Below are 170569 nucleotides of genomic sequence, written 5' to 3' on the forward strand. Positions count from 1 at the left end.
CAGGCCGCCGGTGGCGAGGCCCCGCACGCCGAGGCCAAGGCCGATGACGATGTCGTCGACGCCGAGATCGTCGACGACGAGAAGCCGAAGGGTGGCGCTGCCTGATGACGGAGGAGACCCCGGGCTTCGAGGAGAAGCCCGACGTCCCCTCCGGCGCCGCTTCTGACGACGCCGCCGAAGCCGCCGAGGCCCCCTCCCAGGAGGAGGGCTCGGCGGCCCCGGCCGGGGACGTAAGCCAGACGGCCGGTCTGACGGCCCAGCTGGACCAGGCCCGCAGCGCGCTCGCCGAGCGCACCGCGGATCTCCAGCGGCTCCAGGCCGAGTACCAGAACTACCGCCGGCGTGTGGAGCGGGACCGGGTCACGGTCAAGGAGGTCGCCGTCGCGAACCTCCTCGCCGAGCTCCTGCCCGTGCTCGACGACGTCGGCAGGGCCCGGGACCACGGCGAGCTCGTGGGCGGGTTCAAGTCGGTGGCCGAGTCGCTGGAGACCGTCGTCGCCAAGATGGGTCTGCAGCAGTTCGGCAAGGAGGGCGAGCCCTTCGATCCGACGATCCACGAGGCCCTCATGCACTCGTACGCGCCGGACGTCACCGAGACGACCTGCGTGGCGATCCTGCAGCCGGGGTACCGGATCGGCGAGCGGACCATCAGGCCCGCGCGCGTGGCGGTGGCCGAGCCCCAGCCCGGGGCGACGCCGGCCGCGAAGGAAGAGAAGACGGCCGACGAGGAGAGCGGTGGGCCCGAGGAAAGTGCGTGACCTGGTCCGACGGAGGACCGGGACGCGTGCCCCGCGGGCCGGCGCGATGATCGTCCGGGAGGAGGGACGCCGATGAGCACGAAGGACTTCGTCGAGAAGGACTACTACAAGGTCCTCGGCGTCCCCAAGGACGCCACGGACGCCGAGATCAAGAAGGCGTACCGCAAGCTCGCCCGCGAGAACCACCCGGACGCCAACAAGGGTGACACCAAGGCGGAGGAGCGCTTCAAGGAGATCTCCGAGGCGAACGACGTCCTCGGCGACCCCAAGAAGCGCAAGGAGTACGACGACGCCCGCGCGCTCTTCGGGAACGGCGGCTTCAGGGCCGGACCCGGCGGCGCGGGCGGCACGTTCAACTTCGACCTGGGTGACCTCTTCGGCGGCGCCCAGGGCCCCGGTGGGCCCGGCGCCGGTGGGTTCGGCGGCGGTCTCGGGGACGTCTTCGGCGGACTGTTCAACCGGGGCGCGGGCGGCGGTCCGGGCACGCGGACGCAGCCGCGCCGCGGCCAGGACATCGAGTCCGAGGTGACGCTCAGCTTCACCGAGGCCATCGAGGGCGCCACCGTTCCCCTGCGGATGTCCTCGCAGCAGCCCTGCAAGACGTGTTCGGGCACCGGCGACAAGAACGGCACGCCCCGCGTCTGCCCGACCTGTGTCGGCACCGGCCAGGTCTCGCGCGGCGGGAGCGGTTCCTTCTCGCTCACCGACCCGTGCGTGGACTGCAAGGGACGCGGCCTGATCGCCGAGAACCCCTGCGAGGTCTGCAAGGGCAGCGGCCGGGCCAAGTCCTCCCGCACCATGCAGGTCCGCATCCCCGCCGGTGTCTCCGACGGCCAGCGGATCCGGCTGCGCGGCAAGGGCACCCCGGGCGAGCGCGGCGGCCCGGCCGGCGACCTCTATGTCGTCGTCCACGTCGACGCCCACCCGGTCTTCGGCCGCAAGGACGACAACCTCACCGTCACCGTGCCCGTCAGCTTCGACGAGGCGGCGCTCGGCGGCGAGATCAAGGTGCCGACCCTGGGCGGCCCGGCGGTGACACTGAAGCTGCCCGCCGGTACGCCCAACGGCCGTACGATGCGCGCCCGTGGCAAGGGCGCGGTCCGCAAGGACGGCACGCGCGGCGATCTGCTGGTGACGGTGGAGGTCGCGGTGCCCAGGGAACTGGACGACAAGGCCCGCGAAGCCCTCGAGACGTACCGCGAGGCGACGGCGGGCGAGGACCCCAGGGCAGAGCTCTTCCAGGCCGCGAAGGGAGCTTGACGCGATGGACAGCCGACCGGGGCGCAGCCGCAACCCGTACGAACTGACCGACGAGACGCCGGTGTACGTCATCTCGGTGGCGGCACAGCTCTCGGGTCTGCATCCGCAGACCCTGCGCCAGTACGACCGTCTCGGCCTGGTCTCCCCGGACCGCACGGCCGGGCGTGGCCGGCGCTATTCGGCCCGTGACATCGAACTGCTGCGCACCGTCCAGCAGTTGTCGCAGGACGAGGGCATCAACCTGGCGGGCATCAAGCGCATCATCGAGCTGGAGAACCAGGTCGCGGCGCTGCAGGCCCGGGTCGCCGAGCTGTCGGCGGCGGTCGAGGGCGCGGCGGCGACGCTGCGTCAGCGCGAGGCCCAGGTGCACGCCTCGTACCGGCGCGACCTGGTGCCGTACACGGATGTGCAGCAGGCGAGCGCCCTGGTCGTCTGGCGCCCCAAGCGGCCCGGCGTCGAGTAGCGGGCTGCTCCCGTACGCGACGAGGCCCCCTCCGCTTCCTGCGGAGGGGGCCTCGCCGTCGCCCCGGACTACGGGATGAGCTCGCCGACGATGTCCCCGACCGTCTCCCACCAGGGTGAGGCGCCGGTCCCGAACGCGGCGGCCAGGGCCGTGCCGACGGCCCGGTCGCGGGGGGCCGCGCCGGGCTTCCAGTCGTCGACGACCCGACCGTCGCCGGAGCACCGCAGAGTGCCGATCTTCCGGCCGTCGCGGGTCAGCCGGCTCTCGTCGTACCCGCTGGGCACCAGGCGGTAGCGCGCCCCGTCGACCCGGACGTCGACCCGGTACGACCACCGCAGCAACCGGCCCCGCGCGGGCCGGATGCGGGCGGGGCGCCCGTCGACGGTGAGGGTGAGGGCGGTACGGTCGCGGGTCCCGATCGGGATGAGCCGGTTCACCGGGGTGCCGGGCGCGCGGACGAGCTCCACGGTCGGCAGGTGGGGACCGGTCACGCGCAGGGTTCCGGCGGGGCCGTCGAGGTCGATCTGGACGTACAAGGTCAGTTTTCCTGCTCCAGGATGCCGGACCTGGCGATGAGGTAGCCGAGTTGGGCGCGGCTGCCGCTGCCGAGGGCGGCGGCGAGCTTGGCGATGTGGGCGCGGCAGGTCCGGACGTTCATGCCGAGGCGGCGGGCGATGGCCTCGTCGACGTGGCCCGCGACGAGGAGTTTGGCGATGGAGCGCTGGACTCCGCTGATGTCGTCGGTCTTGATGTCGTAGGGGATCTCCTCCTTGATCGGCACGGCCAGCTGCCAGAACTGGTCGAAGACGCCGACGAGGTAGGCGACGAGACCGGGGTGGCGCAGCTCCAGGGCCACCTGGCGGTCGCTCCGGGCCGGGATGAAGGCGACCTCCCGGTCGACGATGATCAGCCGGTCGATGATCTCCTCGAGGGTGCGGACCTGGACCTCCGGTCCGACGTGTTCGAGGTAGGCGAGGGTGAGTTCGGTGTGGCGCGCGGTGTGCTGATAGAGCGTCCGCATCCGGATGCCGCGCCCGAGCAGCGGCGACACCCGCTTGAGCGCCTCGCTCAGGGCGTGGGCGGGGCGTCCGCCGCCGGGCTGGACGGTCAGCAGCTCCTGGCTGCAGTTGGCGACCACGCGGTCCAGGGTGGCGTTGATCCTGCCGATGCCTTCGAGCACCGTGATGGCGTGGGTGGCGGGCTGCTCCTGGGCGCTGATCGCCATGAATGGCTCGAACGCGTCGGAGAGCGCGACCGCGAGCCGCCGGCGCTCCAGGATGTCCCGCTCGATCGGCTGCAACAGCTGGGCCAGCGCCGAGGAGGGCGGCACCGGTCGAAGCCACTGGGCGTCGTCCGGATCCGGGTGGAGGAGCGAGAGATCGAGGAGGCAGGGCGTCTCCGCCGCCTCTGACCGGGGTATTCGTCCTGTGCGCAAGGCGCTCGCGTACAGGTCCGCGCCTGCCTTGCACAGTTCTGCATGCGAATGAGGGTGACCGGTTTCGTCCGGTTGTTTCTGCATTCGTACACCCCCAGGCTCCTGCATCTCAGGAACATGATGCATGGGTTTGGTGGTGGAAGAGGAGAGAGTAAGCCATCGTCTTAGTCGCGGGGGTCGCAAAGAGACGTTGCCTTCAAGTGAGGTTGCTCGGTGATGATGAAGAAGCTCATACGCGCAGTGGCCGGAGTCGCCTTCATCGCGGCTGCCACAGTGGGAGCGCTGGGGGCGGTCGAGGATCCCGGTTGGCACTCGGAGCGGGCGAACACGCGGGTCGCTCCTGCCGACCCCGGCTGGCACTCCGAGCCGGCGCTCGTGACCACTGCCCTGGGCGACCCGGGCTGGCATGTGGCGCCGGCCGCGGTGAACGACCCCGGCTGGTCCTCCGTGGGCGCATGAACGTTCCCGACGACTCTCGCTTCCGTCGCGAGATGGCGACGGCGTACCGCTCCGGGTGGCATTTCATCGACCTCGTCACGGCTGTGCCGCACAGTGGCGATTCGTTGATGGTCACCCTCTTCGGTGAGCCGATCATCATCACGCGAGGTGAGGACGAGGACATCCGCGCCTACCGGTGTCTGCGGCGGCCTCGTGGCGCCCCGCAGCCCGTCCGCTGTGCCATCCGGTACGGCATGATTTTCGTCAATCTCGATCAGCGCGACCATCAGCTGGTCGAGTCCGAAACCATCACCGCCACCCCCCGCAGTGCCTGAGCGGTTCCCCCGTCGTTGTAGATCGCTCAGGTACTACCCCCACACAGCGGCGCCATCGCGGACCTGAAACGCGATGGCGCCGCTGTGCTGTCCGCGCACTTCCCGTACGGCCCCACCGGCCCGGCCCGGACGCGACCGCTACGCGCGGCCCATCGCCCGGGTCAGCGCGATCTCGATGACCACCCGGTCCGGGTTCGGGGAGGGTGTGCGGCCGTAGCGGGCGGCGTAGCGCTCGACCGCGTCGGCGACGGCCTCCGCCTCCGTGCGGATCCGGGCCACGCCCTCCAGGGTCGCCCAGCGGCCCTTGTCCACCTGGCAGACCGCGACCCGCGCCCCCTGCGGGCCCGCCGCCAGGACGTTGGCGACCTTGTGGCTGTGCTTGTTGGTGATCACCCGCGCCAGCCCGTTCTCACCGCCCTCCGGGTCGTATGTCACGCCCACCGCCACCACGTGCGGGGTGCCGTCCGGGCGGGGTGTCGTCAGGGTGCACATGTGGTACTCGCGCCAGAAGCCGAGGTACGAGTCGCTGGGGTTCCTGGGGTCGGTCGCCATGTCGCGAACCCTACCCTTGAGCGGAATGGACTCAACTTTGTGTACGCTGGATGAGTCATACGCGAGCGACAGCGCCTGACAGGAGGAGACCGCACGTGGACGCCGAACTGACCAACAGGAGCCGTGACGCCCTCAACGCGGCCACCAGCCGTGCCGTGACCGACGGGCACCCCGATCTGACCCCCGCGCATCTGCTCCTCGCGCTGCTCGCGGGCCAGGAGAACGAGAACATCACCGACCTGCTCGCCGCCGTCGAGGCCGACCAGGCCGCGGTACGGTCCGGTGCGGAGCGGCTGCTCGCCGCCCAGCCCAGCGTGACCGGCTCCACGGTCGCGCCGCCGCAGCCCAACCGTGAGCTGCTCGCCGTCATCGCCGATGCCGCCGAGCGCGCCAAGGAGCTCGGGGACGACTACCTGTCCACCGAGCACCTGCTCATCGGGATCGCGGCGAAGGGCGGACAGGCGGGCGACGTCCTCGCCCAGCAGGGGGCGAGTGCGAAGAGCCTGCTCGACGCGTTCCGGAAGATCAGGGGAGGGCGCCGGGTGACCACACCCGACCCGGAGGGTCAGTACAAGGCACTGGAGAAGTTCGGTACGGACTTCACGGCGGCCGCGCGGGAGGGGAAGCTCGACCCCGTCATCGGGCGCGACCAGGAGATCCGGCGCGTGGTCCAGGTGCTCTCCCGCCGCACCAAGAACAACCCCGTCCTCATCGGTGAGCCCGGCGTCGGCAAGACCGCCGTCGTCGAGGGCCTCGCCCAGCGGATCGTGAAGGGCGACGTCCCCGAGTCCCTGAAGAACAAGCGCCTGGTCGCCCTCGACCTCGGCGCGATGGTCGCCGGCGCCAAGTACCGCGGCGAGTTCGAGGAGCGCCTGAAGACCGTCCTCTCCGAGATCAAGGAGAGCGACGGGCAGATCATCACCTTCATCGACGAGCTGCACACCGTCGTCGGCGCGGGCGCCGGCGGCGACTCCGCCATGGACGCGGGCAACATGCTCAAGCCGATGCTGGCCCGCGGGGAGCTGCGCATGGTCGGCGCGACGACCCTCGACGAGTACCGCGAGCGGATCGAGAAGGACCCCGCCCTGGAGCGCCGCTTCCAGCAGGTCCTGGTCGCCGAGCCGAGCGTCGAGGACACCATCGCGATCCTGCGCGGCCTCAAGGGCCGGTACGAGGCCCACCACAAGGTCCAGATCGCCGACTCCGCGCTCGTCGCGGCCGCCACGCTCTCCGACCGCTACATCACCTCCCGCTTCCTGCCCGACAAGGCCATCGACCTCGTCGACGAGGCCGCCTCCCGGCTCCGGATGGAGATCGACTCCTCGCCCGTCGAGATCGACGAGCTCCAGCGCGCCGTGGACCGGCTGCGCATGGAGGAGCTGGCACTGAAGAACGAGAGCGATCCCTCCTCCGTGCAGCGGCTGGAGAAGCTGCGCCGCGACCTCGCCGACAAGGAGGAGGAGCTGCGCGGTCTGACCGCCCGCTGGGAGAAGGAGAAGCAGGGCCTCAACCGCGTCGGTGAGCTGAAGGAGAAGCTCGACGAGCTGCGCGGCCAGGCCGAACGCGCCCAGCGCGACGGCGACTTCGACACCGCCTCCAAGCTGCTGTACGGCGAGATCCCGGCGCTCGAGCGGGAGCTGGAGGCGGCCAGCGAGGCCGAGCAGGAGGCCGCCCGGGACACCATGGTCAAGGACGAGGTCGGCCCGGACGACATCGCGGACGTCGTCGGCTCCTGGACCGGCATCCCGGCCGGCCGCCTCCTGGAGGGCGAGACGCGCAAGCTGCTGCGCATGGAGGAGGAGCTGGGGCGGCGGCTGATCGGCCAGTCCGAGGCCGTCCAGGCCGTCTCCGACGCCGTGCGCCGCACCCGGGCCGGCATCGCCGACCCCGACCGGCCCACCGGCTCCTTCCTCTTCCTCGGCCCGACCGGTGTCGGCAAGACGGAGCTGGCGAAGGCGCTCGCGGACTTCCTCTTCGACGACGAGCGGGCCATGGTCCGCATCGACATGTCGGAGTACGGCGAGAAGCACAGCGTGGCCCGGCTGGTCGGCGCGCCTCCCGGCTACGTCGGTTACGAGGAGGGCGGCCAGCTCACCGAGGCGGTGCGCCGCCGGCCGTACAGCGTGGTCCTGCTCGACGAGGTGGAGAAGGCGCACCCGGAGGTCTTCGACATCCTGCTCCAGGTCCTCGACGACGGCCGGCTCACCGACGGCCAGGGGCGGACGGTGGACTTCCGCAACACCATCCTGATCCTGACGTCCAACCTCGGCAGCCACTTCCTGATGGACCCGCTGACCTCGCAGGAGCAGAAGCGGCAGCAGGTCCTGGAGGTGGTGCGGGCCTCGTTCAAGCCGGAGTTCCTCAACCGGCTGGACGACCTGGTGGTCTTCTCGGCGCTCGACAAGGCCGAGCTGCGCCGGATCGCGGGGCTCCAGGTCGGCCGGCTCGCCAAGCGCCTGGCCGACCGCCGGCTCACGCTCGACGTCACCGAGGCGGCGCTGGACTGGCTGGCGGAGGAGGGCAACGACCCGGCCTACGGCGCCCGCCCGCTGCGCCGCCTGATCCAGACGGCGATCGGCGACCGGCTCGCGAAGGAGATCCTCGCGGGCGAGGTCCGGGACGGCGACACGGTCCGCGTGGACCGTGTCGAGGACGGCCTGATCGTGGGCGCGGCCACTCCCTGACGGCCCGCGCCCGGCAGGTGCCGACGATGACGAGGGCGGTCCCCCGCCGCCCTCGTCCGCCTTCGTCCGCCCCCGTCGGTCACGTCGATTCCGCGGCCGTCGCGCCCCGCCGGGCCGGCCGCCGTACTCCAGGTGCGCGAGATCCTGTCCGCCCGCAGCGGATCTCGCCCGATCCGGCGCGGTCGGGCTTGCGCCGTACCGCCCGGCATGGGAGAGGATGGCCGCAACCGTACGAAGGGATATTCACGGTGAGCATCGACCCGTCCTCGATTCCGAATTTCGGGGGCCAGCCCCAGCCTCAGGCCGCAGGACCGGCGGGCCCCGTCGTCCCTGATCAGGACCTGGTCAAGCAGCTTCTCGACCAGATGGAGCTGAAGTACGTCGTCGACGACGAGGGCGACCTCGCGGCGCCGTGGGAGGAATTCCGCACGTACTTCATGTTCCGCGGCGACGACGAGCAGAAGGTCTTCTCCGTACGGACCTTCTACGACCGTCCGCACTCGGCGGACGACCGCGCCAAGGTCCTCGACGCGATCGACGACTGGAACCGCCGCACCCTGTGGCCCAAGGTCTACACCCACCTGCACGAGGAGGAGGACGGCTCCGCCACCCTCCGGCTCATCGGCGAGGCGCAGATGCTGATCGGCACCGGCGTCGCCCTGGAGCACTTCGTGTCCTCGACCGTCAGCTGGGTCCGCGCGTCGATCGAGTTCGACAAGTGGCTCGTGGAGCAGTTCGGTCTGGAGTCCCCCGAGGACAAGGAGCCCGGCGCGCCCGAGTAGGACGCGCGCGGACTCACAGCGCCATGCGCGCGAACAGCAGCAGATACGCGCCATAGCCGAACGAGAGCCCGGCCAGAGCCGCGATCACCACGATCGCGGCTCTCGGCCGGGCTCTCGTCAGTGCGAGCGCCGGCGGCAGCAGCAGCGGGAAGGCGGGGAGCAGGAAGCGCGGCTTGGACTCGAAGAAGCCGGACCCGCCGACGGCGATGAGGACCAGCACGCCCGTGTAGACCAAAACGCACAGCGGCGGGCGCTCCACCAGCGCGAGCAGCGCGAAGAGCAGCACGCCGACCGCCGTGATCACCAGCGCCATCGCGAAGCCGAACTGCGTCGGCCCCGTGAGCATGCCCCGTACGAAGAGCAGCGCGCCGGCCCCCAGGTCGAAGCGTGAGGACCAGCCGTCCTGGACGGCGAAGTAGCCGCCGAGCGAATCGCCTCGGCGGGCACCGACCCACAGCAGGTACGCGAGCCATCCGGCCGGGGCCAGCGCCGCGGCCGCCCACATCCGCCCGTCCACCCTGCCGCGCCGCCGCCACAGCTCGCAGGCGACCGTGGCGAGGACGGCCGCCGCGACGGCGATCCCGTTCGGCCGGGACAGGCCGGCCAGGGCCGCGAGCGTGCCCGCCCAGAGCCAGCGGTGGGTGAGCAGCGCGTAGAGCGACCAGGCGGCGAAAGCCGTCATCAGCGGTTCGGTGTACGCCATCGTCAGCACCACCGAGTGCGGCAGCAGCCCCCAGAGCAGCACCAGGAAGACCGCGGCGGGGCGCCCGTGCAGCCGTTCGCCGACCAGGTAGACGGCCCAGGCGGCGGCGCCGGCCGCGAGCCACGACAGGAGCAGGCCGGCGGTGCCGCCGGTGACCGGGAGGACGGTGGTGACGGCCCGGACGAGCCCCGGGTAGAGCGGGAAGAACGCCAGGTCCGACTGGACCATGCCGTTGGGCCAGTGCAGGGTGCGGCCGTATCCGTGGGCGGCGATCCGGATGTACCAGTCGGAGTCCCAGGACGTGGCGAGCAGCGCGCGCGGTGAGCGTCCGACGTGCCAGGCCCAGAGCGCGAGAGCGAGCGTCCCGGTCAGCCGCGCGGCGGCGAACAGGCCGAGCGCGGGGGCGGCCCGGTGCAGGGAGGCCCGCCAGCGGGGGACGCTCCTGACAGCGGCGGACGCCGGGCGGTCGAGAGTCTCGGCGGACAGGGTGCACCTCCGTGCGCGCGGGAATCAGGTCGGCCCGACAAATCGGTCTACCTGACGATCGTCACGGCTCGGAGGGGGCGCGCGAGCGCGGAGAGCCCACCCGGGTGAAAGATTCCCGGCTGTTCCCGGGCGCCCCGGGGCCTTGGCGCGCCGGGTCAGCCGGTCGGCGTCTTCAGCCGGGACCGTCTCCTCCAGGGCGGCGCTGCCCGTCGTTTCCCGTGCGGGACGGGGTCCGGCTGAAAGGCCGGGCCCTGTGCCCGCACGTCCACCTGGCCGCTCTCAGCGAGCCAGCCGACCGAGGCGGTCCACCGCCTCCTGCAATACAGCCTTTCGCTTGCAGAACGCGAAGCGGACGAAGGGGACGCCCGCGTCGCGGTGGTCGTAGAAGACCGCGTTGGGGATGGCGACCACGCCCGCCCGTTCGGGCAGGGCGCGGCAGAAGGCCACGCCGTCGGACGCGCCGAGCGGGCGGATGTCGGCGGTGACGAAGTAGGTGCCGGCCGGGCGGTGGACCGCGAAACCCGCCCTGGCGAGCCCGTCGCTCAGCAGGTCCCGCTTGGCGAGGAGATCGGCGCGCAGGTCGTCCAGGAACGTGTCGGGCAGCCGCAGCGCCTCGGCGATCGCGTACTGGAAGGGGCCCGAGGCCACGTACGTCAGATACTGCTTGGCGGCGCGGACCGCCGTGGTCAGGGCCGGGCTCGCGGTGACCCAGCCGACCTTCCAGCCGGTGAAGGAGTACGTCTTGCCGGCCGAGCCGATGGTGACCGTGCGCTCCCGCATGCCGGGGAAGCTCGCGATCGGCAGGTGCTCGGCACCGTCGAAGACCAGGTGTTCGTAGACCTCGTCGGTGACCACGAGCAGATCGCGCTCGACCGCCAGTTCGGCGACGGCGGTGAGTTCGGCGCGGGTGAGGACCGTGCCGGTGGGGTTGTGCGGGGTGTTGAGGAGGATCAGCCGGGTCCGGTCGGTGACGGCGGCCCGCAGCTCGTCCAGATCGAGGACGAAGTGGCCGGCCGCCGGGCGGAGGGTGACCGGCACGCGGGTGCCGCCGGCCATCGCGATGCAGGCGGCGTACGAGTCGTAGTACGGCTCCAGGGCGATCACCTCGTCGCCCGGCTCCACGAGGGCCAGCAGCGCGGCCGCGATCGCCTCGGTCGCGCCCGCCGTGACCAGTACCTCCGTGTCGGGGTCGAACTCCAGTCCGTACCGCCTGAGCTGGTGTTCGGCGACGGCCGTGCGCAGCTCCGGGACGCCCGGACCGGGCGGGTACTGGTTGCCGCGTCCGTCGCGCAGCGCCCGTACGGCGGCCTCGCGGATCTCCTCCGGCCCGTCGGTGTCGGGAAAGCCCTGTCCGAGGTTGATCGCCCCGGTCCGTACGGCGAGTGCGGACATCTCGGCGAAGATCGTCGTCCCGAACTCGGCGAGTCGGCGGTTGAGCAGCGGTCGTGTCATGCCGCCATCGTGGGTGGAAGCTCTGGACTTCCTCAAGTGCGCTTTGGGCTCGGATGGCGTGGGGCATCTCCCCTCCACACAGACACACGGGGGTGAAACTGATGGCAGCACTGCTGATCGGGGCCGTGATCCTCATCATCGCGCTGGGCCTGCTGGCCGGTGGAGGCAGCCGGGGCGGGCGGCGGGGGCGGCGGCACAGCTGGTGGGAGGGCGGCGGTTCCTCCTGCGGCGGCGGATCGTCGTGCGGCTCCTCCGGGAGCAGCTGCGGCGGTGGGGGCGGAGGGGGTGGCGGAGGCGGCTGCGGCGGCGGCAACTGACACGGGGCGGTCACGCCGCATCCCTCATCCCGGGTCAAGACTGGGTGCCCGTGGAGTCAACGTCCCACGGGCACCTTCTTGTTGAAGGCGCGCGAGCGATTTCCGACTGAACAGTTGAACCGTTGGGCCCCCGAGGGGATGGAAACCACTCCAAGTTGGGTAAAAACGCGGTGAGCTGACCACAGTTCATGATTCCCTCGCTGTTGAGAACATCCAGCCCTCGGACCGTGTGTGGACCCGAGCCGGCGATCCCCCACTCCCGTTGAACCCTTTCTCCGGGGCGCCCCCGGCCCACCCGGCAAACCGTGTTTGCGGAGCCGACCCATGCTCACGACCCTGAAGACCTCCTATACCGACACGCGCGCGGCCGACCTGGCCTGGGCTCTGGGGCGCGAGCCGCTGCCCGCCCTCGCCGTGCTCGACCTCGAACTGACCGGAGCCAAACTGCAGTTGCGCCTGCTGGGCGCCTCACATCAGGTACTTCTGCAAGAGGAGGACCGTAGTTGCTCGGAGACCGTCGCCTGTATGCCCGGCAGCAGTACGCCGCTGCCGCTGGGCGTCTCCAAGCGCGTCGGCGAGTGGGAGTACGAATTCGCGGCGCGCGTCGAGACGTTGTCGCACGGCTCCTTCGCGGGCCGCGCCCAGGAGTTGCTCGCGCTCGTCGCCGACCATCCGAACGGCCTGGCGGGGACGTTCCCCGGCTCGCCGCACGCCTTCACGGCGATGCTGGCGCAGCGCCACGAGGGCCAGGTGCGGTGGCGCACCTGGCACGCCTATCCACAGGAGGGGCAGTTGGTGGTCACGCGGACGCGGATCGGTGACCGTATGCCTGCCGCAAACTGATGCGCCGTCGGAATGCATCAGGTCCACTCGTGTGGGTGACAAAAAGCGATACAGGTGTGACGTAGCGTTACGCGCATGATCGATCCGCCCGTACCCATGCCACCCCGGAGGGTGACAGGGCCGCCCGTGCGTCCGGGTGCGGTGCGGTATCCGGTCCTCGCGGTGGTCTTCGTCTGCGCCGCCTGCGGACTGGTCTACGAGCTGGAACTGGTCGCGCTCGCCTCGTATCTGATCGGCGATTCCGTGACCCAGGCGTCCGTCGTGCTGTCCGTGATGGTCTTCGCGATGGGCGTCGGCTCACTGCTCGCCAAGCGGTTGCGCTGTCGCGCGGCGGTCGGCTTCGGCCTGGTCGAGGCCGGCCTCGCGCTCGTCGGCGGCTGCTCCGCGCTCGTGCTCTACGCCGCGTTCGCCTGGCTCGGCGAGTCCCGGTACGTCCTGGTGGCGTTCTCGCTCGCCATCGGGGTGCTCATCGGGGCCGAGATCCCGCTGCTGATGTCCCTGATCCAGCGGGCCGGGTCGGCACGCGCCCCCGGCGCGGGGGACGAGGACGACCCGGCCGGGACGGTCGCCGACCTGTTCGCCGCCGACTATGTCGGAGCACTGGTCGGCGGCCTCGCCTTCCCCTTCCTGCTGCTGCCCTGGCTCGGCCAGCTCACGGGAGCGCTGGTCACGGGCGGGGTGAACGCCGTGGCGGGCGGCGGCCTGGTGCTGTGGCTGTTCCGGCGTGATCTGACCGCCCGGTCCCGGGCGCTGCTGATCGGCGCCAACCTCACCGTCCTCACCGTCCTCGCCACCGCCACCGTCCTCGTCGACGACTTCGAACGGGCGGCGCGGCGCGCGGTGTACGGCGACAGCGTGCGGGTCGCCGTGCGGACCGGGATGCAGGAGGTCGTGGTGACCGGGGCCCCCGGAGCGCCGCCGGAGCTGTTCCTCGACGGTCGGCCGAGGGTCGGCGGACAGGACGAGTACCGCTACCACGAGGCGCTGGTGCACCCGGCGATGAACGGGCCGCACGCGCGCGTGCTGATCGTCGGCGGCGGCGACGGCCTCGCCGCGCGCGAGGTGCTGCGCCATCCGGGGGTCCGCTCGGTCACCGTCGTCGAGGCCGACCCCGGAGTCGTACGCCTGGCCCGGACCGACCCCCAACTCGCCACGCTCAACGAGCACGCGCTCCGGGACCCCCGGGTGCGGGTCGTGTACGCGGACGCCTTCCGCTGGCTGCGCGAGGCCGGGGGTCGGGCCGGAGCGGGGCCGGCCGCCGGCGAGCGGTACGACGTGATGATCTCGGACCTGCCCGACCCGGGCATCACCTCCAGCACCAAGCTGTACTCGGAGGAGTTCTACGGACTGGCGGCCCGGATCCTCGCGGACGGCGGACGGCTCGTGGTCCACGCCGGATCGGCCTCGGCCCGCCCCCGTACGTACTGGACCGTGGACTCCACCCTGCGGGCCGCCGGTTTCGCGGTCCGGCCCTACGGCGCGAGCGGGCACGAAGCCGGATTCGCCACGGGCCCCGACCGCGCGGCCGGGGACGGGGGCGCGGGCCCGGCGGAGTGGGGGTACCTCCTCGCGGCCCGGAGCCCGCACCCGCCCACGCTGGCCCTCGCCGCTGGCACACCCCCGCTGCGCTCCCTCACGGCCGAAGCCCTGGCGACGGGGGCGCGGACCGTGGAGCGGACCCGGGGCGGCGACCTGCCCGCGTCCACGCTCGTGCACCCGCGCTACAGCGGCTGAGACCGGCGGACGCCCGGGACCGGGGCTGACCCGGCCGCGCCCACGCGTGCGCACCCCCGCTACAGCGGCTGAGACCGGCGGACGCGGGACCCGCCAGCGAGCCCGGACGTCGAAACAGGCGACGGGGCGGGCGGGGCTGAGTAGGCTCGGTTTCCATGGAGCATGAGGTGTTCGTTCCGGTTCCGGCCGAGGTCCTGCGCGAAACGCTGACGGACCCGGCCCGGGTGGCGCGCTGCGTCCCCGGCCTCCAGCAGGACACCGGCACGGAGGCGGGCCCCCTCTCGGGCCGCCTCAGGATCCGGGCCGGCGGCAACACCATCACCTACCGGGGCACGCTCCGGCTGACCGAACGCGACGGAGTCGTCGCCGTCGAGGGCGAGGGCGCCGAGGTGCGGGGCAAGGGCTCGGCGCGGCTGTCCCTGACGATCGCGCTCGCCCCGGCGCCGAACGGTACGACGCTCACCTTCACCGGCGCCCTGACCTCGGACGGCCGGCTCGCCGACCTCCCCGACGAGACGCGCGCCTCGGCCGGCGGGCGGCTCCTCGACAGGTTCGCGGAGAGCCTCGCCGCAGCGGCGATCGAGCACCTGCGCGCCGACGCCGACGCGGACGACGCCGACGACGCCGTAGCCCACACCGCCTCCGATCTCGACGCCGACCTGGAGACGGAGGACGACAGCGACAGCGACGGGGTCGACGACGGCGTGGAGGAACCCCACCGCCCCTCCGTCCACGACACGCCCGTCCCCCCGCCCTCCCTCGACCCGCTCGGCGAGGAGGAGTTCGACGAGACGGCGGTCGACTACCCCGCCGAAGCACCCGCCGCCGAGGCCGCCCACGCCCGGCGGACCATGATCGGACGCAGCGCGGAGGAGGTCGACCACGCCCCGCCGCGCGGCCGTTACGCCCCCGTTCCCGCCCCCGACTCCTCCAGCGCGGGCGCCACCCTGCGCTGGATCGCCCCCGCCGCCGCGCTCGCCCTCGCCTCCGCCGTCGTCGTCGGCCGGGCACTGCGCCGCCGCCGCTGAGCACGTTCCCCGGCGGGCCCGTCTAAGGTCGGTGTCGTGAGCAAGCAGACGCGACTGACGGCGGGCGACGCCGAGTTGACCATCAGCCCCGACAACGGCTGCCGGATCGAGAGCCTGCGCATCGGCGGCACCGAACTGCTGCGCCAGGGCGAGCGGTACGGCTGCTTCCCCATGGTGCCCTGGTGCGGGCGCACCGCGAACGGACGCTTCCGCAACGGTGCGACCAGTCATCAGCTGCCCCTCAACGCGCCCCCGCACGCCGTCCACGGCACCGGCCGCGACACGGCGTGGAAGACCGCCCGCGCCGGTGAGCGCGAGGCCGCCTTCACCTACGACCTCGCGGAGCCCTGGCCGTACACCGGCCGGGTCACGCAGCTCTTCGAGCTGTCCGAGGACGCCCTCACCCTCACCCTCGGGGTCGAGACGGTCGATGACTCCTTCCCGGCCCAGGCCGGCTGGCACCCCTGGTTCCTGCGGAACCTGGGAGACGGCGGCGAGGACGTACGGATCGACTTCACCGCCGACTGGCAGGAGGAGCGCGGCCCCGACCACCTCCCCACCGGCCGCCGGATCGGCCCCACCCCCGGCCCCTGGGACGACTGCTTCGGCATGCCCGACGGCGTCGACGTCACCCTCACCTGGCCGGAGCGACTGGAGCTGAAGGTGACCAGCCGCGCGGAGTGGGTCGTGATCTACGACGAGCAGAAGGAGGCGGTCTGCGTGGAGCCGCAGTCCGGACCACCGAACGGCCTCAACACCCACCCCCGGTACGTGACCCCGATCGACCCCCTGGAGATCACGGCGGCCTTCGCCTGGCGGCGGCTCTGAGCGTGCGGCGCGAGGACACCGCATAAGCTCGGGGGCATGACTGACGTACGCGCTGACCTGCTCCAGCAGATCAAGGACAAGGCCGTGGTGCACGGCAAGGTGACCCTCTCCTCGGGTCGGGAAGCCGACTACTACATCGACCTGCGCCGGATCACGCTGGACGGCGAGGCCGCGCCGATGGTCGGTCAGGTCATGCTGGACCTCACCGCCGATCTGGACTTCGACTGCGTGGGCGGTCTGACGCTCGGCGCCGACCCGGTCGCCACCTCGATGCTGCACGCCTCCGCGGCGCGCGGGCAGCGCCTGGACGCCTTCGTCGTCCGGAAGGCGCAGAAGGCGCACGGTATGCAGCGCCGTATCGAGGGCACGGACGTCAAGGGCCGCCGCTGCCTGGTCGTCGAGGACACCTCCACCACCGGCGGCTCCCCGCTGACCGCCGTCGAGGCGGTGCGCGAGGCGGGCGGCGAGGTCGTGGCCGTGGCCACGATCGTCGACCGGGGCGCGGCGGGCGCGATCGCCGAAGCCGGTCTGCCGTACCTCACGGCGTACGAGCTGAGCGACCTCGGTCTCGCTTGAGCGGCGCCGACCGACGCGAAGTCGTGACGTGGCCCCCGAGCCGTGTGCTCACCGGGCCTGACCTGCGACTTTGGTAGGGGGTGGACCGTTTCACGTGAAACAGTCCACCCCTTCGCCCTGGTGTCCGGGAAAGAGTCTGGAAAGATGGGGCCCGACGATGACGTCGCCCCAGGTCAGGGCCAAGCACGCCACGCACACACCGCACATCACAAGGAGCGGACGAATGCCCATCGCAACCCCCGAGGTCTACAACGAGATGCTCGACCGGGCGAAGGCAGGCAAGTTCGCCTACCCGGCCATCAACGTCACCTCGTCCCAGACCTTGCACGCTGCGCTGCGCGGCTTCGCCGAGGCCGAGAGCGACGGCATCATCCAGATCTCGACCGGCGGCGCCGAGTTCCTGGGCGGCCAGTACAGCAAGGACATGGTCACGGGCGCCGTCGCCCTGGCCGAGTTCGCGCACATCGTCGCCGCGAAGTACGACATCACGGTCGCCCTGCACACCGACCACTGCCCGAAGGACAAGCTGGACGGCTACGTCCGCCCGCTGCTCGACATCTCCGCCGAGCGCGTCAAGGCCGGTCGCGACCCGCTGTTCCAGTCCCACATGTGGGACGGCTCCGCCGAGACCCTCGCCGACAACCTGGCCATCGGCCAGGAGCTGCTGGCCAAGGCCGTCGCCGCCAAGATCATCCTTGAGGTCGAGATCACCCCGACCGGTGGCGAGGAGGACGGTGTCAGCCACGAGATCAACGACGAGCTGTACACCACCGTCGACGACGCGATCCGCACCGCCGAGGCCCTCGGTCTGGGCGAGAAGGGCCGCTACCTCCTGGCCGCCTCCTTCGGCAACGTCCACGGCGTCTACAAGCCGGGCAACGTCGTGCTCCGCCCCGAGCTGCTCAAGGACCTCCAGGCGGGCGTCGCCGAGAAGTACGGCAAGGCCTCCCCGTTCGACTTCGTCTTCCACGGCGGCTCCGGCTCCACGGCCGAGGAGATCGCCACCGCGCTGGAGAACGGCGTCGTGAAGATGAACCTGGACACCGACACCCAGTACGCCTTCACGCGTCCGGTGGCGGACCACATGTTCAAGAACTACGACGGTGTCCTGAAGGTCGACGGCGAGGTCGGCAAGAAGTCCACCTACGACCCGCGCACCTGGGGCAAGCTGGCCGAGGCGAGCATGGCAGAGCGCGTGACCGAGGCGTGCGCGGCGCTGCGCTCGACCGGCACCAAGCTGAAGTAACCGCGCGGTTCACGTTCCGGAAGGGGCCCGGCACCATCGCCACCGCGGTGGTGCCGGGCCCTCCGTATGTCTGGAGGCTGCGAGTGACGACGTACGACTTCGACCGTCAGGTCGACCGGCGTGGCACCTCGTCGGTCCAGTGGGACGGGATCGCGGACCGCTTCGGCGCCGGGGACCTGCTCCCGTTCACCATCTCCGACATGGACTTCGCCTCCCCGCCCGAGGTCCTGGCCGCCCTGCGCGACCGGGTGGACCACGGGGTCTTCGGCTACACGGACTGGCGGCTCGGAGAGTTCCGGGAGGCGATACGGCACTGGTACGCCACCCGGCACGACACCGCGATCGACATCGAGACGCTGGTGTACGCCCCGTCGGTGCTGAGCCAGCTCTCCCAGCTGCTGCGGATGTGGACGGCGCCCGGCGACGGGGTCGTCGTGCACACCCCGACGTACGACGGCTTCCACAAGGTGGTCACCGGCCTGGGGCGGGACCTGCGGGGCGTGCCCGTGGGCGACACCGAGGCGTTGGCGGCGGAGCTGGCGCGGCCGGGCGCCCGGATGCTGCTGCTGTGTTCGCCGCACAACCCCACGGGGAGGGTGTGGCGGGATGAGGAGCTCGCGGAGTTCGCCCGGCTGGCCGAGCGGCACGGCGTCGCGGTCGTCAGCGACGAGATCCACGCGGACCTGGTGGCGGACGGCCACCGCCATCTGCCGTTCAGTCGCTTCGCCGAGGCCGGGCGCGGCCGGCGGTGGGCCCTGATCACCTCGGGCACCAAAGCCTTCAACTTTCCGGCGCTGACCGGCTCGTACGGGATCGTGGGCGACCCCGGTGAGCGGGAGGCGTTCGTCCGGCGCATGGAGACCGGCGAGGGCCTCGCCTCCCCGGCCGTGCTCTCCCTGACCGCGCACATCGCCGCCTACCGGCACGGCGGGCCCTGGCTGGACGAGCTGCGGCGGTATGTGGCCGGCACCATGCGCATGCTCGCGGAGCGGCTGGCCGAGGGCCTGCCCGGGGTGGAGTGGACGCCTCCGCAGGCCGGCTATCTGGCCTGGATCGATCTGCGGCCGCTCGGCATCGACGAGAGCGCGCTCCAGCGCGAGCTGATCGAGCGCGAGAAGGTCGCGATCATGCCGGGCGCGGTGTACGGAGCGGCGGGTTTCGTGCGGCTGAACCTCGGCTGTCCGAGGAAGAAGGCGGAGCGGGGCGTGGACGCGCTGGTGCGGGCGGCCGGGAGGCTGCGGACCCGGTGAGCCGGGGGGCGGAGCCGTCGCGTCGGGGGCAGCATGCAGACATGGAGGACATCAGGCTCGCCTCGGGGACCGGCCGGTGGATCGTGCTCACCACCGTCCTCGGCTCGGGGATGGCGCTCCTCGACTCCACCGTCGTCAACATCGCCCTGCCCCACATCGGCCGGGAGTTCGGCACCGACATGGCCGCCCTTCAGTGGACGGTCAACGCCTACATGCTCACGCTCGCCGGACTGATCCTGCTGGGCGGGGCCCTCGGCGACCGCTACGGCCGGCGGAAGGTCTTCGTCGTCGGGGTGGTGTGGTTCGCGGCCGCGTCGCTGCTGTGCGGGCTCGCCCCGAACGCGGGCGTGCTGATCGCCGCTCGCGCCCTCCAGGGTGTGGGCGGAGCCCTGCTCACGCCCGGGTCCCTCGCGCTGATCCAGGCGAGCTTCCACCCGGACGACCGGGCGCGGGCGGTGGGGCTGTGGTCGGGGTTCGGCGGTGTGGGGGCGGCGGTCGGTCCGTTCGTCGGCGGCTGGATGGTCGACGGGCCCGGCTGGCGGTGGGTCTTCCTGATCAATGTGCCGCTGGCGGCGCTGTGCGTGCCGGTGGCGTTGCGGCACGTCCCGGAGTCGCGCGACGGGAGCGCTCACGGCCGGTTCGACATGGCCGGCGCCGCCCTCGGCGCCGGTGCGCTCGCGCTCCTCACCTACGCCCTGATCGTGGAGGCGTGGTGGCCCGGGGCGCTCGGTGTCGTGGTCGGTGCCGCGTTCGTGGGGGTGGAGCGGCGACGGGCCGAGCCGATGGTGCCGCCCTCGATCTTCGCCTCCCGCCAGTTCACCGCGGTCAATCTGGTGACGCTGTGCGTGTACGCGGCGTTCGGCGGCTTCTTCTTCCTCGCCGCGCTCCAGCTCCAGGTGGTGTCGGGGTACAGCGCGCTCGGCGCGGGCACGGCCCTGCTGCCGACGACCGTGCTCATGCTGCTGCTGTCGGCGAAGGCCGGTGAGGTGGGGGAGCGGATCGGGCCGCGGATTCCGCTGACCGTGGGCCCGCTGCTGTGCGCGGCCGGGATGCTGCTGATGCTGCGGGTGGGGGAGGACGCCTCGTACCCGCGCGACGCGCTGCCGGCCCTGCTTGTGCTGGGCCTGGGCATGACCGTCCTGGTGGCGCCGCTGACCGCGACCGTGCTGTCGTCCGTGGAGGTCTCCCGGGCGGGCCTGGCGAGCGGGATCAACAACGCGGCGGCGCGGGCGGCGGGGCTGCTGGCGGTGGCGGCCCTGCCGATGCTGGCCGGGATGGGCCCGGAGGCGTACCGGTCGGCGGCGGAGTTCGGGGAGACGTTCCGACGGGCGATGCCGATGTGCGCGGGGCTCCTGGTGGCCGGTGCGGTGCTGGCGTGGGCGACGGTCCGGGCGCCGGTCGCGGCCGCGGAATGCCACCCCGGGTGCCGTGTCCACTGCGGGGTGACCTCGCCGCCGCTCGACCCGGGCGAACGGGAGGGCTCCGGGGGCCGGTGAAGCGAGGATGAGCGGGAGGACTCCCCGAACTCGGCTGCCGGCCCGTACGCCTCCGGGGGCCGGTGAAGCGGGGATGAACGGGAAGGGCTCCGGGGGCCGGTGGGGTGGGGCGCTGAGGCAGACTGGGGCCATGGCCATCCACGAGAACCTGCTGGGGGGACCTCCCCCCACCCACCTGCCCGACGATCCCGAGCCGCGCGAGCTGCTCGCGAACGGCACGGCACCGGCGGACGTCGCCGCGAAGTACCCGACCTCCTCGCTGGCCTGGGCCCAGCTCGCCGACGAGGCGTACGAGGGCGGCCGGGTCATCGAGTCGTACGCCTACGCCCGTACCGGGTACCACCGCGGCCTGGACGCGCTGCGCCGCAGCGGCTGGAAGGGACACGGCCCGGTCCCGTGGGAGCACGAGCCGAACCGGGGCTTCCTGCGGGCGCTGCACGCGCTCGCGCGGGCGGCCGGCGAGATCGGTGAGAAGGACGAGTACGAGCGCTGCTCGGCGTTCCTGCGCGACTCCTCCCAGACGGCGGCCGACACCCTCGGCTGAGGCGCGGTGCCCCCGGGGGCGCGCCCGCCCCCGGGGTCACCCCGTGCCCTGGTCCGCCCGCCCCACGGCCCTGGGGTGCGGGAGGAAACCGGTCATAGTTCCGCCAGCGTTCGAGAGCCGTTCGAAAGGACGGTTACGATCCTCCGGACCGTTGTACCGATCCGCCGGCACAGAGGCCCCACCCTCTCCCCCCATTCCGGCCGACGCAGGGGAGAAGTCTGTCTTGGGCAAGCGTGCCGCCGCACCCACCGGACGACGACGAGCGCGGAGCCGCGGACGCGGCCGGGGGCGGTCCGGACGGCGTCCGATGGCGCGGCTGCTCTTCCTCGCGCTCGGTCTGGTCGTGCTCTCCCTCGGCGGCGGCGCCGCCCTCGCCCACTTCCACGGCAGCCCGGACGCCGACACCGCCGCCGGGCCACCGGAGCCGGCCGGCGAGACGCCCGCTCCGCGAGCCACCCCGTCGAAGTCGAAGTCGACGCCGAAGCCCAAGCCCACGCCGACGCCTCCGCCCAGACCCAAGCCCAAGCCGAGCGCGAAGCCCACGCCGACGAGGACGACGGTCCCCGCCTCCGGCGCGGGCACCTTCACCACCGCCCGGTCCAGTGGCGACCCCGTCGGCACCGGTGGCTCGCTGCGCCGCTACCGCGTCCAGGTCGAGGACGGCATCGACCTCTCCGCCCGCGACGCCGCCGCCGAGATCCAGCGGATCCTCGCCCACCCGCGCGGCTGGGCGGCGCACGGCCGTGGCCGGTTCCAACTGGTCGCGGAGAACGCCGACTTCGTCATCCGGATCGCCACACCGGCCACCGCCGACCGGCTCTGCCTCGCCAACGGACTCGACACCCGCGGCGAGTTGAACTGCGAGACGACCACCGGCGTCGTGGTGAACCTCAGGCGCTGGATGCTGGGCTCGCCGCAGTTCGCCGGCCCGCCCTCCGAGTACCGCCATCTGATCATCAACCACGAGGTCGGCCATGAGATCGGGATCCGGCAGCACCTGGGGTGCCCCGGGCCGGGGCGGCTCGCGCCCGTGATGATGCAGCAGATCAAGGGCCTCGACGGCTGCCGTTCGAACGCTTTTCCGTATGACGAAGATGGCACCTACATCACCGGTCCGATCGTGTCATGATGCGCATGGGACCGCGTGCCCGCAGCGCGCGGACCCGAGGGGACCGGGGCTCCACTGCCACACGGAAGGAGCGGACCGCTACCCGGTAGTACGTATCGAGGAGACAGAAATGTCCACCTTCCCCGATGCCTCCGGAGCCGGTTCGGTCGATGACCCGAACCTCGACTTCGCGGGCACGACGCCGTACGAGGACTATGTCCAGGCGGACGTTCTCACCCACCTCCAGCAACTGCGCTCCGACGATCCGGGCGAGATGGTCTTCCTGGTCACCACCCAGGTCATGGAGCTGTGGTTCACCGTCATCGTCCACGAGTGGGAGACCGCGAGCCGCGCGCTGCGCGAGGACCGCGTACCCGTCGCGATGGACGCGCTCAAGCGGTCCGTGCGCGAGCTGGAGGCCCTGAACCACTCCTGGCGGCCGCTCGCCCAGCTCACCCCGGCGCAGTTCAACTCCTACCGCGGCGCCCTCGGCGAGGGATCCGGCTTCCAGTCGGCGATGTACCGGCGGATGGAGTTCCTGCTCGGCGACAAGTCCGCGTCGATGCTGGTGCCGCACCGCGGCGCGCCCCGGGTCCACGCGGAGCTGGAGAAGGCGCTCCAGGAGCCCAGCCTCTACGACGAGGTGCTCAGGCTGCTCGCCCGGCGCGGACTGCCGGTGCCGGCCGCCGTCCTCGACCGCGACCTGGCCAAGAGGTACGAGCCCTCGCCCGAGATCGAGGAGGTCTGGGCCGGGATCTACGCCGAGCCCGACCAGAACGGCGAACTCGTCCGGCTCGGCGAGGCGTTGAGCGATGTCGCCGAGCTGGTCTGGCGCTGGCGCAACGACCACCTCGTGGCGACCCGGCGTGCCATGGGCTCCAAGACGGGCACGGGCGGTTCGGCGGGCGTGGCCTGGCTGGAGAAGCGGGCGCAGAAGAACGTGTTCCCCGAGCTGTGGACGGCACGCAGCCATGTCTGAGCCCCTGAAGACCCGGGAGACCCTGCCCGAGAAGGCGCTGCGCCTGGACGCGCACGACGGACTCGGCAAGCTGCGCGAGAAGTTCACCCTCGACGAGGTGACCTACCTCGACGGGAACTCGCTCGGCGCCCTGCCCGCCCACGTCCCCGCCCGGATGGCCGACGTCATCACCCGCGAGTGGGGCGAGCTGCGCATCAGGTCCTGGGACGAGAGCGGCTGGTGGACCGCGCCCGAGCGGATCGGCGACCGGATCGCCCCGCTCGTCGGCGCCGCCCCCGGCCAGGTCGTGGTCTCCGACTCGACCAGCGTGAACGTCTTCAAGGCCGTCGTCGGCGCCGCCCGGCTCGCCGGTGAGGGCCGGGACGAGATCCTCGTCGACGCGACCACCTTCCCCACCGACGGGTACATCGCCCAGTCCGCGGCCCGGATGACCGGGCACCGGATCGTGCCGGTCGCACCCGCCGACGTACCCGGCGCCGTCGGCCCGCGCACGGCCGCCGCGCTCGTCAACCACGTCGACTACCGCACCGGTCGCCTCCACGACCTGCCCGGCATCACCGCCGCGCTGCACGCGGCGGGCGCGCTCGCCGTCTGGGACCTGTGCCACAGCGCGGGCGCCCTGCCGGTCGGCCTGGACGAGCACGGGGTCGACCTGGCCGTCGGCTGCACCTACAAGTACCTGAACGGCGGCCCCGGTTCGCCCGCGTACCTGTACGTCGCCGAGCGGCACCAGGCCGCCTTCGACTCCCCGCTGCCCGGCTGGAACTCGCACGCGGACCCGTTCGGGATGACCCCGGGCTACGAGGCGGCGGCGGGCGCGCTCCGCGGCCGCGTCGGCACCCCGGACATCCTCTCCCTGCTGGCGCTCGAATCGGCGCTGGACGTGTGGGACGGGGTCGCGATCGAGGACGTCAGGGAGAAGTCCCTCGCCCTGACGGACTTCTTCATGGAGTGCGTACGGGAGTACGTCCCGGCCGGCCGGGTCACGTCGCTGACCCCGGAACCGCACGCAGAGCGCGGCAGCCAGACCGCCCTGAGCTGCGCCGAAGCACCCGCCGTCATGGCGGAGTTGATCCGGCGCGGGGTGGTCGGCGATCTGCGCCGCCCGGACGTGCTGCGGTTCGGCTTCACACCGCTGTACGTCGGCTTCGCCGACACCGAGCGGGCCGCGCGCGTCCTCGCGGATGTTCTCGCGGACGTGCCCGCCTCCTGAGGCCGGAAGGTCGGATGATCGCTTGATCTGCGGGGGCCGTACTCCTGGTACCGTCCCCGCAGGTCAGGCCAATTCGGCCCCGTCACCGAGAGGTTGGAACAGCATGCCGGACCCCGCCGCGCGCGACGCCGCCGAAGAGGCATCGGCCTTCTCGCACCCGGCCGTCACCCCGGACGCCTCCGCCGCGTACGGCGAACACCCCGACCAGGTCGTCGACTTCTACGCCCCGCGCGACGGCCGGCTGCGGGCCCCGCTCGTCGTCGCGCTGCACGGCGGCGCCTGGCGGGCACCGTACGACCGGAGACATCTGACCCCTTTCGTGGACTTCCTGGCCCGCCGGGGCTTCGCCGTCGCCAACGTCGAGTACCGGCGCGGCAGCGACATCCCCCGCCAGGGCGGTACGGCACCGGTCGCCGGGCGCTGGCCCGAGACGTTCCACGACGTGGCCGCCGCGCTGGACGCCGTACCCGCGCTGGCCGCGGAGCACCTGCCGCAGGCCGACGCGCGGCGGGTCGTCCTCACCGGCCACTCGGCGGGCGGCCACCTGGCCCTGTGGGCCGCCGCCCGGCACGTCGTCCCGGCGGACTCGCCCTGGCGGCTGCCCGCGCCGCCCGCGCTGCGCGGGGTGGTGGCGCTGGCCCCCATCGCGCACTTCGACCGGGCGGTGGAGCTCGGCGTGTGCGGCGACGCCGTGACACAACTCCTGGGAGGACCGGGGGAGTTCGACGTAAGGGCGCGGTACACCGACCCCGCGCTGCTGCTGCCGACCGGCATCGCGACCACGGTCGTCCAGGGCCGTGAGGACATCGTCGTCCCGCAGCCCGTCGCCGAGGCCTATGTGGAGGCGGCGGCGAAGGCCGGGGAGATGGTCGGATTCACGCTCCTCCAGGACGTCGGCCACTTCCCGCTGATCGACCCGGCGGCGGACGCGTGCGCGGTGGTGGCGGAGGAGATCGCCCAGCTCGCCTTCTGAAACCGCGTCTCGCCTTCTGAAACCGCGTCTCGGCTTCTGCGGGGCAGGACGCGGATGAGCCGGTAGTCCTCAGGGAGGACCCGGAAGGATCCCCATTCCTGGTGACGACCGCGTCACCCGGGCCCGCCTACCGTTGGCGGCGTGACCGAGACCCGTGAAACGAGCCGCAGCCCCGAGTTCCGCCTGGCCCAGGGCGCACTCGGCGGGCTGCGCGAGGACCTCTTCAACGACGCCTTCGCCTACCGGCCGCTGCTGCCGGCGCCGCCGGACGGACGGCTGCTCCGGCGGCTTCCGGAGCGGATACGGAGCCGGATGGCGTGGGCCCCGCACGCGGCCGTAGCCGTCTGCGCCTTCTTCGTCTTCCTGATCGGCGCGACGGTCGCCGACGGGTCCGCGCCTCCCCTGATGGTGGTGTACGCCTTCCTGCCCGCGGTGATCGTGCTGCTCACCCTGGTCCGCCCGGTCCTCGCCTTCTGGGCCTCGCTCGCCTCCACCCCCTTCCTCGGGTACATGGGTGATTCCGGCGACGGCTGGCCCTGGGCGCCGAACTCCTTCGCCGCGCACGTCATCGTCCTGACGGTGGTCGCCGCCCGCACCCGGCCCCGCACCGCGGCCTGGATGTGGGCGCTGACCTGCGGATACGCGGTCCTCGTCGAGTTCTTCCTCGGGATCGGCGACGGCTCCGACGCGCCGCAGCTCCTCTTCGTCGCCGCGCTCGCCCTGCTCGTCGTGACCGTTCTCCAGGTCCGCCGCCAGGCCGAGGAGGAGGTCACCGCCCAGCAGACCGTGACGGCCCACGAGCGCTCCCGCCGCACCCTCCTGGAGGAGCGCACCACCATCGCCCGCGAGCTGCACGACGTCGTCGCCCACCACATGTCGGTGGTCGCCATCCAGGCCGAGGCCGCCCCCTACCGGGTGGAGAACCCGCCGCCGGAGCTGGAGCAGGCGTTCGTCACCATCCGCGAGAACGCGGTCGCGGCCCTCACGGAGCTGCGGCGCGTCCTCGGAGTCGTACGGGCGGAGGACTACGAGGCCCCCGACGCCCCGCAGCCCACCCTCGCCGACCTGGAAGGGCTGGTCGCCAACGTCCGCGACGCCGGGCTCGACATCGAGAAGACGGTCACGGGCGCGGTGCGGGAGCTTCCGCAGGGCGTCGAGCTCTCCGCGTACCGGATCATCCAGGAGGCGCTGAGCAACGTCCTGCGGCACGCGCCCGGCGCGGCGGCGAAGGTCGAGGTCAGCTATGTCCTCGGCGGGCTCGGCCTGCGGATCGTCAACGGCCCGGCGCGCGGCCTGGTGAAAGCCTCGCCGGGTGCGGGGCACGGCATCACCGGCATGCGGGAGCGTGTGACCATGCTCGACGGCGAGATGACGGCCGAGCCGACCGAGGACGGCGGCTACGAGGTGACGGCGTTCATCCCCGTGACGCGAGAGGGGACCGAACAGTGATCCGCGTACTGATCGTCGACGACCAGATGATGGTCCGCGAGGGCTTCTCGGTGCTGCTCGGCGCCATGCCGGACATCGAGGTCGTCGGCGAGGCCGTCAACGGCCGGGAGGCGATCGCGCAGGTGGCGGCCCTGCGCCCGGACGTGGTCCTGATGGACATCCGGATGCCGGAGCTGAACGGCATCGACGCGACGCGCGAGATCGTGGCGGCGGACGCGGACGCGAAGGTGCTGGTCCTGACGACCTTCGACCTCGACGAGTACGTGTACCAGGCGCTGCGCGCGGGAGCCTCGGGCTTCCTGCTGAAGGACGCGTCGGCACGGCAGCTGGCCGACGGGGTACGGGTGGTGGCCGCCGGCGAGGCGCTGCTGGCGCCGACCGTCACGAAACGGCTGATCACCGAGTTCGCGAAGGCGGCCGAGACGCCCAGGCCGCCGGCGTTGTCGCGGGTCGGCGAGTTGACCGAGCGGGAGACCGAGGTCCTGGTGCTGATCGCCCAGGGCCTGTCGAACGCCGAGATCGCGGACCATCTGGTGGTGGCCGAGTCGACGATCAAGACGCATGTCAGCCGGATCCTGGTGAAGCTGGGGCTGCGGGACCGGACGCAGGCGGCGGTCTTCGCGTACGAGGCGGGACTGGTGCGGGCCGGCGGGTGACGCGGGTAGCGTCCGCCCATGGACGCTGCCTTCGACCCCTGGTCCCCCGCCTTCGTCGCCGACCCGTACCCCGCCTACGCCGAGCTGCGGGCCCGGGGCCGCGCGCACTGGTACGCGCCGACCCGGCAGTGGCTGATCCCGCACCACGAGGACGTGTCGGCGCTGCTGCGGGACCGGCGCCTGGGCCGCACGTACACGCACCGCTTCACGCACGAGGAGTTCGGCCGCGAGGCGCCGCCGGCGGCGTACGAGCCGTTCCACACCCTGAACGACCACGGTCTGCTCGACCTGGAGGCCGGGGACCACACGAGGATCCGGCGGCTGGTGTCGAGGGCGTTCACGCCGAGGACGGTGGAGCGTCTGGAGCCGGCGGTACGGCGGCTGGCGGCCGCTCTTGTCGGCGGCCTGGTGGACCGGGGCGGCGGGGACCTGCTCGCGGAGGTGGCGGAGCCGCTGCCGGTGGCCGTGATCGCGGAGATGCTGGGGATCCCGGACGACGAGGAGGAGCGGGGCCGGCTGCGGCCGTGGTCGGCGGACATCTGCGGGATGTTCGAGCTGAACCCGTCGCAGGAGACGGCGCGGCGGGCGGTGCGGGCGTCGCTCGAGTTCTCGGCGTATCTGAGGGAGCTGATCGCCCGGCGGCGGAAGGAGCCGGGCGACGACCTGATCTCGGGCCTTGTGGCGGTGGAGGAGCTCTCCGAACAGGAGATGGTCTCCACGTGCGTGCTGCTGCTCAACGCCGGGCACGAGGCGACGGTCAACACGACCGTGAACGGCTGGTGGACGCTGCTGCGGCACCCCGAGCAGCTGGCGGCGCTGCGGGCCGACCCCGAGGGGATGTCGTCCACAGCCGTGGAGGAACTGCTGCGGTACGACACGCCGCTGCAGATGTTCGAGCGCTGGGTCCTCGACGACATCGAGATCGGCGGTCAGGTGATCCCGCGCGGCTCGGAGGTCGCCCTTCTCTTCGGCTCGGCCAACCGCGATCCGGCGCGCTTCGGCGCCACGGCCGACGAACTGGACCTGCGCCGGGCCGACAATCCGCACATCACCTTCGGCGCGGGCATCCACTACTGCCTGGGCGCCCCGCTGGCGCGACTGGAGCTGACGGCGGTCTTCGCGGAGCTGCTGCGCCGGGCACCACGGCTTCGGGCGGTGGCGGAGCCGCGCTGGAAGCCGGGTTACGTGATCCGGGGGTTCCACGAGCTCCTGGTGGAGGTGTGACCCGCCGGGATCAGCCCCCTGCGCGGGTTGCCGCCTTCGGCAGGACCAGTCCCCACGCCTCCGGGCGGACCGCCCAGGTCCGGCGGCGGACCGGTCCCGACACCACGCGATCGGCCCGGTAGCGGAAGTCCGGGCCGGAGACGGTGAGGGTGCGGGCGCGCGCGTGGACGGCGGGTCCGGAAGGAGGGCGCACCGTGACATCCGCCACTCCGCCCAGCGAGCGGACCGTCACCCCCTCCACCGGCGCGTCCACGTCGCTGAGCAGGACGCCGTCCGCCTCCACCCGCAGGCGGTGGGTGCGCACCGCCAGCTGCGCGGGGGAGGGGCGCACCAGCGTGCGGACCAGGGAGCGGCAGGTGTCCCAGACGGAGGGCGGGGCGAAGGTGAGGGAGTCGCCCGGCACGGCGGGCACGTCCAGGTCGCCGAGGACGACCCCGTCGCTGTCGTCGACCAGCAGGTCCAGACGGCGTACCGCCCCGTCCAGGACCGCGCGGGCCGCCGCCACCGCGCTCTGCGGCACGCCGAGGGCGTGCGTCACTTCGAGGGAACCGGGAGCACCGATCGGAACGAGGGCGAGCATCCCGTCCGCGAGCTCACGCTCCCGGTGCAGAAACGTCACGGTGCGTAGCAGCGCACGGTCGTCCCCTATCACCACAGGGCGGCGCGACCCCCGCCGCGCCAGGGCCCGGAAGAATTCCTCCGGGGTGTCCGGCAGGCAGATCTTCGCTTCCGCTCCCGCACACAGCACATCTTTCGCGATCCGTACGGACTCGCCGTCACTTCGGCGGGCGACCGGGTCGATGACCACCAGCAGCTGGTCGTGAGCCGACACCTCGGTCCTTCCTCGGGTAGCATCTTTGTGCAAGAGCCCCTTGCGCTATTGCGCCAGGGGCTTCGTCTATTCCGGGGCACACCGGTGAGGCGGCGGAAGCCCGCTGACCTTGACATGCCCCGCCCGGAAGGGGTGTACGCCTGTGCCCGCACTTGTGCTGCTCGGTGCTCAGTGGGGTGACGAGGGCAAGGGAAAGGCCACCGACCTCCTCGGTGGATCCGTTGACTATGTGGTGCGTTACCAGGGCGGCAACAATGCCGGCCACACCGTCGTCGTAGGCGACCAGAAGTACGCGCTGCATCTTCTCCCTTCCGGAATCCTCTCCCCGGGGTGCACCCCGGTGATCGGAAACGGTGTCGTCGTCGATCCGGCGGTCCTGCTCTCCGAGCTGAGCGGGCTGAACGAGCGCGGCGTCGACACGTCCAAGCTCCTCATCAGCGGAAACGCGCATCTCATCACGCCGTACAACGTCACCCTCGACAAGGTGACGGAACGGTTCCTCGGGAAGCGCAAGATCGGCACCACCGGTCGGGGCATCGGCCCGACCTACGCCGACAAGATCAACCGCGTCGGCATCCGGGTCCAGGACCTCTACGACGAGTCGATCCTGACCCAGAAGGTCGAGGCGGCGCTGGAGGGCAAGAACCAGCTCCTCGCCAAGCTCTACAACCGTCGCGCGATCGACGCCGCGCAGATCGTCGAGGAGATGCTCCAGTACGCGGAGCAGATCAAGCCCTTCGTCGCCGACACCACCCTGATCCTGAACCAGGCGCTGGACGACGACAAGGTCGTGCTCTTCGAGGGCGGCCAGGGCACGCTCCTGGACGTCGACCACGGCACGTACCCCTTCGTCACCTCCTCGAACCCGACGGCGGGCGGCGCCTGCACCGGCGCCGGCGTGGGCCCGACGAAGATCAGCCGGGTCATCGGCATCCTCAAGGCGTACACGACCCGTGTCGGCGCCGGTCCGTTCCCGACGGAGCTGTTCGACGAGGACGGCGAGGCGCTGCGCCGCATCGGCGGCGAGCGCGGTGTCACCACCGGCCGTGACCGCCGCTGCGGCTGGTTCGACGCGGTCATCGCCCGGTACGCCACCCGCGTCAACGGCCTGACCGACTTCTTCCTCACCAAGCTCGACGTGTTGACGGGCTGGGAGCAGATCCCGGTCTGCGTCGCGTACGAGATCGACGGCAAGCGCGTCGAGGAGCTGCCGTACTCGCAGACGGACTTCCACCACGCGAAGCCGATCTACGAGATGCTGCCGGGCTGGACCGAGGACATCTCCAAGGCCCAGACCTTCGCGGACCTGCCGAAGAACGCGCAGGCGTACGTGAAGGCCCTGGAGGAGATGTCGGGCGCGCCGATCTCCGCGATCGGCGTCGGCCCCGGCCGCACCGAGACGATCGAGATCAACTCGTTCCTCTGACAGGTGGCGGGTGGCCACGGAAGCCGGTGGGGTCTCCTCACCGGCTTCCGTGCGAAACGGCGGGCGGGTGAATGTGGGAGGGCGGCGCACGCGAGCACACGGGCGCAGAGCGGCGCCGGGTCTGAGTTACCCCCGGTGTCTTGTCTCGGACAGCTTCAGCGCGAGGGCAAACAGGGCAATTGTCACCAGCCACGCGGCTACGCTTCCGGCCGGGTACAGCGCAAGGGCCCACCAGGTGTGCGACGCGTGGCCACCGGGTTGATAGGCGCGGCCGAGGACGAGGTTGAGGATGAGGAACAGCAGCCCTGCCGCTGCCCCCATCGCCTCATTGGCGAGGCGTCGTGTGAGGAGGGCAAGGGCGAGGAGCAGAGTGGCGTTGCGGGCAACGTCCATGCCCGTCATCAGCCCCGCCACGTGTGCAAGCACCACGGTGAGGACGACGGCACCCTGGTCGAAGCTGCGGATGGGGACCACCGCTGTGCTCTCTGCTTCGTGTAGACGTCGTTCCAGGCAGTACATGACGGCGAGGACCAGGAGGACCGGGGTGAAGTAGGCGAGGCGGGCGCCGGCCATACCGCCGGTCATGCTGGGAACAGGAACTTCAGCCGTCCCCACCGTGCCGCAGGCCAAGATGAGCAGGGCGAGCGCGATGGGAACGGTCCACCAGCGGCGAACGGTGATGACGTAGCGGTTCATGAAACGATCCGGACGCAGTGCTTTTGGCTCGCGGCCGTCTCGTTGAACCAGGCGGCCTGTCGTTCGGCCGGAAGGTGGCGGATTTTTTGGAGCGCCGCCCAGTCCGTGTCGAGCGTCCCCCGCCGTATGGATTCTTCGTCGACTCCGATTACCAGGGCGGCCCAGGCTGCGGCGGGAGAGCCCGGCTGTCGGCAGTCGGTCACGCCAGCGAGCGCAGCCGCCCCAGTCACTGCCGACTCCGCCAGACCTGAGGTGTACTGGTCGCGGTCGTCCCCGCCATGTTTGGGAGGGAGCGACCAGTACAGCGGCCACGTGCCAGGCTTGACAGCGATCTTCGAGGAGGCGAGGCGCAGCTCTCGCGGGGCGATTATCCCGGCGGCCTTCAGCCGGTCGATCGGAGCCAGCGCATCCCGGCGCAACTTTTCGGCGTAAGGCTTGTACTCCGGTGGCACGCATACCCTCGGCGCCTGACCGGTACAGGCCATGGCGACACTGCGGGGGCTGGTCGGGGGTTGGTAGCCCCAGTCGATCACCAGCGCGCGGCCGGTGACGAAGGTGGCTGCCATTACGAGCACGCTCACAGCTGCGATCCAGGGACGTTCGCGCATCTTGGTCAAGAACCAGAAGGCGAGGGCGAGACCGGCGACAACGAGCCAGGGCACTGCAAACACGGCGGGCTCGCGAACATCGGTGACGGTCGATGTCCCGTCGATGAAACCACCCAGGTGGCGAAGGTAGGGGTTGGCCATCGCGTGTGGCATGGACAGCCAAGCCCAGCAGCCGATCCCGACGACGGGGGCGGCAATGCTTCTGGGGAGGATAAGCCCGAGACACCAGCCGATGATCAGCCAGCCGAGGGGAAGCACGACCAGGTGCGCCACAGCAAGCCATCCAGCATCGCCGGGCCAGACACCCACCGCTCGGCGGGCCATCAGGAGCGCCGCAGCGATGAGCACGAGATGCAAGATCAGGACTGGCCCGGCGGCCCGCAAGAGCTGTTGCGGGCCGCTGCGTGCGCTGGTGATCCGCATAGCGCCCAGAATGCGGTGGCGGCCCGCTTCCCATGCCGCGGCCCCGGCCACCGCCGGGGCGATGATCGCCATGGCGAAAGCGGCCAGTTCACCGGACTCCACCCCGTATCCCGACGGCTTGGTGTAGGTGACATCGTCGATGTACAGACCGACGTAGAACAAGGCGGGCAGGGCCAGCCACGGTACAGCCGAGGCCCGGAGATTCGCCCAGGTGATCATTCGGTCGCCTCCAGCAGCGACGCGTAGGCGCTTTCCAGAAGTCGGCCGGGCGCGCAGCCCGGTTGGGCGTGGGCGGCAAACTCCTCAACCGCTCCCTTGAACCTCGGCCTACCTGCTTCGAGGACCACAACCTCGTCGAAAGCCTGGTCGAGGTCGCCGATGTCGTGGGTGGAGACGATCACATGGACCGTGCCACGCAGCGAAATCAACAAGTCCAGGAACCGGCGCCGCTGGTGCGGGTCCAGCCCTACGGTGGGTTCATCGAGGAGCAGCAACTCGGCGTCATGGACGAGCGCTTGCGCTATAGCGATCCGCTGCTGCTGGCCACCGGACAACGTCTTGATCTTACTGTTGATCTTGTCAGTAAGCCCGACTCGTTCGATCGCCTCCGGCGCCGTGTGCCAGGCGTCACGCTCACGCATGCCCTTGAGCCAGCCGACGTACGCCACATGCTCTCTGCATGTCAGTCCGGGCAGGAATCCAGGCCGTTGCGGCAGCCAGGACACCTTGTGCCGGTAGCCCCGCACCTGCCTGCGATTGGACGGGTCTAGCCTTCCGTAGCGGACGAGTCCCGACTGCGGCGTCGCGGCGCTGGCGCCGAGGGAGAGCAGAGTGCTCTTGCCCGCGCCGTTCGGTCCGAGAAGGACGGTGTGCCCCGGCGAGAACTCCAGATCGAGCCGGTCGAGGACGGGTCGTGATGTCCGGGGGTAACGGAAGGTGCAGGACTGGTAGTGCAAGGGCATGGGTGGTACCTCGGCGCCGGAGAGGCTCGTCCGGCCCCACGCCCACAGGACAGAGGGGCGGACGAACAGGGTCGTTAGTAGGAGACGGTAAGGGACTTGACCCAGAGCCGGACGCCTGTAAGAGAGTCGTTGACGGCGAAGTAGTAGTCGCCGGAGCCGTGGTCGGACCACGTACCTGTCGACGTGGACGTGGCGCTGGCGTGACAGTTCGTGAAATTGGCCTTCGTGTAGTACGGGTCGGGCCCGACGGTGTCCTTGCGGAGCACGACGCTGGTGGACGAGATGTTGCCGTCGTTGTCGCATCCAGTGAACTTGATCGTGGTGGTGCCGCCCGAGTCGTACCAGCGGCGGGATTCGTATCCCGGACCGACTCCCGACAGGTAGCTGGACCAGCTCGCGGCCTGGGCGGGCGCGGTGAGGATGCCGAGCACGGCCGCGGCGCCAAGCGTAACGGTGCCTATTCGGCGAGCGGGCTCACGAAGGGCGATCAGACGTGTGGATCTCATGTGTCGTCCTCGGGTTGGTTGGTGTGGACGACGAGGACTTTATGTACGCGATCAACGCGTGATCAATCGCTTCTAGTGTTTCGGTCGCTGGTTTGACTCATCGTCGCTGCACTGGCCGAATATGTCAGGAGTCATTACGGGAAGGCTGGAGTCTGAAAGGGCGGCCCTTAGCATGACTTCGGGGTAATTCCACTATGGTGACGACGAATATGTCACGTTCAAGGCCGATGGGAATGGTCCGCGCTCAACGGGCCCGCTCTCGGCAGCTCCGTTCCACGGTGCGTTCTGCCCGTGGGTTGAAGATCTGGAGCTCCCCGTCCGGCGATCAGCGTAAAACTAGGCGTACCAAGAGTGATCGTCCCTCGGCGCGGTTCCGGTGTACCGCAGGACTTCGATGGCAGCCCCAGCTCCAGAACATCTCCGGTGATGCCCTTTCGGCCGGGTTTGCCCGTGGGGCCCTTCGTCACTGTTCGCCGTCCAGCGCGAATGCTTCGCCGTACTCCGCCTGCGCGGCTGTGGTCGGCTGGCTGGCGGCGGTTTTGCGCTGGTCGTAGATATGCCGTACCAGAGTGGCCAGAACCGGAAATCGGTCGCGGGTGCGCTGGTCCATCCCGTGACTTGGTTCGCCGGGACTCCCGTTTGACGTCCGCCTCGGCGGCCTTGATGGAGCAGGGCGCGGCCCACTGACCCCACTGGGCCGAATCCTCGGTGGTCCACAGGGCGATGTAGAGGTAGAGGAAGCGGACGGTCAGCAGATCAGGCTTGGCGGTTAGCTGGGGCAGCTCCACTGTCTACTTGATGACATCAGCGCCGGTGACGGTTCTGGTCTTGATGTTCATGCGTCGCTTCCCGGTGGCCACGACGTCGGGCGGCAGCAGAAGAGAGGGCTTGATGCCGGGGTGGTGGCGTGCGATGCCGGCCCAGAAGCGCCCGACAAGTGTTCCAGCGGGGCTGGTGACCGGCACCCACTCCGCCGAACGGTCACTTGACCTGCGCAAACGCTACAACTAGTGCAGTCAATAGGCGGACGATCTGTTCAGCGGTAAGGCGCGCGTCGGAGGCGTTGCGTAGGTCGAGCGTTACCGTACGTCCGAGGCGACGAGTTCGCTGAGGGGGCGGGCGCCCCGCGGGTGGAGGAGAGGGGGAGGCGATGGCTGCGAGGAAGCCGCCGACGGAGCGGCAGCGACGGCTGGGGGCGGAGCTTCGCAAGATGCGGGAGCACGTGGGCCTGTCGATCAACGAAGCCGCCGTGCTGCACCGCACCGACCGGACCACGGTCAGCAACACCGAGTCCGCGCGGTCCGGTGTCAGCAGCGACCGCGTGCGCGTGTGGGCCGCCAACTACTCGTGCCCCGACGCTCGGTACGTCGACGCCCTCGCGGAGATGGCCAGGGAGCGCGGCACGTACTGGTGGGACGAGTACCGAACTTCCCTCAGCCCGGCGCTGCTCGACCTCGCCGAGATGGAGCACCACGCGGTCGCCCTCCGCTCCGTGCAGATCACGCACATGCCGGGGCTTCTCCAGCACAAGGACTACATCCGCGCCGTCTTCCAGGAGGCGGTGCCGGCCCTGTCGCCGGAGAGCCTGGAGAGGCTCGTCGCCTTCCGGGCCAGGCGCAGCGAGGTCCTCGACCGGCCGCAGCCGCCGGAGTGCACGTTCGTGATCCACGAGACCGCACTGCGGATGTGGTTCGGCCATCGGACCGTACTCGCCACGCAGTTGGACCACCTGCTGAAGCAGTCCGAGCGCGGCAACGTCACGCTCCGGGTGGTGCCGTTCGCCGCCGGCGGGTTCGCCCACGCGGGAAGCTCGACCCTCTACGCCCATGGGCCGGTCCCCGCACTCGACACCGTGCAGATCGACGTTCCCACCGGTCAGGCATTCCTTCACGCGGAGACGCATCTCGTGAACTACCGTGCGGTGCTGGATCGCATAGAGCAGCGTGCTCTCAGTCCGGACCGCTCTCTGGACTTCATCCGCGACATGGCACAGCAACTATGAAGGCGTGAGACCCATGGACATCCAGTGGCGTAAGGCATCGTTCTCGACAGACACCGGCAACTGCCTCGAACTCGCGTCACTCAACGGCGACATCCTGGTGAGGGAGAGTGACCAGCCGGACGTGGTGGTGACGACCTCGCGGGAGAAGCTCCGGGCCTTCCTGGAGGGCGTGAAGGCGGGCGAGTTCGACGATCTCGTGTAGCCGCCGCCTCTGTCGGGCCCCTCATCTGGTCGCAGGTGGGGGGCTTCTGCGTGCGCTCACGCTCTGGCATATTCCGATGACGGTAAGTAGACGCAACATGTTGTCTCAAGCCTCATGTGGGGCTACGGTTCTCGTAGTGCTCCCCAACTCGCGGCGCAGTGTGCCGGGTTGCGGGCATGCAAAAGCCCCGGAGGTGTTAACGGCACCCCCGGGGCATGGCCAACGCTTACCAGGAGCGTCAGCATGAACCACCGTATCCGGTCCGCCCTGTGGCGAACCCTCGCCCGGCTCCTCGCCCCGCCCACCGCATCAAGCGGCACCCGTACGACGACCGGCCGGTGCCTGGTCGTCCGTCGTACCGGTCCCCTCCTCGTCCCCGCCCCGAACCGCGCGGCGGCAGGCGCCGACGCCCCTGTCATCGACCCCGGCGGCCCCCTCGTGCGGCCGTACCTGCTGGCTCACGAGCAGCGGGCCCGCCGTACCGCCCTCGCCCTGGCGCTGGACGGGATCGACGTCGGGCCCTGGGTCATCCACGGGCGGCTCGTCGGGGTCGGGGGGACCGTCTGATGGACACTTCTGCGTCCGGGCTCAGGATCAGCCGGGTCCCCAGCAAGCCCGTACTCCGTGACGCCGACGGCAGCCTCTCCATCCCGCTCTGGCTCCAGCGCGACGGCCGGTTCGACACGGACGTCGCCCTCCGGCTCACCCCCGGCGAGGCCGAGATGCTGCACGCGCAACTCTGCTTCGCCCTCGACGGCGAGCCGGTGACCACGCCCCGCGCCCAGACCCCGGACTGCCGCAAGACCGCTCTCGGACCCACGAGCGGATGGAGGCTGTAGCGCCGTAGCCCCCCGTACGAGTCCCGGGCCCGCCCCTCAGCGGCGGAGCCCGGGAACGGCGCCGGCCACTCCTCTCGTCGCGCCGCCCCTACACTCCCTCACGGACATCGCCTCACCACGACGGAGACCGGCATGCCTGAACAGCACCTCACCTTCCACATCCTCTACACGCCCGACGAGGGCGGCTACAACGCCTTGGAACCGGTGACCGGCACGACGAGCTGGGGCAAGGACCTCGCCGAGGCCAAGACGATGATCGCCGAGGCTCTTGAGCTCTATCTGGCGGAACTGTCACCTGAGGAGGCCGCGGAGATCACCGCCCGCCAGGCTGACGCATGGTCCGGTGATGTCGACGTGACGGTGAGCGCTGCCTGATGCCACCGCTTCCGCAGATCTCTTCCGATCGGCTCATCAAGGCCCTGGAGCGGTTGGGGTTCACCCGCAGGGCAGGCAAGGGGTCGCACACCGTCATGCGGCGCGGAAGCGTCGTGTGTGTCGTGCCGCATCGAAATCCGGTGCCGCGCGGCACTCTCGCGAACGTACTGCGTCAGGCCGGGGTCACCGCAGAGCAGCTCATCGACGCCATGTGACCGTCAGCCGGAGAGGGCGACCGCGCCTGAGGGCCCGTACCCCAGCCGGGGTACGGGCCCCACTCACGCCTGCCGCTCCCTCACGCGTCCAGCTTCGTGTCGCGGCCGACCTTCTCCCAGGTCTCCAGGTCCGACCGCACCTGGTCCAGGTGGCCCAGGATCGTGTCGATCGAGTCGTCGCCCAACGCGAGACGCAGGGGGGTCCTCTCCGCGTTCAGTGCCGCCAGGACCGCCTTCGCCGCCTTCGCCGGGTCACCGGCCTGCGTGCCGCCGCCGGTCTCCACATAGCGGCGGGTCGCACCGACCGACTCCGCGTAGTCCGGGATGCCGTCCTCGCTCATCGTGTGGTTGCCGAACAGGCTCGTGCGGAAGGCGCCCGGTTCCACGATCAGGACGTCGATGCCGAGCGGGCGCACCTCGTCGGCCAGCGCCTCCGACATGCCCTCCAGGGCGAACTTCGTGGCGCTGTAGGCGCCGAACCCGGCCATCGACATCTGTCCGCCGACGCTGCTGAGCTGCACGATCGCGCCCGAGCGGCGGGCCCGCATATGGGGCAGGACGGCGCGGGTCAGCGCCGCCGGGCCGAAGACATGCAGATCGAAGAGGGAACGCAGCTCGGCGTCGCCGGTCTCCTCGACCGAACCGACGTGCGTACGGCCGGCGTTGTTCACCAGGACGTCGATCCGGCCGTGCCGCTCGGCGACCTCGCGGACCACCCTGTCGATCGCCGCGCCGTCCGTGACGTCCAGGGTGACCGCGTCGACCTGGTCGGGGTGGGCGGCGACCAGGTCGTCCAGCGTCCCGACGCGGCGGGCAGCGGCGACGACGACGTCACCGGCGGCGATCGCCACCTCGGCGAAGGCACGCCCGAAGCCGCTGTTGGCGCCCGTGATCAGCCAGACCCTGCTCATGTCCGTACTCCCTCGTTCGTTCCCTCGGTGGCTCAACCAGCTTGTGGCACGAAGGCGTTGTGCGTCCAAGATCTGTCGTGATAGCCCATGGTCATGACCATGGACGTGCACGGACGGGAGCTGCGGTACTTCGTCGCCGTGGCCGAGGAGCTCCACTTCACCCGGGCCGCCGACCGGCTGTTCGTCTCCCAGCCGGCGGTGAGCAAGCAGATCCGGGTCCTGGAGCGGCAGCTCGGCGCACCCCTGTTCGACCGCGACCGGCACGGCGTGCGGCTCACCGCCGTCGGTACGGCCCTGCTGCCGCACGCCCGCGCGGTGCTCGCCGCCTGGGACGAGGCGTGGGCGGCGGCCCGGCGCGCCGGGGAGGCCGCGAGCGCCACCCTCGTCGTCGGGATGAGTACGAGTCCCGGCCGGGGCGGGCTGCTGCCCGCCATCCGCTCCCGCTTCACCGAGCTGCGCCCCGAGGCCCGGCTGAAACTGCGCCAGGTGGGCTGGGAGGACCCGACCGCCGGCCTCGCCGACGGAACGAGCGACGTGGCGTTCGTCTGGCTGCCGCTCGCCGCTCCCGAACGGTTCCGCTGGATCGTGGTGGCCACCGAGCCACGGCTGGTGGCCCTCCCCGAGACGCACCGGCTCGCCGGCCGTGCGAGCGTCGACTTCACCGAGCTGCTCGACGAACCCTTCCTCGCCCTGCCGGCGAGCACACCCGAACTGCGCGACCACTGGCTGGCGATCGACGCCCGGGACGGTCGTCCCCCGGTCGTCGGGGGTGAGATCGCCAGTACGGACGAGACCTACGAGGCGCTCGTCGACGGCCTCGGCATCTGTCTGGTGGCCGCCGGCAACGCGCCCCTGCTCACACGCGGCGGTGTCGTCACGCTCCCCGTGCGCGGACTGACGCCGAGCCGCTTCGCCCTCGCCTGGCGCGCGGACGACCCCAGCGCGCTGGTCCGCGACTACGCCCGCGCCGCCGCGCTCGGCGCCAACGGCGGGACGAGCGGCGGCACCGGCACGGTCGGGCACCGGTCGCCGACGGCCGCCGGGCAGGCGTACGCCTCGGCGGCTGACCGTCAGCGGCGGTAGTACTCGCCCGGCTCCCCGTCGGTCATCGGGTAGAGGAGCAGCCGCTCCCGGCCCTTCCAGCGGTCCACCGCCACGTATCCGGACAGGCCGGTCCGCTCGCAGTCGCGGTCCGAGGAGTCCGGGTCCGAGGTCCCCGGGCCGATGATCAGCGGCGTACCGGCGCCGGCGAGCAGGGCCGTGAACGAGCAGTTGACCGTGTCGGTCGTCGCGTTCCCCTCGTCGTCCAGGCGGGGGAAGCCGCGCTGGATACGGAAGAGGGGGGCGCCGACGGGGCCCTGGGTGACGGTCACCTCGTCGGTGTAGCGGTCGGCGTTCGGCCCGTACACCAGCGGGTCCGGTTCGGACTTCCAGACGCCGACGAACGCCGCCGGGACGACGTCCGTACCGGCCTTCGCCTTGCGGAACGTGGCCTTCGCGGCCCCCGAGCTCCACTCCAGGACGTCCGGCGAGCGCAGCGTGAGGGTCTGGTGGGCGGCGGCGGTACAGCGCTGGGCGGGCGCGCTCGTCGTCACGCTGGACTCGCCGAGGACGACCTTGTCCTCGTCGGCGGAGACCAGCCGGGAGCGCCCCATGCACAGCCGCTCCTCGGTGACGTGGACGTAGACGACGCTCTTCGCCCCCGCCGCGCCCTGGGCGATCTCGATCCGGGAGGTCTCCCGGGGGTGGTCGGCCGAGCCCCGCAGCACGCCCTCCCAGGCGCCGAGGAACGCGGCCGGCACGATGCCGGCCGGCCGGGCGGAGACATCGCCGGTCTCGCCCCGGTCGCGGTTCTTCTGCCCGTCGGCACCGGTGGCCGGGTCCGGCCAGAAGACGTACGTGAGGCAGGCCGCCGCGGCGACGACGAGCGCGGTGGCGGCGGCGAGAACCGGGCCGGTGCGGCGGCGGCGCGGCGGCCTCGGAGCGGGTACGGGAGTGGGGTCGCCCGCGGAGCCGGTGCCGACGGGCACGGCGCCGCCGTCCGTGGCCCCTGTCCCGGCCGCACCCGGTTCCGTGCCCGACCCCGTGCCGGCTTCCGTGCCCGCCTCCGCCGATGTCTCCGCCGATGTCTCCGCCGACGTCCCGGCCGCCGTCTCCGCCGATGTCTCCGTCTCCAGGAGCCGGGCCGCGTGCCGGCCGAGGCGGGCCAGCAGGTCGGCGGGGAGCCAGGGTTCGGCGGCCGTGATCGTCCCGGCCAGCTCGGTGGCCGCGGGCCGGCCGTCCGGATCCTTGGCGAGACAGGCCCGGACGAGCCCGGTGAGTTCGGGCGCGAGGCCGGTCAGGTCCGGCTCGTCGTGGGCGATGCGGAACATGGTGGCGTGGACGCCGCTGTCCGCCGTACCGAACGGGGAGCGGCCCGTCGCCGCGTAGGCGAGGACCGAGCCGAGCGAGAAGATGTCCGAGGCCGGGGTGAGCTTCTCTCCGCGTACCTGCTCGGGCGACATGAAGCCGGGCGATCCGACCACCGCGCCGGTGCTGGTCAGCCCGCCGTCGGTGACCGTGTCGACGGCGCGCGCGATGCCGAAGTCGATGATCTGCGGGCCGTCGACGGTGAGCAGGACGTTGGAGGGCTTGAGATCGCGGTGGACGAGCCCGGCGGCGTGCACATGGGTGAGCGCCCGGGCGAGCCCGGCCGCCAGCGCCCGTACGCTCGCGGCGGGCAGGGGCCCCGCCTGCTCGACCACGACCTCCCGCAGCGAGGGTCCGGGGACGTAGCCGATCGCGACCCAGGGAGGTTCGGCCGCCGTGTCCGAGCCGAGCACCGGAGCCGTCCCCGTGCCGCCGACCCGCTCCAGGGCGGCGACCTCGCGGGCGAACCGGCGCCGGAACTCCTCCTGCGCGGCGAGTTCCGCGTGCACGACCTTCACCGCGACCGTCCGGCCGCCGGCCGAACGCGCCAGGAACACCCGGCCCATGCCCCCGACCCCCAGACGGCCGAGCAGGCGGAACGGGCCGATGCTGACCGGGTCTTCCGCGTTCAATGGCTCCACGTCGAAAGAGGATGCCAGACGGCCCCGGCCGGTTTTCGCCCCCGCGGTCTGCCGCCGGTCATTCCTCACCGCAGATCCGCAGGCCCTTGGGCGTGGCGCACGGCAGGTGGCCGTGGGTGCGGATGATGTCCTGGCCGCCGCCCCGGCTCAGATAGGTGAGGAAGCCGGCGGTCAGCGAGTCGGCCGGCGGCTGCCCCCAGGTGTAGGCGTACTCGATCTCCCGGTACGGGTACGTCGACTCGCCGATCTCGTCCACGTTCGGCACCCGGCCGTCGATGGCGACCCGGTGCAGGCCCTTCAGGCCGCTCGCGGCGCGGAGTTCGGTGTAGCCGATGGCTCCGGGCAGCCGGGCGACCGTCGACAGCACCTGCTCGGTGCTGTCGAGTTCGCAGCGCAGGACGGGCGCCTCCGGGTCGTCCTGGTTCTCGCAGTCGCGCGAGGAGTTGGCGGGCTCGTTGCGGCCGAGGACCCGGCGCTGGAAGACCTCCCGTGTCCCGGAGTTGGCGTCCCTGCTCACCAGCAGGACCCTCCGGGCGGGGCCGCCGAGCCGGCTCCAGTCGGTGATCTCGCCCCGGTAGAGGCGGCGGACGTCGTCGAGGGAGAGGTTCTCGACCGGCACCTCGTCGTTGAGGACGAGGGTGAAGAGGGAGACGGCGACCATGCTCTCGCGCAGCTGCGGGTAGCCGCCCGGTTTGCGCCCGTCGGAGAGCGCGATGACGGCCGGGGAGCCCTCCCCGCCGCGGGCCCCGGCCGCGGCCAGCTCCCGTATGCCCGCCGTCGAGCCGTGCGCGTCCACGAGGACGGTGGCGCCCTCGCACTGCTGCTCGTACTTCTCCGCCACGTCCCGTACGACGGGGGCGAACGCGGTCGATCCGGTGACGGTGAGCGTGCCCCGGGCGCAGCCCATGGGCGGCGGGGTCTCGTCGCGGACGATGATCGCGGCGAGGGTGACCACACAGGCGGCGAGGACGAGGGCGATGTTGCGGGCCGCCGGGCTGAACGTCGGCGTCCTGTCGTCCACGCTCCGGCTGTGGTTGCGGTGGACGTCGGTCTCCTTGAGCGTGCCGGTGAGCTCGATCTCGTCGAGGGCGACCCGGCCGGAGAGCAGGACGAGCAGCTTGAAGTACTGCTTGCGCCCCAGCGACACCTTGGGCATCAGGACGGCGTTGCCCTCCCTGCGCAGTCCGGGCTCCGCCTCCAGGTGGCGTTTCACCCGCTCGAAGGCGTGCGGGACGGTGGCGACGACGGCCTGCACGGTCTTGTCGTCGAAGGTGACCTTCAGCCCCTCGAAGCCGTCGGACCGGTCGTAGTCCGCGTGGCTGATGTCGCGCAGGCCGTCGTTCTCGATCCGGAGCAGGACGAGGGTGGAGCCCTCGGTGCCCCCCACCTCGCCGACCCGCACGGTCAGGTCGCCGACGGTCTGGTCACCGTCGCGCAGGGGTGTGTTGAGCTGCACGCGGTAGCCGAGCCGCCTGCCCCGCTGCATGAAGCGTTCGTACGCGACGACACCCGCCGAGACGAGGACACCGATGAGCGCGGTGACCACGGCGATGACGTTCTCTGCGGTTATCCACTCCATGGCCGCGACGGTACGGACGCTGCCGCGCCCCGAGGGGCGGTGTCGCGGGCCGCCACCAGGAATTCTCCCTTCCTTCAGGTGGCGGCGCTTCTGTTGCTGGGGGTGGGGAGCGTGGGTGTAATGGCCACGAGGGGGCGCCGTCGGAGAGGAACCCCATGCGTGTCGTCGAAGTGACCGCCTACGGCGGTCCTGAGGTCCTGAGGATCGCCCGCCGGCCCGAGCCGGAGCCCGGCGACGTCCCGGGCCGGGTACGGGTGCGTCTGAAGGCGGCCTCCGTGAACCAGGAGGACCTGAAGATCCGCTCCGGCGCGCGGGCCGCCGCCCTCGGCGCCCTCGCTCCGCCGTTCGTCCTCGGCTCCGACTTCGCGGGCACCCTCCTCGACCCGGCGCCCGGAATGCCGGCGGGAACCCGCGTGGCCGGGTTCGTGCCCTGGACGGAGACGGGCGGCCAGGGCACGTACGCCGAGATCGTCCTGGTCGAGCCGGAGTGGCTCGCCCCGATCCCGGACGACGTGGACTACACCGCGGCGGCGTCGCTGCCGCTGTCCTCCGTGACCGCCCGGCAGGCGATCGACCAGCTGGGGCTCCCCTCGGGTTCGACCGTGCTCATCACGGGTGCGAGTGGTGTCGTGGGGCGGTTCGCGGTGCAGCACGCGGTGGCCGACGGCCTGCGGGTGATCGCCCTCGGCCTCCCGGGCGACGAGTACGAACTCGGTGTGCTCGGCGCCGCGCACGTCCTGCCGGTGCCCCGGGGCGCGTCGCCGGCCGAGATCACGGGAGTGCTCACGTCCCTCCCCGAACGCGTGGACGGCATCTTCGACGCGGCGCTGCTCGGCGTCCCGCTGCTGTCGGCGCTGAAGGACGACGGTGTCTTCGTCTCGGCCTCGCAGGAGCGGATGCCCGCCGCCGAGCGGGGCATCTCGGTCTCGGCGGTACGGGGCAGGCCGGACCAGGCGCGGTTGAAGGAGATGCTGGAGCAGGTGGCGGCCAGGAAGCTGATGACCCGGGTGGCGGACGTCATGCCGCTGGAAGAGGCGGCGGAGGCGCACCGCAGGGTGGAGGCGGGCCACCGGCCGGGCCGGCTGGTGCTGCTGATCTGAGAAGGGCCCCTGGCTCCGGGCGTACGCGCGGGCTTCGTTCGGGCCACTAACAGCACGGGTACCCACGGGTACTCTGCGCGGCATGAGTCGCGACATGACCGCAGAGGGCGGGGACGATGCCCCAGAGACGGACGATGCCCCTGGGACGGACGAGCGGCAGACCCCGGCCCGCCTTCGCGCGCTGCCGAGCCGTCTGCTCGCCCTGACCGCCGCGCGGGCGGACCGTCTCGTCAGCGCCGGTCTCGCGGGCGAGGACGCCCGCAAGTGGCACTACGCGGTGCTCGTCTCCCTCGACGAGTCCGGCCCGACCAGTCAGGCCGGTCTGAGCCGTCGTACCGCCATCTACCGCAGTGACCTGGTCGCCGTCATCAACGAACTCGCCGAACGCGGCCACGTCCAGCGCACGCCCGACCCGGAGGACCGCCGCCGCAACGTCGTCACGCTCACCGCGCGGGGCCGGGAGCACCTCGAACGCCTCGACCGGATCCTCGCCGAGGTCCAGGACGAGTTGCTCGAGCCGCTGTCCCGTGCCGAACGCGCGCTGCTGACAGGCCTGTTGGAGCGGATGCTCCACCGCTGAGCACATCCGGCCACGCGTGTCACGAAAGCTGGTCTAGACCTTGACAGGTCCAGACCAAAAGCGCTTCTCTGGCCTTCCCCCACGGAAGGACGAGCGCATGCCGCGACGCCTGTTCACTCTCATGGCCGCCCTCTGTGCGGCGGTCGGTCTCGCCGTACTCCTCCCCGTCCACGCGGGCGCGGCGCCCGCGTGTGTGGCGGGCTGGAGCTCCTCCAGCGTCTACACGGGCGGCATGACCGCCTCGTACAACGGCCGCAACTGGTACGCGAAGTGGTGGACGCAGAACGAGCGTCCCGGCACCGCCGACGTCTGGCGCGACGAGGGCGCGTGCGGAGGCGGCGGGACGGACCCGAACCCGAGCCCGTCCGGATTCGTCGTCACCGAGGCCCAGTTCAACCAGATGTTCCCGAGCCGGAACTCCTTCTACACGTACAGCGGCCTGACGGCGGCCCTCAGCGCCTACCCGGGCTTCGCCACCACCGGCGGCGACACCGTGAAGAAGCAGGAGGCCGCGGCCTTCCTCGCCAACGTCAGCCACGAGACCGGCGGCCTGGTCCACATCGTCGAGCAGAACACGGCCAACTACCCCCACTACTGCGACAGCGGCCAGCCCTACGGCTGCCCCGCCGGCCGGGCCGCCTACTACGGCCGGGGCCCCATCCAGCTGTCCTGGAACTTCAACTACAAGGCCGCCGGTGACGCCCTCGGCATCGACCTCCTCAACAACCCGTACCGCGTCGAGCGCGAGGCGGCCGTCGCCTGGAAGACCGGCCTCTGGTACTGGAACACCCAGAACGGCCCCGGCACGATGACCGGCCACAACGCCATGGTCGACGGCGCGGGCTTCGGCCAGACGATCCGCTCGATCAACGGCGCGCTGGAGTGCGACGGCAAGAACCCGGCACAGGTCCAGAGCCGGGTGACCAAGTACCAGCAGTTCGCCCAGATCCTGGGCGTGCCGACGGGCTCGAACCTGTACTGCTGAGCCCCGTACGCCGCCGGTTCCCGGGCCCCTCGCCGGAGGACCCGGGAACCGGCCCGACGCGGCTCGCACCTGTCCGGGACGCACTCCTGTACGTCCGGGCACGTCCCGCTGGCTAGGCTGGCGAGGTACCCCCTCCTGGAGGACACCGTGAGCACACAGCCGGACCACGGCGCGGAACTGATCCCGCGTCCTGAGCGCACACCCGATGCCCTGCGGGTCGCCCTCGCCCGCATTGCCCCGCATCGGCTGCCGGAGATGGAGCAGCAGAAGAACGCGGCCTTCTCCCTCGCTGCTCAGCACGACACTCTCGGGCCCATTCACGGATGGATGACCGTGTGGGCCCGCGAGGTCGAGATCGAACGGCGAGCCGACCTCTCCACCCGCCGCCGCAACGCGGTGGACGCGGTGCATCGCACCGGCAGCAAGGAGGACCCTGCCTTCCGTGCGGCGATGGACGAACTCCGTGCCGTCGAGGCCGAGGCCACGCGGGCGGTGTCCGAGTGAGCTGGCGGTGGGAGTACGACCCCGACGAGGAGTACGTCACCGGGGGTGCTCCGCCGGCGTTCATCGCCGAAGTGGAGAAGTCCGCCGACGAGCTGGTGAGGGCCGCTGAAGCCTTCTACCTCGGCGGCGCCGCATATCAGGAGGAGGGGCCGAGGGGGAACGACGCGTTCGTTCCCGGGGGAATGTTCACGTACCTCGTCCTGCCGCGCCACGAATGCGTCTACATCCGGCAGGTCACCTACTGGTGATCGGCCCCGATCTCGTCCAGCGCCCTGGAGAGCCGCTCCAGCACCCGCGCCGTCTCCTCGAACCGCTCCTGGCCGCCGAGGGCGTCCGCGAGGCGGGCCGCCAGGGCCGCGTGGCCCGGGGCGAGGCGTTCGACGGCCGCCCGGCCGTCGGCCGTCGGGGTCAGGAGCTTGGCGCGGCGGTGGGCCGGATTGGGCTCGTACGCGGCGAGACCACGCTCCACGAGGAGGTCCGCGACCCGCTGCACGCTCTGGCGGGTGATGCCCATGGTGCGTGCGATGCCGGCGACGGGCCGCGGTTCGCGCAGGACGGCGCCGAGGACCTGCCACCACGCGGCGGTGAGGCCGACCGGGCGGGCCAGCTCCTCCGACACGGCGAGGAACTGGCCGTTCAGACGGAAGACGCCGAGGGCCGTGCGGGTCAGGGCGTCCTGCTGCGCGCGGTTCACGCGTTGAGCTCCTCGTACGCCGCCGGGTCCGAGTCGTGGAAGAGGCGGTACCAGGCGTCCAGCCGGGCGCCCTCGAAGGCGCCCATCCGGCCGAGCACCTCGCGGGCGAAGGCCACCGGTTCGGTCGGCCCGGCCGTGATCAGGTCACCGGCGCCGTCGGCGCCCTTGTCGGTGACCGCGTCCGCGTCGACGTAGAGCGCACCGCCCTGGTAACCGGTCGCGGCCAGATAGAACGAGACGGCGCTGGTGTGCGCGCGGTCGTCGAGGAGACCCTCGCGGGCCAGTCCCGCCGTGGCGCCGCAGATGGCGGCCACGGGGACGCCCGCGTCGAGGAAGCGGCGGGCCGCGGCCGCGAAGGGGGCGAGGTCGTCGCCGCTGTCCCAGAGATCGCCGCCCGGCAGGATCAGGAGCGCGCTGTCCTCGGGCCGGAGCTCCTCCAGGGCGAGGTCGGGGACGATCCGCATCCCGCCGATGGTGGTGACGGGCTCCGTGCTCGGCCCGACGGTGCGGATCTCGTGACCTGCCCGGGCGAGCCAGGCGGTGGCGTGGCCGGGCTCCCAGTCGGCGAGGGTGTCGTAGACGGCGAGGTGGACGGTGCGGGCCATGACGGGCTCCTGCTTGTGTGGATGCCGTTCTCTCTATGACAGAAGGCTGTCATGACGACAGAATGCTGTCAATGATGGAGCGGCCCGGCAACGTGTCGGGTCCCTCCGGGTCTCGGTGGACAAGATGGTCATGGCCGCTCCGACCTGCGCGTCCTTACCCTGGCGACATGACCCCTCATGTCGAACCCGACCCCCAGGCCGGCGCGGCCGTGAAGGCCGCCGACCGTGCGCACGTGTTCCACTCCTGGTCCGCCCAGGGCCTGATCGACCCGCTCGCCGTCGCCGGCGCCGAAGGTTCGTACTTCTGGGACTACGACGGCAACCGCTACCTCGACTTCACCAGCGGCCTCGTCTACACCAACGTCGGATACCAGCACCCGAAGATCGTCGCCGCCATCCAGGAGCAGGCCGGGAAGCTCACCACCTTCGCGCCCGCCTTCGCCCTCGACGTACGCTCCGAGGCCGCACGCCTCATCGCCGAGCGCACCCCGGGCGACCTGGACAAGATCTTCTTCACCAACGGCGGCGCCGAGGCCGTCGAGAACGCCGCCCGGATGGCCCGTCTGCACACGGGCCGCCCCAAGATCATGAGCGCCTACCGCTCGTACCACGGCGCCACCTCCACCGCGATCAACCTCACCGGCGACCCGCGCCGCTGGGCGTCCGACACCGGCTCGGCGGGCGTCGTGCGCTTCTGGGCGCCGTTCCTCTACCGCTCGCCGTTCTACGCCACCACCGAGACGCAGGAGTGCGAGCGGGCGCTCGCGCACCTGGAGGACACGATCGCCTTCGAGGGGCCGGCCACCATCGCCGCGATCATCCTGGAGACCGTCCCGGGCACCGCCGGCATCATGACCCCGCCGCCCGGCTACCTCGCCGGCGTCCGCGAGATCTGCGACAGGTACGGGATCGTCCTCGTCCTCGACGAGGTCATGGCCGGCTTCGGCCGTACGGGCAGGTGGTTCGCCGCCGACCACTTCGGTGTCGTGCCCGATCTGCTGACCTTCGCCAAGGGCGTGAACTCCGGTTACGTCCCCCTCGGCGGTGTCGCCATCAGCGCCGAGATCGCCGCGACCTTCGACAAGCGGCCCTACCCGGGCGGTCTCACCTACTCCGGGCACCCGCTGGCCTGCGCCGCCGCCGTCGCCACCATCGAGGTGATGGAGGACGAGAAGGTCGTCGAGCACGCCGCCCACATCGGCGAGGCCGTCCTCGGGCCCGGTCTGCGCGAGCTCGCCGAGCGCCACCCCTCGGTCGGGGAGGTCCGCGGCCTGGGCGTGTTCTGGGCGCTCGAACTCGTCAGGAACAGGGAGACGCGCGAGCCGCTCGTGCCGTACAACGCGGCCGGTGAGGCGAACGCCCCGATGGCGGCCTTCGGCGCGGCGGCCAAGAAGCACGGTCTGTGGCCCTTCGTGAACATGAACCGCACCCATGCCGTCCCGGCCTGCAACGTCTCCGAGGCGGAGGTCAAGGAGGGCCTCGCCGCCCTGGACGCGGCGCTGAGCGTGGCCGACGAGTACACGGTGTGACGGCGTAGACCGTCAGAGGCCAGGGGCCGTCCGGAGTGCTTCCGGACGGCCCCTTCGCCGTACGGACCCGGGGCCACGACACCCTCGGGGGCGGACACCGACCTGGACTAGGACCCGGCCTCGGAGCCGGAGCCGGAGCCCGACCCGGCCTCGGAGCCGGAGCCCGACCCGGCCTCGGACCCGGTCAGCGCCGCCGCGATCAAACCGCCCAACCGCTCCGCGAGCGCCAGCGGGTCGCGGTGCTGGAGGAACAGCGTGGTGAAGATCGGCCCGGTCACCAGGGCGTGGACGACGTGGACGTCCGGGCGGTCCGGTGGCGGCGGGAGCTCGCCACGGGCGACCGCGCGGTCCAGCAGCCGTTCGACACCGGCCAGTTCGCCGACGAGGAACCGCTCGCGGAAACGCGCCCCCAGGCTCGTCTCCGGCCCCATGTCCGCCAGCAGCCCCAGCGCCGCGGCGGAGGACGCCGGGCCGCTCATCGTGACCGCGATCTCCTCGACGAGCGCGGTGAGATCGCCGACGAGGCTGCCCGTGTCGGCCGGATCGAGGGGTTCCGCCGCGTGGACCGCGGCGGCGAAGACCATCTCCTGCTTGGTGGCGTGGCGCCGGTAGATCGCGGCCTTGCCGACCCCGGCGCGCTCGGCCACCGCGTCCATGGTGAGCCGGGCGTACCCGTCCGTGGCGAGGAGTTCGCGGGTGGCCTGAAGGATCGCCGCGTCCACCCGAGCGTCCCGTGGTCGTCCTGTACCGGCTGCCATGACCCCATGTTACGGTACCGACAGTTCCGAAACTATCGGTTTCGAAAGTGGGGGGAAGCACGGTCATGGTCGTACTCGCGGGGCGCATCCTGGTTTTTCTCGGCACACTCCATCTCGTCCTGCTCCTGGCGATGAGCGCCGGGCGCGTCGACGACTGGTTCGGCGGGGCCATGTGGTTCCTGGAGGGCGACGCGTTCTCCGAACCGTCCGGCGCGGGGAGCGCCTTCTGGATCTCCCTGGGGAGTTTCGCCCTGCCGCTGCTCCTCCTCGGGCTCCTCGTCTCGTACCTGGGGAAGGCGGGCGTGCCGGTGCCGCGCTCCATCGGCTGGGGAATCGCGCTGTGGGGTGCCGTCTGCGCGGTGGTCGTCGTACCGACACCGATGCCGCTGGTCCTCGTCCCGGCGGTGATGCTGATCCGCCGGAAGAAGGCGGTCGCGGGCCCGGCGGCGGCGTAGCGCTCCGGCCGTCCCGGGCCGGCCCTGGACTAGGGTGTCCCGAACCGGACGGAGGGGGGCCGACCATCATGCCCGCGAGCGGAGCTGTCACCCGCAACACCCTGCGACAGCAGATCGCGGACGCGCTGCGTGACGAGGTGCTCGCCGGGCGTCTCCAGCCGGGCGAGGAGTTCACCGTCAAGCAGATCGCCGAGCAGTACGGGGTGTCGGCGACGCCGGTACGCGAAGCTCTCGTCGACCTGTCCGCGCAGGGGCTCCTCGACTCCGACCAGCACCGCGGTTTCCGCGTCCACGAGTTCTCCGTCGACGACTACCGCGGGATGGTCGAGGCCCGCATGCTCGTCGTCGACGGCATCTTCCGACGCCACGCGACCGCCCCGGCCCCGCTCACGGCCGCCGTGCCGGACGTGGGGATCGGGGTCGCGCTCGTCTCCGTACGGCGCCGGGGCGAGGCGGCCGCGCGGGCGGCCCGCGCCGGCGACCTGGACATCCTCATCGGCTACGACATCCGCTACTGGCGCGAGCTGGGCCGGCTGGTGTCCGCCAACGACTACATCGCCGACTTCCTCCACCGGCTGCGGATCCAGGCCTGGGTCTTCTCCGTGCCGTATCTGCGAGCGGACCCGGACCTCCTGGGCTGGCTGTGGAGCGGCCACGTGGACCTGGTCGACGCGATCACGCTCGGGGACCCGGAGGCGGCCGTCGCCGTCGTACGGGCGTACAACACGCGGTCGCTGGAGTGGGCGGACCTGCTGGAGCGACCAGGCGGCGGCCGGGCGGCACGGGGCTGAGCGGAGCCGGTCCCGGGGGAGCGCGGGTTGACGGGGGGCGACAAAGGGCAGGTCACCAGCGGGTGTGCGACGCGGACCGCGCCGACTACCCTGGCCGTCCCTGCAACTGACGGAGAGCGAGCCTCCCTTGGCCTGTGACCTGTGGCTGGTCCCCCTTGTCGACGTGCTGTGCCACAGCCCCGACAACCCCTTCGCCGAAGAGATCGCCGCCTACGACAAGGCCCTCACCGAGTCCGGTCTGCCCACCGTGCCCGTCTTCGCCTACATGCCGGGGCTCTCCGGTGACGTGGCGCCCGTCGCCGGGTTCGACTACGACGCCCTGCACTTCCTGCGCCGCGCCTATCTGCTGCGGATCTGCGGTCTCCCCGTCGAACCGGTCGACGAGCTCGGTGGGGACTACGAGCAGCTCCTGGAGATGTTCGAGGCGACCGCCCAGCAGTCCCACCTCGTCTGGCACTACGACCACGCCGGTGCGTACGTCCCCGTGGACTTCCCGGTCCCGCTCTCCAATGACGAACTCCTGGAGGGCGGTGGCCCGCTCGGGTCCTCGCACGGACTGCTGCGCGAGCTGGAGTTCGTCGCGCCCGCCATCGGGATCGACCCGGCCAACCCGCCGGCCGCGCCGCTGCCACCGGAGCGGCCGACCGAGCTGGAGGAACCGGCGGGACCCGTTCCGTACGACGACAGTCCGTTCGCGCGGGAGCGCCATGTGTGGCTGGGCCTGCACGCGGCGGCGACCCGGAGCCTCGGACAGGGCTCGATGATCATCCTCAGCTGACTCGTCCTCGGCTGAACCTCCGCCGTGGAGGGCGCGCCTCACTCCTCGCCGCCCTCCACGGCCGGGGGCCCGGCGCCGGTCAGCGCGGCCCCGGCCGTGGCGGCGTGGCCCGGTCGCCCGGTCCCGAGCATGGTCAGCGCGGCTCCGGCGGGCGCTGCCTCGGCATGTTCGGGCGGGTGCCCGGCGGCAGCGGGAAGCGGGCCGGGGGCTGGCCGGGCTCCTGGCGGGGCGCCGGGGTGGCCACCGACTGGAGGGCCAGCGGCGACGGGCCGGAGCGGAACTCCACCATCCAGTCCGCGGTCTCCACCCGTACCAGCTCCGTCACGTCCTCCGAGAAGCGCCGCAGCACCCCCAGGCACCGCTCCGCGGCCTCGCTCGCGGTCCCCTCCGTCGGCCCGAGCACCTCGCGGACGCTCTCCGACGCCCAGTCGAACTGCAGCGTCCGCAACCGGCGCTGCACCGCCTGCGCCGTCGCCACGTCCCTCATCCAGCCGGACGTCAGCCCGAAGTACCGGTCGCACGCCACGCAGGCCGCGCCGAGCAGCAGGGACAGGTACCCCCAGGCCGCCGCCCCGTCCGCGACCTCCGTCAGGTCCAGCAGCGGCAGCGCGGCGCCCGCGATGACGCCCAGCGCCGTACCGAGCCGCAGCGCCTGCGCGCAGCGGCGCTTCCAGACGCGGTCGGACAGATACCACTCCGCCGTGCGCAGCGCCTGGGACTCGACCCAGCGGTACAGCTCGTCCAGCCGTTCCGCGGGCTCGCCCCAGTCTCCGAGCGGGAAGGGCGTCCCGGCCAGATCACGGCGGACCGGCCCCTCGGGCTGCCCCGGCGGCTGCATCTCCGGCTGCTGGCTCACCGGGGGACTCCTCTGTTCAGCTCAGCGCTCGTGTCCTTCTGTGACATGCGGTGCACGTGGTGCCTGCCCTTCCTACCGCCGAATGGTGGGCTGTGGGCCCGGAATCCCGGGATTTCCGCCCGCAAGAGGGTCTTGATCAGGTAGAGGAGCCCGCAGTTTCTCACTCGAAAGAGTTGTGGCGGCGGCCCGCGCGGGGACCACGTAGGCTCGGCGTACCGAACATCAGTCGTCGAAATGCCAGGAGTGACCGTGATTCCCGGTGGTGGTCAGCCCAACATGCAGCAGCTCCTCCAGCAGGCCCAGAAGATGCAGCAGGACCTCGCGCGCGCTCAGGAGGAGCTCGCCGCGACGGAGGTCGAGGGACAGGCGGGTGGCGGCCTGGTCACGGCGACGGTGACCGGCTCCGGTGAGCTGCGCGGTCTGGTGATCGACCCCAAGGCCGTCGACCCGGAGGACACCGAGACGCTGGCCGATCTGGTCGTGGCCGCGGTCAAGGCCGCCAACGACAACGCCCAGGAGCTGCAGCAGGCCAAGCTCGGCCCGCTGACCCAGGGCCTGGGCGGCATGCCGGGCCTGGGCTTCTGAGCCTCGCGCTCGCGTCCCCGGGCTTCTAAGGCATCGCTTCAGCCACTACCGTAAGAATCAAGCAGACCCGAGAAGGGCGTTCCGTTGTACGAAGGCGTGGTTCAGGACCTCATCGACGAACTGGGCAGGCTGCCCGGCGTCGGTCCCAAGAGCGCGCAGCGGATCGCCTTCCACATCCTCCAGGCCGAGCCGACCGACGTACGCCGGCTCGCGCACGCGCTGCTGGAGGTCAAGGAGAAGGTCAGGTTCTGCGCGGTCTGCGGCAATGTGGCGCAGCAGGAGCAGTGCAACATCTGCCGCGACCCGCGCCGGGACCTGTCCGTCATCTGTGTGGTCGAGGAGCCGAAGGACGTCGTGGCGATCGAGCGGACGCGCGAGTTCCGTGGGCGGTACCACGTGCTCGGCGGCGCCATCAGTCCGATCGAGGGCGTCGGCCCGGACGATCTGCGCATCCGGGAGCTGCTCGCGCGGCTCGCGGACGGCACGGTCACCGAGCTGATCCTGGCGACCGACCCGAACCTGGAGGGCGAGGCCACCGCGACGTACCTGGCGCGGATGATCAAGCCCATGGGACTGAAGGTCACGCGTCTCGCGAGCGGCCTGCCGGTCGGCGGCGATCTGGAGTACGCCGACGAGGTCACCCTCGGCCGTGCCTTCGAGGGGCGGCGCCTGCTAGATGTATGACGACAGGGCCGACACGGCTCGTGCGCTCGCTCGTGAGCTCAAGGGAGGCACCCTCGATGTCTGACCCCACGCTGCACTCGATCATGCAGGACCCGGACGACTTCGCGGTCCAGATCGCCGACTCGATCGAGTCCTTCATCGTGGCCACCACGGAAGTGGCCAAGGGCGACGAGCCCGACAGCGCGGTGCCGTTCCTGCTGCTGGAGATCTCGCAGCTGCTGCTCGCGGGCGGGCGGCTCGGCGCGCACGAGGACATCGTCCCGGACGAGCGCTACGAGCCGGACACGGGCCCGGACCTGGACGTCGACGACCTGCGGATGCGGTTCGCGGCGCTCCTGGAGCCGGTGGACGTGTTCTCGGAGGTCTTCGACCCGTACGAGCCGCGCAAGGCGCCGGTGCCGTGCCGGATCTCCGACAACCTCGCCGACATCGTCATGGATCTGCGCCACGGCCTGGCCCACTACCGCGCCGGGCGGACGAGCGAGGCCCTGTGGTGGTGGCAGTTCTCCTACTTCTCCAACTGGGGTCCGGCGGCTTCCGGGACCCTGCGCGCCTTGCAGTCGCTGGTCTCCCATGTCCGCCTCGACCAGCCGCTGGCCGCGCTGGACGGGCTCGACACGGACGAGGACCTGACGGAGGAGGACCTCGCGGAGGAGGCGGGCCGCGTCATGGCGGCGGAGATCGCGGGCCCGCTGGGCCTCGGAACGCTGAACAAGTAGCCCGCGGACCCGCCTCCCGCCGCCGCGCCCTCGACGCCCGCGCCTCCGGCCGCCGCGGCTCCGCCGCGCGTGGCGGCCGGGGAGCGCCCATCCGCCGCGTGTGACCCCTCCCACAACTCCGCGTACCGCGCCCCACCTGGGGCAGGGAGTCGACCACGGGCAGTCCGGGCTGCCGACCGAGATCACTGATTGAGCGGGACATCTCAGGATGTGATATATGGTCGGCGATTCCGGGCTGCTCGTTAAACTGAGCCGACCGCAGTGATGACTGCGGCAGAGACCGAGCGAGGAGCGCACGTGGGCCTTGTCGTGCAGAAGTACGGAGGCTCCTCCGTTGCCGATGCCGAAGGCATCAAGCGCGTCGCCAAGCGGATCGTGGATGCCAAGAAGAACGGCCACCAGGTGGTCGTCGTGGTTTCCGCGATGGGCGACACGACGGACGAGTTGATCGATCTCGCCGAGCAGGTATCCCCGATCCCTGCCGGGCGTGAATTCGACATGCTGCTGACCGCCGGAGAGCGGATCTCCATGGCCCTGCTGGCCATGGCGATCAAAAACCTGGGCCACGAAGCCCAGTCGTTCACGGGCAGCCAGGCCGGTGTCATCACCGACTCGGTCCACAACAAAGCGCGCATCATCGATGTCACGCCGGGCCGGATCCGTACCGCCCTCGACGAGGGCAACATCGCGATCGTCGCCGGCTTCCAGGGCGTCAGCCAGGACAAGAAGGACATCACCACGCTGGGGCGTGGCGGGTCCGACACCACGGCCGTGGCGCTGGCCGCCGCGCTGGACGCCGAGGTCTGCGAGATCTACACCGACGTCGACGGTGTGTTCACGGCGGACCCGCGCGTGGTGAAGAAGGCGAAGAAGATCGACTGGATCTCCTTCGAGGACATGCTGGAGCTCGCCGCCTCCGGCTCCAAGGTGCTGCTGCACCGGTGCGTCGAGTACGCACGCCGTTACAACATCCCGATCCACGTCCGCTCGTCCTTCTCGGGGCTGCAGGGCACGTGGGTCAGCAACGAACCGCGAGGGGACCGCAAGGTGGAGCAGGCCATCATCTCCGGTGTCGCCCACGACACCTCCGAGGCGAAGATCACCGTCGTCGGCGTGCCGGACAAGCCGGGCGAGGCGGCGGCCATCTTCCGGGCCGTCGCGGACGCCGAGATCAACATCGACATGATCGTGCAGAACGTGTCCGCCGCCTCCACCGGGCTGACGGACATCTCCTTCACCCTCCCCAAGGCCGAGGGCCGCAAGGCCATCGACGCCCTGGAGAAGGCGAAGGGCTCGATCGGCTTCGACTCGCTGCGCTACGACGACCAGATCGGCAAGATCTCCCTGGTCGGCGCCGGTATGAAGACGAACCCGGGCGTCACCGCCTCCTTCTTCCAGGCGCTGTCCGACGCGGGCGTGAACATCGAGCTGATCTCGACCTCCGAGATCCGCATCTCGGTCGTGACCCGCCAGGACGACGTCAACGACGCCGTGACGGCCGTCCACACCGCCTTCGGGCTCGACAGCGACTCGGACGAGGCCGTTGTCTACGGCGGTACCGGCCGGTGACGTGGTCGCGGCCGCTGACGTGCCGCAGTTGAACCGCAAGCCGACGCTCGCGGTCGTGGGAGCGACCGGAGCCGTCGGTGCGGTGATGCTCCAGCTCCTGTCGCAGCACGCCGACGTCTGGGGCGAGATCCGGCTCGTCGCCTCCCCCCGCTCGGCCGGCCGCAAGCTGGCCGTGCGCGGGGTGGAGACGGAGGTCCTCGCGCTGAGCGAGGACGTCCTGGAGGGCGTCGACCTCGCCCTCTTCCTCGTGCCCGAGGACGTGGCGGCGCGGTGGGCGCCGATCGCCGCCGCCAAGGGCGCGGTGGTCGTGGACACCTCGGCCGCCTTCCGGCTGGATCCGGACGTGCCGCTGGTGGTGCCCGAGATCAACCCGCACGCGGTACGGGTACGGCCCCGCGGGATCGTCGCCAGCCCCGGCTGCTCCACGCTGGCGCTGATCGTCGCCGTGGGCGCCCTGCACGCCGAGTTCGGGGTCAGTGAGCTGGTGGTGACCGTCCAGCAGGCCGCGAGCGGCGGCGGGCAGGCCGGCGCCGCCGCCCTGCGCCGGCAGCTGACGCTCGTGGCCGGGACCGATCTCGGCAACCACCCCGGTGACGTACGGCGTGCCGTCGGCGACGACACCGGCCCCTTCCCCGGGCCCGTCGCGCTCAACATCGTGCCCTGGTCAGGGGCGCCGATGGAGGACGGCTGGTCCTCCGAGGAGCTCCGCGTCCGCCACGAGACGCGCAAGATCCTCGGGCTCCCCGGGCTGCCGGTCGCCGCCACCTGTGTGCGCGTACCCGTGCTGACCGCCCACTCCGTCTCCGTACACGCGCGCTTCGAGCACCCCGTCACCGTCGCGCGCGCACACGAGATCCTGGCCACCTCGCCGGGCGTGGTGCTGTACGACGACCCGGCCGCGGGCGACTTCCCCACGCCCGCCGACGTCGTGGGCACGGACCCCACCTGGGTGGGGCGGGTGCGCCGCTCGATGGACGACGAACGGGCACTGGAGTTCTTCGTCTGCGGCGACAACCTCCGCAAGGGCGCGGCCCTGAACGCCGTACAGATCGCCGAGGCGGTCATCCGGCCAGAGCGTCGCGAGCGTCCGGAAATCGACGCCCCGTGACCGTTTGATTTCGTAGAATCTGTGGACGTCCTGTGATCAAGTCGCCAGCGAAGCGCTCTTGAACTGGGACGATGCCATGTTCGAGGATGTTTTCCTCCCTTACTGCAACCGGTGGTCGGGTGGGAAGCGTCTCCGCGTGCGCCCGTGCGGTGTGCCGCGAAACGTGCTGCGAATACGGGGCATTGGGGATGAACGGGTGCGCATGACGGCAAAGGGAACACCGTCGAAAACGGTGGCGTACGCGTACAACCCTGACGGGGGGAAGCGTGTCCAACAGGCGTGGCAGAGGTACTCGACATCGCAGCGGTCGTCCCGCTCCGCGGCGCGGCGGCCGCCCCGCTCAGGGGCCCCGTCGCCGTTCCCGTACGCGGCACCGTCGTGCACCCGCTCAGGCGTCCGCGCCCGGCGGGCGGCATGCCGGTGATCGCACGCACGCCCGCCAGAGCCCGGACGTCCGGAGTGATCGGCATCCCCGCGCCGCGCGACAGCGCTGACGGCACCGTGGCGGCGGGCACCACCGTCGACCACCTGACCGAGACCTACCGCGCCCACTACCGCTCGCTGCTCGGCCTCGCCGCGCTGCTCCTGGACGACACGGCCTCCTGCGAGGACGTGGTGCAGGAGGCGTTCATCCGCGTCCACTCGGCGCGCAACCGCGTCCGGGACCCGGAGAAGACGCTCGCCTATCTGCGTCAGACGGTCGTCAACCTCTCCCGTTCCGCGCTGCGCCGCCGCATCCTCGGCCTCAAACTGCTGTCCAAGCCGATGCCCGACATGGCGAGCGCGGAGGAGGGGGCGTACGACCAGCTGGAGCGGGACGCCCTCATCAAGGCGATGCGCGGGCTGCAGCGCCGGCAGCGCGAGGTGCTGGTCCTGCGGTACTTCGCGGACATGACGGAGGCCCAGGTCGCCGCGACGCTCGGCATATCCCTCGGGTCGGTGAAGGCGTACGGCTCGCGGGGCATCGCGGCGCTGCGTGTCGCGATGGAGGCGACGGCATGAGCTCCGACGACACGAACCCCTGCCCCGGCGGTGGACCCGGCCCCGGCCCCGGCTCCGGTGGCGGCTTCGGCCTCGGCCCCGGTGGTGCCAGCGGGCCGCCCGACGATGAACGCGAAGACATGGGACACGGGATTGTGAACGACGGGCCCGACAAGGCGCAGGCCGACGACCTCCTGGGGGGCGACGACCCCTTCGGGGACGACGAGCTCGCGCTTCGACGGCTGCTCCAGGGCGCCGTCGCCGACCTCGAGCCCACCGACGGCGCGCTCGACCACCTGCGCCGCGCGGTGCCCGCGCGGCGCGCCCGCAAGCGGCAGGCCATCGTCGGCATCGCCGCCGCCGTGGTGCTGATCGGCACGGCCGTCCCGGCGTTCGTGCACGTCGCCAACTCCGGCGGTACCTCCGCCGACCACGCCGTCAACGCCGGACACGGCGAGCAGGCCCAGGGCGGCACCGGCGCCGAGACCGGGATCGAGGGCGGCGAGAAGGACGCGGACACGCCGGCCGGGACCGCCGGCCCCCGCCAGGGCGAGGGCGAGGAAGGCGGAAAGCCCGCGGCGTCGGCCTCCGGCGAGACCGGCGGCACGGAGCCGGGCTCGAAGCCGTCCGCCGACGCGGAGCCGGACGCCTCACCGGTGTGCGAGGCCGGCCAGCTGGGCGTCAGCTCGGTGTGGGCGGGCGCGCCCGACGGGGAGGGGAAGGTCTACGGCACCTTCCGCATCGCCAACGTCTCCGGCCGCGACTGCGTGGTGAACGGTGCGGGCCGCGTCGGCTTCGCGACCAAGGGAGCGGCCGACTCATCAAAGATCACGGTTGTCGCCCACACGCCCGGGGACGCGGCGAGCGGACTGCCCGACCCCTCGCAGGAATCGCCGAAGCTGCTCCTGGCGCCGGACGACGCCTACGAGGTGAAGTTCGCCTGGGTTCCCAAGGAGACCTGCCCCACCACGGGAACCTCGCCCGATCCCACCGCCCCGACGGACGCCGGCGGGACCTCGTCCGGATCCACCGGATCGACCGACAGCGGATCGGCGAGCAACGACGCGTCGACCCAGCTCGGCGCGGAGGACGGCACCCCGGCCGAAGGCAGCGTCGAGGTCAGCCACACCCCGGAACCGGGCGCCCCGGCCGCCGCGACGACGATCCCCCACGCCTGCGCCGGAACGATCTACCGCACGGGCGTGCTCGACGCGTCCTGACCCGACCGGGCGGGGCGGTACGGGCACCCGGCGGCACCAGCGGCAGGCGCCGGGCGGCGCGCGCCCAGGGGTCTGCGGAGGCCCGGGAGGACCGGCCCGCCCGCGTGCCGGGCGGCCTACAGGCCCAGTTCCGCGTCCCGCTGGGCCTCCACCTCGCGGCGCAGCAGGCGGAACCACATGAAGACGACGAAGCCGGCGAAGACGAACCACTCCGCGGTGTAGCCGAGGTTCTGGAACGCCTTCAGGTCCAGCGACGTGCCCGCCGCGGCCGCCGCCGGGACCGGGGTCAGGCCGTCGGGGGAGTCGGTGACCGTCACCCACGCGTCGTACACGTCGTCGTTGACCAGGTTGATCAGGGCTCCCGCGCTGATCATGCCGACCTGGCCCTCGGGGAGTCCGCCCGCCGCACGGACACCCTTGGTGCCGGCGTTCTCGGACGCCTGGAGGGCGCCCACCACCGTGACCTCGCCGGACGGCGGGGCCGGCGCCTTCGCACCGGCCGGCAGCCAGCCTCGTACCACCGGCAGGGACTTGCCACCGTCCGTCCTCAGCATCGTCAGGACGTAACCGCCACTGCGGCCGTCCAGCTCACGGCCCGGCACCAGGAACTGCTCCCCGTACCGGCCGCTCGCCTCCGCGTGCCTGCCGGAGGTCTCCTTGTCCACCGGCAGCAGCTTCTCCAGGGGCTCGGTCCGCAGCGTGCCCGGGTCCGGGGCCCGCTCCGCCTCCTGGTGGGTGTCGACGCGATCCTCGAACTTGCCCATCTGCCACACCCCCATGAACAGGCAGAAGGGGATCGCCAGCAGGACGAAGACGTTGATCCCCCACCAGCGGGGTGTTCTCAGGAACCGGTACACCCCTCCACGGTACGCAGCCGCCTCACCCCCCGACCGGCCGGGTCCCCAGGTGCCGCGCGGCGAAGGCGAGCTCCAGACGGACCTGCTTGATCCGCTCCTCCACCACCAGGGAGCCGTGCCCCGCGTCGTACCGGTACACCTCGTGGACCGCGCCCCGGGCCGCGAGCCGCTCGACGTAGTTGTCGATCTGCCGGATCGGGCAGCGCGGGTCGTTGACGCCCGCCGAGATGTAGACCGGGGCTGTCACCTTGTCCACGTACGTCAGCGGCGACGAGGCCTCGAAACGGTCCGGCACCTCCTCCGGCGAGCCGCCGAACAGCGTCCGGTCCAGCGCCTTCAGAGCCTCCATCTCGTCCTCGTACGCCGTCACATAGTCCGCGACCGGCACGGCGGCCAGCCCCACCGACCAGGAGTCCGGCTGGGTGCCGAGCCCGAGCAGGGTCAGATAGCCGCCCCAGGACCCGCCCGACAGGACCAGCTTCGCCGGGTCGGCGAGCCCCGAGGCCACCGCCCACTCACGGACCGCCGCGACGTCCTCCAGCTCGATCAGACCCACCCGGTGCTTCAGCGCGTCCGTCCACTCCCGGCCGTACCCCGTCGAGCCACGGTAATTGACCCGGACCACCGCGTAGCCGTGGTCGAGCCAGGCCGCCGGACCGGAGGCGAAGGCGTCGCTGTCGTGCCAGGTCGGACCGCCGTGCACCTCGAAGACGGTCGGGAACGGCCCCTCACCCTCCGCCGGCCGCTGCACCAGCGCGTGGATGCGGCCGCCGGGCCCCTCCACCCACACGTCCTCCACCGGCACCGAATCCGGCGCCTTCGGGCCGGGCGGGTCGAGAACGACCCCGCCCCCGGTCGAGCGCACCACCGGCGGCCGCGCGGCCGACGACCACAGGTACTCCACGCTGCCGTCGGGTCGGGCCGTGGCGCCCGACACCGACCCCGCCGGGGTCTCCACCCGTACCAGCGCGCCCGTGGCGATGTCGTACCGCCACAGCTCGCTGCGCGCCTCGAAGCTGTGCACGATCAGCAGCCCCGAGCCGTCCGGATACCACTCCGCCGACACGTCGCCCGGCAGGTCGAGCCGGAGATCCGTCTCCTCGCCCGTCGCCACGTCCCACAGCAGCGGCTCCCAGCGGCCCCTCCGCTGGTGGCCCACGAGCAGCCGGGTGTCACCGGCCACCGGAGCGAAGCCGAGCACCGCCAGGCCCAGCTCCTCCGTACCACCCCGGGTGTCGTCGAGCTCGGCCAGCACGGAGGAGTCCTCGGCCCGCAGCACGCGCAGCGCCGCGTGCATGGCGTCGCCGTGCTCCGTGTGCTCGATCGCGATCAGGGACCCGTCGTAGGAGAGATCACCGACACCCGCCGACTCCCGGTGCCGGTAGATCTCTATCGGCGCCGAGCCGTCCCGTACGAGATGGACCGTCGATCCCTCCTCGTCCGTCGAGCGGCCCACGACGACCGTGCCGTCCCGGCCGATCGCGAGCCCCGCCGGATAGGAGGGCGCGAGCCCGGGCACCGCCGGCTCGTCCGCGCCGCCCTCGAAGGGCTGGCGCATCCACACCCCGAACTCGTCCCCGTCCTTGTCGGAGAACCACCAGATCCACCGGCCGTCCGGGGACAGCATGCCGTCCGTCGTCCCGTTCGGCCGGTCCGTGACCTGCCGCTGCGTGCCGCTCGCCCGGTCCCAGGCGTACAGCTCGTACGTGCCCGTCGCGTTGGACACGAACAGCGAACGGTCCGGTGCCTCCTCGGCCCACTCGGGCAGGGACACGCGCGGCGCCCGGAAGCGCTGCTCCCACAGGGGCATGTCGGCGAAGTCGTTGGTCTCAGTCATGGCCCCCATCATGCTCCGTGCCGCCGACAAACCGCTCGCATCGTCCTCAGCCTGTGGATAACCTCCGGCCATGTACTCACCGACCCCCGCCGACTGGCGCGAGGCCAACCGCGCCCGCTGGGACGAACGCGTCGCCATCCACGCCGCCAGTGAGTACTACGACCTCGACGCGTTCCGGGCCGGCAAGGAGGCACTGCGCGACTTCGAGCTCGCGGAGGTCGGCGACGTCACCGGCCGCTCGCTGCTCCACCTCCAGTGCCACATCGGCCTGGACACCCTCTCCTGGGCCCGGCACGGCGCCTCGCACGTCGTCGGCCTCGACTTCTCCGAGCCCGCCGTCGAGACCGCCCGCTCGCTCGCCGCCGACCTCGGCCTCGCCCCCGACCGGGCCGCGTTCGTCGCCGCCGACGCCTATGACGCCGTCGAGGCCGTCCCCGACTCCTCGTACGACATCGTCTACACCGGCACCGGGGCGCTGTGCTGGCTGCCGGACATCGACCGCTGGGCCGAGACCGCCGCCGCGCTCGTCGCCCCCGGCGGCTTCCTGTACGTGGCGGAGTTCCATCCGCTCACCGACTCCCTGGACGACGAGACGGGTACGCGGGTCGTGCACGACTACTTCGTCCGCGATCCCTGGGTGGACACCACCCCGGGGACGTACGCCGACGTCGACGCCGCCACCGTCCACAACCGCAGCGTGGAGTGGGTGCATCCGGTCGGCGAGGTCGTGACGGCGATAGCCAGGGCCGGACTGCGGATCGAGTTCCTGCACGAGCACGACGTCTCGCTCATCCCGCGCTTCGGAACGCTGCGGCGGCGGGAGGACGGTTACTACCGCTTCCCCGCCGACCGCCCGCGCGTCCCGCTGATGTACTCGCTCAGGGCGTCGCGCCCGGCGTGAGCCCGCCCGTTTTCGGCGCGGTCAACCGCGGGATCTGTCCGACACCGGCTCTGTCGGCGGTGGCGGCGGCGGTGGTGGTGGCCGGTTGCGCACGAGGGTGGTGGCGACCGCGGCGGCCAGCGCGGTGGCGCCGAGGCCGAGCGCGAGGCCGGAGGGACCGGAGTCGTCGACGGTCTCGGAGCGGGTCTCGGAGCGGGGCTGATCGGCGGTACCGGGCTGATCGCCGGCGGCGGCCGGCCCGCCGCCGAGGACGCAGACGAGGGCGAGGACGAGTACGGCGGCGGCGGGTACGGCGATCCGGGGTACCTGCCTGGTGTCCATGTATCCAGAGGAGCGGACGGCACCCGGCCGGGCCACCCGGCGGACCCCGTTCGGGTCAACGCGCGGTTCGACGGGCGGTTCGACGCGCGGTTCGACGGGCGGTCCGGCGTCGGCGGTCACCGAGGGGCGGTCACCGTCGGGTCGGCCACGGGAATCTCGTTCGCCGTGTCGTCCGGTGAGAGCCACGCCATGCCGATGAGCAGGAAGACCACGAACGCGATGCCTCCGGCCACCGCGGCCGTCTTCCTCGGACGGCGCCGGGAGAGCTCCGCGAGTCCGCTCTCGGAGCGCCGCGGCGCCTGCCGACGCGACGGCGACCCTGCCGAGGGCCCGGTCTGGGGTCTGGTCGAGGGTCTGGACTGCGGTCTCGCCTGGTGCCCGGTCTGCCGCACCGCCTGCCTTCCGCCCTGCGGCGCCATCCGCGCGGTCGTGTGCGGTACGGGCCGGCTCTGGTGCTGGAGAGGCGGCTGGGGATGCTCGCGCCAGGCCCCGGAGGCGAACCAGTCGGCGATGGCCCGCGCGGCGGGCCGCTGCTCCGGCTGCTTGGCCAGCAGCGTGAGGAGGTACGCCTCGAACGCGGCCGGCAGTCCCACCCCCAGCTGCCGCGGCGGCGCCGGCGGCGTGTCGATGTGCTGGTACAGCAGGGCCGTCGCGGTGTCGCCCTGGAACGGCGGCCGTCCGGTGAGGAGTTGATACAGCACGCAGCCCAGCGAGTACACGTCGGACGCCGGCGAGGCGGGCTGCCCGAGCGCGCGCTCCGGGGCGAGATAGAGGCCGGTGCCCACGATCTGCCCCGTGGTGGTGAGCGCGGCCGACGGATCGTCGACGAACCGGGCGATGCCGAAGTCGGCGAGCTTCACGGCCCCACCCGCGGTGACCAGCAGGTTCCCGGGCTTGATGTCCCGGTGCACCACACCCTCCCGATGGGCGGCGGCCAACCCGGCGGCGGCGTGCGCGGCGATGACGGCGACCCGCTCCGGGGGCAGCGCCGAGGGGGCGCCCGCGTCGGTGGCGAGGCTGGGCCCGTCGACCAACTCCATGACGAGGAACAGCTTTCCGTCCCATGTACCGAAGTCGAAGACGCCCACGACATGCGGATGACTCAGCCGCGCCGCCGTCTGCGCCTCCAGCCGGAACCGCTCACCCGCCGAAGGATCCGACTCGTGCCCGAGCATCAGCTTCACGGCGACGGACCGGCCGAGAACCTCGTCGGTGGCCTGCCACACCTCGCCCATGCCGCCACGCCCGATACACATCTGAAGCCGATATCGGTCCGCGACCAGCACCTGAGACCCAGCCTTTCGTCGGTCAGCCACCTGACAGGAACACTCCAGAGTAGAGCGATCCGATCACTGCTCCGATCCCGAGCCACCCCCTGGCCCCACCACCCGAAAACGAGCCAGGGGGCCCGACCCGTTCTCGCGGGTGGGGTCCCCGGTACTTCGGCTGTCGTGATGGCAGATTCGACGCACGCCTCTTCGTCTCGAAGTTGGTGCAGTCACTCCCCTTTGCCAAGGGGCTACTTGTTCGGTCAGCGCGTTGGCTCCGGTCGGTCTGGCACAGTTCCCCGCGCCGGCCTGACTCGTCTCAACTCATCTCCTCGCGGGCGACCTTGAGGTCGTCCACCAGGAAGACATCCTGAGACCACTGCCCAGGCCATGCAGCGAGTATCAGATCTTTCGGCCCCGCTTGGGCCAGCATCGTCCGCTTCTCGGTGAGGCGGGTGGCTTGAGTGACAACTCCCTTGGCGTCGACGCGGATCAGGGTGACGGTCTGGCCGCGCCAGGGAAACCCATCCTCCACTGAGCTGGTACGACGAAGGGACGAGGCATCGAACTGAGGGAACCGAGGCATGAGGGGACCTTATGGGGTGCGCCAGCCCGATGGTGGCGCGATGGCACATCTACTGGGCTCCGAGACAGAAGCGCCCCGCATCAGTGATCTGGGCCTGCTTTCACCGTGCTTCGACATGGTGATCGTGAGCTTCGGCGGCGGCAGGAGCGGATGCTCACCGACTTGGCCGACACCCGCAGCATGCTGGAGGCGCTGAGCCAGCGCATGGAGCAGAACGCCAAGGCGTCCCTTGAGGCGCGGGCATCGGCTCTCCCGGTCCCAGTGGTCGCCGCCGAGCCGGTGGCCCAGCCGGCTGTGGTCGAGGACCCGTACGGGTCGGAAGCGTCGGCGGTGCAGTCCAAGGCCGTCGAACCTGACGTGGTGAAGGAAGCCCAGGTGGATCCGCTCGAAGAAGTCCGCACTACCCACGGCCGAGCCGGCGCCACCGGGGAGAACGCGCCTCCCGAGTTTCCCGTCGAGAAGCCTGGCCACGAGAGCTCCACAGCGGGCCAGGAGGATGACACGGCACACCTCGGGCGGCTGCTGTCCGCCGCGGCCATCGCCTCCGCGCAGCTGATCTGCCACCGTGAGACGTGGGACTTCATCACCGAGCAGACCAGTGGCCGTCCCCACTTCCGCCTACCGGAGCAGGTGAGCGATGCGGACGACGGGCGCATCGAGACATCACTGTCGGGCAGGTCCCTGCTCGCCCTGCTCACCACTATGTGGCAGGTGATCCGCGACCACGAGACGAGCGCCGCGACCGGAAGGGATCAGGATCTGGCGACGTGGGCCCTGGCCGCGGCCGTGTACCGCAGGACCGCCCTAGCGGTGGATCAGGTGACCCACGAGGATAAGAAGGAGAACGGTCCCGCCGTCATCGTCCTCGACGACCGCAGCAAACGTACGGCCGCCACTTCCTGATCGGCCCCCTGCGGGGAACCGGATCCTGAAGCTGGTTGCTAAAGGGACTTCGGAAACGAGTCAGGGGCCCGACCCGCTCTCGCGGATCAGGCCCCTGACCTGGTGTTTCAGCTGTCGGGGTGGCGGGATTTGAACCCACGACCTCTTCGTCCCGAATGAGGTTCGGGCAAGATCGGCACCTGGTCGCCTTGCTAACCGTGCAGGTCAGGGGCAAGTTTTGGGTTGGTGTGGCAAGGGCTCGGTCGGCCTACGGAGGAAGATCATCTCCCAGAATTCTCCCAAGTCCTGGTGCTGTGACCGCCTCGCGAAGCGGCGCCGCTCCCGCCGGCCGCTTCGCAGAGGCGAGTTTGCACGCTGCTTAGAGGGACTCGGGTACTCCTGCAGGGTGGCATCGACGGGCTTTGCGTCCTGACCCGCACGGGCAGGGCGTGTTCTTGCCAACGCTGCGGCCCGGCCCGACTGGCCTTTGCTTCGGAATCGTGCGCCCAGACACCCGCTGCTTCCCGAGGTCTCGCCACAGTGACAGCACAGCAGGGACGTCATTGCCCTTGTCCAGGAGCCATTGTGCTGCTGCTTTGCCGGATGCGTCAGGGAAGGTCGCTGCGGCTTCAGTAAGCCCGCCGTGCTCCAGGAACTGCCGAGCGATAAGCCCGTACGAGTCGCGTTCGTCGAAGCGCCGCATCCCCTGGACCCGAAAGATGTCGGGCGCGAAGCCGGCGCCGATCATGACGGCGGCGCCAGCTACCACCGCGCCTGGGTCACCGGTCGGCTCGTCCGGGGTGCTCATCGCGTTGAACCGGTCGATGAGCACCTTCTCTGCGGCCGGGATTTCGATGGGCAGTTCTGCCGCCAGGAGATCCTCGTACCGCTCCTTGACCTCCTCGGGGCCGCTGTAGGCGAAGGAGTCGATCACCTTGTCGTGGAAGAAGTGCAGGACGAAGAGATCGTCCTGCAGCGAGGAACGGAACGCCTCAACCGACTTGGTGCGGCTGTATCCGACAACCTGAACGGTTTCCTCGCGACGTGTACCGCGGCGCTTGTCATCCCCCAGCCGTGCGCCTTGCGACGACAGGAATGGGCACACCTGCGCAGAGTAGACAGCGCAGATCTCGTGTACGGGTGCCTCTGCGAGCCCAACTTCTTCGGGAAGAGGTGTGTCGCCGAAGTGGGGGAGCACTTGCCATCGTGCTTCGTCTCCGAAGGGAAGCCCGCAGACAGCACACCAGTCGAAGGTGGCCAGTACGAGCTTTCGCCGTTCATCGATCGCTCCGAAGTTTGCCCCCTCTGCGTCACGCCCAACCGTTGCGATCACGGGGTAACCCCTGGACTCGCGTTCGAGGTGGCCTAGACGTTGCGGTGGTATCACCTCTTGCGGCCTCAAGGCCACCTCCAAGCGTCGTACGGTCGAACCAGGTTAGCGGTGAGGAGCAGGTCACCTACCGAAAACCGGTCAGGCCGGACGGCAGGTCTTCCATCACTCTCGGCCGCTTAGTGTGAGTAAGCTGTGGAAGCCAGGTCCGGACTCTCGGTAGCACCGGGGGAACCAGCCGAGCGCACTAGTCTTCGCCGTCCGGAGGCGCGTCAGCAGCGTGCCCACCAGCGGAACTCCACTCCCTTCCACGCACGGCCCCCGTGCGCCCAACGTTCGGAGTCCTCCGCATGTCTGCTCAGCCGACCCTGGCCGCGCTCCGCGGCTTCCACTGCGAGCACACCCCTAGCAAGAGCCGCATCCTCGCTCTCGTCCACCACCGAGAGGGCCCTGCCTCACTGCAGGCCGTTCTCACTTGCCGGCACCCCGAACTCGCGCAGCAAGCAGTGGGCATCCTCCAGCAGGCCATCGGTTCTTCCGCCGGCGCTTGGAAGCCCGAGCCGCTGGAGAAAATTTGCGCCCAGCTGCCGGATGCTCCGGCTTCCTCCCTCCGCAGTGCCGCACGGCACGCGCTCGCGGGCGTCTGGCCCATGCCTCCCGGCAGCTTCCTGAAGTGGGAGCAGATCGCCGATGGCGTTGACGATGACTCGGACGAGGACGACGCCGACGCGGTCACGCGCGCCGTGCGTACCCCGAACGACGCACGGCTCGCTGATCTGGCTGGTCCGGTCATTCGGGTAGAGGTACTCCGAGAGTTCCACGTGCATGACCAGCAGTCCGTGTTGAAGGCGGCCAGAAGCGCGGGCTGGGAGCCCCAGCCGAACGACGACCCCGAGGGCGACGACCCGCAGGACGTCGTCGGGGCCGTCATGTGGCTTGGGGAGTCCGACAGCGAGATCGAGGGTGCGGACACGGTCACGGATACCTCTCAGGGCCTGCGGCTGCGCACCGAGAACGGGCATGAGGTCGCCGACTGGAGCGAGGAAGCGGTGGTCGCCGACTTCGGTGCGGGCTGGCGGTACACAGCGGCTGTCCGCCGAGGTGAGCCGACGACGCCGTCTACCAGGGAGCAGAGCCCGGACTTCGCGGCGCTGTTCGCGACGGAGGCGCCGCACTGCGACGACCCAGAGTGCGAAGTCGAGCGGTGCCAGTGGCAACTTACCCCCCGAACCGCCGACATCCTCTACACGGAACTGTGCGTGCTCGCCGATCAGGCGTACGACGACAGCGAGGAACTTGGTGACAGGCCCGTGGTGCCAGACGAGCACGACGGCCACTGGGGAGTGTTCGCCTATCTCCCGAAGCTGACCTTCGCGGCCGACCTCCAGTGGCGCCGCCAGTTCGCCCGGGCCGCCGACGACCTCGCCGGTGACCTCGAACGCGGGCAGTGGCCGGAGCCCACCTGCACGGCCGAGGAACTCGCCCTTCACCTCGCCATCCGCGACGCGGGAGACCGCGGGGACGAAGACGATGCCACTGGTGACCACGGGAGACTGCCCACCCACCGTGACGACTACGACTTCGACATGTGCTCCGAAGTGTTCTTCCAGGACACTGACGTGCTGATGCTCTACAACTCTCGCTTCGACGGGATCGAGGACCCCGACGGCGAGACGAACCAGCACATGGGCATCGGCGATCTCCGTGCGGCAGCTTGGTTCGAGCCGTTCCTGAACGTCCAAGCGCGAGATCCCCACCGCGGGTTCCGCCGCTGACTGCCAGGCGGCGTCGCGGAGGATCCGGACCGCGATGGTTCAGGAAGTCAGGCCCTCGCGGCGGACCCTGAGGGAGTACGTGGTGCCCTCGGGTCCGCTGCAGCGGCTTCACCCGACCGAGGTGGCCACCGCCTGGCCCTTCCGCTCTCGCAACTGCGCGGCGCACACGCCGAGACTCTCGGTGATCGCCTCCACGATCCACCATCCTCGCTCGTTGTGTTCACGACTCTGCTGCGATGAGGCCAGGCGTGGTGTGACACAGCACCTGTACGGCTAGCGGGTGCTGTGTCAGCGGTGTCGCAAACGCGGTAGCTATCCAGGGAAGCCGAGGTCCTTGAGATAGGCGAGCCGCGCGTTTATGGCCGCAGAGAAGTGGCGCCAGTCGAGCTTGTCGACGGGCTCATGTGGCTTCGGGTCGGCGGCCGAAGAGGTGATGTAGCACGCGGCGTTGTAGAGCCGCTCGGACAGGAGTCTCTGGCAGAAGACACCGAAGCGCTCTTGGTAGGACATCCCATGCCAGATGTCCTCCACGGGCAAGGCGCCCTTGGCCGGCTTGACCGGCCTACGAGAGCCCGCCTCGTCCTGCATGATGAAGAAGTATCCGAGCCATGGTTCCTCTCCTGGGTACAGCTCAGCCAAGGCTGCATGGCGCAAGTCAATCGCGCTGCCGAGCGCTTCCTCGACTCGGTTGTTGTAGTTGTTGCCGAAGGACGGGCCGCCGAGGGCCTTCAACTCGAAGGCGGCCACGAGGGTGTTCCTGTGGACGACGACCAGGTCCCATTGCTTCTGAGGCCGGTAGTAGCCGGGCAGTTCGAGCCCCTGTGACTTGGTGACACGGATGCTCTCTGGCGGGTACCCAGCTTCGAGGAAGAACTTCGACAGCAGGATGGCGATGGCGTCGAAGTGCTTGCCGCCACGTACGGAACCTGCTGTGCCTGCTCCCACAGCGGCCTTAATCGCCGACTGCTCTCTCTGAAGTTCCTTAGCGCCCCAGTACGCCGCGATGGCGTCTTCGAAGTCTTGGCGGGTGACCGTCAAGATCCGTTCCTCCTAGTCAGGCAGCTCGGCGAGCCCGTAGACACGCAAAGCGGCCTCGGTGGCAGCCTCTACATCCCGGTTGTCGAAGGCTTCGGCGAGAGCGGTCTGGTCGCTCTCACTAATCGCCGCCGGGTCTGGGACGCGGATCTTCCGGAGGTACTGCGCCTGGAAGCGGAGAGTGCCCCCTCGCATCTTGACCGCGTACGCCTCCACGAATGCCTCCGCGACCTTGGACAGCAGTAGGCCACCGAGTACGCGCATGTCCCAGACGTCCGAGACGATGAAGTACAGGTTGTGGTGAGGGTACAGGCGACCTTGATCGAGGACAGGGTGGATCCGCAGCTTCATGTCCGGAAACAGCAGCTTCTGGCGATGGGTGAGCTGGTGGTCGACCTTGTCGATGGTCTTGTACCAGCGCTGAGGCTGTTTGACCGCGACGTAGCGCTTGCGCAGGGCTTCGCCGTGCTTCTCGAAGTAGGAGGCGAGACGCGGATACGCGTCGAGGTCGACCAGGTCGCCGCTCTCCGTCCAGGGATTCACCAGGTGGGTGCCGTCCCAGGTGATCGTGCCGCTGGCGGTGTCGCGGACCATGGCCATGGGGAGCAAACGGTCTTCCTCGACCAGGTCCTTGTCCTTGGTGAGGAAGACCTTGTCTGCGCCGGTGGCGATGCCGATCCCGACCTTCGTTCCGGTCTCGGTGTCCTCCAGGAGCCGGAAGCGTTCGGTTAGGTCCTCAAGGACGGCGAGCCTCGCTGGCGAAGCGGCCGGCCACGAATCCTCCTCCGGGAACCAGTGAGGCATGCGAGCGGCTTGGTAGGAAGCCGTGGCGACCGTCAGCGGCTTCCCCTCCAGGTACCAATTGGTGAAGTCCCGCGCTTGTTCCGCTCCGAAGGACCGGTTCGTGTCCGCGGCAACCGCTGAGCCCTGGGGCCTGTTCGAGATGAGGGTGATCGCGGGGTAGGCCGAAACTTGATCGTCGAAGGCGTCGACATCGTGCATCACGAGGGCGAGGTCCATGCTGAAGTGCTTGGTCACCAGCTGCCTCAGCCGCCGTCCGTACTGGTTCCGCATCCATCGGTCGGCGCAGATGAAGCCGAGCTGGCCGTCTGGGTTGAGGCTACGCAAGGCCACCTCGTAGAAGCCGATGTAGACGTCGGCCCGGCCACCCATCGTGGAGCAGGCCCGGCGGTACGCGGCCATCCGGTCGTCGGGAACGTCTTCGAGCCGGATGTACGGAGGGTTACCGACGACGTAGTCGGCGCGATGCTCGGCGTCCGATTGCAGCAGGTAGTCGCCCTGCGTCACCCAGGCTGTGGCGACCTTCCTCGCGTCCTTTGGCTCCCAGCCTTCTTCTTGCAGCGTTTCTGCGATCAGCGTTCGGCTCTGTTCGACGTTGCGGTCCAGCAGGTCGAAGGCGCGGACGGCGTCGATCGCATCTGTGATGGAGCGCTGGTGCGTGTGGCATGACGCGCTGATTCGGGAGGCGACGACGGTCAAGAATGCACCGCCGCCGCAGGCCGGTTCCACGAGCCTCAGATCGCAGAGGTCCTTGTCTGCGGTGTAACCGAGAAGGTCCAGGATGAGCTCGACCACCCAGGCACGCGTGAACACCTCACCGTGCTCCACGGCCTCCTGCAGAGACTCGGGAAGGGAGAGGTCGTCGGTGCTGATCAGCGCGATAGTTGCCACGCAAGGACAGTACCGCCGAACCTTCCTGAAGCCTGACTTCTATCCACAGAGCGTAGTCAGTCAATAACAGGATTGCGAGATACGGTCGGCGGCGTCGGGCGGGTGGGCGCGATTGCCTCGCCGAGCGCGCTGAGGTGCACGGCGAAGTCCTCCGTCAGGCTTTCCAGGACGGCTTTGCCCTTGCCCGCAGAGGCAAGCGAAGGGAAGCCGATCACCCCGGTCTCTGTGTAGTTGCTGGTCCCGTGCACGAGGAGGAAGGGACGCGCTGCGCCGTGGTCCGCGTTGCCGTATCCCTCGCGGACGAGCTCGGGAGCGGCGTGGAGCAGGATCGACGTCTCGATCTCGCCGGCGTGCATGTCCGCGTGCCTGTCCGATTCCAGGCCGCCATACTCGCGGGCACGGTCCCAGTCTGGGCCGAGGGGGAAGAGGGAGACCGCCGGGCCGTCGACGTTGGCCTCCTGCACCACGTTCGACAGGACGTAGTTCCCACCGTGGCCGTTGACGATCACCAGCTTGTGGATGCCCGAGCGGGCGAGGGAGGCGCGGATGTCGTCGATCACGGCGTACAGGGTTCTGGCGCTGATGCTGACCGTGCCGGGGAACGCCGCGTGCTCGTGGCTGCACGAGATGGTGATGGGCGGGAGGAGATGCACGGGGTAGGCGTCGGCGATCTCCTGGGCGACGATGCACGCGATTGCCGTGTCGGTGATCAATGGGAGGTACTTGCCGTGCTGCTCGAAGGAGCCGACTGGGAGCACGGCGACGCGGGGCTGCAGCTCCTGGACATCGGTGCTCGTGGCGGTCGGCAGCAAGTTCACGGCTCTCCTTCGGTCGACTAGGGGGTGACCTGCTTCGTCAGGTCTAACTCCCTGTTGAGTTCCGAAACTTCCACCAGTTTGCGCCAGCGCGCAAGACGCGGTTGAAGCCGGTACAACTCGTCGAGGATCCGTGTGGAGCCCGTCCGGTGGGCGATGCCGAGGGCTTGTTCTGCCGGCCTGGTGCGCGCCTTCCACGTCCTCCAGGATCGCGTTGGCCGTGGCGAGCCGGGCGAGACACAGCCCTCGGTCCCGCTCCTGCACGGCTGGCCTGGCGCTCGACACTCCACCTGATCTTTGAGGACGCGATCGACGAGGGTTTGATCACGTCCAACCCGGCCGCCAGGCGGCGCGGGCTCGGTAAACGAGCCGGCCGCTCCCGCAACCGCGGGCCTGAGAAGGTCGTCACCGACGCGTTCGGCATCCTGCTGACCGCCGAGCGGGCCTCCCTGCTGTCCGGCCGCGACGACGAGTTCGTCGCCGTGGTCCTCAAGGGCTACACGGGCAAGCGCTGGGGCGAAGTCGTCGGCTTGGAGACGGAGTTCGTCCGGCCTGGCGCGTTTCGCGTCGAGTGGCAGCTGTACGAGCTGGACACCGGCGAGCTGGTGCGCTGCCCGCCCAAGGACGACAGTTACCGGACCATCGACGCGATGGACTGGCTGTCGGCCCTGGTCTTCGACCACATTGCGCGCACGAAGCCGACCCCCTGCCCTTGCCACGGGCGGACATACGTCTTCCGAGGCCAGGGGGCAGCGCGGAGCGGGGGCCACCAGGGCGCCAAGCTCGTCGACGTCGCGCGGCTGGCTGGGGTCTCGACGGGGACGGTGTCCAACGTCCTCAACCACCCCGACCGCGTCGCAGAAGCCACGCGGATGCGGGTTGAGAAGGCGATCGCCGATCTCGGGTTCGTGCGGGGCGGCGCGGTCTCGGGGCAGGCGGCCCACTGGCGCAGGAACGGTTTTGCGACCTGCTGTTCACCCCAGCAGCTTCCGGCTGGTACCCGAAGAAGGCCCCGCAGGAGGCCAGGCCCGTGCCCATCCTCGGCGAGCCGTGGCCCGGCGTCCCCGCCCGAGGGCGGGGCGCCACCGATCGCGCCGATGCCTGCTGGCTCCCGGTCGCCAAGGGCCTCACACCTCACGGCCTCCGTCACACCCACCGGACGATGATGGAGGACCTGGGCACGGAGAAGGTGCTCATGGACGAGCGCATGGGCCACCTCGACGGCTCGGTCTCTGCGCGCTACGCCCACGTCACCCGCGGCATGCGCCGACGTCTCATGGTCGGCCTGACCCAGCAGTGGGAGGCGGCCCTCGACGCCCGCCTGGCCCTGTGCCCGACGTCACCAGTGCGCGCCCTCAACGACCTTCTGCGCGCACGGCGCGGTCGCTCTCCGATAGCTCCACGGTGCCCCGCAACACTGTTGCGGGGCACCGCTGTCTTCCCGCGAGGGCGGCGATGCTGCTCATCCTGGCCCCGGCGCCAACGGCTACCGAGGAGCTGTACGCGACTCTCGGTCGGGGCTCGTTCGCTCAGCACGGATCAGATGCGATCTTGACCGATCATCCTTCCACCGCCCCTGCCACGCAGGACTTCTCCGCCGCTGGTAATGCAACATTAGAGCGATTATCAGGGCAAACCGGAGTAAATTGGGCACAGGCGACGCGGTAGCACTGTCGACAGATATGTATGGGCCCATATCCGACACGCGAGGAGGCTCCTCGTGACGACCTTGACTGTCCCTGACGGGTACACCAAGACCGCGTGGGAGAAGATCGTCCGCCGCGGGCGGAAGCTGATGAAGGAGAAGTCCGGGATCCAGTGGGCTCTCGGAGATCTCGTCATTGAGGCGCTTGATGGGCACAGCCGTGGACACGGCGAGGTGAACCAGGTGATCAAGATCCTGGCGCACCAAATCGGCGCCAATCCGGAGACGCTGCGCCACTACTACTGGGTCGCAGGGCAGTGGCCGAAGGCGAAGCGTCGGAAGGATGTGAGCTTCACGGTGCACGAAACTTTGGCCTACGTTCCGAGCCGGTACGTCTTGATCCGCAAAGACCCATATGACCCGTTTACCAAGGAACACCGCTGGACGGTGAACGAGGCTCAGAAGGTCGCGAACCGCGCCGTCGGGACGCCGACTAACCAGGCAGAGCGTCTCGCTCACACTCGGCGCCTGCTCCACACGGATGAAGACGCAGCCAAGGCGGTCACCGAGATGCTCGGGCGCCCGGACGTCCGGGCTCGACTCGCATCCGACCAGCACGCCCGGCACCTGATGCGCCAGGCACAGTACGAGCACTGGCGCGAAGTCGACGAGGCAGCGGAAGCCGAAGCCGAGCTGGCCTCGGCGGACGATGCCGAAGAGGTAGAGGAGGAGTTCGAAGAAGAAGCCGCTCCCCTCGGCGTTCAATACAGCGAGGCACCGATGGAGATCCTGCGGTTGATCGGGGCGTTCGCCTCCTTCTCCGTCTCGCTCCAGCGGATCATCCCCGAGGTCCACACCCAGGACTACACCGAGGAAACGAAGCAGGCGGTCCTCGACAACGTGCACAAGGCGCGCATGCTGCTCGACTGGTGCGAGACCGCCATCATGACCGGAAAGACTGACCCGGACAAGGCGCTCGCGCGCCTGATGAAGGACGAAGAAGGCGAGTAAGCATGACGACAACGCGCCGCCAAGCGGCGCACGACAGTGGAGAGGACATCTGGAGTCGGGTGGCAAAGGCCGGAGAGGACGGCCTCCCTCCGGAGCGGGCCATCGGCCGGAACACCAGGGGCCAGTTCGAGCGAGGCAAGAGCTGGATCCGAGACGTGAAGTGCGGAGCTGAAAGGAAGAGCTTCGTCAGGTACCGCGGCCACTACGCGGTCACCCTTGACCCCGACAAGTGCACGGCCTACGCGGCCGAGCGCCTGCAGTCCCTGTACAAGCAGGCCGTGCGCATCTACAAGTCCTCGCTGAAGGAGCTGCCACCCGAATCACAAGAACTCCTCACGGTGACACTGCTGACCAAACAGTTGCAGTCCATCTTCGACGCGATGGATATCCTCAAGGCCGCCGGCTTCTCCCCAGAGACTGCGGCGGCGAAGGCCGCGGCAACAACCCCCGCGAAGAGGTCTCCGGCAACGTCCAGGAGCCGGAAGACCTGACCGCACAATCAACCGCGGGACGAGGTGGGCCCACATCCAGGGTGGACCCACCCCGCCAGTTCGACGATCGCTTTGCCTAGGCCCGTCAGCAAGTTACGCCGGTCCATTTGAGTGCTGGAGTCCGTTGGCGACGCGGGCAGCCGGGTCCGACCACCGGCCTCGGCCGCGAAATTAGCCGCCGAAAGCCGCCTGGAACGCACTCTGGCCCGCCTGCACGAGCATGGCCAGCCCGGGAGTCGCCGTCCCGATGTCCGTGAGTGCTGTCTGCAGCCGTTCGTACGCGGCGCGGACCCTGCCCGGTTCGGGCTGGTCGGCGCTAGCTGCCTCCTCCAGCACCTCGGCGTCCAAGATGATCTGGCTCTGCTGGTCGTCAGCAGCGCCCAGGGTCGGCGCGAACTGCCTGACCATCTGGGCGAACTCCGCGAGCTTGGAGGCGTCCAGGCCGACGTGGTTGTTCTGGAGGACGTGCTGCTGAGAGCCGGCGACGAAGCCCTGCGAGTTGGTGATGTTGTAGGTGTCGCCGCCGTTCGGCCGACGGCTCAGGTAGTCGTTCACGCTTCCTCCGGCGAGTACGCAACGTGTGCCGTTTGCGGTGATCCGAACTGTGGCACCGTTGTCCGTGGAATGGATCTGCACGAGGCCGTTGTCGGCCAGGTAATCCAGGGCGCTGAGGACCTCGTCCTCGGCCAGAAGATCCCCGGCGAAGCTGCACTGGGGATCGTTCGCGTACGACAGGACCGCGACGGCGGCGTCCCTGCCGCCGGTACGCAGTACCCACTGCAGTAGCACCTCGCAGGCGTGCCGGAAACGAGCGACTGCGTCAGTCCGCAGGTCCAGCAGCCGCTTGGCCTCCAGCACACCGTCGTCCGAGGGATACACCTCCGAGTCGGTGCTGTCGAAGGTCTCTACGACCTGTACGAGCCCGAGCCTCTTCAGCCGGAGCGCCATCTCTGCGGCCTCGGTCGTCGGGATCCCTTCGGATTCGAGGAAGTCGGCTACGTCGACGAAGTGGCCAGGGCTGCGGCGGGAGGCGTCGTACAGCCAGATCAGGAGCCGGGAGAGGTACGGGTCGCTCTCGATCCCGCTCGCGCTGGACAGTGCCAGTGTCCCGAGGCTCGGCCCCTCGACCTCGACGGGAACGCGCACGGGATGCTTGCGGTTCGCTCGCTCGAACTCCTTGGCGATCTCCCGCTGCATCTTCTCGATGGCGCGCCTGTTGATCTTGAATCCTGCCAACCCGGACCTCCTGGGGTCACTGATCCCACAAGGGTAGACGGCACCACTGACACCGTTGGTTTCGCAAACGCGTACGCACCCTGGATCGGGCCTTACCCGCCTGACGCGGCATAGTGCACTCTCCGTCGGGAGACCCCGACCAAGATCTTCTCCCAGATTTCTCCCAAACGATCTTTGGGAACGAATCAGGGGCCTGATCCACAGAGTGGATCAGGCCCCTGACCTGGTGTTTCAGCTGTCGGGGTGGCGGGATTTGAACCCACGACCTCTTCGTCCCGAACGAAGCGCGCTGCCAAGCTGCGCTACACCCCGATGTCGCTGCTCTGTACTTCACGTCGCGGCGACATCGATTACTTTAGCCCACCGGCGCCCGGAGACGAAATCCGGTTTCCGCGGTCCAGCGCCGCAGGTCGGGCGCGGTCCAGGCCGATGATCATGAGGCCGGGCGCCGCTGAAGACGATCGCGACCGCCCCCCCCTCAGCCCCGCGCCGTCAGCGTCAGCAAGGTCGCCTCCGGTGGGCAGGCGAAGCGGACCGGGGTGAATCGGTTGGTGCCGCAGCCCGCCGAGACGTGGAGGTAGGACGTCCGGCCCTCCGCCGTGTGGGTGGACAGGCCCTTGACCCGGTCCGTGTCCAGGTCGCAGTTGGTCACGAGGGCGCCGTAGACGGGGACGCACAGCTGGCCGCCGTGCGTGTGGCCCGCCAGGATCAGCTCGTACCCGTCCGCCGTGAAGGAGTCGAGCGTGCGCAGATACGGGGCGTGGACCACGCCCATCGAGAAGTCGGCCGAGGCGTCGGGGCCGCCGGCCACGTTCGCGTAGCGGTCGCGCTTGATGTGCGGGTCGTCGAGGCCGGTGAAGGCGAGCTCCAGGTCGGGGAGCTTGAGCCGGCCGCGGGTGTTCGTCAGGTTCACCCAGCCCGCCGCGTCGAACGCGTCGCGCATGCCCTCCCACGGGTTGTGGATCGCGCCGACCGCCGGCGCGTTGCCGTTCAGGCCGTGGCGGCCCTGGGCCTTCTCCAGCAGATAGCGGGCGGGGTTGCGCAGCCGCGGGCCGTAGTAGTCGTTGGAGCCGAAGACGTACACGCCCGGGAACTCCATCAGCGGGCCGAGCGCGTCCACGACCTCCGGCACCGCGTCCGTGTCGGAGAGGTTGTCGCCGGTGTTGACGACGAAGTCCGGGCGCAGGCCCGCCAGCGACTGCAACCACGCCCGCTTCTTGCGCTGACCGCAGACCATGTGGATGTCGGAGACCTGAAGGACCCGCAGATCGCGCATGCCGCGCGGGAGGACGGGGACCGTCACCCGTCGGAGCCGGAACGAGCGGGCCTCGAAGCCCGCCGCGTAGACGAGTCCGGCCGCAGCCGTCGCCGTGAGACCTGCCGTGATCTTCAGGGGGATCCCGTACCGTGCGCGCATTTACCCATCGTCGCAGACGGAGCCGGTTCCGTGGCCGTGCGGGCGGCCACCCGGGGGCGGTCCCGTCGCACGAGCGTTAATGCGCGGGCGGGCAGCGCGTCCCACCTGACACACTTGGCCCCATGACCACGCTCAAGGCCAAGCTGCAGGACGACCTCAACGCCGCCATCAAGGAGCGCGACGAGCTCCGCTCCTCGACGCTGCGGCTCACCCTCGCCGCGATCACGAAGGAGGAGGTCGCGGGCAAGACCAAGCGCGAACTCTCCGACGACGAGGTGCAGAAGGTGATCGCCAAGGAGGCGAAGAAGCGCCGTGAGGCCGCGGAGGCCTTCGCCCAGGGCGGTCGCGCCGAGTCGGCCGAGCGGGAGAAGGCGGAGGGCGTCATCCTCGACGCGTACCTGCCGCAGCAGCTCAGCGACGAGGAGCTGGAGCAGATCGTCGCCGCGGCCGTCGCCGAGGCCACGGGTGCGGGCGCCGAGGGGCCGCGCGCGATGGGCGCCGTCATGAAGATCGTGAACCCGAAGGTCGCCGGGCGCGCCGAGGGCGGGCGGGTCGCCGCGACCGTCAAGAAGCTCCTCGCGGGCTGACGCCCCGGCCGTTTCGCCGGACGTACGTGTGAGGGGCGCCCCCCGGACCGGGGGGCGCCCCTCACACGTGTCGTACGCCGTCGTCGTCCTACCGGCCGTTGCCCCCGCCGTTCCCGTTCCCGCGGCCGTTGCCTCCGCCGATCAGGTCCGGCGGGATGGTGATCTCCGGCAGCCCGTCGTCGCCGTCGCCCGGCTCGCGGTCGCCCGGCTTGTCGCCGCCGCCCGGCCTCCTGTCCCTCTCCTTGTCCTCGGGCTTGTCGCCGCGCGGTACGGAGATGGGAGCGAAGCTCGGCGTCTCGGAGGCGCTGAGCGCCCCTGTCATCGCGATCTTCCAGATGGGGCCGGGCAGGCAGCCACCGCAGACCTTGTCGTACGTCACGCCGCCGATGACGATGTCGTACATCGAGGTCTTCTCGCCGACGTCGTCACCGACCCACACCGCCGTGGACAGGTTCGGCGTGTAGCCGACGAACCAGGCGTCCTTGCGGTCGTTCGTCGTACCCGTCTTGCCGGCGTTGTCGCGGTCGCTCAGACCGGCCTTCGTACCGGTGCCGTCCTCGACGACGCCCTTCAGCATCTGGTTGATCGTGTCGGCGGTCCGCTCGCTCATCGCGCGCGAGCACTCGGTCCGCGGCACCTTCAGGTTCTCGCCGGACGCCGTCCTGATCGACTCGATGGCGATCGGCGTGCAGTACGTGCCCCGGTTGGCGAAGGTGGCGTACACGGCGGCCATGTCCAGCGGGGTGGCCTCCTGGCCGCCGAGGGTGATCGACGGAAGCTCCTTGAGCTTCTTGCCGAGTTCCCGCTCGTACCCCATCTTCTTGGCCATCTCGATCGTCTCGCAGAGGCCGGCCATCTGTTCCAGCTTCGCGAAGTACGTGTTGATGGACTTGCCGAGCGCGCTCGTCATGTCCCAGCTGCCGGCCTCGGACTCCAGCTCGTTCTGCAGCACCCAGTCGCCGGTGCCGGCCGGGCCACCGGCGCAGGTGGTGTACGAGTTCATGGGGAGCGTGATCTTCCACGGGGTGGCGAAGGACTGCGCCGGGCTCAGCCCCTTCTCCAGCGCCGCCGCGGCCGTGATCGGCTTGAACGTGGAGCCGACCTGGAAGCCGTAGGTGGTGCCGCCCATCTTGCTGCCGACGGCCAGGTTGAGCGTGGTCTGGTGCTGCTTCTGGTCCAGGCCGTACGGGCGGGACTGACCCATCGACAGGATCTTGCCGCTGCCCGGCTCGACCTGGACCACCGAGGCGGCGACCTTGTCGTCCTCGTTGATCTTGGCGACGGCGGCCGCGTTCGCCGCCTCCTGCGCCCGCGGGGAGAGCGTGGTCCTGATGGTCAGGCCACCGAGGTTCCACAGCTTCTGCCGCTCCTCGGTCGTCTTGCCGAAGACCGGGTCGGTCAGGATCGTCTTGCGGACGTAGTCGCAGAAGAAGCCGGCGCCGTCGACCGCGGTGATGCAGCCGTTCCGCGGCGCCTTCACCTTCAGCTTGATCGGCGTGGCCTTGGCCCGGTCCGCCTCGGCCTGGCTGATGTCCTTCACGTCGGCCATGCGCTGCAGCACCACGTTGCGCCGCTTGGTGGCTTCCTGGACGTCGTTGACCGGGTCGTAGCGGCTCGGCGACTGGACGAGGCCGGCCATCATCGCGGCCTCCTCCAGCTGGAGGTCGGCGGCGGGCTTGGAGAAGTAGCGCTGGGACGCAGCCTCGATGCCGTACGCCTGCTGACCGAAGAAGGTGATGTTGAGGTAGTTCTCGAGGATCTTCTTCTTCCCCAGCTCCTCCTCGACCTGGATCGCGTACTTCAGTTCGCGCACCTTGCGGCCGATGGTCTGCTGGGTGGCCTGGGCGACCTTCTCGGGGTCGTCGCCCGCCTCCTCCACGAAGACGTTCTTCACATACTGCTGGGTGAGCGTGGACGCGCCCTGTGCCACGCCGCCCGACTGGGCGTTGCGGTTGATCGCGCGCAGCACGCCCTTGAGGTCGACGGCTCCGTGCTCGTAGAAGCGGGAGTCCTCGATCGCGACGATCGCCTTCTGCATGTACGGGGAGATCTTCTCCAGCGGCACGACCTTCCGGTCGCGCGAGTACACGGTGGCGAGGTGGCCGCCCTCGGAGTCGAGGATCGTGGTGCGCTGACTCAGCGGCGGTGTCTTCAGGTTGGACGGGATTTCGTCGAACCCCTCGACCGTGCCCTTCGCCGCCAGCCCCAGTGCCCCGGCCGCGGGCAGGGCGATGCCCGCCAGCACGGCCCCGGCGAGCACGCTGACACCGAGGAACTTCGCGGCCTGCTGGGTCCCGGTCAGACCTCCACCCGAGCGCTTGTTTGCCATGGGGGCAGCCTAATCCGTAGGGGGTGGCGTTCCGCAGGAGCGGGGGCCTCTCGGAGCGTTCGCGTACCAGACCGTGACATCCGCCCAGGGCGTGGGCGTCCGGCGACGCGCGGGGCGTCACCGCTCTCATTTGCCGGACACGCGTATAGGCCTTGGCCTAAGCTGCTCTCAACTGTCACAGCAGTGTGGTCCCGCATCCCAGGGCCGGGCGTGACGTCGGTGTGGACACCCATGAACCCGAATCGTGGGAAGCCATGCCCGAATCCGCCCCATGCGTCACCCGAAGTCCCCGGTGACCCTGTCGCGGAAGCGTGAACCGTGCCGGTATGCCGGTTTGGGCACGCATGTCCTCGGGTCACTCCCCTGGGTGATCTGCCGCGTACGCATAGTCCGTTCGGGCCATTCAAGATTGGGCCCGAAGGGGGTGTTGCGCTGTGCCCACCTTCCGTAACGTCACCAACTGGTAGCGGTGAATATGCCGCTACCGCCGTGGGGGAGCCTCGATTCGGGAGAGGACGGCGCCGGTATGGGCTGGGTAGCTGACTGGAGTGCGCAGGCGGCCTGCCGCACTACCGATCCGGATGAACTTTTCGTGCAGGGTGCGGCGCAGAACAGGGCGAAGGCGGTGTGCACCGGGTGCCCGGTGCGGACCGAGTGCCTGGCCGACGCGCTCGACAACCGCGTGGAGTTCGGCGTGTGGGGCGGCATGACGGAGCGTGAGCGCCGTGCCCTGCTGCGCCGACGGCCGACCGTCACCTCGTGGCGGCGGCTGCTGGAGACGGCTCGTACGGAGTACGAGCGCGGCGCGGGCCTGCTGCCCGTGGCGATGGAGGACGACGCGACGTACGAGGCGTACGCCGCGGTGGGCTAGTTGCTGACGTACGAGGCGTACACCGCGGTGGGGCAGACCCGCGGGACGTCCCGTACCGCTCAGGCCGAGCGCGTACGTCCGGCCGTGAGCCGGTCACCGATGGCCCGCAGGCCGACGAGGTCGTGTACGTCGCCGGGCAGCGCGGCCACTTCGGCGACCGCCACCTCCGGGTGGAGCGCGGTGAAGCGGTCGCGCGTGCGCTGTTCGCGCGCGAGGACCTGCATCCGTTCGGCGTGCAGACGGAGCAGCCCCGCGGTCAACTGCTGGACATCCGGGTCGTGCTCGGCTGTGGGGGCAGCCTCGGGTGTCTCGGGTGTGACAGGTCGTGCGGGAGGTACGGCGGCGGTGGCGGTGTCCGACGGCTCCGCGGAAGTCTCCCGGGGGCCACGCCCAGCAGTCTTCCCGGCCCCCTGATCCACAATGCGCCCCTCGTCAAGATTTTCCGCGGCGGCCCGCGCCCGTTCGGCCGACAGCCGGGCGGCGCCGCTGCCGTGGACGCGGTTGAGGACGAGACCGGCCAGCGGCATCTCCTCGGCGGCCAGCCGCTCCACGAAGTACGCGGCCTCGCGCAGCGCGTCCCGCTCCGGCGTCGCGACCACGAGGAACGCCGTGCCCGGGGCCTGGAGCAGCCTGTACGTCGCGTCCGCCCGGGTCCGGAAGCCGCCGAACATGGTGTCCATGGCGGCCACGAAGGTCTGTACGTCCTTCAGGAACTGACCCCCCAGCAGCTTCCCCAGGGTCCCCGTCATCATCGACATGCCGACGTTGAGGAACTTCATCCCCGCCCGGCCGCCCATCTTCGCGGGCGCCATGAGGAGCTTGATGAACGTCCCGTCGAGGAAGGACCCCAGCCGCTTCGGCGCGTCCAGGAAGTCGAGCGCGGAGCGGGACGGCGGGGTGTCGACGACGATCAGGTCCCACTCGTCGCGGGCCCGCAGCTGCCCGAGCTTCTCCATCGCCATGTACTCCTGCGTACCGGCGAAACCGGCCGACAGGGACTGGTAGAAGGGGTTCTCCAGGATCGCCCTGGCCCGTTCGGGGTCGGCGTGCGCCTCGACGATCTCGTCGAAGGTCCGCTTCATGTCCAGCATCATGGCGTGCAGTTCGCCGGAGCCCGAGCCGGAGCCCTTGATGCCCTCCACCCTGCGGGGGACGTTGTCGAGCGAGTCGATCCCCATGGACTGGGCGAGCCGCCGCGCCGGGTCGATGGTCAGGACGACCACCCTCCGGCCCCGCTCCGCCGCGCGTACGCCGAGGGCCGCCGCCGTCGTCGTCTTGCCGACCCCGCCGGCGCCGCAGCAGACGATGATCCGGGTGCCCGGGTCGTCGATGAGCGGATCGAGCTCGAGGGCCGGCGCGGAGTCCAGCCCGTTTGCCAGGACCGGGATGTCCAGCCTGTTCATCGGGACCGGCATGTCGAGCCCGTTCCCCGGGGCCGGGACAACGTCCTTCGCCGGACCCGGGGTCACGTCCTTCGCCGTCACGCGCCCACCCCTTGCTTCCGCAGTTCCTTCGCCAGCCGGTACAGGCCGGCGATGTCCGCCCCGTCCCCCAGGAAGGGAAGTTCGTACGACGGCACGCCGAGCCCGGCGAGGACCGCCCGCTGCTCGCGCTCCAGCTCCACGCGCTGGGCGTGGTCCGCCGCCTGTTCGAGGAGGGGGCCGACCAGCTTCGTACCGCCGCTGACGCCCGCCGCGGCGAGGGTCCTCGCGATCGCGTCCCGGTGGTCGCCGGAGGCCGCCCGTACCGCCGCCTCGTCGAGCACGTGCGGACGCACCATGTTCACGATGACGTTGCCGACCGGCAGTTCCGCCTCCCGGAGCTCCGCGATGCCGTCCGCGGTCTCCTGGACCGGCATCTCCTCCAGCAGGGTCACCAGGTGCACGGCCGTCTCGGGGGACTTGAGCACCCGCATCACGGCCTGCGCCTGGTTGTGTATCGGGCCGATCCTGGCGAGGCCCGCCACCTCGTCGTTGACGTTGAGGAAGCGGGTGATCCGGCCGGTCGGGGGCGCGTCCATGACGATGTGGTCGTAGGTGTGACCGCCGTGCTTCTCGCGCCGGCGGACCGCCTCGCACGCCTTGCCGGTCAGCAGCACGTCGCGTACGCCGGGGGCGATCGTCGTCGCGAAGTCGATCGCGCCGAGCTTCTTCAGGGCCCGGCCGGCGCTGCCGAGTTTGTAGAACATCTGGAGGTAGTCGAGGAGGGCGCGCTCGGCGTCGATGGCCAGCGCGAAGACCTCGCCGCCGCCCGGGGCGACGGCGATCTTGCGCTCCTCGTACGGAAGGGCCTCCGTCTCGAAGAGCTGTGCGATGCCCTGTCTGCCTTCGACCTCCACGAGAAGGGTCCGCTTGCCCTCCGTGGCGAGGGCGAGCGCGAGGGCGGCGGCGACCGTCGTCTTACCGGTACCGCCCTTGCCGCTGACGACCTGGAGCCTGCTCACGCCTTCGAGCCTAACCACTGGCCGTGAAGCCCGGGCGACCGCCGCCCCATCCGGGTCGGGGTCGCCCGTGGGGGAGGCCGGGTGTGGCAGCGGATACAGTCGGCTCCATGACCAAGTGGGAATACGCGACCGTGCCCCTTCTCGTGCACGCGACGAAGCAGATTCTGGACACCTGGGGCGAGGACGGGTGGGAGCTCGTCCAGGTCGTGCCCGGGCCGAACAACCCCGAGCAGCTCGTGGCCTACCTGAAGCGGCAGAAGCCGTGAGCGGGGCCGTCGAGGCCAAGCTGGCCGAGCTGGGACTGACCCTGCCCGAGGTCGTACCGCCGCTGGCCGCGTACCAGCCGGCCGTGCGGTCGGGCGTGTACGTCTACACCTCGGGGCAGCTCCCGATGGTGGAGGGCAAGCTTCCGGTGACCGGCAAGGTCGGCGGAGAGGTCACCGCCGAGGAGGCCAAGGAGCTCGCGGCCACCTGCGCGCTGAACGCCCTCGCGGCCGTGAAGTCCGTCGCCGGTGACCTGGACCGGATCAAGCGGGTCGTGAAGGTCGTGGGCTTCGTCGCCTCCGCCGCCGACTTCACCGGGCAGCCGGGCGTCGTCAACGGCGCCAGCGAGCTGCTCGGCGCGGTCCTCGGCGACAAGGGCGTGCACGCGCGCAGCGCGGTGGGCGTGGCGGTGCTGCCGCTGGACGCCCCCGTCGAGGTCGAGGTCCAGGTGGAGCTCGAACAGGACTGACGTCCCGCCGTCCGCGACGAGCCGGTTCCCCCCGCCGGGGGGAATCGGCTCTCGTGCATCCGGGGTGTCCGGCATACGATCCGGCCATGGCGAATGGTCAGTGGTACCCCCCGGAATGGCCCGACCGCGTCCGCGCTCTCGCCGCGGGCGAGCTGGTCCCCGCGGCGCCCAGACGGGCCGCCACCGTCCTGCTGCTGCGGGACGGCGCCGAGGGGCAGGGGCCGAGCGTCCACATGCTGCGGCGGCGTACGTCCATGGCCTTCGCGGGCGGCGCGTACGCCTACCCCGGCGGCGGTGTCGATCCGCGTGACGAGCATCCCGTGCGCTGGGCCGGCCCCTCCCGGGAGACCTGGGCCGAGCGCCTCGGCCTCCCGGACCCGGCGCAGGCGCAGGCCGTCGTGTGCGCGGCCGTGCGCGAGACGTACGAGGAGGCGGGCGTGCTGCTCGCCGGGCCGACCGCGGACTCGGTGGTCGGGGACACGACCGGCGACGACTGGGAGAAGGACCGTGCGGCGCTGGTCGCCCGGGAGCTGTCCTTCTCCGACTTCCTCGACCGGCGCGGCCTGGTGCTGCGGTCCGACCTGCTCGGCGCGTGGGCGCGCTGGATCACGCCGGAGTTCGAGCGCCGGCGGTACGACACCTGGTTCTTCGTGGCCGTGCTGCCGGCCGGCCAGCGCACCCGCAACGCCTCGACCGAGGCGGACCGCACGGTCTGGATCCGCCCCGCGGACGCCGCGGCCGGCTACGACCGGGGCGAGCTGACGATGATGCCGCCGACGATCTCCACCCTGCGGGGCCTGGAGCGCTTCGGTACGGCCGCGGAGGCCCTGGCCGCCTCGGAGGGCCGGGACCTGGCTCCCGTGCTCGCCCAGGCGCGGCTGGAGGGGGACGAGCTGATCCTGAGCTGGCCGGGCCATGACGAGTTCACCAAGCACATCCCGAGCGGGGGCGGGGCACGATGACGGACGCCGCCGCGCTGCCGGGGCAGCCCAGGGGAGGGGTCCTCTCCGGGCCTGCGACCACCCGGGCCTTCAACGTGCTCGCGCCGAACCCGTCCGCGATGACGCTCGACGGCACCAACACCTGGATCGTCTCGGAGCCCGACTCCGACCTCGCCGTCGTCGTCGATCCCGGGCCGCTCGACGACGGCCATCTGCGGAGGGTCGTGGAGTGCGCCGAGAAGCTCGGCAAGCGGGTCGCCCTCACCCTGCTCACCCACGGCCACCCGGACCACGCCGAGGGGGCGAGCCGGTTCGCGGAGCTGACGGGGACCCATGTGCGGGCTCTCGACCCGGCGTTGCGGCTCGGTGACGAGGGGCTCGGGGCGGGGGACGTGGTCACGGTCGGCGGTCTGGAGCTGCGGGTGGTGCCGACGCCCGGCCACACCTCGGACTCGCTCTCCTTCCATCTGCCCGCCGACCGGGCCGTCCTGACGGGCGACACGATTCTGGGGCGCGGTACGACGATCGTCGCCCATCCCGACGGGCGGCTCGGCGACTATCTCGACTCGCTGCGCCGGCTGCGCTCGCTCACGGTCGACGACGGGGTCCGTACGGTGCTTCCCGGCCACGGGCCGGTGCTGGAGGACGCGCAGGGGGTGGTGGAGTTCTATCTCGCCCACCGCGCCGGCCGGCTCGCGCAGGTCGAGACGGCCGTCGAGAACGGTCTGACGACCGCCTCGGAGGTCGTCGCCCATGTGTACGCCGACGTGGACCGCTCGCTGTGGCCGGCCGCCGAGCTGTCCGTGCGGGCGCAGTTGGAGTATCTGCGGGATCACGGCCTGATCTGAGCGCCGTACGCGCGGGGTCGGGCATCGGGAGCGGGGGGTGGGGCGCCGGGGGTGGGTGCGGGGAGCTGAGCACCCCCGAGAAGTGGATCTTTTGGCCCGTGCTTTACGCTCCGCTTACTTCTGAACCGTAGTCCACGGGGGGCCGTCCATGTTCGTCCTGTCCATCCTGCTGCTCATCGCGGCGGTGGTGCTCTTCTTCGTCGCCCGCGCCAACGACACGCGCGGGCTCAAGCTCGGCGCGCTCGGTGCGCTCCTCGCCGGTGTCTTCTCGCTGATGGGCTCCACGCTCTACATCATCAGCGCGTACGAGGTCGGAGTCCCGGTCGCGTTCGGCAAGGTCGGCTCGCCCATGACCTCCGGCATGCACTTCAAGTCGCCGTTCACCGACGTCACGACCTTCTCGACCCGCCCCGTCGACCTCAACCTCTCCGACAAGGACGTGGTCGAGGTCCGTTCCTCGCAGGGCGGTGTCATGTACGCCGAGGTGACCGTGAAGTGGGCGGTGACCCCGGCCAAGGCCGTCGAGCTCTACCGGCTCGCCGGCAGCGAGGACGCCATCCAGCAGCGGCTGGTCTACCCCGACAGCCGGGAGATCGTCCGCAACGTGTTCGCCCGTCACACGAGCGAGCAGGGCTATGCCAGTGACCGCGAGAAGATCAACGCCGAGATCGGTGACCTGATCAAGGAGCGTCTGGCGCCGCGCGGCATCGCCGTCACCACGGTCAACCTGCGCAACGTGAAGCCCTCGGACGCCCTTCAGGGCCAGATCGACCGCAAGATCCAGCAGCAGCAGGCGACCGAGCGCGCGACCGAGGCCTCCCGTACGGCCAAGGCCGAGGCGGACCGGCGCCGTATCGAGGCCGAGGGCATCGCCCGCGCCAACAAGATCCTCAACGACTCGCTGAGCGACAAGGTCCTGCTGAACCAGTGCATCGAGGCGTTCAAGGAGGCCGCGGCGAAGAACCCGGTCTACGCCGTGCCGTGCGGCGGTGGCAGCGGGAACCCGCTGATCGTCGACGGTACGAAGCGGTAGTCACGCCTACGAGAAAGGGCCGCCCCGGTCGAAACCGGGGCGGCCCTTTTCGTACGTACGGATCGCGGACCGCGAGCTGTCCGTACGGAGGCTTGGCGCGAGCTGTCCGTACGGATCGCTTACCGCGAGCGCTTCGCGAGGCGCTCCACGTCCAGCAGGATCACGGCGCGGGCCTCCAGGCGCAGCCAGCCGCGCTGGGCGAAGTCCGCCAGGGCCTTGTTGACCGTCTCGCGGGAGGCGCCGACCAGCTGGGCCAGCTCTTCCTGGGTCAGGTCGTGGACGACGTGGATGCCCTCCTCCGACTGCACACCGAAGCGGCGCGACAGGTCGAGGAGTGCGCGGGCGACACGGCCCGGCACGTCGGAGAAGACCAGGTCGGACATCTGGTCGTTGGTCTTGCGCAGCCGGCGCGCGACCGCGCGCAGCAGGGCGGTGGCCACCTCGGGGCGGGCGTTCAGCCAGGGCTGGAGGTCGCCGTGGCCCAGGCCGAGGAGCTTGACCTCGGTCAGCGCCGTCGCGGTGGCGGTGCGCGGGCCCGGGTCGAAGAGGGACAGCTCACCGATGAGCTCGCCGGGGCCGAGGACCGCCAGCATGTTCTCCCGGCCGTCGGGCGAGGTGCGGTGGAGCTTCACCTTGCCCTCGGTGACCACGTACAGGCGGTCGCCGGGATCTCCCTCGTGGAAGAGCGCGTCGCCACGGGCGAGCGTCGCTTCACTCATCGAGGCGCGCAGCTCCGCGGCCTGCTCGTCATCGAGCGCCGCGAAGAGCGGGGCGCGCCGCAGAACGTCGTCCACGAGTTCTCTCCTATGTCGACCTGCTCAGGGGACCTTGATCCCATGATGCCGGACGCACAAAACAGTGCGATCAATCACAACAAGTTTGACGTACCGAACCGCCCGTCCGTACGCCAGGGGCCCGATTGGGTCCTGATCGGCCGTGGCCGGGGCGGATGTCCGTGCTGCCCCTTAGGCTGGCCGGGTGTCCAACTCGCCGGTGAGAGCGCAGGCCAAGGGGGCTGGGAGAGTGTCCGCCAAGGGTGATTCCGCTGTGGGCGAACAGGGTGTGCCGAAGGCGGCAAATGCGGCAAAACGCCCGGCGGGAGGTGCGGTGAAGGCAGCGAAGAAGGCTTCTGGGACGGCGAAGAGCGGGGTGGCGAAGACCGCCAAGGCCCCGGCGGTGAAGACCCCGAAGGCGGCCACGAAGACACCCAAGGCTCCGGCGGCGAAGACCCCGAAGCCGGCCCCCAGGCCCGCGAAACCGGAATCCCGCCTGGCCATGGTCCGCCGGGCCCGGAAGATCAACCGGGAGCTGGCCGACGTCTATCCGTACGCCCACCCCGAACTGGACTTCCGGAACCCCTTCGAGCTGCTCGTCGCCACGGTCCTGTCCGCCCAGACCACGGATCTGCGGGTCAACCAGACCACCCCCGCCCTCTTCGCGAGGTACCCGACGCCGGAGGACCTCGCCGCCGCCGTGCCCGAGGAGGTCGAGGAGCTCATCCGCCCGACCGGCTTCTTCCGCGCCAAGACCAAGTCGATCATGGGCCTCGCCAAGGCCCTGCGTGACGACTTCGGCGGCGAGGTCCCCGGCCGGCTCGACGACCTGGTGAAGCTGCCGGGCGTCGGCCGCAAGACCGCCTTCGTCGTCCTCGGCAACGCCTTCGGCGTTCCCGGCATCACGGTCGACACCCACTTCATGCGGCTCGCCCGCCGTTGGAAGTGGACCGATCAGGACGACCCGGTCAAGATCGAGGCCGAGATCGCCGAGATCTTCCCCCGGAGCGAGTGGACGATGCTCTCCCACCGGGTGATCTTCCACGGCCGCCGGATCTGCCACGCCCGCAAGCCCGCCTGCGGCGCCTGCCCGATCGCCCCGCTCTGCCCGGCGTACGGCGAGGGCGAGACCGACCCCGAGAAGGCCGCGAAGCTCCTGAAGTACGAGAAGGGCGGCTATCCGGGCCAGCGGCTCAACCCGCCACCGGACTACCCGGGCCGCCCGGCGCCCCCGGCCGTGGGCGTCGCCCCGGGCGCCGGGGCGTGACGGGGCCGTGAGGGAACGAAGCCATGCTGCGATCGCGTTGTGAAACACGGGGGTGCCTATGACGCGCACTGACGAAGAGACAGCGGCCGGCACGACGCACGGCGTCGGTACCGGCGGCCTGCTCAGCCGCGAGGGGCTGCCCGGCTGGCTGGCCCCCGTCGACCGGGCCGCTCGCACGGTCCGGCCCGAGCAGCTCAGCCGCTTCCTGCCGCCCGCGAACGGCGCCGGACGCCAGTCCGCCGTGCTCATCCTCTTCGGTGAGGGCGAGCGCGGGCCCGAGCTGCTGCTGATGGAACGCTCCGGCAGCCTGCGCTCGCACGCCGGACAGCCCTCCTTCCCCGGCGGCGCCCTCGACCCGGAGGACGGTGACCCGGCCGACGGCGGCCTGCTGCGGGCGGCGCTGCGCGAGGCCGAGGAGGAGACCGGCCTCGACCCTTCCGGTGTCCAGATCTTCGGCGTGCTGCCCCAGCTCTACATCCCGGTCAGCCGCTTCGTCGTCACCCCCGTGCTCGGCTGGTGGCGCGTCCCCAGCCCGGTCGGGGTGGTCGACCCCGCCGAGACCGCCCGGGTCTTCACCGTCCCCGTGGCGGATCTCACGGATCCGGCCAACCGCGCGACCGCCGTCCACCCCAGCGGCCACCGAGGCCCTGCGTTCACGGTCGCTTCCGCTCTGGTCTGGGGTTTCACGGCCGGAGTGATCGACAGGATTCTGCACTACGCGGGCTGGGAGAGGCCGTGGGACCGCGCGAAGCAGGTCCCGCTCGACTGGCGCTCATGACAGGCTGGCCCAGGGCGACCTAAGACGAATCTGCGAGGCTATTGACGGTGAACGTGCTGGACATCCTGCTGCTGCTCGCCGCCGTGTGGTTCGCGATCATCGGCTACCGCCAGGGATTCGTGGTCGGCGTCCTGTCGGTGATCGGCTTCCTCGGCGGCGGCCTCGTGGCCGTCTTCCTGCTGCCGGTCCTCTGGAAGCAGCTGACGGACAATTCGGAGGTCACCACCACGGCGACCATCTTCTTCGTGATCGTCGTCATCGTCTGCGCCTCGGTCGGCCAGGCGTTCACCACCCACCTCGGCAACAAGCTGCGCCGGCACATCACCTGGTCACCCGCGCGCGCCCTGGACGCGACCGGCGGCGCGCTGGTCAACGTGGTGGCGATGCTGCTGGTCGCCTGGCTGCTCGGCTCCGCGCTCGCCCAGACCGCGATGCCCACGCTGGGCAAGGAGGTGCGGAGTTCCAAGGTGCTGCTCGGCGTCGAGCGGGTGATGCCCGATCAGGCGTCCGCCTGGTTCTCCGACTTCACCTCGACGCTCGCCCAGAACGGCTTCCCGCAGGTCTTCAGCCCCTTCGCCAACGAGCCCATCACCGAGGTACGGCCGCCGGACCCGGCGCTCGCCGGCAGCCCGGTCGCCGCCCGCGCCCAGCGCTCCATCGTCAAGGTCGTGGGTACGGCCACCAGCTGCGGCAAGGTGCTCGAAGGCACCGGCTTCGTCTTCGCCGACCGCCGGGTCATGACCAACGCCCATGTCGTCGGAGGCGTCGACGAGCCCACCGTCCAGATCGGCGGCGAGGGCAGGCTGTACGACGCGAAGGTCGTCCTCTACGACTGGCAGCGCGACATCGCCGTACTGGACGTGCCGGACCTGGACGCCGTGCCCCTGCGGTTCACCGACCAGGACGCCCGCAGCGGCGACAGCGCGATCGTCGCCGGCTTCCCGGAGAACGGCTCGTACGACGTGCGCTCGGCGCGCGTCCGGGGCCGTATCAACGCCAACGGACCGGACATCTACCACCACGGCCAGGTGCGCAGGGACGTGTACTCCCTGTACGCCACGGTCCGTCAGGGCAACTCCGGCGGCCCGCTGCTCACCGAGAACGGAGAGGTCTCCGGCGTGATCTTCGCCCGCTCGCTCGACGACCCGAACACCGGCTACGCGCTGACGGTGGACGAGATCCGCGACGACATCGCCCAGGGCCGCACGGCCAACCAGCAGGTCGACAGCAGGGGCTGCGCGCTGTAGCCGGACGGGCGCGGACGGTCGGTCACGGTTGACGCCCACGGCCGGTGGGCGGACGCCGGACGGCCGGATGCCGGACGGGCGGACGCGGGCGGCTCAGTCGCGGGTGTGCCGGAGCCGGGCCGACACCCAGCGGGCCCGGCGGCGCAGGATGCGCGGGATCCCCATGTCGTCCCGCGCGGCATGGGAGCGGCCCGGGTCCTGAGGGCCACTCCTCTCCAGAGAACCCGGCCCAGCGGCCGAGCGGCGGTTGCGTGCCGTGTCACCGTAGTCGTGCGTCCAGCCCATACCCCGACGTGTGCCCGGGCCCCAAGGTCGGTAACCGCCCCGGAGCCCGCCAATTGGAGTATGCGCGGGGCAATTGGCGTTCGGTGGGCGGATGTACGTTCGCCGGATCAGCGGTCGGGCTCGGGGTCCTTGAGCCAGTTGATGAGCTCCGTCGAGAACGCCGCCGGGTCCTCTTCGTGCGGGAAGTGCCCCAGGCCGTCGAAGAGGCGCCAGCGGTAGGGCGCCTCCACGTACTCGCCGGAGCCCGCCGCGCTGCGCGTCCGCATCGCCGGGTCCATGGAACCGTGCAGATGCAGGGTGGGTACCCGCACCGGACGCTTCATACGCCGGTTGAACTGGATCCCGTCCGGCCGCGCCAGCGAGCGGACCATCCAGCGGTAGGGCTCGATCGAGCAGTGCGCCGTCGACGGAATGCACATCGCCCGCCGGTACACCTCGATCGCCTCCTCGTCGGGCAGTCCCGGGCCCGTCCAGTCCTGGATCAGCCGGCCCACCAGCGCCCCCTCGTCCGCCACGAGCTGACGCTCCGGCAGCCAGGGGCGCTGGAAGCCCCATACGTACGAACCAGCCCGTGACTGCGAGAAGTCCGAGAGCATCGCCGACCGCCAGCGGCGCGGGTGCGGCATCGAGGAGACCGCGAGCCGGCGCACCAGCTTCGGGCGCATGACCGCCGCCGTCCAGGCGAGATAGCCGCCCAGGTCGTGTCCGACCAGCGCCGCGTCCGGCTCCCCGAGGGAGCGGATGACGCCGGTGATGTCGAGTGCCAGGTTGGCGGGGTCGTAACCCCTCGGCGTACGGTCGCTGCCGCCCACACCCCGCAGGTCCATCGCGACCGCCCGGAAGCCAGCGTCGGCGAGGGCGGGCAGCTGGTGGCGCCAGGTCCACCAGAACTGCGGGAAGCCGTGCAGCAGCAGCACGAGCGGGCCGTCGCCCATCTCCGCGATGTGGAAGCGCGCGCCGTTGGCGGCCACGTCCCGGTGGGTCCACGGCCCATCGATCCGTACGGGGCTGCCGGTGGTGCCGCTGCCGTTGCTGCTCTCAGGGACGGTCATGCGGACGAGCGTCCCACAACCGCGGGCTTCTCCTGGACCGTGCCCGGCAGGACCGCTCGTTCGGGTCGGGGGTGCGGCTTGGCGTTCTGCAGGATCGCGGCCGTCTGCTTGGCCGAGGCGATCGACTTCTCCGGCGGCTTGACCTTCTTGAACTTGGCGTAGGCGATCAGTCCGAGCAGCCCCGCCAGCAGCACGTTCGCCGCGAAGGAGAGCAGGAAGCAGACCGAGATGTGCCAGCCGCTCCACGCCTGGATGCCGTAGGCGAGCGCGAAGCTCAGCATGGGCAGTGAGAACAGCAGCACCGCTGCCGCCGCCCCGCCGGCGGCGCCGCCGATGGCGCCGCGCTTGACGTCCTGTCGGATCTCGGCCTTCGCCAGCGCGATCTCGTCGTGCACCAGCGCGGACATCTCGGCGGTCGCCGAGGCGACCAGCTGGCCGAGGCTGCGCTCGGCTCCGTTGACCGGGTCGCTCATCGCTGCTCCCTTTTCTCTTCGACGGTCCGACCTCAGATCATGCCGGACTGTCGGCGTCATCGCGCGGTGCCCCCGCCAGTCGTGCCTTCTCGCGATGTTCGGCGGCCTTCCTCTCGTGGATCGCCGCCATCCGGAGGTGGTACTCCGGGTCGTGCTGCTCGTACACGTCCGGGATGCCGTCCTCGTCCTCGTCGCGCTCCTCTTCGGCGAGCAGCGCCTCGTACTTCCGTACCCGCAGCTTGAGCAGGAATGTCGCCAGTACGGCCGCGATCAGGGAGCCGATCAGGACGGCGGCCTTGACCTCGTCCGTCAGGGCCGCGTCGCCCTCGAAGGCCAGCTCGCCGATGAGCAGGGAGACGGTGAAGCCGATTCCGGCGAGGGTGGCGACGGCGAACACGTCCGGCCAGGCGAGGTCCGGGTTGAGCTCGGCCTTGGTGAAGCGGGCGGCGAGCCACGTACCGCCGAAGATGCCGACCGCCTTGCCGACCACCAGGCCGAGGACGACACCGAGGGTGACCGGCTGGGTGAAGACGTCGCCGATCGACTTCCCGGTGACGGCGACCCCGGCCGAGAACAGGGCGAACAGCGGCACGGCCAGTCCGGCGGAGAGGGGGCGGACCAGGTGCTCGATGTGCTCGCCGGGGGAGTGCCGCTCGCCGTCCCGCCGGGCGCAGCGCAGCATCAGGCCCATGGCGACACCGGCGATGGTGGCGTGGACGCCGCTGTTGTACATCAGGCCCCAGACGACCAGGGCCAGCGGGACGTACACGTACCAGCCGCGGACTCCCGTGCGCAGCAGCACCCAGAAGACGACGAGTCCGGCGAAGGCACCGCCGAGGGCGGCGAAGTTCAGGTCGCTGGTGAAGAAGACCGCGATGATCAGGATCGCGAACAGGTCGTCGACGACGGCGAGCGTCAGCAGGAACGCGCGGAGGGCGGAGGGCAGGGAGGTGCCGATGACCGCGAGTACGGCGAGCGCGAAGGCGATGTCGGTGGCGGTGGGTACGGCCCAGCCGTCCATCGAGCCGCCGCCGACGGCGTTCGTCACGGCGTAGACCAGGGCGGGCGCGGCCATGCCGCAGAGCGCGGCGATCACGGGGAGCGCGGCGGCCTTGGGGTCGCGCAGCTCGCCCGCCACCAGCTCACGCTTGAGCTCGATGCCGGCGACGAAGAAGAAGACGGCGAGGAGTCCGTCGGCCGCCCAGTGCTCGATGGACAGGTCGAGGCCGAGGGCGGCGGGGCCGATGTGGAAGTCCCGTACGGACTCGTAGCTGTCGCCGAGGGGGCTGTTGGCCCAGACGAGCGCGGCGACCGCGGCGAGGAGCAGCAGCACGCCGCCGACGGTCTCGGCGCGCAGCGCGTCGGCGAGGAACCGCCGCTCGGGGAGCGGCAGCAGGCCGAGGAACCTGCGGTCGGTGGGGGTGCGGTCGGTGGTGGTGGGCGCGGGCACGGTGGGAGGCCTCCGGTCGGTTGGGCAGCACGAAGCACATGCCGACCAGACTTCCCGGCGCACCTAGTTTTCCTTGTCGCGTCGCTGACGCTTTCTTTACCTTACCTAAGGAGCCCGGGTGGTGTCCGGTGATCTTCACCGTAGGTGCCGGCGGCCCGTCCGGCCCGTTGTGGACGGGCGAAGGCGCCCGCCCCAGGTGGCCTGGAGCGGGCGCCTTCGTGGCCTCGGGGGCTCAGTCCTCGCTGGAAGCGCTCGGCAGCTTCGTCTGGATGAGCGCCATGACCGACGAGTCCGTCAGAGTGGTGACGTCCCCCAGCTCCCGGTTCTCGGCGACGTCACGCAGCAGCCGCCGCATGATCTTGCCGGATCGCGTCTTGGGCAGCTCCTGCACGGGCAGGATCCGCTTCGGCTTCGCGATCGGCCCGAGCGTCGCGCCCACGTGGTCGCGCAGCTCCGCGACGAGGCCGTCGGTCTCGCTCGCCGTACCGCGCAGGATGACGAAGGCGACGATCGCCTGTCCGGTCGTCTCGTCCGCGGCGCCGACCACGGCCGCCTCGGCGACGGACGGGTGCGAGACGAGCGCCGACTCGACCTCGGTGGTGGAGATGTTGTGCCCGGAGACGAGCATGACGTCGTCGACCCGGCCGAGCAGCCAGATGTCGCCGTCCTCGTCCTTCTTCGCGCCGTCGCCGGCGAAGTACTTGCCCTCGAAGCGCGACCAGTAGGTGTCGATGAACCGCTGGTCGTCGCCCCAGATCGTACGGAGCATCGACGGCCACGGCTCGGTGAGGACCAGATAGCCGCCACCGCCGTTCGGCACCTCGTTCGCCTCGTCGTCGACGACGGTCGCGGAGATGCCCGGGAGGGCGCGCTGGGCCGAGCCCGGCTTGGTGTGGGTGACGCCCGGCAGCGGCGAGATCATCATCGCACCGGTCTCGGTCTGCCACCAGGTGTCCACGATCGGGGTCTTGCCCGCGCCGATGTGCTCGCGGTACCAGATCCACGCCTCGGGGTTGATCGGCTCGCCGACCGAGCCGAGGACACGGAGGCTGGAGAGGTCGAACTTGGCGGGGATGTCGTCTCCCCACTTCATGAACGTACGGATCGCCGTCGGGGCGGTGTAGAGGATCGTCACGCCGTACTTCTGGACGATCTCCCAGAACCGGCCCTGGTGCGGGGTGTCGGGCGTGCCCTCGTACATGACCTGCGTCGCGCCGTTGGCCAGCGGGCCGTAGACGATGTACGAGTGTCCGGTCACCCAGCCGATGTCGGCGGTGCACCAGTAGACGTCGGTCTCCGGCTTGAGGTCGAAGACGGCGTGGTGCGTGTACGCGGCCTGGGTCAGATAGCCGCCGGAGGTGTGCAGGATGCCCTTGGGCTTACCGGTCGTGCCGGAGGTGTAGAGGATGAAGAGCGGGTGCTCGGCCTCGAACGGCTCCGGCGTGTGCTCGGCGGACTGGCGGGCGACGATGTCGTGCCACCACACGTCCCGGCCCTCGGTGAAGGTGCTTCCCGCCTCTTCGAGGGACTGGCCGGTGCGGCGGACCACGAGGACGTGCTCGACCTGCGGGCACTTGGCGACGGCCTCGTCGATGGCGGGCTTGAGCGCGGACGGCTTGCCGCGGCGGTAGCCGCCGTCGGCGGTGACGACGAGCTTGGCGTCGGCGTCCTGGATGCGGGAGGCGACGGCGTCGGCGGAGAAGCCGCCGAAGACCACCGAGTGCGCGGCGCCGATGCGGGCGCAGGCCAGCATGGTGATGGCCGCCTCGGGGATCATCGGGAGGTAGACGGCGACCCGGTCGCCCTTGCGGACCCCCAGCTCGGTCAGGGCGTTGGCGGCCCGGGAGACCTCGTCCTTGAGCTCGGCGTAGGTGATGGCGCGGCTGTCGCCCGGCTCGCCCTCGAAGTGGATGGCGACCCGGTCGCCGTTGCCCGCCTCGACATGGCGGTCGACGCAGTTGTACGCCACGTTGAGCTCGCCGTCGGCGAACCACTTGGCGAAGGGCGGGTTCGACCAGTCGAGGGTCTCGGTCGGCTCGGTGGCCCAGGTGAGCCGCCTCGCCTGCTCGGCCCAGAAGCCAAGCCTGTCCGCCGCGGCCTGCTCGTACGCCTCCGCCGTCACGTTGGCGTGCGCGGCCAGCTCGGTCGGCGGCGCGAACCGCCGCTCTTCCTTGAGCAGGTTGGCCAGGCTTTCGTTGCTCACGACATCTCCCTTTCCCAGGGCGTCCTATGTGCCTATGTGTCCCGCGTCATACCTCATCAGTCCGAGGCCCGGGTGACAAGAGTCTCCAGGAAATTGGTTTAGACCTATAGGGTGGCGGGCGTGAGGTGGCCCCTTCTCCCCGGGCGGCGGGGAGAAGGGGCCACACACACTCACGGACGGGCGTCCGGGAAGGTTCACGGCGGTTCGAAGTCGGATTCGGATTCAGGGCCCGGCCGCGGGGAGGTTCACGAGGCGCGGGCCTCCTCCAGGGCGGTGGGCGGCACCCGGTCGAACACGTCGTCGTAGCCGTGGGGCTCGTCCGAGTCCACCAGCAGATACGCCTGTGCCTCCCCGACGTGGAAGTACATCCCGTGCAGCGTCAGGGTCCCGTCGGCCAGCCGCCGTGCCACCGGCTCGTACGCCCGCAGATGCTCCAGCTGCTGGACCACATTGGTCAGGCAGAGCTGTTCGACGTCGTCGGCGGGCAGCCGGCCGGAGATCCGGGCCCAGGCGTGCTTGCGGCTCGCCATCCGCTCCAGGCTGGGCAGGCCGTGGCGCAGCCAGCGGCGCAGGGGGGTCTGCGGGGCGTCCGGCCGGCTGTTGAGGAGGGCCTGCATCGCGCCGCAGCCGGAGTGCCCGCACACGGTGATCGAGTCGACCCGCAGTACCTCCACCGCGTACTCGATGGCCGCCGCGACCGAGTCGTCCCCGCTCTCCTCGCCGGGCAGCGGAACGAGGTTGCCGACGTTCCGCACGGTGAACAGGTCACCGGGGCCGCTGGAGGTGATCATGCTGGTGACGAGCCGGGAGTCGGCGCAGGTGAGGAAGAGCTGCGAGGGGCTCTGGCCCTCGCGAGCGAGTCGGGCGAGCTCGTCGCGTACCAGCGGGGCGGTGTTGCGCTGGAACTTTCCGATGCCGCTGGCCAGTTGGTGACCGTTCGCGCGCCGGGTCTCGTGGGCCGGCTGTTCTCCCTGGCTGCCGCAGTGGTGGTTGCGCCAGGGCATCCAGGGCCGGCAGCAGGAATGGGGTTCGGCGTCGGGCTCGGCGATCCGGGCACCGGAGGGGCCGGCCATCTCCACCGTGCCGCCGTTGCGGACGTGGGTGGCCTGCCAGTCGTGCAACGTCTCGTAGGCGGCGTGGTCCATGAAGGAGCCGTCCAACTCGACGACCACGTGGCTTCCCTGGGGCACCTGGTGCAACGCCCGGCTCAGCCGGGGGACGGCGATGAAGGTCAACTGGCCGCGCACCCGCACCAGGTGGCGTCCGTCCTGTTCCTCGGCGGTGACGCGGGTCTTGGCGAGGCGCCCCATGGCGACGGCGGTGGCCACGGCGATGCCGAGAGCGACACCCTCCAGGATGCCGATGAGTACCACGGCACTCAGCGTCACTCCATACACGAGGACTTCGCGATGGCGGGTGACGCTGCGGATGTGGGTGATGCTCACCATCTGGATGCCGACGACCATGACGAGCGCGGCGAGCGCGGGCAGTGGGATCAGGTCGATGACGGGGACGAGGAAGAGGGCGGCGAGCACCACCCACACGCCGTGCAGCATGGTCGAGTGGCGGCTGATCGCGCCCGCCGACACATTGGCGGTGCTGCGGACGGCGACGCCCGCGACCGGCAGTCCTCCGAGCGCTCCCGAGACGATGTTCGCCGCACCCTGGCCGGCGAGTTCGCGGTCGAGGTCCGAGCGGGGGATGCCGTGCCCGTGGTCGGGGCGGGAGGCCACCAGCTTGTCGACGGCGACGGCCGAGAGCAGCGACTGCACGCTGGTGACCAGCGTGATCGTCAATACCCCGGCCGCGATGCCGAGGACCGGGCCTTCGGGCAGGCCGGGCAGGGCGTGACTGCTCCAGGAGGGCAGGTCGACGCGCGGAACGGAGAGTCCCGCGAACCCTGCGACGGCCGTCGCAAGGGCCACCGCGGCGAGCGCGGCCGGGACCTTTCGCAGCAGCAGCCCCGCCCGACCGGGCAGCTTGGGCCACAGCAGGAGGGCGGCGATGGTGAGGAGGCTGAGCGAAAGGCCCACGGGATGGAGGTCGGCCAACTGGCCGGGCAGCCCGAGGACGTTGTCCACGACGGAGCTCTGGGGGCTGCCGCCGAGCACGATGTGCAGCTGGGCGACGGCGATGGTGACGCCGATGCCGGCGAGCATGCCGTGCACGATCGCGGGCGAGACGGCGAGGGCGGAGCGGGCCACCCGCAGGGCGGCGAGGCCCAGCTGGGCGAGGCCGGCGAGGACGGTGATGGCGCAGGTGGTGCGCCAGCCGTAGATCTGGATGAGCTCGGCGGTGACCACCGTGAGTCCGGCGGCGGGGCCGCTGACCTGAAGCGGCGCGCCTCCGAGGCGGCCGACGACGATGCCGCCGACGGCGGCGGCCACCAGCCCGGCCTGGAGGGGGGCTCCGGTGGCGAGCGCGATGCCCAGGGAGAGGGGCAGCGCGATCAGGAAGACGGCGATGGACGCCGACAGGTCGGCGCCCGCGATGCGGAAGCGGCCGCCGCCCGGTGGGCTGTGGAGTCGTTTGAGGCGGGGGCCGGGCGCGGCCCGGTCGGGCGTGTGGTCAGGGGTTCGGTCGGGCGTGCGGTCGGGTGTGCAGAGGGTCATGATTCCCGTCTCCTCCGGGGCGGCGCGGTCGCGGCTCGTGCGGGACGAACAGGGGGGTCGCGGCCGTGGGGCACGGCGTGCAGCGGCGGGATGTGGTGCGCGGTTCCTCAGGCGAGTATCAACGCTGGGTAAATGGATCGTAATGGAGAGTAAAGACTGCGGCATTATTTTCGGGGCAAACAGGGCAATGATTCACCGGTTCCGGTGATAAGTCGGCGGAGTGCCGCTTGTCGTTTCATCTCTCCGGTGGCCGTGGTGCGAGGTTGGCGACGCTCGCAGAGGACGCTCGTACGGACCGAGGAGAGGTGGGCGGATGAACGCCGCCGGGAGAACGACCGCCGGGAGAGGGACTGCCGGGAGCACCGCCAGGGCGGGGGGTGCCGTCCGCGGGAGGGTGCTCGCCGTCGGCGCCCTCGCCGTCGCCCTGATCGCCGGTCTCGCCGGATGCTCGGGTTCCGAGGAGGCCCCGAAGGGCGCTCCGGGTGCCAAGAAGGCCCCTGGGGCGGCGCCGCAGAGCGCGGTGCGCCTGATCGGCGACGGATCGACCGCCTTCACCGGTGCCCAGCCGCACCAGCCCACCTGGCAGCGGCTGAAGCCGGGTCAGCAACCTCCGCAGTTCGTCGTGTTCTCGTGGGACGGCGCCGGCGAGGACAGTCAGCGGCTCTTCTCCCACTTCCGCAAGGTGGGCAAGAAGTACGACGCGACCATGACGTACTTCCTCAGCGGGGTCTACCTGCTGCCCGAGGAGAAGCGCAAGCTGTACGAACCGCCGCAGCACGCGGCCGGACGCTCGGACATCGGCTTCAACGACACCGAGGGCATCCGTGCCACCGTCCGCGAACTGCGCGGAGCCTGGCTGGAGGGCAACGAGGTCGGCACGCACTTCAACGGCCACTTCTGCGGCAAGGAGGGCGGTGTCGGCAACTGGTCCGTCGAGGACTGGAAGAGCGAGATCCGGCAGGCCAAGTCCTTCGTGAAGAACTGGAAGACGAACTCCGGGCTGACCACCGAGCAGCCCCTGCCCTTCGACTACGACAAGGAGCTGGTCGGCGCCCGCACGCCGTGCCTGGAGGGGCGCGCGAACTTTGTCCAGGCGGCGAGCCAGCTGGGCTTCCGTTACGACACCAGCGGCGTCAACGACCAGATCTGGCCGAAGAAGGACCACGGTCTGTGGGATCTGTCGATGCAGCTGGTCCCGGTCCCGGGCCGCGCGTTCCAGACGCTGTCCATGGACTACAACTTCCTGGTGAACCAGTCCGGTACGACCCAGGGCGACCCGTCGAAGCACGAGTACTGGGGCAACCAGATGCGCGACGGGCTGGTGCAGGCGTTCAACCGCTCGTACCACGGCAACCGGGCGCCGCTGATCATCGGCAACCACTTCGAGTCGTGGAACGGCGGCACGTACATGCGCGCCATCGAGCAGACGATCGCCACGGTCTGCGTCCAGAAGGACGTGAAGTGCGTGTCCTTCCGGCAGCTCGCGGACTGGCTGGACGCCCAGGACCCGGCGGTCCTCGCCAAACTGCGGACCCTGAAGGTCGGCGAGGCGCCGCAGGGCGGCTGGGCGGCCTTCCTGGCCCCCCAGCCGTCGGCTCCCGCGTCCGCGGCGCGGCCGGCCGCCCAGCAGAACTGACGCGGGCGCGGCCCGCCGAACCTAGGCGGGCTGAGTGGCGCTGAGTTCCTCGCTCAACACGAAATCGGGGTCGACCTGCGCGGCCAGGTCGGCCCCGGTCTTCGCGTTGCCCCAGCTCTCCGCGTTCTTCAGGTGGAAGTGGACCATCTGCCGCGTGTAGCGCTCCCAGTCGCGGTGGGCGTACGAATCGTCCGCCGCGTCCTGGAGGGTCTGCAGGGCCATCCGGTTGTCCGCCTCCAGGAGTTCGAAGCGGGGCGGGCGGCCCTTCTCCATCGCGCGGACCCAGTCCGAGTGGCCGACCGTGACCAGCAGGTCGTCCCCGACCTCGGCGCGCAGGAAGTCCACGTCGTCCTGGCCCTGCACCTTGTTGCCGACCACCTTGAGCGCGACCCCGAAGTCCCGCGCGTACTCCTTGTACTGGCGGTAGACGGAGACGCCCTTGCGGGTCGGCTCGGCGACGAGGAAGGTCATGTCGAAGCGGGTGAACATCCCCGAGGCGAACGAGTCGGAGCCCGCCGTCATGTCGACGACGACGTACTCGTCCTGCCCGTCCACCAGGTGGTTCAGGCACAGCTCCACCGCGCCGACCTTCGAGTGGTAGCAGGCCACCCCGAGGTCCGACTCGGTGAACGGCCCCGTCGCCATCAACCGGATGTCACCGTCGTCCAGCCGTACGGTCCGGGCACACGCCTCGTACACCGGGTTGTCCTCGCGGACCCGCAGCAGCCGCGAGCCCTCCCCGGGCGGCGTGGTCTTGATCATCGTGTCGGCGGAGGCGATCCGGGGGTTGGAGCCGCGCAGGTACTCCTTGATCAGCGGCAGGTGCGTACCCAGCGCCGGCAGGGCCGCCGCCTCCGTCTCATCGAGGCCGAGCGCGGCCCCCAAGTGCTGGTTGATGTCGGCGTCCACCGCGACGACATGGGCTTCGTTGGCGGCGAGATGACGGATGAAGAGCGAGGACAGCGTGGTCTTGCCGCTGCCGCCCTTCCCTACGAAAGCGATCTTCATGTTCACCTAGCGTAGTGCCATGATTGCGTGCCGTGGTCAAGGAGCGTGAAGAAGACCACTCCAACGTGGGGCGGCGGTCCCGGGCGCGTAGCCTCGCTACCTATGAGTACGCACGCCTCTGACCCCCTGGCCGCCCTCGGCTCCCTGCCGGGTGTCGCCGACTCGGTGGACTCCGTACGCAAGGCCGTGGACCGTGTCTACGGCCACCGAGTGATGCGCCGCCGCAGCAACGAGATCACTTCCGAGGCGGCCCTGCGCGGGGCGCGCGGCTCGGCCGCGCTGTCCGGAGCCGACTGGGCCCTCGAGGAGGTCCGCCGGCGCACCGACTTCAGCGGGGACGCCGAGGCGCGCACGGTGGGCGCGGCTCTGCGGCTGAGCGCCGAGGCGGGCCAGCTGCTCTCCATCTGGCGCCAGTCCCCGCTGCGGGTTCTCGCCCGGCTCCACCTGGTCGCCGCGGGCGAAGCCGGTCGCCCGGGGGACGGAACCGACTCCGTCGGCAGGCCGCGGCAGGCCGGTGAGACCGTCGACGAACCGCTGATCGAGGCGCCACTTCCGGATCCGGCGGAGGTCGCGGGCCGGCTCGACGGGCTCTCGGAGCTGATCATCGCGGGCGGTACGGCCCCGGCGCTGGTGACGGCGGCCGTGGTGCACGGCGAGCTGCTGGCGCTGCGCCCCTTCACCTCGTACAACGGGCTGATCGCGCGGGCCGCGGAGCGGATCGTGCTGATCGGCAGCGGTCTGGACCCCAAGTCGATCTGCCCGGCCGAGGTGGGACACGCGGAGCAGGGTCGCGCCGCCTATGTCGCGGCGTTCGAGGGGTACCTGTCCGGGACGCCGGAGGGCATGGCCGCGTGGATCGCCCACTGCGGGCGGGCGGTCGAGCTGGGGGTCCGGGAGTCGACGGCGGTGTGCGAGGCGCTCCAGCGGGGCGCCGCCTGAGGCGGGAGCTCTCCGGAGAAGGGTTGCGGCGGCACCAGCACTGGTGCCGCCGCTGGCACGTCTGCCGGGTTACCAAGCGTCCTCGATATGTGCCCATCAGGCGGGGATCTTCGCCCTTCGCCTGGTGCGGCTGGCCCGTAATCGACGGGTCGACGTCGCGTGGGTGCTCGGCTTCAGTGCTCGGTCCGTGGGGCCTTCTTGCTCAACAGGTGATCCTCTCGGATGTCCTAGGTCTCGCGGGCCTGATTCCTTTCTACTCCTGTCGGAGTCGAAGCGAAAGTGTTGGCTCCACTTCTTTGCTTTCAGCTCAAATGCGGGCAAAGCGATCGGCAAGAGCGGCGTGCCGCCGACGGTTGGCGTACCAGACGAGACCGGCGGTCGCGGCGGCCGCGCCCACCGCGGCGGCGGCGACGAGTGCGGGCCGCGGCGGCATCCTGAACCCGGGCAGCCGCTGCTTGAGGCGGACCGGCTTCTCGAAGACCAGGATCGGCCAGTCCCGGGCGATGGCCTCGCGGCGCAGCGTGCGGTCGGGATTGACCGCGTAGGGGTGGCCGACCACGTCGAGCATCGGTACGTCGGTCGCCGAATCGCTGTAGGCGTAGCAGCGTGAGAGGTCGTACCCCTCGGACTCCGCGAGCTCCCGGATCGCCTCCGCCTTGGTGGGGCCGTAGGCGTAGTACTCCACCTCGCCGGTGAAGCAGCCGTCGTCGCCGACGACCATGCGGGTCGCGACGACCCGGTCCGCGCCCAGCATCTCGCCGATCGGCTCGACGACCTCGGCTCCGGAGGTCGAGACGATCACGACGTCACGGCCCGCGGCGTGGTGCTCCTCGATGAGGGAGGCCGCCTCGTCGTAGATGAGGGGGTCGATCAGGTCGTGCAGGGTCTCGGCGACGAGCTCCTTGACCTGTGAGACGTTCCAGCCTTTGCAGAGCGCGGAAAGATATTCGCGCATCCGCTCCATCTGGTCATGGTCGGCGCCGCCCACGAGGTAGACGAACTGGATGTACGCCGTCCGCAGGACGGCACGGCGGTTGATCAGTCCGCCTTGGTAGAAGGACTTGCTGAAGGTCAACGTCGAGGACTTCGCAATGACCGTCTTGTCCAGGTCAAAGAAGGCGGCTGTGCGCGGCAAGGAGTGGTTTTCCACGAGCCTGAGCATATGTGCCCGCCATTCGGCGTACGCTCGGGCGTGTGGGTTTGCCTGAGAAGCCTCTCGGGTACACCATGGAAGTCACGGATCGTTCGCGACCGTGCTAACCCGGTCCGGCTCCTCCCCCCCCGAGTCGGCCGGAGAGACGACCCCCGCTCTCCCCCCCGGCGGGGGTCGTCGCATGTCCGGACGCGTTTTCGTCCTTCGGGCACTCATTCCCTCTCCTTCGCGGTCGCTCGTGCCGGCCGTGCGGCCGTGAAGCCGCGCCGCCTCGATTCGTCACTCACTGTAACTGTCGGGATGCTCTCCGGGAAGTACCGGTATGGGGGACGAAGTTATTCACAACGCCTGAGTTATCCACAGTTTTTGAGGAAGATCCCCACGATTTCCCGTACGGCCCCACGGTGATTCCAGCCGCGAAGTTCGCGGACAGCGGGAATCAGCGATCCGTCCCCGCCACCGGCGCGGACGGGATCACACCGACAGGGGGCGTGTGCTGTGGCGGGATCCATGACGAACGGGACTTTCGGGTCCGCGCGGTCTTCCAGGTCTTGGCGGTCTGCGAGGCATTGGCGGTCCGCGGGGTCTTCACGAGCCCCGGACCCCCGAGGCGCCTCGGCCTCTTCGAGCTCTTCGGCGTCCTCGGCTTTCCCGGTTGCTGCGGCTTCCTCGAAGTCCTCGGCCTCCTCGGCCTCCTCGACCCTCTCGCGGACGGCAGGCGGCGAGACTGCGGACGAGGGACGCAGGACGGGGCCGCTGATCGTGACCGAGGACCTCGCGCTCCTCGACGACCTGCTCAGGCTGTGCGCCGCGGCGGGGGCCGAGCCCGAGGTGCACCACACGGTGCCCGAGCGGCGGGCCGGCTGGGCCGAGGCCCCGCTCGTCCTGGTCGGTGACGACGCGGCGGTCCGCTGCCGCGGGGCCGTGCGCCGCCCGGGGGTGATCCTCGTCGGCCACGACCAGGACGATCCCGAGGTCTGGCGGCGGGCCGTCGAGATCGGCGCGGAGTGCGTGCTGCGGCTGCCCGACGCGGAGAGCTGGCTGGTCGACCGGATCGCCGACGGAGTCGAGGGCGTCGGGCGGCAGGCCCTGACCGTCGGCGTCATCGGCGGCCGCGGCGGGGCGGGCGCGTCGACGCTGGCCTGCGCCCTCGCCCTGGCGGCCGCCAGGACCGGCCGGCGCACCCTGCTGGTGGACGGAGACCCGCTCGGCGGGGGACTCGACGTCCTGCTCGGCGGCGAGCGGACGGAGGGCCGACGCTGGCCCGACTTCGCCGCCTCGCAAGGGCGGGTGGCCGGTGGTGCCCTGGAGGAATCCCTGCCGTCGGTGCGCGGGCTGCGCGTGCTCAGCTGGGACCGAGGCGACTCCGTCCTCGTGCCGCCGGAGGCGATGCGCTCGGTGCTCGCCGCGGCCCGCAGACGGGGCGGCGTGGTCGTGGTGGATCTTCCCCGCAGGGTCGACGAGGCGGTGACGGAGGCCCTCGCCCAGCTCGACCTCGGCCTTCTCGTCGTACCGGGAGAGCTGCGGGCGGTCGCGGCGGCCCACCGGGTCGCGTCACTCGCGGGGATGGTGCTGCGGGATCTGCGCGTGGTCGTGCGCGGGCCGTACGCGGCGGGGCTCGACGAGCGCTGGGTCGCGGACGCGCTGCGCCTGCCGCTCGCCGGGGAGCTGCCGCACGACGCGGGCCTCCCGGCTGCCCTGGACGCGGGCTCGCCGCCGGGCGCCGACGCGCGGGGACCGCTGGGCCGGTTCTGCGGCGAGTTCTGGGAGCGGGCGCTGGCCGCGGAGAGCGCGTCATGAGCGGCGCGGCGCGGGACCCGGGCGGCGCGGGTCTGCTGGAGGCCGTGCGGCAGCGGCTCGCGGAGAGCGGGGCAGAACCCACACCGGCGAGGGTGGCGGCCGCGCTGCGGGCCCAGGGGCGGCTGCTCGGCGACACCGAAGTCCTGGGCGCGGCCGAGGCGTTGCGCTGCGAGCTGGTCGGCACGGGGCCGCTGGAACCGCTGCTCGCCGACCCGGCGGTCACCGATGTACTGGTGTCGGCTCCCGACCGGGTCTGGGTCGACCGGGGTGGCGGCCTCGAACTCACCGGTGTCGCGTTCTCGGACGCGGCGGCGGTACGACGGCTGGCGCAGCGGCTCGCGGCGGTGGCCGGACGGCGCCTGGACGACGCCCGGCCGTGGGTGGACGCCCGGCTGCCGGACGGCACGCGGATGCACGCCGTGCTGCCGCCGGTCGCGGTCGGCTCCACCTGTCTGTCGCTCCGAGTGGTGCGGCCGAGGGCCTTCTCCCTGGGGGAGTTGACCGCGGCGGGCACCGTCCCGCCGGGCGGGGAGCGCGTGCTGCGGGCGCTGATCGACGCCAGGGTCTCGTACGTGATCAGCGGCGGCACGGGATCGGGCAAGACCACGCTGCTCTCCACCCTGCTCGGCCTGGTGGGCGACCGGGAGCGCATCGTGCTCGCCGAGGACTCCGCCGAGCTGCGTCCGGACCATCCGCATGTGGTGCGGCTGGAGGCCAGGCCGGCCAACCAGGAGGGCGCCGGCCAGGTGACCCTGCGGGACCTGGTCCGGCAGGCGCTGCGGATACGGCCGGACCGGCTGGTGGTCGGCGAGGTACGGGGCGGGGAGGCGGTCGATCTGCTCGCGGCTCTCAACACGGGTCACGAAGGCGGTTGCGGGACCGTCCACGCCAACACGGCGGCGGACGTCCCGGCTCGGCTGGAAGCGCTCGGGACGGCGGCGGGACTCGACCGGGCGGCGTTGCACAGCCAGTTGGGGGCCGGGCTCTCGGTGGTGCTCCATCTCGTGCGTGACCGGGCGGGGCGACGGCGGATCGCCGAGGTGCATGTCCTCGAACGGGACCGGGACGGACTGGTGGTGACGGTCCCCGCGCTGCGGTGGGGGGCGGGCGGGTTCGAGCCCGAGCGGGGCTGGGAGCGGCTGCGGTCGCTGATCGGGGGTGAAGCGTGGTGAGGGAGCCGTGGGTCGTGGCGCAGGGCGCGGCCGTCCTGTGCGCCGGGGCCGCGGCGTGGCGGCTGGCCGGACACGAGCGGAGCCTGCGCAGGGCACGGGTGGTGCTCGTGGGTGTGGCCGCGCCGGGGGAGCCGGGCCGTGAGCCGCCGTGGCGGGCGGTCGCCGCGCACTGGTGGGGCGCGGTGCGGGGCCGGCGGGAGTGGCTGTGCCTGCCGGTGGCGGTGGTGCTCGCCCTCCTCGGGGAGTCACCACTGCCGCTGGCGGCGGGGGCTGTCGCGGTGCCGCTGGTGGGGCGGAAGCTGCGGGCGGCGGCGTTGCGGGGGCGGCGGGAGGAGCGGGCCGCAGGGGTCGTGGCCCTGTGTGGCGCGGTCACCGCCGAGCTGAGAGCCGGGCGGCAGCCCGCGCAGGCGCTGCTCTGCGCCCTGGGGGAGGCGGGGGTGGCCGGCGCGCTGGGGGCGCGGGAGGAGGCCGCGGTGCTCGCGGCGGCACGGTTCGGCGGGGACGTGCCGGAGGCGCTGCGGCGGGCTGCCCGGCAGGACGGGGCGGACGGTCTGGCGGGGATGGCGGCCTGCTGGCAGGTGGCGGTGGACGGTGGGGCGGGTCTGGCCGCGGGGCTCGACCGGCTGGAGGCCGCCCTGCGTGAGCACCGGGACCACCGGGAGCGGATGAAGGCCCAACTGGCTGGGGCCTGGGCGACCGTGGCCGTCCTGGCGGTGCTCCCGGTGGTGGGTCTCGCGCTCGGCGCGGCGCTCGGGGCGCGTCCGCTGCACGTGCTGCTGCACACCCCGATGGGCCTGGGCTGTCTGGTCGTCGGTGTGGCCCTGGAGGCGGCCGGCCTCGGCTGGGCCGTGCGGATCGTACGAGGAGGGGAGCGGGTGTGACGGGGTCGGTGGGGGACACCGGGGTCATGGGGGAGTTCGTCCGTGGACCGGGGTCGGTGGCCGTGGCGGTCGGTGCGATCGCGTGGGTGGTCTGGGCCGCTCGGGCGATGGCCGACCGGCGGCGTGAGCGACGGACGCGGAAGCGGATCTCGGCCCTTCTGGAGGCTGGGCCCGTGCCAGGGCGGTCGCGGAGGGCCGGGTTCCCGGCCTGGTCGCGGAGGTGGGCCGCACCCGTGGTGGCCGCCGTAGCCGGCTGGGCGCTGTTCGGCGGGGTCGTCGGGTGCCTGGTGGGCGTCGGGGCGGCCTACGCCGTACGCAGGCGGTCCGCGCGGCCGGGGGCGACGGAGGGCGACGACGGGGAGGCGGCGCGCCAGTTGCCGCTCGCCGCCGATCTGCTGGCGGCCTGCGCCTCCGCGGGCGCCGGGCCGGGAGAGGCGGCGGAGGCGGTCGGACGGTCGCTGGGCGGGCCGGTGGGCGAGCGGCTGATACGGACGGCGGCCGAGCTGCGCCTGGGCGGTGAACCGGCCGACGTGTGGCGGCGTTTCGGTGCCATACCGGGCGCCGAGGGGCTGGCCCGTTGCCTGGAGCGGGCCGGTTCCTCCGGGGCGCCCGCCGCGGAGGCGATCGCGAGGCATGCGACGGGGCTGCGGGCGGAGAGCGCCCGTCGGGCGGCTGCCCGGGCGCAGCGAGCACAGGTGCTGATCACCGCGCCCGTGGGCCTGTGTTTCCTGCCCGCCTTCCTGGCGATGGGGGTGGCCCCGGTCGTGATCGGACTCGCGACCGGCCTGCTCGGGCGCTGAAAGCCGGAAGACCGTGACGAACGCGAACGCGAACGCGAACACGAACACGAACTCGGGCACGGGCACGGGCGCGAGGTCGAACAACAAACACGGACACGGACACGAATACCTATGGGGGCTGGCATGAGGAACAGGAAGAGCGGGACGGCCATGGCGACACTGCGAACGTGGTGGCGGGCTCGGGCGACGGCCCGTTCCGACAGGGGAATGACCACGTCCGAGTACGCGATGGGAACGATCGCGGCCGCGGCCTTCGCCGCTGTGCTGTACAAGATCGTGACCAGTGGCACGGTGTCGGCGGCTCTGGAGTCGGTGATCGGGAAGGCTCTCGATGCGCCGTTCTGACCGGGGCTCCGTGACCGTGGAGGCGGCGATGGCCCTGCCCGCCCTGGTGGTGTTCACCATGGCCCTCGTCTGGGCACTCGCGGCGGCCGCCGCACAGATCCAGTGTGTGGACGCGGCGCGGGCCGGGGCGAGGGCGGTTGCCCGGTCGGAGCCGGTGGCGGCGGCCGAGGCGGCCGCCAGGGCGGCGGCGCCCGAGGGCGCCACGGTGTCGGTGGAGCGTGCGGGCGAGATGTGGCGGGTGACCGTCCGGGCGCCGGCTCCGGGGCCGGGCGGGATGGGCCTCACCCTGCGCGCCGGGGCGGCCGCGCTCGCGGAGGACGGTATGGGGACGGCCGGGCCATGAGGAGCGACCGGGGGATGGCGACCGTGTGGACCGCGTTCGCGGCCTGCGTGCTCTGTGTGGTGTTCGGGGCCGTGCTGGCCCTGGGGCAGGCGGTGGCGGCCCGGCACAGAGCGGGCGGCGCCGCCGACCTGGCGGCCCTCGCCGCGGCCGACCGCGCCCTGTGGGGCGAGGGGATCGCCTGCGCGGCGGCCGTGAGGGTGGCGGAGGCACAGGGCGCCGCCGTCGCGCGGTGCTCGGTGCGGGGCGACATCGCCGATGTGACGGCGACGGTGCGCCTGGGCCCGTACACACCGGCGGTCAGGGCGCGGGCGGGGCCTCCTGGGGCGCTGCCGGGGCTTCCCGCAGCAGTTCCGTGAGAAGCCGGACGGCACCGCGCTTGTGGAGCGGATCGTTGCCGTTGCCGCACTTCGGTGACTGGATGCAGGACGGGCAGCCCGCCTCGCACTCGCAGGAGGCGATCGCCTCGCGGGTGGCCGTCAGCCACGCGCCGGCCGTGTGGAAGGCCCGCTCGGCGAAGCCGGCGCCGCCCGGGTGGCCGTCGTAGACGAAGACGGTGGGCAGCAGGGTGTCGGGGTGGAGCGGGACGGAGACCCCGCCGATGTCCCAGCGATCGCAGGTGGCGAAGAGCGGCAGCATGCCGATGGAGGCGTGCTCGGCGGCGTGCAGGGCGCCCCCGAGGATCTCCGGGTTGATCCGGGCGGCGTCCAGCTGGTCCTCGGTGACCGTCCACCACACGGCCCGGGTACGCAGGGTGCGGGGAGGCAGGTCGAGCTTGGTCTCCCCGAGCACCTCGCCGCTGATCAGGCGGCGGCGCAGGAAGGAGACGACCTGGTTGGTGACCTCGACGGAGCCGTAGCAGAGGCGGCCGGCCCCCCAGGGGATCTCGGTGTCGGTCTCCAGGACGGAGATGGCGGTGGTGTCCCGGGCGGTGGTGGAGTACGGCGGGCTCGCCTCCTCGACCAGGGCGACCGAGTCCTTCAGGTCCAGGTGCTTCACCAGATAGGTGCGGCCCTGGTGGAGGTGGACCGCGCCGTCGTGGACGGCGGTGTGGGAGGCGGCCTCGTCGACGGTGCCGAGGAGGCGGCCGGTGGCGGCCTCGACGATCTGGACCGGGTTGCCGCCCCCGCCGCGGATGTCGGTCAGGTCGGCGGCCCGCTCGCGGCGGGTCCAGAACCAGCCGCTGGAGCGCCGTCGCAGGAGTCCGGCGGCCTCCAGCTGGGGCAGCAGTTCGGGGACTGCCGGGCCGAAGAGGGCCAGGTCGGCCTCGGTCAGCGGGAGCTCCGCCGCGGCGGCGCAGAGATGGGGGGCGAGCACGTAGGGGTTGTCGGGGTCCAGCACGGTCGACTCGACCGGCTGCCGGAAGAGCGCCTCGGGATGGTGGACCAGGTAGGTGTCCAGCGGGTCGTCGCGGGCGACGAGGATCGCCAGGGCCCCCTCGCCGGAGCGGCCGGCCCGGCCGGCCTGCTGCCAGAGGGAGGCACGGGTGCCGGGGTAGCCGGCGATCACGACGGCGTCCAGGCCGGAGACGTCCACGCCCAGCTCCAGGGCGGTCGTGGCGGCCAGGCCGAGAAGCTCGCCGGAGTGCAGGGCCCGCTCCAGGGCGCGGCGCTCCTCGGGTAGATAGCCGCCCCGGTAGGCGGCCACCCGGCGGGCCAGGGAGCGGTCGACCTGGGCGAGCCGTTCCTGGGCGATGACCGAGATCAGCTCGGCGCCGCGCCGGGAGCGGACGAAGGCGACGGAGCGCACGCCCTGCACGGCGAGATCGGTGAGCAGGTCGGCCGTCTCGGCGGTGGCCGTGCGGCGCACCGGGGCGCCCTGCTCGCCGTGGAGCTCGGTCAGCGGCGGCTCCCAGAGGGCGAAGACGAGCTCGCCGCGTGGGGAGGCGTCGTCGGAGACCTCCGAGACCGGCAGACCGGTCAGTCGGCCCGCGGCCAGGGCGGGCTCGGCGGAGGTGGCGGAGGCGAGGAGGAAGACGGGGTGCGCGCCGTACCGGGCGCAGACGCGGCGCAGTCGGCGCAGCACCTGGGCGACATGGGAGCCGAAGACGCCCCGGTAGGTGTGGCACTCGTCGATCACGACGTAGCGCAGCGAGCGCAGGAAGGAGGACCACCTGGGGTGGGAGGGCAGTATGCCGCGGTGCAGCATGTCGGGGTTGGTCAGCACGTAGTTGGCGTACTGACGCACCCACTCGCGTTCCTCGACCGGCGTGTCGCCGTCGTAGACGGCTGGCCGGATCCGGTTGCCGAGCGGGGCGGCCAGCTCCCGTACGGCCCGCCGCTGGTCGGCGGCGAGCGCCTTGGTGGGGGCGAGGTAGAGGGCGGTGGTGCCTCTGCCGTTGGCCGCCTCGGAGCCGTCCAGGAGCGTGGAGAGGACCGGGGCGAGGTAGGCCAGCGACTTGCCCGAGGCCGTGCCGGTGGCGATCACGACGGATTCGCCGTCCAGGGCGCGCTCGGCGGCCTCCGCCTGGTGGGCCCAGGGGTGCTCGATCCCGGCCGTCCGGATCGCGCTGATCACTTCCGTACGGATGTGATGCGGCCAGACGGCATGCCGACCCGCCCGGGCGGGCAAGTGCTCCGTATGAGTGATGCGCGCGGCCCGGCTCTCGCCCTGTGTGAGCCGGTCGAGGACCACGCTGGGAGACGGGCGGCTGCCCGTGCTTCCGGCGGGTCCACTGGGGCGGTGATTCTTGGCCATCGGCACCGAGTGTGTCACTGGCATGACGGACAATGCTCCCAAGGCGTCGTGCATGGCTGCAGGTAAGTGATTGAATGCCATCGCGGCTGGCGATGCCGTCCCCCGACTCCGCCCGGAGACCCGAGGGGCGACCGCCCGATAGCAAGGTGCTGGAGGATCCGTGGACCTGTCCCTGTCGACTCGCAATGTGTCCGGCCCGAGCGGCGACCGTACGGTCGTCGAGGTCGGTGGCGAGATTGATGTGTATACCGCGCCCAAGCTGCGCGAGCAGTTGGTCGAGTTGGTGAACGACGGCAGTTACCACCTGGTCGTCGACATGGAGGGCGTGGACTTCCTCGACTCGACCGGTCTCGGCGTGCTCGTGGGTGGACTGAAGCGCGTGCGCGCGCATGAGGGTTCGCTGCGTCTGGTCTGCAACCAGGAGCGCATTCTCAAGATTTTCCGGATCACCGGTCTCACCAAGGTGTTCCCGATCCACACCACGGTCGACGAGGCCGTCAACGCCACCGACTGAGGTCGGAAGAAGGTCGAGGAGAGCCGGGCCGGCCAGGCCCGGTCCTCCGAGTTGCCCGCCCAACCTTCTCTGAGGGGGACCGCATGGCCACCGTCGAACTCCGCTTCAGCGCCCAGCCCGAGCATGTCCGCACGGCCCGCCTGGTGGCGGCCGCTGTGGCGCGCCGGGCCGGGGTCGACGAGGCGGTGCTCGACGAGGTCAGACTCGCCGTGGGCGAGGCGTGTTCCCGCGCGGTCGGGCTGCACCGCAGCCATGGTGTGACCACCCCCGTCCGGGTCGTGCTGACCGAGGAGGAGAAGACGTTCTCCATCGAGGTCGGCGACGAGGTGCCGGGCGCCGGGGTGGCGGCGGCCGATGCCGTCGGTGTGCCCGGGGCGCGGTCAGCGGCGCCGGCCGAGGAGTTCGACGACGCGGACGGTGAGGACGAGATGGGTCTCGCGGTGATCCGCGGGCTCGTCGACGACGTCGAGGTCAGCGCCGGCCAGGAAGGCGGAGTCCTCCGCATGACCTGGCCGACGACCCCGGCGGCCGCCCTCCCCTGACCCGGCCCGCCCCAACCTGACGCGGACCCGACACGAAGACCCGACGTGACGGAATGCGATAAGAGGCCCTGCCGAGCAGGGCCTCTTGTCATTTCTCTAGATCATGGATCATGTGTCAATGCTTTTGCCCCATTACTGCGTCCGGTGGGGAAGAGTGAGGCAATGGGGAATTCCATTTGCGGCGCCCTGTTTTGATCAGGTTCCGCTCCCTACAATCCGTCCACATCTTGAGCTCGCAACGTCAAGGAGGACGAATGGCGGGGCTCTTCAACCCAGAACTGGCCGGACACCCCACTTCTCTCGCCGCCGCGGTACTCACCGACGGAAACCGCACGATCGTGATCGTCATCGCGGCCGTCGCGCTCGCGGCCCTGCTCGTCGCCCAGCTGCTGGTCCGTCAGGTGCTCGCGGCCGGCGAGGGCACCGACGCGATGAAGAAGATCGCGGCCGCCGTGCAGGAAGGCGCGAATGCCTATCTCGCCCGGCAGTTGCGCACTCTGGCGGTCTTCGCCGTCGTCGTGTTCTTCCTGCTGATGCTGCTTCCGGCCGACAACTGGTCGCAGCGCGCCGGGCGTTCCCTCTTCTTCCTGTTGGGCGCCCTTTTCTCGGCGGCCACCGGATACATCGGCATGCGGCTCGCCGTACGAGCGAATGTGCGAGTGGCCGCCGCGGCCCGGGAGGCTACTCCCGCGCCCGGTGAACCGGAAAAGGATCTGACGGCCGTCTCGCACAAGGCCATGAAGATCGCTTTCCGCACGGGCGGAGTGGTCGGCATGTTCACCGTCGGCCTCGGCCTGCTCGGCGCGTCCTGTGTGGTCCTCGTCTACGCCGCCGACGCCCCCAAGGTCCTGGAGGGCTTCGGCCTGGGCGCGGCGCTCATCGCCATGTTCATGCGTGTCGGCGGCGGCATCTTCACCAAGGCCGCCGATGTCGGCGCCGACCTCGTCGGCAAGGTCGAACAGGGCATCCCGGAGGACGACCCGCGCAACGCCGCCACCATCGCGGACAACGTGGGCGACAACGTCGGCGACTGCGCCGGCATGGCCGCCGACCTCTTCGAGTCGTACGCGGTGACACTCGTCGCCGCACTCATCCTCGGCAAGGCGGCCTTCGGCGACCTCGGGCTCGCCTTCCCTCTGATCGTGCCGGCGATCGGCGTGGTCACCGCGATGATCGGCATCTTCGCGGTCGCCCCGCGGCGCGCCGACCGCAGCGGGATGACCGCCATCAACCGCGGCTTCTTCATCTCCGCGGTGATCTCGCTCGCGCTCGTCGCCGTCGCCGTCTACGCCTACCTGCCGTCGTCCTTCGCCGACCTCAAGGGCGTCACCGAGCCCGGCATCCAGGCCCACGCCGGCGACCCGCGGATCTTCGCCCTGGTCGCCGTCGCCATCGGCATCGTCCTGGCCGCGCTGATCCAGCAGCTCACCGGATACTTCACCGAGACCGACCGGCGTCCCGTCAGGGACATCGGAAAGTCCTCCCTCACCGGCCCCGCCACCGTCGTCCTCGCCGGCATCTCCATCGGCCTGGAGTCCGCCGTCTACACCGCCCTGCTGATCGGCCTCGGCGTCTACGGCGCCTTCCTGCTCGGCGGCACCTCCATCATGCTGGCCCTGTTCGCCGTCGCCCTGGCAGGCACCGGCCTTCTCACCACCGTCGGCGTGATCGTCGCCATGGACACCTTCGGCCCCGTCTCCGACAACGCCCAGGGCATCGCCGAGATGTCCGGCGACGTCCAGGGCGCGGGCGCGCAGGTCCTCACCGACCTCGACGCCGTCGGCAACACCACCAAGGCGATCACCAAGGGCATCGCCATCGCCACCGCCGTCCTGGCGGCCGCGGCACTCTTCGGCTCCTACCGCGACGCGATCGCCACGGCGGTCGCCGACGTCGGGGCCAGGGCCACCGAGATGAACCTCACGATGGACATCTCCCAGCCCAACAACCTCTTCGGACTGATCCTCGGCGCCGCGGTCGTCTTCCTCTTCTCGGGACTCGCGATCAACGCCGTGTCGCGGTCCGCCGGAGCCGTCGTCTACGAGGTGCGGCGGCAGTTCCGCGAACACCCCGGGATCATGGACTACACCGAGAAGCCGGAGTACGGGCGCGTCGTCGACATCTGCACCAAGGACGCGCTGCGTGAACTCGCCACGCCCGGGCTGCTCGCCGTGATGGCACCGATCGCGGTCGGCTTCTCGCTCGGCGTGGGCGCCCTCGGCGCGTATCTCGCCGGAGCCATCGGCACGGGCGCGCTGATGGCCGTCTTCCTCGCCAACTCCGGCGGAGCCTGGGACAACGCCAAGAAGCTCGTCGAGGACGGCCACCACGGCGGCAAGGGCAGCGACGCCCATGCCGCGACCGTCATCGGCGACACGGTCGGCGACCCGTTCAAGGACACCGCGGGCCCGGCGATCAACCCGCTCCTGAAGGTGATGAACCTGGTCGCGCTGCTGATCGCACCGGCGGTGGTGCAGTTCAGCTTCGGCGTCGACGCCAGCGCGGGACTGCGGGCGTTGATCGCGACCCTCGCGGTGGTCGTCATCATCGGCGCGGTCTACGTCTCGAAACGGCGCTCCGTGGCCGTGGGTGACGAAGACAACGCCGGTGATCGGAGGGCGCCGTCGCCGGACGCGCCGGTGGCGCCGTAACGGCTGGTCAAAAAGGGAGGCGGGCGGCGCGGTCTGACGCGCCGTCCGCTTCTCGCGTCGGTGACGTGAGGCGTGTCTCCCTTGGTGCAAAAGGCTGCAATCCATGATGAAACAGTCGTACGAAAGGTGGATCTCTCCCGCTTGGCGTGTATGTTCCGGGGCCGAGAGCCTTGGAAGGGACCGATCCGGTGAACAAGAAGCTTGCAGCCGCACTGTCCGGCGGCGCGGTGCTCGTGCTCGCGCTGTCCGGGTGCGCCGACGAGGGTGACAAGGTAAACGACTGGGCCAAGACGGTCTGCGACCAGGCGAAGCCCCAGATCCAGAAGCGGGCCGACGCCCAGCAGCTGATCATCTCGACGGCCGCGGACGGAAAGCCCGCGGACATCCAGGCCGCCGACTCGAAGGCGTTCAAGGACATCGCCGACGCCGACCGGGCGCTCGCCAAGGCCATCGAAGGTGCCGGGGCGCCGCCCGTCGAGAACGGCGAGAAGGTGCAGCAGGACGCGATCAAGGAACTCAACGCGACCGCGGTCGCGTACGAGGGGCTGAAGAAGCAGGTCGACGCGCTCGACCCGGGCAATCAGCAGAAGTTCGCGGACGGGCTGCAGGGCGTCGCCGACGGTCTGAAGAAGATCGAGAAGATGGACCAGGACGCGCTGGCGAAGCTCCAGGGCGGCGAACTGGGCACGGCGATGGCGAAGCAGCCGGGCTGCCAGAAGGCGAAGCCGTCCAGCCCGGCCGCCAATCCGGGCTCGACGCCCTCGAAGGACGCGGGGACGGCGAAGCCGGCGCCGGCCGCGAGCCGGAGCGCGGAGTAGCACGAAGCACGCCGAAGCGCGCGTCCGGCGCGGCCTGTGCGCCCATGCCCCTCGTCGACGCGCGCGTGCGGCGCGTGTTTCGGGTCCTGCGATCAGGTTCTGCGCCGTTGGCCCTCGCCGACGCGCGCGTGCGGCGCCGGCCTTGCGGGGACGGCCTCGGTCCCCGGGCCTGGGCCGCTGTCCCCGACCGGCCGCGCCGACCCGTCCCCCGCGGACGGGTCGGACGGGGAATGTCGGTGGGGGCCGTCACAATGGGCGGGTGAGTACGACCAGCTTGACCACCAGCCTTCCCGTGCCCGCGCACGCCGCCCGACTGCGCGAGGCGCTGCTCGCCGCCGACTTCACCGCCGACGGTCTGCTCGAGCTCCTCGGCGCCCCCGCCTACGCGGCGCTCGCCCGCAGCGAGACCGTGCCCGCGCTGCGCGCCACCCGGGGCGACTCCCCGCTGGAGGCCCTCGTCCGGCTGTTCCTGCTCCAAGGGGCCGTCCCCGTCGAGCGGGCCGCCGCCGCGCTTCCGTTGGAGGAGGCCCTGGCCGACGGCTGGGTACGGGAGTCGGAGGGCGAGGTCCGGGCCACCGTCGACGTACGGCCGTACGGCGGGCCTGAGGGGCAGGACTGGTTCATCGTCTCCGACCTTGGGTGCGCGGTCGGCGGAGCCGGCGGAATCGGCAGGAAGGACGAGGGCGTCGTCCTCGGCGTCGGCGGGGCCTCCACGACCCTCGCCGGCATCACCGTCCGCACGCCCGTGTCCTCCGCGCTCGACCTCGGCACCGGCTCCGGGATCCAGGCCCTGCACGCCGCCCAGCACGCCACCCTGGTGACCGCGACCGATCTCAACCCGCGCGCCCTGGACTTCACTCGGCTCACGCTCGCGCTCTCCGGCGCCCGCGAGGCCGAGCTGCTCCAAGGCTCGCTCTTCGAGCCCGTCGACGGCGACACGTACGACCTGATCGTCTCCAACCCGCCGTTCGTCATCTCCCCCGGCGCCCGGCTGACCTACCGCGACGGCGGGATGGGCGGGGACGACCTGTGCCGGACGCTCGTGCAGGAGGCCGGGGAGCGGCTCAACGACGGCGGATTCGCGCAGTTCCTCGCCAACTGGCAGCACGTGGAGGGCGAGGAGTGGCAGGACCGGCTGCGCTCCTGGGTGCCGCTCGGCTGCGACGCCTGGATCGTGCAGCGCGAGGTCCAGGACATCACCCAGTACGCCGAGCTGTGGCTGCGCGACAGCGGTGACCACCGGGAGGACCCGCGGCGCTACAACGAGCGGTACGCGGCGTGGCTGGACGAGTTCGAGGCCCGAGGGACCAAGGCCGTCGGCTTCGGCTGGATCACCCTGCGCAAGAACGCCGCCGTCGCCTCCGGCGCGGTGGAGCCGTCGATCGTGATCGAGGAGTGGCCCCACCCGGTCGAACAGCCGCTCGGGGACACCGTGCGGGCCCACTTCGAGCGCCAGGACTATCTGCGGGCCCACGACGACGCCGCCCTGCTGGCCGAGCACTTCGTCCTCGCGCCCGAGGTGGTGCAGGAGCAGGTCGGGCTGCCGGGCGCCGAGGACCCGGAGCACGTCGTACTGCGGCAGAACCGCGGGATGCGTCGCGCCACCAAGGTGGATCACGTCGGGGCCGGTTTCGCGGGCGTGTGCGACGGGTCGCTCAGCGCGGGCCGCATCCTCGACGCGATCGGACAGTTGATGGGCGAGGACCCGGTGCTGCTGCGGGACCGCACCCCGCAGGCGATCCGGCTCCTCGTGGAGGAGGGCTTCCTGCTGCCGGCCGGCGACGCGAGCGGCGCCTGACAGGCAGGCGGCGCCTGACAGGCGAGCGGCGCCTGACACGGACCTGACGAGCACGGAACGAGCCCTCGACGGGGCCGAACCAGCCTCCCTCAGAGCCCCGGCGAGGTTCCGTTTCCTTCCCGTCGCCCGCCCCGTCGTGGTCGGCGGAGCCGCCTCCCGCCGCACCCGTCCCCGCTCGGCGGCACTACCCGTGTTCCTGGGAACGCCGCTGGTAGGGACGCTGCTCAGGTCTTCTTCCGGGTCGTCCACGGCGGGGCGGACGGCGTCGTCGGCGGACGGTTCCCCCCGGCCCGCGGCGCCATGCCGACGGCTTCCGCCTGAAGCGGGTCGCCGGACAGTTCGCCGGACGGTTCGCCGGTCCGTTTGTCGGTGAGTACCGGCCATCTTCGTGAAACCGACCGGCGCGCCCGCGCCGTTCACCCGGAATTCGCGCCCTCGACGCCGGAAGGTGCCAACCTCTGCCCCAGTGATGACCGGGGCATGACGGACGAACGGGGTGCGGACCATGGAGAGCGTGCCTGCGATCTTCGCGGGAACGGCGTTCGCGCTGTTCGGGGCCGCGCTGCTGCTCTGGACGGGGGTGCGCGTGATGCACCGCGAGCCCGTGGCGCTCGGCGTCGCGCCGGGGTCGGCGGCCGCCCTCACGACGCTCTTCGGCGCCGCCTCCCTCCTTCTCGGCCTCTGGTGCTTCGGACGCCTCTGACGAGATCATCCGCACCCCTCCGCCCCGCCCGACCCTGAGTCCGGGCGGCAGGAATGCCAGAAGTCGGGTTACCGTTCGAGTGGCCGTTGCGGGCTTTCACCGTTTGACACGGGGGCGGGTTGTACCGTCACACTCCGCAGCGACGGCAGCGTCACCGCACGTGCCGCTGCCATGAGTGCCAGGGCCAGTGCCGTACGTCACCACGTGCGTACGTGCCACCGAGCGTCGACCGGAGAGAAGAGCGAAGTTGTCCCCGACCAGCGAGACCGCACAGGGCGGCCGCCGACTCGTCATCGTCGAGTCGCCTGCCAAGGCGAAGACGATCAAGGGCTACCTCGGCCCCGGATACGTCGTCGAGGCGAGCGTCGGGCACATCCGCGACCTCCCCAGCGGCGCCGCCGAGGTGCCCGAGAAGTACACCGGCGAGGTACGCCGGCTCGGAGTCGACGTAGAACACGACTTCCAGCCGATCTACGTCGTCAACGCCGACAAGAAGGCGCAGGTCAGGAAGCTCAAGGAGCAGCTGGCCCAGGCCGACGAACTCTTCCTCGCCACCGATGAGGACCGCGAGGGCGAAGCCATCGCGTGGCACCTCCTGGAGGTGCTGAAGCCCAAGGTCCCGGTCCACCGGATGGTCTTCCACGAGATCACCAAGGACGCGATCCGGGCCGCCGTCGAGAACCCGCGCGAGCTGAACAAGCGCATGGTCGACGCCCAGGAGACCCGCCGCATCCTGGACCGGCTCTACGGCTACGAGGTCTCGCCGGTCCTGTGGAAGAAGGTCATGCCCCGGCTGTCGGCCGGCCGTGTGCAGTCCGTCGCCACCCGACTCGTCGTCGAGCGGGAGCGAGAGCGCATCGCGTTCCGCTCCGCCGAGTACTGGGACCTGACCGGCACCTTCTCCACCGGCCGCGCCGGTGACCCGTCCGACCCGTCGTCGCTGGTCGCGCGCCTCGCGACGGTCGACGGCCGGAGGGTCGCCCAGGGCCGTGACTTCGGCGCCGACGGACAGCTGAAGTCCGGGCAGGTGCTCCACCTCGACGAGGAGAACGCACGGGCGCTCGCCGCCGCGCTCGCCGACACCTCGTTCGCCGTCCGCTCCGTCGAGTCCAAGCCGTACCGCCGCTCCCCGTACGCCCCGTTCCGGACCACCACCCTCCAGCAGGAGGCGAGCCGCAAGCTGGGCTTCGGTGCGAAGGCGACCATGCAGGTCGCGCAGAAGCTGTACGAGAACGGCTTCATCACCTACATGCGTACGGACTCGACGATCCTGTCGGACACCGCCGTCTCGGCGGCCCGGGCGCAGGTCACGCAGCTGTACGGCGCCGACTACCTGCCGGAGAAGCCGCGGGTCTACGCGGGCAAGGTCAAGAACGCGCAGGAGGCGCACGAGGCGATTCGCCCTTCGGGTGATCGTTTCCGCACCCCGGCGGAGACCGGTCTGACCGGTGACCAGTTCCGGCTCTACGAGCTGATCTGGAAGCGGACCGTCGCCTCCCAGATGAAGGACGCGACCGGCAACTCCGTCACCGTGAAGATCGGCGGCCGCGCCGCCGACGGCCGGGACGCGGAGTTCAGCGCCTCCGGCAAGACGATCACCTTCCACGGCTTCATGAAGGCGTATGTGGAGGGGGCCGACGACCCCAACGCGGAGCTCGACGACCGCGAGCGCCGGCTGCCGCAGGTCGCCGAGGGCGACGCGCTGTCGGCCGAGGAGATCACCGTCGACGGCCACGCGACCAAGCCGCCGGCCCGCTACACCGAGGCCTCGCTGGTCAAGGAGCTGGAAGAGCGCGAGATCGGCCGCCCGTCGACGTACGCGTCGATCCTCGGCACGATCCTCGACCGCGGCTATGTGTTCAAGAAGGGCACGGCGCTCGTGCCGTCGTTCCTCTCCTTCGCCGTGGTCAACCTCCTGGAGAAGCACTTCGGCCGGCTCGTCGACTACGACTTCACCGCCAGGATGGAGGACGACCTCGACCGCATCGCGCGGGGCGAGGCCCAGGCCGTGCCGTGGCTGAAGCGCTTCTACTTCGGTGAGGGCGGGTCCGGGAGCGCCTCCGGCGGAGCCGCCGACGCGGGCAACGGCGACGGTGACCACCTCGGCGGTCTCAAGGAGCTGGTGACCGACCTCGGCGCCATCGACGCCCGGGAGATCTCCTCCTTCCCGGTCGGGGACGGCATCATGCTGCGCGTCGGCCGGTACGGCCCGTACGTCGAGCGCGGTGAGAAGGACTCCGACGAGCACCAGCGCGCGGACGTTCCGGACGACCTCGCCCCGGACGAGCTGACGGTCGAGTACGCGGAGGAGCTGCTCGCCAAGCCGAGCGGTGACTTCGAGCTCGGCACCGACCCGGTCAGCGGGAACCAGATCGTCGCCAAGGACGGGCGGTACGGCCCGTACGTCACCGAGATCCTGCCCGAGGGCACGCCGAAGACCGGCAAGAACGCGGTGAAGCCGCGGACGGCCTCGCTCTTCAAGTCGATGTCCCTGGACACGGTGACGCTCGAGGACGCGCTGAAGCTGATGTCCCTGCCGCGTGTGGTGGGCACGGACGCGGAAGGCGTCGAGATCACGGCGCAGAACGGCCGCTACGGCCCGTACCTGAAGAAGGGCACGGACTCCCGGTCGCTGACGGACGAGGAGCAGCTCTTCACGATCACGCTGGAGGAGGCGCTCGCGATCTACGCGCAGCCCAAGCAGCGTGGCCGGGCCGCGGCCAAGCCGCCGCTGAAGGAGCTGGGTGTCGACCCGGTCAGCGAGAAGCCGGTCGTGGTGAAGGACGGGCGCTTCGGTCCGTACGTCACCGACGGCGAGACGAACGCGACCCTGCGGACCGGCGACAGCGTGGAGACGATCACGCCGGAGCGCGGGTTCGAGCTGCTCGCGGAGAAGCGGGCCAAGGCCCCGGCGAAGAAGACGGCCAAGAAGGCGCCCGCGAAGAAGACGGCCGCCAAGAAGACCGCGGCGAAGAAGGCCGCGCCCGCCAAGAAGACGGCGGCGAAGAAGACGGCCACGAAGACGGCCACGAAGAAGACGACGACGGCGAAGACCGCCACGGCGAAGACCGCCGCCACGAAGACGGCGGCGGCGAAGCCGGAGTAGTACGGCGGGAGCGGTGCCGGAGTATTCGGCGGGAGCCGGAGCGGTGCCGGACGTGCGCGGAGGGGCGGGGCGAGAACCCCGCCCTTCGGCGTTTCCCGGCCACCCGACGTTTGTTCGGGTGGAGGCCACGGGGAGTGAAGGGGTCCGGATAGGGTGGACGGATGACGCGAGCAGAGCAGCCGAACTCCGACGTCGCCCTTGTCGCGGACTCCCGCGAGCGTGCCGTACGCGCGCTTTTGCGCCATCAACCACTGCGACGCCTGTGGAGCGCGCAGTTCGCCGGGGGGACCGGGGACGCCCTCGGCCTCCTCGTCCTGGTGCTGTTGGGCTATCAGGTCGCCGCGTCCGAGGGGGCGCTGGGCGGCGGGTACCGGGGCGCCGCGCTCGCCGTCGCCGCCGTCGTCGGCGCGCGACTGCTTTCGGCCGTGCTCTTCGGCGCCGTACTCCTCGGCCCGCTCACCGCGCTGACCGGACCCGGCGGCCGGCTCGACCGGCGCTGGACCATGATCGGGGCCGACGGGCTGCGGCTCGCCCTGCTCGTGGTCGCGCCGCTGTGGATCGACTGGACACCGGACAACGCCCTGTGGTTCCTGCTCGGCACCGTCTTCGTCGCGGGCGCCGCCGAACGGCTGTCGACCGTCGCCCGCGAAGGCGCCGCGCCCGCCCTGCTGCCCGCGCCGCCCCTGGAGGGCGCCGCCGTCCGGCCGCTGCCGGACCATCTGGACGCGCTGCGCCGGCTCTCGCTGCGTACCGGATTCCTCGCGGTCCCGGCCGCGGCCGCCGTACTGCTGGTCGCCACGCTCATCGGGAACCTGATCGCCACCGGCATCGACTGGTTCTCGCTGCACCAGGCGGCGCTCGGCGCGTACGTCGCCGCCGGACTGTTCGCCGCCTCCATCTCCGTCCTGTACTTCATGGAACTGCCCGGCGGACAGACGCCGCGGCCGCGCTCGCCCCTGGAGGGCCTGCGCCGTCCCGCCGCGGAGAAGGGGCGCACGGGGGTGGCCCCGCTGCTCGTCCTCGCCTGCGCCACCGTGGCGGGGGCCGTCGCGGCCGCCGCGGCCGTCGCCGTCCTGCACGCCCACGACCTCGGCGGCGGCCCCGTCACCTTCGCGCTGCTGGTCCTCGCGCTGAGCGGTGCCACCGCCGTCGGGATCCGCACGGGCGGCTCCGTCCTCGCCGCGCTCTCCCGCCGGCGCCTCCTCGCCCTCGCGATCACCTTCACCGGTATCGCGCTGCTCGCGATGGGCCTGGTGCCGGACACCGCGACGGTGCTGTTCCTCTCCGTCCTCGCCGGCTACACGAGCGGGGTCGCCGCCCACACCGGCCACACCCTCCTCGACCAGGAGACCGAGGAGGCCCGCCGCCCCCGGGGCACCGCGCACCTCCAGGCCGTCGTCCGGGTCGCCATGGCACTCGGCGCCCTCGCGGCGCCGCTGCTCGCCGCCGCCATCGGGCCCCACCGCCTCGCCTCCGGCAGCTTCGTCTTCGCCCACGGCGGCGCCGCGTTCACCCTGATGCTGGTCGGCGCGCTGCTGCTGCCGGTCGCCGCGCTCGTCCTCGCCAAGACCGACGACCGGGCCGGCGTACCGCTGCGCCGTGATCTGCGCGACGCGCTGCGCGGCGCCGACCCCGCCCAGGCGCCCGCGCCGACCGGCTTCTTCATCGCCCTGGAGGGCGGCGACGGAGCCGGCAAGTCCACCCAGGCCGAGGCGCTCGCCGAGTGGATCCGCGCCAAGGGCCACGAGGTCGTCGTCACCCGCGAGCCCGGTGCGACGCCGATCGGCAAGCGGCTGCGCTCGATCCTGCTCGACGTCTCCTCGGCGGGGCTCTCGAACCGGGCGGAGGCGCTGCTGTACGCCGCCGACCGCGCCGAGCACGTCGACTCCCTGGTCAAGCCCGCTCTGGAGCGGGGCGCGGTGGTGATCTCCGACCGGTACATCGACTCGTCCGTGGCCTACCAGGGCGCCGGCCGGGACCTGTCGCCGACCGAGATCGCCCGGATCAACCGCTGGGCGACCGGCGGCCTCGTCCCGCACCTGACCGTCCTCCTGGACGTCGCTCCGGAGACCGCCCGGGAGCGGTTCACCGAGGCTCCGGACCGGCTGGAGTCCGAGCCGCCGGAGTTCCACGCGCGCGTGCGGGCCGGTTTCCTCGCGCTGGCCGCCGGGGACCCCGGCCGCTACCTGGTCGTCGACGCCGGACAGGAGCCGGAGGCGGTCACCACCGTCGTACGCCACCGGCTCGACCGGATGCTGCCGCTGTCCGAGGCCGAGGTGAGGGCCCAGGAGGAGGCGCGCAGGAAGGCCGAGGAGGACGCCAGGCTCCGTGCCGAGGAGGAGGCGCGCAGGAAGGCGGAGGAGGAGCGTCTGGAGCGCGAGCGCCAGGAGCAGCTCGCCAGGCTCCGTGCCGAGGAGGAGGAGCGCAAGCGCCGCGAGGAGGAAGAGGCGCGGCAGCGCGAGGCCGAACGGCAGGCCGAGGAGGCCCGCCGCCGGGCCGAGGAGGCCAGGCTGGCCGCCGAGGAGGAGCGCAAGCGGCGCGAGGCCGAGGAGAAGGCCCGGCGCGCGGAGCAGGAACGGCTCCGCAAGCAGGCCGAGGAGGAGGCCCGGCTGCGCGCCGAGGCGGAGGAGCGCCGCCGCGAGAAGCAGCGCAAGGCCGAGGAGGCGCTGGTCAGGGCCGAGGAGGCACGGCGCGTTGCCGAGGCCGCGGCGGCGAAGGCCGCGGAGGAGGCGGCGAGGAAGGCCGCTGCCGAGGCGGCGGAGAAGGCGGCGGCGGAGAAGGCGGCCGCACAGAGGGCCGCGGCGGAGAGGCAGGCAGCGGAGAAGGCGGCCGCGCAGAAGGCGGCCAAGGAAGCTGCCGAGGCGGAGGCCGCCAGGGCGGCGGAGGCGGCCAAGGCCGCGAAGGCCGCCGAGGTGTCGGCCAACGACGTCACCGTCTCGACGCCGATCGTGAAGCCCGACGAGGTGGCGCCGGACGACGTCACACAGACCTTCCCGCGCGTGTCGCCGAACGAGGTCACCGTCCCCACGCCGATCGTGAAGCCGGAGGACGCGCGTCCGTCCGAGGACGAGACGACGGTTCTGCCGCAGGTGCGGGAGGCGGACGAGACGGCCGTCCTGCCGCCCGTACGGGACATGGACGAGACGGCCGTCCTGCCGCCCGTACGGGATGCGGACGAGACCGCCGTCCTGCCGCCCGTACGGGATGCCGCGCCGGCCGACCGCGTTCCGCCGGGCTTCTTCCGCGACGAGCGGCCCGCCGCCGAGCCCGAGGGCGCGAACGACATGACGCGCGAGCTGCCGCAGCTCGACGAGCAGGGCCGGCCCCGCCGCCGCTCCGACTGGGCGGAGGAGACCCCGCTCGACGATCTGCCGAGCCTGGCGGACGAGTTGCTCGGTCCCCACGACGAGGACGAGGACGGCGGGCGGCGGCGCCGCTGACCGCGCCGGTACGACCGCCCTCCCGTACGGGCAGGGGGCCCTTGCCCGTACGGGGATGCCCGTGCGGGCCTGAGGCGTCGCCCTCCGGCCGCCGGCGACGCGGGATCCGCTGTCAGTCGGGTACTCCACAATGGAGGGCGTACCTGAGGAGGGCACATGGCCGTATGGGACGACCTGGTCGGACAGGCGCGGGTCGAGGAGCAGCTCGCCGCCGCCGCGCGTGACGCCGACGCGTTCGTGACCGCCCATGCCGCCGGACAGTCGGCCCCCGATGCGTCCAGGATGACCCACGCCTGGCTGTTCACCGGCCCACCGGGGTCCGGCCGGGCGACCGCGGCGCGCGCCTTCGCCGCCGCGCTGCAGTGCGTCAGCCCCGACCGGGCGCTGGGCGGGGCTCCGGGATGCGGGTTCTGCGACGGCTGCCACACCGCCCTGATCGGGACCCACGCCGACGTGGAGGTCGTCCGCACGGACCTGCTCTCCATCGGCGTGAAGGAGACCCGCGAGCTCGTCCGGCGCGCCCAGCTCTCGCCGGCGGGCGGCCGCTGGCAGGTGATCGTCCTGGAGGACGCCGACCGTCTCACCGAGGGCGCGGGCAACGTGCTCCTGAAGGCGGTCGAGGAGCCCGCGCCCCGCACGGTCTGGCTGCTCTGCGCGCCGTCCCTGGAGGACGTGCTGCCCACGATCCGCTCCCGCTGCCGCCACCTGACACTGCGTACGCCGTCGGTCGAGGCGGTCGCGGACATGCTCGTACGCCGCGACGGCGTCGAACCGGCCGCCGCGCAGGCCGCCGCCCGCGCCACCCAGGGGCACATCGACCACGCCCGCCGGCTGGCGACCGACGAACGCGCTCGGGCCCGGCGCGCCGTGGTGCTCAGGCTGCCGATGCGGGTCGGTGACATTGGAGGCTGTCTGAAGGCCGCCCAGGAGCTGGTCGACGCGGCGGGCGAGGACGCCAAGCAGGTCGCCGAGGAGGTCGACGTCAAGGAGACCGAGGAGCTGAAGACCGCCCTCGGTGGCGGGCAGGGCGGGCGGATGCCGCGCGGTACGGCCGGTGCGATGAAGGAGCTGGAGGAGCGGCAGAAGCGGCGGAAGACCCGTACGCAGCGCGACAGCCTGGATCTCGCCCTCACCGACCTGACCGGCTTCTACCGCGACGTGCTGACGCTGCAACTGCGGGCCGCATCCGAGGTGGCCAACGAGGACGTACGCGACGCGGTCGAGCGGATCGCCCGGGACACCACTCCCGAGCGGACCCTGCGCCGGATCGAGGCGGTGCTCGCCTGCCGCGAGGCCCTGGACCGGAACGTGGCCCCGCTGCTCGCGGTCGAGGCGATGACCATGGCCCTGCGCGACTGATGTCCCGGCCGGTGGGACGCCGATTGGACACGTTCCGTACCTGTATGGATACGCTCCTGGGATGGACTCCAGGCGTTTGCTCCGTACGTCCGCCACCGCCCTCGCGGCGGCCGGACTGATCCTCTCCGGCTGCACGGGCGGGAGCGACGCGGCCGCCCCCGGGTCCTCGCCCGCCGCCACGGCGTCGACCGCCGGCCTGGAGGACTTCTACGCGCAGAAGCCGGTGTGGCGCGACTGCGGTGTACCGAAGTTCGAGTGCGCCACCTTCCGCGCCCCGCTCGACTACGCCGAGCCGGAGGGTGAGGAGATCCAGCTGGCGGTCTCCCGGGTGAGGGCCACCGGGCCCGGCAAGCGCCTCGGGTCGCTGCTGGTCAACCCCGGCGGGCCGGGCGGTTCCGCCGTCGGCTACCTCCAGGGGTACGCGGGCATCGGCTACCCCGCCCCCGTCCGTGCCCGCTACGACATGGTGGCCGTCGACCCGCGAGGCGTGGCCCGCAGCGAACCCGTCGAGTGTCTGACGGGCCCGCAGATGGACGCGTACACGCAGATCGACCCGACGCCGGACGACCCGAGGGAGACGGCCGCCCTCACGGCCTCCTTCAAGGAGTTCGCGGCGGGCTGCCAGAAGCGCTCCGGCGAGGTGCTGCCGCATGTCTCCACGGTGGAGACGGCCCGTGACATGGACATCGTGAGGGCGGTGCTCGGCGACCGGAAGCTGAACTACGTGGGCGCCTCCTACGGCACCTTCCTCGGCGCCACCTACGCCGAACTGTTCCCGGGGCGCACCGGCCGACTCGTCCTGGACGGGGCGATGGACCCCTCGTTGCCGGCGAGCGAGCTCAACCGCGACCAGACCGCGGGCTTCGAGACCGCGTTCCGGTCCTTCGCCGCGGACTGCGTCGAGAAGCGGGACTGCCCGCTCGGTACGGGGTCGGTCGCCGCCGCCGGTGACAGGCTGAAGGCGTTCTTCCGCGAGGTCGACGCCAAGCCCCTGCCGACCGGCGAGAGTCGGCAGCTCGGCGAGTCGCTGGCCATGACGGGGGTGATCGCCGCGATGTACGACGAGGGGGCCTGGCCGCAGCTGCGCGAGGCGCTGACGCGGGCCATCGGCGGCGAGGGCTCGGGTCTGCTCGCCCTGGCCGACAGCTACTACGAGCGCGACGCGGACGGCTCGTACTCGAATCTGATGTCCGCCAACGCCGCCGTGAACTGCCTCGACCTCCCGGCCTCCTTCGCCGGCCCCGCCGACGTCGAGAAGGCGGTGCCGTCCTTCGAGAAGGCGTCCCCCGTCTTCGGCACCGGCCTCGCCTGGGCCTCCCTGAACTGCACGTACTGGCCCACCCCCGCGACGGGCCGCCCCCACCGCGTCACGGCCGCCGGCGCCGCCCCGATCGTCGTCGTCGGCACCACCCGCGACCCGGCCACCCCCTACAAGTGGGCCCGCTCCCTCGCCGACCAGCTCTCCTCCGGCACCCTGCTGACCTACGAGGGCGACGGCCACACGGCGTACGGCCGCGGCAGCGACTGCGTGGACACCGCGATCAACACCTACCTCCTGGAAGGCACGGTCCCCCAGGACGGAAAGCGCTGCTCATAGGGGTGGTCGGAGCACCCACGGAAACTGTGTAGACTTGGCGAGGCCGCTGCACCCACCATGGGAACGCACGGCATGCCGCCTTAGCTCAGTTGGCCAGAGCAACGCACTCGTAATGCGTAGGTCTCGGGTTCGAATCCCGAAGGCGGCTCGGAATTACCCCAGGACTCACTCGCCGTGACCTGGGGTTTTTTCATGCCCCGACGAGACGGGGGCGGAACGCGATGATCTTCGCACCCTCATGTGAGGCCGTCGTGAGGCCATCCTGCTCGTTGGCCTGCTCGACCGCCCTCTGCGCGGGCAGTCGAGCCGCCCCGCGCGGGACCATGGCGGCTGTCGCCTCGGCAGCCTCGGCGGCGGCCTTGGGCATGACCGACTGATTGCGAGGAAGTCGAGGAACTGTCCGGCCTGCTCCGATGTCCAGACCATGACCGCCGAGGGGCGCTCGCCGGTCCGCACCCATGCGTCGACCCGCTCGGGCGTCCACACCATGGCCTTGGGCCGCTTGGCCGGGGTGAGTTCGATGTACGAAGCGGGGTTGAAGGTGATCGCCCCGCGTGCGATGGTGGTGTTCAGCGCGGCCCGCAGCGTGTCGCGGACGTGCTTCTGAGTCGACGGCCCGGTGATCCGGCGGAACGGCGGCATCGCCGCAATGGCGTCCTTGAGGAACTTCCGGCGGCCGCGGTTTCGACTCCCTTCCAAAGGACCGTTTTCAGCTCGTCGAGCGCCGCGCGGCGCTGCATGTTCGCGTCGTGGATGTCGGCGTTCGTCTCGGCGATCCCGGCGAACATCTCGTCGAGGTGCTGCACCGTGAGGCGGTCGAGGCGGATGTGCCCGATCCTCGGTTTCAGGTGGCTCCTGATATCGACCTCGTACCGGGTCTCGCCGCTCTTGCGGAGTGCCTTCTTACCGGCGAGCCACGCGTCGAGCCACTCGGCGACCGTCATGTGCTGAGTCAGAGACTGCCCGGTCGCGAAACGACGCTTCATCTCGTCGTAGTCCGGGATGTCCTCGCCGCTCGCCGACACCGTTTCGAGCGACGGGCAGTTCGAGCCGCTCGTCGAGCCGCTCGTCGAGGGCCTCGAACGCCATCAGGCATCACCCGCCTTGAGCGTCTTCGCCTCGGCCGCGGCGGCGAGCGTGCCCGTGCCGGCGACCGGGTTCGTGGTCTCGACCAGCGGGCCCGAGCCGGTCAAGGTGACCTTGATCGTGTCGACCTCATCCGGGCCGCCGCCATCGGGCTCCCACGTCACCAGGTGCGGGCCGGGGTCTGCGGCTCGTCCGTCCCAGGGGCATCGTCCCCGCCCTCTGCGGCTCTCTCCCCTCGGCCCCAGATCGCCGCGCCCTCGGATGGCGGGCGGTGCCTTCCTGCGCGTCCGGGGCCCCGTTGCGGTCGTAGTAGCGGACCCGCACGTACGACGCGGCGCCGAACGACCTGCTCGCCTTCCTGAGTGCTTCCTGCGCGGCGTTGAACACGCTGGTCGTGGGGTGGGCCCGGTGGGCGATCGTGGCCTCGATGGACCACGCGAGGATGGTCACGGCCTGCTCGCTCCATCCCTCGGCGTCGTAGGTCGTACTTCCTGCTGAGTGGGTTCGATCTTCGGCGTGAACTCCGTGACCCCGGGGACCAATGCCCACGCCGGGCTACCGGGCGTCGTGCTCATGTCCAGTTCGAGGCGGTACCGGCGCGCCAGCGCGGTCACTGTCTCGGCCGGAGGCGTCGGGGTGCTCAACGGCGCCTCCTTCTATTCGAGATGGGGGCTCGCGCGGTGGGCGCGGGCGTAGTAGTTGGCGGTCCGCTCCCAGCGGCCCGAGGCGTCGGTGCCGATCGGGGCGGCCGAGACGCGAAAGACGAGCTGCACCGGGACGGCTCCGAACCGGTGCGGGCCAGACCCGTGCAGCAGCTCGTGCACCTGGTCGTCGAGAGCGTCGACCTCGCGCGGGTCCGAGCCCGCGCGAGTGCGCACCTGAATCCCGGTGGTCGTGTCGGTCAGCACCGGGGAGTCGGTGACTGGGTAGGCGGCCAGACAGACGCACCGGTCGGGGGTGGGCGGAAGGGCTGCGATTGTGATCGCGGTCTCGCCCGTCACGTACGCGCCGTCGGGCCGGTAGACCCCGACGCTGGCGGCGGCGAGCAGGCGAGCGAGACCGTCGAGCAGGTCGACGGTGTAGGTAATGGGGTTGATGTCCTAGGGGGTGCCTATGCTCGGCGGCATGGCTGAGGGTCGACCGGACATCCCAATGGAGCTAAGGCGTGCGGTACTTGTCGAGGCAGGACATCGCTGCGCTATCCAGACATGCAGGCAGACGCCAGTCGATCTGGCACACATCACGCCGTGGGCCAAGGTGCGAGCGCATACGTTCGACAACTTGATCGCGCTGTGCCCGACGTGTCATCGGCGCTTCGATCGGGGTGATATCGACCGAAAGGCCATGCTCCAGTACAAGGCAAACCTGGACGTCCTCAACCACCGCTACACGGACTTGGAACGCCAACTTCTGAGGATGTTCGTCCGACGCCGTCAGATTCGTGAGGGGAACCAGAAGGTTCCGCACAAGTGGCCCGAGTACAACGGTTGGTCCCGGGACGGGCTTTGGCCGGTCGAGATCGACAAGAGCATGTGGTGGGCCGTTTCGAACATCCTCGAAGACGGCCTGATTGTTCTCGGGGAGCCTGGCGCATGGCCGACCACGCCACGTACGGAGAACCCCCGATTGTCGGTAGCCCTGACCCCGAAAGGCGGAAGGCTCATTGGGCGCATCGCAAACGGTGAGCCGCTCTAACGCAGTGCGCGCCGTACCTGCGCGGCGATCAGCGCCTGCACCTCGCCCGCCGTCTCGGGCAGCACGCCCTCAAGGAACTTGGCGGTTCGGCCGGGCGCGTGCCGGGCGGTCATGTCCTCATGGACCCTGCGCGCGTACGGGGTGTCGTAGCTGACGGCGGCGGTCATCTGCTGCTCGTCGACTGATGTCGCGCCCGAGCGTTCGAGGGTGCCCTCGGCGATCGGCACGCGCTGCCTGCTCGCGGAGAGGACGTGCTCGGCGCCGAGCAGCAGACCCCGGGCCGCGGCCTCGCGGATCGCGGTCGTGGCGGCGTCACCGTTCCAGCGCAGTCGGGCGCGGCTCATTCACACATCACCTCCGTGGACGCGGGGACGGGTAGGCCCGGGGCGGTGTGGACTGCCGTACTGATCGCCGTCGTGATCCGGCCGCCGGGCAGCGTCACGCGCGAGCCCGCCGGACAGTCCAGACCGGGGGCGGCGATGATCTGCGCGGTGCTCGTGACCTCGCGGCCGTCGGCGGCGCGCGTCATGCGCACGGCCTCGCCGACGAGCGCGGGATGCTCGACGAGCGGCCCGTACGTCGGGCCGTACGCGCCGTCGCCGTCGGCGGCGACCCGGGCGACGGCGAGCTCGACCCGGGCGGTCCGCAGTTCGGCGGCGTGCTCGGCGAGCAGCCGGTCGCGCTCGGCGACGGCGGCGGCCAGGGCGGTGGGGTCCTGCTCGTTCTCGCCGCCGTTCAGGTTCAGTGCCCGGGTTACGGCGTCGAGAGCGGCGCGCAGCTCGTCGCGCTCGGCCGCGGCCTGCTCGGCGCGGGTCGTCGCCTCGGCGAGCTGATGCTCGGCGGCCGGATCGGCGGCCGGCGGCGCGCCGGGGGCAGGGTTCGGCTCGCCGGACGGCGGGGCTGCGGGGTCGCCGTCCTCTCCCGAGCCGCCCTTGATGGGCCAGATCGGGCGCCCGTCCCGGCGGTGGCCGAGAGCACGGTCGCCGGTGCGCGGGTGTACGGGCAATTCCTGCACGATAGGTGCTCCTTTAATTGAAAAGGTGACCACCCTAAGTGGCGATACTCAATCACAGGGCAGACACTGGAAGGTGACGCCTCAGGTGGCCTGGCGGTGGTGGTGGTTTCATGCCAGACGCAAATGAAGAAGAACGTCCCGAAAACGAGGAAGAACGTCTCTCCTTGGGTTACGAGATGGCCAAGAGCCTGCTCGCGGCCCAGGATCGAACGGTGACGAACCTGCGGACTCGCGCGAGCGGAATATTGGCTACGGCGGCCCTGATAGTCACCTTTTCCACTTCGGTCGGACTGCTGGGGAAGGACTCGCAAGGGAATTCACTTTTCCCGGCGTGGGCAGCATGGACGTTGCTTGGCGTGATCGCGGTCCAAGGTATCTGCGTTATGGCAGTTCTGTGGCCAGTCACCATGTCGTTTGGTCACAGCGTCCGTAACATGGTGGACCCGCGTCAAAGTCAGGCCGCAGAAAGGCCGATCAGCTCGCGGCTCGTCACGACGATGCTGGGTGACATGGAAGCCAATAGTGCCCACATAGAGCGGATGGCAAAAGCCCTGCGAGTGGCCATTGTCTTGCTTCTCGCCGAAGTTGTTGTCATCGTAATTGCACTTATCACGCTGGAGTGACGTCATGAGTAGGCCCGATGATGACCACCAGTGGCCCAGTGCTGGCGACGTTGACCACAAGTGGACGAGCTACCGCATGTGGGCTAAGCGCGTTGCGCCGGGTCTTTTGGTCCAAGAAGTCTCAAGCGGTGCGCTCGGTGAGCTCCTGACGGCGCGGGGCTTCTCAGTGGAGAGAATCGCCGAAATGCCCAGCGCCGAAGCGGTCTTGGTTATCTTGAAGTCCGGTGAAGAGCTGAACACCGCCGCCGAAGCGATTCGTGAGAAGTTTCAGGCAAGGGTTGAGATTATTTAAGTCTTGATTCTCTGCTCTGTGATGCAATAGCCGCGCACCCACGCGAGGCGCAGCGCATCCTCGACCGGATATGGACAGTCGGTCGGCTGCCGTCCAGTGAGCGCCGCTACTGCACCCTCTTGTCGGGCACGCAATGCCTGCTCGGAACCCCAACCGGATCACCTCCTAGAACGCTCGACGACGATCCTCGAGGGCGTTGCGAGCGGTGTCGCCTGCGGCTGTGCGTACTCCCGTCACCTGCTCGGTGAACTCGGTGAGGGTGATCCTCGGGCTCACCTTCTCCCAGAACCTGATCAGGTCCTCGCTCGCCCTCCCGTACGCGACGTGTGCGGGGCCGCTGAACAGAGAGAAGGGGTCGACGCCGGCGGCGCGCGCCTTGCGGTTGAGCATGAACCCGCGCGTGTAGTCCTCGGCAGCGATCATCTGCAAGTAGATGTGCTCTCGGTACATCTCCCGAATCTCCGCGCGGCTGTACGCCTCGGCTCCGGCGCGGTCGGCGAGTTCGCGCTCGTACGCCCAACGCTCGACGGCGGACATGTGCTCGGTGCCGTCAGGGCCGCGCTCGACGTCCGCCCCGTACGGGCCCCACTCGTCGGGGTCCGCCGGCGCGGGTCGTTGAGGCGGATCGGGTGCATGGCGGAGGCGACGGCGTCCCGCGCGGCGAGGGTGTCGGCGACAGTCACCCCCGCGACCGGGGGCGACGGTGCGGGCGGGTGCCGGCGGTCGATCTCGGCGGCGATCCGGGCGGCGCCCTCTGGCCTCGCGTACCGGACGCCCCACACGAGCAGCCCGTCGTCGAGCCTGGACAGGTCGGCGGCGAGCCTCCTGCCAGGGAACAGCTCGGCGTGGGCCCGGCGCCGGTGCACCTCGGCGCCGATCGCCGGACCGTCCTCGGGGACGTTGCGGGCGCGGGCGGCGAGGTCGCGCTCGGACATGGCGACCAGATCCGGGCGGATTCCGGGCATGGCGGCGTCGAGGTCGCGGCGGTCGGCCTCGGCCATGACGCGCAGCATCTGCTCGTCGTCGAGGTGCGGCGCGATCCGGGCGAGCTCGTCGTCGCTGAACGGGGCGAGGTTGTCGACCATGCGCCCGCCCGGCCGGATGCGGTCGAGCAGGTCGGCCAGGTCGCGGCGGTCGCCCTTGCCCTCGATGCGGTCGAGGTCGCGCTCGTCGAGCACGCCCGGCCGCATCGCCGCGCCGAGCTGCTCGTCGGTCATCTCGGGCAGGGTGCGGTCGTCGCCCGCCTGCACGCGCGCGGCCTCGACCGCGTCGCGCGGCGGCGCCGGCGCGGTGCTCGGGAGGTTGCCCGCCCCGGGCTGCTCGCGCTCACGCCGACGGATGAGCTCGGGGTGCTGCGTGAGGTGCTCGTGCATCTTGCCCTGATAGGCGCGCACCCGGGCCTCGGCCGCGCGCTTGGCCTCGGGCGTCATGGCCGCGGCGCTCTTGTTTTTCCACTTCCGTATAGCGCGCTCGATCGCCCGCCGCCGCTGTGAGGCGGCGTACCCGTCGGGGTCCTCGGAGTGTTCGACCGGCGGCCAGGTCACGCCGGGGAGGTAAGCGCTCGTCGAATGGCGGCAGTTGGGATGTTGCAGACCGGCCCGCCGCGCTTCGTCGAGCGATCCGGCGACGTGCACCCGAACAATGCGGCCGTCGTCGGTGGCGTGCTCCATCTCGACGGTACGGGCGCCGCCCGGTCCGTCGAGCGCGAGCACCTCGCCCTCGCACGGGGCGCAAAGATCGCAGTTGTGCGGGGCGTTGGGACGATCACGAGCTCGATCCCGGCGGCGCGCAGCCTGTCGCCGTGCGCCTCGACCGCCGCACGGCCGTACAGCCATCTCCGCGTAGCTCGTCATCTGCCAGGACCGACCGCGGCGGTCGACGAACGACCGCAGACCTCGATCGGCGAATCGAGCCATCGCCGCTTGGGTTGCCTGCCGGCGGGTGTCGACCCCGAGCAGGGGAGTCGCCGACGACTCGGCGATCACCTGCCGGTATCCATCCTCGACACCTCGAAGAATCCCCCGGTGCGTCTCGGTGACGAGCTCGATCGTCTCGGCGGCGATCCGGTCCACGGCCCGGGTGCCCGGGGTGCTCTCGGCGATCCGGCGCACGTCGACGTCGGAGAGCGCGCCGAGCTCGGCGCGCCCGGCCTGCGCCCCGATGTCGTACGCCTCGGTCACTGCCGAGAACACCTCAAGCTGCATCGCCGTCCCGAGGGCGTCGACGACGCCCTGCGCCGCCCGCCGCAACGGTTGGATGTCACGCAGCTTGGCGACCGCCCACCCCGGGGCCTCGAACCCTCCGTCGAGCTGCCGCGCGACGAGCGCGAGCAGCCGCTGCTCGGCGTCCGTGTACAGGTCGCGGACGGTGGCCGAGAGATCCTCGGCCATTGCGGGGTGAACGCCCATCCCACCCCCAGCCGTGTCAGCCCTCGGTGTCGTCGGCGTTGTTAGCTGATCCCTGCCGTAGGGATCGCTGCACTTCGCGGAACGCGTCGATGAGGTCCGGAAGCTGACGCAGCGTGGCGGCGGTGAGGGTGATCAAGAGACCGAGTACGCCAAAGGCGGCGATGATCACGCCGGTAGTGATGTCCATGGCAGTGAGCATGGAGGCACCCCAAAGGGCAGCGCAAACCGCTGCTGACCTGCATAAACAGCCAGCAGAGAATTAATTTCTCCCGATTTTGGGCATAGTGGTGCCAATGTATTTCCCAATCCCATAATAGGACATTTGGGAATTCGGCTTGGCTGACCTGCGGTCTAATGCGAGCCTCTCGCGCCTTCCCTGATTTTCAGGTGAAATGGAATGAGATTTCACGGAGCTCTGAAAGATTGCCCCCATGATTGTCCGGAACTGTTTGAGTGTGGCCGGAACGCATAGGTAGGTGTCGGGGAAGGTCGGTTGGGCGTTACACGAGCGTCCCTAGCTGCATGGGATCGGGGACGGCGGCGCCGGTCTCCGTGAGGATGCGGTCGGTCTCTTCCTGCACGGCGACCGAGTCCCAATCGGGGTGCAGCATCCGGACCTTGGTCACCACGGACACCGCCTGTGCCTGCTGCAACAGGGACAGGGTCTGTGCGAGCGAGGACGCGTCCTCGGTGATCGAGTCGCCGAAAGCGACGGTCGGCCGCTCGGGCACGATGCGCGGCGTGAAGAACCGCCGGTCGAGCAGCAGCATCACGTGCAGCATGTCGGCGACCGGCGGTGACCAGTACCTCACCTTCTTACCCCGGGTGGTCAGGGACCGGCGCTCGCGCGCCCGAACCTCGGTCGCCGTCACGGCCGCCCCCTGGTCGCCGAGTCCGAACGTCGCGACCGAGTAACCGGCGCTCTGCACGGCCTGCTGGGTGATCGCGCTCGCCGACCTCTCGTGCTCGTCGACCCTGATCGCGAACTGCGAGAGAGTGATCTGATTCCCACCCTGCTCGGTGGGCGGGATGGGCAAGAGCTGGAAGATCTCGCGGTCGTCGTCGAACGACGCTCCCTGTCCGGGCCCGTGGTCCCGCAGGTACCCGTCGGGTACGAGCAGGCGAGCGCGCGCGAGCCGCAGGTCGCGAATCCACGATGTCCATGTCGTGTCGAGCGCGTCGAGCAGGTCGTAGATCGGCGCGGCGTAGTCGGAGCGTCCGAACGCTGAGCCTCGGTTCTTCCGGTGGGGTCGGATGTTGGGGCAGTACGCGGCGGTGAGCTGCTCGATCCCGGTCTCGATCGCGTCGCCGTCGGGGCCGAGGCTGACGGCCAGGTCGGCGACCTCGACGTGCTCGGTCAGGGGCACCCGTACGCCGAGGTTGTCGGCCGACCCTTCGTAGAGCGCGTGCAGGATGCGGCCCGGCTCGTGCCGTTCGAGGTGCCGCCACACGGTAGCCGAGGTCGAGGCGAGCTCGCGCCAGAACGTCACGGCGGAGAGACGGCCCCATCGGAATTCCGGCACGGCGGCGTCGGGGTGGACGCTGGTCAGCAGGGGCCGGTCGGCAAGGGACCGATCCCATGTGACCCGCAGGTACACCGAGCCGAGGGCGGCGGCGACCTCGGCCGCTTCGAGCAGCGTGTTCGCGATGCCGTCGGACTCGGCGAGCTCGTCGAGCCGGTCCTGAGCGCCCGCGTCGGTCACGGTGAGCTCGGGCGGCTCGGCGAACAAGAGGTCGGCCGAGGCGCTCGCGATGTCGCCGGCGAGCGGGATGTGCAGCCGCTGATCGCGGACGTTCGGCCGCGGCTGCCGTTCGCGCCCCCACAGTCGACGGCGGCCGTCGCGCCGTACGGGACTGTCCCGGTAGACGGTGGTCAGCTTGGCGTGATCACCGGAGTACCAAGCATCATCGACCTTGATCTCGGCCTAGTGCTTGGCGAGCTGCGGCGGCGGCCACGCGACGCCGTTATCGGGCAAGGGCACGGTGCACCTCCCGCCGTCGTCTCGTCCGGGCGCGCAGCGCTGCCCACCGTCGGCAGTGCCGGGTGCCGTTCGGGGCGACGTAGGTCGTCGCGTGATCGAACTCATGGCCTCGGGCGCAGTGCGTCTGCCGGGCACGGCAGGCGGCGGGGGACACGCCCCGCAGGATGTTGGTGCGGGTGGTGACCACGTCGAAGGGGTCGGGGTTCACGCAGTGCCGGCGGCGGCACAGATGGTCGATCACGAGCCCGTCGGGTATCGACCCGCGCGTGAGGGTGTAGGCGACCCGGTGCGCGTACTGCGGTCGCCCGCCGACCTTAGCCTGTCCGTATCCGTTGGGCTTGACGTGCCCGGTCCAGTCCCAGCAGCCGAGGGGGCCGTCGACGATCTTCGCGAGGAACCGGTCGGTCAGAGAAGGGGGCACGCGATCACCCCCTCGACTGCTCGGGCCCGAGGCGCGGCGAGGCGGCCACGGGCAGGGAAGGGAGAGAGGTTCAGGCGGCGGTCGTGAGCAGGCCGCGCCACTCGTGCGCGGTGCTGTGGACGACGTACCTCAAGGCGTCGACCGAGTGATCGTTGAGCTTCACCGGCCGGTCCTCGCCGCGCTCGGCTGCTTCGTCCGACCACACGTATTCGGGGAGCTCGGCGAGCAGCCCCTCGCACGACTCATGGATGAGCAGCAGACCGGCGTCGAGCGCGGACGCGACCGAGCGGATTCCGTCGATCACGTCGTTCTTGGCCTTGGTCACCCCGGGGTGCCCGTCCGCCCAAAGGTGCGTTGAGAAGCTGCTCGCCGAGGGGTCGACGAACGTCCACTCGGGCTCGATGTCGAGCCCGTCGAGCCACTCGCGGACGGCGCGGCTGTACTGCGCGTCGGTCAAGTGCCGGTGCGCGGCGCGGGAGTCGTGCCGCCACTCGCTCGTGGCATACAGGCGCCCGTCGTCGCCGAGCCCGATGGTCAAGGCGGCGAACGGATTCACCGTGCCGTAGTCAACGCCCGTCCAATACCGCCGCATCGGCGGGAGCTCGGTCACGACGTGCCGCTGCTCGTCGTACATGTCGAATACCGCGCCCTCGGCGATCACTCATGCGCCGTCGATCATCCGCCGGCGCCAGAGTCCGGAGTATTCGGCGGACAGCGCAGCGACGTACGCCGGGCACAAGCTCGGGTTGTCGGCGAGGCGGAAGTGCCACGACGCGAGATCGAGCTCGCTCTGCCGGTCGAGGTAATTGACCTTGAACCAGTGTCTCGGTGAGTCCGGATTCGTGGTCCCGAGCAGTCGCGCCCCGGGGACGCTGAGCCTCGCGAGCAGTTGGGTAAAGAACCCCTCGGGCATGAGGGTGATCTCGTCGCAGTAGGCGAGCGAGGCGGTCAGACCTCGCAACCGGCCCTCGGCCTGAGCGTCGCTCGCGCCCACGAGGTGGACGACGCGACCGAGGATGACCGCCGTCGTCGCGCCCCGGGTGTGGCGCACCTCGGCCGCGACCGGCCCGAACAGCGCCGGATCGGCGAGGCGTTCGAGTACGTTCCGCTCGATCGTCTGAAGACTGCAGGATGAGTCCGGACGCCGGCGCCCGCCGTACGGCCAAGAGGAAGGCGAGCAAACTCGCGATCGTCTTCCCCGACCGCACGCTGCCGTGCCAACAGCAGATGCGGGCGGTCGCCTCGCGGATCGAGCGAGTCTGTTTGTCGGACAGGGGCGGCGGCGAGGGGATCACCCCCCGTCGGCGTCGTCTCCCGTCGGCCCGAGCAGGGCGTCGGCGAGGCGGTCGAGCATCGAGCCCCCGGTGCTCCCGGTGCCGCTCGTGCGGGCGAGCTCGGCGACCTTGGCGTGTACCTCGGTCAGTGCGCGGGCGGCGGTGGCGTAGTCGCGGGCTTCGCGCGCGGAGTCGGCCGCGCCGACCCGCTCGACCTGAGCGAGGGCCCCGTCGAGGGCGTCGTCGGCGAGCTGCTCGCGTCGGGCGGCGGCGTCCGCGCGTCGGGCCTCCGTGGCGGCGGCGACGCGCGCCCCGCCGCTGAATGCGAGGCTCAACTCGGCGGCGATCTTCGAGACGGTGGCGGCACTACGCCCGGTCTCCCGGGCGATCTGGTTTCGGGACTTGCCCTCGGCGTGCAGGGTGCGGACCGCCTCGCGGTCGGCGTCGGTGAGCGGGTCGGTCATGCCACCCCCTAACCGATCAGTTCGTACGACAGGGTGCCAAGTGGTGCGCCAGTATGTGCGAGTGGAGATCGCAGAGCTTGTCTTGAAGTACGTCGAGGCCCTCGTCTGGCCCTTGGTGGTTGTGGTACTTGCATGGTCGTTTCGTCGCCACCAAAAGCGCGCGTTCGATCGGATGACTCGGCTGGAAACGCCCGCCGGGGCGATTGAGTTTGCGGAAGAGGCCGCGCGGACGTATGAGGAGGTAGAGGGCTCTAGCAGCGTCCAAGCCAGTGAGGACGCGACGGTGTACGGCGGCACGTTGATGCATAGTGCCGGGGGCCATACGCGGGAGCGTGATGAAGCCATCAACCAGGCGTTGGAGTTGATCGCGACTTCACCGGATAGCGCCGTGATGATCGCGTGGCGAGCAGTCGAAACGGCGCTCCGGAAGGCTGCCCTTCAGCTTCCGCAGGAGCCCGAGTCTCAGCGCTTTTTCGTCGCAACGAAAGCCATTCGTGAGCTGACTCAGCGCGGCTTGCTGTCGTCCCACATGGCCAACACGATGATGAACCTGTCTCGCCTGCGTGCGCGAGTCTCACATGGTCAACACACCGTGCTACCTGACGCAGCGTTTGACTACGTAGCAAGCTGTGAGCTGATCCTCGGGCAACTTGAAGCGATCTCGAATCTTGGCCCCGCCGCATAGCGCGTTCGGGTACGTCGCGTCGAGTACCGCGCGGACCTCGGCCAGCCCGGCGCCGGCCCGGATCTTTCCGGCCTCGCGGTAGCTGGTGGCGCAGTACCCTCCCGCCACCCAGGCGGCGGCCTGGTTCTCCTCGCCCCTGCCCGCCGTCAGCATCCAGAACCTGCGGTCGTCCGGCACGTCGCTCTTCTCCCACCCGTTGGCAGCGTCCGTGGTCAGGATGCCACCCGGGGGCTCGTCCGGCGCTCCTTCAGGAAGGCGCGGTACCACGGGGCCGCCGCCGTGAGGCGGGAGAGGGGGCCCGGGCCCTCGGGGTGGGGGAGGGTGTGCCAGATCTCGTTGCCGGCGTACCAGTGGTCCTGGGCGAGCAGGGAGAACTGGCGCTCGCTCATCGTTCCCGGCGTACGGTGCAGGTGGTGGAGGCACTTCTCCCAGGGCCAGTCCTCCTCGGTGGGCGGCAGCACCTTCAACGCCGCGAGTCGCGCCATCAGTTCGCCGTTGCTCACGGGCTCGGGGTGGCTGGCGTGGTAGATCCCGGAGGCGGGGGCGTGCGGTGTGGTCGCCAGGGTGGTGATCAGTCCGGCCAGATCGTCCACGTCCACCAGGGACAGCAGGCCGCGGCCGCCGTCCCAGCGGGCCGGGACCCGGTCCAGGAGTTCGGCCAGGGCGGGCACCACCCAGCGGTCGCCGGCGCCGAGGACGAGGCCGGGGCGCAGGACGATGCCGCCCGCGGCCAGGACCGGGGTCTCGCCGAGGAGCCGGGTGCGGCTCGCGGCGGAGACCGGGGCGGGGGTGATCTCGTTCACCCCGATGCCTCGGTGCGGGCCCGCGCCGTAGACCGCCGTGGTGGAGAGATGCACGACGCGGCCCACACCGCACCGCGCCGCCTCGTCTACCAGCGCCGTCGTGCCTTCGACGTTGACCGCCGCGCACTGGGCCTCGTCGCCGGAGATCCGGGAGGCGAGGTGGACCAGGACATCGGCCCCGCTCATGACGCCCCGCAGCGACGCCGGGTCCGTCAGGTCCGCGGGTGTCCACGTGACGCCCGGTGCCGCCGGCCGGGTCTCGGGCGCGGTACGGGCGAGCGCCCGTACCGTGAGCCCGGGGTCGGCCTGGTGGGCGGCGGCCAGTCCGCGCAGCACGTGCGAGCCGACGAAGCCCGTCGCCCCCGTCAGTACGATCCTCGTCGGTCTCACCCGGCGGCCACCGGCTCGGTCTCGGGGATCGTCAGTCCCGCGACGACGTCGGCCGGGGCCAGCGCCGGCAGCAGGCACCGCCACATCGCGGTGATCCGCTGGGGCAGGTCGGCGCGGCGCGTGGCGATCTGGGACATGACCTGGGTGCCGGTGTACGCGGCGACCAGGAGCTGGGCGAACGCGGCCTCGTCCACCTCCGGCAGGAGCTGACCCTTCTCCCGCGCGCTGAGGAGCTCCTGGCGGAACCGCTCGGCCCACCATTCGTAGATCGAGTACTCCTGACCGCCCGCCACGCCCTGCTCGACGGCCAGCCTGACTCCGGCGCGCAGCAGGGTGTTGCGCTGCATCTCCACCGCGAGGTAGCCCGTCATGTCCAGCAGGTGCTGGAGCCCCGGCTCGCCCTCGGGGAACCGCAGATCGGCGGCCTGTTCGAGGATGACGGCTCGGGCCAGGCCTTCCTTGGACTTGAAGTGGAAGTACACGGCGCCCGCCGTGAGACCTGCCCGGTCCAGGATCTTGGTGATGCTCGTCCCCAGATAGCCGGCCTCGTCGAAGACCTCCGCCGCGGCCCTGAGGAGCAACTCCCTCGTGCGGACCGCTCGTTCCTGCCTCTGTTCCGCCACTCGCCCGATACCTCGCGTACCTCGACAAACCAAAAGAATGACCACTATCTTATCGGCGCGGTGTTCGGCGCAAGTGTGTACGAAACCGCAGACCACAAACAGACCTGGGGGAGAGCTGTTTTGTCTTCGACCGACCTGGCCCTGGACCGACCGACCGTGCCAGTTCCCGTACCCGTGTCGTACACCCACAAGTCGGACCCGGCCGAGGTGCTCCTCGCGACGTGGTGCCGGGCAGGGGAGGACTCCTTCGTCGTCACGGCCCGGTGGCCCGGGAGGCACGGCTTCTACCTGACCCGGTTCGGACTGCACGACCCCCTGCTGCTGAGCGAGACCGTGCGCCAGACGCTGCCTCTGCTGGCCCACGCCGCGTACGGCGTCCCGGTCGGGCATCAGCTGCTCTGGAAGGACTTCGGCTGGGACCTGGACCCGGCGGCGTTGCGCGCCGACGGCGAGAGGGGCGCCGAGGTCGAACTGCGGCTCACCTGCTCGGACGTGAAGTACCGGAAGGGCCGGGCGACGGCGATCACGCTGTCCGTCGAGGCCGTGCGGGACGGCGATCGGCTGGCCCACGCGAGGACGCGCTTCACGATCCAGGAACGGGCCGTGTACGAGCGGCTGCGGGGCCGTTACGCCGACATCGCGAGCGCCAACGCCCGGGCCGTTCCGCTGCCGCCGCCCGCGCCCGCGCAGGCGATGGGGCGGGAGTCCTTCAAGGACGTGGTGCTCTCGTGCACCGACGTCCCGCACCGCTGGCAGCTGCGCACGGACACGTCCCACCCGATCCTCTTCGACCACCCCGTCGACCACGTCCCCGGGATGCTGCTGCTCGAGGCGGTGCGCCAGGCCGCGCAGGCCACGGCTCACCCCCGGCCGACCCTGGTCGTGGGCATGCACTCCGACTTCGTGCGCTACGCCGAGTTCGACGCGCCCTGCTGGATCACGGCCAAGCCACTGCCCGAGGACGTCGAGGGGCGGCGGCGCGTCCTGGTCTCGGCGCACCAGCGCGACGAGGAGATCTTCAGCTCCGTCGTGGCTCTGGCCGAGGCCCCGACGGGGTGATGGCCTCCCTGTGACGCGCGTGGGCCCGGACGGTCGTGGGACGGTCCGGGCCCTTGGCGTCAGGTGTCGCCCGCAGGTCTCTCCGCGTACCGCATGAAGCCGGTCAGCTGTTCCGACGACTTCAACTGGCCCTTGTGCAGCACCAGTCCGTGGACGCGGGTGCCGTCGTCGCGCCAGCACACCAGCGGCACGTGCCGGCTGTCGCCCTCCGTGCTGCAGAACACGGCCACGTAGCCCGTCGCGTCCAGGATGCTCACCCGGCGTCCCCCGGGCGCGTGGTGAAGAGACGGCCGTACTCGCCGATGCCCTCGGCGATGCCGGCCGCACCGGCCAGGTGCAGGGCGTGCCAGAACAGCACCTGGTTCGCGGTCAGGACGTGGAAGCCCAGCTCCTCCTCCAGGGGCTTGATCGTGCCGACGGCGCGGATGCCGTTGCCCGCCACCAGGACGGCGTCCGGCTTGTGGTCGGCGACCGTGGTGCGGATCCAGGCGGAGAGGTTCTCCGGGGTGATCGCCTTCTGGTTCGAGGGCAGACCGCACGGTCCGTGGTGGACGACCTCGAAGCCGAACTCCTGGAAGTAGTCCGCTCCCTGCCCGGAGAGCGTGTCGTCGAACCACGGCGGGTTGACCACGGCGATCCGCTTGGCTCCGAGCGCGGTGAAGGCGGCGCGGGCGGCCTTGGTCGTACCGGTGATCGGCAGGCCGCGGGTGACCGGGGCGAGCCGGTCGTACAGCTTCCGCTCCCCCTCGGCCTTCAGGACGTAGCTGGAGGAGGTGAAGCCGAGGGCGAGGGCGTGCACGGGGGCGGCGGCGACCAGTTCGACGGCCTGGTCCACGAACGGCGGCTCGACGAACGCCTGGACCGGGGCGTGGGGGATCTTCTCGTCCATCTCACCGCCCGCGCGCATCGCGGCGAAGTGGATGCGGGAGCCGTGGATCGAGACGGACGCGGGGGCCATCGCCTGCAGTTCCGCCTCGGGGCCGACGTCGGCGTGCGGGACGACGACGCCGATGCGGAGGGAGGCGTCCCATCCGTCGGAGGGCGCGGTGACCTGGGTCATGGGGCTTCTCCTTTACTTGGCTTCGTCGGCCAGGCGACCGCCGGCGACCGTGCCGGTGCCGGAGTCGCTGAGGAAGTTGGGGTGCTTGGAGCGCATGGTGGCGATGACGAAGTCGTACGGGACGTCGTCGAAGGCTCCGTGGTCCTTGAGGAACTCCATGGAGCCGGCGCCTTCCCGGTACGGGTGGTAGAGGCTGTCGGTGAGGCCGTCGAACTCCAGGGCCTCCATGCCGTAGAGCTTGCACAGCATCTTGTTGAACACCGGGGTGGCCTTGATCCACCGGCCGCCGAGATGGACCTGGGTGAGGCCGTGGAAGAAGACGTCACCGCCGATGTGCTCGATCAGGCGGGGGGAGGCGAGGTGGTTGCGGACATCGCCGTACACCAGCCGCGAGGGGATGCCGAGGGCGCGCACGGCGGCGGCGTAGAGGGCGGACTTGTGCAGGCAGAAGCCGGAGCGCGTGGCCGCGGTGTGGGACGCCTTGAGCCCGTCGGGGGACAGGTCGGTGTCGTACACCTCGTAGAAGACGTCGTCGCGGACGGCGTAGTACAGCTCGATGGCGTTGGTCCGCTTGTCCGCCGACCTGTCCTTGACCGCGTGGTCGATGAACTCCTGGACGGCGTCCGTCTCGTAGTCGAGGAACTCGGTGGGCTCGGTCAGCCGGTCGTACGTGTCGAGAGTCATGAGGGTTCCCTGGGTCAGAGGCCGAGGAGGGCGGCGATGCGGTTGCGCTGGATCTCGCTGGTGCCGGAGTAGATGGTTCCGGCGACGGAGTCGCGCAGGGCGCGTTCGACACCGTGGCTGGTCAGCACGCCGCGGCCGCCGTGGATCTGGACCGCGTCGAGGGCCATCTGCAGGTTCGCCTCCGAGACGACCGCCTTGGTGGCGGCGAGATCGACCGAGGCGTCCTGCCCGGCCTCGACCTTGGCGCCGGTGTCACGCAGCCACTTGCGGGCCGTCTCCAGACGGATCTTCATGTCGGCGATCTTGTGGGAGACGGCCTGGTACGCGCCGATGGGCTTGCCGAACTGCTGACGCGCCTTGGCGAACCGGATGGTCTCGTCGAGCCGGCGGGTCATCTCGCCGAGGGTGATGGAGAACGCGAAGAGCACTTCGCGCTTCATGACGTAGTCCATGACGAGGAATCCGGAACCCTCCCTGCCGACCCGGTTGGCGACGGGAACGCGCAGGTCGTCGAAGGCGAGGGTGCCGATCGGACTCGTGCGCAGGCCGATCTTGTCCATGGCCGGGCCGATGGTCAGTCCGGGTGTGCCCGTCTCGACGAGCAGCGTGGTCAGGCCGAACGGGCCGGGCTCACCGGTGCGGACGTAGAGCAGGAAGAGGCCCGCGACCGGCGCGTTGGTGATGAACATCTTGCTGCCGTTGACCACGTAGTGGTCGCCGTCCCGTACGGCGGTGGTGGTGGAGTTCATCGCGTCCGAGCCACCGGACTCCTCGGTGATGGCATGAGCGGTGATCGGGTCGCCGGCCATGATCCTCGGGAGATGGCGCCGCTTGAGCTCCTCGCCGCCGAACTGCTGCAGCGGTACGCCGACGGAGACGATCTGCGTGGAGGTGGAGAACGACAGGCCCGCGTCGCGGGAGGTGTGGCCCAGGCCCTCCAGCACACGCATGGTCTCGGTCAGGGACCTGCCATGGCCTCCGTAGTCGGGATGGAAGGGGGTGCGCAGGATGCCGGAGTCCTGGACGGCGGTCCACTTGTCGTGCGGGAACGTTCCATCGCTGTCCAGTTCCTCGATGTCGGCGTTGAGCTTGTCGGCCCACGGGGTGGTGAGGTGGAAGAGGTCGTCGGTCACAGCCTGTCCTGACGGTCACGGCGGAAGAGGGAGCGTCCCGCCGACGGCACCGCGTCCGCGTGGCGCGGTGCCGTCGGCGGGGCAGGGTCCGGTCAGTACTGCGAGAAGCCGTCCTCGGACAGGGTGTGCTTCTCGTCCCCGACGATCGGCGGGTTGAAGACCGATATCAGGTGCAGGTCCTCGTAGTCGGACGCGATCAGGTAGTGCGGGTCGTGCTGGTCGAGGGCGTAGATCACCCCCGGCATGATCTTGTGGCGCGTGCCGTCCTTCTCGACGACCTCGCCCGAGCCGGCGACGCAGAAGCACGCTTCCAGGTGGTCGCGGTACTGGAGGGCGCTGGTGGTGCCCTGACGGACCAGGGTCACGGCCACGGCGAAGCCCATCTTGTCGGCCTTGGTCAGGAGGCGGTGGCTGGTGCCGTTGCCCCACTCGACGGGGACGACGTCGTCGACGCTGCGGGTGAACATGCGGGTTCTCCTTGTGGTGTCGGTGTCGGTGTGGTGCCGGGTGTCAGGCCGTGACGGCAGGGGTGTGCTCGCCGATCAGGTCGGCGATCGCGGAGATGGTGCGGAAGTTGTCCGGACCGAAGTCGATGTCGTCCATCGGCACGCCGTAGGTCTGCGCGATGTGGGCGATCAGCCGGACCAGGCCGAGGCTGTCGATCACGCCGGAGGTGATCAGGTCGTAGTCGGCGGTGAGGTCGGAGGCGTCCTCGCCCGCGAGGTACGCGGTGACGATGTGGGTGCGGATCTCGTCCACCAGGATCGTGTCGCTCATGCTGTGCCGGTCTCCTTCATGCGGTTGGCCTTGATCAGGTTCCGGTCGGGCTTGCCGGTCGACGTGCGGGGGATCGGGGCGTCCGTGACGTGGAACGACGACGGGATGGCGTGACGCGGGAGGCTCCTGCCGACGTGGACCCGCAGGCCCAGGCCGCTCAGCGAGCTGGCGGCGCGCCGGGCCACGTGGGCGTGCAGACGGACCCCCGCCTCCTCGTCCGGGAGGGCCACGACGACGGCCTCGGCCACGTCCGGGTGGGAGGCGACGACGGTCTCCACCTCCTGGAGGTTGGTGCGTACGCCGCGGACCTTGACCTGCCAGTCGGCGCGGCCTTCGAGGGTGAACAGGCCCGTCTCCGACCGGGAGACGATGTCGCCGGTGCGGTAGTAGACGCGGCCGTCGCGCTCGGTGAAGGCGTGCTCGTTCAGCGCGGACCTGAGGTAGCCGTCGGTCTGGAACGGTGTGGAGACGACCAGCTCGCCGGTGCCGGGACCGGGGAGGACCTGCCCGCCGGCGTCGAGGACGAGCGCGTCCACGCCGGGGAGCGGGCGTCCGATCGGCATCCGGGCGGCGGGGCCGGCCGGGTCGACGTCGTGGAGGAACGAGTCGTTGGTCTCCGTACAGCCGAAGACGTTGTGGAACCGGGCGTTCGGGAACGCCTCGGCCATCGGCCCGAGGAGCTCCGGCGGAAGGGCGTCACCGGTGAAGACGATCCGGCGGACCTTCGCGAACCGCGGCGACTCCTGGACCAGGAGGCGGTGCAGCATGGGCACGCCCTGGACGAAGGTGACGGCGCGCTCGGCCACCAGCTCCTGGAGGTACGGGGCGTCGGCGGCCCGCTCCTTGCCGACGAGTACGACGTGCGCGCCCAGCAGCAGGAACGTCCAGACGTCGAGGAGCGCGAGGTCGAAGTTGAGCGGGGCGTAGGAGAGCGCCACATCGCCCGCGCCGAGCTCGAACTCGCCGGTGGCCCAGTCGGCGAAGGCGTCGAAGCCCTCGGCCGGGATGGGCACGATCTTGGGTGTTCCGGTGGAGCCGGAGGTGGTGAGCAGGAGGCGGGTGCGGGCGGGGTCCGCGACATCGAACCCCGCGGCCTCCTCGGCGTCCTCCGGCACCGGCTCCACCGTCAGGGCGCCCTCCGCGGAGCCCGTGAGCAGGTGGGACGCCCGGGACTGCTGGGCCAGGCGGGTGCGGGCGGCGACGCCGAGGTCGGGCGAGGGGACGAGGGCGATCAGCCCCTCGTGGAAGACGGCCAGCAGGAGTGCGACGGTCTCCGGTGTCTTGTGCGCGGGAACGCACACGGTGCTTCCGGGCGGCAGTCCCCAGCGGCCCAGCTGCGAGCGGAACGCTTGAGTCTGCTCGTCCAGCTGCTGGTACGTGACGGTGCGCCGGTCCCAGGAGAGCGCGATCTCGTTGGCGCGTTCTCGACTGTGGACGGCGATGGCATCGGCGAGGCGTGACGATGGCACAGCGGCTTCTCCCCCGAAAAGTTGATGCGCCGCGAGGTGTCCGGATCGAGTGGTCGATCGGGCACGGACGAGGCACAGACCTAGTTGTATGCATGGCCAAGCAAATGCTCGGGTCACCAGGAGCGTCATCGCTGAGGCCCCGGCGCCCTTGATCATGCAAACAAAAAGACCCCTGTCGCGCTATCGCGTGCATCCGCGATTGACAGCGCGCCAGGGGTCTGGGAGGGGTCGGTTCGCGCCATCCGGGGCGCGTGCGGGTCAGCCGGCCGCGGACCTCAGGGACTGGACCGTGGAGGCGTAGGCGGGGTCGGCGGTGAGGGAGTTGAGCGCGGAGGAGAGGACTTCCGCGTACGTCGCGCGAGCGGCGGTGAACCGGGCGGACCCCTCCTCCGTGATCACCGCGTACACCCCCCGCTTGTCGGACGGGCACAGGTCCTTGAACGCGAATCCCGCCGCCTCCAGGCGTGCGACCAGGCGTGTCACCGAGGACTGGCCGAGACCGACGTGTTCGGCCAGGTCCTGCATGCGCAGCTCACTGCTCTCGGAGCGCGCCAGCGCCTCCAGCGCCCGGTACTCCGAAAGTCCGATGCCGTGGCGCCGCTGGAGTGCCTGTGCCAGCTCCCGCTCCACTCGGCTGTGCAGAACCAGCAGACGGCTCCAGACGGCCTGATCGGACGACGCGGGGTGAGGAACAGGCATGACGTGACGCACCTTCCGTGAGGGGTTTGACAACAGGATACATGTTCATGCAATCTCTTGCCTCGAGCGGTGGCCGACCCCAGGCCCACTGCGACCACCAAAAACTTGCACCGACAAGCAACTTGTTGGAGATTCTATGTCCACCCCTCAGCAGGACAAGCCGCAGAACGCCAACATCGGCTGGGCCTGGCTCCTCTTCTCCTCGCTGTTCGAGATCACCTTCGCGCTCTCCACGGAGGCGACCGACGGCTTCACCAAGCTCGGACCGTCGCTGCTCACCGTCGCGGCCGCGTCCTGCGGAATCTTCACGCTGTCCATGGCCCTGAAGACCGTGGACGTCGGCGTCGGCTACACCGTGTGGGCCGGCATCGGCGCCGTCGGCACCGTTGTCTTCGGCACCCTGATCTACGACGAGCGCATGACCGTCTGGAAGGTCCTCGCGTTCATCCTGATCATCGGAGGCGCGCTCGGTCTGCGTATCTCCGACACCATCGCCGCGAAGAAGCAGGCCGCCGTCGAGGCGGACACCGCCCGCGCCGTGCAGCCCGTCGCCTGACCACCGCTCGCCCACACTCCCCGAAACGAGACATACCGTCATGACCTGGGTCTACCTCGGCATCGCCATCGTCTTCGAAATCGCCTTCGCCCTCGGCACCAACGCCACCAAGGGGTTCACCCGCCTGTGGCCGTCGGTGCTCACCCTGCTCGCCGCGGCCGGCGGTATCTACACGCTGTCCCTCGCCCTGCGTGAGCTGGACGTCTCGGTCGGCTACACGCTCTGGACCGGCATCGGCGGCGTCGGCACCGTCATCATGGGCGCCATCCTCTTCAAGGAGCGGATCACGCTCGCCCGGCTGCTCTCCTTCGCGTCCATCATCGGCGGCGCCGTCCTGCTGCGCCTGACGGCCGTCTGAGCGGCGCGATCGTGATGAGGACCGACGACATCGACCAGCTGATGCCCCACATCGAGGACGCCGTCCGCATCAGCCGGGAGCACGTGGCCCGGGGCGGCATCCCCTTCTCCGGCATCGTCGTCCAGGACGGCCGGGTCCTGGGCACCGGGTTCAACCGGGTCGCGGAGGACCGCGACGCCACCGCGCACGCCGAGGTCGTCGCCCTGCGCGAGGCCGCGAAGAAGGCCGGCGTGTTCGGCGTGGCCGGCTCCACGCTGATCGCCTCCGGTGAGCCGTGCGCCATGTGCTACATGGTGTCCCGCTACTTCGGCGTCGACCACATCGTGTTCGCCGCCGACCGGAAGACCGCGGGCGACTACGGCTTCGACTACGGCAGTTCGTACGGCATCTTCTCGACCGACCCCACCAACTGGCCCATCAAGGTCACGCACGCCCCGATCGAGGGACACGAGGTGCCGTTCGTGGAGTTCCTGACCGCGCGGAAAGGCGGGATCCGATGAGTGACCCGGTCAAGATCCAGATCTGGTCCGACTACGTGTGCCCGTTCTGCATGCTCGCCGAGGGCCCGCTGGACGAGGCCACCGAGGACCTGGACGTCGAGATCGAGTGGAAGCCGTTCGAACTGCGGCCGCACCCGCAGCCGACGCTCCGCCCGGAGGACGACTACCTGCCCTCGATCTGGCAGCGGGCCGTCTACCCGATGGCGCGGCGGATGGGCGTGGACATCACCCTGCCCACCGTCTCCCCGCAGCCCTACACGCGGCTCGCGTTCGAGGGGTTCCAGTACGCCTCGGAGCACGGCAAGGGCGACGCGTACACCCGGCGCCTGTTCCGGGCCTTCTTCCAGGAGGACCTGGATCTCGGGCAGCTCGACGTCCTCACCCGCCTCGCCGGTGAACTAGACCTGGACACGAACGAGTTCCGCAAGGCGCTGGAGGAGGGGACGTACGCCGCCAAGCACCAGGACGCGCTGCGCGAGGCCGCGGCCCACCGCGTGCAGGCCGCCCCGACCTTCCTCATCGGAGACGTCCGGCTGGAGGGCGTGCCCACGGCACCGCAGCTGCGCAAGGCGATCCTGGACGCCCAGGCCAGGCAGCAGGAGTCGTACGGCGCCGCCTGCGGAGTGGACGGCGGCTGCTGACCGGCCCCGGTCACGCACGCCCCCGAGAGGCCCTCGCCCCGGCCACGAGACCGATCCACGGTCGCGTGCCCGGGGCGCTGTGCGTTCACCGTGGCTCGCGTGCCCGGGGTCCTGTGCTTCTCTCGGCCGTGCGCGGTGGCACCGCGTCTTCTTGCGGAACGGCCGGAGCCGGGCGTCGGTGGACGCCCGGCTCCGAAGGTTCTCCCCGCCGCGCCCGGCCTGGTGGCGGGCGCGGCCTCCACGTGCCTACCGTGCGACCTGCTCGGCCAGCCTCGGGAACAGCGCAAGAGCGTTGGTCCGGCCGATGGCGGTGCGCTGCCGCTCGTCCCAGCCCTCGTAGGACGCGAAGCCCTCGACGTTCTCGGTGGTGTGGGCGGCGGGCATGAACGGGAAGTCGCTGCCGAACAGGATGCGGTCGGGTGCGGCCAGTTCGGTGAGCGCGGGCAGCGCGAAGCGGTTGGCGGACATCGCGATGTCGTAGTACAGCCCGCGCAGGCTGCCGATGACGTCCTTCGGCGCCCGCTCGCTGAGGTACTTCCCGATCGTCGGCCCGTAGGTGAGCCGTTGGGCGAGGAAGGGCAGGGTGCCGCCGGCGTGCGAGACGATCAGCTTGAGGTGCGGCAGCCGGTCGAGGACCCCGCTGAAGAGCAGGTCGACCACGGTGCGGGTGGTCTCGAAGGTGAAGTCGTACAGCGACGGCGGCAGGTCGAAGGTGGCCACGTCCTTGGCCGGCGGGGTGCCCGGGTGGACGTGCACCGGCAGGCCGCGCTCGGCGATCTCCGCGAGCAGCGGCTCGAACTCGGGGTCGCCGAGGTAGCGGTTGCCGTAGCTGGTGAGCATGCCGACGCCGTCGAGACCGAGGTGGTCGATCGCGTAGGCGAGCTCGTCCTTGGCCGCGGCCACGTCCGGCAGCGGGAGGATGGCGAACGCGCCGAAGCGGCTCGGGTGTTCGGCGATGAGCGCGGCGTAGTACTCGTTGACCTCGCGCGCCAGCCGGCGGCTTCGGTCTCCGTCGACGAAGCTGACGCCCGGTGCGGTGATGGACAGGACGGACGCGGCGATGCCGTGGCCGTCCATCACCTCCAGGCTCGCCTCGGGGCTCCAGGTGGGGTAGTCGACGCCGGGGATGGCGACCCGGTCGCCGAGCGCCGCGGCGTAGGACGGCGGGATGGCGTGGTGGTGGACGTCGATGAGGCCGTTCACGTGCTGCATGGGGTTTCTCCGTCGGTCTGGCTGCCGGGCAGTGCGTCGAGTTCGATGCCGAACCAGGTGCGGTAGGCGGCGAAGACGGCCGCGTCGTCGGCCAGCTCCTCCTGCGTCCGCACACCGTTCTCGGTACGGGTCAGAGTGCGGCCGCTGAGGGTGACCCGGCCGTCGGGCGTGGGCATCGAGCACACCTGGCGGGCCAGGAAGGGGGACTCGTCCGCGCTGCGGAACCACCACATGGTGGGCGCGAAGTCGGCGAGCACCCGGGGGCGCGGTTCGAGGCGGTACTGCAGTTCGCCGTCGCGGAACAGGTCCAGGTCCCCGAGCGGGGCCTCGACCAGTTCGAAGGTCCCCTGCGGGTCGGGCTGGACCGCGCCGGCGCGCAGCCGCAGCGGGAACCGGAACGCGCGGCCGTAGCCGACGTCGGCCAGCCAGGGATCCTCGCTGTCCTCGGTCCGTACGCGCAGGGCCAGGTGGCCGAGGACCGGGCCGAGCTCGCCGTCCTCCAGCACCCGGCCGCCCATCGGCGCCACGTCGAACCCGAGGGCGTGCAGCAACTCGTGGAACGCGCCGTTGAGTTCGTAGCAGCAGCCGCCGCGGTTGCGGCCGATGATCTTCTCCAGGGCCGGTTCGCCGAGCCCGATGGGCAGACTGGGCCGGCCGAAGGCGAAGTCGATGTTCTCGAAGGGAATGCTGAGCACATGGCGTTCGTGCAGGTGCGCCAGGGCCTGGCCGTCGGGCCGCTCGGGCCGCTTGGCGCCGATGCGCCGCAGATAGGCGTCCACCGTCTTGTCGTCGAGCATCAGACGTACTCCGCCGCGTAACGGGCCACGATGTTCTGGGCCTTCTCGACATCCTTGGCGTACTGCGAGGCCTCGGGCGCGGGCACGCCCTCCTCGGCCGCGACCCCCAGCTCGGTGAAGAAGCGCTCGAAGCCGGCGGGGGTGAAGATGATGAGCATCTTGCAGGGCTTGTCGCCGACGTTCTTGAAGGCGTGCGTCTTGCCCCGGGGCACGAAGACGAACGCGCCCTCCCCGACGATCTGGCGCTGCTTCTCGTTGGAGATCTCCAGCTCTCCCTCGATGAGGTAGAACGCCTCGTCGCTGTCGTGGTGGATGTGCGGCGGCGGTCCCCCGCCCGGGGGCACCAGGGCCTCGATCAGACCGAGCGAACCGTGCGTGTTCTCCTTGTCCGCCTTGATCGTGTAGTGGTCACCGAACACCCAGCGGGCCGGCCCGGCCTTCGGTGGGATGTGGACGATGCCCTCGAGTTCCTCGAAGCTCACACGCTTTCCCTTCTCGGCGGGTCTGTGCACCCTCCATCCCACCCGGAGGCCCTTCCTCCGGGCATCACGTGTTCACGGGGTTTTGGCAGGTCACTCACGTGAATACGGGATGGCCGGATCCGATATCGCGGCCATGGTGGTGGGTGGGCGCGCGCACGCATGCGCGGGCGCCCGGGGACTGTCCGCCGGATCGAGGCCGGGCCACGACGCCTGGCACGGCGCCGTGCGGCGCACCGCATGTCCGGCCCCGAACCGCCGGACAGCCCCTACGCGATGACCGAGGATGGGATGAGAACATGACTGGTCGCTTCACCGGCAAGGTGGCGCTCGTCACCGGTGGCGGTTCCGGCATCGGCCGGGCCACCGCCGTGGCCTTCGGCCGCGAGGGCGCCACCGTGGTGGTCGCCGGGCGCACGCCCGAGCGCCTGGAGGAGACGGTCCGGCTGATCGAGAAGGACGGCGGCACGGCGGGCTTCGTGACCGCCGACATCGCCGTCGAGGCGGATGTGGAGCGGCTGGTCGCCACCGTCGTCGAACGGCACGGCGGCCTCGATGTCGCGGTGAACAACGCGGGGCACCTGCCCGAGCCGGCCGGACTCGCCGACCTCGACGAGGAGGATTTCACCCGGACGCTGCAGATCAACCTGCTGGGCACCTGGCGCTCGATGAAGTACGAGATCCGCCACATGCGGGCCCATGGAGGCGGCGTCATCGTCAACGTGGGGTCCGTGGTGGGCGCGCACCTGACCATCCCCGGGGCCGGCGCCTACGGGGCGAGCAAGGCGGCGATCGCCGCGCTCGGTCGCAGCGCGGCCCGCGAGTACGCCGCCGACGGCATCCGGGTGAACACGCTCAGCCCGTCCTCCATGGACACCCCGATGTCCCTGCTGGAGAACGAGACGCCCGAGGAGCGGGTGGAGCGCGCGAAGGGCATGTTCCCGCTCGGCCGCATCGGCACGGTGGAGGAGGGCGCGGCCGCCGTGCTGTGGCTGGCCTCCGAGGAGTCGGGCTTCGCCCTGGGCCACGACCTCGTCATCGACGGGGGCATCACGTCCTGACCCGGACGGCGGGGCGGCTCCGGCCGGCCCCCTCATGACAGTGCTCCGGTCCACCGCGGTGACGCGGTGGACCGGAGCACTGTGGTTTCCGGAGCAAGGGGCCTCGGGGGTGTGGGGCCGTCGCCCCACGAGCCGTCAGACGCGGGTCTCGCTCAGCTCCGGACGCGGCTCGCCCACGGCGACCAGGCGTCCGCCGGCGGGCCGGCCGCGGTACTGGAGGTGTCCCGCCCACAGGGCGCCCAGCAGACCCACGGCGGCGAGGGCGGCGCCGACCCAGGCCACCGAGGCGAAGCCGAACCCGGCGCTGATGGCCATGCCGCCGAGGGCCGGGGCGAGGGTGTTGCCGACGTTGAACGCCGACGTGTTGGTGGCTCCGACCAGCGTCGGCGCACCGGGCGCCACGACGAAGACCCGCGACTGCAGGATGGGGTTGGTGACGTACCCCGCCATGCCGAGGACGAAGACCAGGACCACGGTGGCGACGGTGTTGGACGCCAGTACGGCGAGCAGGGCGGAGGCGGCCACGAGGACGCCGGTGCCCAGGGCGAGCGTACGGATGGGATAGGTCTCGGCGACCTTGCCGCCGATCACCATGCCCAGCAGACCGCCCACGCCGAACAGCGCCAGGAGGACGGGCACCCAGCCGTCGGAGAGTCCGGTCACCTCGGTGAGCAGCGAGGCGAGGTAGCTGAAGGTGACGATGACGGCGCCGAAGGAGAACGCGGTCACGGTGTACGACAGCCAGAGCTGCGGGCGGGCCATGGCGCGCAGCTCCGCGCGGACGGTACGGGTCTCCTCCGCGGCGCCCTTGCCGCTCGGGATGGCGAACACGGAGCAGACGAGGCTGATGAGGGTGAGCACGGCCACGCCCCAGAAGGCGGCCCGCCAGCCGGCGAACTGGCTCAGGACCGTACCGGCGGGCACGCCGACGATGGTGGCGAGTGTGAGACCGCTGGCGACCACCGCGACGGCCTTGCCCTTGGCGTTCGCGGGGACGAGCGCGACGGCCGTGGCCACGGCGACGCCCCAGAACCCGGCGTAGGCGAGGGCGCTGACGACGCGGGTGGCGAACAGCACGCCGTAGCCGGGCGCCAGGGCGCCGACGACGTGGGCGGCGATGAAGACGGCCTGAAGGGCCACCAGGGCGGTGCGGCGGGGCCAGCTGAGGGTGGCCACCGCGAGCAGGGGCGCTCCGACGACCATGCCGATCGCGAACGCCGAGATCAGCAGCCCGGCATCGGGGATGGAGACACCCAGGTCGTCGGAGAGGTTGGGCAGCAGCCCGGAGAGCATGAACTCCGACGTGCCTTGGGTGAAGATTCCCAAGCCGAGTACATAGACGGCAAGGGGCATGGAGTGCCTCCAAAGGCGTTGACAGGGCAAGGGGGGATGCGGCCGGCGACGGGGGTTTGGCGCCGGCCGCACCGCGACAGTAGCACCTTTTGGAGCGCTCGCTCCAAAACGAGCCCGCGGCGGGCCCGGCCGAACCCGCCCGTCAGCCGCGCCAGTTGCCCGGCGCGTTCAGCTGCCACAGCAGCAGGGCCGTCTGCACGCGCTGCCGTCCCGACGGGTCGGTCAGCGACATGTCCAGGGTGCGCTCGGCCCGTGCCACGCGCTGGGCGACGGAACTGTGGTGCAGGGACAGGAGCTTGGCCGCCTCGCGCAGGGACCGGGTGCGGCACACGGCCTCCAGGGTCGCCAGCGTCTGCGCGCCGTCCTGTTCGGCGCCGAGACGGGCGAGGGCCATGACGTCGGGGTGGGCGAGCGCGGCGGCCGCCGGGATGTCGGCGAGCAGGGCCAGGGCGCCCAGGTCGGGGGCGGGCACCACCGTCGGCCACGTGGGGCCGAGGCCCGCGAACCGGGCCGCGCGGCGCGCCTGCGACCACGAGTCCGGCAGCCGCTCGGGGGCGACCGCCGGGCCGATGCCGACGGCCACGTCGCGGGGTGCCACGGCCGGCCCGCCCCGGGGGGACGCCGGGCCGGGCAGCAGGATCGCGCCGACCGTGGGCCACAGCGCGCCGCGCGGCGCTCCGCTTCCGGCGCGGGCGTGCGGCACGTGCAGGGCCGCCGCGCAGGCGGCCAACGCCGGTCGCAGCGCGGTCGGTTCGGGGACCACCACGGCGGCCGCCCGCACCAGGCCTACGGGCGCCAGACCGAGCAGATGCAGGGCGCGGGACCGCTCCGTCTCGGGCATCCGGGGAGCCAGGACCGCCTGCACGAGCGCCGGATCCCCGAGCCCCGGCGGCCACCAGGGGTCGGGCGCGGGCATCTCGGCCTCTTCGGCGCCGGGGGACGGCGGGACGTCGTCGCCGCCGGCCAGGACCGCGGAGGCGGCGCGCGCCATGCGCTCAAGCAGCGGTTCGTCGAGGGGCGAGGGAGATCCCGCGCGTTCGATCCACACCTCACCCGCGCTGTGTCCGTCGACGAAGACCGTACGGCGCGCGGACGGCGCCGCCTTCCCCGGGTCCAGCGGGCGGCCCTCCGGACTGCTCCGCAGGACGTGGTGGTGGTCGGTCAGGCCGGCGCAGCAGCCGGCGGCCCACGCGGCGGCCCGGACCAGCGCGTCGGCGTCCGTGACGCCGCCGAGGAGCCGGTCGAAGCGGGTAAGCGGACCGGGCGCCGTGTCCGCGCCGTAGGCCGGGGCCGGCGGGTCTGACGTCAATCCGTGCATTCGCGGAGGCTAATCTCCGGGAGCGGCACGGCACGCCCGCCGCCGCGACAGTACGTCAGGTCGCCGCGCCAATCGGTGGCCGCAGAGCGGGAACGGGCGACGGGCGGCGGCGGCGGACCCGCCCGCCGCTTCGGGAGGATGAGCCCATGAGTGATGCCACCCGCCGATCCGCCGCCGCGCCTTCACCCACCCGCATGCGACTCCGCCCCGACCTGGCCCCGCTGGTCGAGGACATCCCCTACCTCGACGTCGCGGAGCCGCCGGTCGCCCGCGCCACCCTCAAGGAGCTCGAGGCGCAGTGGGAGCCGGCCGACACCAGCGCCATCACGATCACGGAGCGACTCGTCCCCGGCCCGGAAGGCGCCCCTGACGTCGCCGTCCGCATCTACACCCCGCGTACCGCCGGACCGCACGGCGGTCTGCTGTGGATCCACGGCGGCGGGTTCGTCATGGGCAGCCTGGAGACCGAGCACAACCAGTGCGTCTGGTTCGCCTCGCGGGCCGACGTCGTCGTGGTGAGCGTGCAGTACCGGCTGGCGCCCGAGAACCCCTTCCCGGCCGGTGCGGAGGACTGCTACGCCGCCCTTGGGTGGCTCGACGCGCACACCGACGAGCTGGGGGTCGACGCCGGTCGCCTCGGTGTCGCCGGGTGCAGCGCGGGCGGGGCGCTCGCCGCCTCCGTCGCCCTGATGGCGCGCGACCGCAAGGGCCCGCAGCTCGCCCTGCAGGTGCTCACCTTCCCGGTGACCGACGACCGGATGGACACCCCGTCCGCGCGGAGCTTCCACGACACCCCGGTGTGGTCGACCCCGCAGTCCGAGGCGATGTGGCGCCACTACCTCGGCGAGGGCCACGAGGAGCGGGTGACCTCGCCGTACGCGGCGCCCAACCGCGCCGACGACCTGAGCGGTCTCCCGGCGGCCCACATCGTCACCGCCGAGTACGACCCGCTGCGCGACGAGGGCATCCGCTACGGACAGCGGCTTCTCGAGGCGGGTGTTCCGGTCACGCTCCACCAGTGGTCCGGGGCGTTCCACATCTTCGACTCCTTCGGCACCGCCACCGGGCAGCGGTCGATCGACGAGCTGGTGCTCGCCGTGAGCGAGTCGCTGGGCGGCTGAGCAGCGCCGCCCACGCTCCCGCCACCCTGTACCGCTCCCAGGAGGATTCCCATGACCGAGGCGCCGGGCACACCGCGGCCCGTCCGTGTCACCGCCGATCCGGACTGGTACGCCGACGCGGGCATCGCGCTCGGCGTCCGGGTCGGTGACCTCGTCTTCGTCTCCGGACAGGCCCCGATCGACGACCACGGGGCCACCGTCGGCAAGGACGACTTCGAGGCGCAGGCCCGGCAGGCCCTGGCCCACCTGGCCCGCGTCCTGGAGAACGCCGGCTCCGGTCTGGACCGCGTGGTCAAGGCGACCGTGTTCGTCACCGACATCGCCCGGCACCAGGACGCCTTCGCGCGGGTGCGTGCGGAGCACTTCGCCCCGCACGCGTTCGCCGAGTCCTTCGTCGAGGTCTCCTCCCTCGCCGACCCGGACTGGCTGGTCGAGATCGAGGCGATCGGGGTGGTGGCGTGAGTTCGACCCGACTTTTTGTGCGACCGCTCCAAAACCTTTAGGGTGCGAGCATGGCGAGGCCCAGGAAGTTCGACGAGACACGTGCCCTCACCGCCGCCATGCACGCGTTCTGGCGGCAGGGCTACGAGGCGACGTCCACCCGGGACCTGGCGGACTCGACCGGAATCGGCCAGTCGAGCCTGTACAACACGTTCGGGGACAAGCGCGAGCTGTACCTGCGGGCCCTGCGCCGCTACTACGAGACGCACACCGCCGAGCAGACCGCCATCCTCGAGAACCCGGGCCCGGTCAAGGACCGGCTCCGCGACCTGATCATGCTCGCCCTCGACGCCGACCTGTCGGACCCGGAGGCGGCGGGATGCTTCGCCATCAACGCGTCGGTCGAGAAGGCCGACACGGACCCCGAGGTACGACGCGAGGTGCTCCGGCACTTCACCACCGTGGAGGAGGCGCTGCGCGAGGCCGTCGCACGCGGCCGGCGCACCGGTGAGATCACCGGGGAACGGAGCACCGAGACAGTGGCCCGGCAGGTACTCAGCACCTACTACGGACTGCGTGTGCTGGCCCGGGTCTACGACGACCGGCAGGCGCTGCTCGATGTGGTCGACAGCGCTCTGGACGCGCTGTAGCGGAGGCGAGTCCGCCGGTTTCAGGACATGACAGAGTGGCTCGCCGCCCGTTGCGTCCACAATCGCGTCCGGCCAGGGTCGGCCGTGTGAATGCAGCCAACGCTCCCTACCGGAAACTCCACAGGAACGTCCCCGGCTCGCCCCGCGCGGCAGGCCGCGCCCAGCAGCATCCGTCCGGCCAGCACCTCGGCTGGGCGAGCCTGACACCCGCCGAACTGCGGGTGGCCCGCCTGGTGTCCGAGGGACTGACGAACCGCGCCGTCGCCACCCATCTCGTCGTGTCGCCGCACACGGTGGACAGTCACCTGCGCCACATCTTCACCAAGTTGGGCATCTCCAGCAGGGTTTCCCTTGCCCGCCTGACCGTTTTCCATGACCACGGGGGCCACCAGGAGCGGCCCTCGGACAGCGCAGTCAGCCCCAACTAGACCTCGGTCAAGGGCACTTGACGGACTAGTCGGCCCTCCGTTGCGACGCGGGGCGGTCTGCGGCAATAGTGGCATTCGCCCGATCGGCGCGGTCCCCACGAGGACCGCGCCGCCCAGACTCGTTACCGCGCCGGCATGCCGCCGCATCCGAGCGCCGCAGGACGGAAGACGCCGGGCAGGACCTCACCGCGACGCGCGATCGCGTCCGCGCCATCCGCCCGTCACCACGCCCGCCATCAGCCGGAGACGATCCGGCGCGCCCTCCGAGGGATACCGATGACCGACATTCTGTCCCACCTCCGTTCCCTGCCCGCACTGCAACAGCCCGAGTGGGGCCAGCACCCGCGGCTCGAAGAGGTCCGCACGGACCTCGGCCGGATGCCCGCCCTGGTGGACGCCGAGGCGGTGCGCCGGCTGCGGACCCTGCTGGCGGAAGCCGCCGCCGGCCATGTGCAGGTGATCCAGACCGGCGACTGCGCCGAGGACCCGGCCGAGGCCAACCTCGACGACGTACGGCGCAAGACCGCGCTGCTCGACGTACTCGCCGGCACCATGAAGCTCGCCTCCGGCAAGCCCGTCCTGCGCGTCGGCCGGATCGCCGGGCAGTACGCCAAGCCGCGCTCGAAGCCCACCGAGGTGGTGGGCGGCACCGAACTGCCCGTCTACCGGGGCCACATGGTCAACCGCCCCGAGCCCGACCCCGAGCTGCGCCGCCCCGACCCGGCCCACCTGCTGACCGGCTACCGCGCCGCCAGCGACACCATGCACTACCTGGGCTGGCGCGGCACCGCGGCCCGGTCCGAACTGGACGTGCCGGTGTGGACCAGCCACGAGGCCCTGCTGCTCGACTACGAACTGCCCATGCTGCGCCGCGAGGCCGACGGCTCGCTGCTGCTCACCTCGACGCACTGGCCGTGGGTGGGCGAACGGACCCGGCAGCTGGACGGCGCCCACATCGCCCTGCTGTCCGCGGTCTCCAACCCGGTCGCGGTCAAGGTGGGCCCGTCCATGACGACCGACGAACTCCTGGCCCTGTGCGACCGGCTCGACGCCCAGCGCCGCCCGGGCCGGCTCACCCTCATCGCCCGCATGGGCGCCGACAACGCGGCCGTGAAGCTGCCCGCGCTCGTCGAGGCGGTGGACCGGGCGGGCCACCCGGCGCTGTGGCTGTCGGACCCGATGCACGGCAACACCGTGTCCGGCCCCGGCGGGCTCAAGACCCGCCTCGTGACCACCGTCGTCCGCGAGATCGAGGCGTTCCAGGACGCGGTGAACACCGGCGGCGGCATCGCCGCGGGCCTGCACCTGGAGACGACCCCGGAGAGCGTCACCGAGTGCGTCTTCGACGCCGACGGCCTCAGCGGCATCGGCGACAAGTACCTCAGCTTCTGCGACCCGCGCCTCAACCCCCGGCAGGCCATCGAGGCCGTCGCCGCGTGGCGCGGATGAGCACCGCTCCGTCGCGCGACCCGGGCGCCCCGCGCCCCGCTTCCCCCTCTGACCCGTCCCGTACGGAGGTAGTAACCGTGGAAGGAACAGTCGCCCTGGTGACAGGTGCGGCCGGCGGCATCGGCGAGGCCGTGGTGCGGTTGCTCGCCGAGCGCGGTGCGAGCGTCGCCGCCGTGGACCTGGCGCCGGACCGGCTCGACACGACGGTCGGCAAGCTGCGAGCCGAGGGGCTCGCCGTGACCGGCTTCCCGGCCGACGTCACGTCGAGCGACGCCGTCGAGGCGCTGGTCGCCCGGGTCGAGGACGACCTCGGCCCGGTGGAGCACCTGGTGAACGCCGCCGGGGTGCTCCGGCTGGCCGAGGCGCGGGCGCTGAGCGACGAGGACTGGCAGACCACCTTCGCGGTCAACACGACCGGCGTGTTCCACACCTCCCGGGCCGTGGTCAACCGCATGGTCCCCCGGCGTCGCGGCGCGGTCGTCACCGTCGCCTCGAACGCCGCCGGCACGGCCCGCGCCCAGATGGCGGCGTACGCGGCGTCCAAGGCGGCCGCGACCGCGTTCACCAAATGCCTGGGCCTGGAGGTGGCGGCGTACGGCATCCGCTGCAACGTCGTCGCGCCCGGCTCCACCGACACACCGATGCTGCGCGGCATGCACACCGCCGACACGGCGGCCAAGGCGTCCGTCGCCGGCTCCCCGGAGGCGTACCGCGTCGGCATCCCGCTGGGCAAGGTCGCCCGCCCCGAGGACATCGCCCAGGCCGTGGCCTTCCTCCTCTCCGACCAGGCCGGCCACGTCACGCTGCACGAACTGACCGTGGACGGCGGTGCGACGCTCGGTGTCTAGCAACGAAAGGAACGACCGGCCCATGCCCGGTATCCCGCCCATCGAGTCGTACCCCATGCCCGCGGAGGGCGACCTTCCGGCCAACACGGTCGAATGGCCGGTGGACCCCCGGCGCGCCGTGCTGCTGCTGCACGACATGCAGGAGTACTTCCTCAAGCCGTTCCCCCGTTCCGAGGAGCCCGGTGGCGCCCTGGTCGGCAACGCCGCGCTGCTGCGCGAGCGGTGCGCCGCGCTCGGCGTCCCGGTCGCCTACACCGCGCAGCCGGGCGGCATGACCCCCGAGCAGCGCGGCCTGCTCAAGGACTTCTGGGGGCCGGGGATGCGACCCACCCCCGAGCACCGCAAGGTGGTCGCGCCGCTCGAACCGGCCGGTGACGACTGGACCTTCACGAAGTGGCGCTACAGCGCCTTCTTCAAGTCCGACCTGCTGGAGCGGATGCGCTTCCACCGCCGCGACCAGCTCGTGATCTGCGGCGTGTACGCGCATGTCGGCGTGCTGATGACCGCGGTCGAAGCCTTCACCAACGACATCCAGCCCTTCGTGGTGGCCGACGCGGTGGCCGACTTCTCGGCCGACCACCACCGCATGGCCCTCGACTACGCGGCACAGCGCGCCGCCCGGGTCGTGACCGCCAAGACCGTGCTGACCGAACTCGACGCGGCGGAGGCGGCGCGCTGAGCGCGTCGCCGACGAAAGGATTCACCATGGCAAGGCTGGAAGGCGCGCACGAACTCCTGACGCGCGTCCTGGAGGGCTCCGCCGGCGCGTTCGCTCTGCTGCACCGGCCCGAGACCGTCGACCCGGACACCCTGGAACTGCTGGTCGGTGACGTGGCGGAGATCGCGTCCCTCGCCGACCTGGACCTGCCCGAGCGGACGGACGCCGCCGCGCGCTCGGAGGTGCTCACCCTCATCCCGTACCGCCAGCTCGCCGAGCGGGGCTTCGCCGCCCCGGACGACGGTGCGCCGCTGCTGGCCATGACGGTGCGCGAACAGGCCGCCGTGCCGCTGCGGCAAGCGCTGCCGCTGCTGCCGGACGAGCCGGTGAAGTGGACCGACGGCCACTTCGACGTGGACGACGACGCCTACGGCGACATCGTCCGGCGGGTCGTCGCGGACGAGATCGGCACCGGCGAGGGCGCCAACTTCGTCATGCGGCGCTCGTTCGTCGCCCAGCTCCCCGGCTTCGGGGTGCCCGCGGCGCTGTCCTTCTTCCGCCGGCTGCTCCAGCGGGAGTCGGGGGCGTACTGGACGTTCCTCGTGCACACCGGCGACCGGACCTTCGTGGGCGCCACTCCGGAGCGGCACATCAGCGTCCACGACGGCACCGCCGTGATGAACCCGATCAGCGGCACCTACCGCTATCCGGCGGGCGGTGCCGACCTCGACGGTGTCATGGACTTCCTCGCCGACCGCAAGGAGGCCGACGAGCTGTACATGGTCGTCGACGAGGAACTGAAGATGATGGCCCGGATCTGCCCCGACGGAGGGCAGGTGGTGGGCCCGTATCTGAAGGAGATGGCCCGCCTGGCGCACACCGAGTACTTCATCGAGGGCCGTACCGACCGCGATGTGCGCGACATCCTGCGGGAGACGCTGTTCGCGCCGACGGTGACCGGTTCACCGCTGGAGAGCGCCGCCCGGGTGATCAGCCGCTACGAACCCCAGGGGCGCGGCTACTACAGCGGCGTGGCCGCCCTGATCGGGCGGGACGCCGCGGGCGGTCGCACCCTGGACTCGTCGATCCTGATCCGCACCGCCGACATCGACGCCGAGGGCACGATGCGGATCGGGGTGGGCGCCACGCTCGTACGGCACTCCGATCCGACCTCCGAGGTGCACGAGACGCGCGCCAAGGCCGCCGGGCTGCTCGCGGCGCTCGGGGACCCCGAACCCATCCGGTTCGGTGCCCATCCCGCCGTGCGCGAGGCGCTCGACGAGCGCAACACGGCCATCGCCGACTTCTGGCTCAGGGAGACCGGGTCGCGCGAGGGCGCGGTCGAGTCGCTGGCGGGCCGGCGGGTCCTGGTGATCGACGCCGAGGACACCTTCACCGCGATGATCGCCCAGCAGATCCGTTCGCTGGGCTGCGAGGTGAGTGTCCGGCGCTTCGACGAGCCGTACCGGTTCGACGAGCACGACCTGGTGGTGATGGGCCCGGGGCCCGGCGACCCGCGTGACACCCGGCATCCCAAGATCGCCCATCTGCGCTCGGCGGTCTCCCAACTCCTCGACGAGCGCCGCCCGTTCATGGCGGTGTGCCTGAGCCACCAGGTGCTCAGCACGCTGCTCGGTCTCGACCTCGCCCGCAGGCCGGTGCCGAACCAGGGCGCGCAGCACGAGATCGACCTGTTCGGCAGGCGGGAGCGGGTCGGCTTCTACAACACCTTCGCCGCCCGCGCCGAGCACGACGCCTTCGAGCACCCGGCGCACGGGAGGATCGAGGTGAGCCGTGACCCGGAGACCGGCGAGGTGCACGGTCTGCGCGCGGCCGGTTTCGTGTCCATGCAGTTCCACGCCGAGTCCGTGCTGACCGTGGACGGGCCGCGGATCATCGGCACGCTGCTCGAAGGGCTGGCCGGCGCATGCGTGCGGTAGTCGTCTGGTGGGACCTGAGCGAGTCGGAGCAGACCATCGCGTCGTTGCGGGAGTTCCTGCGCGACGAGGCGGTGGACCGCTTCGCCCGGGTCCTGGGGCTGCGGCTGAAGTTCTGGATCTCGGACGCGGCGACGAACCGGTGGGGGGCCGTGCTCCTGTGGGAGTCGGCCGAGGCCGCCGCCGCGCCGCTGCCCGCCCGGGCGGCCGAGCTGATCGGCTACCCGCCGACGCAGCGGTACGCCTTCGACGTCGAAGCCACCGTCGAGGGCGAGTTCGCGCTCGCCGCGCTCGCCGGGCGGGGCGCGGCCCTGGAGTCGCCCGCCGACCCGTCCGCGGCCGGAAAGGTGACGTAGTCGGGCTCCGCCGGTGGCAGGTGGTTCGCCCCCCTTGCCACGATCTCCGCCAGGAGGCCGGATGCTGTCGTCGTCTTCCCCTGTCCGCGACGCGGCCGGCCTCCTGCCGCCCCGCCGGGCGGCCACCGCCTGCCGCCTGGCGGCGTGCCCCGCGTGCTCCACGCCTGCGCCACGACAGCCGTACCCCAGCGCTTCTGGGCCCTCTGCCGAGGTATGACCCGCTTCGGCCCACGCCGTGAAGAGTAGGACAAGGATGACCACCGCCATACCGTCAACTCCCGCTGTACAGGCCCGGATACCGGGATCGAAGTCCCTCACCAACAGGGCGCTCCTGCTCGCCGCGGCGGCCGGCTCGACCAGCACCCTGGGCGCCCCGCTGGTCAGCGACGACACCGTCGCCTTCCGCGACGCCCTGAGCGGACTGGGCGTCCGGGTGGAACGCGACACCGACGACGTCGCGTGGCGGGTGTCCGGCCTCGGCGGCGGGCCGGCCGGCTCCGGGAGCGTCTGGTGCGCCGACGCGGGCACGGCGGCCCGTTTCCTGCCGCCGTTCGCCGCCGTGGGACACGGCGACTTCCGCTTCGAGGGCTCCGACCAGCTCACCGCCCGCCCCGTCGCTCCCCTCGCCGACGCCCTGCGGCGGCTGGGCGCCGACGTCACCACGGCGGCCGGCGGCCGGCTGCCGCTGCGGGTCCGCTCGCAGGGCCTCGACGGCGGTGAGATGCCCCTCGACGGGACGCTCAGCAGCCAGTTCCTGACCGGACTGCTGATGGCGGGCCCGCTGATGCGCGCACCGCTGACGCTGAACGTCCCCCATCTCGTCAGCCGCCCGTACGTCGACATGACGGTGGCCCTGATGCGGCACTTCGGCGCCCGGGTGGACGAGGCCGCCCCCGGCGCGTTCACGGTCGGCCCGACGGGCTACCGCGCGGCCGACCTGCGGATCGAACCCGACGCCTCCACGGCCTCGTACTTCTTCGCCGCCGCCGCGATCACCGGCACCAGCGTGACCGTGCCCGGTCTGGGCCGCGGCAGTCTCCAGGGCGATCTGCGCTTCACCGACGTGCTCGCGCGCGCCGGGGCCCGGGTGGAGAGCACCGAGGAGGCGACCACGGTCACCGGCACCGGTGTGTTCCGGGGCGGGTTCGAGGTGGACATGGGCGAGATCTCCGACACCTTCATGACCCTCGCCGCGATCGCGCCGCTCGCCGACGCCCCCCTCACCATCCGGGGGATCGGGCACGCGCGGCTGAAGGAGTCGGACCGGATCGCCGCCGTCGAGGGCAATCTGCGGGCCCTCGGCATCCGTACCGAGAGCGGCCCGGACTGGATCACCGTCCACCCCGGCAGGCCCGCACCGGCGGAGATCGCCTGCCACCGCGACCACCGCATCGCCATGGCGTTCTCCGTCCTCGGCCTGGACGCGGAGGGCATCACCCTCGACGACCCCGGATGCGTCGCGAAGACCTTCCCCGGCTTCCACGCGGAGCTGCACCGGCTCTTCCCGCGCCACCCCCTCCCGGCCGCCGCCCACTGACCGACCGAGCTACTGACTGACGCGGGGGGCACACCTCCGCGTACGGAAGGGAACGGAAGCACACCATGGCTCACATACTGATCGCCGGAGGCGGTATCGGAGGGCTCGCGGCAGCGCTGTCGCTGGCCCGGGCCGGGCACCGGGCCACCGTCCTGGAGCGCGCCGACACCTTCGCCGAGATCGGCGCGGGCATCCAGCTCGGCCCCAACGCCTTCCACGCCCTCGACCGGCTCGGGGTGGGCGAGGGCGTGCGCGCGCGGGCGGTCTTCATCGACGAACTGCGCTTCATGGACGGCACCACGGACGAGAAGGTCGCCGCGATGTCGCTGACCGGTGCCTACCGGGAGCGCTTCGGCAACCCGTACGCGGTGGTGCACCGCGGCGACCTGTACCAGCCGCTGCTCGCCGCCTGCCAGGCGCTGGAGAGCGTCGAACTCGTCCCCGAGGCGGCGGTCGAGAGCTACCGGCAGGACGCCGGGAGCGTGACCGTGCGTACCTCGGACGGGCGGACCTTCACCGGCGCGGCCCTGATCGGTGCGGACGGCATCCGTTCCACCGTGCGCGCGCGGATGCTCGGTGACGGTGACCCCCGCGTGTCGGGCCACACCATCTACCGCTCGGTGATCCCGATCGCGAAGGTGCCCGAGGAGCTGCGGTGGAACACCGTGACCCTGTGGGCCGGGCCCAAGTGGCACTTCGTCCACTACATGATCGGCGGTGGCGAGTTCCTCAACCTCGCGGTGACGCGGGACAACGGCGCGCGCGTGCCGGTGGCCGGCCGGCCGGCGGCGCGGGACCACGTCCTGGAGCAGTTCCCGGGGCTCGGCGCCACCGCCCGCCGGCTCCTCGAACTCGGCGAGGACTGGCGCGAGTGGGTGCTGTGCGACCGCGACCCCGTCGACCGGTGGACCGACGGCCGGGCCGTCCTGGTCGGCGACGCGGCCCACCCGATGCTCCAGTACGCGGCCCAGGGCGCCTGCCAGGCGCTGGAGGACGCCGTCGTCCTCGCGGACCTGCTGGCCGGTGCGGACGAGGACGACATCGTGCAGCGTCTGGAGAAGTTCAACGCCACCCGCCGCGAGCGCACTGGCAGGACGCAGCTGGTCGCCCGGCGGATGGGGAGCGAGCTCTACCACCCGGCCGGCGACCGGGCCGTGGAGCGCAACCGGATGCTCTCCGCCTTCTCGCAGGAGGAGCTGTACGACCAGGTGTCCTGGCTGCACGGCGACCGCGGCTTCACCCGCAGCGGCCTTGAGGGAGAGCGCGCTTGAGCAGGTTGCGCTGGCTGACGGCGGGGGAGTCGCACGGCCCCGCACTCGTGGCCACACTGGAGGGTCTTCCCGCCGGTGTCCCGGTCACCACCGAGCTGGTGGCGGACCACCTCGCGCGGCGGCGTCTGGGCTATGGGCGTGGTGCGCGGATGAAGTTCGAGCAGGACGAGGTCACCTTCCTCGGCGGTGTCCGGCACGGTCTCTCGCTCGGTTCTCCGGTCGCGGTGATGGTGGGCAACACCGAGTGGCCGAAGTGGGAGAAGGTGATGTCGGCCGATCCGGTCGACCCGGCCGAGCTGAAGGAGACGGGCCGCAACGCGCCGCTGACCCGGCCCCGTCCGGGCCACGCTGACCTGGCCGGGATGCAGAAGTACGGTTTCGACGAGGCCCGGCCGATCCTGGAACGGGCCAGCGCCCGGGAGACCGCAGCCCGGGTGGCCCTCGGTGCCGTCGCGCGGTCCTTCCTCAAGGAGGCCGCCGGGATCGAGATCGTCTCGCATGTGGTGGAGCTGGCGGCCGCGAAGGCGCCGTACGGGGTGTACCCCAAGCCCTCCGATGTCGAGAGGCTGGATGCCGATCCGGTGCGCTGTCTGGACGCCGACGCGTCGAAGGCGATGGTCGCGGAGATCGACCAGGCCCACAAGGACGGGGACACCCTGGGTGGTGTCGTGGAGGTGCTGGCCTACGGCGTGCC

General features: G+C 71.1%; 178 protein-coding genes, 2 tRNA genes and 1 pseudogene. 106 read left to right on the forward strand and 75 right to left on the reverse strand.

Features of this window, described 5'->3' with window-relative positions; translation table 11 throughout:
* Positions 1 to 104 precede the first annotated feature (104 nt).
* The 3 genes from grpE to ACWDX6_RS08475 all read left to right on the forward strand — a co-directional run bounded on the left by grpE (position 105) and on the right by ACWDX6_RS08475 (position 2481).
* On the forward strand, positions 105 to 758 hold the full coding sequence (gene grpE, locus ACWDX6_RS08465; RefSeq protein ID WP_451484174.1) for a nucleotide exchange factor GrpE: 654 nt from the start codon (positions 105 to 107) through the stop codon (positions 756 to 758).
* Between the two features lie 72 nt (positions 759 to 830).
* A complete protein-coding gene (dnaJ, locus tag ACWDX6_RS08470; protein ID WP_451484175.1) occupies positions 831 to 2018 on the forward strand; it encodes a molecular chaperone DnaJ in 1188 nt (395 codons plus the stop codon).
* Between the two features lie 4 nt (positions 2019 to 2022).
* Positions 2023 to 2481, forward strand: coding sequence for a heat shock protein transcriptional repressor HspR (locus ACWDX6_RS08475; RefSeq protein WP_451484176.1), 459 nt, complete (start codon positions 2023 to 2025; stop codon positions 2479 to 2481).
* A 68-nt stretch (positions 2482 to 2549) separates the two neighbouring features.
* Here the strand turns inward: ACWDX6_RS08475 and ACWDX6_RS08480 are convergent, their stop codons facing one another.
* Positions 2550 to 3017 (reverse strand): hypothetical protein, encoded by a 468-nt coding sequence (locus ACWDX6_RS08480; protein WP_451484177.1) that lies wholly within the window; start codon positions 3015 to 3017, stop codon positions 2550 to 2552.
* A 2-nt stretch (positions 3018 to 3019) separates the two neighbouring features.
* Positions 3020 to 4000, reverse strand: a complete 981-nt coding sequence (locus ACWDX6_RS08485) for a helix-turn-helix transcriptional regulator (protein ID WP_451484178.1) — start codon at positions 3998 to 4000, stop codon at positions 3020 to 3022.
* 132 nt (positions 4001 to 4132) lie between these two features.
* Between ACWDX6_RS08485 and ACWDX6_RS08490 the strand changes: the two genes are divergently transcribed.
* A complete protein-coding gene (locus ACWDX6_RS08490) occupies positions 4133 to 4375 on the forward strand; it encodes a hypothetical protein (protein WP_451484179.1) in 243 nt (80 codons plus the stop codon).
* Positions 4372 to 4689, forward strand: coding sequence for a (2Fe-2S)-binding protein (locus ACWDX6_RS08495; RefSeq protein WP_356888170.1), 318 nt, complete (start codon positions 4372 to 4374; stop codon positions 4687 to 4689). The genes ACWDX6_RS08490 and ACWDX6_RS08495 overlap by 4 nt, the downstream gene beginning before the upstream one ends.
* A 138-nt stretch (positions 4690 to 4827) precedes the next feature.
* On the opposite strand, the gene ACWDX6_RS08500 is transcribed toward ACWDX6_RS08495, so the two are convergent.
* Positions 4828 to 5241, reverse strand: a complete 414-nt coding sequence (locus ACWDX6_RS08500; RefSeq protein ID WP_451484180.1) for a pyridoxamine 5'-phosphate oxidase family protein — start codon at positions 5239 to 5241, stop codon at positions 4828 to 4830.
* 95 nt (positions 5242 to 5336) lie between these two features.
* Here ACWDX6_RS08500 and clpB point away from each other — a divergent pair, with 95 nt between their 5' ends.
* Positions 5337 to 7925 carry an ATP-dependent chaperone ClpB gene (gene clpB, locus ACWDX6_RS08505; protein WP_451484181.1) on the forward strand — a complete coding sequence of 863 codons (2589 nt, stop codon included), beginning with the start codon at positions 5337 to 5339 and terminating at the stop codon, positions 7923 to 7925.
* A 248-nt stretch (positions 7926 to 8173) separates the two neighbouring features.
* Positions 8174 to 8707, forward strand: coding sequence for a type III secretion system chaperone family protein (locus ACWDX6_RS08510; protein WP_356888176.1), 534 nt, complete (start codon positions 8174 to 8176; stop codon positions 8705 to 8707).
* Between the two features lie 13 nt (positions 8708 to 8720).
* On the opposite strand, the gene ACWDX6_RS08515 is transcribed toward ACWDX6_RS08510, so the two are convergent.
* On the reverse strand, positions 8721 to 9896 hold the full coding sequence (locus tag ACWDX6_RS08515; protein ID WP_451484329.1) for a hypothetical protein: 1176 nt from the start codon (positions 9894 to 9896) through the stop codon (positions 8721 to 8723).
* Positions 9897 to 10175: 279 nt separating this feature from the next.
* A complete protein-coding gene (locus ACWDX6_RS08520; RefSeq protein WP_451484182.1) occupies positions 10176 to 11348 on the reverse strand; it encodes a pyridoxal phosphate-dependent aminotransferase in 1173 nt (390 codons plus the stop codon).
* Between the two features lie 101 nt (positions 11349 to 11449).
* On the opposite strand from ACWDX6_RS08520, the gene ACWDX6_RS08525 reads away from it, so the two are divergent.
* The 17 genes from ACWDX6_RS08525 to ACWDX6_RS08605 all read left to right on the forward strand — a co-directional run bounded on the left by ACWDX6_RS08525 (position 11450) and on the right by ACWDX6_RS08605 (position 28812).
* Positions 11450 to 11665 (forward strand): hypothetical protein, encoded by a 216-nt coding sequence (locus ACWDX6_RS08525; RefSeq protein WP_451484183.1) that lies wholly within the window; start codon positions 11450 to 11452, stop codon positions 11663 to 11665.
* Positions 11666 to 11989: 324 nt separating this feature from the next.
* Positions 11990 to 12508 (forward strand): DUF2617 family protein, encoded by a 519-nt coding sequence (locus ACWDX6_RS08530; RefSeq protein ID WP_451484184.1) that lies wholly within the window; start codon positions 11990 to 11992, stop codon positions 12506 to 12508.
* Between the two features lie 75 nt (positions 12509 to 12583).
* On the forward strand, positions 12584 to 14242 hold the full coding sequence (locus tag ACWDX6_RS08535) for a polyamine aminopropyltransferase (protein ID WP_451484185.1): 1659 nt from the start codon (positions 12584 to 12586) through the stop codon (positions 14240 to 14242).
* Positions 14243 to 14397: 155 nt separating this feature from the next.
* Positions 14398 to 15270 (forward strand): SRPBCC family protein, encoded by an 873-nt coding sequence (locus ACWDX6_RS08540; protein ID WP_451484186.1) that lies wholly within the window; start codon positions 14398 to 14400, stop codon positions 15268 to 15270.
* Positions 15271 to 15306: 36 nt separating this feature from the next.
* Entirely contained in the window at positions 15307 to 16098 is a 792-nt protein-coding gene (locus ACWDX6_RS08545; protein ID WP_451484187.1) for an aldose epimerase family protein, read from the forward strand.
* A 36-nt stretch (positions 16099 to 16134) separates the two neighbouring features.
* Positions 16135 to 16674 (forward strand): orotate phosphoribosyltransferase, encoded by a 540-nt coding sequence (pyrE, locus tag ACWDX6_RS08550; protein ID WP_451484188.1) that lies wholly within the window; start codon positions 16135 to 16137, stop codon positions 16672 to 16674.
* 223 nt (positions 16675 to 16897) lie between these two features.
* Positions 16898 to 17920, forward strand: a complete 1023-nt coding sequence (fbaA, locus tag ACWDX6_RS08555) for a class II fructose-bisphosphate aldolase (protein WP_451484189.1) — start codon at positions 16898 to 16900, stop codon at positions 17918 to 17920.
* Between the two features lie 83 nt (positions 17921 to 18003).
* On the forward strand, positions 18004 to 19170 hold the full coding sequence (locus tag ACWDX6_RS08560) for a MalY/PatB family protein (protein ID WP_451484190.1): 1167 nt from the start codon (positions 18004 to 18006) through the stop codon (positions 19168 to 19170).
* Positions 19171 to 19211: 41 nt separating this feature from the next.
* Positions 19212 to 20666: an MFS transporter gene (locus ACWDX6_RS08565; protein WP_451484191.1), complete on the forward strand. Its 1455-nt coding sequence runs from the start codon at positions 19212 to 19214 to the stop codon at positions 20664 to 20666.
* A 130-nt stretch (positions 20667 to 20796) separates the two neighbouring features.
* A complete protein-coding gene (locus ACWDX6_RS08570) occupies positions 20797 to 21210 on the forward strand; it encodes a DUF3151 domain-containing protein (RefSeq protein WP_451484192.1) in 414 nt (137 codons plus the stop codon).
* Between the two features lie 307 nt (positions 21211 to 21517).
* Positions 21518 to 22339: a DUF3152 domain-containing protein gene (locus ACWDX6_RS08575; protein ID WP_451484193.1), complete on the forward strand. Its 822-nt coding sequence runs from the start codon at positions 21518 to 21520 to the stop codon at positions 22337 to 22339.
* A 109-nt stretch (positions 22340 to 22448) separates the two neighbouring features.
* A complete protein-coding gene (locus tag ACWDX6_RS08580; protein WP_451484194.1) occupies positions 22449 to 23297 on the forward strand; it encodes a tryptophan 2,3-dioxygenase in 849 nt (282 codons plus the stop codon).
* Complete coding sequence (gene kynU, locus ACWDX6_RS08585; protein WP_451484195.1) at positions 23290 to 24510, forward strand: kynureninase; 1221 nt, start codon at positions 23290 to 23292, stop codon at positions 24508 to 24510. Before ACWDX6_RS08580 ends, kynU begins: the two co-directional genes overlap by 8 nt.
* A 103-nt stretch (positions 24511 to 24613) precedes the next feature.
* Positions 24614 to 25483, forward strand: a complete 870-nt coding sequence (locus ACWDX6_RS08590) for an alpha/beta hydrolase (RefSeq protein ID WP_451484196.1) — start codon at positions 24614 to 24616, stop codon at positions 25481 to 25483.
* A gap of 141 nt (positions 25484 to 25624) precedes the next feature.
* Positions 25625 to 26932: a sensor histidine kinase gene (locus ACWDX6_RS08595; RefSeq protein WP_451484197.1), complete on the forward strand. Its 1308-nt coding sequence runs from the start codon at positions 25625 to 25627 to the stop codon at positions 26930 to 26932.
* Between the two features lie 26 nt (positions 26933 to 26958).
* Complete coding sequence (locus tag ACWDX6_RS08600) at positions 26959 to 27588, forward strand: response regulator (RefSeq protein WP_451484330.1); 630 nt, start codon at positions 26959 to 26961, stop codon at positions 27586 to 27588.
* Between the two features lie 18 nt (positions 27589 to 27606).
* On the forward strand, positions 27607 to 28812 hold the full coding sequence (locus tag ACWDX6_RS08605; protein WP_451484198.1) for a cytochrome P450: 1206 nt from the start codon (positions 27607 to 27609) through the stop codon (positions 28810 to 28812).
* 10 nt (positions 28813 to 28822) lie between these two features.
* On the opposite strand, the gene ACWDX6_RS08610 is transcribed toward ACWDX6_RS08605, so the two are convergent.
* Positions 28823 to 29644: a diacylglycerol kinase gene (locus ACWDX6_RS08610; protein ID WP_451484199.1), complete on the reverse strand. Its 822-nt coding sequence runs from the start codon at positions 29642 to 29644 to the stop codon at positions 28823 to 28825.
* Between the two features lie 142 nt (positions 29645 to 29786).
* On the opposite strand from ACWDX6_RS08610, the gene ACWDX6_RS08615 reads away from it, so the two are divergent.
* A complete protein-coding gene (locus ACWDX6_RS08615) occupies positions 29787 to 31070 on the forward strand; it encodes an adenylosuccinate synthase (protein ID WP_356888214.1) in 1284 nt (427 codons plus the stop codon).
* A gap of 126 nt (positions 31071 to 31196) precedes the next feature.
* Here ACWDX6_RS08615 and ACWDX6_RS08620 read toward each other — a convergent pair whose 3' ends face one another.
* From ACWDX6_RS08620 to ACWDX6_RS08645, 6 genes are all read right to left on the reverse strand, one after another.
* The gene (locus ACWDX6_RS08620; protein WP_451484200.1) at positions 31197 to 31766 is read right to left on the reverse strand and encodes a hypothetical protein; all 570 of its coding nucleotides are present in this window, start codon (positions 31764 to 31766) and stop codon (positions 31197 to 31199) included.
* Entirely contained in the window at positions 31763 to 33016 is a 1254-nt protein-coding gene (locus ACWDX6_RS08625; RefSeq protein ID WP_451484201.1) for a DUF7224 domain-containing protein, read from the reverse strand. Before ACWDX6_RS08625 ends, ACWDX6_RS08620 begins: the two co-directional genes overlap by 4 nt.
* Positions 33013 to 33759: an ABC transporter ATP-binding protein gene (locus ACWDX6_RS08630; RefSeq protein ID WP_451484202.1), complete on the reverse strand. Its 747-nt coding sequence runs from the start codon at positions 33757 to 33759 to the stop codon at positions 33013 to 33015. The genes ACWDX6_RS08625 and ACWDX6_RS08630 overlap by 4 nt, the downstream gene beginning before the upstream one ends.
* A gap of 74 nt (positions 33760 to 33833) precedes the next feature.
* Entirely contained in the window at positions 33834 to 34265 is a 432-nt protein-coding gene (locus tag ACWDX6_RS08635) for a hypothetical protein (protein WP_451484203.1), read from the reverse strand.
* A gap of 463 nt (positions 34266 to 34728) precedes the next feature.
* Entirely contained in the window at positions 34729 to 34875 is a 147-nt protein-coding gene (locus tag ACWDX6_RS08640) for a hypothetical protein (RefSeq protein ID WP_451484204.1), read from the reverse strand.
* A gap of 181 nt (positions 34876 to 35056) precedes the next feature.
* The gene (locus ACWDX6_RS08645) at positions 35057 to 35230 is read right to left on the reverse strand and encodes a hypothetical protein (protein ID WP_451484205.1); all 174 of its coding nucleotides are present in this window, start codon (positions 35228 to 35230) and stop codon (positions 35057 to 35059) included.
* 185 nt (positions 35231 to 35415) lie between these two features.
* Here ACWDX6_RS08645 and ACWDX6_RS08650 point away from each other — a divergent pair, with 185 nt between their 5' ends.
* The 6 genes from ACWDX6_RS08650 to ACWDX6_RS08675 all read left to right on the forward strand — a co-directional run bounded on the left by ACWDX6_RS08650 (position 35416) and on the right by ACWDX6_RS08675 (position 37898).
* Positions 35416 to 36267, forward strand: a complete 852-nt coding sequence (locus ACWDX6_RS08650; protein ID WP_451484206.1) for a Scr1 family TA system antitoxin-like transcriptional regulator — start codon at positions 35416 to 35418, stop codon at positions 36265 to 36267.
* A 13-nt stretch (positions 36268 to 36280) separates the two neighbouring features.
* Positions 36281 to 36469 carry a DUF397 domain-containing protein gene (locus ACWDX6_RS08655; protein WP_403293639.1) on the forward strand — a complete coding sequence of 63 codons (189 nt, stop codon included), beginning with the start codon at positions 36281 to 36283 and terminating at the stop codon, positions 36467 to 36469.
* A gap of 243 nt (positions 36470 to 36712) precedes the next feature.
* Positions 36713 to 37036, forward strand: a complete 324-nt coding sequence (locus ACWDX6_RS08660; RefSeq protein ID WP_451484207.1) for a hypothetical protein — start codon at positions 36713 to 36715, stop codon at positions 37034 to 37036.
* Positions 37036 to 37308 (forward strand): hypothetical protein, encoded by a 273-nt coding sequence (locus ACWDX6_RS08665; protein WP_451484208.1) that lies wholly within the window; start codon positions 37036 to 37038, stop codon positions 37306 to 37308. The genes ACWDX6_RS08660 and ACWDX6_RS08665 overlap by 1 nt, the downstream gene beginning before the upstream one ends.
* Positions 37309 to 37440: 132 nt before the next feature.
* Positions 37441 to 37683 carry a type II toxin-antitoxin system HicB family antitoxin gene (locus ACWDX6_RS08670; RefSeq protein WP_451484209.1) on the forward strand — a complete coding sequence of 81 codons (243 nt, stop codon included), beginning with the start codon at positions 37441 to 37443 and terminating at the stop codon, positions 37681 to 37683.
* Positions 37683 to 37898 carry a type II toxin-antitoxin system HicA family toxin gene (locus tag ACWDX6_RS08675; protein WP_451484210.1) on the forward strand — a complete coding sequence of 72 codons (216 nt, stop codon included), beginning with the start codon at positions 37683 to 37685 and terminating at the stop codon, positions 37896 to 37898. Before ACWDX6_RS08670 ends, ACWDX6_RS08675 begins: the two co-directional genes overlap by 1 nt.
* 80 nt (positions 37899 to 37978) lie before the next feature.
* Here the strand turns inward: ACWDX6_RS08675 and ACWDX6_RS08680 are convergent, their stop codons facing one another.
* Positions 37979 to 38809 carry an oxidoreductase gene (locus ACWDX6_RS08680; RefSeq protein WP_451484211.1) on the reverse strand — a complete coding sequence of 277 codons (831 nt, stop codon included), beginning with the start codon at positions 38807 to 38809 and terminating at the stop codon, positions 37979 to 37981.
* 93 nt (positions 38810 to 38902) lie between these two features.
* Between ACWDX6_RS08680 and ACWDX6_RS08685 the strand changes: the two genes are divergently transcribed.
* Positions 38903 to 39892, forward strand: a complete 990-nt coding sequence (locus tag ACWDX6_RS08685; RefSeq protein ID WP_451484212.1) for a LysR family transcriptional regulator — start codon at positions 38903 to 38905, stop codon at positions 39890 to 39892.
* Here ACWDX6_RS08685 and ACWDX6_RS08690 read toward each other — a convergent pair.
* Both ACWDX6_RS08690 and ACWDX6_RS08695 read right to left on the reverse strand, forming a co-directional pair.
* The gene (locus ACWDX6_RS08690; protein ID WP_451484213.1) at positions 39880 to 41859 is read right to left on the reverse strand and encodes a serine/threonine-protein kinase; all 1980 of its coding nucleotides are present in this window, start codon (positions 41857 to 41859) and stop codon (positions 39880 to 39882) included. The two genes, ACWDX6_RS08685 and ACWDX6_RS08690, sit on opposite strands and share 13 nt — an antisense overlap.
* Before the next feature lie 58 nt (positions 41860 to 41917).
* The gene (locus ACWDX6_RS08695; RefSeq protein ID WP_451484214.1) at positions 41918 to 43438 is read right to left on the reverse strand and encodes a substrate-binding domain-containing protein; all 1521 of its coding nucleotides are present in this window, start codon (positions 43436 to 43438) and stop codon (positions 41918 to 41920) included.
* A 155-nt stretch (positions 43439 to 43593) separates the two neighbouring features.
* On the opposite strand from ACWDX6_RS08695, the gene ACWDX6_RS08700 reads away from it, so the two are divergent.
* From ACWDX6_RS08700 to ACWDX6_RS08720, 5 genes are all read left to right on the forward strand, one after another.
* Positions 43594 to 44538 carry an NADP-dependent oxidoreductase gene (locus ACWDX6_RS08700; RefSeq protein ID WP_451484215.1) on the forward strand — a complete coding sequence of 315 codons (945 nt, stop codon included), beginning with the start codon at positions 43594 to 43596 and terminating at the stop codon, positions 44536 to 44538.
* A gap of 82 nt (positions 44539 to 44620) precedes the next feature.
* A complete protein-coding gene (locus tag ACWDX6_RS08705) occupies positions 44621 to 45118 on the forward strand; it encodes a MarR family winged helix-turn-helix transcriptional regulator (RefSeq protein WP_451484216.1) in 498 nt (165 codons plus the stop codon).
* 97 nt (positions 45119 to 45215) lie between these two features.
* Entirely contained in the window at positions 45216 to 46103 is an 888-nt protein-coding gene (locus ACWDX6_RS08710; protein ID WP_451484217.1) for a glycoside hydrolase family 19 protein, read from the forward strand.
* 147 nt (positions 46104 to 46250) lie between these two features.
* Positions 46251 to 46607 carry a hypothetical protein gene (locus ACWDX6_RS08715; protein ID WP_451484218.1) on the forward strand — a complete coding sequence of 119 codons (357 nt, stop codon included), beginning with the start codon at positions 46251 to 46253 and terminating at the stop codon, positions 46605 to 46607.
* The gene (locus tag ACWDX6_RS08720) at positions 46604 to 46855 is read left to right on the forward strand and encodes a hypothetical protein (RefSeq protein ID WP_451484219.1); all 252 of its coding nucleotides are present in this window, start codon (positions 46604 to 46606) and stop codon (positions 46853 to 46855) included. Before ACWDX6_RS08715 ends, ACWDX6_RS08720 begins: the two co-directional genes overlap by 4 nt.
* Here ACWDX6_RS08720 and ACWDX6_RS08725 read toward each other — a convergent pair.
* Entirely contained in the window at positions 46846 to 47301 is a 456-nt protein-coding gene (locus ACWDX6_RS08725) for a MarR family winged helix-turn-helix transcriptional regulator (protein WP_451484220.1), read from the reverse strand. The genes ACWDX6_RS08720 and ACWDX6_RS08725 overlap by 10 nt on opposite strands.
* Positions 47298 to 47906 carry a DJ-1/PfpI family protein gene (locus tag ACWDX6_RS08730; protein ID WP_451484221.1) on the reverse strand — a complete coding sequence of 203 codons (609 nt, stop codon included), beginning with the start codon at positions 47904 to 47906 and terminating at the stop codon, positions 47298 to 47300. The genes ACWDX6_RS08725 and ACWDX6_RS08730 overlap by 4 nt, the downstream gene beginning before the upstream one ends.
* Positions 47907 to 48073: 167 nt before the next feature.
* On the opposite strand from ACWDX6_RS08730, the gene ACWDX6_RS08735 reads away from it, so the two are divergent.
* Positions 48074 to 49435, forward strand: a complete 1362-nt coding sequence (locus tag ACWDX6_RS08735; protein ID WP_451484222.1) for an aminotransferase class III-fold pyridoxal phosphate-dependent enzyme — start codon at positions 48074 to 48076, stop codon at positions 49433 to 49435.
* A 107-nt stretch (positions 49436 to 49542) separates the two neighbouring features.
* Here ACWDX6_RS08735 and ACWDX6_RS08740 read toward each other — a convergent pair whose 3' ends face one another.
* Positions 49543 to 50193, reverse strand: coding sequence for a TetR/AcrR family transcriptional regulator (locus ACWDX6_RS08740; RefSeq protein ID WP_451484223.1), 651 nt, complete (start codon positions 50191 to 50193; stop codon positions 49543 to 49545).
* A 65-nt stretch (positions 50194 to 50258) separates the two neighbouring features.
* On the opposite strand from ACWDX6_RS08740, the gene ACWDX6_RS08745 reads away from it, so the two are divergent.
* From ACWDX6_RS08745 to ACWDX6_RS08755, 3 genes are all read left to right on the forward strand, one after another.
* A complete protein-coding gene (locus ACWDX6_RS08745) occupies positions 50259 to 50648 on the forward strand; it encodes a DUF6463 family protein (protein ID WP_451484224.1) in 390 nt (129 codons plus the stop codon).
* A 68-nt stretch (positions 50649 to 50716) separates the two neighbouring features.
* A complete protein-coding gene (locus ACWDX6_RS08750; protein WP_451484225.1) occupies positions 50717 to 51439 on the forward strand; it encodes a GntR family transcriptional regulator in 723 nt (240 codons plus the stop codon).
* A gap of 127 nt (positions 51440 to 51566) precedes the next feature.
* A complete protein-coding gene (locus ACWDX6_RS08755; protein WP_451484226.1) occupies positions 51567 to 52217 on the forward strand; it encodes a hypothetical protein in 651 nt (216 codons plus the stop codon).
* A gap of 133 nt (positions 52218 to 52350) precedes the next feature.
* Here the strand turns inward: ACWDX6_RS08755 and ACWDX6_RS08760 are convergent, their stop codons facing one another.
* Complete coding sequence (locus ACWDX6_RS08760; RefSeq protein ID WP_451484331.1) at positions 52351 to 53055, reverse strand: SLATT domain-containing protein; 705 nt, start codon at positions 53053 to 53055, stop codon at positions 52351 to 52353.
* 267 nt (positions 53056 to 53322) lie between these two features.
* Here ACWDX6_RS08760 and ACWDX6_RS08765 point away from each other — a divergent pair, with 267 nt between their 5' ends.
* From ACWDX6_RS08765 to ACWDX6_RS08795, 7 genes are all read left to right on the forward strand, one after another.
* Positions 53323 to 53658, forward strand: a complete 336-nt coding sequence (locus ACWDX6_RS08765; protein WP_356888579.1) for a YbaB/EbfC family nucleoid-associated protein — start codon at positions 53323 to 53325, stop codon at positions 53656 to 53658.
* 84 nt (positions 53659 to 53742) lie between these two features.
* Positions 53743 to 54342: a recombination mediator RecR gene (recR, locus tag ACWDX6_RS08770; protein ID WP_356888252.1), complete on the forward strand. Its 600-nt coding sequence runs from the start codon at positions 53743 to 53745 to the stop codon at positions 54340 to 54342.
* A gap of 56 nt (positions 54343 to 54398) precedes the next feature.
* Positions 54399 to 55061, forward strand: a complete 663-nt coding sequence (locus ACWDX6_RS08775; RefSeq protein WP_451484227.1) for a DUF5063 domain-containing protein — start codon at positions 54399 to 54401, stop codon at positions 55059 to 55061.
* Positions 55062 to 55358: 297 nt separating this feature from the next.
* Complete coding sequence (locus ACWDX6_RS08780; RefSeq protein ID WP_451484228.1) at positions 55359 to 56630, forward strand: aspartate kinase; 1272 nt, start codon at positions 55359 to 55361, stop codon at positions 56628 to 56630.
* Positions 56631 to 56658: 28 nt separating this feature from the next.
* On the forward strand, positions 56659 to 57738 hold the full coding sequence (locus ACWDX6_RS08785; protein WP_451484332.1) for an aspartate-semialdehyde dehydrogenase: 1080 nt from the start codon (positions 56659 to 56661) through the stop codon (positions 57736 to 57738).
* Positions 57739 to 58152: 414 nt separating this feature from the next.
* The gene (locus tag ACWDX6_RS08790) at positions 58153 to 58740 is read left to right on the forward strand and encodes a SigE family RNA polymerase sigma factor (protein WP_403294015.1); all 588 of its coding nucleotides are present in this window, start codon (positions 58153 to 58155) and stop codon (positions 58738 to 58740) included.
* Positions 58737 to 59939, forward strand: a complete 1203-nt coding sequence (locus ACWDX6_RS08795; RefSeq protein WP_451484229.1) for a hypothetical protein — start codon at positions 58737 to 58739, stop codon at positions 59937 to 59939. Before ACWDX6_RS08790 ends, ACWDX6_RS08795 begins: the two co-directional genes overlap by 4 nt.
* Positions 59940 to 60055: 116 nt before the next feature.
* Here ACWDX6_RS08795 and ACWDX6_RS08800 read toward each other — a convergent pair whose 3' ends face one another.
* Together ACWDX6_RS08800 and ACWDX6_RS08805 are read right to left on the reverse strand one after the other, a co-directional pair.
* Positions 60056 to 60796 (reverse strand): SURF1 family protein, encoded by a 741-nt coding sequence (locus tag ACWDX6_RS08800; protein WP_451484230.1) that lies wholly within the window; start codon positions 60794 to 60796, stop codon positions 60056 to 60058.
* Between the two features lie 22 nt (positions 60797 to 60818).
* A complete protein-coding gene (locus ACWDX6_RS08805; RefSeq protein ID WP_451484231.1) occupies positions 60819 to 62642 on the reverse strand; it encodes a prolyl oligopeptidase family serine peptidase in 1824 nt (607 codons plus the stop codon).
* A 61-nt stretch (positions 62643 to 62703) separates the two neighbouring features.
* Between ACWDX6_RS08805 and ACWDX6_RS08810 the strand changes: the two genes are divergently transcribed.
* Positions 62704 to 63534, forward strand: a complete 831-nt coding sequence (locus tag ACWDX6_RS08810; protein ID WP_451484232.1) for a class I SAM-dependent methyltransferase — start codon at positions 62704 to 62706, stop codon at positions 63532 to 63534.
* 21 nt (positions 63535 to 63555) lie between these two features.
* Here the strand turns inward: ACWDX6_RS08810 and ACWDX6_RS08815 are convergent, their stop codons facing one another.
* From ACWDX6_RS08815 to ACWDX6_RS08825, 3 genes are all read right to left on the reverse strand, one after another.
* Complete coding sequence (locus ACWDX6_RS08815) at positions 63556 to 63855, reverse strand: hypothetical protein (protein ID WP_451484233.1); 300 nt, start codon at positions 63853 to 63855, stop codon at positions 63556 to 63558.
* 116 nt (positions 63856 to 63971) lie between these two features.
* Positions 63972 to 65141: a serine/threonine-protein kinase gene (locus ACWDX6_RS08820; protein ID WP_451484234.1), complete on the reverse strand. Its 1170-nt coding sequence runs from the start codon at positions 65139 to 65141 to the stop codon at positions 63972 to 63974.
* 301 nt (positions 65142 to 65442) lie between these two features.
* Positions 65443 to 65709, reverse strand: coding sequence for a hypothetical protein (locus tag ACWDX6_RS08825; RefSeq protein WP_451484235.1), 267 nt, complete (start codon positions 65707 to 65709; stop codon positions 65443 to 65445).
* Positions 65710 to 65871: 162 nt separating this feature from the next.
* Here ACWDX6_RS08825 and ACWDX6_RS08830 point away from each other — a divergent pair, with 162 nt between their 5' ends.
* Positions 65872 to 66612, forward strand: a complete 741-nt coding sequence (locus ACWDX6_RS08830) for a hypothetical protein (RefSeq protein WP_451484236.1) — start codon at positions 65872 to 65874, stop codon at positions 66610 to 66612.
* A 358-nt stretch (positions 66613 to 66970) separates the two neighbouring features.
* Here ACWDX6_RS08830 and ACWDX6_RS08835 read toward each other — a convergent pair whose 3' ends face one another.
* Positions 66971 to 67924 (reverse strand): SEC-C metal-binding domain-containing protein, encoded by a 954-nt coding sequence (locus tag ACWDX6_RS08835; RefSeq protein ID WP_451484237.1) that lies wholly within the window; start codon positions 67922 to 67924, stop codon positions 66971 to 66973.
* Positions 67925 to 68271: 347 nt separating this feature from the next.
* Here ACWDX6_RS08835 and ACWDX6_RS08840 point away from each other — a divergent pair, with 347 nt between their 5' ends.
* Positions 68272 to 69696: a hypothetical protein gene (locus tag ACWDX6_RS08840; protein WP_451484238.1), complete on the forward strand. Its 1425-nt coding sequence runs from the start codon at positions 68272 to 68274 to the stop codon at positions 69694 to 69696.
* Positions 69697 to 70008: 312 nt separating this feature from the next.
* On the opposite strand, the gene ACWDX6_RS08845 is transcribed toward ACWDX6_RS08840, so the two are convergent.
* From ACWDX6_RS08845 to ACWDX6_RS08855, 3 genes are read right to left on the reverse strand one after another with little or no spacing between them, the layout of a single operon-like run.
* Positions 70009 to 70734, reverse strand: a complete 726-nt coding sequence (locus ACWDX6_RS08845) for a PaeR7I family type II restriction endonuclease (protein ID WP_416506923.1) — start codon at positions 70732 to 70734, stop codon at positions 70009 to 70011.
* 12 nt (positions 70735 to 70746) lie between these two features.
* On the reverse strand, positions 70747 to 72423 hold the full coding sequence (locus tag ACWDX6_RS08850; protein ID WP_416506922.1) for an Eco57I restriction-modification methylase domain-containing protein: 1677 nt from the start codon (positions 72421 to 72423) through the stop codon (positions 70747 to 70749).
* A gap of 56 nt (positions 72424 to 72479) precedes the next feature.
* A complete protein-coding gene (locus ACWDX6_RS08855) occupies positions 72480 to 73235 on the reverse strand; it encodes a creatininase family protein (RefSeq protein ID WP_451484239.1) in 756 nt (251 codons plus the stop codon).
* A 272-nt stretch (positions 73236 to 73507) separates the two neighbouring features.
* Here ACWDX6_RS08855 and ACWDX6_RS08860 point away from each other — a divergent pair.
* The 3 genes and pseudogenes from ACWDX6_RS08860 to ACWDX6_RS08870 form a co-directional block, all read left to right on the forward strand.
* Positions 73508 to 74793 (forward strand): annotated as a pseudogene (locus ACWDX6_RS08860) (LacI family DNA-binding transcriptional regulator); the annotation flags it as partial.
* A gap of 165 nt (positions 74794 to 74958) precedes the next feature.
* Positions 74959 to 75894, forward strand: coding sequence for a DUF6192 family protein (locus ACWDX6_RS08865; protein ID WP_451484240.1), 936 nt, complete (start codon positions 74959 to 74961; stop codon positions 75892 to 75894).
* Positions 75895 to 75896: 2 nt separating this feature from the next.
* Positions 75897 to 76385, forward strand: a complete 489-nt coding sequence (locus ACWDX6_RS08870) for a hypothetical protein (protein WP_451484241.1) — start codon at positions 75897 to 75899, stop codon at positions 76383 to 76385.
* A 171-nt stretch (positions 76386 to 76556) separates the two neighbouring features.
* Here ACWDX6_RS08870 and ACWDX6_RS08875 read toward each other — a convergent pair whose 3' ends face one another.
* From ACWDX6_RS08875 to ACWDX6_RS08885, 3 genes are all read right to left on the reverse strand, one after another.
* Positions 76557 to 77621 carry a hypothetical protein gene (locus ACWDX6_RS08875; protein WP_451484242.1) on the reverse strand — a complete coding sequence of 355 codons (1065 nt, stop codon included), beginning with the start codon at positions 77619 to 77621 and terminating at the stop codon, positions 76557 to 76559.
* A 238-nt stretch (positions 77622 to 77859) separates the two neighbouring features.
* Positions 77860 to 77933 (reverse strand) — tRNA-Pro (locus ACWDX6_RS08880).
* 166 nt (positions 77934 to 78099) lie between these two features.
* Positions 78100 to 79038, reverse strand: a complete 939-nt coding sequence (locus tag ACWDX6_RS08885; protein WP_451484243.1) for a metallophosphoesterase — start codon at positions 79036 to 79038, stop codon at positions 78100 to 78102.
* 122 nt (positions 79039 to 79160) lie between these two features.
* Here ACWDX6_RS08885 and ACWDX6_RS08890 point away from each other — a divergent pair, with 122 nt between their 5' ends.
* Entirely contained in the window at positions 79161 to 79625 is a 465-nt protein-coding gene (locus ACWDX6_RS08890; RefSeq protein WP_451484244.1) for a GatB/YqeY domain-containing protein, read from the forward strand.
* 88 nt (positions 79626 to 79713) lie between these two features.
* On the opposite strand, the gene ACWDX6_RS08895 is transcribed toward ACWDX6_RS08890, so the two are convergent.
* Positions 79714 to 81954 (reverse strand): transglycosylase domain-containing protein, encoded by a 2241-nt coding sequence (locus ACWDX6_RS08895; RefSeq protein WP_451484245.1) that lies wholly within the window; start codon positions 81952 to 81954, stop codon positions 79714 to 79716.
* A gap of 526 nt (positions 81955 to 82480) precedes the next feature.
* Here ACWDX6_RS08895 and ACWDX6_RS08900 point away from each other — a divergent pair.
* On the forward strand, positions 82481 to 82825 hold the full coding sequence (locus tag ACWDX6_RS08900; RefSeq protein ID WP_026058363.1) for a WhiB family transcriptional regulator: 345 nt from the start codon (positions 82481 to 82483) through the stop codon (positions 82823 to 82825).
* Between the two features lie 59 nt (positions 82826 to 82884).
* On the opposite strand, the gene ACWDX6_RS08905 is transcribed toward ACWDX6_RS08900, so the two are convergent.
* Both ACWDX6_RS08905 and ACWDX6_RS08910 read right to left on the reverse strand, forming a co-directional pair.
* Positions 82885 to 84228, reverse strand: coding sequence for an ArsA family ATPase (locus tag ACWDX6_RS08905; protein WP_451484333.1), 1344 nt, complete (start codon positions 84226 to 84228; stop codon positions 82885 to 82887).
* 77 nt (positions 84229 to 84305) lie between these two features.
* On the reverse strand, positions 84306 to 85268 hold the full coding sequence (locus ACWDX6_RS08910) for an ArsA family ATPase (RefSeq protein ID WP_451484246.1): 963 nt from the start codon (positions 85266 to 85268) through the stop codon (positions 84306 to 84308).
* Between the two features lie 107 nt (positions 85269 to 85375).
* On the opposite strand from ACWDX6_RS08910, the gene ACWDX6_RS08915 reads away from it, so the two are divergent.
* From ACWDX6_RS08915 to ACWDX6_RS08935, 5 genes are all read left to right on the forward strand, one after another.
* Positions 85376 to 85534, forward strand: a complete 159-nt coding sequence (locus tag ACWDX6_RS08915) for a DUF4177 domain-containing protein (RefSeq protein WP_451484247.1) — start codon at positions 85376 to 85378, stop codon at positions 85532 to 85534.
* Positions 85531 to 86001 (forward strand): RidA family protein, encoded by a 471-nt coding sequence (locus ACWDX6_RS08920; RefSeq protein WP_451484248.1) that lies wholly within the window; start codon positions 85531 to 85533, stop codon positions 85999 to 86001. Before ACWDX6_RS08915 ends, ACWDX6_RS08920 begins: the two co-directional genes overlap by 4 nt.
* An 86-nt stretch (positions 86002 to 86087) precedes the next feature.
* A complete protein-coding gene (locus tag ACWDX6_RS08925; protein WP_451484249.1) occupies positions 86088 to 86963 on the forward strand; it encodes an NUDIX hydrolase in 876 nt (291 codons plus the stop codon).
* Positions 86960 to 87790 carry an MBL fold metallo-hydrolase gene (locus ACWDX6_RS08930; protein ID WP_451484250.1) on the forward strand — a complete coding sequence of 277 codons (831 nt, stop codon included), beginning with the start codon at positions 86960 to 86962 and terminating at the stop codon, positions 87788 to 87790. Before ACWDX6_RS08925 ends, ACWDX6_RS08930 begins: the two co-directional genes overlap by 4 nt.
* A 148-nt stretch (positions 87791 to 87938) precedes the next feature.
* Complete coding sequence (locus ACWDX6_RS08935) at positions 87939 to 88823, forward strand: prohibitin family protein (protein WP_451484251.1); 885 nt, start codon at positions 87939 to 87941, stop codon at positions 88821 to 88823.
* A gap of 119 nt (positions 88824 to 88942) precedes the next feature.
* Here the strand turns inward: ACWDX6_RS08935 and ACWDX6_RS08940 are convergent, their stop codons facing one another.
* Positions 88943 to 89617, reverse strand: coding sequence for a Crp/Fnr family transcriptional regulator (locus ACWDX6_RS08940; protein WP_015034542.1), 675 nt, complete (start codon positions 89615 to 89617; stop codon positions 88943 to 88945).
* A 184-nt stretch (positions 89618 to 89801) separates the two neighbouring features.
* Between ACWDX6_RS08940 and nth the strand changes: the two genes are divergently transcribed.
* Genes nth through ACWDX6_RS08955 form a run of 3 tightly spaced genes read left to right on the forward strand, consistent with a single transcriptional unit; the run spans position 89802 to position 92888 of the window.
* A complete protein-coding gene (nth, locus tag ACWDX6_RS08945) occupies positions 89802 to 90863 on the forward strand; it encodes an endonuclease III (protein WP_451484252.1) in 1062 nt (353 codons plus the stop codon).
* Between the two features lie 58 nt (positions 90864 to 90921).
* On the forward strand, positions 90922 to 91641 hold the full coding sequence (locus ACWDX6_RS08950; RefSeq protein WP_451484253.1) for an NUDIX hydrolase: 720 nt from the start codon (positions 90922 to 90924) through the stop codon (positions 91639 to 91641).
* A gap of 47 nt (positions 91642 to 91688) precedes the next feature.
* Complete coding sequence (locus ACWDX6_RS08955) at positions 91689 to 92888, forward strand: MarP family serine protease (RefSeq protein WP_451484254.1); 1200 nt, start codon at positions 91689 to 91691, stop codon at positions 92886 to 92888.
* 93 nt (positions 92889 to 92981) lie between these two features.
* Here the strand turns inward: ACWDX6_RS08955 and ACWDX6_RS08960 are convergent, their stop codons facing one another.
* From ACWDX6_RS08960 to ACWDX6_RS08985, 6 genes are all read right to left on the reverse strand, one after another.
* Positions 92982 to 93173 carry a hypothetical protein gene (locus ACWDX6_RS08960; RefSeq protein ID WP_451484255.1) on the reverse strand — a complete coding sequence of 64 codons (192 nt, stop codon included), beginning with the start codon at positions 93171 to 93173 and terminating at the stop codon, positions 92982 to 92984.
* A 107-nt stretch (positions 93174 to 93280) separates the two neighbouring features.
* A complete protein-coding gene (locus tag ACWDX6_RS08965; protein WP_451484256.1) occupies positions 93281 to 94225 on the reverse strand; it encodes an alpha/beta fold hydrolase in 945 nt (314 codons plus the stop codon).
* Positions 94222 to 94698 (reverse strand): phage holin family protein, encoded by a 477-nt coding sequence (locus ACWDX6_RS08970; protein WP_451484257.1) that lies wholly within the window; start codon positions 94696 to 94698, stop codon positions 94222 to 94224. The genes ACWDX6_RS08965 and ACWDX6_RS08970 overlap by 4 nt, the downstream gene beginning before the upstream one ends.
* Positions 94699 to 94735: 37 nt before the next feature.
* The gene (gene nhaA / locus ACWDX6_RS08975) at positions 94736 to 96148 is read right to left on the reverse strand and encodes a Na+/H+ antiporter NhaA (protein WP_451484258.1); all 1413 of its coding nucleotides are present in this window, start codon (positions 96146 to 96148) and stop codon (positions 94736 to 94738) included.
* Positions 96149 to 96380: 232 nt separating this feature from the next.
* A complete protein-coding gene (acs, locus tag ACWDX6_RS08980; protein WP_451484259.1) occupies positions 96381 to 98351 on the reverse strand; it encodes an acetate--CoA ligase in 1971 nt (656 codons plus the stop codon).
* 245 nt (positions 98352 to 98596) lie between these two features.
* The gene (locus ACWDX6_RS08985) at positions 98597 to 100963 is read right to left on the reverse strand and encodes a bifunctional SulP family inorganic anion transporter/carbonic anhydrase (protein WP_451484260.1); all 2367 of its coding nucleotides are present in this window, start codon (positions 100961 to 100963) and stop codon (positions 98597 to 98599) included.
* Between the two features lie 313 nt (positions 100964 to 101276).
* Between ACWDX6_RS08985 and ACWDX6_RS08990 the strand changes: the two genes are divergently transcribed.
* The gene (locus ACWDX6_RS08990; RefSeq protein ID WP_451484261.1) at positions 101277 to 102599 is read left to right on the forward strand and encodes a hypothetical protein; all 1323 of its coding nucleotides are present in this window, start codon (positions 101277 to 101279) and stop codon (positions 102597 to 102599) included.
* A 21-nt stretch (positions 102600 to 102620) separates the two neighbouring features.
* Here ACWDX6_RS08990 and ACWDX6_RS08995 read toward each other — a convergent pair whose 3' ends face one another.
* A complete protein-coding gene (locus tag ACWDX6_RS08995; protein ID WP_451484262.1) occupies positions 102621 to 103607 on the reverse strand; it encodes an ATP-binding protein in 987 nt (328 codons plus the stop codon).
* A 102-nt stretch (positions 103608 to 103709) separates the two neighbouring features.
* On the opposite strand from ACWDX6_RS08995, the gene ACWDX6_RS09000 reads away from it, so the two are divergent.
* On the forward strand, positions 103710 to 104546 hold the full coding sequence (locus ACWDX6_RS09000; RefSeq protein ID WP_451484263.1) for an oxidoreductase: 837 nt from the start codon (positions 103710 to 103712) through the stop codon (positions 104544 to 104546).
* A 307-nt stretch (positions 104547 to 104853) separates the two neighbouring features.
* Here the strand turns inward: ACWDX6_RS09000 and ACWDX6_RS09005 are convergent, their stop codons facing one another.
* Positions 104854 to 105708 (reverse strand): HAD family hydrolase, encoded by an 855-nt coding sequence (locus tag ACWDX6_RS09005; RefSeq protein WP_403293725.1) that lies wholly within the window; start codon positions 105706 to 105708, stop codon positions 104854 to 104856.
* 747 nt (positions 105709 to 106455) lie between these two features.
* On the opposite strand from ACWDX6_RS09005, the gene ssd reads away from it, so the two are divergent.
* The 7 genes from ssd (at position 106456) to ACWDX6_RS09040 (ending at position 111396) form a co-directional block, all read left to right on the forward strand.
* Positions 106456 to 107499, forward strand: coding sequence for a septum site-determining protein Ssd (gene ssd, locus ACWDX6_RS09010; protein ID WP_451484334.1), 1044 nt, complete (start codon positions 106456 to 106458; stop codon positions 107497 to 107499).
* Positions 107496 to 108671: a TadA family conjugal transfer-associated ATPase gene (locus tag ACWDX6_RS09015; protein WP_451484264.1), complete on the forward strand. Its 1176-nt coding sequence runs from the start codon at positions 107496 to 107498 to the stop codon at positions 108669 to 108671. Before ssd ends, ACWDX6_RS09015 begins: the two co-directional genes overlap by 4 nt.
* Positions 108668 to 109552, forward strand: a complete 885-nt coding sequence (locus ACWDX6_RS09020; RefSeq protein WP_451484265.1) for a type II secretion system F family protein — start codon at positions 108668 to 108670, stop codon at positions 109550 to 109552. The genes ACWDX6_RS09015 and ACWDX6_RS09020 overlap by 4 nt, the downstream gene beginning before the upstream one ends.
* Before the next feature lie 233 nt (positions 109553 to 109785).
* Positions 109786 to 110352: a type II secretion system F family protein gene (locus ACWDX6_RS09025; protein ID WP_451484266.1), complete on the forward strand. Its 567-nt coding sequence runs from the start codon at positions 109786 to 109788 to the stop codon at positions 110350 to 110352.
* A gap of 150 nt (positions 110353 to 110502) precedes the next feature.
* Complete coding sequence (locus ACWDX6_RS09030) at positions 110503 to 110697, forward strand: DUF4244 domain-containing protein (protein ID WP_451484267.1); 195 nt, start codon at positions 110503 to 110505, stop codon at positions 110695 to 110697.
* Positions 110684 to 111040 (forward strand): TadE family type IV pilus minor pilin, encoded by a 357-nt coding sequence (locus ACWDX6_RS09035; protein WP_451484268.1) that lies wholly within the window; start codon positions 110684 to 110686, stop codon positions 111038 to 111040. The genes ACWDX6_RS09030 and ACWDX6_RS09035 overlap by 14 nt, the downstream gene beginning before the upstream one ends.
* Positions 111041 to 111054: 14 nt before the next feature.
* Positions 111055 to 111396: an Rv3654c family TadE-like protein gene (locus tag ACWDX6_RS09040; RefSeq protein ID WP_451484269.1), complete on the forward strand. Its 342-nt coding sequence runs from the start codon at positions 111055 to 111057 to the stop codon at positions 111394 to 111396.
* Here ACWDX6_RS09040 and ACWDX6_RS09045 read toward each other — a convergent pair.
* On the reverse strand, positions 111338 to 113815 hold the full coding sequence (locus ACWDX6_RS09045; protein WP_451484270.1) for a DEAD/DEAH box helicase: 2478 nt from the start codon (positions 113813 to 113815) through the stop codon (positions 111338 to 111340). The genes ACWDX6_RS09040 and ACWDX6_RS09045 overlap by 59 nt on opposite strands.
* Positions 113816 to 113894: 79 nt before the next feature.
* Here ACWDX6_RS09045 and ACWDX6_RS09050 point away from each other — a divergent pair, with 79 nt between their 5' ends.
* The 11 genes from ACWDX6_RS09050 (at position 113895) to ACWDX6_RS09100 (ending at position 130410) form a co-directional block, all read left to right on the forward strand.
* Positions 113895 to 114248 (forward strand): STAS domain-containing protein, encoded by a 354-nt coding sequence (locus ACWDX6_RS09050; protein ID WP_137988538.1) that lies wholly within the window; start codon positions 113895 to 113897, stop codon positions 114246 to 114248.
* Between the two features lie 83 nt (positions 114249 to 114331).
* Positions 114332 to 114790 carry an ATP-binding protein gene (locus tag ACWDX6_RS09055; RefSeq protein WP_451484271.1) on the forward strand — a complete coding sequence of 153 codons (459 nt, stop codon included), beginning with the start codon at positions 114332 to 114334 and terminating at the stop codon, positions 114788 to 114790.
* Between the two features lie 254 nt (positions 114791 to 115044).
* The gene (locus ACWDX6_RS09060; protein ID WP_451484272.1) at positions 115045 to 117441 is read left to right on the forward strand and encodes a sodium-translocating pyrophosphatase; all 2397 of its coding nucleotides are present in this window, start codon (positions 115045 to 115047) and stop codon (positions 117439 to 117441) included.
* Between the two features lie 188 nt (positions 117442 to 117629).
* Positions 117630 to 118259, forward strand: coding sequence for a small secreted protein (locus tag ACWDX6_RS09065; protein ID WP_451484273.1), 630 nt, complete (start codon positions 117630 to 117632; stop codon positions 118257 to 118259).
* Positions 118260 to 118518: 259 nt separating this feature from the next.
* The gene (locus ACWDX6_RS09070) at positions 118519 to 120057 is read left to right on the forward strand and encodes a DUF7059 domain-containing protein (protein ID WP_451484274.1); all 1539 of its coding nucleotides are present in this window, start codon (positions 118519 to 118521) and stop codon (positions 120055 to 120057) included.
* A gap of 505 nt (positions 120058 to 120562) precedes the next feature.
* On the forward strand, positions 120563 to 120760 hold the full coding sequence (locus tag ACWDX6_RS09075) for a hypothetical protein (RefSeq protein WP_451484275.1): 198 nt from the start codon (positions 120563 to 120565) through the stop codon (positions 120758 to 120760).
* A 247-nt stretch (positions 120761 to 121007) separates the two neighbouring features.
* Positions 121008 to 123866, forward strand: coding sequence for a type I DNA topoisomerase (gene topA / locus ACWDX6_RS09080; protein ID WP_451484276.1), 2859 nt, complete (start codon positions 121008 to 121010; stop codon positions 123864 to 123866).
* A gap of 161 nt (positions 123867 to 124027) precedes the next feature.
* Positions 124028 to 127306, forward strand: a complete 3279-nt coding sequence (gene tmk / locus ACWDX6_RS09085) for a dTMP kinase (protein WP_451484277.1) — start codon at positions 124028 to 124030, stop codon at positions 127304 to 127306.
* A gap of 156 nt (positions 127307 to 127462) precedes the next feature.
* The gene (locus ACWDX6_RS09090) at positions 127463 to 128665 is read left to right on the forward strand and encodes a DNA polymerase III subunit delta' (protein WP_451484278.1); all 1203 of its coding nucleotides are present in this window, start codon (positions 127463 to 127465) and stop codon (positions 128663 to 128665) included.
* Between the two features lie 61 nt (positions 128666 to 128726).
* On the forward strand, positions 128727 to 130262 hold the full coding sequence (locus ACWDX6_RS09095; RefSeq protein WP_451484279.1) for an alpha/beta hydrolase: 1536 nt from the start codon (positions 128727 to 128729) through the stop codon (positions 130260 to 130262).
* A gap of 74 nt (positions 130263 to 130336) precedes the next feature.
* Positions 130337 to 130410, forward strand: a tRNA-Thr gene (locus tag ACWDX6_RS09100).
* A 42-nt stretch (positions 130411 to 130452) separates the two neighbouring features.
* Here the strand turns inward: ACWDX6_RS09100 and ACWDX6_RS09105 are convergent.
* From ACWDX6_RS09105 to ACWDX6_RS09125, 5 genes are all read right to left on the reverse strand, one after another.
* Complete coding sequence (locus ACWDX6_RS09105; protein WP_451484280.1) at positions 130453 to 130629, reverse strand: hypothetical protein; 177 nt, start codon at positions 130627 to 130629, stop codon at positions 130453 to 130455.
* A 202-nt stretch (positions 130630 to 130831) separates the two neighbouring features.
* On the reverse strand, positions 130832 to 131287 hold the full coding sequence (locus ACWDX6_RS09110; RefSeq protein ID WP_451484281.1) for a tyrosine-type recombinase/integrase: 456 nt from the start codon (positions 131285 to 131287) through the stop codon (positions 130832 to 130834).
* 63 nt (positions 131288 to 131350) lie between these two features.
* Positions 131351 to 131512: a hypothetical protein gene (locus ACWDX6_RS09115; RefSeq protein WP_451484337.1), complete on the reverse strand. Its 162-nt coding sequence runs from the start codon at positions 131510 to 131512 to the stop codon at positions 131351 to 131353.
* Positions 131478 to 131897, reverse strand: coding sequence for a phage tail tube protein (locus tag ACWDX6_RS09120; protein WP_451484282.1), 420 nt, complete (start codon positions 131895 to 131897; stop codon positions 131478 to 131480). Before ACWDX6_RS09120 ends, ACWDX6_RS09115 begins: the two co-directional genes overlap by 35 nt.
* A 107-nt stretch (positions 131898 to 132004) precedes the next feature.
* Positions 132005 to 132445: a minor capsid protein gene (locus ACWDX6_RS09125; RefSeq protein WP_451484335.1), complete on the reverse strand. Its 441-nt coding sequence runs from the start codon at positions 132443 to 132445 to the stop codon at positions 132005 to 132007.
* Positions 132446 to 132473: 28 nt separating this feature from the next.
* On the opposite strand from ACWDX6_RS09125, the gene ACWDX6_RS09130 reads away from it, so the two are divergent.
* Positions 132474 to 133043 (forward strand): HNH endonuclease, encoded by a 570-nt coding sequence (locus ACWDX6_RS09130; protein WP_451484283.1) that lies wholly within the window; start codon positions 132474 to 132476, stop codon positions 133041 to 133043.
* Here ACWDX6_RS09130 and ACWDX6_RS09135 read toward each other — a convergent pair.
* Entirely contained in the window at positions 133040 to 133387 is a 348-nt protein-coding gene (locus ACWDX6_RS09135; protein WP_451484284.1) for a hypothetical protein, read from the reverse strand. The two genes, ACWDX6_RS09130 and ACWDX6_RS09135, sit on opposite strands and share 4 nt — an antisense overlap.
* Complete coding sequence (locus tag ACWDX6_RS09140; RefSeq protein ID WP_451484285.1) at positions 133384 to 134058, reverse strand: hypothetical protein; 675 nt, start codon at positions 134056 to 134058, stop codon at positions 133384 to 133386. Before ACWDX6_RS09140 ends, ACWDX6_RS09135 begins: the two co-directional genes overlap by 4 nt.
* Positions 134059 to 134168: 110 nt before the next feature.
* Here ACWDX6_RS09140 and ACWDX6_RS09145 point away from each other — a divergent pair, with 110 nt between their 5' ends.
* Positions 134169 to 134681, forward strand: a complete 513-nt coding sequence (locus tag ACWDX6_RS09145; RefSeq protein ID WP_451484286.1) for a hypothetical protein — start codon at positions 134169 to 134171, stop codon at positions 134679 to 134681.
* Positions 134682 to 134685: 4 nt separating this feature from the next.
* The gene (locus tag ACWDX6_RS09150) at positions 134686 to 134973 is read left to right on the forward strand and encodes a hypothetical protein (RefSeq protein WP_451484287.1); all 288 of its coding nucleotides are present in this window, start codon (positions 134686 to 134688) and stop codon (positions 134971 to 134973) included.
* Here ACWDX6_RS09150 and ACWDX6_RS09155 read toward each other — a convergent pair.
* The 9 genes from ACWDX6_RS09155 to ACWDX6_RS09195 all read right to left on the reverse strand — a co-directional run bounded on the left by ACWDX6_RS09155 (position 134970) and on the right by ACWDX6_RS09195 (position 141522).
* On the reverse strand, positions 134970 to 135107 hold the full coding sequence (locus ACWDX6_RS09155; RefSeq protein ID WP_451484288.1) for an Rmf/CrpP fold protein: 138 nt from the start codon (positions 135105 to 135107) through the stop codon (positions 134970 to 134972). The genes ACWDX6_RS09150 and ACWDX6_RS09155 overlap by 4 nt on opposite strands.
* 31 nt (positions 135108 to 135138) lie before the next feature.
* Complete coding sequence (locus ACWDX6_RS09160; protein ID WP_451484289.1) at positions 135139 to 135396, reverse strand: hypothetical protein; 258 nt, start codon at positions 135394 to 135396, stop codon at positions 135139 to 135141.
* The gene (locus tag ACWDX6_RS09165) at positions 135393 to 137363 is read right to left on the reverse strand and encodes a phage minor capsid protein (protein ID WP_451484290.1); all 1971 of its coding nucleotides are present in this window, start codon (positions 137361 to 137363) and stop codon (positions 135393 to 135395) included. Before ACWDX6_RS09165 ends, ACWDX6_RS09160 begins: the two co-directional genes overlap by 4 nt.
* Positions 137364 to 137397: 34 nt before the next feature.
* Positions 137398 to 137568, reverse strand: coding sequence for a hypothetical protein (locus ACWDX6_RS09170; RefSeq protein ID WP_317876288.1), 171 nt, complete (start codon positions 137566 to 137568; stop codon positions 137398 to 137400).
* 313 nt (positions 137569 to 137881) lie between these two features.
* Entirely contained in the window at positions 137882 to 139300 is a 1419-nt protein-coding gene (locus tag ACWDX6_RS09175) for a phage portal protein (RefSeq protein ID WP_451484336.1), read from the reverse strand.
* A 46-nt stretch (positions 139301 to 139346) separates the two neighbouring features.
* Positions 139347 to 139784, reverse strand: a complete 438-nt coding sequence (locus ACWDX6_RS09180) for an HNH endonuclease signature motif containing protein (protein WP_451484291.1) — start codon at positions 139782 to 139784, stop codon at positions 139347 to 139349.
* Between the two features lie 70 nt (positions 139785 to 139854).
* Positions 139855 to 140445, reverse strand: coding sequence for a terminase (locus ACWDX6_RS09185; protein WP_451484292.1), 591 nt, complete (start codon positions 140443 to 140445; stop codon positions 139855 to 139857).
* On the reverse strand, positions 140446 to 140835 hold the full coding sequence (locus tag ACWDX6_RS09190; protein ID WP_451484293.1) for a terminase large subunit domain-containing protein: 390 nt from the start codon (positions 140833 to 140835) through the stop codon (positions 140446 to 140448).
* Positions 140836 to 141075: 240 nt separating this feature from the next.
* A complete protein-coding gene (locus ACWDX6_RS09195; protein WP_451484294.1) occupies positions 141076 to 141522 on the reverse strand; it encodes a helix-turn-helix domain-containing protein in 447 nt (148 codons plus the stop codon).
* Positions 141523 to 141583: 61 nt separating this feature from the next.
* On the opposite strand from ACWDX6_RS09195, the gene ACWDX6_RS09200 reads away from it, so the two are divergent.
* The gene (locus ACWDX6_RS09200) at positions 141584 to 142207 is read left to right on the forward strand and encodes a hypothetical protein (protein ID WP_451484295.1); all 624 of its coding nucleotides are present in this window, start codon (positions 141584 to 141586) and stop codon (positions 142205 to 142207) included.
* A gap of 212 nt (positions 142208 to 142419) precedes the next feature.
* Here the strand turns inward: ACWDX6_RS09200 and ACWDX6_RS09205 are convergent, their stop codons facing one another.
* Together ACWDX6_RS09205 and ACWDX6_RS09210 are read right to left on the reverse strand one after the other, a co-directional pair.
* The gene (locus tag ACWDX6_RS09205) at positions 142420 to 143400 is read right to left on the reverse strand and encodes an NAD-dependent epimerase/dehydratase family protein (RefSeq protein ID WP_451484296.1); all 981 of its coding nucleotides are present in this window, start codon (positions 143398 to 143400) and stop codon (positions 142420 to 142422) included.
* The gene (locus tag ACWDX6_RS09210) at positions 143397 to 144023 is read right to left on the reverse strand and encodes a ScbR family autoregulator-binding transcription factor (protein ID WP_451484297.1); all 627 of its coding nucleotides are present in this window, start codon (positions 144021 to 144023) and stop codon (positions 143397 to 143399) included. Before ACWDX6_RS09210 ends, ACWDX6_RS09205 begins: the two co-directional genes overlap by 4 nt.
* A gap of 120 nt (positions 144024 to 144143) precedes the next feature.
* On the opposite strand from ACWDX6_RS09210, the gene ACWDX6_RS09215 reads away from it, so the two are divergent.
* Positions 144144 to 145082, forward strand: a complete 939-nt coding sequence (locus ACWDX6_RS09215; RefSeq protein ID WP_451484298.1) for a ScbA/BarX family gamma-butyrolactone biosynthesis protein — start codon at positions 144144 to 144146, stop codon at positions 145080 to 145082.
* Positions 145083 to 145141: 59 nt separating this feature from the next.
* On the opposite strand, the gene ACWDX6_RS09220 is transcribed toward ACWDX6_RS09215, so the two are convergent.
* From ACWDX6_RS09220 to ACWDX6_RS09255, 8 genes are all read right to left on the reverse strand, one after another.
* On the reverse strand, positions 145142 to 145339 hold the full coding sequence (locus tag ACWDX6_RS09220; protein WP_451484299.1) for a DUF6253 family protein: 198 nt from the start codon (positions 145337 to 145339) through the stop codon (positions 145142 to 145144).
* The gene (locus ACWDX6_RS09225) at positions 145336 to 146142 is read right to left on the reverse strand and encodes a maleate cis-trans isomerase family protein (protein WP_451484300.1); all 807 of its coding nucleotides are present in this window, start codon (positions 146140 to 146142) and stop codon (positions 145336 to 145338) included. The genes ACWDX6_RS09220 and ACWDX6_RS09225 overlap by 4 nt, the downstream gene beginning before the upstream one ends.
* Positions 146143 to 146154: 12 nt before the next feature.
* Positions 146155 to 146826 carry a transglutaminase-like domain-containing protein gene (locus ACWDX6_RS09230; protein WP_451484301.1) on the reverse strand — a complete coding sequence of 224 codons (672 nt, stop codon included), beginning with the start codon at positions 146824 to 146826 and terminating at the stop codon, positions 146155 to 146157.
* Between the two features lie 14 nt (positions 146827 to 146840).
* On the reverse strand, positions 146841 to 147959 hold the full coding sequence (locus tag ACWDX6_RS09235; protein ID WP_451484302.1) for an acyl-CoA dehydrogenase family protein: 1119 nt from the start codon (positions 147957 to 147959) through the stop codon (positions 146841 to 146843).
* 92 nt (positions 147960 to 148051) lie between these two features.
* Positions 148052 to 148426: an ectoine synthase gene (locus ACWDX6_RS09240; protein ID WP_451484303.1), complete on the reverse strand. Its 375-nt coding sequence runs from the start codon at positions 148424 to 148426 to the stop codon at positions 148052 to 148054.
* A gap of 43 nt (positions 148427 to 148469) precedes the next feature.
* Positions 148470 to 148736 carry an acyl carrier protein gene (locus ACWDX6_RS09245; RefSeq protein ID WP_451484304.1) on the reverse strand — a complete coding sequence of 89 codons (267 nt, stop codon included), beginning with the start codon at positions 148734 to 148736 and terminating at the stop codon, positions 148470 to 148472.
* Complete coding sequence (locus ACWDX6_RS09250) at positions 148733 to 150205, reverse strand: AMP-binding protein (RefSeq protein WP_451484305.1); 1473 nt, start codon at positions 150203 to 150205, stop codon at positions 148733 to 148735. The genes ACWDX6_RS09245 and ACWDX6_RS09250 overlap by 4 nt, the downstream gene beginning before the upstream one ends.
* Positions 150206 to 150463: 258 nt before the next feature.
* Positions 150464 to 150904 carry a MarR family winged helix-turn-helix transcriptional regulator gene (locus ACWDX6_RS09255; RefSeq protein ID WP_451484306.1) on the reverse strand — a complete coding sequence of 147 codons (441 nt, stop codon included), beginning with the start codon at positions 150902 to 150904 and terminating at the stop codon, positions 150464 to 150466.
* Positions 150905 to 151040: 136 nt separating this feature from the next.
* On the opposite strand from ACWDX6_RS09255, the gene ACWDX6_RS09260 reads away from it, so the two are divergent.
* The 4 genes from ACWDX6_RS09260 to ACWDX6_RS09275 are packed head-to-tail and all read left to right on the forward strand — an operon-like array spanning position 151041 to position 152959.
* A complete protein-coding gene (locus tag ACWDX6_RS09260; RefSeq protein ID WP_451484307.1) occupies positions 151041 to 151460 on the forward strand; it encodes a DMT family transporter in 420 nt (139 codons plus the stop codon).
* Between the two features lie 40 nt (positions 151461 to 151500).
* Entirely contained in the window at positions 151501 to 151818 is a 318-nt protein-coding gene (locus ACWDX6_RS09265; RefSeq protein WP_451484308.1) for a DMT family transporter, read from the forward strand.
* Positions 151819 to 151832: 14 nt separating this feature from the next.
* Positions 151833 to 152318 (forward strand): nucleoside deaminase, encoded by a 486-nt coding sequence (locus ACWDX6_RS09270; protein WP_451484309.1) that lies wholly within the window; start codon positions 151833 to 151835, stop codon positions 152316 to 152318.
* Complete coding sequence (locus tag ACWDX6_RS09275; protein ID WP_451484310.1) at positions 152315 to 152959, forward strand: DsbA family oxidoreductase; 645 nt, start codon at positions 152315 to 152317, stop codon at positions 152957 to 152959. Before ACWDX6_RS09270 ends, ACWDX6_RS09275 begins: the two co-directional genes overlap by 4 nt.
* A 246-nt stretch (positions 152960 to 153205) precedes the next feature.
* Here the strand turns inward: ACWDX6_RS09275 and ACWDX6_RS09280 are convergent, their stop codons facing one another.
* The 3 genes from ACWDX6_RS09280 to ACWDX6_RS09290 are packed head-to-tail and all read right to left on the reverse strand — an operon-like array spanning position 153206 to position 155450.
* On the reverse strand, positions 153206 to 154171 hold the full coding sequence (locus ACWDX6_RS09280; protein WP_451484311.1) for an amidohydrolase family protein: 966 nt from the start codon (positions 154169 to 154171) through the stop codon (positions 153206 to 153208).
* Positions 154159 to 154968: an arylamine N-acetyltransferase family protein gene (locus ACWDX6_RS09285; protein WP_451484312.1), complete on the reverse strand. Its 810-nt coding sequence runs from the start codon at positions 154966 to 154968 to the stop codon at positions 154159 to 154161. The genes ACWDX6_RS09280 and ACWDX6_RS09285 overlap by 13 nt, the downstream gene beginning before the upstream one ends.
* Positions 154968 to 155450, reverse strand: coding sequence for a cupin domain-containing protein (locus ACWDX6_RS09290; protein ID WP_451484313.1), 483 nt, complete (start codon positions 155448 to 155450; stop codon positions 154968 to 154970). The genes ACWDX6_RS09285 and ACWDX6_RS09290 overlap by 1 nt, the downstream gene beginning before the upstream one ends.
* 296 nt (positions 155451 to 155746) lie before the next feature.
* On the opposite strand from ACWDX6_RS09290, the gene ACWDX6_RS09295 reads away from it, so the two are divergent.
* On the forward strand, positions 155747 to 156508 hold the full coding sequence (locus ACWDX6_RS09295; protein ID WP_451484314.1) for an SDR family NAD(P)-dependent oxidoreductase: 762 nt from the start codon (positions 155747 to 155749) through the stop codon (positions 156506 to 156508).
* A 135-nt stretch (positions 156509 to 156643) separates the two neighbouring features.
* Here the strand turns inward: ACWDX6_RS09295 and ACWDX6_RS09300 are convergent, their stop codons facing one another.
* Together ACWDX6_RS09300 and ACWDX6_RS09305 are read right to left on the reverse strand one after the other, a co-directional pair.
* A complete protein-coding gene (locus ACWDX6_RS09300) occupies positions 156644 to 157861 on the reverse strand; it encodes a Cmx/CmrA family chloramphenicol efflux MFS transporter (RefSeq protein WP_451484315.1) in 1218 nt (405 codons plus the stop codon).
* A gap of 142 nt (positions 157862 to 158003) precedes the next feature.
* Positions 158004 to 159179 carry a helix-turn-helix domain-containing protein gene (locus tag ACWDX6_RS09305; RefSeq protein ID WP_451484316.1) on the reverse strand — a complete coding sequence of 392 codons (1176 nt, stop codon included), beginning with the start codon at positions 159177 to 159179 and terminating at the stop codon, positions 158004 to 158006.
* Between the two features lie 146 nt (positions 159180 to 159325).
* Between ACWDX6_RS09305 and ACWDX6_RS09310 the strand changes: the two genes are divergently transcribed.
* The 12 genes from ACWDX6_RS09310 to aroC form a co-directional block, all read left to right on the forward strand.
* Complete coding sequence (locus tag ACWDX6_RS09310) at positions 159326 to 160300, forward strand: alpha/beta hydrolase (protein ID WP_451484317.1); 975 nt, start codon at positions 159326 to 159328, stop codon at positions 160298 to 160300.
* A gap of 51 nt (positions 160301 to 160351) precedes the next feature.
* A complete protein-coding gene (locus ACWDX6_RS09315; protein ID WP_451484318.1) occupies positions 160352 to 160762 on the forward strand; it encodes a RidA family protein in 411 nt (136 codons plus the stop codon).
* A 50-nt stretch (positions 160763 to 160812) separates the two neighbouring features.
* Positions 160813 to 161391 (forward strand): TetR/AcrR family transcriptional regulator, encoded by a 579-nt coding sequence (locus ACWDX6_RS09320; protein ID WP_451484319.1) that lies wholly within the window; start codon positions 160813 to 160815, stop codon positions 161389 to 161391.
* Between the two features lie 86 nt (positions 161392 to 161477).
* Positions 161478 to 161819: a helix-turn-helix domain-containing protein gene (locus ACWDX6_RS09325; RefSeq protein ID WP_451484320.1), complete on the forward strand. Its 342-nt coding sequence runs from the start codon at positions 161478 to 161480 to the stop codon at positions 161817 to 161819.
* 276 nt (positions 161820 to 162095) lie between these two features.
* Positions 162096 to 163268, forward strand: coding sequence for a 3-deoxy-7-phosphoheptulonate synthase (locus ACWDX6_RS09330; protein ID WP_451484321.1), 1173 nt, complete (start codon positions 162096 to 162098; stop codon positions 163266 to 163268).
* A 77-nt stretch (positions 163269 to 163345) separates the two neighbouring features.
* Entirely contained in the window at positions 163346 to 164116 is a 771-nt protein-coding gene (locus tag ACWDX6_RS09335) for a 2,3-dihydro-2,3-dihydroxybenzoate dehydrogenase (RefSeq protein WP_451484322.1), read from the forward strand.
* Between the two features lie 22 nt (positions 164117 to 164138).
* The gene (locus ACWDX6_RS09340; RefSeq protein WP_451484323.1) at positions 164139 to 164795 is read left to right on the forward strand and encodes an isochorismatase family protein; all 657 of its coding nucleotides are present in this window, start codon (positions 164139 to 164141) and stop codon (positions 164793 to 164795) included.
* A gap of 26 nt (positions 164796 to 164821) precedes the next feature.
* The gene (locus ACWDX6_RS09345) at positions 164822 to 166714 is read left to right on the forward strand and encodes an anthranilate synthase family protein (RefSeq protein WP_451484324.1); all 1893 of its coding nucleotides are present in this window, start codon (positions 164822 to 164824) and stop codon (positions 166712 to 166714) included.
* Entirely contained in the window at positions 166702 to 167067 is a 366-nt protein-coding gene (locus ACWDX6_RS09350) for a hypothetical protein (RefSeq protein WP_451484325.1), read from the forward strand. The genes ACWDX6_RS09345 and ACWDX6_RS09350 overlap by 13 nt, the downstream gene beginning before the upstream one ends.
* Positions 167068 to 167320: 253 nt before the next feature.
* The gene (gene aroA / locus ACWDX6_RS09355) at positions 167321 to 168604 is read left to right on the forward strand and encodes a 3-phosphoshikimate 1-carboxyvinyltransferase (RefSeq protein ID WP_451484326.1); all 1284 of its coding nucleotides are present in this window, start codon (positions 167321 to 167323) and stop codon (positions 168602 to 168604) included.
* Between the two features lie 65 nt (positions 168605 to 168669).
* Complete coding sequence (locus ACWDX6_RS09360) at positions 168670 to 169875, forward strand: 3-hydroxybenzoate 6-monooxygenase (protein ID WP_451484327.1); 1206 nt, start codon at positions 168670 to 168672, stop codon at positions 169873 to 169875.
* A partial coding sequence (gene aroC / locus ACWDX6_RS09365) for a chorismate synthase (RefSeq protein ID WP_451484328.1) occupies positions 169872 to 170569 on the forward strand: 698 nt, incomplete at its 3' end. The genes ACWDX6_RS09360 and aroC, both read left to right, overlap by 4 nt.

The sequence above is a fragment of the Streptomyces sp. NPDC003027 genome (assembly GCF_053591435.1).

Bases quoted from the DNA above. Each gene is read 5' to 3' on its own strand.
- ACWDX6_RS08655 (WP_403293639.1), top strand. From the start codon at position 36,281: ATGGACATCCAGTGGCGTAAGGCATCGTTCTCGACAGACACCGGCAAC.
- ACWDX6_RS08605 (WP_451484198.1), top strand. From the start codon at position 27,607: ATGGACGCTGCCTTCGACCCCTGGTCCCCCGCCTTCGTCGCCGACCCG.
- ACWDX6_RS09040 (WP_451484269.1), top strand. From the start codon at position 111,055: ATGGCGACCGTGTGGACCGCGTTCGCGGCCTGCGTGCTCTGTGTGGTG.
- ACWDX6_RS09360 (WP_451484327.1), top strand. From the start codon at position 168,670: ATGGCTCACATACTGATCGCCGGAGGCGGTATCGGAGGGCTCGCGGCA.
- ACWDX6_RS09345 (WP_451484324.1), top strand. From the start codon at position 164,822: ATGGCAAGGCTGGAAGGCGCGCACGAACTCCTGACGCGCGTCCTGGAG.
- ACWDX6_RS08965 (WP_451484256.1), bottom strand. From the start codon at position 94,225: ATGACCGTCCCTGAGAGCAGCAACGGCAGCGGCACCACCGGCAGCCCC.
- ACWDX6_RS09310 (WP_451484317.1), top strand. From the start codon at position 159,326: ATGAGTGATGCCACCCGCCGATCCGCCGCCGCGCCTTCACCCACCCGC.
- ACWDX6_RS08970 (WP_451484257.1), bottom strand. From the start codon at position 94,698: ATGAGCGACCCGGTCAACGGAGCCGAGCGCAGCCTCGGCCAGCTGGTC.
- ACWDX6_RS09060 (WP_451484272.1), top strand. From the start codon at position 115,045: ATGGCGGGGCTCTTCAACCCAGAACTGGCCGGACACCCCACTTCTCTC.
- ACWDX6_RS08760 (WP_451484331.1), bottom strand. From the start codon at position 53,055: ATGCAGCCGCCGGGGCAGCCCGAGGGGCCGGTCCGCCGTGATCTGGCC.
- ACWDX6_RS08600 (WP_451484330.1), top strand. From the start codon at position 26,959: ATGATGGTCCGCGAGGGCTTCTCGGTGCTGCTCGGCGCCATGCCGGAC.
- ACWDX6_RS09330 (WP_451484321.1), top strand. From the start codon at position 162,096: ATGACCGACATTCTGTCCCACCTCCGTTCCCTGCCCGCACTGCAACAG.
- ACWDX6_RS09135 (WP_451484284.1), bottom strand. From the start codon at position 133,387: ATGAGCCGCGCCCGACTGCGCTGGAACGGTGACGCCGCCACGACCGCG.
- ACWDX6_RS08700 (WP_451484215.1), top strand. From the start codon at position 43,594: ATGCGTGTCGTCGAAGTGACCGCCTACGGCGGTCCTGAGGTCCTGAGG.
- ACWDX6_RS08710 (WP_451484217.1), top strand. From the start codon at position 45,216: ATGCCGCGACGCCTGTTCACTCTCATGGCCGCCCTCTGTGCGGCGGTC.
- ACWDX6_RS08580 (WP_451484194.1), top strand. From the start codon at position 22,449: ATGTCCACCTTCCCCGATGCCTCCGGAGCCGGTTCGGTCGATGACCCG.
- ACWDX6_RS08745 (WP_451484224.1), top strand. From the start codon at position 50,259: ATGGTCGTACTCGCGGGGCGCATCCTGGTTTTTCTCGGCACACTCCAT.
- ACWDX6_RS09090 (WP_451484278.1), top strand. From the start codon at position 127,463: ATGGCCGTATGGGACGACCTGGTCGGACAGGCGCGGGTCGAGGAGCAG.
- ACWDX6_RS08565 (WP_451484191.1), top strand. From the start codon at position 19,212: ATGGAGGACATCAGGCTCGCCTCGGGGACCGGCCGGTGGATCGTGCTC.
- ACWDX6_RS08640 (WP_451484204.1), bottom strand. From the start codon at position 34,875: ATGGACCAGCGCACCCGCGACCGATTTCCGGTTCTGGCCACTCTGGTA.
- ACWDX6_RS08590 (WP_451484196.1), top strand. From the start codon at position 24,614: ATGCCGGACCCCGCCGCGCGCGACGCCGCCGAAGAGGCATCGGCCTTC.
- ACWDX6_RS09340 (WP_451484323.1), top strand. From the start codon at position 164,139: ATGCCCGGTATCCCGCCCATCGAGTCGTACCCCATGCCCGCGGAGGGC.
- ACWDX6_RS08625 (WP_451484201.1), bottom strand. From the start codon at position 33,016: ATGATCACCTGGGCGAATCTCCGGGCCTCGGCTGTACCGTGGCTGGCC.
- ACWDX6_RS08620 (WP_451484200.1), bottom strand. From the start codon at position 31,766: ATGAACCGCTACGTCATCACCGTTCGCCGCTGGTGGACCGTTCCCATC.
- ACWDX6_RS08485 (WP_451484178.1), bottom strand. From the start codon at position 4,000: ATGCAGAAACAACCGGACGAAACCGGTCACCCTCATTCGCATGCAGAA.
- ACWDX6_RS09245 (WP_451484304.1), bottom strand. From the start codon at position 148,736: ATGAGCGACACGATCCTGGTGGACGAGATCCGCACCCACATCGTCACC.
- ACWDX6_RS09255 (WP_451484306.1), bottom strand. From the start codon at position 150,904: ATGCCTGTTCCTCACCCCGCGTCGTCCGATCAGGCCGTCTGGAGCCGT.
- ACWDX6_RS08680 (WP_451484211.1), bottom strand. From the start codon at position 38,809: ATGAGCAGGGTCTGGCTGATCACGGGCGCCAACAGCGGCTTCGGGCGT.
- ACWDX6_RS08750 (WP_451484225.1), top strand. From the start codon at position 50,717: ATGCCCGCGAGCGGAGCTGTCACCCGCAACACCCTGCGACAGCAGATC.
- ACWDX6_RS08730 (WP_451484221.1), bottom strand. From the start codon at position 47,906: ATGGCCCGCACCGTCCACCTCGCCGTCTACGACACCCTCGCCGACTGG.
- ACWDX6_RS09295 (WP_451484314.1), top strand. From the start codon at position 155,747: ATGACTGGTCGCTTCACCGGCAAGGTGGCGCTCGTCACCGGTGGCGGT.
- pyrE (WP_451484188.1), top strand. From the start codon at position 16,135: ATGACTGACGTACGCGCTGACCTGCTCCAGCAGATCAAGGACAAGGCC.
- ACWDX6_RS08570 (WP_451484192.1), top strand. From the start codon at position 20,797: ATGGCCATCCACGAGAACCTGCTGGGGGGACCTCCCCCCACCCACCTG.
- ACWDX6_RS08665 (WP_451484208.1), top strand. From the start codon at position 37,036: ATGGACACTTCTGCGTCCGGGCTCAGGATCAGCCGGGTCCCCAGCAAG.
- ACWDX6_RS08475 (WP_451484176.1), top strand. From the start codon at position 2,023: ATGGACAGCCGACCGGGGCGCAGCCGCAACCCGTACGAACTGACCGAC.
- ACWDX6_RS08995 (WP_451484262.1), bottom strand. From the start codon at position 103,607: ATGAAGATCGCTTTCGTAGGGAAGGGCGGCAGCGGCAAGACCACGCTG.
- fbaA (WP_451484189.1), top strand. From the start codon at position 16,898: ATGCCCATCGCAACCCCCGAGGTCTACAACGAGATGCTCGACCGGGCG.
- ACWDX6_RS08825 (WP_451484235.1), bottom strand. From the start codon at position 65,709: ATGCCTCGGTTCCCTCAGTTCGATGCCTCGTCCCTTCGTCGTACCAGC.
- ACWDX6_RS08915 (WP_451484247.1), top strand. From the start codon at position 85,376: ATGACCAAGTGGGAATACGCGACCGTGCCCCTTCTCGTGCACGCGACG.
- ACWDX6_RS09225 (WP_451484300.1), bottom strand. From the start codon at position 146,142: ATGACCCAGGTCACCGCGCCCTCCGACGGATGGGACGCCTCCCTCCGC.
- ACWDX6_RS09300 (WP_451484315.1), bottom strand. From the start codon at position 157,861: ATGCCCCTTGCCGTCTATGTACTCGGCTTGGGAATCTTCACCCAAGGC.
- ACWDX6_RS08530 (WP_451484184.1), top strand. From the start codon at position 11,990: ATGCTCACGACCCTGAAGACCTCCTATACCGACACGCGCGCGGCCGAC.
- ACWDX6_RS09035 (WP_451484268.1), top strand. From the start codon at position 110,684: ATGCGCCGTTCTGACCGGGGCTCCGTGACCGTGGAGGCGGCGATGGCC.
- ACWDX6_RS08705 (WP_451484216.1), top strand. From the start codon at position 44,621: ATGAGTCGCGACATGACCGCAGAGGGCGGGGACGATGCCCCAGAGACG.
- ACWDX6_RS08670 (WP_451484209.1), top strand. From the start codon at position 37,441: ATGCCTGAACAGCACCTCACCTTCCACATCCTCTACACGCCCGACGAG.
- ACWDX6_RS08890 (WP_451484244.1), top strand. From the start codon at position 79,161: ATGACCACGCTCAAGGCCAAGCTGCAGGACGACCTCAACGCCGCCATC.
- ACWDX6_RS08525 (WP_451484183.1), top strand. From the start codon at position 11,450: ATGGCAGCACTGCTGATCGGGGCCGTGATCCTCATCATCGCGCTGGGC.
- ACWDX6_RS08575 (WP_451484193.1), top strand. From the start codon at position 21,518: ATGGCGCGGCTGCTCTTCCTCGCGCTCGGTCTGGTCGTGCTCTCCCTC.
- ACWDX6_RS08895 (WP_451484245.1), bottom strand. From the start codon at position 81,954: ATGGCAAACAAGCGCTCGGGTGGAGGTCTGACCGGGACCCAGCAGGCC.
- ACWDX6_RS09240 (WP_451484303.1), bottom strand. From the start codon at position 148,426: ATGTTCACCCGCAGCGTCGACGACGTCGTCCCCGTCGAGTGGGGCAAC.
- ACWDX6_RS09130 (WP_451484283.1), top strand. From the start codon at position 132,474: ATGGCTGAGGGTCGACCGGACATCCCAATGGAGCTAAGGCGTGCGGTA.
- ACWDX6_RS09095 (WP_451484279.1), top strand. From the start codon at position 128,727: ATGGACTCCAGGCGTTTGCTCCGTACGTCCGCCACCGCCCTCGCGGCG.
- ACWDX6_RS09195 (WP_451484294.1), bottom strand. From the start codon at position 141,522: ATGACCGACCCGCTCACCGACGCCGACCGCGAGGCGGTCCGCACCCTG.
- ACWDX6_RS09270 (WP_451484309.1), top strand. From the start codon at position 151,833: ATGAGGACCGACGACATCGACCAGCTGATGCCCCACATCGAGGACGCC.
- ACWDX6_RS09275 (WP_451484310.1), top strand. From the start codon at position 152,315: ATGAGTGACCCGGTCAAGATCCAGATCTGGTCCGACTACGTGTGCCCG.
- ACWDX6_RS08535 (WP_451484185.1), top strand. From the start codon at position 12,584: ATGATCGATCCGCCCGTACCCATGCCACCCCGGAGGGTGACAGGGCCG.
- ACWDX6_RS09350 (WP_451484325.1), top strand. From the start codon at position 166,702: ATGCGTGCGGTAGTCGTCTGGTGGGACCTGAGCGAGTCGGAGCAGACC.
- ACWDX6_RS09305 (WP_451484316.1), bottom strand. From the start codon at position 159,179: ATGCACGGATTGACGTCAGACCCGCCGGCCCCGGCCTACGGCGCGGAC.
- ACWDX6_RS09170 (WP_317876288.1), bottom strand. From the start codon at position 137,568: ATGGACATCACTACCGGCGTGATCATCGCCGCCTTTGGCGTACTCGGT.
- ACWDX6_RS09160 (WP_451484289.1), bottom strand. From the start codon at position 135,396: ATGATCGCTGCCGAGGACTACACGCGCGGGTTCATGCTCAACCGCAAG.
- ACWDX6_RS08930 (WP_451484250.1), top strand. From the start codon at position 86,960: ATGACGGACGCCGCCGCGCTGCCGGGGCAGCCCAGGGGAGGGGTCCTC.
- ACWDX6_RS09055 (WP_451484271.1), top strand. From the start codon at position 114,332: ATGGCCACCGTCGAACTCCGCTTCAGCGCCCAGCCCGAGCATGTCCGC.
- ACWDX6_RS08790 (WP_403294015.1), top strand. From the start codon at position 58,153: ATGCCGGTGATCGCACGCACGCCCGCCAGAGCCCGGACGTCCGGAGTG.
- ACWDX6_RS08990 (WP_451484261.1), top strand. From the start codon at position 101,277: ATGAACGCCGCCGGGAGAACGACCGCCGGGAGAGGGACTGCCGGGAGC.
- grpE (WP_451484174.1), top strand. From the start codon at position 105: ATGACGGAGGAGACCCCGGGCTTCGAGGAGAAGCCCGACGTCCCCTCC.
- ACWDX6_RS08495 (WP_356888170.1), top strand. From the start codon at position 4,372: ATGAACGTTCCCGACGACTCTCGCTTCCGTCGCGAGATGGCGACGGCG.
- ACWDX6_RS09320 (WP_451484319.1), top strand. From the start codon at position 160,813: ATGGCGAGGCCCAGGAAGTTCGACGAGACACGTGCCCTCACCGCCGCC.
- ACWDX6_RS08960 (WP_451484255.1), bottom strand. From the start codon at position 93,173: ATGGGCTGGACGCACGACTACGGTGACACGGCACGCAACCGCCGCTCG.
- ACWDX6_RS08805 (WP_451484231.1), bottom strand. From the start codon at position 62,642: ATGGGGGCCATGACTGAGACCAACGACTTCGCCGACATGCCCCTGTGG.
- ACWDX6_RS09075 (WP_451484275.1), top strand. From the start codon at position 120,563: ATGGAGAGCGTGCCTGCGATCTTCGCGGGAACGGCGTTCGCGCTGTTC.
- ACWDX6_RS08650 (WP_451484206.1), top strand. From the start codon at position 35,416: ATGGCTGCGAGGAAGCCGCCGACGGAGCGGCAGCGACGGCTGGGGGCG.
- ACWDX6_RS09260 (WP_451484307.1), top strand. From the start codon at position 151,041: ATGTCCACCCCTCAGCAGGACAAGCCGCAGAACGCCAACATCGGCTGG.
- ACWDX6_RS08630 (WP_451484202.1), bottom strand. From the start codon at position 33,759: ATGCCCTTGCACTACCAGTCCTGCACCTTCCGTTACCCCCGGACATCA.
- ACWDX6_RS08740 (WP_451484223.1), bottom strand. From the start codon at position 50,193: ATGGCAGCCGGTACAGGACGACCACGGGACGCTCGGGTGGACGCGGCG.
- ACWDX6_RS08870 (WP_451484241.1), top strand. From the start codon at position 75,897: ATGACGACAACGCGCCGCCAAGCGGCGCACGACAGTGGAGAGGACATC.
- ACWDX6_RS08775 (WP_451484227.1), top strand. From the start codon at position 54,399: ATGTCTGACCCCACGCTGCACTCGATCATGCAGGACCCGGACGACTTC.
- ACWDX6_RS09315 (WP_451484318.1), top strand. From the start codon at position 160,352: ATGACCGAGGCGCCGGGCACACCGCGGCCCGTCCGTGTCACCGCCGAT.
- kynU (WP_451484195.1), top strand. From the start codon at position 23,290: ATGTCTGAGCCCCTGAAGACCCGGGAGACCCTGCCCGAGAAGGCGCTG.
- ACWDX6_RS09105 (WP_451484280.1), bottom strand. From the start codon at position 130,629: ATGCCCAAGGCCGCCGCCGAGGCTGCCGAGGCGACAGCCGCCATGGTC.
- ACWDX6_RS08490 (WP_451484179.1), top strand. From the start codon at position 4,133: ATGATGAAGAAGCTCATACGCGCAGTGGCCGGAGTCGCCTTCATCGCG.
- ACWDX6_RS09030 (WP_451484267.1), top strand. From the start codon at position 110,503: ATGGCGACACTGCGAACGTGGTGGCGGGCTCGGGCGACGGCCCGTTCC.
- aroA (WP_451484326.1), top strand. From the start codon at position 167,321: ATGACCACCGCCATACCGTCAACTCCCGCTGTACAGGCCCGGATACCG.
- ACWDX6_RS08675 (WP_451484210.1), top strand. From the start codon at position 37,683: ATGCCACCGCTTCCGCAGATCTCTTCCGATCGGCTCATCAAGGCCCTG.
- ACWDX6_RS08905 (WP_451484333.1), bottom strand. From the start codon at position 84,228: ATGAACAGGCTGGACATCCCGGTCCTGGCAAACGGGCTGGACTCCGCG.
- ACWDX6_RS08660 (WP_451484207.1), top strand. From the start codon at position 36,713: ATGAACCACCGTATCCGGTCCGCCCTGTGGCGAACCCTCGCCCGGCTC.
- tmk (WP_451484277.1), top strand. From the start codon at position 124,028: ATGACGCGAGCAGAGCAGCCGAACTCCGACGTCGCCCTTGTCGCGGAC.
- ACWDX6_RS08540 (WP_451484186.1), top strand. From the start codon at position 14,398: ATGGAGCATGAGGTGTTCGTTCCGGTTCCGGCCGAGGTCCTGCGCGAA.
- ACWDX6_RS09000 (WP_451484263.1), top strand. From the start codon at position 103,710: ATGAGTACGCACGCCTCTGACCCCCTGGCCGCCCTCGGCTCCCTGCCG.
- ACWDX6_RS09165 (WP_451484290.1), bottom strand. From the start codon at position 137,363: ATGGCCGAGGATCTCTCGGCCACCGTCCGCGACCTGTACACGGACGCC.
- dnaJ (WP_451484175.1), top strand. From the start codon at position 831: ATGAGCACGAAGGACTTCGTCGAGAAGGACTACTACAAGGTCCTCGGC.
- ACWDX6_RS08795 (WP_451484229.1), top strand. From the start codon at position 58,737: ATGAGCTCCGACGACACGAACCCCTGCCCCGGCGGTGGACCCGGCCCC.
- ACWDX6_RS09280 (WP_451484311.1), bottom strand. From the start codon at position 154,171: ATGCAGCACGTGAACGGCCTCATCGACGTCCACCACCACGCCATCCCG.
- ACWDX6_RS08685 (WP_451484212.1), top strand. From the start codon at position 38,903: ATGACCATGGACGTGCACGGACGGGAGCTGCGGTACTTCGTCGCCGTG.
- ACWDX6_RS08695 (WP_451484214.1), bottom strand. From the start codon at position 43,438: ATGGAGTGGATAACCGCAGAGAACGTCATCGCCGTGGTCACCGCGCTC.
- ACWDX6_RS09045 (WP_451484270.1), bottom strand. From the start codon at position 113,815: ATGGCATTCAATCACTTACCTGCAGCCATGCACGACGCCTTGGGAGCA.
- ACWDX6_RS08885 (WP_451484243.1), bottom strand. From the start codon at position 79,038: ATGCGCGCACGGTACGGGATCCCCCTGAAGATCACGGCAGGTCTCACG.
- ACWDX6_RS08840 (WP_451484238.1), top strand. From the start codon at position 68,272: ATGTCTGCTCAGCCGACCCTGGCCGCGCTCCGCGGCTTCCACTGCGAG.
- ACWDX6_RS09005 (WP_403293725.1), bottom strand. From the start codon at position 105,708: ATGCTCAGGCTCGTGGAAAACCACTCCTTGCCGCGCACAGCCGCCTTC.
- ACWDX6_RS09285 (WP_451484312.1), bottom strand. From the start codon at position 154,968: ATGCTCGACGACAAGACGGTGGACGCCTATCTGCGGCGCATCGGCGCC.
- ACWDX6_RS09150 (WP_451484287.1), top strand. From the start codon at position 134,686: ATGAGTAGGCCCGATGATGACCACCAGTGGCCCAGTGCTGGCGACGTT.
- ACWDX6_RS09230 (WP_451484301.1), bottom strand. From the start codon at position 146,826: ATGACTCTCGACACGTACGACCGGCTGACCGAGCCCACCGAGTTCCTC.
- ACWDX6_RS09145 (WP_451484286.1), top strand. From the start codon at position 134,169: ATGCCAGACGCAAATGAAGAAGAACGTCCCGAAAACGAGGAAGAACGT.
- ACWDX6_RS08810 (WP_451484232.1), top strand. From the start codon at position 62,704: ATGTACTCACCGACCCCCGCCGACTGGCGCGAGGCCAACCGCGCCCGC.
- ACWDX6_RS08950 (WP_451484253.1), top strand. From the start codon at position 90,922: ATGACGCGCACTGACGAAGAGACAGCGGCCGGCACGACGCACGGCGTC.
- ACWDX6_RS09265 (WP_451484308.1), top strand. From the start codon at position 151,501: ATGACCTGGGTCTACCTCGGCATCGCCATCGTCTTCGAAATCGCCTTC.
- ACWDX6_RS08985 (WP_451484260.1), bottom strand. From the start codon at position 100,963: ATGACCCTCTGCACACCCGACCGCACGCCCGACCGAACCCCTGACCAC.
- ACWDX6_RS08925 (WP_451484249.1), top strand. From the start codon at position 86,088: ATGGCGAATGGTCAGTGGTACCCCCCGGAATGGCCCGACCGCGTCCGC.
- ACWDX6_RS08500 (WP_451484180.1), bottom strand. From the start codon at position 5,241: ATGGCGACCGACCCCAGGAACCCCAGCGACTCGTACCTCGGCTTCTGG.
- ACWDX6_RS08935 (WP_451484251.1), top strand. From the start codon at position 87,939: ATGTTCGTCCTGTCCATCCTGCTGCTCATCGCGGCGGTGGTGCTCTTC.
- ACWDX6_RS09015 (WP_451484264.1), top strand. From the start codon at position 107,496: ATGAGCGGCGCGGCGCGGGACCCGGGCGGCGCGGGTCTGCTGGAGGCC.
- ACWDX6_RS08900 (WP_026058363.1), top strand. From the start codon at position 82,481: ATGGGCTGGGTAGCTGACTGGAGTGCGCAGGCGGCCTGCCGCACTACC.
- ACWDX6_RS08520 (WP_451484182.1), bottom strand. From the start codon at position 11,348: ATGACACGACCGCTGCTCAACCGCCGACTCGCCGAGTTCGGGACGACG.
- ACWDX6_RS08635 (WP_451484203.1), bottom strand. From the start codon at position 34,265: ATGAGATCCACACGTCTGATCGCCCTTCGTGAGCCCGCTCGCCGAATA.
- ACWDX6_RS08815 (WP_451484233.1), bottom strand. From the start codon at position 63,855: ATGGACACCAGGCAGGTACCCCGGATCGCCGTACCCGCCGCCGCCGTA.
- ACWDX6_RS08735 (WP_451484222.1), top strand. From the start codon at position 48,074: ATGACCCCTCATGTCGAACCCGACCCCCAGGCCGGCGCGGCCGTGAAG.